The sequence below is a fragment of the Streptomyces sp. NPDC041108 genome (genome assembly GCF_055592645.1).
On record NZ_JBVIYK010000013.1, the window covers coordinates 57,672 to 260,629 of the forward strand.

196 protein-coding genes, 1 rRNA gene, 5 pseudogenes and 2 riboswitches (1 of these 204 only partly in view) are annotated in these 202,958 nt (G+C 71.9%); of the genes and pseudogenes, 102 read left to right on the plus strand and 100 right to left on the minus strand.

What is annotated here, in order from left to right:
* Window positions 1–533, plus strand: the 3' portion of a protein-coding gene (locus ACZ6BB_RS30630; RefSeq protein ID WP_471618359.1) for a cutinase family protein. Its footprint begins 106 nt before the window's first position; the window shows 533 of its 639 coding nt (coding positions 107–639); its start codon lies beyond the left edge, outside the window; the stop codon is at window positions 531–533.
* Window positions 534–616: 83 nt separating this feature from the next.
* Here ACZ6BB_RS30630 and ACZ6BB_RS30635 read toward each other — a convergent pair whose 3' ends face one another.
* Together ACZ6BB_RS30635 and ACZ6BB_RS30640 are read right to left on the minus strand one after the other, a co-directional pair.
* The gene (locus ACZ6BB_RS30635) at window positions 617–2,347 is read right to left on the minus strand and encodes a hypothetical protein (RefSeq protein ID WP_471618360.1); all 1,731 of its coding nucleotides are present in this window, start codon (window positions 2,345–2,347) and stop codon (window positions 617–619) included.
* Between the two features lie 110 nt (window positions 2,348–2,457).
* On the minus strand, window positions 2,458–3,060 hold the full coding sequence (locus tag ACZ6BB_RS30640; RefSeq protein ID WP_471618361.1) for a hypothetical protein: 603 nt from the start codon (window positions 3,058–3,060) through the stop codon (window positions 2,458–2,460).
* Window positions 3,061–3,742: 682 nt separating this feature from the next.
* Between ACZ6BB_RS30640 and ACZ6BB_RS30645 the strand changes: the two genes are divergently transcribed.
* Window positions 3,743–6,892, plus strand: a complete 3,150-nt coding sequence (locus ACZ6BB_RS30645) for a glycoside hydrolase (protein WP_471618533.1) — start codon at window positions 3,743–3,745, stop codon at window positions 6,890–6,892.
* 53 nt (window positions 6,893–6,945) lie between these two features.
* On the opposite strand, the pseudogene ACZ6BB_RS30650 reads toward ACZ6BB_RS30645, so the two are convergent.
* Window positions 6,946–7,444, minus strand: a pseudogene (locus ACZ6BB_RS30650) (cellulose binding domain-containing protein); the annotation flags it as partial.
* On the opposite strand from ACZ6BB_RS30650, the gene ACZ6BB_RS30655 reads away from it, so the two are divergent.
* The 6 genes from ACZ6BB_RS30655 (at window position 7,429) to ACZ6BB_RS30680 (ending at window position 11,104) form a co-directional block, all read left to right on the plus strand.
* Window positions 7,429–7,620, plus strand: coding sequence for a hypothetical protein (locus tag ACZ6BB_RS30655; protein ID WP_471618543.1), 192 nt, complete (start codon window positions 7,429–7,431; stop codon window positions 7,618–7,620). The pseudogene ACZ6BB_RS30650 and the gene ACZ6BB_RS30655 sit on opposite strands and share 16 nt — an antisense overlap.
* Before the next feature lie 320 nt (window positions 7,621–7,940).
* Window positions 7,941–8,282, plus strand: a complete 342-nt coding sequence (locus ACZ6BB_RS30660) for a PadR family transcriptional regulator (protein ID WP_471618362.1) — start codon at window positions 7,941–7,943, stop codon at window positions 8,280–8,282.
* Window positions 8,279–9,235, plus strand: a complete 957-nt coding sequence (locus ACZ6BB_RS30665; protein ID WP_471618363.1) for a hypothetical protein — start codon at window positions 8,279–8,281, stop codon at window positions 9,233–9,235. Before ACZ6BB_RS30660 ends, ACZ6BB_RS30665 begins: the two co-directional genes overlap by 4 nt.
* Window positions 9,236–9,327: 92 nt before the next feature.
* Window positions 9,328–10,248 carry a phosphatase PAP2 family protein gene (locus tag ACZ6BB_RS30670; RefSeq protein ID WP_471618364.1) on the plus strand — a complete coding sequence of 307 codons (921 nt, stop codon included), beginning with the start codon at window positions 9,328–9,330 and terminating at the stop codon, window positions 10,246–10,248.
* A 184-nt stretch (window positions 10,249–10,432) separates the two neighbouring features.
* The gene (locus ACZ6BB_RS30675) at window positions 10,433–10,564 is read left to right on the plus strand and encodes a hypothetical protein (protein WP_471618544.1); all 132 of its coding nucleotides are present in this window, start codon (window positions 10,433–10,435) and stop codon (window positions 10,562–10,564) included.
* 78 nt (window positions 10,565–10,642) lie between these two features.
* Window positions 10,643–11,104, plus strand: coding sequence for a GNAT family N-acetyltransferase (locus ACZ6BB_RS30680; protein WP_471618365.1), 462 nt, complete (start codon window positions 10,643–10,645; stop codon window positions 11,102–11,104).
* Between the two features lie 21 nt (window positions 11,105–11,125).
* Here ACZ6BB_RS30680 and ACZ6BB_RS30685 read toward each other — a convergent pair.
* Together ACZ6BB_RS30685 and ACZ6BB_RS30690 are read right to left on the minus strand one after the other, a co-directional pair.
* Window positions 11,126–11,557 (minus strand): annotated as a pseudogene (locus tag ACZ6BB_RS30685) (transposase); the annotation flags it as partial.
* Window positions 11,558–11,904: 347 nt separating this feature from the next.
* The gene (locus ACZ6BB_RS30690; RefSeq protein ID WP_471618366.1) at window positions 11,905–12,366 is read right to left on the minus strand and encodes a MarR family winged helix-turn-helix transcriptional regulator; all 462 of its coding nucleotides are present in this window, start codon (window positions 12,364–12,366) and stop codon (window positions 11,905–11,907) included.
* 116 nt (window positions 12,367–12,482) lie between these two features.
* Between ACZ6BB_RS30690 and ACZ6BB_RS30695 the strand changes: the two genes are divergently transcribed.
* From ACZ6BB_RS30695 to ACZ6BB_RS30710, 4 genes and pseudogenes are all read left to right on the plus strand, one after another.
* Window positions 12,483–12,863, plus strand: coding sequence for an HGxxPAAW family protein (locus ACZ6BB_RS30695; RefSeq protein ID WP_471618367.1), 381 nt, complete (start codon window positions 12,483–12,485; stop codon window positions 12,861–12,863).
* Between the two features lie 40 nt (window positions 12,864–12,903).
* A pseudogene (locus ACZ6BB_RS30700) lies at window positions 12,904–13,367 on the plus strand (substrate-binding domain-containing protein); the annotation flags it as partial.
* Window positions 13,368–13,885: 518 nt separating this feature from the next.
* Window positions 13,886–15,904 (plus strand): galactose-binding domain-containing protein, encoded by a 2,019-nt coding sequence (locus tag ACZ6BB_RS30705; protein WP_471618534.1) that lies wholly within the window; start codon window positions 13,886–13,888, stop codon window positions 15,902–15,904.
* Between the two features lie 28 nt (window positions 15,905–15,932).
* On the plus strand, window positions 15,933–16,538 hold the full coding sequence (locus tag ACZ6BB_RS30710) for a TetR/AcrR family transcriptional regulator (RefSeq protein ID WP_471618368.1): 606 nt from the start codon (window positions 15,933–15,935) through the stop codon (window positions 16,536–16,538).
* An 11-nt stretch (window positions 16,539–16,549) separates the two neighbouring features.
* On the opposite strand, the gene ACZ6BB_RS30715 is transcribed toward ACZ6BB_RS30710, so the two are convergent.
* The 5 genes from ACZ6BB_RS30715 to ACZ6BB_RS30735 form a co-directional block, all read right to left on the minus strand.
* Entirely contained in the window at window positions 16,550–17,125 is a 576-nt protein-coding gene (locus ACZ6BB_RS30715; RefSeq protein WP_471618369.1) for a GTP-binding protein, read from the minus strand.
* Entirely contained in the window at window positions 17,112–17,468 is a 357-nt protein-coding gene (locus tag ACZ6BB_RS30720) for a DUF742 domain-containing protein (RefSeq protein ID WP_471618370.1), read from the minus strand. The genes ACZ6BB_RS30715 and ACZ6BB_RS30720 overlap by 14 nt, the downstream gene beginning before the upstream one ends.
* A gap of 1 nt (window position 17,469) precedes the next feature.
* The gene (locus tag ACZ6BB_RS30725) at window positions 17,470–17,898 is read right to left on the minus strand and encodes a roadblock/LC7 domain-containing protein (protein ID WP_013005296.1); all 429 of its coding nucleotides are present in this window, start codon (window positions 17,896–17,898) and stop codon (window positions 17,470–17,472) included.
* 46 nt (window positions 17,899–17,944) lie between these two features.
* Entirely contained in the window at window positions 17,945–20,389 is a 2,445-nt protein-coding gene (locus ACZ6BB_RS30730) for a sensor histidine kinase (RefSeq protein WP_471618371.1), read from the minus strand.
* Between the two features lie 299 nt (window positions 20,390–20,688).
* Window positions 20,689–21,696 (minus strand): substrate-binding domain-containing protein, encoded by a 1,008-nt coding sequence (locus ACZ6BB_RS30735; RefSeq protein WP_471618372.1) that lies wholly within the window; start codon window positions 21,694–21,696, stop codon window positions 20,689–20,691.
* A gap of 394 nt (window positions 21,697–22,090) precedes the next feature.
* Here ACZ6BB_RS30735 and ACZ6BB_RS30740 point away from each other — a divergent pair, with 394 nt between their 5' ends.
* From ACZ6BB_RS30740 to ACZ6BB_RS30750, 3 genes are all read left to right on the plus strand, one after another.
* A complete protein-coding gene (locus tag ACZ6BB_RS30740) occupies window positions 22,091–24,145 on the plus strand; it encodes a pectinesterase family protein (protein ID WP_471618373.1) in 2,055 nt (684 codons plus the stop codon).
* Window positions 24,146–24,207: 62 nt separating this feature from the next.
* Window positions 24,208–24,582, plus strand: a complete 375-nt coding sequence (locus tag ACZ6BB_RS30745) for a DUF779 domain-containing protein (protein WP_471618374.1) — start codon at window positions 24,208–24,210, stop codon at window positions 24,580–24,582.
* Window positions 24,583–24,696: 114 nt separating this feature from the next.
* Window positions 24,697–25,866 carry a phosphodiester glycosidase family protein gene (locus ACZ6BB_RS30750; RefSeq protein ID WP_471618535.1) on the plus strand — a complete coding sequence of 390 codons (1,170 nt, stop codon included), beginning with the start codon at window positions 24,697–24,699 and terminating at the stop codon, window positions 25,864–25,866.
* A 56-nt stretch (window positions 25,867–25,922) separates the two neighbouring features.
* On the opposite strand, the gene ACZ6BB_RS30755 is transcribed toward ACZ6BB_RS30750, so the two are convergent.
* The 6 genes and pseudogenes from ACZ6BB_RS30755 to ACZ6BB_RS30780 all read right to left on the minus strand — a co-directional run bounded on the left by ACZ6BB_RS30755 (window position 25,923) and on the right by ACZ6BB_RS30780 (window position 31,229).
* Window positions 25,923–26,117 (minus strand): hypothetical protein, encoded by a 195-nt coding sequence (locus tag ACZ6BB_RS30755; protein WP_471618375.1) that lies wholly within the window; start codon window positions 26,115–26,117, stop codon window positions 25,923–25,925.
* A 104-nt stretch (window positions 26,118–26,221) separates the two neighbouring features.
* Window positions 26,222–27,087 (minus strand): annotated as a pseudogene (locus ACZ6BB_RS30760) (phosphatidylinositol-specific phospholipase C/glycerophosphodiester phosphodiesterase family protein); the annotation flags it as partial.
* Window positions 27,088–27,269: 182 nt separating this feature from the next.
* The gene (locus ACZ6BB_RS30765) at window positions 27,270–28,364 is read right to left on the minus strand and encodes an acyl-CoA dehydrogenase family protein (protein WP_471618376.1); all 1,095 of its coding nucleotides are present in this window, start codon (window positions 28,362–28,364) and stop codon (window positions 27,270–27,272) included.
* Window positions 28,361–29,545, minus strand: coding sequence for an acyl-CoA dehydrogenase family protein (locus tag ACZ6BB_RS30770; RefSeq protein ID WP_471618377.1), 1,185 nt, complete (start codon window positions 29,543–29,545; stop codon window positions 28,361–28,363). Before ACZ6BB_RS30770 ends, ACZ6BB_RS30765 begins: the two co-directional genes overlap by 4 nt.
* Window positions 29,542–30,519: an NADPH:quinone oxidoreductase family protein gene (locus ACZ6BB_RS30775; protein ID WP_471618378.1), complete on the minus strand. Its 978-nt coding sequence runs from the start codon at window positions 30,517–30,519 to the stop codon at window positions 29,542–29,544. The genes ACZ6BB_RS30770 and ACZ6BB_RS30775 overlap by 4 nt, the downstream gene beginning before the upstream one ends.
* Window positions 30,520–30,632: 113 nt before the next feature.
* On the minus strand, window positions 30,633–31,229 hold the full coding sequence (locus ACZ6BB_RS30780) for a helix-turn-helix domain-containing protein (RefSeq protein WP_471618379.1): 597 nt from the start codon (window positions 31,227–31,229) through the stop codon (window positions 30,633–30,635).
* Window positions 31,230–31,305: 76 nt separating this feature from the next.
* Between ACZ6BB_RS30780 and ACZ6BB_RS30785 the strand changes: the two genes are divergently transcribed.
* The 5 genes from ACZ6BB_RS30785 (at window position 31,306) to ACZ6BB_RS30805 (ending at window position 36,258) form a co-directional block, all read left to right on the plus strand.
* Window positions 31,306–32,277, plus strand: a complete 972-nt coding sequence (locus ACZ6BB_RS30785) for an NAD(P)/FAD-dependent oxidoreductase (RefSeq protein WP_471618536.1) — start codon at window positions 31,306–31,308, stop codon at window positions 32,275–32,277.
* Window positions 32,278–32,542: 265 nt separating this feature from the next.
* Window positions 32,543–34,081, plus strand: coding sequence for an ATP-dependent DNA ligase (locus ACZ6BB_RS30790; RefSeq protein WP_471618380.1), 1,539 nt, complete (start codon window positions 32,543–32,545; stop codon window positions 34,079–34,081).
* Window positions 34,078–34,545, plus strand: a complete 468-nt coding sequence (locus tag ACZ6BB_RS30795) for an NUDIX hydrolase (protein WP_471618381.1) — start codon at window positions 34,078–34,080, stop codon at window positions 34,543–34,545. The genes ACZ6BB_RS30790 and ACZ6BB_RS30795 overlap by 4 nt, the downstream gene beginning before the upstream one ends.
* A gap of 65 nt (window positions 34,546–34,610) precedes the next feature.
* On the plus strand, window positions 34,611–35,996 hold the full coding sequence (locus tag ACZ6BB_RS30800) for an NADP-dependent succinic semialdehyde dehydrogenase (protein ID WP_471618382.1): 1,386 nt from the start codon (window positions 34,611–34,613) through the stop codon (window positions 35,994–35,996).
* 25 nt (window positions 35,997–36,021) lie between these two features.
* On the plus strand, window positions 36,022–36,258 hold the full coding sequence (locus ACZ6BB_RS30805; protein WP_471618383.1) for a DUF6213 family protein: 237 nt from the start codon (window positions 36,022–36,024) through the stop codon (window positions 36,256–36,258).
* 33 nt (window positions 36,259–36,291) lie between these two features.
* Here the strand turns inward: ACZ6BB_RS30805 and ACZ6BB_RS30810 are convergent, their stop codons facing one another.
* Window positions 36,292–36,954: a thiaminase II/PqqC family protein gene (locus ACZ6BB_RS30810; RefSeq protein WP_471618384.1), complete on the minus strand. Its 663-nt coding sequence runs from the start codon at window positions 36,952–36,954 to the stop codon at window positions 36,292–36,294.
* A gap of 165 nt (window positions 36,955–37,119) precedes the next feature.
* Window positions 37,120–38,346, minus strand: coding sequence for an acyl-CoA dehydrogenase family protein (locus ACZ6BB_RS30815; RefSeq protein WP_471618385.1), 1,227 nt, complete (start codon window positions 38,344–38,346; stop codon window positions 37,120–37,122).
* Between the two features lie 173 nt (window positions 38,347–38,519).
* On the opposite strand from ACZ6BB_RS30815, the gene ACZ6BB_RS30820 reads away from it, so the two are divergent.
* Window positions 38,520–39,176 (plus strand): TetR/AcrR family transcriptional regulator, encoded by a 657-nt coding sequence (locus ACZ6BB_RS30820; protein WP_471618386.1) that lies wholly within the window; start codon window positions 38,520–38,522, stop codon window positions 39,174–39,176.
* Between the two features lie 94 nt (window positions 39,177–39,270).
* Here ACZ6BB_RS30820 and def read toward each other — a convergent pair whose 3' ends face one another.
* The gene (gene def / locus ACZ6BB_RS30825; RefSeq protein ID WP_471618387.1) at window positions 39,271–39,810 is read right to left on the minus strand and encodes a peptide deformylase; all 540 of its coding nucleotides are present in this window, start codon (window positions 39,808–39,810) and stop codon (window positions 39,271–39,273) included.
* 153 nt (window positions 39,811–39,963) lie between these two features.
* Between def and ACZ6BB_RS30830 the strand changes: the two genes are divergently transcribed.
* The 7 genes from ACZ6BB_RS30830 to ACZ6BB_RS30860 all read left to right on the plus strand — a co-directional run bounded on the left by ACZ6BB_RS30830 (window position 39,964) and on the right by ACZ6BB_RS30860 (window position 48,282).
* Window positions 39,964–41,202: a Mur ligase family protein gene (locus tag ACZ6BB_RS30830; protein WP_005475362.1), complete on the plus strand. Its 1,239-nt coding sequence runs from the start codon at window positions 39,964–39,966 to the stop codon at window positions 41,200–41,202.
* A 46-nt stretch (window positions 41,203–41,248) separates the two neighbouring features.
* Window positions 41,249–41,980: a type 1 glutamine amidotransferase gene (locus ACZ6BB_RS30835; RefSeq protein ID WP_319364879.1), complete on the plus strand. Its 732-nt coding sequence runs from the start codon at window positions 41,249–41,251 to the stop codon at window positions 41,978–41,980.
* 245 nt (window positions 41,981–42,225) lie between these two features.
* On the plus strand, window positions 42,226–43,251 hold the full coding sequence (locus ACZ6BB_RS30840) for a 6-phosphofructokinase (RefSeq protein WP_471618388.1): 1,026 nt from the start codon (window positions 42,226–42,228) through the stop codon (window positions 43,249–43,251).
* 116 nt (window positions 43,252–43,367) lie between these two features.
* Window positions 43,368–44,312 (plus strand): cytochrome c oxidase assembly protein, encoded by a 945-nt coding sequence (locus ACZ6BB_RS30845; RefSeq protein WP_471618389.1) that lies wholly within the window; start codon window positions 43,368–43,370, stop codon window positions 44,310–44,312.
* Between the two features lie 159 nt (window positions 44,313–44,471).
* A complete protein-coding gene (locus ACZ6BB_RS30850; RefSeq protein ID WP_471618390.1) occupies window positions 44,472–46,124 on the plus strand; it encodes a DUF6777 domain-containing protein in 1,653 nt (550 codons plus the stop codon).
* A gap of 17 nt (window positions 46,125–46,141) precedes the next feature.
* Complete coding sequence (locus tag ACZ6BB_RS30855; RefSeq protein ID WP_471618391.1) at window positions 46,142–48,112, plus strand: serine/threonine-protein kinase; 1,971 nt, start codon at window positions 46,142–46,144, stop codon at window positions 48,110–48,112.
* Between the two features lie 14 nt (window positions 48,113–48,126).
* On the plus strand, window positions 48,127–48,282 hold the full coding sequence (locus tag ACZ6BB_RS30860; RefSeq protein ID WP_013005270.1) for a hypothetical protein: 156 nt from the start codon (window positions 48,127–48,129) through the stop codon (window positions 48,280–48,282).
* Between the two features lie 24 nt (window positions 48,283–48,306).
* Here ACZ6BB_RS30860 and ACZ6BB_RS30865 read toward each other — a convergent pair whose 3' ends face one another.
* The 4 genes from ACZ6BB_RS30865 to ACZ6BB_RS30880 all read right to left on the minus strand — a co-directional run bounded on the left by ACZ6BB_RS30865 (window position 48,307) and on the right by ACZ6BB_RS30880 (window position 52,667).
* Window positions 48,307–49,521: a sensor histidine kinase gene (locus tag ACZ6BB_RS30865; protein ID WP_471618537.1), complete on the minus strand. Its 1,215-nt coding sequence runs from the start codon at window positions 49,519–49,521 to the stop codon at window positions 48,307–48,309.
* Between the two features lie 175 nt (window positions 49,522–49,696).
* The gene (locus ACZ6BB_RS30870) at window positions 49,697–51,442 is read right to left on the minus strand and encodes a sodium/solute symporter (RefSeq protein WP_471618392.1); all 1,746 of its coding nucleotides are present in this window, start codon (window positions 51,440–51,442) and stop codon (window positions 49,697–49,699) included.
* A gap of 88 nt (window positions 51,443–51,530) precedes the next feature.
* Window positions 51,531–51,890 (minus strand): hypothetical protein, encoded by a 360-nt coding sequence (locus ACZ6BB_RS30875; RefSeq protein WP_383883685.1) that lies wholly within the window; start codon window positions 51,888–51,890, stop codon window positions 51,531–51,533.
* A 9-nt stretch (window positions 51,891–51,899) separates the two neighbouring features.
* Window positions 51,900–52,667 (minus strand): LytR/AlgR family response regulator transcription factor, encoded by a 768-nt coding sequence (locus ACZ6BB_RS30880; RefSeq protein WP_471618393.1) that lies wholly within the window; start codon window positions 52,665–52,667, stop codon window positions 51,900–51,902.
* 100 nt (window positions 52,668–52,767) lie between these two features.
* Here ACZ6BB_RS30880 and ACZ6BB_RS30885 point away from each other — a divergent pair, with 100 nt between their 5' ends.
* The 4 genes from ACZ6BB_RS30885 to ACZ6BB_RS30900 all read left to right on the plus strand — a co-directional run bounded on the left by ACZ6BB_RS30885 (window position 52,768) and on the right by ACZ6BB_RS30900 (window position 56,063).
* A complete protein-coding gene (locus ACZ6BB_RS30885; protein ID WP_383883680.1) occupies window positions 52,768–53,259 on the plus strand; it encodes an Lrp/AsnC family transcriptional regulator in 492 nt (163 codons plus the stop codon).
* Window positions 53,260–53,381: 122 nt separating this feature from the next.
* The gene (gene ddaH / locus ACZ6BB_RS30890) at window positions 53,382–54,212 is read left to right on the plus strand and encodes a dimethylargininase (RefSeq protein WP_471618394.1); all 831 of its coding nucleotides are present in this window, start codon (window positions 53,382–53,384) and stop codon (window positions 54,210–54,212) included.
* 59 nt (window positions 54,213–54,271) lie between these two features.
* Complete coding sequence (rocD, locus tag ACZ6BB_RS30895; RefSeq protein WP_471618395.1) at window positions 54,272–55,498, plus strand: ornithine--oxo-acid transaminase; 1,227 nt, start codon at window positions 54,272–54,274, stop codon at window positions 55,496–55,498.
* A 286-nt stretch (window positions 55,499–55,784) separates the two neighbouring features.
* On the plus strand, window positions 55,785–56,063 hold the full coding sequence (locus tag ACZ6BB_RS30900) for a hypothetical protein (protein ID WP_471618396.1): 279 nt from the start codon (window positions 55,785–55,787) through the stop codon (window positions 56,061–56,063).
* Here the strand turns inward: ACZ6BB_RS30900 and ACZ6BB_RS30905 are convergent.
* Window positions 56,011–58,242 carry a PP2C family protein-serine/threonine phosphatase gene (locus ACZ6BB_RS30905; protein WP_471618397.1) on the minus strand — a complete coding sequence of 744 codons (2,232 nt, stop codon included), beginning with the start codon at window positions 58,240–58,242 and terminating at the stop codon, window positions 56,011–56,013. The two genes, ACZ6BB_RS30900 and ACZ6BB_RS30905, sit on opposite strands and share 53 nt — an antisense overlap.
* A gap of 476 nt (window positions 58,243–58,718) precedes the next feature.
* On the opposite strand from ACZ6BB_RS30905, the gene ACZ6BB_RS30910 reads away from it, so the two are divergent.
* Window positions 58,719–59,438 (plus strand): lysophospholipid acyltransferase family protein, encoded by a 720-nt coding sequence (locus ACZ6BB_RS30910; protein WP_471618398.1) that lies wholly within the window; start codon window positions 58,719–58,721, stop codon window positions 59,436–59,438.
* 98 nt (window positions 59,439–59,536) lie between these two features.
* The gene (locus ACZ6BB_RS30915; protein WP_471618538.1) at window positions 59,537–60,562 is read left to right on the plus strand and encodes an NAD-dependent epimerase/dehydratase family protein; all 1,026 of its coding nucleotides are present in this window, start codon (window positions 59,537–59,539) and stop codon (window positions 60,560–60,562) included.
* A 96-nt stretch (window positions 60,563–60,658) separates the two neighbouring features.
* Here the strand turns inward: ACZ6BB_RS30915 and ACZ6BB_RS30920 are convergent, their stop codons facing one another.
* The 8 genes from ACZ6BB_RS30920 to ACZ6BB_RS30955 form a co-directional block, all read right to left on the minus strand.
* Entirely contained in the window at window positions 60,659–62,248 is a 1,590-nt protein-coding gene (locus ACZ6BB_RS30920; protein ID WP_471618399.1) for an alpha/beta hydrolase, read from the minus strand.
* Between the two features lie 172 nt (window positions 62,249–62,420).
* Complete coding sequence (locus ACZ6BB_RS30925) at window positions 62,421–63,218, minus strand: urease accessory protein UreD (RefSeq protein ID WP_471618539.1); 798 nt, start codon at window positions 63,216–63,218, stop codon at window positions 62,421–62,423.
* Window positions 63,215–63,898, minus strand: a complete 684-nt coding sequence (gene ureG / locus ACZ6BB_RS30930) for an urease accessory protein UreG (protein WP_471618400.1) — start codon at window positions 63,896–63,898, stop codon at window positions 63,215–63,217. The genes ACZ6BB_RS30925 and ureG overlap by 4 nt, the downstream gene beginning before the upstream one ends.
* Window positions 63,899–64,295: 397 nt before the next feature.
* The gene (locus ACZ6BB_RS30935; protein ID WP_471618401.1) at window positions 64,296–64,970 is read right to left on the minus strand and encodes an urease accessory protein UreF; all 675 of its coding nucleotides are present in this window, start codon (window positions 64,968–64,970) and stop codon (window positions 64,296–64,298) included.
* 78 nt (window positions 64,971–65,048) lie between these two features.
* Window positions 65,049–66,770, minus strand: coding sequence for an urease subunit alpha (locus tag ACZ6BB_RS30940; protein WP_471618402.1), 1,722 nt, complete (start codon window positions 66,768–66,770; stop codon window positions 65,049–65,051).
* Window positions 66,763–67,074: an urease subunit beta gene (locus ACZ6BB_RS30945; RefSeq protein WP_471618403.1), complete on the minus strand. Its 312-nt coding sequence runs from the start codon at window positions 67,072–67,074 to the stop codon at window positions 66,763–66,765. Before ACZ6BB_RS30945 ends, ACZ6BB_RS30940 begins: the two co-directional genes overlap by 8 nt.
* A 9-nt stretch (window positions 67,075–67,083) precedes the next feature.
* Entirely contained in the window at window positions 67,084–67,386 is a 303-nt protein-coding gene (locus ACZ6BB_RS30950) for an urease subunit gamma (protein ID WP_037727756.1), read from the minus strand.
* A 199-nt stretch (window positions 67,387–67,585) separates the two neighbouring features.
* Complete coding sequence (locus tag ACZ6BB_RS30955) at window positions 67,586–68,248, minus strand: TetR/AcrR family transcriptional regulator (RefSeq protein ID WP_471618404.1); 663 nt, start codon at window positions 68,246–68,248, stop codon at window positions 67,586–67,588.
* A 171-nt stretch (window positions 68,249–68,419) separates the two neighbouring features.
* Between ACZ6BB_RS30955 and ACZ6BB_RS30960 the strand changes: the two genes are divergently transcribed.
* Window positions 68,420–69,517, plus strand: a complete 1,098-nt coding sequence (locus ACZ6BB_RS30960) for an ABC transporter permease (RefSeq protein ID WP_471618405.1) — start codon at window positions 68,420–68,422, stop codon at window positions 69,515–69,517.
* Window positions 69,518–69,854: 337 nt separating this feature from the next.
* Here the strand turns inward: ACZ6BB_RS30960 and ACZ6BB_RS30965 are convergent, their stop codons facing one another.
* Complete coding sequence (locus ACZ6BB_RS30965) at window positions 69,855–70,133, minus strand: type II toxin-antitoxin system Phd/YefM family antitoxin (RefSeq protein ID WP_471618406.1); 279 nt, start codon at window positions 70,131–70,133, stop codon at window positions 69,855–69,857.
* 138 nt (window positions 70,134–70,271) lie between these two features.
* Here ACZ6BB_RS30965 and ACZ6BB_RS30970 point away from each other — a divergent pair, with 138 nt between their 5' ends.
* The 5 genes from ACZ6BB_RS30970 (at window position 70,272) to ACZ6BB_RS30990 (ending at window position 73,574) form a co-directional block, all read left to right on the plus strand.
* Window positions 70,272–70,640 carry a hypothetical protein gene (locus tag ACZ6BB_RS30970; protein WP_471618407.1) on the plus strand — a complete coding sequence of 123 codons (369 nt, stop codon included), beginning with the start codon at window positions 70,272–70,274 and terminating at the stop codon, window positions 70,638–70,640.
* 297 nt (window positions 70,641–70,937) lie between these two features.
* On the plus strand, window positions 70,938–71,594 hold the full coding sequence (locus ACZ6BB_RS30975) for an ATP-dependent Clp protease proteolytic subunit (protein ID WP_471618408.1): 657 nt from the start codon (window positions 70,938–70,940) through the stop codon (window positions 71,592–71,594).
* Window positions 71,595–71,601: 7 nt separating this feature from the next.
* Window positions 71,602–71,919: a hypothetical protein gene (locus tag ACZ6BB_RS30980; protein WP_319364901.1), complete on the plus strand. Its 318-nt coding sequence runs from the start codon at window positions 71,602–71,604 to the stop codon at window positions 71,917–71,919.
* A 372-nt stretch (window positions 71,920–72,291) separates the two neighbouring features.
* Window positions 72,292–72,462: riboswitch (cyclic di-AMP (ydaO/yuaA leader) on the plus strand.
* A gap of 3 nt (window positions 72,463–72,465) precedes the next feature.
* Window positions 72,466–72,939: a C40 family peptidase gene (locus tag ACZ6BB_RS30985; protein ID WP_471618409.1), complete on the plus strand. Its 474-nt coding sequence runs from the start codon at window positions 72,466–72,468 to the stop codon at window positions 72,937–72,939.
* Window positions 72,940–73,019: 80 nt separating this feature from the next.
* A complete protein-coding gene (locus ACZ6BB_RS30990) occupies window positions 73,020–73,574 on the plus strand; it encodes a DUF6328 family protein (RefSeq protein ID WP_471618410.1) in 555 nt (184 codons plus the stop codon).
* Here the strand turns inward: ACZ6BB_RS30990 and ACZ6BB_RS30995 are convergent.
* Window positions 73,546–74,004, minus strand: a complete 459-nt coding sequence (locus ACZ6BB_RS30995) for an ATP-binding protein (RefSeq protein ID WP_471618411.1) — start codon at window positions 74,002–74,004, stop codon at window positions 73,546–73,548. The genes ACZ6BB_RS30990 and ACZ6BB_RS30995 overlap by 29 nt on opposite strands.
* A gap of 247 nt (window positions 74,005–74,251) precedes the next feature.
* Between ACZ6BB_RS30995 and ACZ6BB_RS31000 the strand changes: the two genes are divergently transcribed.
* The gene (locus ACZ6BB_RS31000; RefSeq protein WP_471618412.1) at window positions 74,252–75,112 is read left to right on the plus strand and encodes a helix-turn-helix domain-containing protein; all 861 of its coding nucleotides are present in this window, start codon (window positions 74,252–74,254) and stop codon (window positions 75,110–75,112) included.
* A 9-nt stretch (window positions 75,113–75,121) separates the two neighbouring features.
* The gene (locus ACZ6BB_RS31005) at window positions 75,122–75,346 is read left to right on the plus strand and encodes a DUF397 domain-containing protein (protein ID WP_471618413.1); all 225 of its coding nucleotides are present in this window, start codon (window positions 75,122–75,124) and stop codon (window positions 75,344–75,346) included.
* A gap of 57 nt (window positions 75,347–75,403) precedes the next feature.
* On the opposite strand, the gene ACZ6BB_RS31010 is transcribed toward ACZ6BB_RS31005, so the two are convergent.
* A complete protein-coding gene (locus ACZ6BB_RS31010; protein WP_471618414.1) occupies window positions 75,404–76,534 on the minus strand; it encodes an 8-amino-7-oxononanoate synthase in 1,131 nt (376 codons plus the stop codon).
* Window positions 76,535–76,732: 198 nt separating this feature from the next.
* Here ACZ6BB_RS31010 and bioB point away from each other — a divergent pair, with 198 nt between their 5' ends.
* From bioB to bioD, 3 genes are read left to right on the plus strand one after another with little or no spacing between them, the layout of a single operon-like run.
* Window positions 76,733–77,965: a biotin synthase BioB gene (bioB, locus tag ACZ6BB_RS31015; RefSeq protein WP_471618415.1), complete on the plus strand. Its 1,233-nt coding sequence runs from the start codon at window positions 76,733–76,735 to the stop codon at window positions 77,963–77,965.
* Window positions 77,958–79,247: an adenosylmethionine--8-amino-7-oxononanoate transaminase gene (locus ACZ6BB_RS31020; protein ID WP_471618416.1), complete on the plus strand. Its 1,290-nt coding sequence runs from the start codon at window positions 77,958–77,960 to the stop codon at window positions 79,245–79,247. The genes bioB and ACZ6BB_RS31020 overlap by 8 nt, the downstream gene beginning before the upstream one ends.
* Window positions 79,248–79,261: 14 nt before the next feature.
* Window positions 79,262–79,981: a dethiobiotin synthase gene (bioD, locus tag ACZ6BB_RS31025; protein WP_471618417.1), complete on the plus strand. Its 720-nt coding sequence runs from the start codon at window positions 79,262–79,264 to the stop codon at window positions 79,979–79,981.
* A gap of 81 nt (window positions 79,982–80,062) precedes the next feature.
* Here bioD and ACZ6BB_RS31030 read toward each other — a convergent pair whose 3' ends face one another.
* A complete protein-coding gene (locus ACZ6BB_RS31030; protein ID WP_471618418.1) occupies window positions 80,063–82,276 on the minus strand; it encodes a LuxR C-terminal-related transcriptional regulator in 2,214 nt (737 codons plus the stop codon).
* A 109-nt stretch (window positions 82,277–82,385) separates the two neighbouring features.
* Here ACZ6BB_RS31030 and ACZ6BB_RS31035 point away from each other — a divergent pair, with 109 nt between their 5' ends.
* Both ACZ6BB_RS31035 and ACZ6BB_RS31040 read left to right on the plus strand, forming a co-directional pair.
* A complete protein-coding gene (locus ACZ6BB_RS31035; protein WP_471618419.1) occupies window positions 82,386–83,072 on the plus strand; it encodes an esterase/lipase family protein in 687 nt (228 codons plus the stop codon).
* Window positions 83,073–83,278: 206 nt separating this feature from the next.
* The gene (locus ACZ6BB_RS31040) at window positions 83,279–83,965 is read left to right on the plus strand and encodes a class I SAM-dependent methyltransferase (RefSeq protein ID WP_471618420.1); all 687 of its coding nucleotides are present in this window, start codon (window positions 83,279–83,281) and stop codon (window positions 83,963–83,965) included.
* Here ACZ6BB_RS31040 and ACZ6BB_RS31045 read toward each other — a convergent pair.
* Both ACZ6BB_RS31045 and ACZ6BB_RS31050 read right to left on the minus strand, forming a co-directional pair.
* Window positions 83,934–84,308: a fic family toxin-antitoxin system, toxin component gene (locus ACZ6BB_RS31045; RefSeq protein ID WP_471618421.1), complete on the minus strand. Its 375-nt coding sequence runs from the start codon at window positions 84,306–84,308 to the stop codon at window positions 83,934–83,936. The two genes, ACZ6BB_RS31040 and ACZ6BB_RS31045, sit on opposite strands and share 32 nt — an antisense overlap.
* Window positions 84,309–84,312: 4 nt before the next feature.
* Window positions 84,313–84,552: a toxin-antitoxin system HicB family antitoxin gene (locus ACZ6BB_RS31050; protein ID WP_471618422.1), complete on the minus strand. Its 240-nt coding sequence runs from the start codon at window positions 84,550–84,552 to the stop codon at window positions 84,313–84,315.
* Window positions 84,553–84,771: 219 nt separating this feature from the next.
* Here ACZ6BB_RS31050 and ACZ6BB_RS31055 point away from each other — a divergent pair, with 219 nt between their 5' ends.
* The 12 genes from ACZ6BB_RS31055 (at window position 84,772) to mug (ending at window position 100,167) form a co-directional block, all read left to right on the plus strand.
* On the plus strand, window positions 84,772–85,680 hold the full coding sequence (locus tag ACZ6BB_RS31055; RefSeq protein ID WP_471618423.1) for an ABC transporter ATP-binding protein: 909 nt from the start codon (window positions 84,772–84,774) through the stop codon (window positions 85,678–85,680).
* 4 nt (window positions 85,681–85,684) lie between these two features.
* On the plus strand, window positions 85,685–88,255 hold the full coding sequence (locus ACZ6BB_RS31060) for an ABC transporter permease (protein ID WP_471618424.1): 2,571 nt from the start codon (window positions 85,685–85,687) through the stop codon (window positions 88,253–88,255).
* 114 nt (window positions 88,256–88,369) lie between these two features.
* Window positions 88,370–89,251: an LLM class F420-dependent oxidoreductase gene (locus tag ACZ6BB_RS31065; RefSeq protein WP_471618425.1), complete on the plus strand. Its 882-nt coding sequence runs from the start codon at window positions 88,370–88,372 to the stop codon at window positions 89,249–89,251.
* Window positions 89,252–89,557: 306 nt separating this feature from the next.
* A complete protein-coding gene (locus ACZ6BB_RS31070; RefSeq protein ID WP_471618426.1) occupies window positions 89,558–89,983 on the plus strand; it encodes a GNAT family N-acetyltransferase in 426 nt (141 codons plus the stop codon).
* Between the two features lie 215 nt (window positions 89,984–90,198).
* Window positions 90,199–91,536: a hemolysin family protein gene (locus tag ACZ6BB_RS31075; protein ID WP_471618427.1), complete on the plus strand. Its 1,338-nt coding sequence runs from the start codon at window positions 90,199–90,201 to the stop codon at window positions 91,534–91,536.
* Window positions 91,533–92,549 (plus strand): hemolysin family protein, encoded by a 1,017-nt coding sequence (locus ACZ6BB_RS31080; protein ID WP_471618428.1) that lies wholly within the window; start codon window positions 91,533–91,535, stop codon window positions 92,547–92,549. The genes ACZ6BB_RS31075 and ACZ6BB_RS31080 overlap by 4 nt, the downstream gene beginning before the upstream one ends.
* 64 nt (window positions 92,550–92,613) lie before the next feature.
* The gene (locus ACZ6BB_RS31085; protein ID WP_471618429.1) at window positions 92,614–93,453 is read left to right on the plus strand and encodes an SGNH/GDSL hydrolase family protein; all 840 of its coding nucleotides are present in this window, start codon (window positions 92,614–92,616) and stop codon (window positions 93,451–93,453) included.
* A gap of 625 nt (window positions 93,454–94,078) precedes the next feature.
* Window positions 94,079–96,100, plus strand: coding sequence for a LodA/GoxA family CTQ-dependent oxidase (locus ACZ6BB_RS31090; RefSeq protein ID WP_471618430.1), 2,022 nt, complete (start codon window positions 94,079–94,081; stop codon window positions 96,098–96,100).
* The gene (locus tag ACZ6BB_RS31095) at window positions 96,097–97,293 is read left to right on the plus strand and encodes an NAD(P)/FAD-dependent oxidoreductase (protein ID WP_471618431.1); all 1,197 of its coding nucleotides are present in this window, start codon (window positions 96,097–96,099) and stop codon (window positions 97,291–97,293) included. The genes ACZ6BB_RS31090 and ACZ6BB_RS31095 overlap by 4 nt, the downstream gene beginning before the upstream one ends.
* Window positions 97,294–97,703: 410 nt before the next feature.
* A complete protein-coding gene (locus ACZ6BB_RS31100) occupies window positions 97,704–98,042 on the plus strand; it encodes a DUF4326 domain-containing protein (RefSeq protein ID WP_471618432.1) in 339 nt (112 codons plus the stop codon).
* Between the two features lie 140 nt (window positions 98,043–98,182).
* Window positions 98,183–99,625, plus strand: a complete 1,443-nt coding sequence (gene purB / locus ACZ6BB_RS31105; RefSeq protein WP_471618433.1) for an adenylosuccinate lyase — start codon at window positions 98,183–98,185, stop codon at window positions 99,623–99,625.
* A 44-nt stretch (window positions 99,626–99,669) separates the two neighbouring features.
* Window positions 99,670–100,167 carry a G/U mismatch-specific DNA glycosylase gene (gene mug / locus ACZ6BB_RS31110; protein WP_471618434.1) on the plus strand — a complete coding sequence of 166 codons (498 nt, stop codon included), beginning with the start codon at window positions 99,670–99,672 and terminating at the stop codon, window positions 100,165–100,167.
* Window positions 100,168–100,195: 28 nt separating this feature from the next.
* Here mug and ACZ6BB_RS31115 read toward each other — a convergent pair whose 3' ends face one another.
* Window positions 100,196–100,633 (minus strand): hypothetical protein, encoded by a 438-nt coding sequence (locus ACZ6BB_RS31115; protein ID WP_471618435.1) that lies wholly within the window; start codon window positions 100,631–100,633, stop codon window positions 100,196–100,198.
* Window positions 100,634–100,978: 345 nt separating this feature from the next.
* On the opposite strand from ACZ6BB_RS31115, the gene ACZ6BB_RS31120 reads away from it, so the two are divergent.
* Window positions 100,979–102,136, plus strand: coding sequence for an ROK family transcriptional regulator (locus ACZ6BB_RS31120; RefSeq protein ID WP_471618436.1), 1,158 nt, complete (start codon window positions 100,979–100,981; stop codon window positions 102,134–102,136).
* A 99-nt stretch (window positions 102,137–102,235) separates the two neighbouring features.
* Here the strand turns inward: ACZ6BB_RS31120 and ACZ6BB_RS31125 are convergent, their stop codons facing one another.
* Both ACZ6BB_RS31125 and ACZ6BB_RS31130 read right to left on the minus strand, forming a co-directional pair.
* Entirely contained in the window at window positions 102,236–102,997 is a 762-nt protein-coding gene (locus ACZ6BB_RS31125) for a GntR family transcriptional regulator (RefSeq protein WP_471618437.1), read from the minus strand.
* Between the two features lie 307 nt (window positions 102,998–103,304).
* Window positions 103,305–104,192 (minus strand): RNA polymerase sigma-70 factor, encoded by an 888-nt coding sequence (locus ACZ6BB_RS31130; RefSeq protein WP_471618438.1) that lies wholly within the window; start codon window positions 104,190–104,192, stop codon window positions 103,305–103,307.
* A gap of 159 nt (window positions 104,193–104,351) precedes the next feature.
* Between ACZ6BB_RS31130 and ACZ6BB_RS31135 the strand changes: the two genes are divergently transcribed.
* Together ACZ6BB_RS31135 and ACZ6BB_RS31140 are read left to right on the plus strand one after the other, a co-directional pair.
* Complete coding sequence (locus tag ACZ6BB_RS31135) at window positions 104,352–105,185, plus strand: alpha/beta fold hydrolase (protein WP_471618439.1); 834 nt, start codon at window positions 104,352–104,354, stop codon at window positions 105,183–105,185.
* A gap of 279 nt (window positions 105,186–105,464) precedes the next feature.
* Complete coding sequence (locus ACZ6BB_RS31140; RefSeq protein ID WP_471618440.1) at window positions 105,465–106,355, plus strand: MerR family DNA-binding transcriptional regulator; 891 nt, start codon at window positions 105,465–105,467, stop codon at window positions 106,353–106,355.
* A 431-nt stretch (window positions 106,356–106,786) separates the two neighbouring features.
* On the opposite strand, the gene ACZ6BB_RS31145 is transcribed toward ACZ6BB_RS31140, so the two are convergent.
* From ACZ6BB_RS31145 to ACZ6BB_RS31155, 3 genes are all read right to left on the minus strand, one after another.
* Complete coding sequence (locus ACZ6BB_RS31145; protein WP_471618441.1) at window positions 106,787–107,677, minus strand: NmrA family NAD(P)-binding protein; 891 nt, start codon at window positions 107,675–107,677, stop codon at window positions 106,787–106,789.
* Window positions 107,678–107,761: 84 nt separating this feature from the next.
* Window positions 107,762–108,202 carry a MarR family winged helix-turn-helix transcriptional regulator gene (locus tag ACZ6BB_RS31150; RefSeq protein ID WP_471618442.1) on the minus strand — a complete coding sequence of 147 codons (441 nt, stop codon included), beginning with the start codon at window positions 108,200–108,202 and terminating at the stop codon, window positions 107,762–107,764.
* Window positions 108,203–108,363: 161 nt separating this feature from the next.
* The gene (locus ACZ6BB_RS31155; protein WP_471618443.1) at window positions 108,364–108,546 is read right to left on the minus strand and encodes a hypothetical protein; all 183 of its coding nucleotides are present in this window, start codon (window positions 108,544–108,546) and stop codon (window positions 108,364–108,366) included.
* Between the two features lie 80 nt (window positions 108,547–108,626).
* On the opposite strand from ACZ6BB_RS31155, the gene ACZ6BB_RS31160 reads away from it, so the two are divergent.
* The 4 genes from ACZ6BB_RS31160 to ACZ6BB_RS31175 all read left to right on the plus strand — a co-directional run bounded on the left by ACZ6BB_RS31160 (window position 108,627) and on the right by ACZ6BB_RS31175 (window position 115,928).
* Window positions 108,627–110,222 (plus strand): alkaline phosphatase D family protein, encoded by a 1,596-nt coding sequence (locus ACZ6BB_RS31160; protein ID WP_471618444.1) that lies wholly within the window; start codon window positions 108,627–108,629, stop codon window positions 110,220–110,222.
* A 128-nt stretch (window positions 110,223–110,350) separates the two neighbouring features.
* Entirely contained in the window at window positions 110,351–111,784 is a 1,434-nt protein-coding gene (locus ACZ6BB_RS31165; protein ID WP_471618445.1) for an SWIM zinc finger family protein, read from the plus strand.
* On the plus strand, window positions 111,781–114,447 hold the full coding sequence (locus tag ACZ6BB_RS31170) for a DUF7824 domain-containing protein (protein ID WP_471618446.1): 2,667 nt from the start codon (window positions 111,781–111,783) through the stop codon (window positions 114,445–114,447). Before ACZ6BB_RS31165 ends, ACZ6BB_RS31170 begins: the two co-directional genes overlap by 4 nt.
* A 197-nt stretch (window positions 114,448–114,644) precedes the next feature.
* The gene (locus tag ACZ6BB_RS31175; RefSeq protein ID WP_471618447.1) at window positions 114,645–115,928 is read left to right on the plus strand and encodes a GNAT family N-acetyltransferase; all 1,284 of its coding nucleotides are present in this window, start codon (window positions 114,645–114,647) and stop codon (window positions 115,926–115,928) included.
* Window positions 115,929–116,215: 287 nt separating this feature from the next.
* On the opposite strand, the gene ACZ6BB_RS31180 is transcribed toward ACZ6BB_RS31175, so the two are convergent.
* On the minus strand, window positions 116,216–117,442 hold the full coding sequence (locus tag ACZ6BB_RS31180) for a trans-sulfuration enzyme family protein (protein WP_471618448.1): 1,227 nt from the start codon (window positions 117,440–117,442) through the stop codon (window positions 116,216–116,218).
* Between the two features lie 59 nt (window positions 117,443–117,501).
* Here ACZ6BB_RS31180 and ACZ6BB_RS31185 point away from each other — a divergent pair, with 59 nt between their 5' ends.
* Together ACZ6BB_RS31185 and ACZ6BB_RS31190 are read left to right on the plus strand one after the other, a co-directional pair.
* A complete protein-coding gene (locus ACZ6BB_RS31185) occupies window positions 117,502–117,996 on the plus strand; it encodes an Lrp/AsnC family transcriptional regulator (RefSeq protein ID WP_471618449.1) in 495 nt (164 codons plus the stop codon).
* Between the two features lie 59 nt (window positions 117,997–118,055).
* Entirely contained in the window at window positions 118,056–119,747 is a 1,692-nt protein-coding gene (locus ACZ6BB_RS31190; protein WP_471618450.1) for a DUF885 domain-containing protein, read from the plus strand.
* Window positions 119,748–119,886: 139 nt separating this feature from the next.
* On the opposite strand, the gene ACZ6BB_RS31195 is transcribed toward ACZ6BB_RS31190, so the two are convergent.
* Together ACZ6BB_RS31195 and ACZ6BB_RS31200 are read right to left on the minus strand one after the other, a co-directional pair.
* A complete protein-coding gene (locus ACZ6BB_RS31195; protein ID WP_471618451.1) occupies window positions 119,887–120,414 on the minus strand; it encodes an immunity 21 family protein in 528 nt (175 codons plus the stop codon).
* 65 nt (window positions 120,415–120,479) lie between these two features.
* The gene (locus ACZ6BB_RS31200; protein WP_471618452.1) at window positions 120,480–120,962 is read right to left on the minus strand and encodes a rhodanese-like domain-containing protein; all 483 of its coding nucleotides are present in this window, start codon (window positions 120,960–120,962) and stop codon (window positions 120,480–120,482) included.
* A 136-nt stretch (window positions 120,963–121,098) separates the two neighbouring features.
* Here ACZ6BB_RS31200 and ACZ6BB_RS31205 point away from each other — a divergent pair, with 136 nt between their 5' ends.
* The gene (locus tag ACZ6BB_RS31205) at window positions 121,099–121,554 is read left to right on the plus strand and encodes an Lrp/AsnC family transcriptional regulator (RefSeq protein ID WP_471618453.1); all 456 of its coding nucleotides are present in this window, start codon (window positions 121,099–121,101) and stop codon (window positions 121,552–121,554) included.
* On the opposite strand, the gene ACZ6BB_RS31210 is transcribed toward ACZ6BB_RS31205, so the two are convergent.
* The 5 genes from ACZ6BB_RS31210 to ACZ6BB_RS31230 all read right to left on the minus strand — a co-directional run bounded on the left by ACZ6BB_RS31210 (window position 121,548) and on the right by ACZ6BB_RS31230 (window position 128,124).
* Window positions 121,548–124,538 (minus strand): AAA family ATPase, encoded by a 2,991-nt coding sequence (locus ACZ6BB_RS31210; protein ID WP_471618454.1) that lies wholly within the window; start codon window positions 124,536–124,538, stop codon window positions 121,548–121,550. The genes ACZ6BB_RS31205 and ACZ6BB_RS31210 overlap by 7 nt on opposite strands.
* Before the next feature lie 349 nt (window positions 124,539–124,887).
* The gene (locus tag ACZ6BB_RS31215; RefSeq protein WP_471618455.1) at window positions 124,888–126,051 is read right to left on the minus strand and encodes an exonuclease SbcCD subunit D; all 1,164 of its coding nucleotides are present in this window, start codon (window positions 126,049–126,051) and stop codon (window positions 124,888–124,890) included.
* 128 nt (window positions 126,052–126,179) lie between these two features.
* Window positions 126,180–126,806, minus strand: coding sequence for a YigZ family protein (locus tag ACZ6BB_RS31220; protein ID WP_471618456.1), 627 nt, complete (start codon window positions 126,804–126,806; stop codon window positions 126,180–126,182).
* Between the two features lie 74 nt (window positions 126,807–126,880).
* Window positions 126,881–127,426 (minus strand): SixA phosphatase family protein, encoded by a 546-nt coding sequence (locus tag ACZ6BB_RS31225; protein ID WP_471618457.1) that lies wholly within the window; start codon window positions 127,424–127,426, stop codon window positions 126,881–126,883.
* The gene (locus ACZ6BB_RS31230; RefSeq protein WP_471618458.1) at window positions 127,423–128,124 is read right to left on the minus strand and encodes a hypothetical protein; all 702 of its coding nucleotides are present in this window, start codon (window positions 128,122–128,124) and stop codon (window positions 127,423–127,425) included. Before ACZ6BB_RS31230 ends, ACZ6BB_RS31225 begins: the two co-directional genes overlap by 4 nt.
* Window positions 128,125–128,305: 181 nt before the next feature.
* Between ACZ6BB_RS31230 and ACZ6BB_RS31235 the strand changes: the two genes are divergently transcribed.
* The gene (locus ACZ6BB_RS31235) at window positions 128,306–128,722 is read left to right on the plus strand and encodes a CoA-binding protein (RefSeq protein ID WP_471618459.1); all 417 of its coding nucleotides are present in this window, start codon (window positions 128,306–128,308) and stop codon (window positions 128,720–128,722) included.
* Between the two features lie 95 nt (window positions 128,723–128,817).
* On the opposite strand, the gene ACZ6BB_RS31240 is transcribed toward ACZ6BB_RS31235, so the two are convergent.
* On the minus strand, window positions 128,818–129,771 hold the full coding sequence (locus tag ACZ6BB_RS31240) for a universal stress protein (RefSeq protein ID WP_471618460.1): 954 nt from the start codon (window positions 129,769–129,771) through the stop codon (window positions 128,818–128,820).
* Window positions 129,772–129,849: 78 nt separating this feature from the next.
* Here ACZ6BB_RS31240 and ACZ6BB_RS31245 point away from each other — a divergent pair, with 78 nt between their 5' ends.
* Complete coding sequence (locus tag ACZ6BB_RS31245; protein WP_471618461.1) at window positions 129,850–130,218, plus strand: VOC family protein; 369 nt, start codon at window positions 129,850–129,852, stop codon at window positions 130,216–130,218.
* A 22-nt stretch (window positions 130,219–130,240) separates the two neighbouring features.
* On the opposite strand, the gene ACZ6BB_RS31250 is transcribed toward ACZ6BB_RS31245, so the two are convergent.
* The 3 genes from ACZ6BB_RS31250 to ACZ6BB_RS31260 all read right to left on the minus strand — a co-directional run bounded on the left by ACZ6BB_RS31250 (window position 130,241) and on the right by ACZ6BB_RS31260 (window position 133,491).
* A complete protein-coding gene (locus tag ACZ6BB_RS31250) occupies window positions 130,241–131,797 on the minus strand; it encodes a VWA domain-containing protein (protein WP_471618462.1) in 1,557 nt (518 codons plus the stop codon).
* Window positions 131,794–132,729 (minus strand): AAA family ATPase, encoded by a 936-nt coding sequence (locus tag ACZ6BB_RS31255; protein WP_471618463.1) that lies wholly within the window; start codon window positions 132,727–132,729, stop codon window positions 131,794–131,796. Before ACZ6BB_RS31255 ends, ACZ6BB_RS31250 begins: the two co-directional genes overlap by 4 nt.
* Window positions 132,730–132,834: 105 nt before the next feature.
* Window positions 132,835–133,491, minus strand: coding sequence for a TetR/AcrR family transcriptional regulator (locus tag ACZ6BB_RS31260; RefSeq protein ID WP_471618464.1), 657 nt, complete (start codon window positions 133,489–133,491; stop codon window positions 132,835–132,837).
* A 122-nt stretch (window positions 133,492–133,613) separates the two neighbouring features.
* On the opposite strand from ACZ6BB_RS31260, the gene ACZ6BB_RS31265 reads away from it, so the two are divergent.
* On the plus strand, window positions 133,614–134,174 hold the full coding sequence (locus tag ACZ6BB_RS31265; protein WP_471618465.1) for an NAD(P)H-dependent oxidoreductase: 561 nt from the start codon (window positions 133,614–133,616) through the stop codon (window positions 134,172–134,174).
* Between the two features lie 94 nt (window positions 134,175–134,268).
* Here ACZ6BB_RS31265 and ACZ6BB_RS31270 read toward each other — a convergent pair whose 3' ends face one another.
* The 3 genes from ACZ6BB_RS31270 to ACZ6BB_RS31280 all read right to left on the minus strand — a co-directional run bounded on the left by ACZ6BB_RS31270 (window position 134,269) and on the right by ACZ6BB_RS31280 (window position 136,375).
* On the minus strand, window positions 134,269–134,826 hold the full coding sequence (locus ACZ6BB_RS31270; protein WP_471618466.1) for a YbaK/EbsC family protein: 558 nt from the start codon (window positions 134,824–134,826) through the stop codon (window positions 134,269–134,271).
* A 93-nt stretch (window positions 134,827–134,919) separates the two neighbouring features.
* A complete protein-coding gene (locus tag ACZ6BB_RS31275) occupies window positions 134,920–135,492 on the minus strand; it encodes a helix-turn-helix domain-containing protein (RefSeq protein WP_471618467.1) in 573 nt (190 codons plus the stop codon).
* A gap of 103 nt (window positions 135,493–135,595) precedes the next feature.
* Window positions 135,596–136,375, minus strand: coding sequence for an acyltransferase (locus ACZ6BB_RS31280; RefSeq protein WP_471618468.1), 780 nt, complete (start codon window positions 136,373–136,375; stop codon window positions 135,596–135,598).
* 97 nt (window positions 136,376–136,472) lie between these two features.
* Between ACZ6BB_RS31280 and ACZ6BB_RS31285 the strand changes: the two genes are divergently transcribed.
* On the plus strand, window positions 136,473–137,015 hold the full coding sequence (locus ACZ6BB_RS31285) for a gamma carbonic anhydrase family protein (protein ID WP_471618469.1): 543 nt from the start codon (window positions 136,473–136,475) through the stop codon (window positions 137,013–137,015).
* A 229-nt stretch (window positions 137,016–137,244) separates the two neighbouring features.
* On the opposite strand, the gene ACZ6BB_RS31290 is transcribed toward ACZ6BB_RS31285, so the two are convergent.
* Both ACZ6BB_RS31290 and ACZ6BB_RS31295 read right to left on the minus strand, forming a co-directional pair.
* Window positions 137,245–137,895 carry a DedA family protein gene (locus ACZ6BB_RS31290; RefSeq protein WP_471618470.1) on the minus strand — a complete coding sequence of 217 codons (651 nt, stop codon included), beginning with the start codon at window positions 137,893–137,895 and terminating at the stop codon, window positions 137,245–137,247.
* A 205-nt stretch (window positions 137,896–138,100) separates the two neighbouring features.
* Entirely contained in the window at window positions 138,101–138,538 is a 438-nt protein-coding gene (locus ACZ6BB_RS31295) for a DUF4442 domain-containing protein (protein ID WP_471618540.1), read from the minus strand.
* 232 nt (window positions 138,539–138,770) lie between these two features.
* Between ACZ6BB_RS31295 and ACZ6BB_RS31300 the strand changes: the two genes are divergently transcribed.
* Window positions 138,771–139,826, plus strand: coding sequence for a DUF8017 domain-containing protein (locus tag ACZ6BB_RS31300; protein ID WP_471618471.1), 1,056 nt, complete (start codon window positions 138,771–138,773; stop codon window positions 139,824–139,826).
* 147 nt (window positions 139,827–139,973) lie between these two features.
* Window positions 139,974–141,332, plus strand: a complete 1,359-nt coding sequence (locus tag ACZ6BB_RS31305) for an MFS transporter (RefSeq protein WP_471618472.1) — start codon at window positions 139,974–139,976, stop codon at window positions 141,330–141,332.
* Here the strand turns inward: ACZ6BB_RS31305 and ACZ6BB_RS31310 are convergent.
* The 3 genes from ACZ6BB_RS31310 to ACZ6BB_RS31320 form a co-directional block, all read right to left on the minus strand.
* Window positions 141,294–142,139 (minus strand): spermidine synthase, encoded by an 846-nt coding sequence (locus ACZ6BB_RS31310; protein ID WP_471618473.1) that lies wholly within the window; start codon window positions 142,137–142,139, stop codon window positions 141,294–141,296. The two genes, ACZ6BB_RS31305 and ACZ6BB_RS31310, sit on opposite strands and share 39 nt — an antisense overlap.
* 126 nt (window positions 142,140–142,265) lie before the next feature.
* Entirely contained in the window at window positions 142,266–143,435 is a 1,170-nt protein-coding gene (tuf, locus tag ACZ6BB_RS31315) for an elongation factor Tu (RefSeq protein WP_471618474.1), read from the minus strand.
* Window positions 143,436–143,568: 133 nt separating this feature from the next.
* Window positions 143,569–143,694: a hypothetical protein gene (locus ACZ6BB_RS31320; protein WP_471618545.1), complete on the minus strand. Its 126-nt coding sequence runs from the start codon at window positions 143,692–143,694 to the stop codon at window positions 143,569–143,571.
* A 255-nt stretch (window positions 143,695–143,949) separates the two neighbouring features.
* On the opposite strand from ACZ6BB_RS31320, the gene ACZ6BB_RS31325 reads away from it, so the two are divergent.
* Window positions 143,950–144,732 carry a TVP38/TMEM64 family protein gene (locus ACZ6BB_RS31325; RefSeq protein ID WP_471618475.1) on the plus strand — a complete coding sequence of 261 codons (783 nt, stop codon included), beginning with the start codon at window positions 143,950–143,952 and terminating at the stop codon, window positions 144,730–144,732.
* 200 nt (window positions 144,733–144,932) lie between these two features.
* Here the strand turns inward: ACZ6BB_RS31325 and ACZ6BB_RS31330 are convergent, their stop codons facing one another.
* Window positions 144,933–146,102, minus strand: a complete 1,170-nt coding sequence (locus ACZ6BB_RS31330; protein ID WP_471618476.1) for a thiolase family protein — start codon at window positions 146,100–146,102, stop codon at window positions 144,933–144,935.
* A gap of 104 nt (window positions 146,103–146,206) precedes the next feature.
* Here ACZ6BB_RS31330 and ACZ6BB_RS31335 point away from each other — a divergent pair, with 104 nt between their 5' ends.
* Window positions 146,207–146,677 (plus strand): winged helix-turn-helix transcriptional regulator, encoded by a 471-nt coding sequence (locus ACZ6BB_RS31335; protein ID WP_471618477.1) that lies wholly within the window; start codon window positions 146,207–146,209, stop codon window positions 146,675–146,677.
* A 112-nt stretch (window positions 146,678–146,789) separates the two neighbouring features.
* Here the strand turns inward: ACZ6BB_RS31335 and ACZ6BB_RS31340 are convergent, their stop codons facing one another.
* From ACZ6BB_RS31340 to ACZ6BB_RS31350, 3 genes are read right to left on the minus strand one after another with little or no spacing between them, the layout of a single operon-like run.
* Window positions 146,790–147,503, minus strand: a complete 714-nt coding sequence (locus ACZ6BB_RS31340; RefSeq protein WP_471618478.1) for a cupin domain-containing protein — start codon at window positions 147,501–147,503, stop codon at window positions 146,790–146,792.
* On the minus strand, window positions 147,497–148,432 hold the full coding sequence (locus tag ACZ6BB_RS31345) for a DUF6807 domain-containing protein (RefSeq protein ID WP_471618479.1): 936 nt from the start codon (window positions 148,430–148,432) through the stop codon (window positions 147,497–147,499). Before ACZ6BB_RS31345 ends, ACZ6BB_RS31340 begins: the two co-directional genes overlap by 7 nt.
* Window positions 148,429–149,646 (minus strand): Gfo/Idh/MocA family protein, encoded by a 1,218-nt coding sequence (locus tag ACZ6BB_RS31350; protein ID WP_471618480.1) that lies wholly within the window; start codon window positions 149,644–149,646, stop codon window positions 148,429–148,431. The genes ACZ6BB_RS31345 and ACZ6BB_RS31350 overlap by 4 nt, the downstream gene beginning before the upstream one ends.
* A gap of 357 nt (window positions 149,647–150,003) precedes the next feature.
* Here ACZ6BB_RS31350 and ACZ6BB_RS31355 point away from each other — a divergent pair, with 357 nt between their 5' ends.
* From ACZ6BB_RS31355 to ACZ6BB_RS31365, 3 genes are all read left to right on the plus strand, one after another.
* On the plus strand, window positions 150,004–150,879 hold the full coding sequence (locus ACZ6BB_RS31355; RefSeq protein WP_471618481.1) for an undecaprenyl-diphosphate phosphatase: 876 nt from the start codon (window positions 150,004–150,006) through the stop codon (window positions 150,877–150,879).
* A 101-nt stretch (window positions 150,880–150,980) separates the two neighbouring features.
* Window positions 150,981–151,160 carry a hypothetical protein gene (locus tag ACZ6BB_RS31360; protein WP_471618482.1) on the plus strand — a complete coding sequence of 60 codons (180 nt, stop codon included), beginning with the start codon at window positions 150,981–150,983 and terminating at the stop codon, window positions 151,158–151,160.
* The gene (locus ACZ6BB_RS31365) at window positions 151,157–151,753 is read left to right on the plus strand and encodes a chloramphenicol phosphotransferase CPT family protein (RefSeq protein WP_471618483.1); all 597 of its coding nucleotides are present in this window, start codon (window positions 151,157–151,159) and stop codon (window positions 151,751–151,753) included. Before ACZ6BB_RS31360 ends, ACZ6BB_RS31365 begins: the two co-directional genes overlap by 4 nt.
* Window positions 151,754–152,032: 279 nt before the next feature.
* On the opposite strand, the gene ACZ6BB_RS31370 is transcribed toward ACZ6BB_RS31365, so the two are convergent.
* Window positions 152,033–152,773 carry an SDR family NAD(P)-dependent oxidoreductase gene (locus ACZ6BB_RS31370; RefSeq protein WP_471618484.1) on the minus strand — a complete coding sequence of 247 codons (741 nt, stop codon included), beginning with the start codon at window positions 152,771–152,773 and terminating at the stop codon, window positions 152,033–152,035.
* Between the two features lie 234 nt (window positions 152,774–153,007).
* Here ACZ6BB_RS31370 and ACZ6BB_RS31375 point away from each other — a divergent pair, with 234 nt between their 5' ends.
* The 3 genes from ACZ6BB_RS31375 to ACZ6BB_RS31385 all read left to right on the plus strand — a co-directional run bounded on the left by ACZ6BB_RS31375 (window position 153,008) and on the right by ACZ6BB_RS31385 (window position 156,381).
* Window positions 153,008–153,970 carry an expansin EXLX1 family cellulose-binding protein gene (locus tag ACZ6BB_RS31375; RefSeq protein ID WP_471618485.1) on the plus strand — a complete coding sequence of 321 codons (963 nt, stop codon included), beginning with the start codon at window positions 153,008–153,010 and terminating at the stop codon, window positions 153,968–153,970.
* Window positions 153,971–154,104: 134 nt separating this feature from the next.
* Window positions 154,105–155,382, plus strand: coding sequence for a serine hydrolase domain-containing protein (locus ACZ6BB_RS31380; RefSeq protein ID WP_471618486.1), 1,278 nt, complete (start codon window positions 154,105–154,107; stop codon window positions 155,380–155,382).
* Between the two features lie 204 nt (window positions 155,383–155,586).
* Window positions 155,587–156,381, plus strand: a complete 795-nt coding sequence (locus ACZ6BB_RS31385; protein WP_471618487.1) for a DUF6585 family protein — start codon at window positions 155,587–155,589, stop codon at window positions 156,379–156,381.
* 235 nt (window positions 156,382–156,616) lie between these two features.
* On the opposite strand, the gene ACZ6BB_RS31390 is transcribed toward ACZ6BB_RS31385, so the two are convergent.
* Window positions 156,617–158,203 (minus strand): M48 family metallopeptidase, encoded by a 1,587-nt coding sequence (locus tag ACZ6BB_RS31390; protein WP_471618488.1) that lies wholly within the window; start codon window positions 158,201–158,203, stop codon window positions 156,617–156,619.
* A 295-nt stretch (window positions 158,204–158,498) separates the two neighbouring features.
* Here ACZ6BB_RS31390 and ACZ6BB_RS31395 point away from each other — a divergent pair, with 295 nt between their 5' ends.
* Window positions 158,499–159,092, plus strand: a complete 594-nt coding sequence (locus tag ACZ6BB_RS31395; RefSeq protein ID WP_471618489.1) for a DUF4291 domain-containing protein — start codon at window positions 158,499–158,501, stop codon at window positions 159,090–159,092.
* Window positions 159,093–159,457: 365 nt separating this feature from the next.
* On the plus strand, window positions 159,458–159,946 hold the full coding sequence (locus ACZ6BB_RS31400) for a DUF3885 domain-containing protein (RefSeq protein WP_471618490.1): 489 nt from the start codon (window positions 159,458–159,460) through the stop codon (window positions 159,944–159,946).
* Between the two features lie 78 nt (window positions 159,947–160,024).
* Here ACZ6BB_RS31400 and ACZ6BB_RS31405 read toward each other — a convergent pair whose 3' ends face one another.
* A complete protein-coding gene (locus ACZ6BB_RS31405) occupies window positions 160,025–160,402 on the minus strand; it encodes a winged helix-turn-helix transcriptional regulator (protein ID WP_471618491.1) in 378 nt (125 codons plus the stop codon).
* A gap of 100 nt (window positions 160,403–160,502) precedes the next feature.
* On the opposite strand from ACZ6BB_RS31405, the gene ACZ6BB_RS31410 reads away from it, so the two are divergent.
* Window positions 160,503–161,213 (plus strand): NADPH-dependent F420 reductase, encoded by a 711-nt coding sequence (locus tag ACZ6BB_RS31410; RefSeq protein WP_471618492.1) that lies wholly within the window; start codon window positions 160,503–160,505, stop codon window positions 161,211–161,213.
* 3 nt (window positions 161,214–161,216) lie between these two features.
* On the opposite strand, the pseudogene ACZ6BB_RS31415 reads toward ACZ6BB_RS31410, so the two are convergent.
* A pseudogene (locus tag ACZ6BB_RS31415) lies at window positions 161,217–161,395 on the minus strand (DUF4291 family protein); the annotation flags it as partial.
* Window positions 161,396–161,619: 224 nt separating this feature from the next.
* On the opposite strand from ACZ6BB_RS31415, the gene ACZ6BB_RS31420 reads away from it, so the two are divergent.
* Together ACZ6BB_RS31420 and lnt are read left to right on the plus strand one after the other, a co-directional pair.
* Complete coding sequence (locus ACZ6BB_RS31420) at window positions 161,620–162,114, plus strand: nuclear transport factor 2 family protein (RefSeq protein WP_471618493.1); 495 nt, start codon at window positions 161,620–161,622, stop codon at window positions 162,112–162,114.
* Between the two features lie 193 nt (window positions 162,115–162,307).
* Entirely contained in the window at window positions 162,308–163,882 is a 1,575-nt protein-coding gene (lnt, locus tag ACZ6BB_RS31425; RefSeq protein WP_471618494.1) for an apolipoprotein N-acyltransferase, read from the plus strand.
* On the opposite strand, the gene ACZ6BB_RS31430 is transcribed toward lnt, so the two are convergent.
* The gene (locus tag ACZ6BB_RS31430; RefSeq protein ID WP_471618495.1) at window positions 163,828–164,736 is read right to left on the minus strand and encodes a Gfo/Idh/MocA family protein; all 909 of its coding nucleotides are present in this window, start codon (window positions 164,734–164,736) and stop codon (window positions 163,828–163,830) included. The two genes, lnt and ACZ6BB_RS31430, sit on opposite strands and share 55 nt — an antisense overlap.
* Window positions 164,737–164,806: 70 nt before the next feature.
* Between ACZ6BB_RS31430 and ACZ6BB_RS31435 the strand changes: the two genes are divergently transcribed.
* Together ACZ6BB_RS31435 and ACZ6BB_RS31440 are read left to right on the plus strand one after the other, a co-directional pair.
* Window positions 164,807–165,319, plus strand: coding sequence for a DinB family protein (locus ACZ6BB_RS31435; RefSeq protein WP_471618496.1), 513 nt, complete (start codon window positions 164,807–164,809; stop codon window positions 165,317–165,319).
* A gap of 174 nt (window positions 165,320–165,493) precedes the next feature.
* Window positions 165,494–166,006 carry a hypothetical protein gene (locus ACZ6BB_RS31440; RefSeq protein ID WP_471618497.1) on the plus strand — a complete coding sequence of 171 codons (513 nt, stop codon included), beginning with the start codon at window positions 165,494–165,496 and terminating at the stop codon, window positions 166,004–166,006.
* Window positions 166,007–166,034: 28 nt separating this feature from the next.
* Here ACZ6BB_RS31440 and ACZ6BB_RS31445 read toward each other — a convergent pair whose 3' ends face one another.
* From ACZ6BB_RS31445 to ACZ6BB_RS31455, 3 genes are all read right to left on the minus strand, one after another.
* Entirely contained in the window at window positions 166,035–166,628 is a 594-nt protein-coding gene (locus ACZ6BB_RS31445; protein WP_471618498.1) for a hypothetical protein, read from the minus strand.
* Between the two features lie 171 nt (window positions 166,629–166,799).
* A complete protein-coding gene (locus tag ACZ6BB_RS31450) occupies window positions 166,800–167,483 on the minus strand; it encodes a uracil-DNA glycosylase (RefSeq protein ID WP_471618499.1) in 684 nt (227 codons plus the stop codon).
* Between the two features lie 132 nt (window positions 167,484–167,615).
* A complete protein-coding gene (locus ACZ6BB_RS31455; protein WP_471618541.1) occupies window positions 167,616–169,142 on the minus strand; it encodes an ABC transporter substrate-binding protein in 1,527 nt (508 codons plus the stop codon).
* Between ACZ6BB_RS31455 and ACZ6BB_RS31460 the strand changes: the two genes are divergently transcribed.
* A complete protein-coding gene (locus ACZ6BB_RS31460; protein WP_471618546.1) occupies window positions 169,066–169,323 on the plus strand; it encodes a hypothetical protein in 258 nt (85 codons plus the stop codon). The genes ACZ6BB_RS31455 and ACZ6BB_RS31460 overlap by 77 nt on opposite strands.
* Window positions 169,324–169,384: 61 nt before the next feature.
* Here ACZ6BB_RS31460 and ACZ6BB_RS31465 read toward each other — a convergent pair whose 3' ends face one another.
* The 4 genes from ACZ6BB_RS31465 to ACZ6BB_RS31480 all read right to left on the minus strand — a co-directional run bounded on the left by ACZ6BB_RS31465 (window position 169,385) and on the right by ACZ6BB_RS31480 (window position 172,266).
* Window positions 169,385–170,152, minus strand: a complete 768-nt coding sequence (locus ACZ6BB_RS31465; RefSeq protein WP_471618500.1) for an SDR family oxidoreductase — start codon at window positions 170,150–170,152, stop codon at window positions 169,385–169,387.
* A gap of 12 nt (window positions 170,153–170,164) precedes the next feature.
* Window positions 170,165–170,926 carry a 3-oxoacyl-ACP reductase FabG gene (gene fabG / locus ACZ6BB_RS31470; protein ID WP_060907482.1) on the minus strand — a complete coding sequence of 254 codons (762 nt, stop codon included), beginning with the start codon at window positions 170,924–170,926 and terminating at the stop codon, window positions 170,165–170,167.
* A 177-nt stretch (window positions 170,927–171,103) separates the two neighbouring features.
* A complete protein-coding gene (locus tag ACZ6BB_RS31475) occupies window positions 171,104–171,514 on the minus strand; it encodes a DUF3037 domain-containing protein (RefSeq protein WP_471618501.1) in 411 nt (136 codons plus the stop codon).
* Complete coding sequence (locus ACZ6BB_RS31480; protein WP_471618502.1) at window positions 171,511–172,266, minus strand: HipA family kinase; 756 nt, start codon at window positions 172,264–172,266, stop codon at window positions 171,511–171,513. Before ACZ6BB_RS31480 ends, ACZ6BB_RS31475 begins: the two co-directional genes overlap by 4 nt.
* Window positions 172,267–172,468: 202 nt before the next feature.
* Between ACZ6BB_RS31480 and ACZ6BB_RS31485 the strand changes: the two genes are divergently transcribed.
* Complete coding sequence (locus ACZ6BB_RS31485; RefSeq protein ID WP_471618503.1) at window positions 172,469–172,969, plus strand: Rieske (2Fe-2S) protein; 501 nt, start codon at window positions 172,469–172,471, stop codon at window positions 172,967–172,969.
* Here the strand turns inward: ACZ6BB_RS31485 and ACZ6BB_RS31490 are convergent.
* On the minus strand, window positions 172,956–173,630 hold the full coding sequence (locus ACZ6BB_RS31490; RefSeq protein WP_471618504.1) for a cysteine hydrolase family protein: 675 nt from the start codon (window positions 173,628–173,630) through the stop codon (window positions 172,956–172,958). The two genes, ACZ6BB_RS31485 and ACZ6BB_RS31490, sit on opposite strands and share 14 nt — an antisense overlap.
* Window positions 173,631–173,738: 108 nt before the next feature.
* Here ACZ6BB_RS31490 and ACZ6BB_RS31495 point away from each other — a divergent pair, with 108 nt between their 5' ends.
* Window positions 173,739–174,257, plus strand: a complete 519-nt coding sequence (locus ACZ6BB_RS31495) for a pyridoxamine 5'-phosphate oxidase family protein (RefSeq protein WP_471618505.1) — start codon at window positions 173,739–173,741, stop codon at window positions 174,255–174,257.
* A 127-nt stretch (window positions 174,258–174,384) separates the two neighbouring features.
* On the opposite strand, the gene ACZ6BB_RS31500 is transcribed toward ACZ6BB_RS31495, so the two are convergent.
* On the minus strand, window positions 174,385–175,293 hold the full coding sequence (locus ACZ6BB_RS31500; protein ID WP_471618506.1) for a LysR family transcriptional regulator: 909 nt from the start codon (window positions 175,291–175,293) through the stop codon (window positions 174,385–174,387).
* A 74-nt stretch (window positions 175,294–175,367) separates the two neighbouring features.
* Here ACZ6BB_RS31500 and ACZ6BB_RS31505 point away from each other — a divergent pair, with 74 nt between their 5' ends.
* Complete coding sequence (locus ACZ6BB_RS31505; protein ID WP_471618507.1) at window positions 175,368–176,297, plus strand: DMT family transporter; 930 nt, start codon at window positions 175,368–175,370, stop codon at window positions 176,295–176,297.
* Between the two features lie 15 nt (window positions 176,298–176,312).
* Here the strand turns inward: ACZ6BB_RS31505 and ACZ6BB_RS31510 are convergent, their stop codons facing one another.
* Window positions 176,313–177,647 carry an aminotransferase class I/II-fold pyridoxal phosphate-dependent enzyme gene (locus ACZ6BB_RS31510; protein WP_471618508.1) on the minus strand — a complete coding sequence of 445 codons (1,335 nt, stop codon included), beginning with the start codon at window positions 177,645–177,647 and terminating at the stop codon, window positions 176,313–176,315.
* A gap of 35 nt (window positions 177,648–177,682) precedes the next feature.
* On the opposite strand from ACZ6BB_RS31510, the gene ACZ6BB_RS31515 reads away from it, so the two are divergent.
* Window positions 177,683–178,369: a pyridoxamine 5'-phosphate oxidase family protein gene (locus ACZ6BB_RS31515; RefSeq protein ID WP_471618509.1), complete on the plus strand. Its 687-nt coding sequence runs from the start codon at window positions 177,683–177,685 to the stop codon at window positions 178,367–178,369.
* A gap of 54 nt (window positions 178,370–178,423) precedes the next feature.
* Here ACZ6BB_RS31515 and ACZ6BB_RS31520 read toward each other — a convergent pair whose 3' ends face one another.
* Both ACZ6BB_RS31520 and ACZ6BB_RS31525 read right to left on the minus strand, forming a co-directional pair.
* Window positions 178,424–179,428: an EamA family transporter gene (locus tag ACZ6BB_RS31520; RefSeq protein ID WP_471618510.1), complete on the minus strand. Its 1,005-nt coding sequence runs from the start codon at window positions 179,426–179,428 to the stop codon at window positions 178,424–178,426.
* 105 nt (window positions 179,429–179,533) lie between these two features.
* Complete coding sequence (locus tag ACZ6BB_RS31525) at window positions 179,534–180,085, minus strand: peptidase (protein WP_471618511.1); 552 nt, start codon at window positions 180,083–180,085, stop codon at window positions 179,534–179,536.
* A gap of 631 nt (window positions 180,086–180,716) precedes the next feature.
* On the opposite strand from ACZ6BB_RS31525, the gene ACZ6BB_RS31530 reads away from it, so the two are divergent.
* Window positions 180,717–181,145 (plus strand): type II toxin-antitoxin system Rv0910 family toxin, encoded by a 429-nt coding sequence (locus tag ACZ6BB_RS31530; RefSeq protein WP_471618512.1) that lies wholly within the window; start codon window positions 180,717–180,719, stop codon window positions 181,143–181,145.
* A 113-nt stretch (window positions 181,146–181,258) separates the two neighbouring features.
* On the opposite strand, the gene ACZ6BB_RS31535 is transcribed toward ACZ6BB_RS31530, so the two are convergent.
* On the minus strand, window positions 181,259–181,897 hold the full coding sequence (locus ACZ6BB_RS31535; protein WP_471618513.1) for a PadR family transcriptional regulator: 639 nt from the start codon (window positions 181,895–181,897) through the stop codon (window positions 181,259–181,261).
* Between the two features lie 110 nt (window positions 181,898–182,007).
* Here ACZ6BB_RS31535 and ACZ6BB_RS31540 point away from each other — a divergent pair, with 110 nt between their 5' ends.
* The 3 genes from ACZ6BB_RS31540 (at window position 182,008) to ACZ6BB_RS31550 (ending at window position 184,401) form a co-directional block, all read left to right on the plus strand.
* Window positions 182,008–182,691, plus strand: a complete 684-nt coding sequence (locus tag ACZ6BB_RS31540; protein ID WP_471618514.1) for an HAD family hydrolase — start codon at window positions 182,008–182,010, stop codon at window positions 182,689–182,691.
* Entirely contained in the window at window positions 182,688–183,467 is a 780-nt protein-coding gene (locus tag ACZ6BB_RS31545; protein ID WP_471618515.1) for an SDR family NAD(P)-dependent oxidoreductase, read from the plus strand. Before ACZ6BB_RS31540 ends, ACZ6BB_RS31545 begins: the two co-directional genes overlap by 4 nt.
* A 124-nt stretch (window positions 183,468–183,591) precedes the next feature.
* Complete coding sequence (locus ACZ6BB_RS31550) at window positions 183,592–184,401, plus strand: PhzF family phenazine biosynthesis protein (protein ID WP_471618516.1); 810 nt, start codon at window positions 183,592–183,594, stop codon at window positions 184,399–184,401.
* A 104-nt stretch (window positions 184,402–184,505) separates the two neighbouring features.
* Here the strand turns inward: ACZ6BB_RS31550 and ACZ6BB_RS31555 are convergent, their stop codons facing one another.
* Window positions 184,506–185,306 (minus strand): CPBP family intramembrane glutamic endopeptidase, encoded by an 801-nt coding sequence (locus ACZ6BB_RS31555; RefSeq protein ID WP_471618517.1) that lies wholly within the window; start codon window positions 185,304–185,306, stop codon window positions 184,506–184,508.
* A gap of 90 nt (window positions 185,307–185,396) precedes the next feature.
* Window positions 185,397–186,911 (minus strand): glutamate-cysteine ligase family protein, encoded by a 1,515-nt coding sequence (locus tag ACZ6BB_RS31560; RefSeq protein ID WP_471618518.1) that lies wholly within the window; start codon window positions 186,909–186,911, stop codon window positions 185,397–185,399.
* Window positions 186,912–187,480: 569 nt separating this feature from the next.
* Between ACZ6BB_RS31560 and ACZ6BB_RS31565 the strand changes: the two genes are divergently transcribed.
* A complete protein-coding gene (locus ACZ6BB_RS31565; RefSeq protein ID WP_471618519.1) occupies window positions 187,481–188,065 on the plus strand; it encodes a hypothetical protein in 585 nt (194 codons plus the stop codon).
* Window positions 188,066–188,466: 401 nt separating this feature from the next.
* Entirely contained in the window at window positions 188,467–188,667 is a 201-nt protein-coding gene (locus tag ACZ6BB_RS31570; protein WP_013005137.1) for a DUF5999 family protein, read from the plus strand.
* A gap of 115 nt (window positions 188,668–188,782) precedes the next feature.
* On the opposite strand, the gene gcvP is transcribed toward ACZ6BB_RS31570, so the two are convergent.
* Complete coding sequence (gcvP, locus tag ACZ6BB_RS31575) at window positions 188,783–191,668, minus strand: aminomethyl-transferring glycine dehydrogenase (protein ID WP_471618520.1); 2,886 nt, start codon at window positions 191,666–191,668, stop codon at window positions 188,783–188,785.
* A gap of 172 nt (window positions 191,669–191,840) precedes the next feature.
* Window positions 191,841–191,937: riboswitch (glycine riboswitch) on the minus strand.
* Window positions 191,938–192,059: 122 nt separating this feature from the next.
* On the opposite strand from gcvP, the gene ACZ6BB_RS31580 reads away from it, so the two are divergent.
* Window positions 192,060–192,428 carry a PRC-barrel domain-containing protein gene (locus ACZ6BB_RS31580; RefSeq protein ID WP_471618521.1) on the plus strand — a complete coding sequence of 123 codons (369 nt, stop codon included), beginning with the start codon at window positions 192,060–192,062 and terminating at the stop codon, window positions 192,426–192,428.
* 75 nt (window positions 192,429–192,503) lie between these two features.
* Here the strand turns inward: ACZ6BB_RS31580 and ACZ6BB_RS31585 are convergent, their stop codons facing one another.
* From ACZ6BB_RS31585 to rrf, 11 genes are all read right to left on the minus strand, one after another.
* Window positions 192,504–193,856, minus strand: a complete 1,353-nt coding sequence (locus ACZ6BB_RS31585) for a DNA polymerase IV (RefSeq protein ID WP_471618522.1) — start codon at window positions 193,854–193,856, stop codon at window positions 192,504–192,506.
* A gap of 123 nt (window positions 193,857–193,979) precedes the next feature.
* Window positions 193,980–194,663, minus strand: a complete 684-nt coding sequence (locus ACZ6BB_RS31590; protein ID WP_471618523.1) for a MerR family transcriptional regulator — start codon at window positions 194,661–194,663, stop codon at window positions 193,980–193,982.
* Window positions 194,664–194,922: 259 nt separating this feature from the next.
* Window positions 194,923–195,396 (minus strand): bifunctional nuclease family protein, encoded by a 474-nt coding sequence (locus ACZ6BB_RS31595; RefSeq protein WP_005475662.1) that lies wholly within the window; start codon window positions 195,394–195,396, stop codon window positions 194,923–194,925.
* An 84-nt stretch (window positions 195,397–195,480) separates the two neighbouring features.
* The gene (ftsR, locus tag ACZ6BB_RS31600; protein ID WP_471618524.1) at window positions 195,481–196,236 is read right to left on the minus strand and encodes a transcriptional regulator FtsR; all 756 of its coding nucleotides are present in this window, start codon (window positions 196,234–196,236) and stop codon (window positions 195,481–195,483) included.
* A 41-nt stretch (window positions 196,237–196,277) separates the two neighbouring features.
* Window positions 196,278–197,249, minus strand: coding sequence for an FHA domain-containing protein (locus ACZ6BB_RS31605; protein WP_275459763.1), 972 nt, complete (start codon window positions 197,247–197,249; stop codon window positions 196,278–196,280).
* Between the two features lie 61 nt (window positions 197,250–197,310).
* Complete coding sequence (locus tag ACZ6BB_RS31610; RefSeq protein ID WP_471618542.1) at window positions 197,311–198,192, minus strand: DUF881 domain-containing protein; 882 nt, start codon at window positions 198,190–198,192, stop codon at window positions 197,311–197,313.
* 5 nt (window positions 198,193–198,197) lie between these two features.
* On the minus strand, window positions 198,198–198,530 hold the full coding sequence (locus ACZ6BB_RS31615; RefSeq protein ID WP_009343209.1) for a small basic family protein: 333 nt from the start codon (window positions 198,528–198,530) through the stop codon (window positions 198,198–198,200).
* Window positions 198,527–199,435, minus strand: a complete 909-nt coding sequence (locus ACZ6BB_RS31620; RefSeq protein ID WP_471618525.1) for a DUF881 domain-containing protein — start codon at window positions 199,433–199,435, stop codon at window positions 198,527–198,529. Before ACZ6BB_RS31620 ends, ACZ6BB_RS31615 begins: the two co-directional genes overlap by 4 nt.
* A gap of 98 nt (window positions 199,436–199,533) precedes the next feature.
* Window positions 199,534–202,029 carry a sugar phosphate nucleotidyltransferase gene (locus tag ACZ6BB_RS31625; RefSeq protein WP_471618526.1) on the minus strand — a complete coding sequence of 832 codons (2,496 nt, stop codon included), beginning with the start codon at window positions 202,027–202,029 and terminating at the stop codon, window positions 199,534–199,536.
* A gap of 116 nt (window positions 202,030–202,145) precedes the next feature.
* Window positions 202,146–202,754, minus strand: a complete 609-nt coding sequence (locus ACZ6BB_RS31630) for a CDP-alcohol phosphatidyltransferase family protein (protein WP_471618527.1) — start codon at window positions 202,752–202,754, stop codon at window positions 202,146–202,148.
* 109 nt (window positions 202,755–202,863) lie between these two features.
* A 5S ribosomal RNA gene (gene rrf, locus ACZ6BB_RS31635) occupies window positions 202,864–202,958 on the minus strand; the annotation flags it as partial.

The following is a 202,958-nucleotide window of genomic DNA, read 5'->3' on the forward strand; positions in this document are numbered from 1 at the left end:
TCTCGGCTCGCGGCACGTTCGAGCCGGGCACTCTCGGCTTCATCGTCGGCGACCCCGTGTATTCGGCTCTGCAGAAGAAAATCGCGGGCAAATCGCTGTCCAGCTACAAGGTGAACTATCCCGCCGACCTTTCTCCCACGTCGGCCGCGCAGGGAAACTCGGACCTGGTGAACCATGTCCGGAGCCAGGCCGCCTCCTGTCCGAACCAGCGTTTCGTTCTCGTCGGTTATTCGCAGGGCGCGAACGTCGTCGACAACTCCATCGGCATCAGCAGCGCCGGCGCGGTGGTCGGCAGTCCCATCGTGGCCACCATTCCGGCGGCGCTCGAACCGAGGGTCTCGGCGGTGCTGTTGTTCGGCAACCCGATCCGCGCGATCGGCAAGAGCGTCACCGGCACCTACCAGAGCCGCACCATCGACTTCTGCGCGGCCGGTGACCCGGTCTGCGAGAACGGCGGCGGCGACGTGGGCGCCCACCTCGGCTACCGCGCGAACGCCGACGCGGCGGCGGCCTTCGCCGCGACCAAGGTCTGACCCACGGACCGCCCGGACAGGGCGAAGGGCCCGGGAGGACACCCTCCCGGGCCCTCCTTCCATGGGGGCGACGAGGGCGCCGGCTACGCGGGGTCCCGCGCGAACTCCGTCAGGCTCGTGGAGACGGGCTCGGGGCGGCCGTCGTTCTGGGTGGGCGCGGCGGTCAGCACGTCCAGGTGCTGGTAGCCGTCGGCGATCACGGGGTCCAGGTCGGCCGGGACACGGCCCGCCAGCAGCCCGTCGCCCGCGAGCACGGTGAGCGTCGGGTGGGCGGTGAGCCCGTCCGGGTGGACGACGAGCCGCTTGACCTGGGGCGAGGCTGCCAGTTGGAGATCGGTGACCAGCTTCGTCGGGAAGTACTGCTCGGTGAAGTCCAGCGGCTGCTGGGCCATGCTGCGGGCCAGTTCCTGGATGTCGGTGACCTCCTTGCCCGCGCCGGTGAACGGCGTCCCGTCGGCGGACCGGTACCCGGGGTCGTCGGCGTCGCCGACACGGTCGTAGTTCCGCCAGGTGTAGAGCGGCCCGCCCGGCCGGTCGGGGATCGCCTTGTACTCGCCGCCGAACAGGGCCGGTTGTGCCCCGTTCCCGTTGGCGGCGGGGAAGTTCTTGTCGACGACCGGCCCTCCGTCGAAGAAGCCCACGCTGCTCTGCAGGAAGGCCAGCGGTACGGAGTGGTCGTCCATCAGGGCACCGAGGACCGCCTCGTTGGTGAGCCGGAAGTCCCGCACCGCCGGGGTGCCGGAGAGGAAGGTGGGGGTGTCCTCGGAGAACAGGAACCGGTTGGTGACGTCGATGTTGGTGTTGCGGGGAAGGCGGTTCGGCAGGGTCGCCTCGCCGTCCGGGTCCTCCAGCGCGCCCATTCCGGCGATGGCGAGCAGCGTCATCGTCTCCGGGTTGAGGAGCACCGGCGCGGACAGCGAGCGCGGCAGCAGTCCGCTGTCGAGGCCGGCCTGCACGGCGCCGTGGCCGAGGCCGATGTCGGGCAGATCGGTGTCGTCCGGGATGCTGCCGCTCAGGTCCGCGAGGGTGGTGGTGACGGTGGTGTCGAGGGCGAAGTAGCCGGCGCACTGGCGGTGTCCGGCGTCCGCCGTGGTGGTCCGGTCGCCGTCGAAGTCGGCGGTCGCGAAGTACCCGGTGACGACACCGCCCAGGGAGTGCCCGCCGCACAGCACCTTCCGCGCGCGCACCCGCTGGTCGGGCAGTTCGGCGGTGAGCAGGTCGTACTGGTCGCGGACGGTCCGCTCGATGCCGAGCCGCGCCATCCAGCCCAGGTCGCCGTTGCCGAGGAAACCGTCGAAGGTGCGGCCCGCGACCGGCTTGTCCCGGTAGTAGTAGTCGACGGCCGTGTGCTGGTCGCCGGAGGCCACCCCGGTGCGGTCCTCCAGGCAGTTGGACCGGCGGTCCAGGGCCCAGAACTCGATGTGCCGGCCCTCGGCGGCGGCGCGTGCCACGGTGTTGCGGGCGACGCTGTCGAAGGCGCCGGCGCCTTCCAGGATGCCCGGCTGGGCGACGAGGATCCGGTCGGCGTCGGCCGAGGCGGCCGGTCCGCCGGAGGAGCGGTAGCGCAGGTACGACAGCCAGTCGCACGCCGCCGGTCGGGCTCCGAAGGACGCCGGCAGCGGCGCCCGCACCCGAACCATCGTCTCCGTCACGCCGCGGACCGGGCTGGTCGACGCGACGGCCGTCTCGGTCCGCGTCTGCGCGCCCCGCGCGTCGGGGGCGGCTCCGGTGAGCGCCCCGACGGTCAGCAGCACCGCCGGCGCGACGCCCCGCAGCGCCCTGAGGGTCTTTCCTTTCCTGCGACTCGTGTTCATGCTGGGACGGTAGGACCGCCGCGACGGCCCCACCGCCCCGTGCTCACAACAACGCAGCCACGGCCGGCGCCTTTGTCATCAGGCACCAACTCCCGCTGCCGCCCGCACGGTTACAGCCCGTCGGTCACCATCGCGGCGACGATCCGGACGTGCCGGTCCGCCGCGGTCGCGGAGTACTCGTTGTCGTAGTTGAGCCCGTAGGGCCAGAAGTGGCCGCCTCCGGTGGAGATCTTCGCGCTCGACCCGTCGTACTGCCTCACCAGGGCCGTGGCCCGCGCGCCGGTCCAGGTGCCGCTGCCGCCCAGCCGCGACCAGCCCGAGCTGGTGCCCACGCCTATGGTGTGCGCGATCTCGTGCAGCGCGGTCCGCTCGTTCATGTAACTGCGGTTGCTGCCGAAGCGGATGGTCCCGTTGAGGTTCCCGTCGGCGGTGGGGACGCCGGGCTCGTAGCGGACGGTGATGTTCTTGCCGAGATCGCTGAGGTTGTTGTAGCGGGCGACCGCCGCGTTCATGGCCGATGTGATCAGGTTGTACGCCGTCAGCTGGTCCCGTGTCGGATTGGCCGCCCGGACGAGGGTCCAGCTGATGGTGGCCGCCGCGGCCTGCGTCCGGGGAACGGGCGCGGCCTGGGGCGCCGCCTGGGCGACACCGGGTCCGGCGAGCAGCGCGGCCGCCAGCGCGGCCACGATCACCTTCGTGCGCGATGAGTTCATCGAGGTCTCTCCTGTGCTTCGGGGGAGGAGGAGTTGCTCAGGCACCGAGCTTTCCGGTGACCGCCCCGGCGCCGACGAGTGCCGGGACGTCTGCGGCGGGGTCCAGGGTGCAGGCGCAGGAGGTGCGCGGCCCGGTCACCGTGCCGTCGGTCTCGCAGGTGCCGGGGCCGGTGAACGCGTTGTTCCGCGGGAAGTCCTGGTGGATCGCGGCCTTCGGTCTCCCGGCGTCCTGGCCGACGTTGACGGTGTGCCCTCGGCGCCCGTGAGCCTGATGTCGCGCACGATGACGTCGCAGGGGCGGTGGAAGTCGAGCCCGCCGCCGTCGAGGACGGCCGAGGGACCGACGCCGATGACGGTCTTGTTCGGCCGGACACCCCGCTCGCCGGTGATGTCGACGGTGCCCCGCACACGGATGACGAGCGGGCCCGCCGTGTCGATGCACCGCGGGAACACGCCGACGGCAGGTGACGACCTCATACGGTTTCTCCCGGGACGAGTGGGGACGTTCCTGGGCCGTGCGGCTGGTCGGGCGAATCCATGAAGAACGAGGACTAGAAAGCGCTTTCAGTTTCCTGAATGCTAAGCACGTGTTTTGGGCATGTCAACGAAACGGCGTTCGCCTCGTGTTGTGGAAGGGAGTGTCGTGACCCCACGACATCGCATCGTCAGGGCCTTGGCGCCCATGGTCCCCCTGGTGCTGGGCGCCGGTCTGACGGCAGCCCCGCCGGCCACCGCGGACGCGACGGTCCCGGCGCGGAACTCCGTCACCGTCCGGATCGACCCCTCGTACCAGCAGCAGGAGTTCGAGGGATGGGGCACCAGTCTCGTCTGGTTCGCCAACGCCACGGGCGGCTACCCCGAGCCCATCCGAAGACGTCTCGTCGACATGCTGTTCGGTGAGGACGGGCTCCGCCTCAACATCGCGCGCTACAACATCGGCGGCGGCAACGCCCCGGACGTCCGCAAGGACTACATGAAGACCGGCGCGACGATGGACGGTTTCTGGAAGGCCCCGGCGGGCACCACCCGCCAGGACATGGAGTGGTGGGACCCGGACGACCCCGACCACTGGGACTGGAACGCCGACCCGGGCCAGCGCTGGTGGGTGGACCAGGTCAAGGACAAGATCACCAAGTGGGAGGCGTTCAGCAACTCGCCGCCCTGGTTCCAGACCGTCAGCGGTTACGTCTCCGGCGGCTTCGACGCGAACACGGACCAGATCCGCGCGGACCGCGTCGACGAGTTCGCCGCCTATCTGGTGCGGGTCACCGAGGAGATGGAGAAGCGGCACGGTATCGACTTCGACACCATCGCCCCGCTGAACGAGCCCAACACCAACTACTGGGGCACCCAGATCGGCGCGAACGGCCAGCCCACCGGCGGCCGTCAGGAAGGCGCCCACGCGGGCCCCGCCCTCCAGCAGAAGGTGCTCCTCGCCCTGGAGAAAGCACTGCGTGGCGCGAAGACCGACGCCGAGATCTCGGCGATGGACGAGACCAACCCGACCGTCTTCACGCAGAACTGGAACGCCTACGACGCCTCCGCACGGGCGGCCCTCCCCCAGCTCAACGTGCACACCTACGGCACCGGCATGCGCACCAGCGCGCGCGACATCGCCAAGGGCGCGGACAAGAAGCTCTGGATGAGCGAGGTCGAGGGCACCTGGGGCACCGGCAGCGACTTCACGAGCATGGAGCCCGGCCTCGGCATCGCCGGCCGCATGGTCGACGACATGCGTGAACTGGAGCCCTCCGCCTGGGTGTTCTGGCAGCCGATCGAGGACGCGCTGCCGCAGGCGGCGGCCGGCAAGAACTGGGGCAGCATCCACGTCCCGTTCAACTGCACGGCCACGGACACCCTGGAGACCTGCCCGATCCGGGCCAACTCCAAGTTCGACACCATCCGGAACTTCACCCATCACATCCGGCCCGGCGACCACTTCGTGAAGGTCGACGACCCGTCCAGCGTCGCCGCCGTCAGAAGGTCGGGCCGTTCGGCCACCGTGGTCCACGTGAACGGCGGCACGACCGCCCGTTCCGTCACCCTGGACCTCACGCGCTTCCGCAAGATCGACGCGGGCGCCACCGTCACCCCCGTCGTGACGAGCGCGGGCGGGGCCCTGGTCAAGGGCACCCCGGTCCCGGTGACCGACCGCTCGGCGACCCTCGACGTCCCCGCCAAGTCGGTGACCACGTTCCTCGTCGAGGGCGTCCGGGGCGCGGACAAGGACGCCGCACTCGTCCAGCCCGGTCATGTCTACCGTCTCCAGGGCACGCAGAGCGGCAAGTCCTTCACCCCGTCGACGGACGGCACCGGTGTCGTCCTGCGCACGACCGACGCCGCGAGCGCCCGGCAGCTGTGGTCGGTGGAGCAGCTGACCTCCGGCACCGGCAACCGTGAGCGCTACGCCCTGACCAACGCGGACACCGGCAGGCGGCTCGCCGTGCGCGACGACCAGGCCGTCCTCGAAGAGGCGGCCGCCGGTGAGGTCCCCGCCGCCGCGCAGTGGCTCATGTCGACCACCGGGGACGGCAGTTGGACGCTGGTGAACGCCTCGACCGGTCGTCTCCTCGACGTCACCGGGCAGTCGTCGGCCGACGGCGCCAAGGTGTCGACGTACACCCCGACCTCGGCGGCCAATCAGCTCTGGGCCGTGAGCGACGAGACCGTGCTGAGCACCGAGCGGGCGGAGGCGTTCACCGTCCCGGGTCTGCGGCCGGAGCTGCCCGAGACGGTGACCCCGGTGGTCCGCGACGGTGCCCGGGGTTCCCTGCCCGTGGTGTGGGAGCTGCCGTCGGACCGCAAGTGGCGCAAGTCCGGGAGCGTACGCGTCAAGGGTGAGGCCACCGACGTCCTCGGCCGCAGGATCCCCGCGGAGGCCCTGGTCACCGTCGACACGATCGCCTCGACCGTCCCCGGCCGCGCGAAGACCTACGAGGGGGGCGAGCCGGAACTTCCGGGGACGGTCACCGGCGTCGGCCGGGACGGCGGCCGCACCGCCCTCCCGGTGACCTGGGACCGGGCGGCCGACGGGGCGTTCGACAAGAAGGGCGTCGTGACCCTGACCGGCAGGGCGAAGGTCGTCGACGGCTCCACGGTCGACGCGACCGTCCGCGTACAGGTCACGGGGGCCTCGGAGACCAACATCGCGCCCGACACGGGCGTCACCGTCGCCGCCACCTACACCGAGAGCGGCTACTCCGCCGAGCGGCTGCGCAACGGCAACACCGCCGAGAAGGCCTGGTCCAACTGGAGGTCGGGCACCAAGAACCCGTCCGACACCATCACCTTCGGTCTGCCGAAGGCACGCGACCTGAGCCGTATCGTCGCCCACTTCCACCGGGACGGCACCAACGTCTCCTTCCCGCAGAGCCTGAAGGTCCAGGTCAGGGCGACGGCGGACGGCCCGTGGACCGACGCCGGCGGGCCGGTCACGGTCGGCACCGAGGGCACCCCGGTGATCGACGTCCCCCTCGACGCGGGCCCGGTGACCGGTGTGCGGGTGGTGATGACCGCACGGCAGGGCGGCTACATCACCATGGGCGAGATCGAGGTGTACGCCAAGGCCCCCGGCGTCTCCTCCGACGCCGCCGCCTCCTCCGTCGAGGTCGACGGGAAGCCGGTCGGCTCCTTCGACCCCGGCACCACCGACTACCGGGTCGTCACCGACGACCCGGGCCGGGCGGAGGTCACGGCGACGGCGCGCGACCCGTACGCGACCGTCACCGTGGACCGGACCGGCCCATCCGGCGGGGCCTCGGCCGTCGTCACGGTCCGCAGCGAGGACGGTTCCCAGACCAGGAAGTACCGGATCGAGCTGGTGCGGGGCTGACCCGGCCGGCGGGGGCCATGCGTGGCCCCCGCCGGTCACCTCGTCCGGGTCGGTCACCTCACCGGGGGGCAACTGCTCGCGCACGTGGCCCCGTCGAGCGTGAAGGCGGTCGGCGCGGTGTTCTTGGCGCCCTTGGTGCCGACGAACCCGACCGTCACCGAGCCCGCGGGCGGGATGGCGGAGATGCAGGAAGCGGCTTCACGCTCACCGATCCACCGCTCTGTGTGGGAGTCCCGCCCCACATGTTGCTGACCGTCTGGCCGTCGGCGAAGGCGAGGGCGAGGGTCCAGCCGCTGGCAGCGGTGATGCCGGTGTTGCGGATGACGATCTCGCCCTGGAAGCCGCCGGGCCACTCGCTGGTGGCCCGGTAGGTCACCGAGCAGTTCCCGGCGGGGGTGCCGCCGCCCTCTCGGTGGAGCCGCTCACCCGGACGATGTCGTAGCCGATGACGCCGAAGTCGTCCGTGGCGGCGGTCCAGGACAGGGGGGCGGAGGTCGCCGTCACCGCGGAGGCGGCCGGGGTGCCGGGGGTGGTCGGTGCCTGGGCGCCGCCCGGACGTGGTGCCGGGAGACCGCGGCTACGACCACGACACGTACCGCCGACTGGTCCGGGACCTCGGTGCGAAGCCGGTGATCGCCCGACGCGACACCGAGCACTGCTCCGCCTCCGAACCCGACGCCGGGTCGTGGGGCGCGCGTTCGCCCACCTGCACTGGTTCCGCCGCCTGAGAATCCGCTGGAGATACGCGACGACATCCACGAAGCATTCCCCACCCTCGGATGCGCACCCATCTGCCGGCGACGGCTGCATGCTCTGGCGAGCGACCCCGTGAGCTGGTGCCGCATCAGGCAACGTTCGCCCTGTTCACGACCTCGCGGAGGCGTTCGTCGGCGGCGTGCTTGTTTCGCCGGATGATGCGGCGACGTGGAGATCGCCGTTGCGCCCGCCAGCCGGGAGAGGGTGACGCTCGCGCCGCGGGCGTGGAGGTGCTGCCGGTGATCATCCTAGGCTGGCAGATATATCTCGTAGCTCGATATATGCTCGATGCATGAGCAGACAGAATCCGCCCTTGACGGAACCGCAGTACTTCATCCTTGCCGCACTCATGGATGGTCCGTTGCACGGTTACGGCATCATCAAGGCTGCCGAGCAGGCCACCGACGGGCGGCTCCGGATCGCTGTCGGCACTCTCTACGGCGCGCTGGAGCGGATGGAGCGGGCCGGGCTGGTGGCCGCAGGCCATGAGGAGATCGTGGACGGGCGGGCGCGGCGGTACTACCGGCTCACCGAGGACGGCACCGAGGCGCTCGGCCGGGAGGCGCTGCGGATGCAGCAGGCCGCGGCCGTCGTCATCGGACACTCGCGGGATGCCGGAGCGGCCCCGGCATGAATCGTCTCCTGCTTGCGGCCTATCCCGAGCCCTACCGTTCCCGGCAGGGAGAGGAGGTGCTGGCCTGCCTGTCCGAGGCGTATCCCGGCCGCTCCTGGCCCCCGCCGCGGGAAGTTGCGGCCCTGATGCGCGCCGGGGTGCAGGCCCGCGCCCGTGCCGTCGTCGACGACACGGCCCGGCCGTGGTGGCTGGACGGCATCCATCTGGCCGCCCTGGCCCTCGCCGCGCTGGCGCTGGTTCCGTACTTGCAGGATGTGTGGCACTGGGCACTGCACATCGACCCCGGACAGCACGCCATCGCCTTCCGCTTCTCCGGCTGGTACCCGTGGGCCGAAGGTCCCACACGGATACGGCTGCTGCCCTACGGGCTGCTCCCGCTGGGCTGCCTGATCGCCCTGCTGCGCGGCAGAGCATGGATCGCGCTGCCGGCCGCGGCAGCCATGATCTGGGCCGGCGCCACGTCCCACGGCCGCACCCTCTTCGGCGACGAGGGCAAGGCGGGCCTGGGCTACTACGGTCTTGGCGCCCCGATAACGGCACGTGACCTGGTGCTGTCGGGGGCACTGTGCGCCGCGTGCGCCGTGCTGGCACTCTGCCGTCCCAGCCGTCTGCGACGCCGCTCGTACCGCTGGCTGGCCCCCGTCGTGCTCGCCATGTTCGTGGCCGGGGGCATGCACATCATCTCGGTCAGTCCGGCTTTCCAGCGCGGTTTGTTCGTCCTCGAAGTCGCCGCGCTGATCGCCGCGTGGGTGGCGACGGCCGCCACCGGCGACCACCGGTGGCTGATCCCCGTCGCGGCGTTCGCGATCGTCCGCATGCAGGCGATCGTCGTCCGGCCGGACGCGTTCATGCAGTCCTTTCCGGACCTGGTCGTCCTCATCCTGCTGATCGCACCCCTCCCCGCCCTGGCGATCGCCGCCCAGCGCCGACAGGGGCAGGCACTCGCCGAATAGGAGCGGACCCCCGGTGGGCCGACCGAGCCCGGCGGCCCACGCCATGCCGCAAGACGTGCGTGACCGAACCCCCCAACGGAAGAAACAGAGCGATGACTCAGCACCATTCTCAGTCCCTGCCCGCGCACCGTCCGGGGGCCTCAAGGCAGGCCCCCGAGGCCCCCGACGACCGCAGCCCGTCGCGTACGACGCGGCCGTGGAAGTCGGCTCTGCTGTACACCCTGGGGGTCCTGACGGTCTACCTGCTCGCCGTCTGCACCCCGTGGGGGCAACGAGCTGAGAACACCCTGTTCGGTCTCGGTGTACAGGGCGGCGAAGAAGCATGGATCTACCCCCTGTCAGGATCGGCCTACGGCTCGACGCCCCTGCCGCCGATGGAATTGAGCGCCAAGCCCACCGTGATTGCGGGCCTGGCCGTCATCGTGGTCCTCACCCTGGTGCGGCGGTGCTGGCGGCAGGGGTGCGCGGCGCTGGGGGTCGTCATTCTCACGGTCGGAGGCAAGGAGGTGTTCAAATCGACCATGCCCCGCCCCGATCTGGTGGGCGCGCCCGAGAATCTCCTTGATCAGGGTTTTCCCAGCGGGCACACGGTCATCCCCGCGGCGCTGACTCTCGCCGCCGTCCTCGTGGTTTCCCCCCGCATCCGCCCCTACGTCGCCACGGCCGGTGTGCTGTGGCTCGCCTGCATCGCCGCCGCCACCGCGACCATGGGCGGCCACCGGCCCAGCGAAGTGCTGGGAGCCACACTGCTGGCCTGTGCCTGTTACGGCCTCGCAACCTGGCTGCTGCCGCCGGCCGCCGTGCCAGGCGCCACGCGGAGCCGCCGTGCGCTGCCCGTCATCACCCTCACGCTGGCACTGGCCGTCGCCCTCGTTTCCGGCGCACGGAACGACACCCTCACAAGGTCACTGGTCTCCGCGGCGACGGCCTTCATATGTGCGGCCCTGGTCTGGTACGCCGCGGTCGGGCGGCCCGCACACACCGCACGCCGCACACGCCCCGCACTGGACTGACCACCCGGCCGGCTCCGGGCGGGAACCAGCACATCCTGGCGAAGCGGCAGTCCGAGGCCACCGCCCAGCCGTAGAAGCCGTCGACGCCCGAGCGGGGATGCGCTCCCGCCCGGCGTGTCCTCCCGTGGTCCGGTCAACAGGCCGGTGTCGCCCGGCGCGGCAACCGGACGGCCAGAATGATCACGTGGCGGAACGAGTGCAGGTCCGGGAGATCGACGACGACGAGGGCCGGCGGCTGCTGCGGATTATCCGCAGGGGCGCGATCCACAACTTCAACACCGACGGCTTCGACTCGTCTACTCGTCTACTGCTCTGACCGCATAGGTTCGCCGGGAGGACAGCACTCTCGAAATCCGGATGCGTCAAGATCACTCATCTGCGATAGTCGCGCTCCGTGAACAGTAGTGAGCTTGTGTTTCGGCGTGCGGATGACTCTGATGCGGCCGACATTGCCGACGTTTGGCTGCGTTCTTTCACCGCTGCGCTGCCGACCGTGCGCCGCGCGCACGGCGACGACGAGGTGCGGAATTGGTTTTCCTACGTGGTCGTGCCGAAGTGCGAGACCTGGGTAGCCGTCGCCGAGGGCTCCGTGATCGGGCTCCTGGTACTCGATGGCGAGGAACTCGAACAGCTCTACCTCGATCCGTCCTGGCGCGGTCGGGGTGTAGGCGACCGGTTCATGGACTTGGCCAAGCAGCAGCGGCCCGATGGACTGGGACTGTGGACGTTCCAGGTCAACGGACCGGCCCAACGCTTCTACGAGCGGCACGGCTTCATCGCAGTCGAGCACACCGACGGACTGCGCAACGAGGAACATGAGCCGGACGTCCGCTACACCTGGCAGCCTCACGAGTAGAACCCCCGCCGAGAAGATCGGTCAGGCCGCGTCGGCGAGGGGGCGTCCGCCCCAGCGGACGCCTTCCTCGCTGCGGATGCGGGCGCACTCCTCGCGTCGGGCGGCCAGGAGGTCGGGGTGGCGGGCGTTGGCGTCGCGCCGGCGCAGGCAGGCGTGCAGAGTCCGGGTCTGGACGGTGTGGTTGGGGTGGTGGGAGTTGGCGAGGGTGAACTGCCGCAGCGGCCCGAAGTGCGCCTCGACGGGGTTGGCCCAGGAGGCGTCGGTCAGCGTGAAACACGGCTCCGCTTTGTTCTTCCTCGCCCAGGCGCGGATCTTGGTGCCCTTGTGGGCCGAGAGGTTGTCCATGATCACGTAGCTCGGGGCGCCGTCCGGGTGAGCGACCCGGATCGACTTCAGCACGGCCGGGGAGTTCACGGCGCCTTTGTGACGGCGGTCGACGCCCCACAAGGTGTCTCCCCTCAGCCCCCGCCACACGTTTCGAGCACGGTCGCATACCGCTGGTGATGCCCTACACCAACAGATCTACGGCTCTGCCACGTGACCAGCTCTCGAACAGCCCCTCGGTCGTCTCGACAGCCGACACCACCATGGTCACCATCAGCTCCCCATCGCTCCAGGTGTTCCACAGAGCCCAGCTCTCAGACCTGGGCTCCACTCCGATCTGCGCGCACACCTCCGCGTACGCTCCCTCCCCCCCCCCCGCCGGCATAGCCCCGGGTTTCCACACTGAGGCTCCGACGAGTCGGGCCGTGGGCGAATCCAGCACCGTGCGCACCGCAAGCCCCAAAAAGAGACAGGCTCTATCGGGACTCGTCCAGATATCCCCGGGCCAGTTCCTCCGCACGCCCGAACCAGTCGGTGAGCAGGGCCAGTTCGTCTGTCGAGTACCGGGCGAACAGCTCGGCGAGGCGGGCGTAGAACGGGCCGTAGACGGCCACCACCCGCTCGACGACGTCCGGGACCGCGACCACGCGGACGCGTCGGCGGTCGGCGGGGTCCGGCTGCCGGGTCACGAACCCGCCGCGTTCCAGACGGTTGAGGACGCCGGTGACCGCCCCCGTGGTGACATGCGCGCGCTGCGCCAGATCGCCGGCGGTGACCGGTGTGTCCCCGGCCTCCATGACGTACGCGAAGCACACGAGGTCGGTGACGCTCAGGCCGAATCTCCGGGCGAACTCCTGCTGGCCGACGATCATCGTGGCGATCAGGCCGTCCATGGCGCTGATCGCCTCCGGGACGGTGGGGTGGCGTTCGGGCTCCATTGAAGTTGCCTCCGGGGCAAGCTATATTCCTTACTTACTAAGACATCATAGTCCGGCGCCGTGGGCGTGGCCGCGGCATGCCGTGGCGCGACGCGGCGCACTTCTAGGGAGTACACGTGAGTCTTCACGACGAGGGCCACACCATCGCCGGCTGGACCGGCACCGCGATCGGCACCACGGGGTCAGCGTTCCTCGGTCTGGGCGTCTGCGGCTGGACCCCCGGGTTCGCCCTGGGCGCCGTCGTCTCGGTGCTGGCCCTGCTGGTCACCTGGGGCCTGCACCTCGCGGGCTGGGGCAAGCCGCCCGGCCCCCGCCCCCGCGATCAGTGGAGCCTACGGGTCCGTGACCTCTCCGCGCGCGGCGGCCACGCGGAGTGCCTCGGCTGTCGGCTGGCCGGCCGCCGCCGCGCCCCCGCCCCGCTCCCCGCCGTACCCGGGCCCGCCGACAGCCCGGAAGGAGCCGCCGCCACCGTCACGGCGGCCGACTCCCGCGCCTGATCAGCGATCGGGGCGAGGCGAAAGTGATCGCTCACCGCATCTCCTCCTGGTGGACCGCCCGCCGCTGCCCGGCGATCCGCCGGCGACGGTGGTGCGGTACGACAACCAGGGCGGCGCCTTCCAGGCCACCGACCATCTGCTGACCGCCGGACACCGGCGCATCCTGCTCCTGGGCGAAGCCCCCGGGCTCAGCAGCGCCGTCCAGTGCCGGGAGGCTTCCTGCACGCCCTGCGCGCGCACGGGGCGGCGCACGCCGGGGAGTTGGAGCCGCCCGGCCCGTGCACCCGCGTCTCGGGCCATCAGCGCACCCGGGAGGCGCGGGCGGGCGGCCTGGACTTCACCGCGGTCTTCGCGGGCACCGACATGGTGGCGACGGGGGCGCTCGCCGCGCTGCGCGAGGCCGGCCTCGACGTCCCGGGCGACGTCTCCCTGATCGGCCTCGACGACCACGTGGTGCTGGGCACGCAGTTGGTGACCCGGCAGTCGGTCCATACGCTCTCCTGACCGGAGGGGACCCGGGGCCCCGGGTCCGCAAGGCCTCAGGGCCGCAGGGGCCAGACGGGCTATACGGGTTGTACAGACCATACGGGCCGTGCAGGCCGGACGGCCCACGCGTCGGCAGCGCGGACAGCACGGCACGGACAGCACGGACAGCACGGCAGCGCGGCGGACCGCCCGGGCAGCGCGGCGGACAGCACGAGCCCGGCCGTTCCCCGACGCCATGCCGGACGACTCCCGTCCGCGGCGGGAGCAACCTCCGCGAAGGCTCCGGAAGTTGACGAAGTGTTCACGTCCCCTACGGCACCGAGTGGCATCAGGTCAACCGTCCCGGACTATTGACTCGGATCACCCCAGTGGCGATTCTCGTCACATCGCTTGTGCCAGCCATGACAATCGGACTATGGCGTCGTGGGTGTTCACCGCGTCCCGGAACGGTCTGGCCGATCGACCGTGCATCCCCCTGACCGAGGACGTGAGTGATGACCAGGACTCCACGCGCCCACCACAGACGCAAACCCCTCATGGTGCTGGCGCTGTTCCTCACCACGATGGGCATGCTGATCAGCCCGTCGTCGAGTTCGGCCGCGACCGGCGACTGGTGGCTGCCCACCTCACGGCCGTCGCCCGACTCCCAGATCAACGTGACGGGTGAGCCGTTCAAGGGCACCGACTCGGCCGGTGACGTCCGGGGGTTCGTCGACGCCCACAACCACCTGTTCTCCAACGAGGCGTTCGGCGGCCGGCTCATCTGCGGCAAGGTCTTCTCCACGTCCGGCATCGCCGACGCGCTGAAGGACTGTCCCGAGCACTACCCCGACGGCAGCCTCGCGATCTTCGACTACATCACCCACGGCGGCGACGGCAAGCACGACCCGGTCGGCTACCCGACGTTCAAGGACTGGCCGGCGTACGACTCGATGACGCACCAGGCCAACTACTACGCCTGGATCGAGCGCGCCTGGCGGGGCGGCCAGCGGGTGCTGGTCAACGACCTGGTCACCAACGGGATGATCTGCTCGGTCTACCCGTTCAAGGACCGCAGTTGCGACGAGATGACCTCGATCCGGCTGCAGGCGAAGCTGACGTACGACCTGCAGGACTACATCGACAAGCAGTACGGCGGCGCCGGCAAGGGCTGGTTCCGGATCGTCACCGACAGCGCGCAGGCCCGTGAGGTCGTCAAGCAGGGCAAGCTCGCCGTCGTCCTCGGTGTGGAGACCTCCGAGCCGTTCGGCTGCAAGCAGATCCTCGACATCGCCCAGTGCAGCAAGGCGGACATCGACAAGGGCCTCGACGAGCTGTACGGCCTGGGCGTGCGCAGCATGTTCCTGTGCCACAAGTTCGACAACGCGCTGTGCGGTGTCCGTTTCGACGAGCACGGTCTCGGGACGGCGATCAACGTCGGCCAGTTCCTGTCGACGGGCACCTTCTGGCAGACGGAGAAGTGCAAGGGCCCGCAGAAGGACAACCCGATCGGTGACGCGGCGACGAAGGCCGAGGAGGAGCTGCCGGAGGGCACCGAGGTGCCGGAGTACGACGACAACGCGCAGTGCAACGTGCGAGGGCTCACCGATCTCGGCGAGTACGCCGTGCAGGGCATGATGAAGCGCAAGATGATGCTCGAGATCGACCACATGAGCGTCAAGGCCACCGGCCAGGTCCTGGACATGTTCGAGGCCGCGTCCTACCCGGGCGTCCTGTCCTCGCACAGCTGGATGGACCTGAACTGGACCGAGCGGGTCTACTCCCTCGGCGGTTTCGTGGCCCAGTACATGCACGGCTCCGAGGAGTTCGGCAAGGAGGCCGCGCGCACCGACGCGCTGCGGACCAAGTACGACGTGGGCTACGGCTACGGCACCGACTTCAACGGCATCGGCGACCACCCCGCCCCGCGCGGCGCGAACACCTCCAACCCGGTGAAGTACCCCTTCAAGAGCGTCGACGGCGGCTCGACCGTCGAGAAGCAGACCACCGGTCAGCGCACCTTCGACTACAACGCCGACGGCGCGGCCCATGTCGGCATGATCCCCGACTGGATCGAGGACGTGCGGCTCGTCGGCGGCCAGGGCGTCGTGGACGACCTGTTCAAGGGCGCCGAGTCCTACCTCGACACCTGGGGCTCCTCCGAGAGCCACCAGGCGGGCGTCAACCTGGCCAGGGGGAAGACGGCGACGGCCGGCGCGTCCGAGTCGAACCCCGTCACCAGCTACCAGCCCGGCCGGGCCGTGGACGGCGACGGCGGCACCCGCTGGGCCAGCGACTGGAGCGACTCGCAGTGGTGGAAGGTGGACCTCGGCACCTCGCACACGATCCGGAAGGTCACCCTGGACTGGGAGCGGGCCTACGGCAAGGCGTACCAGATCGACGTCTCCACCGACGGCTCGGCCTGGAAGACGGTGTGGTCCACCACTTCGGGTGACGGCGGCCTCGACACGGCCAAGTTCTCCGGAGTGACGGCCAGATATGTTCGCATGCTGGGGACCGACCGCGGTACGGACTGGGGTTACTCCCTCTACGAGGTCGGCGTCTACAGCAGCTGACCGCATCGCACGGGGGAAAGGGATCCACATGGCACGCCTGCCGTCGGCCGAGCGACGCAGACAACTCACCGAGGCTGCGATCCGCGCGATGACCCGGGACGGAGTCCCCAGGACGACGACCCGGTCCATCGCGGCCGAGGCGGGCGTGTCGCTGAGCGTCTTCCACTACTGCTTCGAGTCGAAGCAGGAGCTGATCGAGTCCGTCATCACCACCATCACCGGGCACTACGTGTCGCTGGTGCGGGAGGCGATCCGGCCGAGGGAGACGCTCAGGGAGACCGTCCGGGCCGGCTTCCAGGCGTACTGGGACCATGTGTCCGCCCACCCGGGCGAACACATGCTCACCTACGAGCTGACCCAGTACGCCCTGCGGGAGCCCGGCTTCGAGCACCTGGCGCGGCAGCAGTACGAGATGTACCGCGTCACCTACGCCGATCTGATCGAGCAGCTGCGCGGGACCATGGGGTTCGAACTGACGGTGCCCGTCCCGGTGCTGGCCCGGTATCTGGCCGCCATGACGGACGGTCTCACCCTCAACTTCCTGGTCCTGGGCGACGACACGGCCTGGGCGGACATCCTCGACACCATCACCGACCATGTGGCCGGTCTGGTCCGCGAGGAGGTCCGCCCGTAGGACCCGGGGTCTCAGCGGGCCGACGCGGCGATCAGCTGGTCCAGGAGGGCGACCAGGACGTCGCGGCAGGAGGCGCGTTCACGGGCGTCGAAGAGCAGGACAGGAGTGTTCTCCGGCAGCGCCAGGGACTCCCGGATCACGTCGGGTTCGTAGGGGTGCTCGCCGTGGAAGCCGTTGACGCCGATGACGAACGGGATCTTGCGGCGCTCGAAGAAGTCGATGGCGGCGAAGCTGGACTCGGGACGGCGCACGTCGACGAGGACGACGGCGCCCAGGGCTCCGATCGCGAGGTCGTTCCACATGAACCAGAACCGCTGCTGTCCGGGCGTGCCGAACAGATAGAGCACGAGGTCCTGGCCGATGCTGATCCGGCCGAAGTCGAGGGCCACCGTGGTGGCGTGCTTCTCGGGAATGCCGTCGAGGTCGTCGACGTCGAGACCGGCCGTCGTGAGGGGTTCCTCCGTGCGCAGCGGGACGATCTCGCTGACCGAGCCGACCATGGTCGTCTTCCCGACGCCGAACCCTCCGGCGACGAGGATCTTCACCGTGTCGGGAGCCGAGATCCCCTGGGGGTCAGAGCCGGCCAAGACCGTCCCTCACTTTCTTCAGCAGGTCCAGGTCGGGGGTGCGGGAGATCAGGCGCGGCTGGCGCACGCTGATCCGGCCCGCTTCCAGCAGATCGCAGAGCATGATGGCGACCACGCTGACCGGCAGGTCGAGGCCGGTCGCCAGCTCCGCCACCACGATCGGTCTCGCGCACAGTCTGAGGATGCGGGCGTGCTCCGGCTGGGGCCGGGCGCCGCCGGCCGGCTGCGGGTCCACGGCCGTCACCGTCGTGATGAGGGTGAAGTCGCCGCGGGCGGGCCGGGTCCGGCCGCCCGTCAGGGTGAACGGGCGGACCAGCCGGCCCGCCGCGTCGCCTCCGTTCACCTCACTCGCCGCTGTCGGCCGCGACGGCACCGGTGCGTGGGGCCGCGCTGAGGTGCTCACCGATCTTCTTCACCAGCATGTTCATCTGGTACGCGACCACGCCGACGTCCGCGCCCTGCCGGGTCAGCACGGCGAGGTTGGCGCCGGGGCCGGCGTTGGTGAGGATGAGGAAGGCGTTGCCCATCTCGATGAGCAACTGGCGCACGGGACCGCCGCGGAAGTCCATGCTGACGCCCTTGCTGAGGCTCATCAGGCCGGACGCGGTCGCCGCGAGCCGCTCGGCGTCGTCGCGCAGGAAAGCGGTGGACTTGCTGACGACCAGTCCGTCCTCGGAGAGCACGACGGCGTGGTCGACCTCGGCGACCCGGTCCACCAGTCCGGTGAGCAGCTGGTCGAGCTGACTGTGCGTGGCGGGGATGGGGCGTGTCATCTGTGTGTCCTTCAAAGAGCGGTCTGCGTGGGGAGTCGGTGGGCCGTCAGGTGCCGGAGGCGGGGACGCGGTCCCCCGGTTCTTCGGATGCGGATTCCTCCCCCGGGGCGTACTCGGATTCCGCGTCGTCGTCACGGGCCCGGAGGGTTCCGCGCTGGAAGCCGGCGAGCGAGGACGCCGCGCGCTCGGCAGTGAAGTCGTCGGCGTCGCCGTCGGGGCAGGGTCCGGACTCCTCCTTCAGCTCGGCCGCCAGACTGGTCTGCGGGATCCGGCGCGGCAACGGCATCAGGCCGCCCTTCTTCCCGGCCCCGGACTTCCTCTCGGCGGCCGACCGGGTTCCGTTCGCGCCCTGGGCGGTGCCGGCGGTCCACGTGTCGGAGCTCGCGAGGGAGTTGTCGCTCGTCCCGCTCGACGCGGTCCGCTCGCGCGGCGGGCCGTCCGGCTCCCGGCGTACGGTCGCGGAGTCCGGGCCGGGGGCCGGCGCGGTGGCGACCCGGGCGGCCACCAGCGAGCTGCGCGCGGGAGGTTCGGCGGTCTCGGGGCCGTCCTCGTCGGCGGGTGCCTCGCGGACCACCGTCTCGTCGGGGATCAGGACGATCGCGGTGGTGCCGCCGTACGGCGAGGGGCGCAGGGTGACGGTGATGCCGTGCCGGGTGGCGAGCCGGGCGATGACGAACATGCCGAGCCGGAGGTCGTCGGCGAGCGCGACCACGTCGAACTGCGGGGGCACCGCCAGTTGGGCGTTGAACGTGGCGTAGTCCTCCTCGGACATGCCCAGTCCCCGGTCCTCGACCTCCAGGGCGAGCCCCTTGGCGACGGTCGCGGCGCGGACGCTGACCGGGCTCGGGGCCGGCGAGTACGAGGTCGCGTTGTCGATGAGCTCGGCGAGGAGGTGGATGACGTCGGCCACGGCGGGCGGGGCGATCCACACGTCGTCGTCGGCGTGCACCTCCACCCGCTGGTACTGGGCGACCTCGCCGACGGCGCTGCGCAGGATGTCGATGAGCGCGACCGGTTCGGTCCAGCTGCGGCCGGGGCGCTCACCGCTGATGATGACCAGGTTCTCCTCGTAGCGGCGCAACTGGCTCGCGGTGGAGTCCAGTTCGTACAGGCCCTTGAGGATCTCGGGGTCCTGGTGCTGGCGTTCGAGCTGGTCGAGCTTGGTGAGCTGGAGGTTGACCAGGTTCTGGCTCTGCCGGGCGATGCCGAGGATGACGCGCTGGAAGCCGCGCCGGGTGTCGGCGAGTTCCACGGCGGTGTGGACGGCGGTGCGCTGGGCGGCGTTGAACGCCTTGGCGACCTGGCCGAGTTCGTCGGTGCCGTAGTCCAGGGGCGCCGAGGCGGCGTCCGCGTCGACCTTCTCGCCCCGGTCGAGGCGGGCGACGATGTCAGGCAGCCGTTTCTCGGCGAGGCTGAGGGTGGCCGTGCGCAGACCGGTGAGCCGGCGGGACAGCGAGCGGGTGATGCGCCAGGACATCACGATGCACAGCAGCAGCGCGGCGAGACCGCCGGCGCTCAGCGAGCCGGCCGTGATCAGCAGACCGCGCGCCTCCTCGCCGCTGCGGTCCAGCAGGCCCTGGGTCTGCTCGCGGATCAGCTTCTCGTACTGGGTGGAGAGCTTCGTCATGGCGGCGTCCCAGCGCGCCTGCGACTGCGGCAGCTGGGTGCGGCGGGACGCGCCGTCGCCCGTGGTGCGGGCCGACAGGACCTCGTCCTCCACGGACTGCAGCGCCCGCCAGTCCCCGCCCTGGACGATGCGCTCGACCTCGGTCTTCACCTCGCCCTCCAGCGAGGGGACGAGCTGGTTGTCGACGAGCCACCGGCGGGCGTTGACCACCTGGGCGAAACCGTTCCGGGTCGGCTCGTCGAGGCGGCCCGAGGGCCAGTTGAGGGTGAGGATCGCGTCCTCCTGGGAGACCAGCTCCGCGGCCTGCGCGATGGTGACGAGGGGGCCCGCCTGCGAGGTGAGGTCGCCGTCGTCGACCTGGGTCAGCTGCTGGAAGGCGTGGATCTGGCCGTCGATGATCGAGCCGTAGTGCTCCAGGACCTGCTCGGGCGTGATGTCGGTGGGGTTGTCCACCTGGTCCCGGTAGTACTCCAGGCTGTTGGAGGCGCCCATCACCGAGTACAGCTGGTCGCCGATGCGGTCGGGGGCGCGGTCGATCTCGCTCGCGCGGCGGTCCAGCTTGGCGACCGCCCGGTCGGTCTCCCGGCGCTGCCGCTTCAGCGCGTCCGTCGAGCTGCCGGGGGCCGCCATGTAGGCGGCGGACAGGGCACGCTCGCGCTGCAGGGCGAGCGTCGCCTCGGTTCCCATGGCGCCGGTGGACTTGCTCAGACCGGTCTGCGTCCGCAGCCGCAGGCCCTCCGAGAACATCTGGGTCGTCGTCACACCCCAGCTCACGGCCAGAGTGACGCTGGGGATCAGAGCCAGGAGGATCAGCGAGAGACGTATGGAGCCGAGACGGCGCCGGGCGCCGGTCCGTGGGGGCATCGTCGTCCTTGGGCGGTTGGCGGGGAGCGGAAGGGAGCGGGGGCGGGGCGACAGCGGTCCGGAATCGGTGGGTGGACACCTGTCAGTGGGGCGCACAGGGGATGCGCAGGATGTTATCCGTACAAGTGAGAGCACGTCGCAGGGGTGGTGGGAAGTTTGGCGTCGCCGTTACACGACCGTTCCGGATACTTGGTGCGCGTGGCTCGGCCGTGCCCGAACGGAAGGTTCCGTTTGTCCGTGCGCGGCGGCCGGCGGACTCCGGCCGCGCCCGGGGCGCACGGTGGCCCGGGTCCGTCACGTCAGCGGGTCCCGTTCGCCGCGAACTCGGCGATGCCGGCGATGTTCTTCCTGGTCACGAAAGCGGGGCCGGTGAGCACGGGAGCGACGCCGCCACCGCTGACGTTGCCGTTGGTCCGGTACAGCCACAGCCCGTCGACCGCGAGATAGCCCTGCAGGTAGGGCTGTTGGTCGACCGCGAACTGGATGTCCCCGTCCCGTACGGCCTTGACCAGATCCTTGTTGAGGTCGAACGTGGCGACCTTGGCCTTGCTGCCGGCCTCGCCCACGGAGTCCACGGCGGCGAGCGCGAACTGCGCCCCGAGCGTGACGACCTCGTCGATGGACGGGTCCTGACGGAGCTTCGCGGCGATCGAGTCGGTCACCGCGTCCATGTCGGTGCCGTCGACGTACAGGTTCTCGGTCTGCCCGCCGAAGGTCTTCCGTACGCCGGCGCAGCGGGCCTCCAGGGCGACGTTGCCGCGCTCGTGGATGACGCACAGGGCGCGCTTGGCGGCGCGGGCGTCGAGTTCGTTGCCGAGCGCCCGGCCGGCGACGCTCTCGTCCTGGCCGTAGAAGCCCAGCAGGCCCTGGGCCTGCCAGGCGCCGATGCCGGAGTTGAGGCCCACCACGGGTATGCCCGCGGCGCGGGCCTCGGCGATCGCACCGCGCACGGCCTGCGGCTTGGCGAGGGTCACCGCGATGCCGTCGACCTTGTCGGCGATCGCGTCCCGCACCAGTTTCGCCTGTCCCGCGGGGTCGGGGTCGCTGACGAACGTCAGCTCGATGCCGTCCTTCGCGGCCGCGACCTCCGCGCCCTTGCGGACCAGGTCCCAGAAGGCGTCCCCCTCGGCGCTGTGCGTGATCAGCGCGACCTTCATCCCGCCCGAGGCGCCCGACGCGTCCGTGTCCGAGCCGTCCTGCGAGCCGCCGAAGACGGAGCAGCCGACGACGGTCAGGCAGAGGGCGGCGGCGAGGGCCGTGGCACGGAAGGCGGTGAGGAACCTGTGGGGCGCGGGAGGGGGGTTCATGGGGACGCGGCACCTCGCTGTGCGACCGGGGTGGGAGGTCGGGGAGAGCGAGGCCACCGTCATCACCGCGATGACGTGCGGCGACTGGCTGACTTTCGCTGGGCGGAGCCAATCGCGTGTGACGCCCGGTAGTCAAGTGAACAACGCAATCGATGTACTGCTGTGACGGCCTGATCCTGACCTGCGCACACGTGTCAACGGCCATGGCGGGTCCGGTCCGGCGCATCTGGACCGTTCCACCCCGCTCGCCGGGTCGATTTCCGGCCGTCCCCGGCACCGGTCCGCCGTTCCCGTTCTCTGGCCGGATCCCGCCCCGGAGGGCGGCAACCTCCCTGCGTCCGGCGGCGACTGCTCGGCTGACGGCCCCTCCCCCCACACGGAACGGAAGCGACGCATGAGCGAGAACCGCGGCAAGGCCCGCCATCGCAGAAGGAGCACCGCCCTCGTGGCCGGTGTCCCCCTGACCTTGATCGCCGCCGGAACCATGGCCTACGGCACGGTCTTCGGAGTGTTCGGCGAGGACGCGCAGCCCCGGGCCGCGGCGGCGGCACCCGCCTGGGCCACCGCGACCGCCGACGGCTTCGCCTCGGTGGACGCGCTGGGCCAGAACGGCACCTACGGCGGCCGGAACGGCAAGACGGTCACCGTCAGGACCCTGGCCGACCTGGAGAAGTACGCGACCGCCGCCGAGCCGTACGTCATCGTCGTGGCGGCGACGATCGACATGAACCCGGTGGGCAGGGAGATCAAGGTCGCCTCCGACAAGACGATCGTCGGCTCGGGCACCTCGGGCCACATCGTGGGCGGCGGTTTCTTCCTCGGTTCGGGCGTCCACAACGTCATCATCCGCAACCTGACGATCCGTGACTCCTACCAGGGCACCTGGAACGACAAGGACCACGACTTCGACGCGATCCAGATGGACGGCGCCCACCACGTCTGGATCGACCACAACGATCTGCGGCACATGGCGGACGGCCTCATCGACAGCCGCAAGGACACGACCTACGTCACGGTGTCGTGGAACAAGCTGAGCCGGAACAACAAGACCTTCGGCATCGGCTGGACCACGAACACCACCGCCGACCTGACGATCCACCACAACTGGTTCCGCGAGACCGAACAGCGCAACCCGTCCACCGACAACGTGGCCCACGCACATCTGTACAACAACTTCCTGGAGGACGTGTCCGGCACGGACATCGCCTCCTCGTACGGCAACTACGCGCGCGGCAACACGAAGATGGTTCTGGAGAACAGCTACTTCCAGGGCGTGAGGAACCCCGTCACCAAGGACGCGACGGCCACCCTGGTCCAGCGCGGCAACGTCTTTTCCGGCACCTCCGGCCGCAACGAGAGCGGCGGCACCGCCTTCGACCCGAAGACGTACTACAGCTACACACTCGACAAGGCCGCCGACGTACCGGCGCTGCTCAAGTCCGGTGCGGGCCCGCGGAGTTCCCTCGGCACGACGGGCACGGCCAAGGCCGCCACGGCCACCACCCTCACCGTCGCCAAGGACGGCAGCGGCCAGTTCGCCAGCGTGCAGAAGGCCGTCGACGCGGTGCCCGCGAACAACGCCTCCCGGGTGGTGATCTCGGTCAAGCCGGGCACCTACCGGGAACTGGTCAAGGTCCCCTCCGACAAGCCGCACGTCACCATCCAGGGCTCGGGCGGCAGCCGCAAGGACACCACCATCGTCTACAACAACGCGGCGGGGACGTCCAAACCGGGTGGCGGCACCTACGGCACCGGCGGCAGCGCCACCGTCGCCGTGGAGGCGGACGACTTCCAGGCCCGCAACCTGACCCTCTCCAACGACTTCGACGAGGCCGCCAACCACTCCCTCAAGGACCACCAGGCGGTCGCGCTGCGCACGGCGGCCGACAAGGTGCTCCTCGACAACGTCATCGTGACCGGTGACCAGGACACCCTGCTGCTCGACACCGCGTCGAAGGACAGGCTGGGCCGCGTCTACGTGGTGAACTCCTACGTCATCGGCAACGTCGACTTCATCTTCGGCAGGGCCACGGCCGTCGTCGACAGGTCGGTCATCACCCTGAAGAAGCGCTGGAACGGCACCTCCGCCGGCTACGTCACCGCACCGAGCACCGCCGCCAACCGCAAGGGCTTCCTGATCACCAACTCCACCGTCAACGGTGACGTGTCCGACCGGAGCTTCCACCTCGGCCGCCCCTGGCACGCGGGCGGTGACGCCTCGCTCGACCCCCAGACCACGGTCCGCAACACCAGCCTCAGCGCCGCGATCCGGACCGCGCCGTGGACCGACATGAGCGGCTTCTCCTGGAAGGACGACCGTTTCGCCGAGTACAGGAACACCGGGCCGGGATCGGGCGGTCCGAGCACCGACCGTCCGCACCTGAGCGACGCCCAGGCGTCCGACCAGGAGGTCTCGGACTGGCTGGCGGGCTGGACACCGGGCGCCTGAACACCGGGACGGGGCCGGCGCACGCAACGTCCTCGCAACCTGCCGAGGCGTTCACTGCGGCCATGGATGTCGTCCCGCGCGTAGAGCTGACCCCCGCGGCCGCCGATCTCGTACGGCGGCTGCGGGCGGCCCACGGCCCGTTGATGTTCCACCAGTCGGGCGGCTGCTGCGACGGCAGCGCCCCCATGTGCTACCCGGACGGCGAGTTCCGGACGGGGGACTCGGACGTCCTCCTCGCGGAACTGACCGTGGACGGGGTCGACGAGGCGGTCGGGTTCTGGATGTCCCGCAGCCAGTACGAGGTGTGGAGCCACACCCGGCTGATCGTCGACGTCGTACCGGGCCGGGGCGGCGGCTTCTCCCTGGAGGCACCCGAAGGGGTGCGTTTTCTCACCCGTTCCCGCGTCGTCGGAGCCGAGGCACCGCCCGGCCGGTAGTCGTCTGGTGCACTTCCCCTGAGTCCTGGGACGGTTGACGAGACATCAGGGGGCGCCGTGACGCGTCGTGCTGGACGGCTGCGAAGGGTACTGACGGTTCTCTCGGCGTGGAGTGTGCTGGCCGGCGCGGCCCTGGTGGGCGCGGCACCGGCCACCGCCGCGCCCCGGGCCGTCGCCGTCGCGCCGGGCGTCGAGTACAGCCACTTCGACATCAGGGGTGCCCAGGGCGTCACCCACGCCCATCTGTTGAGCGTCGACCTGCGGAACCGGCAGGTGGGCGTCGGGTTGCTGTACCCGGGGAAGGTGGCAGCGCGGGCGACCGTGTCCCGGCTGGCCACCTCGGCGGGCGCCGTGGCCGGGGTCAACGGTGACTTCTTCAACAACACCGAGACCCAGCACCCGGGCGTCGCGGCCACCGGGGCGCCGGTCGGCCCGGCGATCGCCGCCGGACACGCGCTCAAGGCCGCCGTACCGAGGGGCCAGCGCTTCGGTCCGGCCCTGCCGCCCGGGACGAGCACCAGGGACGTGCTCGGCGTCACGACCGACGGCACGGCCCGCCTGGACAGCATCGCCCTCGACGGTTCCGTCACCACCGCCGACGGCGACCTCCCGCTGCGAGGCCTCAACCAGTACGCCCTGCCGGTGGGTTCCGTCGGGGCGTTCACCTCGGACTGGGGCAGCGTCTCCCGGATGCGGGCCGTCTGCGGCACGGACACCGACCGGGCGGCGCCGTGCAGCACCGACACCCACGAGGTACTGGTCGAGGACGGCCGGGTGGTCGGCTCGGCCGGCACCCCCGGCAGCGGCGCCATCGCGGAGGGCTCGACGGTCCTCCTCGGACGCGAGGCGGGCGCCCGGCGGCTGCGCAAGCTCTCCCCCGGCGACACGGTGGACGTCCAGCACGTCCTGGTCTCCTCGACCGGAACGCCGTACGCCTTCGCGCTGGGCGGCTACCCGGTCCTGCGGGGCGGCGGGCCGCTGCCCGGCCTCGACGACACCACCTCGGCGGTACGCACCGCCGCCGGTGTCGCCGACGGCGGCCACCGTCTGCTGCTCCTGGCCCTGGACGGCGCCGCCGCCTACCGCACGGGGCTGACCATCGCCGAAGTCGCCTCCGCCATGCGCGGCCTGGGCTCCACCGACGCGTTCAGCCTCGACGGCGGCGGCTCCTCCACGCTGGTGGCCCGCGCTCCCGGCGCGACCACCGTCACGGTGCGCAACCACCCGGCGGACGGCACGGAACGGGCCGTCCCGAACGGGATCGGCATCTTCACGAAAGCCTGACGAGGCGCCCCGGGTCCCCGACGGTCCCGCGCCCCCGAGTTGTCAGGCGTCCCCGCTCACGGCTCCAGGCTGCTCACGATCTCCGCCGTGGCCGTCAACCCATTGTGAATCGTCGGCGCCAGACTCGTACCGGCCATCGAGAACCCCAGCAGCACGCACACCACCGCGTGCGACATCTTCAACGCACCGTTGCGCAGGAAGACCACCGTCAGAATCACGAGCAGCACCACCACAGAGATGGAAATGGCCATCGTCAACCTCCTCCGCCACGCCCACTTCACGGCATTCGGCCGCAAGTGTGACGCAACGGGGTATTCGTCCGGGCGGCTGACGTGTCCGCCGAACGAGTGGTCTGCACCGACCCACGAGCCTCCAGAAACGCTGCGAGCCCCGCGAGGTCGTCCGTGTTGAGGTGGTCGACGTCCGCCGCGACCAGTTCACCCCACACCGCGTCCCGGGCCGGGCCCGCCAGATCGGGTGTCGCCCAGAACCGGACCCGCTGTCCCCGCCCGTGGGCCGCCGCGACGATCCGGCGCAGCTTCGCGCGTTCGGCCTCGGGGAACGGACCGACGCCCTGCCAGGTGAAGTCGAGCGTCCAGTTGTCGGAGATCAGCGGGACGAACGAGGCGGGCGCGGGCGCCGGGTCGACGAGGTCGGCGAGCCGTCCGTCGTAGAAGGCGTGCCGCACGGACTGCGCCTGCATGGGCGCCCGGGCGGCCCGGTCGCCGGAGACCACCGCCGTCACCGCCCCCGGGTACACCCGACCGTGGGCGTAGGTCGTGAACAGGTGCCGGTGGCACCGCAGTTGCCGTCGAGTGCGAGGTACGTGGACGCGCCCTCGGTCTTGATGTCGATGAGCAGCTGCAGCGGCTCGCGGTGGCCCCGGTACACCGAGCCGTGGTGGGCGCGCACCCGGGCGGCGAGCGGTTCGAGGTAGAGGGATGCGAGGGTGCGGGCGGGATCGAGGCCGGCCGGGTCGTGGGCGACGAGGAGGTGGCCGTCCACGAGGAAGATGTCGGCCTCGACACTGCCGAAGCGGTGGTCGAGGGCGTCGAGGAGGGGGCGCGGGTGCTCGTAGTCGTTGTGGGCGTGGGCCCGCCACAACGGGCGCGGGCGGTGCGGGCGTTCGCCGGCCGACGCGCTCGTGGCGGGCAGGGCGACCGCACCCGCGAGGGCGGCGCCGAGGGTGGTGAGGGCTCTGCGACGGGTGGTGAGGGCCATGTGCTGCCTCCCGGGTGGGGCCGGTAGGGACCCTGCGAGTATGCGAGCCGGAAGGGGTGTACGAGCAGTGGCGTACCGGGAGTTGGCCTGACCGCCCTGGTTCGTTCATCGGCGCCGCCGCGCGCCCGACGAAAAGCCCGCCCCTGGCGGGACGGGCTTTCCCTGGCCTTCTCGGACGGTCGTCAGGGGGCCTGGAGGTCGACCAGTTCGGCCAGCGCGGTCCGGTGGGTGCCCGCCGTGCCGTACGCGATCGAGTCGGCCTTGGCCCGCTTCAGGTACAGATGGACCGGGTGCTCCCAGGTCATGCCGATCCCGCCGTGCAACTGCAGCGCCTCCTCGGCGGCGTGGACGGCCACGGGCGCGGCGAAGGCCTGGGCGACGGCCACCGCGAGGTCGGCGTCGTCGCTGCCGGCGGCGAGCCGGTCGGCCGCGTTGCGGGCTGCCGCCCGCAGGTTGACGACCTCCAGCCAGAGCTGTGCGAGCCGGTGCTTGAGCGCCTGGAAACCGCCGACCGGCCGGTTGAACTGCTTGCGCTCCTTGAGGTAGCGGACCGTCTCGGTCAAGGTCCACTCGGCGAGGCCGAGTTGCTCGGAGGCAAGCAGTCCGGCCCCGGCGCGCAGGGCCCGGCGCACGGCCGGCTCGGCGTCGCCGAGGAGCCGGCCCGGCGCCCCGTCGAGCGTCACCTTCGCCAGCGGCCGGGTCAGGTCCAGCGACACCTGCGGGGTGACGGTCACGGCGGCGGCGTCCACCGCGTACAGGCCGCCGTCGTCGGCGGGCACCAGCAGCACATCGGCGACGGCCGCGTCGGCGATGCCGGTCAACTCCCCGTGCAGGGCGCCGCCTTCGTACCGTACGACCTGGTAGGCGCTGCCCGCGGCCACGCTCAGCGAGACCGCCAGGGCGCCGATCGCGGTCGCGGACGCCAACTGGGTGAGGAGGTCGTCGGCCCCGCACTCCAGCAGGGCCTCGGTGGCGACGACCGCGCTGGTCAGATACGGGACCGGCGCGACCGCACGGCCCAGCTCCTCCAGCACGACCGCCGCTTCGCGGTGCGTGGCACCCTGCCCGTCCAGTTCCTCCGGCACGAGCAGTCCCGCGAGGCCCATCCCTCCGGCGAGGGCCTTCCAGGCGGCGATGTCGTGTGGGGCGTCGGACTCGGCCCGTGCGATCACGCCCGCGGCGTCGCAGTGGTCGGTCAGCAGGTCGCGGACGGCCGCGCGGAGGGCTTCCTCCTCCTCCGTGTACAGGAGGTCGGGCTGTGTTCCCTGTGCTGTCATCGGGCCAGGTCCTTCCACGCGACGTCCTTGTCGGTGCGCGGCTCGCCGGGCAGGCCCAGGACGCGCTCGGCGACGATGTTCAGCAGGACCTCGGTGGTCCCGCCCTCGATGCTGTTGCCCTTGGAGCGCAGGTAGCGGTACCCGGCGTCGCGGCCGACGAAGTCGACCAGTTCGGGGCGCCGCATGGTCCAGTCGTCGTACAACAGCCCTTCCTCGCCCCGGAGTTCGACCTCCAGGCCGCTGATCTCCTGGTTGAGGCGGGCGAAGGCGAGCTTCATGCCGGCGCCCTCGGGGCCGGGCTGTCCGGCGACGAGTTGCTGGCGCAGCCGCTCGGCGGTGAGCCGCGCGGCCTCGGCCTCGACCCAGAGCTTCAGCAGCCGCTGGTGGAGGTCGTGGGTGCGCAGTTCGGGACGTTCGCGCCAGGTCCTGGCGACCGGGCCGATCATGCCGCCCTCGCGGGGCAGCCGCATGCCGCCGATCGCGACCCGCTCGTTGTTGAGGGTGGTCTGGGCGACCTTCCAGCCGTCGCCGATCCCGCCGAGGCGACGGGAGTCGGGGATGCGGACGCCGGTGATGAACACCTCGTTGAACTCGGCCTCGCCGGTGACCTGGCGCAGCGGCCGGACCTCGATGCCCGGGTCGGTCATGTCGCAGAGGAAGTAGGTGATCCCCCGGTGCTTGGGCACGTCCGGGTCGGTGCGGGCGATGAGGATGGCCCAGCGGGCGACGTGCGCGCTGGACGTCCACACCTTCTGGCCGTCGACGACCCAGTCGCCGTCACCCTCCCGGACGGCCCGGGTGCCGAGCGCGGCGAGGTCGGAGCCGGCGCCGGGCTCGCTGAAGAGCTGGCACCAGACCTCCTCACCCGTCCACAGCGGCCGCAGGAAGCGCCGCTTCTGCTCCTCCGTGCCGTAGGCGAGGATCGTCGGCGCGGCCATGCCGAGGCCGATGCCGATGCGGCGCGGGTCGTTGTCGGGGGCGTCCTCCGCCGCCAGGTCGGCGTCGACGACAGCCTGGAGGGAACGCGGGGCGCCTAGGCCGCCGAGGCCCTCGGGGTAGTGCACCCAGGCGAGCCCGGCGTCGAAGCGGGCGCGCAGGAACTCCAGACGGTCGGTGGTGGCGGGCGGGTACCCGGCGAGCAACTCGGCCGTGCGGCGCCTGAGGTCGGCTGCGTCGGTCATGCGGCGGCTCCGTTCTCCGGCGCGGGTACGACGACGACCCGGCCCGTGGTGACGCCGTCCGCGACACGCTGCACGGCGGCCGCGGCGCCGTCCAGCGGCGCGCGCTCGCTCACCAGCGGCCTGACGACGCCCCGGGCCGCCAGCTCGGTGAGCTGCTCGTGGCAGTGCTGGACCAGCTTCGGGTTCTTGGTGTTGTACAGGCCCCAGTGCAGGCCGAGGATCGAGTAGTTCTTGACGAGGGCGTGGTTGAGGCCGGGGCTCGGGATCGTCCCGCCGGCGAAGCCGACGACCACGATGCGTCCCTCGAAGGCGACGACCTTGGTCGACTGCGTGTAGGCGTCGCCGCCCACGGGGTCGTAGATCACGTCCGCGCCCCGGCCTCCGGTGGCCTCCTTCACGGCGGAGACGACGTCCTCGCTCCGCCGGTCCACCACCACGTCACAACCCAGCTCCCGGGCCACGACGGCCTTGTCGGCGCCGCCCACGACGCCGATGACCGTCGCGCCCGCCGCCTTGCCGAGCTGCACGGCCGCGCTGCCGACCCCTCCGGCGGCAGCGTGGACGAGCAGGGTCTCCCCCGCTTCGAGGCGGGCCCGGCGGTGCAGTCCGAACCAGCCCGTCTGGTAGCCGATGTGCAGGGCCGACGCCTCGGCGTCGTCCAGCGCCTCGGGCGCGGGGAGCAGGGCGGCGGCGTCGGCGACCGCGTACTCGGCGAAACCGCCGTAGGGCAGCACCGGATTGGCGATGACCCTGCGGCCGTCCTCGGTCTCCCCGCAGATCTCCACGCCGGGCGTGAACGGCAGCGGCGGCCTGACCTGGTAGTGCCCGCGGCACATCAGGGCATCGGGGAAGTTGACGTTCGCGGCGCGCACCTTCAGCAGGACCTGGCCGTCACCGGGCGTGGGCCGCTCCACGTCCTGGAGGCGCATCACCTCGCCCGGCTCGCCGTTCTCGTGCACTTGCCATGCCTGCATGCGATGCCTCCACGGACTGCCTCGGACGTCCTCGTCGGACCGGGGTCGACTGTCGCATGCATACTAAGCGGTCGCTTGTCCTCCCGGGAACCGCTCCGGAGGAGTCGCGTACGTCACGAACGCGCGGGCCTCGCCCGTACGTGCATCCGCTCGCCCTGCGGCCCGAACAGGCTGAGGAACTCCACCGGTCCCTCCCCCGTCGAGCCGAACCAGTGCGGCACGCGGGTGTCGAACTCGGCGGCCTCCCCGGCGACCATCACCACATCATGTTCGCCGAGCACGACCCGCAGTTTCCCGGACATCACATACAGCCACTCGTACCCCTCGTGCGTGCGCGGCTCCGGCTCCTGACTCGACCTGGGGATGAGCACCTTGAAGGCCTGGAGGCCGCCCGGCTGCCGGGTCAGGGGCCAGTACGTCCGCCCGTGCCGCTGGATCGGCTTCGAGCGCACCCGGGGGTCACCGACCGGCGGCTCCCCGATCAGCTCGTCCAGCGGTACCTGGTGGGCCCGCGCGATCGGCAGCAACAGCTCCAGGCTGGGCTTGCGCAGCCCCGACTCCAGCCGCGACAGCGTGCTCACCGAGATGCCGGTCGCCTCCGACAGCCCGGCGAGCGTCGCCTCCCGCTCCTTCCGGATCCGCCGCAGCCGGGGCCCCACCCCGGCGAGAACCTCGTCCGTCCCGCCCGCATCCGCACTCGTGTCGCTCATCCCGCTATTGCAGTTTCGGCAAAGGCGTTTGTCAATGCGGCGATTCGGGGCGACCGTCGTCGTGGAGGTGGTCACCATGACCGAGCAGCAGTACGAAGTGATCGTCATCGGCGGCGGCGCGGCGGGACTCTCCGCCGCCCTGGTCCTCGGCCGGGCCCGGCGGCGCACCCTGGTCGTCGACGCGGGCGAGCCGCGCAACGCGCCCGCCGCGCACATGCAGGGCTTTCTGACACGGGACGGGATGCCGCCCGCGGAGTTCCTGGCCGTGGGCCGCGAGGAGATCGCCCGCTACGGCGTCGAACCGGTCCGGGGCCGGGCGGTGGACGTGACCCGCGACGACGACGGAGAGACCTTCACCGTCTCCCTCGCGGACGGCCGGTCCGCGCGCGCCCGCCGCCTGGTCGTCGCCACCGGGCTGAAGGACGAACTGCCGGCCGTCCCCGGCGTCGCCGAACGCTTCGGCCGGGACGTCCTGCACTGCCCCTACTGCCACGGCTGGGAGGTCCGCGACCGGCCCTTCGGCGTTCTCGCCACCAGCCCGACGAGCGTCCACCAGGCCCTGATGGTCTCCCAGTGGTCCAAGGACGTGACCCTGTTCCTGCACGAGACCCCCGAGAGCGACCTCTCCGACGACGACCTGCGCCGCCTCGCGGCAGCCGGGGTGCCGGTGGTCCCGGGAGCGGTGGCGGGCCTGGTCGTGGAGGACGACCGGCTCACCGGCGTCAGGCTCGCCGACGGCACGGCCCACGCCCGCTCGGTGCTCTTCACCGCGCCCCGGCCGGTCCCGCGGACCGGCCTGCTGGAGAAGCTGGGCGCCGACCTGCACGAGACCCCCTTCGGCGCCTACCCGGTGATCGACCCGACCGGCCTGACCACGGTCCCCGGCGTCTGGGCCGTCGGCAACGCGATGGGCTTCTCCGAACAGGTCGTCAACGCGGCCTCCTCGGGCTACCGAGCCGGCGCGACGATCAACGGAGACCTCCTGATGGCCGACCTGGACGCGGCGACGCAAGGACAGAGCCCCCGGCAAGGACACGGCCCTCGGTAGGACCCGCGCCCGAGCGGCACTACAGCTGCGTGCTCCAGGGCCGTGAGCGAAGCCTGCCCCGGCAGGCACGGGGATCGGCCCCCAGGGCCGTCCAGGGGCGCGGGGAACCGCGCGACGAGCCACGACGCCCCGCACCCGCACCCACTCCGCCCGACGCCCCCGCACCTACTCCGCCCGAAGCAGCCGCACCCCCACCCGCACCCGCCGAAGACTCGCACCCACACCCCAATAGGCGCCCGGCGGAACTCCGTAGGACCATGGCCGCATGCTCTTCGCCCGGCTCGCCCGCGTGTCGCAAGAGATCGCCGCCACCTCGGCCCGGTCCCGCAAGACCACGCTGCTCGCCGACCTCTTCCGGGACGCCGAGGAGGAGGACGTACCGATCGTCATCCCGTATCTCGCGGGCCGCCTGCCCCAGGGCCGCCTGGGCATCGGCTGGAAGGTCCTCGACCAGCGGATCCCACCGGCCGGCACCGCGACCCTCACCGTCCGCGAGGTCGACGCCCGCCTGACGGCGATCGGGGCCGTCACCGGTCCGGGTTCGCAGACCGAACGCAGACGCCTGGTGGGCGCGCTGCTCGCGGCGGCCACCGAGGACGAACAGCGGTACCTCGTCGGCCTGCTCACCGGCGAGGTCCGCCAGGGCGCCCTGGACGCGCTGGCGGTGGAGGGCCTCGCCGGGGCCACAGGGGCGCCCGCCGCCGACGTACGGCGGGCGGTGATGCTCGCCGGCTCGCTGCAGACCGTGGCGCGGGCGCTGCTCGCCGAGGGTCCGCGGGCACTCGAAGGGTTCCGGCTCACCGTCGGGCGCCCCGTCCTGCCGATGCTCGCCCACAGCGCCCCCTCCGTCGCCGAGGCCGTGGCGAAGCTGGGCGTGTGCGCGGTCGAGGAGAAGCTGGACGGCATCCGCGTCCAGCTCCACCGCGACGGGGGCGACGTACGCCTGTACACCCGCACCCTGGACGACATCACCGACCGCCTGCCCGAACTCACCTCCGCCGCGCTGGCGTTGCGGGGCGAACGGTTCATCCTGGACGGCGAGGTGATCGCGTTCGACGGGAACGGGCGGCCCCGCTCCTTCCAGGAGACGGCGGGCCGGGTCGGTTCACGGCTGGACGTCGCGACGGCGGCCCGCCAGGTGCCCGTCTCGCCGGTCTTCTTCGACGCGCTGTCCGTGGACGGCCAGGATCTCCTGGACCTCCCCTTCACCGAGCGCCACGCCGTGCTCGCCCGGCTCGTCCCGGAGCCCATGCGGGTCCGCCGCACGCTCGTGACCGGTCCCGACGACCTGCCCGAGGCGGAACGCTTCCTCACCGACACCCTGGAACGCGGCCACGAGGGTGTCGTGCTGAAGGCCCTGGAGGCCCCCTACAGCGCGGGCCGGCGCGGGGCGTCCTGGCTGAAGGTCAAGCCGGTGCACACCCTCGATCTGGTGGTCCTGGCCGCCGAGTGGGGCCACGGCCGCCGCACGGGCAGGCTCTCCAACCTCCACCTCGGCGCCCGCACCGCCGACGGCTCCTTCGCCATGCTCGGCAAGACCTTCAAGGGCATGACCGACGCGCTGCTGGCCTGGCAGACCGAACGGCTGACGGAGCTGGCCGTTCAGGAGCACCGCTGGGGCGTGACCGTGCGCCCCGAACTCGTCGTCGAGATCGCCTACGACGGACTGCAGCGCTCCACCCGCTACCCGGCCGGCGTCACCCTCCGATTCGCCCGCGTGATCCGCTACCGCGACGACAAGACCCCGGGGGAAGCCGATACGGTCGAGGCCCTGCTCGCCGCACACCCCGAGGTGACGCGTTGACCACACCCAAGCGCAGCGCCGGCCTGCTGCTGCACCGCCGCACCGAGCACGGCATCGAGGTCCTGCTCGGCCATATGGGCGGCCCGTACTTCGCGCACAAGGACGCGGGCGCGTGGAGCGTGCCCAAGGGCGAGTACGAACCGGACGAGCCGGCCTGGGACGCCGCCCGCCGGGAGTTCCAGGAGGAGCTGGGGCTGGCGCCGCCCGAGGGGGAGGCCGTGCCGCTGGGCGAGGTGCGGCAGACCAACGGCAAGATCGTCACGGTCTGGGCGATCGAGGCGGACCTCGACCCCGCGACCGTCGTGCCGGGCACCTTCCGCATGGAGTGGCCGCCGAGGTCCGGCCATGTCCAGGAGTTCCCGGAGCTGGACCGCGTGGAGTGGCTCACCGTCGAACGGGCCCGGGCCGTGCTGGTCCCGGCACAGGCGGAGTTTCTCGACCGTCTCGCGGAGCACTCGGACTGAGTCCGCGTTGCGGCGTGCGCCGTCGCGCGGGAAGGTCGAAGGACAGCCCACGCAGGAGGTCAGACATGCCCATCGCCACGGTCAACCCGGCGAACGGCGAGACGCTTCGGACCTACGACGCCCTCGGCGAGGAGGAGATCGAACACCGCCTCGCCACCGCCGACACCACGTTCCGTACGTACCGGACGACGTCCTTCGCGGAACGGGCCCGGCTGATGCGCCGGGCCGCCGACCTCCTCGACGCGGACGCCGAGGACGTCGCGCGGGTGATGACCACCGAGATGGGCAAGCCCGTCAAGCAGGCCCGCGCGGAGGCCGCCAAGTGCGCGAAGGCGATGCGCTGGTACGCCGACCACGCCGAGGTGCTGCTCACGGACGTGGAGCCGTCCGACGCGGACGTGAAGGACTCGGGCGCGTCCCGTGTCCTGGTCCGCTGCCGGCCGCTCGGCCCGGTGCTCGCCGTGATGCCGTGGAACTTCCCGCTCTGGCAGGTGATCCGCTTCGCCGCGCCCGCCCTGATGGCCGGCAACGTGGGCCTGCTCAAGCACGCCTCGAACGTCCCCCAGACCGCCCTCTACCTGGAGGATCTGTTCCGCCGGGCGGGCTTCCCGGAGGGCTGCTTCCAGACGCTGCTCGTCGGCTCGGGCGCCGTCGAGGACATCCTGCGCGACCCGCGGGTGAAGGCCGCCACCCTCACCGGCAGCGAGCCCGCCGGCCGGGCCGTCGCCTCGGTCGCCGGCGACGAGGTCAAGAAGACGGTCCTGGAACTGGGCGGCAGCGACCCGTACGTGGTGATGCCGTCCGCCGACGTGGCCAAGGCGGCGGAGATCGCGGTGACGGCGCGGGTGCAGAACACGGGCCAGTCGTGCATCGCGGCCAAGCGGTTCATCGTGCACGCCGATGTGTACGACGCGTTCGCCGAGCGGTTCGTCGAGGCGATGAGGGCGCTGAAGGTCGGGAACCCGCTGGACGAGGACACCGACGTGGGCCCGCTCGCCAGCGAGCGGGGCCTTGAGGACCTTCAGGAGCTGGTCGACGAGGCCGTGGAGAGCGGCGCCACCGTCCTGTGCGGCGCCGAACGCCCCTACGGGCCCGGCTGGTTCTACCCGCCGACCGTCCTCGCCGACATCACCCCCGAGATGCGCGTCCACCGGGAGGAGACCTTCGGCCCGGTCGCCACGCTGTACCGGGTCGCCGATCTCGACGAAGCGGTCGCGATCGCCAACGACACACCCTTCGGACTCAGCTCCAACGTGTGGACGCAGGACCCCGCCGAGGTGGAGCGGTTCGTCCGGGACCTCGACGCGGGCGCGGTCTACGTCAACGGGATGACCGCCTCCCACCCGGCGTTCCCGTTCGGCGGTGTCAAGCGCTCCGGCTACGGGCGTGAGCTGTCCGGACACGGAATCCGGGAGTTCTGCAACATCACCACCGTGTGGCACGGGGCGTGAGCGTTCCGCGGCTACCATCCCCATTGTGAACCGCGAAGTGACTCTGCCTCTGATCGTCGACGACCGCGGGACCTTGCAGGTGTCCGCGGCCGAAGTGAGCAAGCTGCTGCGGACGGTGGGCGGCCGGTGGCTGCACCTGGTCGAGGCGGGTGAGGAACTCGACGAGGACACGGTCGCGGCGCTGACGATCGAGCTGGCGAAGCTGGCGGACCGCATCGATGTGGCGTGCATCGCGCACAGCAGCGGGGCCGCGTCCGACTGAGGGCCGGGGCCCTCGCCCTGAAGGGGCGCGACCTCAGGGCCGCGCCAGAGTGGTCCAGAACATCGACTCGTAGCTCTGGAGCAGTCGGCCGTAGCCGTTGGCCGCCTCCTCGTCGATGCGGTCGGCGTCCAGCCCGGCCTGTACCGCCGCCCTCGCCCTCTCCTCCAGTTCCGGTGCGGGCTCGGCGAAGAAGTCGAAGAAGGCGCGGGCCTCGTCGGTGAAGCCGTAGTGGTCGCGGAGGGCCTTCGAGATCGTGGCGCAATAGCCGCCCCAGGAAGCGAAGTTGGCGCTCAGTGCGAGCACCGTGTCGGCCGGCGCCGCGCCCAGGGCGAGCCGGGCGACGTACGACGGGTAGGCCTGGCAGCCCGGCAGCGGCTCGTACGCCGCGTCCCGACCCGCCTCCACCCCGCACGCCTCGGCGAACGCCCCGAGCCGCTGCGCCGCCGTCGCCTCCCCCTCCACGAGCATCTCGAAGAAGGGGGCGCTGTCCGGCTCCTCGGCCGCCGACCGCTCGGCCAGATGGCGGAAGGACCGCAGGTCGGCGGCGATGACGAGCCGCTGCTCCAGCGCGAGCGCGGCGAGGGTGCCGACGCCGGCCGCGCCGGAGGCGATCAGGGGCAGCAGGGGGTTGGCGTCGGGGTCAGGGGCGAGTTCCGCGGCGGTGAGCCTCAGCAGCTGTACGGCCGTCCCCGTCATCACGTGCTCCCGTCGCCTCGTCGGTGTCGCCGCTCTCTTCTCGACTCTCCCACGACAGCAGCGCCCCGTCAGGGGCGCGGGGCCGTGTCGATGTGCGGCTCCGCCGCGCGGGCGCGGGCAACCACGACGCTCCCGCACCCCGAATCGCACGACACCCCCTCGGCGCTACCGGATCGGCATCCCCGACAAGGTCCGAGCGATCACCAGCCGCTGCACCTCGCTCGTACCCTCGAAGATGGTGTAGATGGCCGCATCCCGGTGCATCCGCTCGACCGGGTACTCCCGGGTGTAGCCGTTGCCGCCCAGGATCTGGATCGCCTGCGCCGTCACCTTCTTCGCCGTCTCGCTCGCGAACAGCTTCGACTGCGACCCCTCGGCCGCTGTGAACGGCCTGCCGTTGACCGCCATCCAGGACGCCCGCCACACCAGCAGCCGCGCCGCGTCCACGGACGTCCGCATGTCCGCGAGCTGGAAGGCGACGCCCTGGTTGTCGATGATCGGCCGGCCGAACTGCTCACGGGTCTTGGCGTAGTCGAGGGCGACCTCGTACGCGGCGCGGGCGGTGCCCACCGCCATGGCGCCCACGGCCGGACGGGACGCCTCGAACGTGGCCATCGCCGCGTTCTTCACCCGCTCCCCGCCGGCCTTGGCCCGCTCGCGGGCCCGCGCCAGGCGCTCGTCGAGCTTCTCCTTGCCGCCGAGGAGGCAGGAGCCGGGAACGCGTACGTTCTCCAGGACGACCTCGGCGGTGTGGGAGGCGCGGATGCCGTGCTTCTTGAACTTCTGGCCCTGCGAGAGACCGGGTGTGTTCGGCGGGACGATGAAGGACGCGTGTCCCTTGGAGCCGAGGTCCGCGTCGACCACGGCGACGACGACGTGGACGTTGGCGATGCCGCCGTTGGTCGCCCAGGTCTTGGTGCCGTTGAGGACCCACTCGTCCTTGGCCTCGTCGTACACGGCACGGGTGCGCATGGACGCCACGTCGGATCCCGCGTCGGGCTCGGAGGAGCAGAACGCGGCGACCTTGACATCGTTGGCGTCACCGTACATCTGGGGGATCCAGGTGCCGATCTGCTCCTCGGTGCCGTTGGCGAGGACGCCCACGGCGGCGAGGCCGGTGCCGACGATGGACAGGGCGATGCCCGCGTCTCCCCAGAACAGCTCCTCCATGGCCATGGGGATGCCGAGGCCGGTGGGGTCGAAGTACTGCTGGGCGTAGAAGTCGAGGGAGTAGATGCCGACCTTGGCGGCCTCCTGGATCACCGGCCAGGGGGTTTCCTCGCGCTCGTCCCACTCGGCGGCCGCGGGGCGGATCACATCGGCGGCGAACCCGTGGAGCCAGTCGCGGACCTCTCGCTGTTCCTCGTTGAGTTCCATGGTGAACTCGGCCATGACGCGCCTCCAGCATTGCACTAAGATGTTACCTGCGGTAACTGGAGTCTGTTACCGGTCGGTAGGAAAAGTCAACTCCCGCGTCGGGGTCGGTAGCCCGTTCGATCGGGTCGTGCCAATCAGTGTTAGTTTGCGCAGGGCGTCACCGTCATCAGCATGTGGGGGAGTAACTCATGGACACCACGCAGCGGACCGACCAGGAGCGGTCCGCCGACCGCCGTCGGCGCGAGCTGCTGGAGGCCGCGGACAGGGTGGTGCTCCGCGACGGCCCAGGAGCGTCGATGAACGCCATCGCCGCCGAGGCCGGGATCACGAAGCCGATCCTCTACCGCCACTTCGGCGACAAGGGCGGACTCTACGCCGCTCTCGCCCAGCGCCACACCGACGCCCTCCTCGACTCCCTGCGGGCCGCGCTGGACGCCCCCGCGGAGCGACGGGAGCGCGTCGAGGCGACCCTCGACACCTATCTGACGGCCATCGAGGCCCGTCCGCAGGTGTACCGCTTCCTCATGCACCCCGCCGAGACCGCGCAGCCGGGCGACCAGCCCGGTGACCAGGGCTTCGACGTCGGCAAGCACTCCGCCCCGCTCCTGCGCCGCATGGGCGAGGAACTCGGCAAGGTCATAGAGGACCGCCTCGACCTCGGCCCCGACAGCCACCGCCTCGCCCGCGTCTGGGGCCACGGCATCGTCGGCATGATGCACGCGGCGGGAGACTGGTGGCTCGGCGAACGTCCCTGCACGCGGGCGGAGTTGGTCCGCAGCCTCGCCGACCTGCTGTGGGGCCGCCTGGCGGCCGCGGGCGACAAGGTCGGCGGTCCGGGTTTCTAGAGGCCCTTCCCGGCGTGGCCGCGGTGGGCGCACCCCTTCAAGGGCCCGGGGAACCGGGCGGCCGGCCCCGGCGAACCCGCGCTCGCCGATGCGCTCACCGCCCCCACGACGCCCGGGCGGCCTTGCGCAGCACCCGGGAACGCCGCCACCCCGACAGCCGGTCCACGTACACCCGGCCCTCGAGATGGTCGCACTCGTGCTGCAGACACCGTGCGAAGAACCCGCTCCCCCACACCCGCACCCGGTCCCCGTCCACCGTGAACCCCTCCACCGCGGCCTCGTCGTACCGCTCCACACCCGCCTCCAGACCGGGCAGGGACAGACAGCCCTCGGGCCCTCGCAGTACGATCCCCTCGGTCGAGACGAGCCGGGGATTCACGACATGACCCAGATGCCGTACGTCCTCGTCGTCCGGACAGTCGTATACGAACACCCGAAGCGCCCGGCCCACCTGGTTCGCGGCGAGACCCACACCCCGTGCGTCGTACATCGTCGCGAACATATCCTCCACAAGGCGCTCCAGTTCGGGCCCGAACTCCGTCACCTCTTCACAGGGCGCCTGCAGTACGGGGTCCCCGAGCAGTGACATGGGGAGAACGCGCCCTCGGGCGCCGGGAATCGAGCCGCTTCGCATGGTCGCAAGGGTACGTTCGGACCCGATATCGCCGGTCCGGACGGTGCTCACGGCCCGGTCGAGATTCGGGCGCGTGAGTGGATCTCGATAGGCTTCGGTCCACACGTTGCCGGGACAGGGCGCGGCGCTGTACGCAAGGAGGATCGAGAACTGATGGCAGGCAACTCGGACCCGCTCACGCCGCGGGCCAAGCTGGCCGTGACGGCGGGCAAAGCGGTCGCGGCGGCATCGCGTGCCGCTGGGCGCGGTAGCGGATCTGTGATCGGCGGCCGGGTGGCACTGAAACTCGACCCCGACCTCCTCGCCCGGCTCGCGCAGAGCCTGGACGTCGTCCTGGTCTCGGCCACCAACGGCAAGACCACCACGACCCGGCTGATCGCCGAGGCACTGCGGGCCGCGGGCCCGGTCGTCTCGAACGCGCTCGGCGCCAACATGCCCGCGGGCATCACCTCGGCCCTCGCCGGGAACTCGGACGCGAAGTTCGCGGTCATCGAGGTCGACGAGAAGTACCTGGCCGGTGTGGCGCGGGACACCGACCCCAAGTGCATCGCGCTGCTCAACCTCTCCCGCGACCAGCTCGACCGCGCCGCCGAGACCCGCATGATGGCGGAGGCGTGGCGGGAGGGCCTGGCCGGCACCAAGGCCGTGGTCGTGGCCAACTGCGACGACCCGCTGATCGTGTGGGCGGCCTCGTCGTCCCCGAACGTGATCTGGGTCGCGGTCGGCCAGATGTGGAAGGACGACGCCTGGTCCTGCCCGTCCTGCGGCGGTGTGATGCAGCGGCCCGGCGACGACTGGTTCTGCGGCGAGTGCGGTTTCCGCCGTCCGACGCCGAGCTGGGCGCTCTCCGGCGATCACGTCCTGGACCCGCACGGCTCGGCCTGGCCGATCCACCTGCAGCTCCCGGGCCGCGCCAACAAGGCCAACGCGGCCTCCTCGGCCGCCACGGCCGCCGTCTTCGGTGTGCCCCCGCAGGTCGCCCTGGAGCGCATGTACCAGGTCCAGGCGGTCGCCGGACGGTACGACGTGGTGCAGTTCATGCAGCGCGATCTGCGGCTGCTGCTCGCCAAGAACCCGGCGGGCTGGCTGGAGACGTTCTCGCTGATCGACCCGCCGCCGTCGCCGGTGATCCTTTCGGTGAACGCGCGCGGCGCCGACGGCACCGACACCTCCTGGCTGTGGGACGTCGACTACACCCGGCTGACCGGCCACCCGATCTTCGTGCTCGGTGACCGCAAGCTCGACCTGGCGGTACGGCTGGAGGTCGCGAACCAGCACTTCCAGGTGTGCGACACCCTCGACCAGGCGGTGCAGATGTGCCCGCCCGGACGGATCGAGGTCATCGCGAACTACACCGCGTTCCAGGACCTGCGCCGCCGCGTGGGCAACTGAGCACGCTACGACGAACGACGCCACGACTCCGAGGGGCACCGACTTTATGAGCGACAACAGTCTGCGGGTCGTCTGGGTCTACCCGGACCTGCTCAGCACCTACGGCGACCAGGGCAACGTCCTCGTCGTCGAGCGCCGGGCGCGGCAGCGCGGCCTGGACGTGGCCCGGCTGGACGTGCGCAGCGACCAGCCGATCCCGACCTCCGGCGACATCTACCTGATCGGGGGCGGCGAGGACCGTCCGCAGCGGCTCGCCGCCGAGCGGCTGCGCCGGGACCGCCATCTGTACCAGGCCATCGACAACGGCGCGATCGTCTTCGCGGTCTGCGCCGGCTACCAGATCCTCGGTCACGAGTTCGTCAACGATCTCGGTCAGCGCGAGCCGGGCCTCGGTCTGCTCGACGTGACCACGACCCGCGGCGAGGGCGAGCGGTGCGTCGGCGACGTCCTCGCGGACATCGACCCGCGCCTCGGCCTGCCCCAGCTGACCGGGTTCGAGAACCACCAGGGCGTCACCCACCTCGGCCCCACCGCCCGCCCGTTCGCCAACGTGCGGCTCGGCAGGGGCAACGGCACGGGCGACGGCACGGAGGGCGCGTACAACGACACCGTGTTCGGCACGTACATGCACGGGCCGGTGCTGGCGCGGAACCCGCAGATCGCGGACCTGCTGCTGAAGCTGGCGCTGGACGTGAACGCGCTGCCGCCGACCGACGACCGCTGGTTCGAGGCGCTGCGCGACGAGCGCATCTCCTCGGCCCAGCAGCAGCCCGCCTAGCACGTCACGGCAGGGTGCCGAGGCGCCTGAGAAACGGTTCCTCAGTGCCCGTACGAAAGCCCGTCCGACAGTGCCCCCGCTCATGTGTGAAAGCCCGTCTGACCAGGGCTCCGCTCACCTGTGCGGGGGCGTCCAGCAGGCGGACGCCCGCTACGGCCGGGGCCCCCGCCGCCGGTAGGGTGGCGGGGATTCCGGCCGGACAGCGTGGTCCGGTTCCCGGCCCACGTCGAGAAGGTATTCGGGCTATGCGCATTGGTGTCCTCACGTCCGGCGGTGACTGTCCCGGACTGAACGCCGTCATCCGGTCCGTCGTGCACCGCGCCGTCGTCGACCACGGCGACGAGGTCATCGGCTTCCGGGACGGCTGGAAAGGTCTGCTGGAGTGCGACTACCTCAAGCTCGACCTGGACGCGGTGGCCGGCATCCTGGCCCGCGGCGGCACGATCCTCGGTTCCTCCCGGGTCCAGCCCTCGCATCTGCGGGACGGTGTGGCGCGGGCGAAGAGCCATGTCGAGGAACTCGGTCTCGACGCGATCATTCCCATCGGCGGTGAGGGCACGCTCAAGGCGGCCCGGCTGATGTCGGACAGCGGTCTGCCCGTCGTGGGGGTGCCGAAGACCATCGACAACGACATCGCGGTCACGGACGTCACCTTCGGCTTCGACACGGCCGTCGGTGTCGCCACGGAGGCGCTGGACCGGCTGAAGACCACCGCAGAGTCCCACCAGCGGGTCCTGGTCGTGGAGGTCATGGGCCGCCACACCGGCTGGATCGCGCTCCACTCCGGCATGGCGGCCGGCGCGCACGCCATCGTCGTCCCCGAACGGCCCTTCGACATCGAGGAGTTGACCACGAAGGTCGCCGAGCGGTTCTCGGCGGGCAAGCGGTTCGCGATCGTCGTCGCGGCGGAGGGCGCCAAGCCGAGGGCCGGGTCCATGGACTTCGACGAGGGCGGCAAGGACATCTACGGGCACGAGCGCTTCGCCGGGATCGCGCGGCAGCTCTCGGTCGAGCTGGAGCAGCGCCTCGGCAAGGAGGCGCGGCCGGTGATCCTCGGACATGTGCAGCGGGGCGGCACACCGACCGCGTACGACCGGGTGCTGGCGACGCGGTTCGGCTGGCACGCGGTGGAGGCCGTGCACCGGGGCGAGTTCGGGAACATGACCGCGCTGCGGGGCACCGACATCGTGATGGTGCCGCTCGCGGAGGCCGTGGAGACGCTGAAGACGGTGCCGGACGAGCGGTACGCCGAGGCGGAGTGCGTGCTCTAGCGTGCCGATGAGGGCTCAGCGGTGAGGTCCGCCCCCGGTCGTGATCGCGACCGGGGGCGGTTCTACTCTGGGGGGCGGACAGAACGCACAACCCCCCACGAAGCAGGAGCCGGCGGATGGACCACAGCGGGCACGGTACGGGGCTCTTGCCCTTCACCCTGGGGCGGGGACTCGCGTGGTCGGCCGACCCGTTCTTCCTCGTCGCCTGCCTGGCGGGCCTTGCCCTGTACGGCTGGGGCGTCGTGCGGCTGGTGCGGCGCGGGGACAAGTGGCCGGTGGGGCGGACCGTCGCGTTCGTCGCGGGCGTGCTACTGGTGATGCTGGTGACGTGCACCGGGCTCAACGACTACGGCATGGTCATGTTCAGCGTGCACATGGTCCAGCACATGGTCGTCAGCATGGTGGCGCCGATCATGCTGCTGCTCGGGGCGCCGGTCACCCTGGCCCTGCGGGCGCTGCCGGTGGCGGGCAGGGGCCGCAAGGGGCCGCGTGAGCTGCTGCTGATGTTCCTGCACAGCTGGTACATGAAGATCGTCACGCACCCGGCGTTCACGATCCCGATGTTCATCGCGAGCCTCTACGGGCTGTACTTCACCCCGCTCTTCGACTTCCTGATGGGGTCGACACCCGGACACATCGTGATGATGACCCACTTCCTCCTGGTGGGCCTGTTCTTCTTCTGGCCGATCATGGGCGTGGACCCGGGCCCGCACCGGCCGGGCTATCTGATGCGCATGCTGGAACTGTTCGCCGGCATGCCGTTCCACGCGTTCTTCGGTATCGCGCTGATGATGGCGTCCGCCCCGATGGTGAAGACGTACGAGAACCCGCCCGCTTCTCTCGGCATCGACGCTCTCACCGACCAGAACGCGGCCGGCGGCATCGCCTGGGCGTTCAGCGAGATCCCCTCGGTGCTCGTGCTGCTCGCGCTGCTGTTCCAGTGGTACGGCTCCGAGCAGCGGCAGGCCCGGCGCGCGGACCGCGCGGCCGACCGTGACGGCGACAAGGAACTGGAGGCGTACAACGCCTATCTCGCCTCACTCGACGCACGCGGTCGCTGAGCCGCAATCCCCTTCGGGGCCCCCTTTCTTTGTTCGACCCCGGGACCGCGCTTCTCCCCAATTCCCCTTGACCAAAAGGCTTTTGCTTTCAGTAGCATGATGCGTGCGCCCCGCTTCCACCCTGCGGGGCGACAGGGGAAACCGCCGGGGGGAGCGGCCATGACCATTCACGTGTGCCCACGAACACATTTACGAAAGGCCGGGAAATCGACTGCCCGGAGGATCGCCGTCCTGCTGTGCGGCGCGATACTCCTCAGCGGGTGCGGTGACTCGGCCCCGTCGCTGCTCGCGGTGAAGGCGGTGGCCGCGGGGGTCGCATCCCTCGCCCCCTTCTTCGACGAGGGCGAACAGCTAGGCCGGGACGAGCCCCGGCTGACGCCCCTGAAGCCGCACAGCGGGCTGCAGCAGGGAAACGCGCCCGGTCTGTACGGAGGCACGCAGAAGCCCAAGGTCTGCGACGTGCGCAAGCTGGAGGATTTCCTCACCGCCCCCGAGAACAAGAAAAAGGCTCAGGAATGGGCCCGCGTCACCGGGGTGAAAGTCGACGGCATCGGGCGTTATCTCGACGCGCTCACCCCCGTTCTCCTGCGCCACGACACCCTCGTGAAGAACCACGACTACAAGAAGGGCAAGGCCGTTCCCTTCGATGCGCTCCTGGAAGCCGGTATCGCGGTTCTGGTCGACGACCAGGGGCTGCCCGCCGTGAAGTGCAGCTGCGGAAATCCGCTGCGCGCGTTCGGCGCGGACCCCGGACGCATCGACGTGGAGTTCCCGGGCGACAAGAAGTGGGAGGGCTACGACGCGTCCGCCCTGGTCGTCGTCGAACCCGCCCCCGAGCAGCTGAAGGAGATCAAGCTCGTCGATGTCGAGGACCCGGGCCGGGGCATCAGCCGGGCGGTCGGCACCACGGGAGAGTCCGACAGGACGTTCGACGCGCGGGCGCGGCAGGCCGTACCGAAGGTGCGGGGGATGACGTTCGGCGAGGCGAGCGCGGCCATGGCGGACCGGGGCCTGGCGGTGACGGTCGCCGGGGACGAGCTGCCGCCGGGCGACGCGCCGGTGACGGGGTCCAGTCCCGGGCCGGGCACCGAGCTGGAGTTCGGCGCCGCGGTGGCACTGCGGGTGGAGCTGCCGGACGGGACGCCGGAGGAGAGCACCGGGGACTCGGGGCCCGAGCCGGGCTCCTCGGGACCGGGTTCGGGTTCGACATCCGGATCGGAATCGGAATCGGGATCGGGATCGGGATCGGGATCGGGATCGGGATCGGGATCGGGATCGGGATCGGGATCGGGATCGGGATCGGGATCCACGAGGCTCGGGCCGAGCGAGCCGTCGGGGACGGGCGGCTCGTCGACCGACGGGGCTCCGTCGGAGAGCGGGTCGACGCCGACGGACGGGAACACTCCGCCGGTGGGCGGGGGATCCTCCCCGCCGGACAGCGGACCGTCGGACGGTGGGACGACGTCAGGCACTGGCCCCTCGGGCCAAGGACCGTCGGGCACCGGGCCGTCGGACGGTGGGCCGTCGGGCGGCGGGTCGGAGGGCGGCGGGTCGGTGCCCACCGAGTCGGTCGCTCCCCCGTCGACGGGCGGCACGTCGCTGGTGCCGTCGCCGTCCAAGTCCTCCGAGGAGCCGGCACGGGAGCCCGATCCCACGCCGAGCCCGTCCGTTGCCTCCTCGGCGTCCGGCCTGTCCACGTCGAGCAGAACGCCGGCCGCTCCCGGGCCCGAGGCCCCGACGGACCCGCCGGGAGAACCGAGGTGTCCGGGCCTTCCCGTCGAGGACCCGGCCCAACTGCCCGTACGGATCTGAACCCCGGGGAGTGACCGATGCAGTCAGAAGCACCGCAGTCGGGGGTCGGCCGGGTCATCGCGGACCGGTATCGCCTGCTGCACCGGCTGGGCAGCGGCGGCATGGGCCAGGTCTGGCTGGCGCACGACCGCCGGCTGGACTGCGAGGTGGCGCTCAAGGAGGTCGTGTTCGGCAGTCCCGACGAGGCCGAGCGGGAGCGCACGGCCCGAGTGGCCCGCGCCCGCGCCGAGGCCCGGCACGCCGCCGGGCTGCGCGCCCACCCGAACGTGGTCACCGTGCACGACGTCCTGGAACACGACGCGCTGCCGTGGATCGTCATGGAGTACGTCCCGGGCGCCCTCGACCTCAAGGCGCTCGTCGACCGGCACGGCGCCCTCGCGCCCGCCGAGTGCGCCCGGATCGGCCTGGCCGTGCTGGACGCGCTGACCGCCGGACACGAGCGCGGCATCATGCACCGGGACGTCAAGCCGGCCAACATCCTGCTCGCCCCGGACCGCACCGGATCGCCGTACGCGCGCGTCCTGCTCACCGACTACGGCATCTCCGTCCAGCCCGACACCCAGGAGACCCGGCACACCGGGTCGCACGTCCTGGTCGGGACCGCCGGGTACCTCGCGCCCGAGCGGGCGCAGGGCGGGCCGCCGACCGCCGCGTCCGACCTGTTCTCACTGGGGTGCACGCTCTACCGAGCCGTCGAGGGGTACGGGCCCTTCGACCGCGCCTCCGACATCGCGGCGCTGACCGCCCTCGTCCTGGACGAGCCGCGTCCCATGCTGCGGGCCGGTGCGCTGGAGGCGGTGCTGACCGCCATGCTCGCCAAGGATCCCGCGCACCGGATCACCGCAGCGGAGGCCGAGGCCGCGCTCTCCGCGATCGTCACGCCCCAGGCCAGTCCCCGCACCGGGCCCGTCCTCGGCCCGCGACCGCGGTGGGCGCACGCGCCCGCACCGGCCGCACCGCAGGAGGTTCCCGCCGTGCCCCACGTCGCGCCCGAGACACCGTGGCGCGCGCCGTCGGGCGGGTCCGGCGGGCAGGACGTCTGGTCCCCGGCGGAGCACCGGTCCTCCGGAGGCCAGGGGCCCGTCCCTCCTCCACGGGCCACCGGCGACGGTGCCGGTGCCGGCGGGCGGGCGCACCGGCACCGCTTCCGGGCCCTTCTCGCGGGACTGGCCACCGCCCTCGGGCTGGCCCTGGTGGTCGGCGGGGCGTGGCAGGCCGCGGAGAACCTGAGGGAGCTGCCGGGTGCGCTGGGCGGCAGCGCCGACACCCTGAGCACCGAGCTGCCGTACGGGCGGGCCGTAGGGCTCGTGGAGCCGCTGAGGGACGGCGACTGCGTGGACGTCACCTGGGCCGGTACGCCCTTCGAGGACGCCGCCCGGCTGCGCGTGGTGCCCGCGTGCGCGGGGCGCGCGATGGACGGACAGGTGATGGCCTCCTACGAGGCGTCGTCCGCCGAGGACGCCAGGACGGGCGGCGCCGCCCGGTGCGAGCAGCTCACGGTGGAGGCCCGCGAGAAACTCGTGGACGTCCGCACCTTCGCCGTCCTGCCCACCGCCGACGGTTTCGACGCCGCCGGGCACCGGGTCGCCTGTCTGCTGCTGGGCGAGCGCAGGCCGGTCTACGGGCCGATCGGCGCGTACCGGACGGTGGGTGACACGGTGCTGGTGGACGTGGCCACCCTGCAGAAGCAGGACTGTCTCGACCCGATCTCCAGCAACCGGATCAGGCTGGTCTCCTGCCACGACCGCCACCGCCAGAAGGTTCTCGGCTTCTACGAGATGAGCCCCGGGACCACCTACGACAAAGCGCAGGACCAGGCCCTCGCCGCCTGTGTGCGGAACCTGCCGCCACGGCAGTACGGCCATGAGCCCGGAATCACCGCTTCCGGCTTCTGGATCAGCGAGGACGGCTGGAAAAAGGGCGCGCATTTTGTCGTCTGCACTGTCATTTCCGGTAGTGGGGGCACCATGGAGGGAGAAGAAGCCTGACGAAGGGTGTTGCGATGCCCGGTTCGACGAAGACCATGGGGGTGCTCACCGTCGGTGGGCTGGTCGCGGTGACGGCCTACTCGGTGGCGCTCGGCAGCAATGGCTGGCTGTGGTTCGGATGGGTCTTCCTGGGCCTGCTGACGCTGGGGATGGTGGCGTCGCGCACCTGAGACTCGCACCCGTGCCCCTCAGGCTCAGGGGATTCCCCCGTCCGGGTGTACGCCCGGCTGGAATTTGGGCAGCCGGGCGGTGATCTTCATGCCCGCGCCGACCGCGGTCTCGATGACGAGGCCGTGGTCGTCGCCGTAGACCTGACGCAGCCGCTCGTCGACATTGCTGAGGCCGATGCCGCCCGAGGGGCTGGTCTCGCCGGCCAGGATGCGGCGCAGCACCTCCGGCTCCATGCCGACGCCGTCGTCCTCGATGACGACGAGTGCCTCGGCGCCCGCGTCCTGGGCGGTGATGCTGATGTGGCTCTTGCCCGCGGCAGCCACCGTCCTGCCCTCCAGGCCGTGCTTCACCGCGTTCTCCACGAGGGGCTGGAGACAGAGGAAGGGCAGGGTGACCGGCAGGACCTCGGGGGCTATCTGGAGCGTGACCGAGAGCCGCTCGCCGAAGCGGGCCCGGACCAGCGCCAGGTAGTGGTCGATGGCGTGGAGCTCCTCGGCGAGGGTGGTGAAGTCGCCGTGCCTGCGGAACGAGTAGCGGGTGAAGTCGGCGAACTCCAGGAGGAGTTCACGGGCGCGCTCGGGGTCGGTGCGGACGAACGACGCGATCACCGCGAGCGAGTTGAAGATGAAGTGCGGGGAGATCTGGGCGCGCAGGGCCTTGATCTCGGCCTCTATCAGGCGGGTGCGGGACTGGTCGAGGTCGGCCAGTTCGAGCTGGACGGAGACCCAGCGGGCCACTTCGCCGGCCGCTCGGACGAGCACGGCGGACTCGCGGGGCGCGCAGGCGACGAGTGCCCCGTGGACACGGTCGTCGACCGTGAGGGGGGCGACGACCGCCCAGCGCACCGGGCAGTCGAGGATGTCGCAGGTCAGCGGGAACGCCTCGCCCCGGCCGGTCTCCAGGGGGCCCGCCAGTCTGCCCATGATGTCGGCACGATGGTGCTCGGCCACGCCCTCCCAGACGAGGACGGACTCGTGGTCGGTGAGGCAGAGCGCGTCCGTGCCGAGCAGGGTGCGCAGCCGCTTGGCGGATCTTCGGGCGGTCTCCTCGGTGAGGCCGGCCCGCAGCGGGGGCGCCGCGAGGGTGGCGGTGTGCAGGGTCTGGAACGTGGCGTGCTCGACGGGCGTGCCGAGTCCGCCGAGGCTGTTGCGCGGACGGGCCGTACGGCGGCCGAGCCAGAACCCGGCGGCGAGCACGGGAAGCAGGGCCACGCAGAACCCCGCGAGGAACCCGGTCACTTCAGCGCTCATCGCTCACCTCCTGCATGTGGTACACCGCTCACCGCCCGTGGGTTCCCTTCCGTCGCTCCCCGACCCCGGGCAGCCGCTCCCGGCCTTCTCGCCCCCGGGCAGGCGTTCCCGGCCCTCCCTGCCCCGGGGCCGGCCCTCCGAGGGCCCCTGTCCCTCCCTGCCGTCAGCGGCGCCACAGTTCGATCTCCTTGGTAGCCGCCCGGGTCCGGCCGCCGACGAGTTCCTCCGGGAGGTGGAAGCGCGCCAGGATCGCCGGGGTCTCCGCCGGGATCCTGCCGGGGGTGGCCAGGGACACCAGGACCATCGTGAGGAAGCCGAGCGGGACGGACCAGAGGGCGGGCCAGGCCAGCAGGGCGTGGAGGGTGCCGGTGCCGGGGTATCCGGCCATGGTCGCGGCGACCGCGAGGAGCGCCGCGCCGCCGCCGACGAGCATGCCCGCGGCGGCCCCCGGCGGGGTCAGACGCCGCCACCAGATGCCGAGGACGAGCAGCGGGCAGAAGGAGGAGGCCGACACCGCGAAGGCGAGGCCGACCGCGTCGGCGACGGGCAGTCCGCCGACCAGGCCGCTCGCCGCGAGCGGCACGGCCATGGCGAGGACCGTGCCGAGCCGGAAGTGCCGGACGCCGCGTGCGGGCAGGACGTCCTGGGTGAGCACTCCGGCGACCGCCATGGTCAGGCCCGAGGCGGTGGACAGGAACGCGGCGAACGCGCCGCCCGCGACCAGTGCCCCCAGGAGATCGCCGCCGAGGCCGCCGATCATGCGGTCGGGGAGGAGGAGGACGGCCGCGTCGGCGTCTCCGGTGAGGGTGAGGTCGGGGGCGTAGAGCCGGCCGAGGGCCCCGTAGACCGGGGGCAGGAGGTAGAAGAAGCCGATCATGGCGAGGACGACGACCGTGGTGCGGCGGGCGGCGACGCCGTGCGGGCTGGTGTAGAAGCGGACGACGACATGGGGCAGGCCCATGGTGCCGAGGAAGGTGGCGAGGATCAGCCCGTAGGTGGCGTACAGGGGACGCTCCTCGCGGCCGGCGGCGAGGGAGGTGGACATGCCGCCGTTGGTGCCGCGGTCGGCGACGGGGACGGTGTCGCCCTTGCTGAAGGTCAGCCGGGTGCCCCGGTCGATGCGGTGGGTGCCGGTGGCCAGGTCCACACGCCGGTCGTCGTGGCGGCGGCCGTCGATCGTGCCGGAGACGGTGACGGTGAGCGGGCCGGCGAGCTTCAGGTCGAGGGTCTCGTCGACACGGACGACACGCTGTTCGCGGAATTCGGCGGGCTCGTCGAAGGCGTGCCGCGGGGCGCCGTCGGCCTGCCAGGCGAGGACGAGGAAGAGCGCGGGGACGAGCAGGGCGGTGAGTTTCAGCCAGTACTGGAAGGCCTGGACGAAGGTGATGCTGCGCATGCCGCCGGCGGCGACGGTGGCGGAGACGACGACGGCGACGATGACGCCGCCGAGCCACGCGGGCGCGTCGGTGAGGACGCTGAGCGTGAGTCCGGCGCCCTGGAGTTGGGGCAGCAGGTAGAGCCAGCCCACGCCGACGACGAAGGCCCCCGCGAGCCGTCGTACCGTTTTGGAGGCGAGCCGGGCCTCGGCGAAGTCCGGCAGCGTGTAGGCGCCGGAGCGGCGCAGCGGGGCGGCGACGAACAGCAGCAGGACGAGGTAGCCGGCGGTGTAGCCGACCGGGTACCAGAGCATGTCGGGGCCCTGGACGAGGACGAGGCCGGCGATGCCGAGGAAGGAGGCTGCGGAGAGGTACTCGCCGCTGATCGCGGCCGCGTTGAGCCGGGGGCCGACGGTGCGGGAGGCGACGTAGAAGTCCGAGGTGGTGCGGGAGATCCGCAGGCCGAAGGCGCCGACGAAGACGGTCGCCACGACGACGAGGGCGACCGCGGGGACGGCGTAGTTCTCGTTCATGCCTTGCTTCCGGTCTCCTCGTTCACGGGTTCACTGCTTGCGTCGCCCCGGCTTCCATTGCGATCCTCGGCGCGGCCGTGGGCTGTCCTCAGCGGTCCTCGACGAGCCGGACGAGGTCCTGTTCGTTGCGTTCGGCGCGGCGTACGTGCCAGAGGGCGAGGAGGACCAGCGGCGGGTAGACGCCGAAGCCGAGCAGGGCCCATTCCAGGCCCGCGCCGTCCGGCATCGCGGCGAAGACCAGGGGCAGCGGGGCGACCAGCAGGACGAGGACCGCGAACACGGCGAGGGCGGCGCGGAGTTGGCTGCGCATGAGGGAGCGGACGTAGGTGTGGCCGAGGGTGGTCTGTTCGTCGATCTCGGTGCGGGGGCGGTGGTGGCCCGAGCCGCGCCGGGTGCGGCGGGGCACTCCGGTGACGACGACACGGCGTTCGGCGGGGTCGTGGGGCATGGCCGCTCCTCAGCCCGTGGTCCGGCGCATCAGCAGATCGCGCAGCTCGCGTGCGTGGCGGCGGCTGACCTGGAGTTCCACGGCGCCGACGAGGACGCTCACCGTGCCCGCGTCCAGGCGGAGTTCGCCGACGTGCCGCAGGGCGACGAGATGGCGGCGGTGGATGCGGACGAACCCGCGTGCGCGCCAGCGCTCTTCGAGGGTGGACAGGGGGATGCGGACGAGGTGGCTGCCCTGGGGGGTGTGGAGCCGGGCGTAGTCGCCCTGGGCCTCCACGTGCGTGATGTCGGCGACCGCGACGAAGCGGGTGACACCGCCGAGTTCGACGGGTATCTCGTCGGGATCGGGTTCGTGGACGGGGATCGGCGGGGCCGTGGCGGTCGCCGTGTCCCGGAGCTGGGCGGCCCGGCGTATCGCCTCGGCGAGGCGTTCCCGGCGGACGGGCTTGAGGACGTAGTCGACGGCCTTGAGGTCGAAGGCCTGGACGGCGAAGCCCTCGTGCGCGGTGACGAAGACGACGAGCGGGGGCCGGGCGAATCCGGTGAGGAGACGGGCGAGGTCGAGTCCGTCGAGGCCGGCCATGTGGATGTCGAGGAAGACGACGTCGATCGCCTCCGGCCCCTGGGGCCCGGACTCCAGGGCACGGTTGATCCTCCGCAGTGCCTCGGTGGCGTCGCTCGCTCCCTCGGCGCTGCCGACCCGTGGATCCGCGTTCAGCAGGTACAGCAGCTCCTCCAGGGAGGGTTTCTCGTCATCGACGGCGAGCGCGCGCAGCATGAACGTGGAGTGTAGGAGTAATTCGTACGCCTGCACACGGGCGCGCGCCGAGCCCGTCACAGCGGGGGCCGCCGGCCCCCTCCCTGGATACAGTGCCCGCATGAGCAGCAAGTCCGCGGCGTTCGACGAACTCGACCGCAAGATCATCACGGCGTTGATGGCGAACGCGAGGACCAGCTTCGCCGAGATCGGCTCGGCCATCGGCCTTTCGGCCACCGCGGTGAAGCGGCGGGTGGACCGGCTGCGCGAGACCGGGGTGATCACCGGGTTCACGGCGACCGTGCAGCCGGCGGCGCTCGGCTGGCGCACGGAGGCGTACGTGGAGGTGTACTGCGAGGGCGCGGCGCCGCCCCGGCGGCTCGCGGAGGTCGTGCGCAACCATCCGGAGATCACGGCGGCGATGACGGTGACCGGTGGCGCGGACGCGCTGCTGCACGTCCGGGCGATAGACGTGGAGCACTTCGAGGAGGTGCTGGAGCGGATCCGCACCGAACCCTTCATCCGGAAGACGATCAGTTACATGGTGCTGTCGCACCTGCTGCCGGAGGCTCCGGAGGCCGGGGCCACCCAGGACGCAGCGAACGTGCGCTGAGCCGGATCGACACGCAGCATTACTGCGCGAACACGCAACGTTCGTTTCTTGTCGTGCGCCTGGCTCGATTCCTACCGTGGAATCATCCCCGTCGACACCGTCAGGAAGCGGAGAAACCCTCTGTGCCCGACAGCCGTGTGCCGCGCCTTCGGCGCTTTCTCGTCTGCGAACCCAGACACTTCGCCGTGCAGTACTCGATCAATCCCTGGATGCATCCGGACACCCCCGTGGACGTCGATCTGGCCCAGGACCAGTGGCGGAAGCTGATCCACGCCTACCGCACCCTCGGCCACACCGTGGACACCGTGGAGCCGGTGGCGGCGCTGCCCGACATGGTGTTCGCGGCCAACTGCGCGCTCGTCCTCGGCGGCCGGGTCCTCGGCTCGCTGTTCCACGCGCCCGAGCGGCGCCCCGAGTCCACCGCGTACGACGCCTGGTTCGAGAGCGCCGGGTACGACGTGCTGCGCTCCGAGTCGGTGTGCGAGGGAGAGGGCGACCTGGTGCCGACCGGCCGCTATCTGCTCGCCGGGACCGGCTTCCGCACCACGCGTGAGGCCCATCGCCAGGCGCAGGAGTTCTTCGGCGTCCCGGTGATCAGTCTTCAGCTCGTGGACCCGCGTTTCTACCATCTGGACACCGCGCTGTTCGTCCTCGACGACGGGAGCGACGGCTCGGCGGGGAACATCGCCTACTACCCGGAGGCGTTCTCCCCCGGCAGCCGTGCCGTCCTCGCCCGGCTCTACCCGGACGCGGTGATCGCGACCCGCGAGGACGCCATGGCGTTCGGCCTGAACTCGGTCTCCGACGGCCGCCACGTCTTCATCTCGCCCCGCGCCAAGGAACTCTCCGACCAGCTCACCCGGCTGGGCTATGTTCCCGTCCCCGTCGACCTGTCGGAGTTCCAGAAGGCCGGCGGCGGCATCAAGTGCGTCACGCAGGAGATCCGCCCGTGACCCAGGAGACCCGCCGCCCGGTTCGTGCGATCCGCCCCGTGACCGATGGAGGTCCGCTCATGACCGCTCCCGCCCCCACGCGCTCGTCGGCCGACCTCATCCGCGCCGAGGAGCCCGTCCTCGCGCACAACTACCACCCGCTGCCCGTGGTCGTGGCCCGTGCCGAGGGCACCTGGGTGGAGGACGTCGAGGGCCGCCGCTATCTGGACATGCTGGCCGGCTACTCCGCCCTCAACTTCGGCCACCGCCACCCGGCGCTGATCGACGCCGCGCACCGCCAGCTCGACACACTCACCCTCACCTCACGGGCCTTCCACAACGACCGGCTCGCCGGGTTCGCCGCGTCCCTGGCCGAGCTGACCGGCCTGGACATGGTGCTGCCGATGAACACCGGCGCCGAGGCCGTGGAGAGCGCGATCAAGGTGGCCCGCAAGTGGGCGTACGAGGTGAAGGGCGTCCCCGCCGACCGGGCCACGATCGTCGTCGCCGCGGACAACTTCCACGGCCGTACGACGACCATCGTCAGCTTCTCCACCGACCCGGTGGCCCGCGACGGCTTCGGGCCCTTCACCCCCGGTTTCCGTGTGGTCCCGTACAACGACCTCGCCGCGCTCAAGGCGGCGATCGACGAGACCACGGCCGCGGTGCTGATCGAGCCCATCCAGGGCGAGGCGGGCGTGCTCATCCCGGACGACGGCTATCTGCGCGGGGTCCGCGAGCTGACCCGCCGCACCGGCTGTCTGTTCGTCGCGGACGAGATCCAGTCGGGCCTCGGCCGCACCGGCCGTACGCTCGCCGTCGAGCACGAGGACGTCCTGCCCGACGCCGTACTGCTCGGCAAGGCGCTCGGCGGCGGCATCGTGCCCGTGTCGGCGGTGGTGGCCCGCCGGGAGGTGCTGTCGGTGCTGCGTCCGGGCGAGCACGGCTCGACGTTCGGCGGCAACCCGCTCGCGGCGGCGGTCGGCTCGGCGGTCGTCGAGCTGCTGCGCACCGGGGAGTTCCAGCACCGGGCCGCCGAGCTGGGCGGGGTCCTGCGGGAAGGGCTCACGGAACTGGTCGGCCGGGGCGTGGTCGGCTTCCGGGCACGCGGACTGTGGGCGGGCGTCGACGTCGACCCCGCGATCGGCACGGGCCGCGAGATCAGCCACCGCCTCATGGCGGCGGGGATCCTCGTCAAGGACACCCACGGCTCGACCATCCGCCTGGCCCCGCCCCTGACCATCACCGCCGCGGAACTCCGTTCCGCGCTGGGGACGTTGGGGGAGGTCCTGGAGGCGGGTTCCTGACGGACGGCCCGGAGGGCGGCTCCTGGGAGACCGCCTCCGGCCCCGCACCCCGGACAGGGGCGCGGGGAACGATGCGGGCGGCCAAGCCCGGGGTGCACGGCCGGGAGTGAACGGCCGGGGCGGGCCCGGCCCCGGGTGGCCCGGGGACCCTCCCGGGCCCGGACCGACGAGGGGGCAGGGGCGCCGGGGCACCCGCACGGCGCAGGAAGGCCGCCGTCGGGTTGCCGTCGAGGGCCGGGCGTGCAAGCTGGGGAGAGCCCCTTCGCTGCCCGGGAGGACACAGGTCATGGCGACGGTCCGTAGGAACGACGGTGAGCCGCAGACTCTCGAGGTGTTCGAGATCGACCTCGACGAAGGGGACTGGGAGGCGTTGCGCCCCGACCCGGAGCGGTTCTTCCGGGAGCTGCTGGAGCCCGGCTACAAGGTCAACGGCATCTGCGTCGACACCCGGAACCTCGGGCGTCTGGCGCGTGGCGAACTGGCGTCGGCGAGTTTCGTCCGGCTCGTGCACATCAGTGGTGGCCCGTTCGACTCGTACTACGTCTGGCCCGAGCACCAGATGTGAGGCGCCGGGACACCGCGTTCCGGCCGGGATCGGGCGGTGCGGTGGGCCGCAGCAGGAACAGGGCGATGTCGTCGGTGTGCCGGCCGGTGGGGCGGGTGTGGCGGACCAGACTGTCCACGAGCCGGTGCAGCGGGAGGTCGCCGGCCCGGCCGAGGTGATGGGCGAGGTCCGCGATGGTCCGGCTCATGTCGGTGCCGGGGTCCTCCACAAGGCCGTCCGTGTAGAGGGCGAGCAGTGTCTGCGGAGCCAGGGGCAGCGTGGTGAGCGGGTAGACGGGGGTGCCGACGCCGATGCCGAGCAGGGGGCCGGGGCGGATGTCGACCGGATGGCTCCGCTTGTCGGGGTGGCGCACCAGCGGCGGTGGATGTCCGGCACTGGCGAGGGTGACCTGGCTGCGGCCGAGGTCGAGGTGGGCGTAGAGGCAGGAGACGAAGCGGCTGGCGTTGAGGTCGGCCAGGTCGCGGTCGGTACGGGCCAGGACCTGGTCGGGTGCGGCTCCGGCGGTGGCGTGGGAGTGGACGGCCATGCGGACCTGGCCCATTAGGGCGGCCGCCGTGATGTCGTGGCCCTGCACGTCTCCGATGACCGCCGCGGCCGTGGTGTCGGTGAGGCGGATGAGGTCGTAGAAGTCACCGCCGATGTCCATGCCGTGGCTGGCGGGCAGGTAGCGGGCGGCGACATCGAGCCCGGCCACGGTGGGCAGGGCGTGGGGCAGCAGGGTCTGCTGGAGGGCGTGCGCGAGATTGTGCTTGGCGTCGTAGAGGCGTGCGCGGTCCAGGGCCTGGGCGATGAGCCCGGCGAGGGGCGTGAGGATCGAGCGCTCGCCGGCGGTGAAGGAGTGCGGCTCGTTGTAGGCGAGGAGGAGGCAGCCGATGGGGTGCCCGGAGCTGAGCAGCGGCAGGAAGGCCCACGCGTGCTTGTCGGTGATCTGCGGGGCTCTGGGATAGAAGCGGGACAGTTCGCCCCGGTCGGCGAAGAACGAGGAGGCGCCGGTGGTCAGGGCGCGGCCGGCGGGGGTCAGATCGGCGTCCGTGGGCATGCCGTCGAACTGTTCGATGACGGCGGGGTCGTAGCCGCGGTGACCGATGATCTGGATACGGCCGGCGTCGGCGGTGGACATGATCATGCCGTGAGCGCCGAAGGCGGGCAGGATCCGCTCGGCGACCAGGTCGACGACGTCCTGGACGCCGAGGGTGTCGGTCAGCGCGGCGGCCAGGGCCATCAGCAGATGGATGCGGCTGTGCGACGGGGTTCCGGTGAGCGCGGGCTGCGCGTCGGCCGGCCCGGAGACGGACTCGGGCGCGGGCGTGGGCCGCGCGCCGAGGGGCCTGGACGCGGGGTCGGGGGAGATGAGGAGGCTGGTGCCGCCGTCGTCCGTGTGCAGGCGGAGATCGAGCCGCCGGCCCGGGGGGCGCACCACGGTCAGGGCGACGGGCTCGCGGCTGCTCATGGCGGTGCGGTACGCGTCCATGTACGCGATGTCGTCGAGCCAGGCCAGCGACTGCCACGGCTGGGTTCCCAGCAGGCGTTCCGCCGGTCTGCCCAGCAGGTCCGCGGCCGCGGCGTTGACGTAGGCGACGCATCCTCCCAGGTCGAGGGCGAGGATGCCGAGCGGCAGACGTTCCACCATCTCGGCCGCGGCGCGTCCCGACTGCGGGACGGGGGCGTTCCGGTGGGGTCGGACGAAGCGGGGCCGGTCCGGGACGACCGGCGGCAGGGCCTGCGCGTCCAGCACCCGGGCGATACGGCGGGCGCTGAAGGCGATGTCCCCGCGCTCCCGGCGGCTGAGCCGGGGGGAGCGTCCGGGCGCCCACATCAGCAGCAGCGCGCCCCTGCGGTGCCGGATCTCGCCGAGCGGGTGGACCGCGAACGCGACCTGGTAGGGGATGCCCGCCGCGACGCGCGGATAGCGGCGGGCCAGTTCCTCCAGGGAACTGACCCAGACGAGCCGGTCGTTGCGGATCGCGTCCTGGCTGGGGCCGTGCACGGAGAAGGGGGCCCGCCACCACGGCGCGAAGGCGTCGACCGGTACGCCGCACAGCGCGATCAGCCCCAGCGTGGTTTCCGCCGGATCCAGCAGGTAGACGCCACCGGAGCGGGCACCGGTGCGGCGCACCGCCGCCGCCAGGCTCTCGCCCAGCGGATCGTCCGCACCCGGACGCCCACCGGACCCGGTCATGCGGCGCAGCACCTGACGCCCATATCCAGACGCTAAGCCAGCACGCGGGTGACGGCATGTGGATCAGGAGCGCGGTCCGCCCGGCCGGCACTCCCCCGCCGTCGGACGACCGGGGTGCGGCGCACGGCTCTGCTGCCGCCCGCTCCGTGGTTCGACACCGTTCGGCGGACCGCACACCCCGCGTCCGCCGCCCGCGTGGTTCGGCCAGAAGTCCGCACGAGACCACGTAGGCGCCTCCGGGTGCTCCCGGTGACATGGCGCGGCGGGCTACGATCAACTGTCGACACGCAGGACGAGGCCCACCAGCGCTCATGCGCCTGACGCAACGTCAGCGACGTCAGCGAGGAGTCAGCGTGAGCGCGATCGGGCCCGGCCGCGGACGGGCCCTGCCCACAGAGGGGTCGCGAGCGCGCATGTCTTCCGTGACCTGGCGGAACACGTCCACAGAGTCGATCGGGTAGCGCGAGGGAGACGCCGTGTTCTATTACCTGCTCAAATACGTGCTTCTGGGTCCGCTGCTGCGACTGGTCTTCCGGCCTCGCATCGAGGGCCTCGAACACGTCCCGTCGTCGGGCGCGGCCATCGTCGCGGGCAACCACCTGTCCTTCTCGGACCACTTCCTGATGCCCGCGATCCTCAAGCGGAGGATCACGTTCCTGGCGAAGGCCGAATACTTCACCGGTCCGGGTCTCAAGGGCCGGCTGACGGCGTTCTTCTTCCGCAGCGCCGGGCAGATCCCGGTCGACCGCTCCGGCAAGGAGGCCGGTCAGGCCGCCATCCGCGAGGGGCTCGGTGTGCTGAGCAAGGACGAACTCCTCGGCATCTACCCGGAGGGCACCCGCTCCCACGACGGCCGTCTCTACAAGGGCAAGGTCGGCGTCGCGGTCATGGCGCTCCGGGCCAAGGTGCCCGTCATCCCCTGCGCCATGATCGGCACATTCGAGGCGCAGCCCCCGGGCAAGGTCATCCCCAACATCCACCCCGTCGTCATCCGCTTCGGCAAGCCGCTCGACTTCTCGCGCTACGAGGGCATGGAGAGCGAGAAGGCCGTTCTGCGCGCGATCACCGACGAGATCATGTACGCGATCCTGTCGCTCTCCGACCAGGAGTACGTCGACCAGTACGCGGCCGTGGTGAAGGCGGAGGAGGCCGCGGCGGCCAAGGAGCGCAGGTTCCCGCGCATGCCGCTGAGTTGACCGGCTCCCGGACGGTGGCCGAGGTGTTCTGCCGATAGCAGAGCACCCCGGCGGACCGCGGGCCGGCGCCGTACGGTCGGGGCATGACACGACGTGCTGTGGTGATCGGGGCGACGGGACAGATCGGGCGCGTGGCCGTGGGCGCGCTGGCGCGGGACGGCTGGACGGTGACGGCCCTCTCGCGGGGCGGCGGCCGGGACGAGGGCTGGCCCGAGGAGGTGCGGGCGGTACCGGCCGACCGCGAGGACGAGGCGGCGCTGACGACCGCGATCGGCGACGACTGTGACGTCCTGGTCGACGTGGTCGCCTACGGCCCCGCACACGCCCGGCAGTTGCTCGCGCGGGCCGACCGGGTCGGGTCGGCGGTCGTCGTCTCCAGTGTGTCGGTGTACGAGGACGACAAGGGCCGCAACTTCGACACCCAGGCAGAGCCGGACGGCTTCCCCGAGTACCCCGTGCCCCTCCCCGAGAGTCAGCGCACGATCCCGCCGGACGACACCTCGTACAGCACCCGCAAGGCGGGCCTGGAGCGTGAACTCCTCGCCGGGGGCGACCGGTTGCCCACGACCCTGCTGCGTGCGGGCGCCGTCCACGGGCCGCACTGCCGCACACCGCGCGAGCTGTACTTCGTGAAGCGCAACCTGGACGGCCGGCCCCGCCGGGTCCTCGCGTACGGCGGCGAGAGCCGTTTCCACCCGGCGAGCGTCCACAACATCGCCGAGCTGATCCGGCTGGCCGCCGCCCGGCCCGGCACCCGGGTGCTGAACGCCGTCGACCCCGAGGCGCCGACCGTCGTGGAGATCGCCGCCGCGATCGACGCGGTGATGGGCGTCGACGCGGAGAACGTCCTGGTGGACGGCCCCGCCCCGGCTCCCGATGTGGGTGACACGCCCTGGTCCGTGCCGGTGCCCGTGGTGTGCGACATGTCGGCGGCGGAGCGGGAGCTGGGCTACCGCCCGGTGGTCCGGTACGCGGAGTCGCTGCCGGAGACGGTCGCGTGGATCGAGAGCCGGCTGGCGGGCGGACGGGACTGGCGGGCGGCGTACCCGAGGATGGCCGAGGTGTACGGGGACCTCTTCGACTACGCGGCGGAGGACGCGTGGCTGGCGGGGCGCCCGGCGTGACGGCGGTGTGAGTACATGCGGAAGGGGGGCGACCGGGTGTCCCGGCCGCCCCCCCCTTCCGTCCCTCTTTGCGTCACGTCACGGAACTGCGCCCGCCTACGGAGCCGGTGTGGCGTGCGGCGCGCACTTCACGTCGGCCCCGCCCACCTCACCGGTGAGCAGGTAGGTGTCCACACGCTCGTTGACACACGGGTTCACCAGGCCGGTGACGCCGTGGGAGCCCGCGTTCTGCTCCGTGATCAGACGGGAGCCCTTGAACCGCTTGTGCAGCTCGACGGCACCCTCGTACGGCGTGGCCGCGTCCCGCTCGGACTGGACGATCAGGACGGGCGGCAGGCCCGCCTTGGTCTTCACGTTCAGCGGGGTGTACTGCTTGGAGCCCCAGGTGGCACACGGCAGGTTCATCCAGGCGTTGGCCCAGGTCATGAACGGGTGGTCCTTGTGCAGCCTGGTGTTGTCGCGGTCCCACTTCCGCCAGCTGGTGGGCCACTTGGCGTCGGTGCACTCGACCGCCGTGTACACGGCGTTGCCGTTCTCCGAGGCCGCGTTGCCCGCGGTGTCGGAGAGGTCCGGGGCGGCCGCGTCGACCAGCGCCTGGGTGTCACCGGCGGCGTACTTGCTCCAGACCCGGGCGGTGGGCGCCCACGAGGAGTCGTAGTACGGGGCGCTCTGGAAGAAGGAGATCAGCTCGGCCGGGCCGACGAGCCCGCCGAGCGGCTTCTTCTTCGCAGCGGCCCGCAGCTCCAGCCACTTGGCCTGCACCTTGGCCTGGGTGTTGCCGAGGTGGTACGTCGCGTCGTTCTGCGCGACCCACTTCGTCCAGTCCTGCCAGCGGCCCTCGAAGGCGACGTCCTGGTCCAGGTTGGCCTGGTACCAGATCTTCTCGCGGGAGGGGTTCACCACGCTGTCGACGATCATGCGGCGCACGTGGTCCGGGAACAGGGTGCCGTAGACGGCGCCGATGTAGGTGCCGTACGAGACACCGAGGAAGTTGAGCTTCTTCTCCCCCAGGGCGGCCCGGATGACGTCCAGGTCGCGCGCCGTGTTCGGCGTCGTCATGTGCGGCAGCATCTCGCCGCTGCGCTTCTGGCAGCCCGCCGCGTAGTCGGCCGCGAGCTTGCGCTGCTTGAGCTTGTCGGCCTCGGAGTCCGGGACCGGGTCCATCTTGGGCGCCTTCACGAACTCCTGCGGGTCGACGCAGGAGATGGGCGCCGACTTGCCGACTCCGCGCGGGTCGAAGCCCACGAAGTCGTACGCCTTGGACGTCTTGGCCCACAGCGGGGCCTTGGTGGTGACCCTGCGCGGGAAGCGCAGGCCCGAGCCGCCGGGGCCGCCCGGGTTGTAGACGAGCGCGCCCTGGCGCTCCTCCTTCGTACCGGTGCTCCCGATACGGTCCACGGCCAGCTCGATCTGCTTGCCGTTCGGCTTGGCGTAGTCCAGCGGCACGGAGACCCAGCCGCACTTGATCGGCTTCTCCAGGCCCCAGCTCTCGGGGCAGTCCTGCCAGTCGATGCCCTTCTTCGCCGCCTTCTCGGCGGCGAGGGCGACGCCCTTGGCCTCGCGGTTCTGCGCTCGCGCGCTGTCCGCGGCGCTTGCCACGGGGGCGGCGACGGCGCCCGCTATCAGCGTCGCCGTGACGAGCAGTCCGGCGGAGCCGAACGCTGCCGCCCTTCTGGTCGGCCTCATACCTCTCAAGAGGAAACTCCCCGTACATCGTTGCGAAGATGCGACATGGTCACGGGGATCCTCGTACCTGTCAGGTACCTGAGAACAGGGGCACGAACAGTTCTTTACTAATCCGATAACCGGTGCGGAAAGTCCCGTTCAGCGGATGCGCGGAGATCCGGTCCGCCGCCCCTCAGCCGTCCAGCTCGGCGAGGGCGTCGTCGAGCACACGCCGCAGCCTCAGCGCGTCGGGCGCGAGGGCAGTGACGAGCACGGCCGGCCCGGCGAGCGGGGTGAGCGCGGCGGTTTGTCCCAACACCTTCGGCCCGGGCGGCCGTTCGGCGAACTCCGGCCGTACGACCAGGAGTTGCCCCAACGCCCGGTACCCGCCCAGCACGGCGGGCCCGTCCCAGCCCCCGGGAGCCCCCGGCCCGCAGCACACCAGCTGGTCGAGCAGCGGCCGTCCGCCCGACCATACGCCGAGCCGGCTGGTGAGCCGCCCGGACTCCTCCCCGGATCGGCCGAGCACCTGCTCCTCCCGGAACACCAGCCGCGCGCCCACGGCGAGTTCCACCCGCGTCGACACGTACAGATCGCTGCCCTTCGCCGAGATCAACTGCTCGGGCAGCCAGCGCAGTTCACCTCCGGCGGCGACCTCGATCCGTACGCCGTAATGGGCCTCGCCCTTGGCCTGGCCGGGCAGTGCGATCGTCGCGGCGGCCGACCCGACGCGCAGCCGGGCCCCGGCGCCGACCTCCGCCTCGACGGCGAACCGGTCCCCGCCGAGCGGCCCGCTCATGGCTCCGACGAGCATGACCCGGGCCTCGTCGCCGCTCCCCCGCGTACGGCGCAGGGCCAGGGGCCCGTCGCTCTCCAGCACGGGCAGGGCCGTGCCGCCCCGCCCGTCGGCTCGGGCCGCGAGCCGGGCGGTGGCCCTGACACCGGTCGTCCCGCGGGCCCTCTCCACGGCAGCGTCCGGGGCCGCCGTCATGCCGTCCACGCCGCGAGCTTCTCGCGGACCCAGACGGCGACGTCCGTGACGCCCGCCTCCGTGCGCAGCGACTGGAACACCACCGGCAGTTCGGCCCGCTGCGCCTTCGCGTCCGCGGCCATCCGGGCGAGGTCGGAACCGACGTACGGCGCGAGGTCCGTCTTGTTGACGACGAGCAGGTCGGCGGTGGTGACACCGGGGCCGCCCTTGCGCGGGATGTCGTCCCCGCCGGCCACGTCGATGACGAAGACCTGCGCGTCGACGAGGCCCCTGGAGAAGGTGGCGGTGAGGTTGTCTCCGCCGGACTCGACGAGGATGAGGTCGAGCGGCCCGATCTCGTCCTCCAGGTCCTCCACCGCCTCCAGGTTCGCGGAGATGTCGTCCCTGATCGCCGTGTGCGGGCACGCCCCCGTCTCCACGGCGGTGATCCGCTCGGGCGGCAGCACGGCCTCGCGCAGCAGGAACTCGGCGTCCTCGCGCGTGTAGATGTCGTTGGTCACGACCGCGAGCGACAGCTCGTCCCGCAGCGCCCGGCAGAGCGCGGCGACCGTTGCGGTCTTCCCGGACCCGACGGGCCCGCCGAGCCCGATCCGCAGGGCCCGTCGGGTCCCGTCGGGCCGCCGCGCGTCCGCGCCGACCGCGGCGGGGCCGTCGTGGGAGTGGGAGTGGTCGAGATGCATACGTGGACTCCTTGGGTGTACCGCGGATGGTGGCGGTGGTCGCGGGAGGGGGAGGGCGGGACGGTCGTAGGGCGGGTGCGGGCGGGACGGTCGTAGAGCGGGTGCGGGCGGGACGGTCGTAGGGCTGGTGCGGGTGGGACGGTCGTAGGGCGGGTGCCGGTGGGGGGCTTGTCGCGCAGTTCCCCGCGCCCGTGAAAGCCCAAGCCCTGCGTGGCCTGAAACCTGATCGGCGACGGACCTGAAAGCGTCGGCAGCGGGCCGGAAAAGCACGGGGCGCGGCCCCTGCCTTTCAGGGGCGCGGGGAACTGCGCGAGAAGCCCCACCGGACCCGCGGCCGGGGGTCGAAGGGGCGCAGCCCCTTGAGACGGACGGGTAGGGGCGGCGGGGGCGAGGAGACTCAGGACGCGAACAGCCGCACGGACCACCCCGCATGAACCTCCGCACCGATCTCCAACAGCGGCGCGGACGCCGCAGGCAGACACTCCACCCCCGCACGCCCCACCCCCCGAGCCGCGTCGACCGCCTCCCCCACCACCACATCCAGCTCGGGAGCCAACCGCGCCAACACCCCGGTCGCATCGAACGGGTCGAGACTCAGCAACCGCACCACCGCACTCGCCGCCCCGCTCACGCTCTCGTACGCCGAGCAGTACGCCGCGTCGTCCGCCCCCAGCCCGGCCGCCCGGGCCACCACGCCCAGCACCACCGGCTGATGCGCCCCCTTGGGGAACTCCCGTGCCAGCGCGTCCAGTTCCGCCGACGGCCAGGTCGCCCGCGCGGCCCGCATCAACTGCCGCCCCAGCTTGCGTGAAGCACCCCGCAGGGCGACGGACGGCGTCCGGGCGTCGGCGGCGGCGTCCAGGGCCGTCGGATCCACCCCGAGCGCGGCGGCGGCGGCCAGTCCCGCCGCCACCAGCCCGGCCGTGTGCAACCGCCCTCGGCAGAAGGACTCCAGCCCCTCCGCCCCGGTGATCAGCCCGGCCTTGACGGCCGCCTCGGCCCCGCCGGAGTGCGCGTGCCCTCCGGCGGGGAACCGGCCGTCGGCCAGGACGAGAAGCGCGGCCCTAGACATCGCGGCCGCCGCTCCTCGGACGTCGCACCCCGAACCTCTGGCGTCGAACGCCGTGCATCCCGTGCACCACCCCCGCCATCAGAAGAGGAAGTACCGCTGTGCCATGGGCAGTTCGGCGGCCGGTGTCGCCTCCACCAGCTCCCCGTCGATGTGCACGGCGAAGCTGTCCGGGTCGACACGCACCTCCGGTCGCGCGTCGTTCTCGCGCATGTCGGCCTTGGTGACCCCGCGGGTCGACTCGATGGCGACGAACCGCTTGCCCAGCGACAGCCGCTCCGGCAGGCCGTCCTCGACGGCGAGCGGTGCCACGAAGTTGAACGAGTTCGCGGCGGGCGCCCGCCCGATGGCCCCGAACATCGGGCGCGGAAGGATGGGCTGCGGCGTCGGGATGGAGGCGTTCGCGTCGCCCATCTGCGCGTAGGCGATCTGTCCGCCCTTGATCACGAGCTGGGGCTTGACGCCGAAGAACGCGGGCTCCCACACGACCAGGTCGGCGAGCTTGCCCGTCTCGACGGAGCCGATCTCACGGGCCAGTCCCTGCGCGAGGGCGGGGTTGATCGTGTACTTGGCGACATAGCGACGTACGCGGTGGTTGTCCGCGCGGTCGTCACCGGGCAGCGCGCCCCGCCGCCGCTTCATCACGTGCGCGGTCTGCCAGGTGCGCAGGATGACCTCGCCCACCCGTCCCATGGCCTGCGCGTCCGAGGAGATGATCGAGATGGCGCCCAGGTCGTGCAGGATGTCCTCGGCGCCGATGGTGGACGGCCGGATGCGGGACTCGGCGAACGCCAGGTCCTCCGGCACGGCCGCGTTCAGGTGGTGGCAGACCATCAGCATGTCGAGGTGTTCCTCGGCGGTGTTGACGGTGTAGGGCCGGGTCGGGTTGGTGGAGCTGGGCAGGACGTGCGGCTCGGACACCACGGTCATGATGTCGGGCGCGTGCCCGCCGCCGGCACCCTCGGTGTGGTACGCGTGGATACCGCGTCCGGCGATCGCGGCGAGCGTGTCACCGACGAACCCGGCCTCGTTCAGCGTGTCCGTGTGGATGGCGACCTGGATGCCCGTCCGTTCGGCGACGGTCAGCGAGGCGTCGATGACGGCCGGGGTCGAGCCCCAGTCCTCGTGCAGCTTGAGGCCGAGGGCGCCGCCGCGGATCTGCGACAGCATCGCCTCGTGGGAGACCGTGTTGCCCTTGCCGAGGAAGCCGATGTTGAGCGGGTACGCCTCCATCGCCTCCATCATCCGGGCCAGGTGCCAGGGGCCGGGGGTGACGGTCGTGGCCTTCGAGCCCTCCGCCGGTCCCGTGCCGCCGCCGACCAGTGTGGTGACGCCGGACGACAGCGCCTCGTCGGCGATCTGCGGACAGATGAAGTGGACGTGGGCGTCGATGGCGCCGGCCGTGACGATCCGCCCGTTGCCCGCGATGATCTCCGTCTCGGGGCCGATGACCAGGTCGGGGTGGACGCCGTCCATCGTGTCGGGATTGCCGGCCTTGCCGATGCCGGTGATCCGGCCGTCGCGGATGCCGATGTCGGCCTTCACGACGCCCCAGTGGTCGATGATCACCGCGCCCGTGACGACCGTGTCCGGGGTGCCTTCCGCGCGCGTGGCACGCGCCTGGCCCATGGACTCGCGGATGACCTTGCCACCGCCGAACACCGCCTCGTCACCGGCGAGTCCGGGACCGCCGGAACGGTCCTCCTCGATCTCGACGAGCAGATCGGTGTCGGCGAGCCGGATGCGGTCACCGGTGGTGGGGCCGAACAGGTCGGCGTATGCGGCACGCGAGATCTCAGGCATCGAGGGCACCTCCGGTCTCCCCGCGCAGTCCGGGCACGACACGGGCGCCGGCGAGGGGTACGAGTTCCACCTCGGCGGGGATCCCGGGCTCGAAGCGCACGGCGGTGCCGGCGGCGACGTTCAGCCGCTTCCCGCGCGCGGCCGCGCGGTCGAACTCCAGGCCCGGGTTGGCCTCGGCGAAGTGGTAGTGGGAGCCGACCTGCACGGGCCGGTCGGCGGCGTTGAGGACGGTGAGCCGGGTGACATCACGGCCCTCGTTGTAGACGATCGGGCCGGAAGCGAAGAGGATCTCGCCGGGAATCATCGGGGCCCCTCAGACGATCGGGTCGTGGACGGTGACGAGCTTGGTGCCGTCCGGGAAGGTGGCCTCGACCTGGACGTCGTGAATCATCTCCGGGATGCCCTCCATGACATCGTCCCGGGTGAGCAGCTTCCGCCCGGACGCCATGAGTTCGGCCACGGTGCGGCCGTCCCGCGCGCCTTCGAGGAGGTGAGCGGTGATGAGTGCCACCGCCTCGGGGTGGTTCAGCTTCAGCCCGCGGGCCCGGCGCTTCTCCGCCACGTCGGCCGCCACGTGGATCAGCAGCCTCTCCTGCTCGTGCGGGGTCAGTTGCACGGCGTCCACCTCACATCCTCGCTCCGGACCGTGCGGGGTCCGGTTGCCTCGCCACCGGGCAAATTCGCTGGTGGCGTGGCCGCAGGCTAATCGGACGGCGTTTCGGCGACGTTAACCGGACCGTGATCACCGTGCGCGCCGCCCCCGCCGTACGCCGGGCCGTCCCGTCGCCCCCGCACACGTTCCGGCTCCCATCCGCTCAGGCTCCGCTCGGGTCCCGCCCCGGTCCCGCCCAGCTGCGACCGTCCCGGTCCTCCATGCTCATCAGGGCCTTCACACCCAGCTCCACCACCTGGACCGGTACGTCACCGAACAGCGCGTTCTGGGCCGCGAAACCCTGGGCGAGCGCGACCATCGTGCGCGCCACGCTGAGGGCGGGGATGTCGGCCCGCATCATCCCGGCGTCCTGGTACGCCTCGACGATCTTGATCCATGGGCTGCGGACCTGGGCGAACCCTTCGGCGAGGATCATGTGCAGTTCGGGGTTGCGCAGCGTCTCGGCCCACACCTGCACCATCAGCTTCGGATACAGGGACTCCCCCTCCTCCCCCAGCGACGGCTGCCGGTGCAGGATGCGGCGCAGCACGGTGCCGATCAGGATGTCCGGCGGCGGGGGCGGGCCCTGCAGCGCCGCGTCCTCGAACGCGCTGCGGACGTCGTCGAGGACCTCGCCGACGATCGCCGCGATCAGTTCTTCCTTGCTGCTGAAGTACCGGTAGACGGCCCCGGCGGAGAGGTCGGCCTCCTTCAGCACGTCCTGCATCGACGTGGCGTGGAAGCCGTTGCGAGCGAAGCTGCGGGCGGCGGCGTCGAGGATCTGGCGGCGGCGGGCGTCGAGACGCTCCTGGGATACGCGGGGCATGACGCCAAACGTAAAACGAACGTTCCTTCTTGACAAGAAGTGACGCCGAGAGGATGGTGAAGCCAAGAAAAACGAACGCTCCTTCTTTTTAGCGCCGCACCGCCGCCCTGTCGTCGAGCACCCGCCGCGGCGACTCCCTGCCCACCCCTCAATTCGTCACCGAGGAGAACCATGTCCGCCCCGTCCGCAGCACCCACCGCGGCCAAGGCCACCGACACAGGCGCAGGCACCACCCCCGCCACCGCCGTCGGCACATCGGCCCCGGCCCTCTCGGTACCCCCGAACCGCCGCGCGGTCGCCGTCATCGTCCTGATCCCGATCATCGCGGCCCTCGCGCTCTGGGCCTTCGCGTGGCCCAACGCCCGGACCGCACCTCGCGACCTGCCGCTCGGTGTGGCCGGTCCGGCCACCGCGGTCGCCCAGGTCGAGAAGCAACTGGCGCACCGGGAGGGTGCCTTCGAGATCCACCGCTACGCCGACGAGGCGGCCGCGCGGGAGGCGATCGAGGACCGGACCGTATACGGCGCGGTGGTCGTCACCCAGGCCGGGCCCAAGCTGCTCACCGCCTCGGCCGCGAGCCCGATGGTGGCCCAGTTGCTGCAGCAGGCCGTGACCCAGCAGGCCGCCGAGGAGGGGGTCCGGGTCGCGACCACCGATGTGGTGGCCACCTCGCCGAACGACCCGCGGGGCTCGGCCTTCGGTGCGAGCGTGCTGCCGCTGGCTCTGGCAGGTACCGCCTCCGGCGCGATGGTCACCCTGCTCGGACTGCGCCGGGGGCGTGCGGCCGGTGCGCTGGTCGGAGCCGCCGTGCTGGTCGGGCTCGCCGCCACCGCGATCACGGACAGCTGGCTGGGCGTACTCGGCGGGCACTGGTGGGCCGAGGCCGGCGTGCTGAGCCTGACCACCCTGGCCGTCGGCGGCACCGTGGCCGGATTCGCCTCCCTGCTCGGCAAGCCGGGCATGGCTCTGGGCGCCCTGCTGATCGTCTTCGTCGGCAACCCCTTCGCGGGCGCCGCCACCGCCCCCCAGCTGCTGCCCGAACCGGCGGGCGACCTCGGCCGGCTCCTCCCGCCGGGTGCGGGTGCGTCACTGCTGCGCTCGGTGTCCTTCTTCGACGGCGCGGCCGCCCTCGCCCCGACCCTCGTCCTGACCGCCTGGGCGGCCTTCGGCCTGGCGGCGGTCCTGCTGGGCCACCTGCTCAAGCGTCACCCGAAGCCCGCCGAGCGGACCACCACCGAGCCGGGCCCCGCCCCGGTCCCGGCCGGCTGACCCGCCCGAGGCCGACCGCGGCCACCACCGGAACCGGCCGTGCGCCCCCGCTGTAGCGGACGGGGGCGCACGGCCTTCGTGGAGCTCGGGCACAACCCGCCGCGAAACTCACGTCACGGCACACGCGCCACCGGAACCGATCGAGGCCCCGGCACAGCCGAAGCCGCGAACCGCACCGCACCGCACCGCACCCGCGAGCGAGGGCGAATCCCGAAGGGGCCCGGCGTTCCGCCCCTGCCCCTGCCCCTGCCCCTGCCCCCCCCCGTGAGGATCACCAGCCGGCTGCTCACCGGTCGGCCGCCGGCGCGGGGCCGGCCGGGTCCGCCCCACACCCCCGTCAGGAAGCCCCCGTCCCCCGATGCTCCGCCGCGATGCCGAAGCGCTGCTGTTCCCTGGCCGTCGGCGAGACCTCGCGGACTCGGGAGACGGAGCTGATCACCGGCTCCTCCGTGGGTTCCTGAAGGGCTTCGAGCTGCTCCAGGTCGGCGGCGGAGACCAGGGCGACGAGGGGCTTGCCGTGGCGCGTCACGACTACGCGCTCGCCGCCGTAGACCACGCGGTTGATCAGTTCGGCGAGCTCAGCCCTGGCTTGCGTCACCGGAATCTCGTAGGCCATGGAGTCCAGCTTAGACCGGGGCTCCCCCACCGCCCGGAGCGGAAGATCCGATTCTGGCCCAGGGCGATCGCCTCGTTCGTACGATCGGGCTCGGCCTCCAGCGGGAGGCGTCCATGACAACCAGACACAGGGGGAACGATGTCCGGTTTTTCCAGGCGGTCGCTGCTCGGGTACTCGGGATCGGCGGCGGCAGGGGCGGTCCTCACGACGAACGGCACCGCCCAGGACGCGGCGGCGGTGAGCGCGGAGACCGCCGCCGACACCCGCACCGGCAGCACGGCGGCGGCCGACTTCCCGGAGGGCACCAGGTTCAGCGGCACGGTCCGTATGCCCGGTACCGAGATGACGGAACTGACGGTCAGCTTCAGTGTCGGCACGACGGAGGCTCCGGCCGCCCAGCGCATCACCGCGCTCGAAGTCGCGGAAGCCCTGAACGCGCTCGCCGCCGCCCGCGGCTGGCCGCCTGTCACCTTCTACGGGACCCCGGCCCCCGCACCGCTCAACTGACCGGCCGGATCCGGCCCCACCCGAGATCCCCGCGGAGCCCTCGCTCCGCGGGGATCTTTCGCTGTCGGCGAGATCTTTCGCCGTCGGCGGGCCCTTGACCGTCGGCGGGACCCTCCCCCGTCGGCGGGACCGTTCACCGCCGACGGGACTGCTCACCGCCGACAGGACCGTTCGCCGCCGACTGGACCGTTCGCCGTCGCCAGGATCTTTTCGCTCTCAGCCGATCCTCATCCCCTCCTCCGAACTACGTACGTCCTGTACATTTTTTACGGAAGTCGATCAGAGGAGGCACACCCCATGCCCGAGCGCCGAGCGTCGGCCCGTCATGTGCTGCCCGAGTTCACCGAGCGCACCAGTGCGGGGTACCGGACGATGGATCCGTACTCGAAGCTCCTGGAGGAACGGATCGTGTTCCTCGGGACGCGGATCGACGACACGTCGGCGAACGACGTGATGGTGCAGTTCATGCACCTGGAGTACCAGGCGCCGGACCGGGACATCGCGCTGTACATCAACTCGCCCGGGGGCTCCTTCAGTGCGATGACGGCGCTCTACGACACGATCCGGTTCGTCACCTGCGACGTGGAGACGGTCTGCCTGGGGCAGGCGGGGTCGGCCGCCGCGGTACTGCTGGCGGCGGGCACGCCAGGCAAGCGGTCGATGCTGCCGGGGGCACGCGTACTGATCCACCAGCCGGCCCTGGCCGACCCGATCGAGGGGCAGGCCGGCGATCTGGCGATCCAGGCCGAGGAGTTGACGCGCAACCGCCGGAAGATGGAGGAGATGCTCGTCCGGCACACGGGGCAGAGCCCGGAGCGCGTCAGTGCCGACATCGAGCGGGACAAGTTCCTCGACGCCGAGGCGGCGGTGGCGTACGGCCTGGCCGACCGGGTGGTCCGGAGCCGCAAGACCACTGTCGCGCCCCCCTCGCCCCCGTTCCCCGGCGCGAGGTGAGGCGCGGATGCTGCCCCCGGAACTGCCACCGCTGCCCGCGCTCACCCGCGCCGAGGCGGAGCTGATCGACCGTTACCTGGACGTGGTGGACCTGATCGGCCGGATCAATCCGGCTCGTCCGGGCGACACCTACCGCGGGTTGCGTGCGGCGCAGGCGCTCGTCTCGAAGGCGACCGCTCTGCGCGACGCGCTCGAACTGATGCACAAGCGCGGGGAGAACGAGGTGCATGCGCCGACACTCGCGCGGGCACTGCGCGTCCTGGACGGGGAGCGCCGCGCCGGCCGGGTGGCACTGCCGCCGGAGGCGGAGGACTCGCCGGCCTGAACCGATCGCGCATCGCGTTCCGTACTACTGACGGGGCGTCCGGTCCCGGCTCGGCGCCCTCCGGTCGGCCTACCGCGATCGACCCATCGGCCCATACGTCGTGAGGACCTGTGAAGTTGCGCAAGATGCCTGGTACATGGGCGGAGTACAGCATTCCGGCGCTGGTGCGGACCTCCTCGACCACTGGGACACAACGATGGAAAACGCCCTGTCCACCCGAACGGCCGAGTGGTGAGTAAGACCACAAATCCCCGCTTCCGTTGGGATTTTCGCACTTGAGTACGCCAAGATCCCTTCCTGACGACAAGCCCCCGCCGCAGCGGCGGGGCGATCCGGGTGGACGCCGAGTCCTGCCGCCGCCCGGATGACCGGTCGACAGGATTGCATCGGCAGGAGTGGAGGACCCAAGCACGACGGGTCGCCGGAACGGTCACGCCATGACCGCGCCGAGCAGCCCTTGGGGTGAAGCCGCGTCAGCGGCCGGGCAACTTCGCCAGCCCGAATCCGACAGGTCATCCTTCACAGGCGGCTGACGAAGGGTTGCGCATGTCTGCGCTGAATCGTGTCCCGTCGCTGCTGACCCGGGCCGGTACGGCCTCGGCTCTGACCATCGCCGCCGTCGGCGGCAGCATCGTGGTCCCGGGCGCCGCATCCGGCGCCGAGGCCGCCACGGTGGCGTCGAAGGCACTCAAGGTCGCGGCTTCCAAGAAGGGCTCCCCCTACAAGTACGGCGCCGTGGGTCCGGGCAGGTTCGACTGCTCGGGGCTGACGCTCTACTCGTTCAAGAAGGCGGGCAAGAAGCTGCCCCGTACTGCCCAGCAGCAGTACAACAAGACGAAGCACATCTCCGTGAGCAGCCGCAAGCTCGGAGATCTCGTCTTCTTCCACTCGGGCTCGAACGTCTATCACGTCGGTATCTACGCGGGGAAGGGAAAGATCTGGCACTCGCCGAAGACGGGTGACGTCGTCCGGCTGCAGAAGATCTGGACGAAGAGCGTCTGGTACGGCCGGGTCCGCTGACCCACCGCCCGGGGGCGGTGGAGCTGTCCGCCGCCCCCCCCGCCGGCGTATGCCGTACTCATGTGGTTACCCGCACGGTCATGGCCGACGTACCCACCAACACCGCGCGTAACGAGACGCCCCTCGAACGCGCCGACCGTAATTTCTCCGAGTTGCTCCAGGAGCTGCGGGTCACCCAGACCGGAGTGCAGATCCTCTTCGCGTTCCTGCTGACGCTGGCCTTCACCCCGCGCTTTCCGGATCTGGACACGTTCCAGCGTGTCACCTACGTCACCACCCTGTTGCTGGCCGTCCTCGCGGCGACCCTCTTCACCGCGCCGGCCGCCCTGCACCGTTCGCTCTTCCAGCAGAACGCCAAGCCCGCCATCGTCCGGGTCTCGTCCCGGCTGGCCACCGCCGGGATGATCGTGCTGATGCCGGCCTTCACCGGCTCCGTCCTGCTCGTCGTGGACGTGACGCTCGGCCGGACGGCCGGGATCGTCGCCGGATCGGGCACCCTCCTGGCGTGCCTCCTGCTGTGGGGCCTGCTCCCGAAGCTGGTGGGACGCGCCTCCGGCCGGGGCACCGCACCGCCGTCGCCACCCGCCGGACGGGAGAGCCGTCCCGTCAGGTCTCCGGCGAACCACTCGCGGTGACCGGCTGGACGGGGACCGTCCACGGAAGCTCGATCGCCACCGTCTTGCCGCCCTCCCGTGTGGGTCTGACGCTCAGCCTGCCGCCGCATTCGGCGGTCAGCCACCGGATGATGACCATGCCCCGGCCGTTGTCCTGCTGGACGGCGGCCGGCAGGCGTTTGGGAAAGCGCGGATGGCTGTCGGTGACGCCGATGCGCAGATGTTCGTCCCGGTCGAGCGCGATGTCCACGGTGAAGGTGGGAGACAGGCCCGACGTGTGCTGGACGGCGTTGGTGGCGAGTTCGGACACGATCAGGCGCACGGTGTCCGCGGTGCCCGTGTCGCCCGGCAGGCCCCATTCGGCGAGCACACTGGCGACGTAGTTCCGGGCTGCGGACACCGAGGCGGGATCGCTCGGCAGAGTGACGGATGCTTCCAGGTGATCTGCCATGGCGAGGCGTCCCTTTCCCACGGGACCGGTGTCCGACAGGGAGCGGATGGTTCGACTGCGGTCCCGGACTGGTGCTTCGCGCCAGACTGCCACTACCTGGGCTGTCACGTGTGGCGATCCACCAAGATGTGCATATATCTGTCGCTCGAAGCGGTGAACTATCCGACGGCCGAACGTATTTGGGTGGGGTCCTGGTCCATCCTCTGTCGTCACCCCGACGCCGCGCGCCGGGCGGAAGGAGAATCCCATGCAGTACGGTCCGGCGGTGCGCCGCCGCAAGCTCGGTGCCGAGTTGCGTGTCCTGCGCACCCGTTCAGCGCTCACGAGCATCGAGGCGGCCCGTCGGGTGGGCTGGCACCAGTCCAAGGTGAGCCGGATCGAGACGGGCGCCAGCGGGGTGAAGCCCGCGGACGTCCGCAAGCTCCTGGACGCGTACGGGATCGACGACACCGAGTTACGGGACCTGCTGCTGGCCCTCGCCGGCTCCGAGGACGGCGGCGGGCGGCACAACTGGTGGCACGCGTACCGGGGCGTACTGCCGCCGGCGTACCGCGACTTCATCAGCCTGGAGTCGCAGGCCGGGGGCATGCGCACGCTGGAGACCTCGGTGGTGCCCGGCCTGCTGCAGATCCCCGAGTACGCGCGGGCGGTGACGCGGGCGGCGGTGGAGGGGCTGGAAGACGACAAACTCGACGCGCTCGTGGAAGTGCGGCTCGCGCGGCAGGAGGTGCTGCGCGGGAATCCGCCGATGAAGCTGAGTGCCGTGCTCGACGAGGGCGTTCTCCGGCGCGAGGTGGGCGGACGCGAGGTCATGGCCCGGCAGCTGGTGCGTCTGGTCGAGGCGGCGCGGCTTCCCCAAGTGAGACTGCAGGTGCTCCCGTTCACTGCCGGGGCGCATATCGGCGTCACGGGCCCTTTCGTAATTTTCTCATTTCGGAGCACATCTGATCTGGATGTGGTTGTTCTCGACCACTTGACGAGTAGCCTCTACCTCGAACGGAAAGAAGACCTCAAGGCGTATGTCGAGGCCTTCAACGCCCTTCAGATCCACGCCCTTTCGCCCGAGGACTCGTTGGATTACATCGCCGGGCTAGCCGCCGGCGCGTAAGGAGGCACCATGTCCGCACTGCCTCGGAACGTATCCACCAGTACCGAACTCCCCGATGTGCGATGGCGGCGCAGCAGCCGCAGCACCGGGATGAACAACTGTGTGGAGACGGCCCGTCCGGAATCCGGCCGCTGGGCCGGGCTGGTGGCCGTACGCGACTCGAAGAACACGGCGGGGCCTGCCCTGCTGTTCGACCCCGACACCTGGGAGGGATTCGTCACCACGCTGCGGTGACCGCCACCGACAGCGTTCGTGGTTCCGCTCACGGCGACGCTCGGCCGGGACGCCGACTCACGGTCGCGTATCGCCGATGATCCCCACGGCCCGGTCGATCTGCTCCTGCGTGAGATCCGCACGGGCGGTCAGCCGCAGCCGCGAGACGCCGTCGGGCACCGACGGCGGGCGGAAACAGCCGACGGCGAGACCCGCAGCCCGGCAGTCCGCCGCCCACCGCAGCGCCTGATCCGGCGACGGCGCGCGTACGGACACCACGGCGGCGTCGGGCCGCACCGCTTCATGGCCCGACGCCGTCAGCCGTGTGTGCAGCTCCCTGGCCACCTCACGGGCGCGCGCGGCCCGCTCGGGCTCGCGGCGCAGCAGCCGGAGCGCGGCGAGCGCCGCGCCCGTCGCGGCCGGGGCGAGACCCGTGTCGAAGATGAAGGTACGGGCCGCGTTGACCAGATGGTCGATGACGGCTGCCGGGCCGAGGACGGCTCCGCCCTGGCTGCCGAGCGACTTGGAGAGCGTGAGGGTCACGACGACGTCGGGGGCGCCCGCGAGACCCGCCGCGTGCGGCGCGCCCCGGCCCCCGTCGCCCAGGACACCGAGGCCGTGCGCGTCGTCCACGACGAGCCCGGCGCCGTACTCCCGGCAGGCCGCGGCGAGTCCGGCCAGCGGGGCGGCGTCGCCGTCCACGGAGAAGACCGTGTCGGACACGGCGACGGCGGTCCCCTGGGCGGCCGTGCCGAGGGCCTTGCGGACGGCGTCGGGGTCGGCGTGGGCGACGACCTGGGTGGTGCCGCGGGCCAGCCGGCAGCCGTCGATGAGGGAGGCGTGGTTGCCCGCGTCCGAGACGATCAGGGAGCCGTGGGGGGCGAGCGCGGTGACGGCGGCGAGGTTGGCGGCGTAGCCGGAGGAGAAGACGAGCGCGGCCTCGAAGCCGCAGAAGTCGGCCAGTTCCCGTTCCAGTTCGCCGTGGAGTTCGGTGGTGCCGGTGACCAGCCGGGAGCCGGTGGCCCCGCCGCCCCAGCGGCGCGCGGCCTCGGCGGCGCCCTCGGTGATCTCGGGGTGCCGGGCCAGACCGAGGTAGTCGTTGCTCGCGAGGTCGAGGAGCGGGGAGTCGGCCGGACGGGCGCGCAGGGTACGTACGAGCCCGGCCCGGCGGCGTGCCGACGCCTGCTCGTCGATCCAGCCGAACGCCATGGGTCCTCCGGGGTGGTGTGGGCAGCCCTCGGCGCCGGGGCTGCGGTGGACAGCACGGCGGGAGCTTTTGTAGGCAGTGCACAGACACTAACGGGCCGACCGGCCGCCCACGATGTGGCGATACCCACACGTCGATCCCACTCTGTTGTCCGAACCGTCCTTGGCCGGGAGCGGTCCCGTAGGACAGGATCGGCTCTCATGGACCTGCTGAACACGCTGGTGGACAAGGGGCTCCGGCGCGAGCCGCTGAGCCGTGCCGAGGCGCTCGCCGTCCTCGGCACCTCCGACGACGAACTGCTGGACGTGGTGGCCGCGGCCGGGAAGGTGCGCCGGCACTGGTTCGGACGCCGGGTGAAACTGAACTATCTGGTCAACCTCAAGTCCGGTCTCTGCCCCGAGGACTGCTCCTACTGCTCGCAGCGGCTCGGCTCGACCGCCGGCATCCTCAAGTACAGCTGGCTCAAGCCCGACGAGGCGTCCGAGGCCGCGGCGGCCGGGCTCGCCGGTGGTGCGAAGCGGGTCTGTCTGGTGGCGTCCGGGCGCGGCCCGACCGACCGGGACGTGGACCGGGTCTCCGACACCATCAAGGCGATCAAGGACCAGAACGAGGGCGTCGAGGTGTGCGCCTGTCTCGGTCTGCTCTCCGACGGGCAGGCCGAACGCCTGCGCGAGGCGGGCGCGGACGCCTACAACCACAACCTGAACACGTCCGAGGCGACGTACGGCGAGATCACGACGACACACACGTACGCCGACCGGGTGGACACGGTCCGGAAGGCGCACGCGGCGGGTCTGTCGGCCTGCTCGGGTCTGATCGCGGGCATGGGCGAGAGCGACGAGGACCTGGTCGACGTCGTCTTCTCCCTCCGTGAGCTGGACCCGGACTCGGTGCCGGTCAACTTCCTGATCCCGTTCGAGGGCACCCCGCTCGCCAAGGAGTGGAACCTCACCCCGCAGCGCTGTCTGCGGATCCTGGCGATGGTGCGGTTCGTCTGCCCGGACAGCGAGGTGCGGATCGCGGGCGGGCGCGAGGTCCACCTGCGCACGATGCAGCCGCTCGCGCTGCACCTGGCCAACTCGATCTTCCTGGGCGACTACCTCACCAGCGAGGGCCAGGCGGGCAAGGCCGACCTGGAGATGATCGCGGACGCCGGCTTCGAGGTGGAGGGCACCGACCAGGTCACCCTGCCGGAGCACCGGGCGGCGGTCACCGCGGGCGGGGCGTGCGGGTCCGGGGAGAGCGCCGGGTGCGGGTCGCACGAGGGGGGCGGCTGCGGATCGCACGAGAGCGCCGGCGCGGGCTGCGGATCGCACGCGGAGGGCGGTCCCTGCGGGTCCGTCGCCGCCGACGCCCCGGCCGGCGAGGCGCGTACGGACCTGGTCGCGGTGCGCCGTCGGGGCGCCGGAACCGACCTCGCGCCCAATGCCTGAGCCGTCCGACCTGAGCGTGCCGGAGCTGCTGGACCTCGACCGGCGGCACGTGTGGCACCCGTACGGGCCCATGCCGGGCCGGCAGGAACCGCTCGTCGTGGAGTCGGCGAGCGGGGTCCGGCTGAAGCTCGCGGACGGCTCGGGCGAGCTGGTGGACGGCATGTCGTCCTGGTGGTCGGCCATCCACGGCTACAACCACCCGGTGCTCAACGAGGCGGCGCGCGAGCAGCTCGGCCGGATGAGTCACGTCATGTTCGGCGGGCTCACCCATGAGCCCGCCGTACGGCTGGCGAAGCACCTCGTCGACCTGTCGCCCGACGGGCTGGAGCATGTGTTCCTGGCCGACTCGGGGTCGGTCTCCGTCGAGGTCGCGGTCAAGATGTGCCTGCAGTACTGGCGTTCGCTCGGCCGCCCCGGCAAGCGGCGCCTGCTGACCTGGCGCGGTGGCTACCACGGGGACACCTGGCAGCCGATGTCCGTGTGCGATCCCGAGGGCGGGATGCACGAGCTGTGGCAGGGCGTCCTGCCCCACCAGGTGTTCGTGGAGCCGCCGCCGGCCGAGTACGAGGAGGCGTACGCGCAGTCGCTGCGCGCGGCGGTCGAGCGGCACGCCGGCGAACTGGCCGCCGTGATCGTGGAGCCCGTGGTGCAGGGGGCGGGCGGGATGCGCTTCCACTCCCCCGCGTATCTGCGGGTGCTGCGCGAGGCGTGCGACGCGCACGACGTGCTGCTGGTCTTCGACGAGATCGCGACCGGGTTCGGCCGTACGGGCGCTCTGTTCGCGGCCGACCACGCTGCGGTGACGCCGGATGTGATGTGCGTCGGCAAGGCGTTGACCGGCGGTTATCTGACCCTGGCGGCGGCCCTGTGCACCGCCGGGGTGGCCGACGGGATCTCGCGGGGCGAGGTGCCGGTGCTGGCCCACGGCCCCACCTTCATGGGCAATCCGCTGGCGGCGGCCGTCGCCTGTGCCTCGATCGAGCTGCTGCTCGGCCAGGACTGGCTCACGGAGGTCAAGCGCATCGAGACGGGGCTGCTGGACGGGCTGGCCCCGGTGCGCGAGGTGCCGGGGGTCAAGGACGTCCGTGTCCTCGGCGCGATCGGGGTCGTCCAGCTCGACCACCCGGTGGACATGGCGGCCGCCACGAAGGCGGCGGTGGGCGAGGGCGTGTGGCTGCGGCCGTTCCGCGACCTCGTCTACACGATGCCTCCCTACGTCACGGGCGACGAGGACGTGGCGCGGATCGCGCGCGCGGTGTGCGCGGCGGCGACGGCGGGATGACGGAAAGGGATGACATGACGGTCCTGGTGATCACGGGGACGGGTACGGAGGTCGGCAAGACGGTCACCACGGCGGCCGTCGCGGCGGTGGCCCTGGCGTCCGGCCGGTCCGTGGCCGTCCTCAAGCCCGCGCAGACCGGCGTACGTCCGGACGAGCGCGGTGACGCCGACGAGGTGGCCCGGCTCGCGGGCGCCGTGACGGTCCGCGAACTCGCCCGCTATCCCGAGCCGTTGGCCCCGGCGACCGCCGCCCGGCGCGCCGGGCTTCCTCCGGTGCGCCCCGAGGACGTCGCCGAGGCCGCGGCGAAGCTGGCGGTCGACCACGACCTGGTGCTGGTGGAGGGCGCGGGCGGCCTTCTCGTCCGCTTCGACGAGGCGGGCGGCACCCTGGCGGACGCGGCCCGGCTGCTCGGCGCGCCGGTGCTGCTGGTCGCCTCGGCGGGCCTCGGCACACTCAACACGACCGAGCTGACCGCGCGGGAACTGGCCGCCCGGGAGGTGGAGCTGGCGGGTGTGGTGATCGGCAGCTGGCCCGAGGCCCCGGACCTGGCGTCGCGGTGCAACCTGGCGGACCTGCCGGTGGTGGCGGGGGCGCCGTTGCTGGGGGCGGTACCGGCGGGGGCGGGCGCGTCGGCGCCCCGCGATTTCCGGGCGGGGGCGGGGGGTTGGCTGGCGCCGGCGCTGGGCGGGGTGTGGGACGCCGCTTCCTTCAGTGCCGCCGAAGCCGCGCCGTAGGGGTGGTGCCATCGGTCGCCTGCGAGATCGTCGTGGCTGGCCGCGCGGTTCCCCGCGCCCCTGAAGGGGCGCGCCGCGGCCTCATGTCTCCGTCTCCCCCAACAGCCGCACCAACTCGATCCTCGACCTGATCCCCAACCGCGAGAAGACACCCCGCAGATGGTGGTCGATCGTGCGCGGGCTCAGCAGCAGCCGCGCGGCGATCTCCCGGTTCGTGGCACCCTCCGCCGCCATGCGGGCGATCATGAGCTGCTGGGCGGTCAGCCGCGTGGCGAGGGCCTCCGCGGCCGGCACCGCGACCGCGCGTTCCCCGAGTGCCCGGAGTTCCGCGCGGGCCTGGGCCGCGCAGTGCGGGGAGCCGAAGTGGTCGAAGGCCTCCAGGGCGCTGTGCAGCCGGTCGCGGGCCTCGGTGCGGTTGCGCAGCCGCCGCAGGGCGCTGCCGAACAGCAGTTCCGTGCGGGCGCGTTCGAAGTCGCGGGTGCCGGAGGCGTGCAGGTCTAGCGCCGCGCGGTAGTACTCGACGGCCTCCTCCCCGGTGGCCAGCAGGGCCCGGCAGCGGGCGCTGAGGGCGAGATCGTCGGCGCTGCGGACGGTGCGGGCCCAGCGGTCGTAGTCGGCGTGCGCGGCGCGGGCCACCCGGGTGTCGCCGGTGCGGACGGCCGCCTCGACGTAGTGCGGTGTGGCGAGATGCCGGACGGCCCGGTGCCCGTGCCCGGGGCCGAAGCCGGCCAGTGCGCGCAGGCGGGCCGCCGAGGCGGCGTACCGGCCGGTGCTCAGGTCGAGGAATGCGAGGGCGAACATGGCGAGCGCGGCGGGCAGTCCGAGTCCGCGTTCCAGGGCGTGCACGCGGGCGGCCTCGGCACGCTCCCGGCACACCTGTTCGTCGCCGGTGACGGCCGCGAACATGGCGAGGGCGGCCTGGAGATGGCAGGCGCCGTTGTCCTGCCCGGTGGCGTACGCCTGGCGCAGGGCGTCCACGGCGGCGGCCTCGGCGGCCCTCGGCCGCCCGGTCCAGAACTCCGCGTAGGCCCGGAACTCCATGGCCTGCGGCACGGTCACCGTCTCTCCTTTGGCCCGGGCGGAGGCCGCGGCGCGGGCGGTGGCGGTGTAGGCGCGGGTGTGGTCGCCGAGGAGGAGGGCGGCGATCCCGGAGTGGATGAGCCGGGTGGGGTCGCCACCGGGGCCGCAGCGCCCGGCGGCGGCTTCGAGCACGTCCCGGGCGTCCTCGTAGCGGCCTTCGAACGCGGCGGCCAGTGCGCCGAGGGTACCGGGCGGCACGATGCCGAGCCCGTCGGCGACGGCGGCGGCCTCCCGGCAGCGGCGCAGGTCCCCCGTGTAGATGGCGGCCTCGGTGGCTCGGGCCAGCAGGTGGGCGGCCCTGTCCGGGGTGTGGTCGCCACCGTGCCGGACGGTTGCGGTGAGCAGGGCGTCGAAGGCCTCGGCCGCGTTTCCGGCGCGCAGGGCGAGCAGTCCCGTGAGGGCGTCGTCGTCCGTGGCGGCGACGAGTCGGCGGGCCCGGTCGCCGTCGCCCGACCGCCAGGCCTCGGCGGCGGCCTGGGCGAGCAGGGGCGTGCGTTCGGCGGGTTCGGGGGTGAGTGCGGCGGCGCGTTCGGCGAGGGCGGAGGCGAGGGCCGGGTCGCCGATGGCACGTGCCACCCGTGCCGCCAGGCGGAGTTCGGCGGCGAGGCGGCGGCTCGGGCCGAGCGCGGCGGCGGCCCGGTGCCAGGAGCGGCCGGGTCGCTCGCCCTCGCCGCTGAGGACGGCGGCGAGGAGGCGGTGGGCCTCGCGCCGGTCGGCCATGGACGCGGACTCGTAGACGGCGACGCGGACCCAGGCGTCCTGGAAGACGATGCCGTGGGTCGTGGCGTGCGCGAGGCCGGCCGCCTCGGCCGTGTCCAGGGGGCGAGTGTCGAGCCGGGCCGCGGTGACGGCCCGCGCGTAGGCGTGAGTGGGGACCGGGTACTGGTCGGCGGCGGCGAGGAGCAGCAGGAAGCGGGTGTCGTCGGGCAGGGCCCGTACATCCCGCCGATGGCCGCGCAGCAGGGCGGGGGCCAGCGCGAGCGGTTCGGCGGGGAGCGGGTCGAGACCCGTGAGCTGACGTGGGGTGAGGGCGGCGGCGAGTTCCGCGGCCGCGCGCGGGTCGCCGTGGGCGGCGTGCAGCAGGCGTACGCGCACGCCCTCGGACAGCGGGGGCGCGGCGGCCGACGCTGTGTCCGGGCTCGGCCACGTGCGCGTGGGAGGCGGTGGCGAGCGATGCGGAAGTCGTGGGGGGTTCACCGGGGTCACCACGCTCATCACGTTACTTGCGAGTTAACCGACCAGTAAAGACCGGCGATTTCGCCGATGCGGCGCGCGTAGACCCCGCTGACACTCCAGACGAACCCCACCCGTTTCAGGAGGCACCATGCAGCGCCGCATGCGCCGTATCGCCACGGCCCTCGCGACCGTGACCACCACGCTCCTTCTGTCGCTCTCCTTCTCCGCGACCTCCGCTCAGGCCGCGACCCGCAACCCCGTGGTCTTCGTGCACGGTCTGAGCAGCTCGTCCAGCAGCTGGGACGACTGGATCGCGTACTTCAAGGCCGACGGCTACACGTCCGCTGAGCTGTACTCCTGGTCCTACGACTGGGGGCAGTCCAACGTCACGACGGCCGCGCAGCTCAAGACCAAGATCGAGAGCGTGCGGGCCGCGACGGGCGCCGCCAAGGTGGACGTGGTCGTCCACTCGATGGGCGCGCTCAGCTCCCGCTACTACCTCAAGAACCTCGGCGGGACGGCGTACGTGGACGACTTCGTCTCCACGGCCGGCGTGAACCACGGGACGACGGTGGCCGGTTGGTGCCGGTGGCTCTACACGTCCTGCGGCGAGATGTACACCGGCAGCTCGTTCCTGACCTCGCTGAACTCCGGCGACGAGACGCCGGGCAGCGTGTCGTACGCCAGCTACTGGTCGAACTGCGACGACGCGCTCACCCCGGACACCTCCGCGATCCTCAGCGGCGCGACGAACGTCGAGGTCGGCTGTGTCTCGCACAACGACATGAACAACGACAAGGGTATCTACGACCAGGTCCGGGCCTTCATCGCCTGACCTTCCCACGGCCGGCTCCTCGCACCTCGTACCCCCCGTGCCCGTCGCGTGGTCTCCTCCCCAGGGACACGCGGCGGGTGAGCCGTTTCCGCCCCCTTCACGACCGGAAGCCCTCCGATCGCGGCCGCCCGTCCCGGCCGTGACGGGTGAGCCGGTGCTTCCGGGGGGACAATCGCGGTATCTGCCGTTCTCTTCGGGAGGTCCTCATGGCCCGCGCCCGCGCGACGACGGACGCCGTGCACCACCCCCTCTTCGCCCGGTTCTACGCCCGGCTGAGCGTGTCGGCGGAGCCGAGGATCGGTCCCCTGCGCGACGAGTTGCTGGCGGGGCTGTCGGGACGGGTCATCGAGATCGGCGCCGGGAACGGACTGAACTTCGCGCGCTACCCGAACACGGTGTCGGAGGTGGTGGCGATCGAACCGGAGCACTCCCTTCGGCGGCTGGCCCTGGAGTCCGCTCTGCGTGCCGAGGTGCCGGTGGACGTGGTGCCGGGCGCGGCGGAGGCGCTGCCGGTCAAAAGCGAGGCGTTCGACGCGGCCGTGGTGTCGCTGGTGCTGTGCAGCGTGCGGGATGTACGGCGCTCGCTGAGCGAGGTCCGGCGGGTGCTGCGCCCCGGCGGTGAGCTGCGGTTCTTCGAGCACGGCCGGGGCGGCGGCCGCGCGATGCGGACGGCACAGCGGGCACTGGACGGCACGGTGTGGCCCCTGTTGTTCGGTGGCTGCCATGTGTCCCGCGACCCGGTCGCCGTAATTCGGGCCGCCGGGTTCGAGACCGGGGCCGTCCGGGAGGTCCTGGTGCCCGAGCGGGGGCCGCGGCTGCCCAGCTCCTACTGCGTGCTGGGCCGGGCCCGGCGGCCCGGCGTCACTGACTCCACTGGCGCAGCTCCCGCGTGATGTCCTGCACGGTGGCCTCGCCGCTCTTGACCAGCCGGGCGAGTTCACGCACCTGCTCGGCGGAGGTGACGACCTTGACGCCGCTGGCCACGAGATACCCGTAGGCGACGGCGGAGGCGAACAGCGCGTTGGAGCGCTCCAGCGCCGGGACGTGCATGAGGACCTGGAGGAGGGCGGCGGCCCGGGCGTACGGGGTGTCGTAGACGGGGACGTCGAAGATCTCGGCCTCGTGCCGGGCGATGGCCGCGACGAGTGCGCCCCAGTCGGAGACCTGGGGATCTCCGGGCGTCTTCCGTTCGGCGACCATGAGGAGCCAGGCGAGGTCGATGCGGAGCTGGCTCAAGGGATCAGTGACGTCCTTCGCGCCGGCCGTCGGGATCGGCGCCGAACTCCTCGGCGAAGACCGCCTCGTACTGCTTCATGAAGTCGGCGGCGGACTCGACGAAGGTGTGGCCCGCCTCGCCGGTGTCCTGCCGGACCAGTTCCTCGATGTACCGGTTCACACTCATCCCGCGCTCCAGGGCTCGTTCACGGGCTGCCCGGGCCGTGTCCTCGTCCACCCGGACGTTCAGCTGGGTCTTGGCCATGACTCGACGCTAGCGCCGGAGTGCTAGCTGCGGCAAGGGCGCCTTCACCGCGTACCACCCCTAAGGGTCCGCCTTATGTGCCCCTTACACAGAGATCGGGAACCCGACCTGCGACGGAGACCGCATCGGACTTCGGGGGGATTCCTGATGTGCCCCGCATCACACTAGGCTCGGCCGGAAGCGCCCGGAATTCGAACCGGTTCGAGCCTGGAGGCCGTTTTGTCCACTGCTGCCGCTGAGCACTCCCTCGGCCGCGCGGAAGCCGACGCCGTCGCCGCCCGCGCCCGGGGCCTGACGAAGGCGTACGGCTCGGGCGAGACCGGGGTGCTCGCCCTCGACTCGGTCGACGTGGACATCGCGCGCGGCCGTTTCACCGCCGTGATGGGCCCGTCGGGCTCGGGGAAGTCCACGTTGATGCACTGCCTCGCGGGGCTCGACACCGTCTCGGCCGGGCAGGTGTGGCTCGGGGACACCGAGATCACCCGGCTCAGGGAACGCGATCTGACCCGGTTGCGCCGGGACCGGATCGGCTTCATGTTCCAGTCCTTCAACCTGATCCCCACGCTGAACGCGGCAGAGAACATCACGCTGCCGATGGACATCGCGGGCCGGAAGCCCGACCAGCAGTGGCTGGACCGCGTCATCGACACGCTCGGGCTGCGCGACCGGCTGGGGCACCGGCCCTCGCAGCTCTCCGGCGGCCAGCAGCAGCGCGTCGCCTGCGCCCGCGCGCTCGCCTCCCGGCCCGAACTGATCTTCGCCGACGAGCCGACCGGCAACCTCGACTCCCGCGCCGGGCTCGAAGTGCTCGGCTTCCTGCGCGAGGCGGTCGACCGGCTGGGCCAGACGGTCGTCATGGTCACCCACGACCCCGGCGCCGCCGCCCACTCCGACCTGGTGCTCTACCTCGCCGACGGCCGGATCGTGGACCGGATGGAGCGTCCCACGGCCGAAGCGGTCCTGGAGCGCATGCGCCTGTTCTCCGGGGCCAAGCCCCAGGCCGCCGCGGAGGACGGGTCCGCGGAAGGACCCGCCAGTGGGTCCGCCGACGGGCTCGCCGATGGATCGGTCGACGGGTCCGCCGACGGGTCCGCCGATCGGCCCGTCGGCTTCGGCAAGGGCGACTGAGACCGTGCTGAAGGCGACCCTGCGGAGTTTCCTCGCGCACAAGGGACGGCTGCTGCTCTCGGCGCTGGCGGTCGTCCTGTCCGTGGCGTTCGTCGCGGGCAGTCTGATCTTCTCGGACACGGTCGCCCGCACCTTCGACCGGCTGTTCGCCTCCACCTCGGCCGACGTGACCGTGGGCCCCAAGGACGACGAGCTGACGGGCCAGCTGCCGACCGGGGCCGTCGAGACCGTGCCCGCCTCGCTGGCGCGGCGGGTGGCGGGGATCGACGGCGTGGCGGACGCCCGTGCCGACGCGTCCGTCGACAACGTCACGGTCGTCGACAGCGACAACGAGTCGGTGGGACCGACCACGGGCGCCCCCACCGTCGCCAGGAACTGGCACCCCACCGACCGCAGCCCGGTGAAGCTGACGAGCGGGCGCGCGCCACGGGGCGACGGCCAGGCGTTGCTCGACGCGGACACCGCGAAGAACAAGGACGTGGAGATCGGCGACACCCTGACGGTGCTCGCCCGGCCGGGCTCCTTCGAGGTGCGGGTCGTCGGCATCGCCACCTTCACCACCACCAACCCCGGCGCCGCGCTCGTCTACCTCGACACCCGAACGGCCCAGACCCGGCTGCTGGGCGACCCCGACGCCGCCACCAGCGTCTCCGTGACCGCCGAGCCGGGCGTGAGCGACGACCGGCTCAAGCGGCGGATCGCCGACGAGCTGGGGCCGACGGCGTACGAGTACCTGACCGCCGACGAGCGGGCCGAGTCGGCGGCCGCCTCGCTCGGTGGATTCCTCGACGTCATCAAGTACGTGATGCTCGGCTTCGCGGGGATCGCGACACTCGTCGGGATCTTCCTCATCGTGAACACCTTCTCGATGCTCATCGCCCAACGCACCCGCGAACTGGGCCTGTTGCGTGCGCTGGGCGCCGACCGGCGCCAGGTGCGGCGCTCGGTGCTCACCGAGGCCGCGCTCCTCGGCCTCGTCGGGTCGACGCTCGGCCTCGCCGCCGGCATCGGGCTGGCCTTCGGGCTGATCGAGCTGATGGGCGCCTTCGGGATGAACCTGAGGTCGACCGAGATGGTGATCGGCGTGGGGACGCCGATCGCGGCGTACGTCGTCGGGCTCGGCGTCACCTTCGTCGCCGCCTACCTGCCGGCGCGGCGGGCCTCGGCCGTCTCGCCGATGGCGGCCCTCTCCGACGCCGAGATCGCCGGCGTGGGGCGGCCGCTGCGGGTACGGGCGGTGGCCGGCGGGATCGTCGGAGCGGCCGGTGCCGCCGCGCTCGCGGGGTGCGCGATGTCGTCCGACACGGGCTCCGCGGCGTCCCTGCTCGGTCTCGGCCTGGTCCTCACGCTCGTCGCGACCGTCATCGCCGGACCGCTGCTCGTACGGCCCGTGATCCGGGTCCTCGGCGGCGCCTTCCCGGCGCTGTTCGGCTCCGTCGGCCGGATGAGCCAGCGCAACGCCCTGCGCAACCCGCGCCGCACCGGGGCCACCGCCTCGGCGCTGATGGTCGGCATCGCGCTCGTCGCCGGCATGTCCGTGGCGAGCGCGTCGATGGCCAAGTCCTTCGACGACGAGATCGACAACACCCTCGGCGCCGACTTCGTCATCCAGAACCAGAACTTCCAGCCGTTCCCGCAGGAGGTCACCGACAAGGTCCGCGCCACGGACGGCGTCGGCCTCGTCGTACGGCAGCGGTTCACCCCGGTCGCGGTACGGCTGCCGGACGGCGAGCGCGTCGAGACGACCGCCGCGGCCTACGACGCCCGGCTGGACGAGATCGCGAACGTCACCTACGCCGAGGGTGACAGCGGCGCCGCGCTCGCCGACGGAGCCATCGCGATGGACGCGGAGTTCGCACGGGACCACGACGTGACGGTGGGCAGCACGGTCCCCGTCCGGTTCCCGGCAGGGAAGAACACCGAGCTGAGGGTGGCCGCGCTCACCGACCAGGACACCGCCGACGGCTTCGGGGTCCAGGGCGGGCTGTACTTCGGGATGGCCACGATCCAGACGTACGTGCCCGACGGGCAGGACTCCGCGCTGTACGTGAACGCCGGATCGGGCACCGGCGCCGACGAACTGCGCGGGAACCTGGAGCGGACGCTGGACGCCTACCCGCAGGTCCAGGTCCGCGACCAGGCCGACTACAAGGAGCTCGTCCGGGACCAGATCGCCGTGCTTCTCTACCTCGTCTACGCGCTGCTCGGCCTGGCGATCGTCATCGCGGTCCTCGGGGTGGTCAACACCCTCGCCCTGTCGGTGGTGGAACGCACCCGGGAGATCGGACTGTTGCGCGCGATCGGGCTGGGACGGCGACAGCTGCGGCGCATGATCCGGCTGGAGTCGGTGGTGATCGCCGTGTTCGGGGCCGTCCTCGGGCTCGTCCTGGGGCTGATCTGGGGGGTGTGCGCCCAGCAGGTACTGGCGCTGCAGGGCATGAAGGCGCTGGCCATCCCGTGGGGCACGGTCGTGGCCGTGGTGATCGGCTCGGCGGTCGTCGGCGTCGTGGCGGCCCTGTTGCCCGCGCTGCGCGCGTCCCGGATGAACGTTCTGGCGGCGATCGCGCACGAGTGACAGCGCCCGCTGAGAGCGCCCGCGCGTAGCGTGCGCATGTGCTGGCGGCATGCGCACACCGGTGGTGTACTCACCGGCGTGCCCGCGCAAGTCCCGTAGAGGTGAGGAGAGTTCATGCCGCGCCCGTTCCGCTTCGGAGTCAACTTACTCAGCCCCACGTCGGCCGGGGAGTGGCGCGCGAAGTGCCGCCGCGCCGAACAGCTCGGCTATGACGTGATCCTGGTCCCGGACCATCTGGGCATGCCGGCCCCGTTCCCGTCCCTGGTCGCGGCGGCGGAGGCGACCCAGCGGCCGCGACTCGGCACGTTCGTGCTGAACGCGGGGTTCTGGAACCCGGCGCTGCTGGCGCGTGAGGTCGCGACCACGGACGCGCTGACCGGAGGGCGTCTGGAGCTGGGGCTCGGCACCGGGTACGTACCGGCCGAGCACGAGAAGGCGGGCCTGCCGTGGGGTTCGGCGGGCGGACGGGTCGACCATCTGCTCCGCACGGTCCGGGAGTTGGACGAGCTGCTCGGTTCCGGGGAGCACGAGCCACGGCCGGTGCAGCGTCCCCGGGTGCCGCTGCTCATCGGGGCCAACGGTGACCGCATGCTGCGGATCACCGCCGAGCACGCGGACATCGCGGCGTTCACGGGCGCCCGGACGGTGGCGAACGGCAAGCTGGAACCGCTGACCGCCGGGGAACTCGACGAACGGGTCGGCAGGTATCAGGAGTTCGCCGCCGGGCGGAAGGAACCCGCCGAGCTGAACCTGCTGATCCAGATCGTCGAGTTCACCGAGGACCGCGCCGCCGCCGTGCGGCCCTGGCTCAGCCACCTCCCGAACATGACCGAGGAGCAGGCGCTCCAGCTCCCGCTGGTCCTCGTGGGAACCCTGCCGGAGATCGTCGACCAGGTGCTGGCACAGCGGGAGCGGTACGGATTCTCGTACCTGACCGTCCTGGAACCGAACATGGAAACCTTCGCGAAGGTCGTCGAGGCGCTGCAGGGCAGGTGAGGGGGACACGAGGGCGGGGGGCGGCAACGCGGGCCGGCCCGGACGCCCGACTGGGACGGCGACGGGTGGGGAGGCGAGCCGCCGACAGGGCCGGGGCGGGGCGGGGCGGAGAGAGCACACCCCGGGCGAACGCCGAGCCGGTACGGGAGCCGCTCCCGGCTCCGTGGCGGTCCCGAAGTGCCGGGCCGGGTCGGAAGCGGGCGGGACGCGGAGCCCGTGCGCACCCGGCCGGACACACCGCCGAGCGGCCGCGTCCGGATTCTGGAATTCCGAACCGCCCCCGGGCCCCCGTGATGGGATCGCCGCATGACCGACCTGCGCATACGGGCCGCGACGCCCGACGATCTCGACGCCGTCCTCGCCTTCTGGAAGGCGGCGGCCGAGGGCACGAGCATCAGTGACGACCGGGAGGGCGTCGAGCGGCTGGTGGCCCGTGACCCCGAGACGCTGATCCTGGCCGAGCGGGACGGCGAGCTGGTGGGCACCGTGATCGCCGGTTTCGACGGCTGGCGGTGCCACCTGTACCGGCTCGCGGTGCACCCCGAGCGACGGCGCCGGGGCATCGGCTCGGCCCTGCTCACGGCGGCCGAGGAGCGGTTCGTCCGACTCGGTGGGCGGCGCGCCGACGCGATGGTGCTCTTACGCAACGAGACGGCCCAGCATGCGTGGCGGGCCGCCGGGTACGCGCCCGAGGAGAAGTGGCGGCGGTGGGTGAAGCCGCTCGGGGGCTGAGACCGGGCATGCGTCGAGGCGTGCAGCGGGGCGAGGGGAGGCACTTTGCCGGTCCTTTACCATGGGTGGACCACCCAGCCTCTACGGAAAGGTTGTGAGCGTCCGCCCATGGGCGAGCCTCCCAGTACGCGGCCAGGTACCGCACGTACCCGAGCCGGTGCACGACATCGCGCGTTCCTCCCGTCCCTGCCCGATCATGGGACGGAGGTGACCCGATGACCGAAGTGCTCCTCCTTCTGGTGGCGGTGCTGCTCTCGCTGATCTGTGGCGCCTTCGTCGCCGCCGAGTTCTCGCTGACCACGGTCGACCGGGCCCGCCTGGAGCGGGCCGTGGAGCGCGGCGAGCGGGGTGCCGCCGGCGCCCTCAAGGCCGTACGGAATCTGACCTTCCAGCTCTCCGGCGCCCAGCTCGGCATCACCGTCACCAACCTGGTCGTCGGCATGCTCGCCGAGCCGTCCATCGCGAAGCTGATCGCGGGCCCACTGGAGGCGGCCGGCGTACCCGCCTCCGCGTCGAGTTCGGTGGCGCTGGTGATCGGCACGGCCCTGTCGACCGTCGTGCTGATGGTCGTCGGCGAGCTGGTGCCCAAGAACTGGGCGATCTCCGCACCGCTGCCGGTGGCGAAGAAGGTGGCGAACCCGCAGCGCTGGTTCAGCGCCGCGTTCCGCCCGTTCATCACCCACCTCAACAACACCGCCAACCGTCTCGTACGCCTCCTCGGCATCGAGCCCGCCGAGGAGCTGGCCTCCGCCCGCGGCCCCCAGGAGCTGGCGGCCCTCGCCCGGCACTCGGCCAGGGAGGGCGCCCTGGAGGCGGACACCGCCGAGCTGTTCGTGCGGACGCTGAACCTCGCCGACCTCACCGCGGAGAACGTGATGACCCCGCGCGTCCAGGTCATGGCCCTGGACGTCCAGGCGACCTGCGAGGACGTGGCGAACGCGACCCGGGCCACCGGCCTGTCCCGCTTCCCCGTCTACCGCGGCGGCCTCGACTCGGTCGTCGGCACCGTGCACATCAAGGACGTCCTCGCCGTGCCCGCCGAGCGCCGGCTGCGCACCTCCGTCGCGGAGCTGCTGCGCGAGCCCCTGCTCGTCCCCGAGTCCCTCACCGTGGACCGGGTGCTGGACCGGCTCTCGGGCAAGCGCACGATGGCCGTCGTCATCGACGAGTACGGCGGCACCGCCGGCGTCGTGACCCTGGAGGACATCGTCGAGGAGGTCGTCGGCGAGGTACGGGACGAACACGACCCGCACGAGACGCCCGACATGGCCCCCGTCGGCACCGACGAGCACGGCCGCGAGCTGTACTCGGCCGACGGCTCGGCCCGCACCGACCAGCTGGCCCGGGTGGGCCTGCGCGCGCCGGACGGACCGTACGAGACGCTCGCCGGACTCTTGGCCACCGAGCTGGGCCGCATCCCGGCCGTCGGCGACACCGTGGAGGTGGCCGGCTGGCGGCTCGACGTGGTGGACGCCGCCGGGCGCCGGGCCGCGCGGGTACTGCTGCACGCGCCGGTCCCGTCCGTCGAGGAGCACGAGGAGGAGACGCGATGACCGCCGTCCAGCTGCTGATCGGTTTCGCGACGCTGGTCGTCAACGCCTTCTTCGTGGGCGCCGAGTTCGCCCTGATCTCGGTACGCCGCAGCCAGATCGAGCCGTACGCCGAACAGGGCGACCGGCGGGCGCGCAGCGTGCTGTGGGGTCTGCGGCACGTGTCCGCGCTGATGGCGGCCGCGCAGCTCGGTATCACCCTGTGCACCCTGGTCCTCGGTGTGGTCGCGGAGCCCGCGATCGCGCACCTGCTGGAGCCGCTGTTCCACGCGGCGGGCGTGCCGGAGGGCGCGGGCCACGTGGTGTCCTTCGTGATCGCCCTGGCGCTCGCCACGTACCTGCACATGCTGCTCGGCGAGATGGTCCCGAAGAACATCGCCCTGGCCGAGCCGGTGCGCAGCGCCCTGCTGCTCGGCCCGCCGCTGGTGACGCTCTCGCGGGCGCTGCGCCCGGTGATCTTCACGGTCAACGCCTTCGCGAACGCCCTGCTCAAGCTCATGCGGATCGAGACGAAGGACGAGGTGACGGCGACCTTCTCGGACACCGAACTCGCCCGTCTGGTCCGGGACTCCAGCGAGGCCGGACTGATCGACGACCGCGCGCAGGAGCGGCTGCGCGACGCGCTGGAACTGGGCCGCCGCCCGGTCCGAGACGTCGTGCTCCCGCTGGAGCGGGTCGTCTACGCGGGCATGGGGGTCACCCCGGAGGAGCTGGAGCGGCTGTCGGCCGAGTCCGGGTTCTCCCGTTTCCCCGTGGTCGACGAGGGGCGCCGGATCGTGGGCTATCTCCATGTGAAGGACGCCCTCGACGCGACCCCGCGCGACGTGCCGTTCTCCGTCCGGGACATGCGGTCCATCGCCCGGGTCCGGGAGACGACGCCGCTGGACGACGTGCTCACAGCGATGCGCCGCAGCCGGACGCACCTGGCGGCGGTGCTGGGCGCGGACGGTCGGCTCGCGGGGATCGTGACCATGGAGGACGTGCTGCGGGAGCTGTTCGGGCAGCCGGCCGTGTGAGGTTCGTCGGCGGAAGGAGCCGACCGACCGCCGGGTATGTGAACGCGTTAGCATCGTCCACGCCATGCAGACGAATCCCACATACTCCAGCCTTGTCACGGTCGGCGACTCCTTCACCGAGGGGATGTCCGACCTCCTCCCCGACGGTTCGTACCGGGGCTGGGCGGACCTCCTCGCCGGCCGCATGGCCGCGCGGACGCCCGGCTTCCGGTACGCCAACCTCGCGGTGCGCGGAAAGCTGATCGGCCAGATCGTCGCCGAGCAGGTGGGGGTCGCGGCCGCCATGGAGGCGGACGTGATCACGCTGGTCGGCGGTCTCAACGACACGCTCCGGCCCAAGTGCGACATGGGCCGGGTGAAGGGCCTGCTGGAGGAGGCCGTGGAGCGCCTCGCGCCCTCCTGCAAGCAGCTCGTCCTGATGCGCAGCCCGGGCCGCCAGGGCCCCGTCCTGCAGCGGTTCCGGCCGCGGATGGAGGAGCTGTTCGCCTGCGTCGACGAGCTGGCCGCCCGGCACGGCGCCCTCGTCGTGGACCTGTACGGCGCCCCGTCGCTCGGCGACCCGCGCATGTGGGACGTGGACCGGCTGCACCTGACGCCCGACGGGCACCGCCGGGTCGCCGAGGCGGTCTGGCAGACGCTCGGCCACGAGGTGCAGGACCCGGAGTGGCGGACGCCGATCCCCCTGACGCCGCCGCCCGGCTGGGCCGCCCGCCAGGTGGCTCACGCGCGGTTCGCCCGGCAGCACCTCGCGCCGTGGATCGTCCGCCGCCTCACCGGCCGCTCCTCGGGCGACGGCCGGTCAGGCGCCCATTTCAGCGCTGAGCTCGGCCAGGCGTTCTGGGTCACCCCTGCGGACCACACGAACCCCGGCCCGGTGACGGACTGGCGCCGGGTGGAGCCCTGACCCGGAGCCTTCCCGCACCTCGCCCGCGGTTGTTGTTGCGGGAGGTCATGGGTGAGCTCAGACTTGTCGCGGAGGAAAGACCCCAGGTACGCGCGCCCTCATACCGGCGCCCGCTCTCGTCCTGACGCGCGAGGGCGTCTCCTCGACCAGGTGCACCCGCTTCGGACCACCCGCTCGGCCGACACCGCCGAGAGCAGGGCCCGTCCGGCGAAGCCGCCCGCAGTCCTGATCACCGCGGCGAAGAGGCGTCCGATCCACGGGAGGCAGCCGTGAACGAACACGATGTCCTGCTCCATGGCTGAGGTCACGGCGGCCGGAGGCCCGAGGCCGGTCCTGGCGAGAAGGCCGTCGATGCGGCCGGGACGGTACGGCATCCCGTGCGAGTCGGGTCCCCGCCGGCGCGGTGAGCTGATCGAGACCGCGTCCTGTGCACTGCGCCGGCGATCTCCTCAGATGCGGCCGCACACCTCCGACCGGGACGAACTCGCGGGTGTACGGCGGCAGTCGGTGGAAGGTCAGTGACGTTCGGACGTCGATCGGCTGCTGCGTGGTGTGACCCCCGGGCGGAATTGCACGTCTTACGTTCGAGACCGCATCCCCACGGCCCCCCATGGAGGGTTCTTCGATGGACAGTCAGATCGTGAAGGTGAAGATTCACCCCGCCATCGGTGTCGCCCGGGTCGGCAACAGTGTCGAAGCACCCTTCATCGGCCCGGAATCACCGGACCAGAGACCAGCGGACCCCGGCTCCTACAAGGACGGATCCGGGGCGCTCCGGAGGCAGGCCGCACGCTTCCGTGTATACGGCTACAACGCCGCGGGGGAGGTCGTGAGGGAACTGAAGCCGGGCGACGAGGGTGTCTCCGAGATCCAGTGGACCGTTCATCTGGCCAACAAGAAGGCCGCCTGGTACCAGTTCCATCTGGCGCTGGACATCCCCGAGGGCAAGACGCTCGCGGCGGAGCAATACTCGCTGCGCAACGCCGACGTCGTGGGTGCCGAGAGGAAGAAGCTGGTCAACGACCCCGGAAGCCGGACCGTCCGCGGCTCGAAGACCGAGACGCAGAAGTTCGACACCGGCAAGATCATGGGCAAGGCGGTGTACCTCGGCGAGATCTCCACGCGTGCCGACGGCCGCCTGGTGGTGCTCGGTGGCCGGGGAAACTCCGCCTCCTACAAGAACCAGCCGATCACCGGAGTCGCCAACAACAACACCTGGTACGACGACGTGTCCGACGGCCCGGTGACGGCGAAGGTCCGTATCGACGGCAGGGATCTGACCGCCGCCCCGGCCTGGGTCGTGGTGGGGCCTCCGCACTACGCCCCCGGCGTGAAGTCCATACGTACCCTGCACGACCTGCTCTTCGACGTCTTCGTCCAGGCCGGTTCGCTGACCCGCCCGCAGCAGATCTCGTTCACCGATCACATCGAGCCGATACTCCGCCGATTCTGCGATCTGCAGTGGGTCAATCAGGGTTTCGCGGCACAGTTCGGCTGGAACGGCCCCCACTTCTTCCTCTCGCCCGCCATGCGGAAGAGGCTCGCCGATCCGTCCGACCGGAACCGGGAACTGCGCCGCCAGACGTACGCCGCCCTGCGCGACTACGACCGGGACGGAAAGTCCCCACTGCCGTGGCCGTGGATCTACGGCGACGCCATGGCCAGCAAGCCCAAGTCCGTACGCCAGCACCTGGCGCTGTCCCCGACCCAGGACTGGATGCTGCAGCGCTGGGCGGACGGGGCGTTCCGGGCCGGACCCGTGCGGCAGCCGCGCCCCACGGTCGACGACGCCCCTGTCGCCGAGCAGCCGGGGCTGCTGGACCGGGCGGCCCTGGAGAACTGCGCCGCCGACGCGTTCCACCCGGGGTGCGAGGTCACCTGGCCGATCAGGCACGCGAGCATGTTCAGTGAACCCTTCCGCATCCTGCACCGCGCCACCGGCACCACGGAACCCGACTACGGGCCCACCCTCACCGCGCAGGAGGCGGTCGCCGCCAACGGCCCCCTGCACGCGCAGGGGCCCGGCGACCTCACTCGCTGGATGGCCGCCCCCTGGCAGGCGGATACCGCGAGCTGCCGCTCCGGCTACGAGGTGCTGGCCAACCTGGGGCCCCGATACAGCCCTTACCTGCCGACCTTCTGGCCTGCCCAGGTACCCAACCATGTCCTCAAGCTGGAGGACTTCGAGAAGGTCAACACGCCGCCGGCCGGGAGCGACGACAGCGCCCGGGAAGAGGCGTTCGAGCGACGGGCGACCTGGCTGCGCGGCCTCAGCGGCACCATGAACCAGCAGCGCACGCAGATGATCAAGGACTGGTCCAGACTCGGCATCGTCGAGGTCCGCGACTACACCGTGGGCGACGGGAAGTTCCCGGCACGGATCCTGGTGGAGTCGCGCCCGGGACAACCGCTCGATCGGGCACCGGACACGGCGAACCTCGTCAACCTGCACGTGCCCGAGGCGGGTCCGCACGTGTTGTCCGCGGCGGCGGGCATCCGGCCCGAGGGCAGGCCCGCCCCCGAAACCGTCGAGGCCGAGTCCGCGGCACGGGTGATCGGCGAGGCCGCCAGGGCGACCGGCTACCGCGAGGACGAGATCACCGCCGGATATCTCGAGATACTCGACCCCTTCCGCGACGCGCGGTGAGCACCGCACTCGCTCCCGGCGCGGACACCTACGACGTCGTGGTCGCGGGCGGCGGCCCCGCCGGCTGCGCCGCCGCGCTCGTTCTCGCCCGTGCCGGCCGTACGGTTCTGCTGGCGGACGCCGGCACCGGACCGCCCAAGGTCGGCGAGACGCTCGTGCCCGCCGGGCGGGTTCTGCTCGGCGACCTCGGCGTCGCCGACCGCGTTCTCGACTCCGGACATCTCCCCTGCTACGGCAGCCTCTCGGCGTGGGGTTCGGCCGACCTGCAGGCCGTGGACTTCATCAACGACCCGCACGGCCATGGCTGGCACCTCGACCGGCGGTTGTTCGACCGGCGCCTGCGCGACGCCTCGCGCGCGGCGGGGGCCGAGGTCGCCGAGGGCTCGGCCGTACGCGAACCCGCGCGGACGCCGGACGGCGGCTGGACCCTGGTCCTGCGCGGCAGCACCGGCCCTGCCGACAATCGGTCCGGTGGCGAGCGTACGGTGCGCTGCCGCTGGGTGATCGACGCCACCGGCCGCGCCGCCGCGATCGCCGTCCGGTGCGGGGCCCGGCGGCGGGTCGGGGACCGGCTCACAGCTCTGTACGTGCCTCTGGAGGCGGACCCGGTGGACACCGACCGCCGTTCGCTCGTCGAGTCCGACGAGGACGGCTGGTGGTACACCGCCCCCCAGCCCTCGGGCGGGCGCCTGGTCGCCTACTTCACCGACGCCGATCTGCCCGCCGCTTCCCACACCGCGCGCCACTTCCACCGACGGATGTCGGCCACCCGCCACGTGTCCCGATGGGTCCACCGGGACGGGCCCCCGCCCGCGTCACCCGCGGCGCCCCGCCGGGCCGCCGCGCACACAGCACACCTCGACACGGTGTACGGAGACGGCTGGACCGCCGCCGGGGACGCGGCGGTCGCCTTCGACCCGCTCTCCTCCCAGGGCGTGCTGACCGCTCTCTACACCGGGCTGGGCGCGGGCCTGGCCGTCGACACCCGCCTGGGTCGCGCCCCCTACGGCGCGGACTCCGCCCTCGCCGCATACGCGGAGCAGGTCGCTGCCGCACGGAGCGCGTATCTGCGCGGCCACCGTGTCGTCCACGCCCAGGAGGCCCGCTGGATCGACCGCTCCTTCTGGGCGCGGCGCCTGGCCGACATCCCCGACTCGTCCCGCCGACCACAGGAAGGGTCCAGCACGTCATGAACGAAGGGGCCGGCACGTCATGAACACGGAACGGCACCGAGGCGTCACCGAGATGGGCTGGGGCGTGCCGCAGCAAGGGCACTCGGCCGGACCGCGCCTTCCGGCCGACGCCGACCGAGCGCGGCGGCCCGGGTGTCGTCGGGGTGCGCTCGGACACGCGGTCCGCCCAGGACGGCGGCCCGCACCGTCCCTGTCGGCCGGAGCAGGCCCTGCGCCACCGGGACACGCCCGGCTCGGTCCGTGATCCGGTACCGGCCGGCGGCACAGGCGCGCCCCACCAGGGCGACCCGGCGTCCCGGCTCGAAGGAGCCGCTGCGCTCGCGGTTCACCGCGCGGGCCACTCGGCCGGCCCGAGTTGCTGCCGTACGAGGGCCCGCTACGGTAGGGAACCGCCGTACCGGGAGGCGCGTGTGACCACGACCGTGATCAACCTCAAGGGCCGCATCCGCGACTTCGGCCCCCGGCTGGAATTCGCTCCCAGCGACGTGGTGTACATCGGCCGTCGCTGGACCATGGGCCACTGGGACCTGCCGCGGCATCCGCTGTTCAACCCGTTCCAGTACGACACCGAGAAGAAGAAGCGCGACGGGACGCGGGCCGAGGTGATGGCGAAGTACCGGGAGTACCTGACGTCCGACCCCGAGCTGATGGCTCTCGTACCGAAGCTGCGCGGCAAGACCCTGGCCTGCTGGTGCGCCCCGGAGCCGTGCCACGGGGACATCCTGGCGGAGCTGGCGGACGGGCACTGAGGACGCGGAGCCCGCGGGTGCCCCGCGGGTGCCGGGCGGCGCCTCGCCACGCCTCCCGACCTCCGCGACCGGGCTTCGTAGGTTCCTCCGAAGAGACCCTGGGCGCCCACCTGCACGAATCGCCAGTAGAATCCGTACACGTGACTTCCGCGCCAGCCAAGCCCCGCATCCCCAACGTCCTCGCCGGACGCTACGCCTCCGCCGAGCTCGCCACGCTCTGGTCGCCCGAGCAGAAGGTGAGGCTGGAGCGGCAGCTCTGGCTGGCCGTGCTGCGGGCGCAGAAGGACCTCGGTATCGAGGTGCCGGACGAGGCCCTCGCCGACTACGAGCGAGTCCTCGACACCGTCGACCTGGCCTCCATCGCCGAACGCGAGAAGGTCACCCGGCACGATGTGAAGGCGCGGATCGAGGAGTTCAACGACCTCGCCGGGCACGAGCACGTCCACAAGGGCATGACCTCCCGCGACCTCACCGAGAACGTCGAACAGCTGCAGATCCGGCTCTCTCTGGAGCTGGTGCGCGACCGTACGGTGGCCGTGCTGGCCCGCCTCGCCAAGCTGGCCGGTGAGTACGGCGAACTGGTCATGGCCGGCCGCTCGCACAACGTGGCCGCGCAGGCCACCACCCTCGGCAAGCGGTTCGCGACCGCCGCCGACGAGCTGCTCGTGGCGTACGGGCGCGTCGAGGAGCTGCTCGGCCGCTACCCGCTGCGCGGCATCAAGGGCCCGGTGGGCACGGCCCAGGACATGCTGGACCTGCTGGGCGGGGACGCGGGCAAGCTCGCGGAGCTGGAGGACCGGATCGCCGGGCACCTCGGCTTCGCGCAGGCGTTCACCTCGGTGGGGCAGGTCTACCCGCGCTCCCTGGACTACGACGTCGTGACGGCTCTCGTCCAGGTCGCGGCGGCGCCCTCGTCGATCGCCAAGACGATCCGGCTGATGGCCGGGCACGAGCTGGTGACCGAGGGCTTCAAACCGGGCCAGGTCGGCTCGTCCGCGATGCCGCACAAGATGAACACCCGCTCCTGCGAGCGCGTCAACGGCCTCATGGTCATCCTGCGCGGCTACGCGTCGATGACCGGTGAGCTGGCGGGCGACCAGTGGAACGAGGGCGACGTCTCCTGCTCGGTGGTCCGCCGGGTCGCGCTGCCGGACGCCTTCTTCGCGCTGGACGGCCTGCTGGAGACGTTCCTCACCGTTCTCGACGAGTTCGGCGCCTTCCCGGCCGTCGTCGCCCGCGAGCTGGACCGCTACCTGCCGTTCCTCGCCACCACCAAGGTGCTGATGGGCGCGGTGCGCGCGGGCGTCGGCCGCGAGGTCGCGCACGAGGCCATCAAGGAGAACGCCGTCGCCTCCGCGCTCGCCATGCGCGAGCAGGGCGCCGAGCGCAACGAACTCCTCGACAAGCTCGCCGCCGACGACCGCATCCCGCTGGACCGTGCCCAGTTGGACGCGCTGATGGCCGACAAGCTCTCCTTCACGGGCGCCGCCGCCGACCAGGTCGCCGTGGTCGTCGGCCGGATCGAGGAGATCGTGAAGCAGCGTCCGGAGGCCGCCGGCTACACGCCCGGGGCGATCCTCTGACCCGCTACACCCAGGCCGAACTGGAGGCCGCCCGCGACCGGCTGGTGCCGGATGTCACCGCGGACGGCCTCCGGGTGCTTTTCTGCGGCATCAACCCGGGGCTGATGACGGCGGCGTCCGGCCATCACTTCGCCCGCCCCGGCAACCGCTTCTGGCCCGTGCTGCATCTGTCGGGGTTCACACCCCGCCTGCTCAAGCCGTCCGAACAGGGCGAACTGCCGTCGTACGGGCTCGGCATCACGAACGTCGTCGCGCGGGCGACGGCACGCGCCGACGAGCTGACGGCACAGGAGTACGTCGAGGGCGGACGCCTCTTGACCGCAAAGGTGGAACGCCTCCGGCCGCGCTGGCTCGCGGTGGTCGGTGTGACCGCCTACCGGGCCGCCTTCGGCGACCGCAGGGCCGCCGTCGGGCCGCAGGAGCGGACGATCGGGGCCTCGCGCGTGTGGGTGCTGCCCAATCCCAGCGGGCTGAACGCGCACTGGACGGCGGCGACGATGGCGGAGGAGTTCGGGCGGCTGCGGGTGGCGGCGGAGAGCTGACCGCCGCGCCGGGCGCCGGGACCGGCGGTCACGGCGGGTCGATCTCCGTTATCAGCGCGACGAGTTGGAACGGCTGCTCCTTGTCCCACTGGGAGACACCGAGGGCGACCCAGCGGCCGTCGGCCCGCCAGAGGTGCACATCCGGGACATGGGAACTGAGGGCCGCCCAGGGCTCGGGTATCTCCTCGCCCTCCATGGAGCGGTCGAGGACGCTCCACAGACTGAACACGTCCGGGGCGCCCCAGCGTGCGGTGAGCCGCTCCGAAAGGGCGTCCCGGTCCGCCTCGTACTGCTCCTCCGTCTCCTCCCGACGTGTGCCGTCGTCGTCCCAGAAGTCGGCGCTCGTCGCTAACTCGGCGACGTGATAGCCCGGTCCGGCCTCTCCGGCGTCCGACCGGCAGGGCTCCCCCGGGAAGGGCTCGGAGCACAGCCGGTCGATGACGGCGAGGTGCTGGGTGATGCTCATGCGGTCCAGTAAAGCGGGCACCACTGACAATTGGCACGGAGTCAGGCGGCCGTGCGGCAGGGACGGCCGGCCGCCGGCATCCGGAGGACCGGCCCGTGTACGGCCGAGGACTCGCCCGTACCGACCGAGGTCCGGCAGAGGTCCGGCCCGATGCCCGGCCAGAGGTCCGGGGGACGTCCAGTCGTTGCGCGGCCGCTCGGGCAGGTGTCCCCACAGCTCGCCCGGCGGGCGGTCGGTCGGGCGCCTAGGCCGGGATTCCGCAGGTCGGGGGCGGCGGGCACTCGCCCGGCACCGCCGTGGCGAGTACCATCCGGCACACACGCGCGCGAGCTGGGAGGACGGACGTTGGGGCGACTGACCGGCGGGGATCCCTCTCTGCTCCGCAGGATCAACTCGGCGGTGGTGCTGCACGCGCTGCGCGCCACCGACCACGCGACCCTGACCGAGATCACCAGGGTCACGGGTCTGTCCCGGCCCACGGTCGAGGGCGTGGTCGAGGGGCTGGTCGAGGCCGGCCTCGTCGTCGAGCAGGCCGCCGAGGAGGGTGCCGCCCGGCGGCAGGGGCGCCCGGCGCGGCACTACCGGTTCCGGGCGGAGGCGGGCCATCTGCTGGGCCTGGACGTGGGCTCGCACCAGGTGACCGCGCTGCTCGCGGACCTCGACGGCAGGGTGCTGGGCTCCCTGTCCAGGGAGATCTCCGAGGCGGCGTCGGCGGACGACCGGCTGGAGCGGCTGCGCTCGACCGTGGCCGAGCTGCTGCGCAGGTCCGGTGTCTCACGGGCGTCGCTGCGGGCGGTCGGTGTCGGCAGCCCGGGGATCATCGAGGCCGACGGCGCCGTACGCCTGTGCGCGGCCCTGCCGGAGTGGACGGGCCTGAACCTGGGCGAGCGGCTGAGCCGCTCCTTCAAGTGCTCCGTCCTGGTCGAGAACGACGCCAACGCGGCGGCCGTCGCCGAGCACTGGAAGGGCGCGGCCGCCGAGTCCGACGACGTGGTGTTCGTGCTGGCGGGCCTGAGCCCGGGAGCCGGTTCGCTGATCGGGGGGCGGCTGCACCGCGGTTACGGCGGCGCGGCCGGCGAGATCGGGGCGCTGCACCTGCTGGGCCGTGAGGCCACCCCGGAGGCGCTGCTGTCGACCACGGGCGAGCCCCTGCATCCGCTCGACGAGCAGGCGGTCGCCGAGGTCTTCAAGCACGCGCGCGAGGGCGACGAGCGGGCCCGCGAGGCCGTGGACCGCTTCATACAACGGCTCGTGCACGACGTGACGGCCCTCGTCCTCGCCCTCGACCCGGAACTCGTGGTCGTCGGCGGCTGGGCGACCGGCATCGACGACGTCCTCGACCCGCTGCGCGACGAGCTGGCCCGCTACTGCCTGCGCCCGCCCCGCGTCGCCCTCTCCCGCCTGGGTGAGACGGCCGTCGCCATGGGCGCGCTCCGGCTCGCCCTGGACCATGTCGAGGAACAGCTGTTCGCGGTGGAGGGCACGGTGACCGCGCGGCGCTGAGCCGGTTCTCCGGCATGAGGGCCGAGCTGACCTGCGGACACAAGAACGCCGCGCCCCGGGGGCGCGGCGTTCTGTGGCTCGCAGGGGCTGCCGGCGTCGTCAGGACGCGTGGCGCTCCGGGCCGTGGTGGATCTCGACGCCGCCCGAGTCACCGAAGGTCAGTCGGCAGGTGTCGGCACGGTAGGTGGCCAGGGAGACCGCCGCCGTGCGTCCCTCGGCGTGGAAGCGGGTGGTGACGACGAGGACGGGCGCGCCGGGCAGCCGGTCGAGTTCCTTGGCGTCGTCCGCGCGGGCGGAGCCCAGCTCCACCGAGCGGTCCTGCCCCTCCAGCTCCAGGCGCTGCAGCTCGCGCAGCACGGCACGCGCGCGTGCGGCGCCCGAGGGCGCGTCTATGGCGGAGAGGGCGGGCACCGAGTCCGCGGGGATGTAGAGCAGCTCGGCGGCGACGGGCTGGCCGTGCGACACACGGGAGCGGCGTACGACGTGCACCTGCTCACCGTGCACGCTCTCCAGGATGTCGGCGACCGCGGCGGGCGGTGCGGCGGACGTGCAGTCCACGGCCTGCCAGGCGTCGCCGGCCGTGCCCGGCCACGCGTGCTGACGGGTGCCGACCGCGACGCGCACGCGCGGAGGCGCCACGGTGGTGCCGACGCCGCGACGGCGCTGCAGCCGGCCCTCCAGTTCGAGCTGCTCCAGCGCCTGGCGGAGCGTGGCTCGGGCGACCCCGAAGCGGGCGGCGAGATCACGTTCGTTGGGCAGGATCTCTCCCACCGAGAACTCGGAGTCCAATGCCTCACTGAGCACGGTTTTCAGATGCCAGTACTTCGGTTCCGGCACCGTTTCGAGCTGCTGGGTCCCCACCCTGTCCTCCGCTGCTTCGCCGTGTCCCGGCGGCGTTTTTAGCGCCCTTGTTTATTAAAGGTTGTTGCACTTTCTTGCGACCATAGGCCCGCCCCCACCCTTGGTCAAGACCAATCATCGGCCGCCGGGGCGTCGGGCCGGCCGGACGCCCGGCAGCGTTCATCGAGGCTTCACGGCAGGACGGCGGACCGGACTGCGGGCCGGGGCAGGAAGCGGCGAGGAGGGGGCGGAGGCGGGCCGGGGACCGGGGCGGCGATCACGCCGGGCCCGGAAAGAGCACGAACAGCCGCCTCCCTCACCCGGAGAACTACTGCTCCACCGTCAGAGACCCCAGTTTTTCCGGGTTCCGCACGATGTAGACGCACTGGATACGCCCGTCGGCGACATCGAGCTGGAACACGCTGTCGATCTCGCCGCCGGCTTGGAGGACCACCGCGAAACCTCCGTTGACCTCCATGAAGCGGAACGACGCGTCCGCGAGGCCCTTGCCGGCCACGCCGTGCAGGAACCGTCCCACCTTGTCGGCGGTTTCGAGGACGCGCACCGGGGCCTTGCCTAGACCGCCGCCGTCGCCCACCAGGCGCACGTCGGGAGCCAGCAGCGACATCAGTCCGTCCAGGTCACCGCCGGCCGCCGCGGCGAGGAACCGCTCGGTCAGCTCCCGGCGTTCGGCCGGATCCACCTCATAGCGCGGACGCCGCTCGTCGACATGCCTGCGGGCGCGCCCGGCGAGCTGACGCACGGCGGGCTCGGCGCGGTCGATCATGGCCGCGATCTCGGCGTACGGGTAGCCGAACGCCTCCCTGAGCACGAACACCGCGCGCTCCAGGGGCGAGAGGGACTCCAGGACGACGAGGACGGCGAGCGAGACGGTGTCGGCGAGGACGGCCCGCTCGGCGGTGTCCTCCACGGTCACCCCGTAGTCGGTGACGTAGGGCTCGGGCAGCCAGGGGCCGGGGTACGCCTCGTTGCGGGACTGCACCTGGCGCAGCCGGTCGATGGAGAGCCGTGTCGTGACGCGGACCAGGTAGCCGCGCGGTTCGCGCACCTCGGACCGGTCGGCGCCGGACCAGCGCAGCCAGGCCTCCTGGACCACGTCCTCCGCGTCGGCGACACGGCCGAGCATGCGGTAGGCGACTCCCATGAGGACGGAGCGGTGCTCTTCGAAGACGTCGGTCGCGATATCGGTGGTCACCGCTCCATCCCATCCCGGGGGACGCGGGCCTGTCCAGGCGATTCCGGGCCCGCTCGCGGGCTTGTTACCCACAGGGACTACCCGCCGGTAGCAGTTGCTGACAAGCTGTCTATGAACGTCGTACGTCCGCGCGCCCACTCCCAGACGAGGAGCTGCACCATGTCCGCCGCCACGGTCTCCTTCCAGGTCCCCTCCCCGCTCGGCCCGCGGCCCGTGACGGTCTCCTACACGCGCGAGGGCACCGGTGAGCCGCTGCTCCTGCTGCACGGAATCGGCCACCACCGGCAGGCCTGGGACCCGGTGACGCACATCCTGGCCGCCGAACGCGAGGTCATCACCGTGGACCTCCCCGGCTTCGGCGAGTCCCCCGCGCTGCCGGACGGGCTCACCTACGACCTGCCCACGACATCGGCCGTGTTCGGCGCCTTCTGCGAAGCACTGGAACTCGACCGCCCCCATGTGGCGGGCAACTCCCTCGGCGGTCTGCTGGCCCTGGAACTGGGCCGCGAGAAGCTCGTACGGTCCGTCACCGCCCTGTCCCCGGCCGGGTTCTGGAACGAGGCCGAGCGGCGTTACGCGTTCGGCATCCTGCTCACCATGCGGCACATCGCGCGGCGCATGCCCCTGCCACTGGTCGAACGGCTGTCCCGTTCGGCGGCCGGCCGCACCGCGCTGACGAGCACCATCTACGCCCGTCCGGGCCGCCGTTCACCCGAGGCCGTGGTCGCCGAGACCCTTGCGCTGGCCGGCGCGACGGGGTTCGACGACACCCTGCGGGCCGGCGGCAGCATCCTGTTCACCGACGACGTCCCCGGCCTCCCGATCACCCTGGCCTGGGGCACTCGGGACTGGCTGCTCGTCCCCCGCCAGGGCGTCCGCGCCAAGCGGATCATCCCCGGTGCCCGCCTGGTCCGCCTCCCCGGCTGCGGCCACTGCCCCATGAACGACGACCCGGCCCTGGTGGCGCGCGTGATCCTCGACGGCAGCCGCTGACCCGACGGCACCCGCCGACCGGTGGCGGGACCGGCGCCCCCGAACCCGGGCGACCGACAGCCCCGCACCCACCGACGGACCCGTACCTCGTGTGACGACGCAGCCTGGTTGGCAAGACCCGCCGTTGGCTGGAGCTGGTCGGAGGCTCACGGGTGACTCTTGATCGGTCCCGGCGGCAGCCAGGGCCTGACTCCGGTGGCACCTGGATGGAGTTGTTGCACATGCCGTAGCGGCATGTGGTGGGGTCGGGGCACCACAGCACGAAAGGCTCTGTCTGCGATGTACCCCTCCCTCACGCCTCCCCGGCAGGTCAAGATCGGTGATGCCGCTGCGTTCGCAGGGATCACCCCACGCGCCATCCGCCACTACCACGAGATCGGTCTGCTGCCGGAGCCCGAGCGCGGCGGGGACGGCCGCCGCCGCTACGGCTATGACGACATGACCCGCCTGCTGTGGATCCGCAAGATGGCTGATGCAGGTATCAGCCTGGACGACATGCGGGCCGCCTTCGGCGAAGCCCGGGACGAAGCTGGAGACGAAGCCCTGGACCAAGCCCCGGATATCGAGTCGGTCCTGAGCCGGCTGGAGGAAACCTTGGCGGCGCAGGAGGCCGCCATCAAACGTCGGCGCTCGGCTGTCCAGCGCCTGCAGGCGGTGGGCAGCCCGCTGGGGCTGCTCTCCGAACCGGTCACGGACCGGCTCAGCCACCTGCCCCCGGGCGCGTTGCGCCCCTCCGATCTGGACGCCCTGCTAGTCACAGAACGGATCTTCGGGCCGCTGGGCGCCGCCATCCAGGCCGGCACGTTCATCGTGCTGGCCACCCACCCCGACCTGCGGGCCGAGGAGGACCGTCTTGAGGCGGCCGAGGCCGCCCTCGACGACGGCGTCGAACCCGACGACCCGCGCGTCGAAGAGCTCGCCGTACAGCGATGCGCTCACCAAATGGCCCTGAATCAGGCCATCGAGGCAGCCGGTCTCGACGCGGACGAGGAGAAGATCTTCGAGATCTACGACGCCGACCTGAAAGGGGAGGAGGGCACAGAGATGAGTGCCGCCGCAGCGATCACCAAGATGCCTTACGACTTCTCTCCTGCCCGGATGCGCTGCGTGGAACTCGCCGGACGGCTCTTCGGCGAGGCCCTTGCCGACGCCCACTCCGCGGACAGCTGATCGCCTGTGCCTGGCACTGACGTGGCCCGACAACCGGTCGCGTTCATCCGCATGTGACCGATCGGGTCAGACGTCGAGCCCGGGCCGTAGCCAAGAGTGACATCACAACTGGCCGTACGCGGGGATTCCGAACTGGCCGCTGGCACACGGTCAAGCCTATTCCTGCCATCCGCTATACGGGTCCAGACGCCGGCGCGGCGGGCCTCGCGGGCGTAGTCGGTGAGGCCTTTTGGTTGGCGGCCCGGGGCCTCCTGGACGTGGATCCTTACCTCGCCGTCGACCGGCGGCCTCTCGACAACCAGTGTGCCGGTGTCGGCCTTGGGCACGCCCCGGGAGCTTCGTGACTACTTCAACCGTTGGCGGATGCGTTGCCGTGCCCAGAGCGCCGAGACCGTGGGCACGATCGCGGGGCCTTCATCGCGGCCGGAGGCTCAGGAACCAGCCACGTTCGTGGGCGCGCTCCAGCCGGTAGCTCGGATCCACTCGACCAGGTCCAGGGTGGCCGGCTCGATCGAGCGCACCACCGCCAGGTCCGAAGGGTATTCCGCCGCCTTCGCGAACTGGCGGAACATCGCCTTGTCGAGGTCGTTGGGAAGCACGCTCAACGGGAGGGCCTCGTACCGTGCCGGGAGCCCGGCGCGCGCGCCGAACGCCGCGGCGATCTGGGGGCCCGTCAGCTCGTCGCCGACGAGCTCGACGACTCCGCCGGGCGCCTCCGCGGTGTCGAGCAGGAGCGCGGCGGCGACCCGGCCGATGTCCCTGACCGAGATCATCTTCAGGGCGACGTCCTCCGGCAGCGGCAGCCTCAGCACGATCTCCCCATGCTCCAGGCTCGGTGCCATCACGCTCGCGAAGTTCTCCATGAAGGCGGTCGCGCGAACCATCGCGGCCCTCAGGCCGGACTTCCTCAGGTGCTCCTCGATCCAGTGCTTCGAGTCGTGGTGCGGCACACCCGACTCCCGGTCCGCTCCGAAGACCGAGTTGAACACGACGTGCGGGACGCCCGCCTCGACCGCCGCGTCGACGAGCGCGGTACCGATGCGGATCTCCGCCTCGACCTCTTCCAGGCTGTTCGCCTCCGGGGTCATGAAGTAGAACCCCTCGACCGTCGCCAGCGCGGCGGCCAGTGACGCCGGGTCGTCGGCCCGGATGGCCGCCAGCTCGACGCCGCGGGCGGCCAGCGCCTGAGCCCGGTCGGACTGCGGGTTGCGCACTAAAGCCCGCACCCGCGCCTTGTGGTCCAGTAGCGCGTCGACCACCGCCCCGCCCTGTTGCCCCGTCGCGCCGAAGACTGCGATCGTGCCGGTCGTCTGTGTGCTCATCGCTGCCACCCTTCACTAGTTCACGCCATGAACGAAACTAGTTCACGGCATGAACTACGTCAAGGTGCGGGTGTCAGCGGGACCTCACGGTGTGATGGGCGGGTTCGAGGTGGGCGAAGAGAGGTCCGAGGTGTCCACGATGGCGGTGGCCACGCGCTCGAAGTCGCGCTGGTCGTCGGCGTCGAGGTTCCTCGCGATCTCGGGCAGGCGCTTGGCGACCGCGGCGTAAACGGCCTCGCCGAGCACCTTCCCCGTAGGCGTCGCCCTGAGCATGACGACCCGTCGGTCCTGCGCCGAGCTTGCCCGGCCGACCAACTCGCGCCGCGCGGTGCGATCGACCAGCTGGCTCAATGCGTTCTTGGTCATACCCAACGACGCGGCGAGGTCGGCCATCTGCCGCGGCTCGTTCCTGACTGCGCAGAGCAGCGTGGCCTGCGAGGGGGTCAGGTCGAACTCGGCGCAGATCTGCGCGTACTTGCGTTGAATCACAACCGAGAGCCAGAAGAGCTTGTCGCCATAGTCCACGCCGGCCTCCCCGTCCGATGACGAACGATCAGCCTACTCGTCGCGGGCCGGCAGACCACGCCACCCACCAGGAGATGCACACCTCTGCGAGACCGGCCTGGCACCCCTACCCCGACCACTTTGATCGACTTACCCTGTCCCTTCACCCTCAGGTGGCGCCTCTACCGGCGCCCGACGGGTCGCGCGCCGGTGCCATGCCACTTCTGTGCCGCGTCGAGGGTGGGGTAGCCGGTGTATCCGGTGCGGTCGCCGCCGTAGAAGGTGGCCGGGTCGGCCGCGTTCAGCGGGGCGTTCGGCCATCCGCGAGTGTCACCGCTTCCCCAGGCGTCCGGCCAGTTGTTCACTTGTCGTTTGCGTGTGCGCTGCGGCGTACCCGTAGTTGTGGCTGTGCACATCGGCAGGATCCGTCACTGGAGGCGCTTTCATGTCACACCGTCCACCGAGTCCCCCGCCCGGTCGCCGCAGCGTGCTGCGCGGCTCGCTCGCGGCGTCGGCCGCGCTGGCGCTGCCCGGCTCCGTCGCACTCGGTTCGGCGCCGGCGCTGGCCCTCTCGGGGCGGCCGAAGGCCGGCTGGGGTGTGCAGGCCGGCGACGTGACCGCGCACTCCGGCCTGGTGTGGGTGCGGTCGGACCGTCCGGCCCGGATGATCGTCGAGACGTCCGCCACCGAGTCGTTCCGCAACCCGCGCAGATGGCACGGCCCGCTGCTCGGCGCTGGTACGGACTTCACCGGTACGACGCGACTGCGCGGCCTGCCCTCGGGTGAGCAGATCCACTACCGGGTGCTGCTCGCCGACCCGGACGACCCGCGCCGCACCGGTGAGCCGGTCACCGGCACCTTCCGTACGACATCGCTCAAGCGGCGCTCCGGGGCGCGGTTCGTGTGGTCGGGCGACCTGGCGGGCCAGGGCTGGGGCATCAACCCCGACCGTGGCGGCTACCGCATCTTCGACGCGATGGGCGCACTCGACCCGGACTTCTTCCTGTGCAGCGGCGACACCATCTACGCCGACGGCCCGATCGCGGCGACGGCCGCGCTGCCGGACGGGAGCACCTGGCGGAACGTCACCACCGAGGAGAAGTCGAAGGTCGCGGAGACGCTCGCGGAGTTCCGGGGCAACTTCCGCTACAACCTGCTGGACGAGAACCTGAAGCGGTTCAACGCGCAGGTCCCGTCGATCGTGCAGTGGGACGACCACGAGGTCACCAACAACTGGTACCCGGGCGAGATCCTCACCGACGCCCGGTACACCGAGAAGAGCGTGGACGTGCTGGCGGCACGGGCGCGGCGGGCCTTCGGCGAGTACTTCCCGATCTCCACGCTGCGGCCTGGCGCCCGGGAGGGCCGCGTGCACCGCGTGCTGCGCCACGGCCCCTTGCTGGACGTGTTCGTGTTGGACATGCGGACGTACCGCAACGCCAACTCACCCGACACACAGACCACCGACGCGGTGGGCATCCTGGGCGCCGAGCAGTTGGAGTGGCTCAAGCGGGAGCTGGCGAAGTCGCGGGCGGTGTGGAAGGTGATCGCCTCCGACATGCCGCTCGGGCTGGTGGTGCCGGACACCGGCGACGGCCGACCGAACATCGAGGCCGTCGCCCAGGGCGACCCGGGTGCGCCGCTCGGTCGGGAGCTGCAGATCGCCGAACTGCTGCGGTTCGTCAAGCACCGCCGGATCACCGGCACGGTGTGGCTGACGGCGGACGTGCACTACACCTCGGCGCAGCACTACCAGCCGTCGCGGGCCGCGTTCACCGACTTCGAGCCGTTCTGGGAGTTCGTCTCGGGTCCGCTCAACGCGGGCGCCTTCCCGGCGAACGCGCTCGACAACACCTTCGGACCCGAACGGGTGTTCATGAAGGCGCCGACGACGGCGAACGTCTCGCCGGCGGGCGGCTACCAGTTCTTCGGCGAGGTCGACATCGACGGCCACAGCGGGGAGCTGACGGTACGGCTGCGGGAGCAGGACGGGACCGTGCTGTACACGAAGGTGCTCCAGCCGGGTCTCGTCGGGCAGTGACCCGGATGGTGTGAGCCGCGTGCCGTGAGCTGAACACCGCGCGGCGCGCGCCGTGGGCCGTAACCCGCGAACTGCCTCGTTTCCGCAGGTCAGGTGAGGTTGTCAGTGGTCGCGCCTACGGTTTTCCCATGACGCGATCCCTACAGGCCGTGGCCTACACCCGACCCTCCGTGCTGGAGTCCGTTGCGGGCGGACACCGGCTCGGGCTGGAGACCTCGCGGGGTGCCACCCCGACGGGGATCCAGGACCATCCGCGGTTCTTCGCGGGGTTCCTGACCTCCCCCAAGGTGGCCGCGGCGGGCTTGCTGGCGGTGGCCGACGTGGCGGCCGCTCGGTACCACCAGCAGCAGCTGCGGGCCTCGCTGGACCCGGTGGTGACGGGCAACGGGGACCGGCTGCGGTTCGAGTCGTTCTCGGGCTGCGGCGGGGTGTACGCCCGCCTGGACGTGCTGGAGCCGGGCCTCGACGGCGGCGAGGTCGGGCACGGCACGACCAACGTGGACGTCAACAACCCGCTGCGGGAGGCGCTGTCCCGGGTCGGCGGGGACGATCCCCTGCATCTGCGGGTCGGCCCCGAGGAGTTGGCGGTCACCACCCTGGACGGCCCGGTGGTGGAGAAGAAGGTGCCGCTGCCGGACCGCTGGCTGCGCGGGTTCGCCGAGGCCCAGGTCGTGGCTGCGGGATTCGACCTGCGGGCCGAGCTGACCGCAGCCGAGGCCGTGCGGTTCCTGCGGTCGCTGCCCCGGGCCGGCGCGCGCGGTGCCTCGCGGGGCGCCCAGTGGGTCGTTTCCGCCGGGCGCACCCTGCGGCCGACCACCCGGCCCGTCCCCGGCGCGGTGTGCCTGCCGGGCCCGGAGCGGCTGGTGGCCCTGCAGCGGGTCCTGCGCCATGCCACGGCCCTGCGCGTGTACGGCCCGCCGGCCCTCGGTACCGCCGCCCTGGCCAGTGCCTGGGAGGTCGTGCTGCCCGGCATGCGGCTCACCCTCACGCTCTCCCCGGAGGCCGGGCGGGGCTTCTCCGGCGAGGGCGGTGTGCTGGAGGCGCTTGCCGCCGACGAGGCCGCCGGGGACGCGGAGCTGATCGCGGTCCTGCTGGCCTGGGAGCCGCGCGTCGACGTCGGGGAGCTGGCCGCCTCCTCCGGCCTGCCGGCCGACCGGGTGCGGGCGGCGCTGATCCGGCTCGGCACCTCGGGACGCGTCGGATACGACACGGCGGAGGCCGCCTACTTCCACCGCGAACTCCCCTACGACGCCGACCGCGTCGAGCGCCACAACCCGCGCCTGCGCTCGGCCCGCGCCCTGCTCGCCGCCGATGCCGTCGCCCTGGACGGCGACCTCGGCACGGTCACCGCCGAGGACGGCCATGTCCACCGCGTACGGGACGGCGGCGGGATCCTGAGCTGCTCCTGTCTCTGGTGGGCGAGGTACCGGGGCGGCCGCGGCCCCTGCAAGCACGCGCTGGCGGTGCGGATGGCCCGCCGGGGCGCCACGGCGGAGCCGGTGGGAGCGAAGGCCGGCGCGGGCACGGGATTCGGTGCGGGGTTCGACGGGGGTGCGCGATGAGTGCGCAGGCGCTGATCGAGGCGGTACGGGCGGGGGCCATGAGCGACGTGATCGCCCTGGTGGACGGTATGACGGACCCCGAGCGGCGTGCGTGCATGCCGGAGTTGAGGCGCCTGCGCGGGGAGCTGCGTGCGCAGTCCTGGCAGTTCCCGGCTCAGCGGGCGTATCCCGCCCTGCACGCGGCGGGAGCCGCCTGCCAGACGGGCGCCGCGGCCGTGGCGACCTGGCTCACGGGGTCCGAGCTGCGATGGCGACAGGCGCCGCCGGCAATCCTGATCGACGTGCTCGGCGACCGCGATCCCGCCTGGCTCGCGGATCTCGTACGACGGCTGGCGGAGCGCCCCGAATCGGCCCGCGTGCCGTACGAGCTGATGGCCGGCCTCGTCCGGCTCGCGGGCTGCCCGGTTCCCACGTCCGAGGCGTATGTGCGGGGCTGGATGGACCACATCGGCCGGGCCCGCCGCAGGGGCGGCACGGTTCTCGGCAACCTCCGCAAGGATCCACATCTCGGGGAACTCGTCGCCGCGCTGTTCGAGACGGGGGAGATCGGTGCCGGCGGCGCATGGCGGTACGGCGAAGGTCTGAACGACTGGACGTACGCCCTGACCCAGCTCACGGAGGCCGGCCTCCTGGAGCGCAGGGCCATGATCGACGGGTGCGTTGCCCGGCTGCTGCGCGGGGGCGGCTCCACCGCGGACAACAAGACCTTCCTGGGCCTGCTGACCGCTCTCGACCTCACCCGCGACGAACAGCGCGAGCGGATCGCGGACTGGACGGCGCTGTGCTCCGACGGCCCCTCGGCGGTGGCCGCGCACGCCCAGGCCCTCCTCGCCGGGCTCGCTCTGGACGGCGAGGTGGGGTCGCACCGGCTCGCCGAGCTGTCGGACGCGGTGCTCTTCCGCACCGAGAAGAAGCTCGTCCGGGCCCAGCTCGTGCTGCTGGGCAAGGTGCTCAAGCGGGATCCGTCCATGGCGGCCGAGCTGCTGCCCGCCGTGGCACGGGCCTTCGGGCACGAGGACACGGAGGTGCAGGAGAGGGCGCTGAAGCTGGTGGAGCGGCACCTCCCCGCCGTCGACGCCGGTCTTCTCGGCCACGAAGCCGCCGACCTGCTGAGCCCGGGTCTGCGGGCACGGGCCCGCGGACTGCTGGGCGCCCCGGCCGCGCGGGCCGAAGCCGAGACGTACCGGGAACTGCTGCCGCCCGTTCCGTCGCCGACACGGCTCGCTCCCGCGCCGGGGACGGTCACGGAACTGGCCGAGGAGGTGAGCGCCCTGCTGGCGTCCGACGGCGAGGTGAGCGCGTTCGAACGGGCGCTGGACGGGCTCGTCCGGCACACGCACCGCGACCGGGGCGCGCTCGTCGCGGCCCTGGAGCCCGTCGTGGCGCGCCGCTGGTGGGCGGGGATCGAACAGGATTCGGTCGACCGTCACTTCCAGGACTCCCCGTACGGGCTGGAGGTCGTCCTCGCGACCCTCTTCGATCGGGTGTCCACGTCCACGCTGTATCCGGCGCGCAACGGGGCCTCGGAGTCCGCCGGTTGTGTGCACAGTGCTCTCGCCTGGGCGTTCGAGGCCAGGCTGTGGGAGGTCGCGTACCGGATCCGGGCCGAGCCGCTGCCGTTCCTGCTGGCGACGCCCACCTGGAGCACGGGTTCGCTGGAGCCGGACGAGCTGGTGGCACGCCTCGACGCGTACCGGCGACTGGGGGTGCGGCCGGGCGAGGCGGACTTCGCGCAGGCGCTGGTACGAGTGCGGCGCGACGACACCGCCGCGCTCGCGTCGGCGGCCGTGGCGGCCCGGGGGCTGGGCACCCGGGAGGGCGACCGGCTGGCGGAGTGGCTGCTGACGGACGTACCGTCCCAGCCCCTCCAGCGCAGCCGTACGGCCGGGCCGAGGATCCTCGTGGAGTTCGGCGAGCTGCCTGAACTGCTGCGCGAGTTCTTCCCGCGGGAGTTCCGGCGACTGGGCCACCCCCTCTCGGTGTACCGGGGCAGCTGGCGCTGCCCCCACTGGCGCCACGAGGAATGGCGACACTGGCTCGCGGTGGTACCGGGGCGGCCCGAGCTGATGGCCGGGCGGATCCTGCGCGACCTGTCGCTCGGGGCCATCGAGGACACCAACTCGGGGTTCTCCTTCCTGCCGACGCTGGCCGAGGCGGAGGGGGAGACGGGTGAGGCCGTGCGCCTGTGCGTCGCCTACGGCCTGGGCGCGCGCCGCCCGGCAGACCGGCTCGCCGCCGTGGACGCCCTGCTGGTGCTGGCGGCGCGGGGGCAGCTCGACGCGAAGCGGCTGGGCGCCGACCTCGGACAACTCGCGGCGGTGGGGAGTGTCAGGCCGTCACGGCTGGCCGAGGCGATACGGACGGCCGCGGCGGCCGGGGCGTACGGTACGGCCTGGGCGGTGCTGCGCGAGGCGTTGGCGCCGCTGCTCGGCGCACTCGCGGGCGAGGGTGCGGCGCGGACTGCGCCGCGCGGCCTCGGGGATCTGCTGGCCGTCGCCGCCGAATGCGCGGAGCGATGTGGGGCCCGCGGGGAGCTGCCCCATCTCGCGGAGGCGGCGGACCGGCGGGGCTCGTCCCGGCTGGTGATCCAGGCCCGGCGACTGCGCGCGGCACTGGAGCAGGGGCAGGTGCAGGTACAGGAGCAGGCCGCCCCGGCCGCCTGACCGCCGGCCTCACCCCAGTGGCCAGTAGCCGGTGGCCGGTGGCCGGTGGCCACTACGGTCATCGTTGGCGCCGCTTACGACAGCATCAGTCATACAAAATGCAACAAAAGGCGCGGAACGATGCTTTTACCGGTCAGTCACAAAGCGTTCGTGATCACGCAACACGATTCGTTCACAGTGGCCACATGACTCCTGACATGTCTGATGAGCCACGGGCGCGCGACGGCCGCCCGGCGCACCACCGCCTGCGGTCCCTCACGACCGGGCTCCGTGGCTGGTGGGAACGGCGCCTCGGGCACGCGCCGCCGGCGAGCGATACCGACACCCGGCCGCCGCTCAGCGAGGGGCAGCAGGCCGGGCCGTCCGAGGCAGGCGTCCCGGCGGGCACAGGTACGACCCTGATGTGGCGGATGCGGACGACGGTGCGGGACGCGCCGGGATCGCTGGCCGTGCTGTGCACGGCGCTGGCGGAGCACCGGATCGACATCCTGAGCCTGCAGACGCATCCGCTGGCCGAGGGCACGGTGGACGAGTTCCTGCTCCGGGCGCCCGCGGAGCTGTCGGCCACCGAGATCGGCCGGGCCGTGTCGGTGGCGGGCGGCACCGGCACCTGGATGGAGCGCGGTGACGCCCACGACCTGGTGGACGCGCCGACCCGGATCCTCGGCCTGGCCACGCGTACGGCGCTGGACGCGGCGGAACTCCCGCTCGCGCTGCGGGAGTTGCTGGGCCGCTGCACGATCCGCTCGCTGCCCGCCACCGCTCCCGGCTCGGGCCGGGAGCAGGAGAGCGCCCCGGTCGAAGGGGTCCTGGAGGAGACGGTGATGCGGCTGCGGGCGCCGGAGGGTGGGGTGATCACGGTGGAGCGGCCGTATCTGCCGTTCACGCCGACGGAGTTCGCACGGGCGCGGGCCCTGGTGGAGCTGGACGCGCGACTGGGGCCGCGGATCCCGCGCGACCGGGACGTGCTGACGCTGCCCGAGGGCAACGACATCATGGTCGGGCGTGCCGACGCCGGGGATCTACGGGCGGCGAAGGAGATGCACGAGCGCTGCTCCCCGCGCACGCTGGGCATGCGGTACCACGGGCCGGTGGGTGACGCCGACCGGTATCTCCGGCATCTCCTCAGCCCCCGCTTCGGACGGACGCTCGCCGCACGGACGACGTCCGGTCGTCTCGTCGGACTCGGGCACCTCCTGTGGGACGGTGACGAGACGGAGATCGCGCTGCTCGTCGAGGACGACTGGCAGCGGCGCGGGATCGGCGGCGAACTGCTGCGCAGGCTGGTGGACATGGCGGCCGAGTCGGGCTGCGCGAACGTGTACGTCGTGACGCAGTCGTCCAACACGGGGATGGTCGCGGCGATGCGGGGGCTCGGGCTGCCGATCGACTACCAGATCGAGGAGGGGACGCTGGTGATCACCGCACGGCTGGACGAGGTGCGGGTGGTGGGGGCCGCGGACGGGCGCCGCAGGGGTTGACGAGGAGTGTCGAGTGCAGGTGTGTCGGGGGCTTGGTCGCACAGCTCCCGGTGCGCCTGACGGGCGCGATCGCGGGACGACGATTCCCCGCTTCCACACGCCGGCCACCGCATCAGGCCCCTCGTATCCGCCGCATCCGCCACCCCGCATCCCGCATCCCGCATCCCGCATCCCGCGAGGGAATCGAAGCAGGGACCAGGCGCTTGGGTCGCCCCCCGGAGACCCAAGCGCGTTCCGGTCGAACCGGGTCGCTCGCAAGCGGCCCGAGCCGCCCGGACCTCAGGAACTCAGGCCCGGCTCGCCGACAGTTCGGCTCCCTCGCCCATGACCCGCTCCCCCGGCACCGCGGTGGCCCGCTCCCCCAGCGCCGTGTCCAGGTCCGCCCACAGGTCGTCCACGTCCTCCAGGCCCACCGACATCCGCAGCAGCCGGTCGCTCACGCCCGCACCCCGGCGGTCGGTCTCCTCCACGATGCGGTGGCTGATCGAGGCCGGGTGCTGGATGAGGGTGTCCACGCTGCCGAGGCTCACCGCCGGGGTGATCAGCCGGACGGCGGCGATGACCTCGTGGGGGTCGCCGTGGACCTCGAAGGCGATCATGGCGCCGCCGATGCGCGGATAGTGGACCCGGGCGACCCGCGGGTCGGCGGCGAGGCGGCGGACGAGTTCCGCGGCGGTCGCCGAGGCCGCGCGGACGCGGACGGGAAGGGTGGACAGGCCGCGCAGGAGGAGGTAGCCGGCGAGCGGGTGGAGGACGCCGCCGGTGGCGAAGCGGATCTGGCGCAGCCGGCCGGCGAACTCCTCGTCGCAGGCCACGACCCCGGCCATGACGTCACCGTGGCCGCCCAGGTACTTGGTGGCGCTGTGCAGCACGAGCCGGGCACCCTGCTCGACGGGGCGCTGCAGGACGGGCGTGGCGAAGGTGTTGTCCGCGAGCAGCGGAACCGAGCCGGCGGCGTGGGCCAGGGCCCGCAGGTCGAGTTCGGCGAGGGTGGGGTTGGCCGGTGACTCGACCAGTACGAGACCGGTGTCGGGCCGCAGCGCGTCCGCGACGCCGGCCGGATCGACCCAGGTGACCTCGGTGCCGAGCAGCCCGGCGGTGAGGAGATGGTCGCTGCAGCCGTACAGGGGGCGTACCGCGACCACATGGCGCAGGCCCATCGAGGCGCGGACGAGGAGTACGGCGCTCAGGGCGGCCATGCCGCTGGCGAAGGCGACCGCGCTCTCGGTGCCTTCGAGACGGGCGAGGGCGGTCTCGAAACGGGCGACGGTCGGGTTGCCGAGCCGTCCGTAGACGGGCGACCCCTCCGGCTCGGCGCCGTCCGTGGCGAAGGCGTCGATGCGGGCGGCCTCGCCCCGGCTGTCGTACGAGGGGTAGGTCGTCGACAGGTCGATGGGAGGGGCGTGCAGGCCCAGGCGCGCGAGGTCGTCGCGGCCGGCGTGCACGGCCTCGGTGGCCAGTGCTCTCGGCGCGGTGCGTGCGTGGTCGTACGCGTGCGTGCTCGCTGAGTTCATGACATGAGAGTGAACATCGGCCGGGCGGAGGCGGAGGTACACCGTGCTACGTTCGGGCAATGGCCGAATCTGTCGCACTCGATCCGGTGGACCTCCATCTTCTGCGGCTCCTGCAGAACGACGCCCGGACGACGTACCGGGATCTCGCCGCGCAGGTCGGGGTCGCGCCCTCGACCTGCCTGGACCGGGTGACGCGGCTGCGCCGCGCGGGCGTGATCCTCGGTCATCAGCTGCGACTGGATCCGGCCAAGCTGGGGCGTGGTCTGGAGGCACTGTTGTCGGTGCAGGTCAGACCGCATCGGCGGGAGCTGGTGGGCCCGTTCGTGGAGCGGATCAGGGCGCTGCCGGAGTCGCGGACCGTGTACCACCTCACCGGACCGGACGACTATCTGGTGCTTGTGGCGGTCGCGGACATGGCGGATCTGCAGCGGCTGGTGCTGGACGGGTTCACGTCACGGCCCGAGGTGGCGCGGGTGGAGACCCGGTTGATCTTCCAGCAGTGGGAGTGCGGACCCCTGCTGCCGCCGGACGGGGAACGAATCCGGCCGACGTAAGGCTCACCCACCCCCCAAGCGGCTGACGCCGCCCCCGTCGGCGTACCAAGATTGTCCGCATGTCTGACACCAAGAGCCCGCTGCCCCGTGCGGTCGCCGACGCGTACGTCGACGACCTCGTCCGCCTCGACCCCGTGACCGGTACGTACCTGGGCGTGAAGGAGAGTTCCAGCAGGCTGCCGGACACCTCGCCGGCCGGCCAGGAGGCTCGTGCGGAACTGATCCGGGCGACGCTGGCGCGACTGGACGAGGCGGAGCGCCGGCCGGGCGCGGACAGTGACGTGGAGCGCCGGTGTGCGCGCCTGCTGCGCGAGCGGCTGTCGGCGGAGCTGGCCGTGCACGAGGCCGACGAGGGTCTGCGCGCGGTCGGCAACATGGTCACGCCGCCCCACGAGGTGCGGGAGGTCTTCACCATCACCCCGGCGGAGACCGAGGAGGACTGGGCCGCGATCGCGGAGCGGCTGCGCGCGGTGCCGACGGCGTACGCCGGCTACCGCGAGTCCCTGGCGCTCGGCCTGGAGCGGAAGCTGTACGCGGGCCCGCGCCCGACCGCGACCTTCATCGGCCAGCTCACCGAGTGGGCGGACACGGACGGTTCGGGACGCGGCTGGTTCGAGGAGTTCGCCGCCGCGGGCCCCGACGCGCTGCGTGCCGAACTGGACGAGGCCGCCCGCGCCGCGACCCGGGCCGTGGTGGAGCTGCGTGACTGGATGCGCGACGTGTACGCCCCGGCCGTCGAGGACGCGCCGAACACGGTCGGCCGAGAGCGCTACGGCAGGCTGGTGCGCTACTTCACGGGTTCGGACCTGGATCTCGACGAGGCGTACGCGTACGGCTGGGCCGAGTTCCACCGACTGCTCGGCGAGATGCGGCAGGAGGCCGCGAAGGTCCTGCCGGGCGCCAGGACGCCGTGGGTGGCGCTCGCGCACCTGGACGAGCACGGCCGGCACATCGAGGGCGTCGACGAGGTCCGCGCCTGGCTGCAGTCCCTGATGGACGAGGCGATCGAGGCGCTGGACGGCACGCACTTCGACCTCGCCGAGCCGGTCCGCAAGGTCGAGTCGTGCATCGCCCCGCCCGGCGGCGCGGCGGCCCCCTACTACTCGGCGCCGACCGAGGACTTCTCCCGTCCGGGCCGCACCTGGCTGCCGACGATGGGCGCGACCCGCTTCCCGGTGTACGACCTGGTCTCGACCTGGTACCACGAGGGTGTCCCCGGCCATCACCTCCAGCTGGCGCAGTGGGTGTACGTCAAGGACGACCTGTCCCGCTACCAGGCGACGATCGGCGGGGTCAGCGCCAACGCCGAGGGCTGGGCGCTGTACGCGGAGCGGCTGATGGACGAGCTGGGCTTCCTCAAGGACGCGGAGGAGCGCCTCGGCTACCTGGACGCGCAGATGATGCGCGCGGCCCGGGTCATCGTCGACATCGGCATGCATCTGGAGCTGGAGATCCCGGCGGACTCCCCCTTCCACCCGGGCGAGCGCTGGACCGTCGAGCTGGCCCAGGAGTTCTTCGGCGCCCACAGCAGCCGCCCGGCGGACTTCGTGGAGAGCGAGCTGACCCGCTATCTGACGATGCCGGGGCAGGCCATCGGCTACAAGCTCGGCGAACGCGCCTGGCTCCTCGGCCGGGAGAACGCAAGGCGCCGCCACGGCGATGCCTTCGACGCCAAGGCCTGGCACATGGCCGCGCTGTCCCAGGGGTCCCTGGGTCTGGACGATCTGGTGGACGAGCTGTCCCGGCTGTGATCCGGGCCGGCCGGGCCCCGTCACCCGCGACCGGGCCCGGCCGCCGCCGTTCAGCCGTTCAGCGCTCTCAGCCGGTCAGCCGCTCAGCCGGTCAGCCGGTCAGCCGGTCAGCCGGTCAGCCGGTCAGCCGGTCAGCCGGTCAGCCGGTCAACGGTCTCAGCCGGACGAGACCGAGCCAGGTCCGCGGGCCCGTCGCGACCCGGGCCGCGCGCACCCCGTAGCGGCCGGGGGCCAGCTCCACCCGTACGTGGTCCCTCTCCCGGAAGGCGCCCCCCGGCCGGGCGGCGTCGAACAGGACGACCGGACCCGGCACCCGCCACCGCGCCTCCGGCTCCCAGGCGGCCGCGTCTAGCGCCGCCGGGACGTCCGCCAGGGATCCGGCCGCGGAGTCGGCGGCGTAGCGGCGTACGAAGGTGCCGTGCTCGGGCAGATACGTGGTGGCGGCGGGTTCGCGGCCCAGCACCAGGGCGCGGGTGTCGCCGACCGGCAGCAGGCCGACGTGTCCGTCGAGGTCACAGGCCCGGTCGTAGTCGGACGACGTCTCGTCGCCGTCGGCGCCCGCCCAGAACGGCAGCACCGCTTCCGGCACCGCTATGAGCGGTCCGCCGCCCGACTCCACCCACCGCACCGCACCGGGGACCACCGCCGTATCCGCGTATCGAGCCATGCCCAGAAGCTACACGGCGCCCACGCGGCCGAACTGACCACCCCGGAACGCTTGTTGACATCCTGTCAGCAGCCGCAGTCGGCGGTGTCCGCCGGCGCGGTCAGCGGGTCGGCCGCGCGCCGTGTCACGCCTTCCCAGGTCTCGTACGCGAAGCCCTCGCGCGCCCAGTACTCGAAGCCGCCGAGCATCTCCTTGACCTGGAAACCGAGTTCGGCGAGGGCGAGGGCGGCACGGGTGGCGCCGTTGCAGCCGGGGCCCCAGCAGTAGGTGACGACCGGCACGGACCTGTCGAGGAGCCGGTCGGCCTGTTCGGGGACGAGCGCGGTGGGCAGGTGGACCGCGCCCGGGATGTGGCCCTGGTCCCAGGACGCGGTGGAGCGGGAGTCGAGGACCACGAAGCCGGGGTCGCCGCCGGCGGCGAGGGCGGCGGCCACGTCCGACGCGTCGGCGTGGAAGACCAGACTGGCCCGGAAGTACGCGGCGGCGTCGGCGGGGGGCGCCGGGGCGACCCGCAGGACGGGGTTGACGGCGGACGTGCTGACACTCATGGGCCGGCCTTTCCTCGCGGAGCTGTTCGGCTCCGTCTCCCTGACCAGGAATCTACGGCCGGCCGGCCCCGGCATGAAGGGGCATTCCACGGCCCGGACCTTGATCGGCCGGGGATTCACCTGCTATCCCTCGCACATGACCACGCAATCCCCGTACGAGCCCGACGCCACCGACTGGCGCATCCTCGGCATCCTCCAGCGCGAGGGCCGGACCGGCTTCGCCGAGCTGGCCCGGGCCGTGTCGATGTCGGCGAGCGCGGTGACCGAGCGGGTGCGACGGCTGGAGGAGGCAGGCGTGATCCAGGGGTACGCGGCCGTCGTGGACCCGGAGCGGCTGGGGCTGCCGATCCTGGCCTTCGTCCGTCTGCGCTACCCGCACGGGAACTACAAGCCGTTCCACGACCTGGTGGCCGTCACGCCCGAGATCCTGGAGGCTCATCACGTCACGGGCGACGACTGCTTCGTGATCAAGGTCGCCGCCCGTTCCATGCGTCATCTGGAGGAGGTGTCGGGCAGGATCGGCGCGCTGGGGTCGGTCACGACGAGCGTGGTCTACTCCTCACCGCTCCCCCGCCGGCCCCTCGGTCACTGACCGCGCTGCCGCACGACGGACCCCGTGCGCCCCTTCACGACCTCCAGCTGGGCATGGACGCGCCGCCGCAGATCTGCGACGTGGCTCACGATGCCGACGCTGCGGTCGCGTTCGCGGAGCGCGTCGAGGACGTCGAGCACCTCGTCGAGGGTCTGGTCGTCGAGGCTGCCGAACCCCTCGTCGACGAAGAGGGTGTCGAGACGTACGCCCCCCGCCTCGTCGGTGACGACGTCGGCCAGCCCGAGGGCGAGCGCGAGGGAGGCGAAGAAGGTCTCGCCGCCGGAGAGCGTGGCGGTGTCCCGCTCCCGCCCGGTCCAGGCGTCGACGACGTGCAGACCGAGCCCGCTGCGGCCCCGCCCGGACCGGTCGTCGGAGTGGACGAGGGTGTAGCGGCCGGAGGACATGCGCTGGAGCCGTACGGTCGCGGCGGCGGCGACCTGCTCCAGGCGGGCGGCGAGGACGTACGCCTCCAGGCGCATCCTGCGCTCGTTGTCGGCCGAGGTGCCGGCGGCGAGGCCCGCCATCCGGGCGACGCGCTCGTACTCCTCGCGCAGCGGCGCCAGCCGGCGTACGGAGGCGGTCGCACGCGCGGAGAGCCGGTCCAGTTCGGCGCGGCGCCGCTGGGCGGCGTCCCACGCGGAGACGGTGTCCTGGAGCCGCCGGGCGGCGGCCACGGCGGCCCGCTCGGCGGTGGCGAGGTCGGCGGGCGGCTGCCGGGACGCGGCGGCCGTCTCCGCCTCGGCGAGGACGGCCCGTACGGCGGCCTCCTCCGACTGACGGGCGTCGAGGCGGTGTTGCAGGTCCCGGTGGGCGGCGTCGTCGAGGACGGCGGCGGCAGCGGCCGACGGCGTGTCGAACCCGGCGCGGAACGCCGCGTCGGCGAGACGAGCGTCGGCGTCCTTGAGGCGCTGCGCGGTGTCGTCGGCCGTCCGCACCGCCTCGGCGGCCTCGCCGAGGAGCCCGGCCAGCAGCTCCCACTGCGCGGCCCGCGCGGCCACGCTCTCGGCGTCGCCCCGGGCCTGCGTCAACTCCCCCTCCAGAGCCGCCCGTTCCCGCTCCAGCGCGTCCCGCCGGGTGTTGCGGGACGCGGCCCGCACGGCCGCCTCCCGCTGGGCGGCGAGCCGCCGGTCACGCTCGCGTTCGGCCTGCAGCAGGGCCTCCTGCGCGGGATGCAGCCCGGAGGCGCCTGCCCTCGCCCGCGCGTACTCCTCGGTCAACTCCTCGACCAGGGAGGCAAGCCGCTCCGTCGGCGCGTCACCGGCCTCGGCGCTCGCCGCCGCGTACGCCTGCCGGACGACGCCCAGCCGGCGCTCCGCCTCGGCCCGCTCCTCGTCGGCCCGCTGGACCGCGGCGAGCGCCCGTTCCTCCGTCTCCCGGTCCACGTGCCCGGCCACCTTCCGGGCGGGCTCGGGGTGTTCGGTGCCACCGCAGACGGCGCACGGCCGCCCCTCGACGAGTGCGGCGGCGAGTTCCGCCGCGATGCCGGACAGCCGCTGTTCCTTGAGGTCGAGCCAGTGGGCACGGGCCTCGACCGCCCGCTCGGCCAGCCGGAGCACACGCGCCTGCGCGTCCTCCGTGTCCCGCCCGAGCTGATCACGCTGCCGCGCGGCCGCGAGCCGCTGCTCGGCGGGTTCCCGCCGCACGGCGAGCTGTTCGGCGCGAGTGGCGGCCTCCTGGGCGGACTCGATGCGGCTCCGCAGCTCCGCGCGGGTCGTCTCCCATTCGGCGAGCCAGCTCTCGGCGTCCTGGAGGACCTCCTCGTCGGCCCGCTCCTCGCTGTCCGACTCCGCCCGCTCGGTGAGCAGTTCGGCGAGGCGCCGCTCCGCACGACGGGCCGACTCCAGCCCGCCCAGTTCCTCCGCCGCTCTGCGGGCGGCGGCGGCGAGTCCGGCGGCGCCCTCGTCGGCGTACGTCCCCGGCAACCGCGCCCGCACGCCCTCCTCGGCCGCTCGCGCCCACCGGTGCGCGGTCTCGGCCTCGTCCCGCAGCTCCAGCGCGGGCACCACGGCCTCCGCCTTGCGGGCCCGCTCCATACGCGTCCGGTCCTCGCGGTGGGCGCCGGCCCGCTCCTCCAGCCGCGCGGCCCGCTCCCGCGCCTGCGCGAACCGCTCCTGCAGCCGCGCCACTTCGCGTACGTCGTCCAGGTCCCGGTCGGCGGCGGCGCGCGCCGACTCGGCCGCAGCCCGCGCGCAGTGGGCGATCGTGAGCCGTTCACGGGCGGTGCTGCGGACGACGGCGGCCCAGCCCAGCACGGCGTCGGCGAGACCCGGGTCACCGGGTGCGAGGTCGGGCAGCTCCGGGGCGTCCCCCGCCGCCTGCTGCATCCGGTGGACGTCGGCGAGCAGGTCCGCGTCACCCTCCCGGACCCGCGCCTCGGTCGCCCGCCGCCGGTCGGCGAGCCGCTTCTCGACGGCGGCGAAATGGTGGGTGTCGAAGAGCCGGCCGAGCAGTCTGCCCCGCGCCTCGGCGTCGGCGCGCAGGAACCGTGCGAAGTCGCCCTGCGGCAACAGCACGACCTGGCAGAACTGCTCCCGGCTCATCCCCAGGACCTGGGTGATCTCCTCGCCGATCTCCTGGTGGGAGCGGCTGAGATCCTTCCAGGAGGCGGCCGCCGCGTCGTACTCGCGCAGCCGGCTCTGTGCCTTGTCGAGGGTGGTGCCCTGGCCGCGCTTCTTGGGCCGCTCCCAGGGCGGCTGCCGGGTGATCTCCAACCGGCGTCCTGCGACGGTCAGTTCGAGGCGGACCTCGGTGCGCGTCGCGGGTGCCGCGTGGTCACTGCGCAGGGTCGCGCCCTGGCCGTTCTGCCGGGCGCCCGGCACCGCGCCGTAGAGCGCGTAGCAGACGGCGTCCAGGACCGAGGTCTTGCCGGCGCCGGTCGGGCCGTGCAGCAGGAAGAGCCCGGCCGCCGAGAGGTCGTCGAAGTCGACGGACTGGGCGCCGCCGAAGGGACCGAAGGCGGTGATGTCGAGCCGGTGGAGCCTCATCGGCCACCACCTGCCGTGCCGGCCCGGCGGGGCGAACCGGGAGGCCGGTGCCCGGCGGCCACCGTGCGGCCGGACGTCGCCGGAGGACCTCCGGGCCGGCACGTCGGCCTCGCCGGACGGCCTCGGCCGCTCGTCGGAGGAGTCGTCCGACGGCACCCGCGGCTCGCCGCCGGACGACCGGCCCGGCAACGCGGACAGCCCGGAGAGCCCGGCCGGCCCGGAGAGATCAGCCGGCGGACCAGGCGGCTCGTCGGACAACCCGCCCGGCCACCCCTCACGCCACGCACCGGGCGCCCCACCCCGCCACGCACCCCGCTCCTCAGGCGGCTCACCCTGCGGCCCCCGCCGCTCATCGGACCGCCTCCCGGAGGGTCTCGTCGGCCCTGACCGCGTCGAACGCGTCCCTGAGCACGGCCCGTTCGTGGGCGTCGGGCCCCGTGCCGCGGACATGGGCGACGAAGTCCTCGGCGATCTGCTGGTCGTCGCGGCCGGCCAGACGCCGGGCGTAGGAGACGTCCGGGTCGCCGGGGGCGCGTTCGGGGTCGAAGGCGAGGCTGAGCGTGTGCGGGAAGCGGGCACACAGCCGGGCCATGGGCTCGGCGGGCCGGACCGGGTCGGTGAGCGTGGCCTCGACCCACGCCTCCTCGTGCCGGGCCAGCTCCGGTTCGGCGAGCAGATCCTCCAGCCGGCCCCGGATCCGGGCGAGCGGGCGGGGCACCGGGCAGTCGATCCGCTCGGCGTCGACCGAACCGTCGGGGCCGAGGTCCACCAGCCACATGCTCTTGCGGTGGTCCGCCTCGGAGAAGGAGTACGGCAGGGGAGAACCGGAGTAACGGACGCGGTCGGTGAGGGTCTGGCTGCCGTGCAGATGCCCCAGCGCCACGTAGTCGACGCCGTCGAAGACGCCGGCCGGCACCGAGGAGACCCCGCCGACGGAGATGTCCCGTTCGCTGTCGCTTGGCGCGCCGCCGGTGACGAAGGCATGGGCCAGCACGACGGAACGGGTGCCCGGCGGGCGGGTGGCGAGGTCGGCCCGGACCCGGTCCATGGCGGCGGCGAGCACCGCCTCATGGCTCGCCCTCGCCACCCCGAACTCGTCCTTCACCAGGGCGGGTTCGAGATAGGGCAGCCCGTAGAAGGCGACGTCGCCGTGGGTGTCGGGGAGCATCACGGGGGTCCCCGCGGCCGAGGCCGCCGTCCGCAGATGGATGCCCGCCCGGCCGATGAGCCCCGCGCCGACACCGAGCCGCCGCGCCGAGTCGTGGTTCCCGGAGATCATCACCGTCGGCACGCCCAGCTCGGCGAGGCGGTGGAGGGCCTCGTCGAACAGCTCCACCGCCGCCAGCGCGGGCACCGCCCGGTCGTACACGTCCCCCGCCACCACCACCGCGTCCACCTCGCGCTCGCGCGCGGTCGTGACCAGATGACCGATGAACTCGGCCTGCGCGCCGAGCATGTTCACCCGGTGGAACGCCCGACCGAGATGCCAGTCGGAAGTGTGCAGCAGCCTCATGATCCTCGAACCTAACAGGCGGGTCGGACATCACGGGCGCCTACCGGCGAACCGACCCTCGGACGCCGCCCCCTCCGCGTTCCCCGCACGCGCCCTCCGGCCGGACAGAGCGGCCGGGGCGTTCGCGGTCAGGCGTCCCCGTATGCCTCGCCCCCGAGTTCGAACCCGGCCGTGCCCGCGGTGGTGTCGGCGAGCCAGGCGCGGAAGGCGTCGACCTCGGCGTCGGGCAGGCCGATCTCGAGGGTGACGGCCTCCGCGTACCGCACGTCACGGACCTCGCGCCCGGTGGACCGCAGGTCGTTCTGCAGCTTGCCGGCCCGCTGGTGGTCGACGGTCACCGTGGCCAGCCGGAAGCGCCGGCGTGTGATGCCCCCGAGCGCGTCCAGGGCCTCGCCCACGGCACCGCCGTACGCCCTGATGAGTCCGCCCGCGCCCAGTTTGACCCCGCCGTAGTACCGGGTGACGACGGCGACGACGTACCGCATGTCCCGGCGCAGCAGCATCTGCAGCATGGGGACGCCGGCGGTGCCGCCGGGTTCCCCGTCGTCGCTCGCGCGCTGGACGGCCGCGTCGGCGCCGATGACGTACGCGTAGCAGTTGTGGGTGGCGTCGGTGTGCTCCCTGCGGACGGCCGCGACGAAGTCCTGGGCCTCCTGTTCGGTGGCCGCCGGGGCGAGCGCGCACAGGAACCGCGATCGGTTGACCTCGGTCTCGTGCACGCCGGCGCGGGCGACGGTGCGGTACTCGTCCTGCATCCGGCCAGCCTATGCGCAGGCCGGCGCACGCCCGCGCGGGGCGTCGGGGGGCCGGGTTTTTGGCCGGGCGCCCCTCAGGACCGCTTCGTGCCCCTGGCCACGAGCACGTCCGTCAGCAGTGCCGTGCCCGGGGCGAGTGCGGCCCAGGTTCCGCCGTGCCAGGAGAGGAAGGCGATCGCCGAGGTGGGGAACTTGGTCCGTACGTCGTCCAGCGCTCCGTCGAGGGCGTCGCCGGCCAGGTCCAGCACCAGCTCCTCCAGCCCCGGGTTGTGACCGACGAGCAGCAGCGTCCGCACATGGCCGGGGGTCTCACGCACCACGTCGAGCAGCTCGGGCGCGTCGGCCGCGTACACGCGCCCGTCGTACCGTACGGGCGGTGGCGTCCCCCACTGCGCGGAGGCCAGTTCCCAGGTCAGGCGCGCCCGTACGGCCGTGGAGCACACGGCGAGGTCGGGCAGGCAGTCCGCGTCGGCGAGGGCCTGCCCGGCGGCGGGGGCGTCGCGCCGGCCGCGTGGTGCCAGGGGGCGCTCGTGGTCGGGGACGCCCACGGGCCAGGCGGACTTGGCGTGGCGCAGGACGACGAGTCTGCGCAGCGGTCCCGCGCCGGCGCGGGGGGTCATGCCGTCGCCCCGATCTCCCGGGTGAGTTCCAGCCCGAGGAGGCGGTCCGCGTAGGCGTACGTCTCGAACCGGGCGCCGTCGGGGACGTCCCGTGCCCGTTCCACGTCCCGCAGCACGTCGAGCACCGCGCGTACGTCGAGGTCGTCGTCCCAGGCGTCCCGCAGTGCCTGCCGTAGGGGTTCGGGGACCGGTCTCGACGGCCGGGTCGCCCAGGCAGCCACCGACCCGCGCCAGTGGTCGAGCGTGTCCTCGGCCTCACGGACGGCGGTGGCGTCGAGGGTCACGGGGGTGCGGTGGGGGTGGCTGAGGAGAGCGAGCCGCAGCGCGGTGCCCGCGGCGGCCGCCTCGCCGGGCCCGGTCACGGGGCCGACCTCGATCCCGATCCCGGTGTCGGTGCCGGGGTCGACCGGCTCACCCGGGACGGTCACGTGCAGCACCTGCCGCCCGCCCCGCGTCGCCCCGGAGGTCTCGCTCTGCCGGATGCCGAGGTCGTCGGCCCGCTCCCGCAGGGCGGCAGGCGGGTCGGCGACGAGGAGGACGGGGCTCCCGCCCAGTTCGAGAGCGCGGGCGAGGACATCGGCGACCAGCAGGACGCGCAGCGCCGAGGGGGTGTCCCCCGGCGCGTGGGCATGGACCCGGGTGAGCGCCCTGCGGATCTCGGCGGGTTCACCGGTCCGGGCGTCAGTGATACGCAGCACGGGCTGAGCGTAGGCGCGGAAGCGGCCGGACGCAGTGCGGACGACGGCATTCCCGCGATCGAGCCGGACACCCGGGGCACCCGGACCCGGGAATTCGCCGCGCACCTCCCGCTGTTGCCGCAGGCAGCCCCCACATCAGGGCGCTCCCGCAGGGCACCCGGCCAGAACAGAAGGAGACGGCATGTACGGCGACCCCGGCACGATCCGCAAGGTCCTGACGGAACTCGGCGAGACCTGGGCCGTCGTGGGCCTGTCCGGCAACCGCGGCCGCGCGGCGTACGGCGTCGCGGAGGTCCTGCAGCGCTACGGCAAGCGAGTCGTCCCGGTGCACCCCCGGGCCGAGACGGTCCACGGCGAACAGGGCTACGCCTCGCTGTCCGACATTCCCTTCCCCGTGGACGTCGTCGACGTCTTCGTCAACAGCGATCTCGCGGGCCCCGTCGCCGACGAGGCCGCCCGCATCGGTGCCAAGGCGGTCTGGTTCCAGCTCGGCGTCGTCGACGAGGCGGCCTACCATCGCACCCGCGCGGCGGGCCTGGAAATGATCATGGACCGCTGCCCGGCGATAGAGATCCCCCGCCTGCCCGCCGACGTCTGAACCGACCGGTGAGTCCCGTCCCGGGGAGCGCGGCGCTCCTTTCCCGTGCGCCCCGGGGCTCGGGGCACTGCGCGACAAGCTCCCATCCCCCGCCCTCACTCGTGCGCGACCACCACCACAGGCACCCCCGCGTGATGAAGCAGGGCGTGCACCACCGGCCCGACGTGCGCCCCCACCGGCGAATGCCGCACCCGCCGCCCGACCACGACGAGAGACGCGTCCCGAGACGCCTCCAGCAGATGTTCCGCCGCCTTCCCCCGCCGTGACTCCTCCACCACCTCGACGCCCGGGAACTCCCGCCGCCAGGGCACCAGCACCTCATGCAGCGTGCCCGCCTCCACCTGCCCCACCTCCGCGTCGAGGTCGGCCTCCAGACCGGGCCTCTCGCGCAGTCCGGAGTGCGGGGGCGGACGCCAGTCGTGCAGTATCCGCAGCGGCGCCCCCCGCACCCCCGCCGCCTCGAACGCGAACCGGATCAGGGTGTGGTCGGGCTGCAAGGTGTCCAGCCCGAGCACGACGGGCCGGAACGGCGCCAGGGCGGACGGCGCCCCGGTGGCGCCCGGCGCGTGCTCGTCCGCGGCCCGTTCCTCCGCCCGCACGAGCACCACCGGCCGCTCGGTGTGCGCGACGACATGCAGCCCGACCGACCCGAGCAGAAATCCCGCGAGCCCGCTCAGCCCGCGGGAACCCAGCACCAGCAGGTCTCCTTCGTGCGCGACCCGCACCAGCTCCTCGCTCGCCCGTCCCGTCAGCTGCTCGACGCTCGGGTCGATCCCGGGGTGCCGCAGCCGTATCCCGTCGGCGGCCTCCCGCAGCACCCTCCCGACACCGGTCACCCCCGAGGCACCCGGCCCCGCCCGCCCGTCCTGCCCCTCCGCTCCCGTCGCCGCATCCAGCACCGGCTCCCGCCCCATCGGCTCGGGAACGGGCTCCCAGACGTTGACCAGCCGCAACGGCAGGGCGCGGAGCTGCGCCTCCCGGGCCGCCCACTCGGCGGCGGCCAGGCTCTCGCGCGAACCGTCGATACCCACGGTGACGGTGCGGAACATGGGGCGCACCTCCTGAGGTCGAGGTCTGTTTCCAGCATCGCCGCAGTACGGCGGATCCGCAGGGGCGAGAATCGGTCCATGCTGAGCATCGGTTCCGTGGTGATGGGCGCGTCCGACGTACGGCGGGCCACCGCGTTCTGGACACAGGCCCTCGGGTACGTCCCGCGTGAGGAGCCGGAGGACGACTGGGTCGTCCTGGTGCATCCGCGAGGCACCGGTGTCCAGCTCTCCATCGGCCTCAGCGAGACGCCGGTGCAGGAGCGCCCCCGGGTGCATCTGGACCTCTACGCGGGGAACGCGGCGGACCAGGCGGCGGAGGTCGAGCGGCTGCTGGGCCTCGGCGCGCACCGCGTCGCGTGGGACTCCTACCCGGCGGGCGCCGACTTCGTCGTCCTGGCCGACCCGGAGGGCAACCGCTTCTGCGTGATCGACACCGGCCGGGGGTGAGGCCGGGGCGGCCCTGCACGCCTCACACCGGCAGCAGCCGCGTCACCAGCTCCCCGAGACGCCGTGCGTTCCGGCAGGCGTGCATGTCGACGATCTCGGCGTAGACGAGGGCGGCGGAGTCGCCGGTGCCCCACTGTTCGGGCGACTCGGGGTTCAGCCAGTGGACGCGGCGGGCGCGGGCCGTGATGCGCCGCAGTGCGTCCGCGTGCGGGTCGAACCCGTTGGTGCGGGCGTCCCCGAGCACGATCACCGACGTACGCGGGCCGATCGCGTCGAGGTGGCGCTCGGCGAACTCCCCGAGCGCGGAACCGTAGTCGCTGCTGCCGTGCCAGCCGGAGACCGCGGCCTCCTCGGCGATCCGGCGGCCGAGTCCGGCGGGATCGGCCTCGCCGTTGGTGACGAGGCGGGTGACCTCGTCGACGCGGTTGACGAACGCGTACACCCGCACCTTGCTGAACTGGTCCCGCATCGCCTGGACCAGCAGCATCGTGAAGTTCGCGAACCCTGCGACCGATCCGGACACATCGCACAGCAGCACGATCTCCGGACGCGCGGGCCGATGCCGCCGATAGGCGGGGCGCAGCGGCACACCCCCGGTGGACAGCGAGCGCCGGAGCGTGCGCCGGATGTCGATCTGGCCGCGCGCGGCCCGGCGCCGCCGGGCGGCCAGCCGGGTCGCGAGCTTGCGGGCCAACGGCTGGACGGTACGGCGTAGTTCGACGAGCTGCTCACGGCTCGCGACGAGGAAGTCGACCTGGTCGGCGCCGCGGGCGATGCCCCGCTGGGCGATCGTCTCCGCACCCCGCCGCTCGGCGACCCGCCGCCTCGCCTCCGTACCCACCCGTTTCCGGAAGTCCTCGATACGGCGCCGGATCTCGTCGGCGTCCAGCCGGTCGGTGAACCCGCCGGCACCGAGACCCGAGCCGGCACCTGATCCGGCACCCGAGCGGGCACCGGAACCCGAAGCGGACTGCGCACCCGCGCCCATGCCCGCACCCAGTCCGAATCCGCCGCCGAATCCCATGCGGAACCCGCCACCGCCCCCCGCACCGGGAAAACCGGCACCCTCCCCACCGTCCGCGCGCGAACCCGCCAGAATCCGTGCGAGCAGGGTCTGCGGACGGAGGCGGTCCAGGGTCTGGTGGGCCGACCAGCCGTCCGCGCCCGGCGAACCGTAACGGCCGAGCAACTCCACGGCTTCGGCCGCCAGTCGGGTGAGTGCCGCCGTGTCGTTCGCGGCCAGCGCCTCGGCGAGCCGGTCGCGCAGCTCGTCCCGGTCCCCGGCGGCCGCACCGCGCGCCGCGGCCAACTCCCCCACCCCCAGCGGGAAGTACAGCTCGAAGGCCGCGTCGAACACGGCGCGCTGGCCGTCGGCACGCAGCAGCGCCGCCGCGAGCCCTTCGCGGATCCGCTCCCGGTCGGCGAGGCCCAGCACCTCCAGGACGGCCGCCGCGTCCACGGTCTCGCCCGGCCCGATCCGTATCCCGTGGCCGCGCAACGCCCGTACGAACGCGGTCAGCCGGTCGGCCAGCGCGGAGCCGGGTTTCGTGCCGCTCGCGTCACGGGCCCCGGCGCTCATACCAGCGTCAGCTTCCGCGTGGCCTTCTCGATGTCGTCCTGGTGCTTGAGGATCACTCCCAGGCTGTCCCGGACGACCTTCTCGTCCAGGGTGTCCGCGCCGAGGGCCAGCAGGGTGCGGGCCCAGTCGATGGTCTCGGCCACGGAGGGGGCCTTGCGCAGCTCCATCTCCCGCAGCGCGCCGACCACCCGGACCAGGGAGTCGGCGAGCGTGACGTCCAGCCCGGGGACCCTGAGCGTCACGATCCGCCGCTCCAACTCGGCTTCGGGGAAGTCGAGATGGAGGAAGAGGCAGCGGCGGCGCAGGGCCTCGGAGAGCTCCCGGGTGGCGTTGGAGGTGAGGACCGTGAAGGGGCGCCGGGTGGCGGTGATCGTGCCCAGCTCCGGGACGGTGACCTGGAAGTCGCTGAGCACCTCCAGCAGCAGCCCCTCGACCTCGACGTCCGCCTTGTCGGTCTCGTCGATGAGCAGGACCGTCGGCTCCTCGCCCCGGATCGCGGTCAGCAGGGGGCGGGTGAGCAGGAACTCGTCGCTGAAGATGTCGGTGCGGGTGTCGTCCCACGCCTCGTCGCGTCCGGCGGTGATGCGCAGCAGCTGCTTGGCGTGGTTCCACTCGTACAGGGCGCGGGACTCGTCGATGCCCTCGTAGCACTGGAGCCGGACCAGACGGGCGGCACCAACGCGGGCGACGGCCTTGGCCAGCTCGGTCTTGCCGACGCCCGCCGGGCCTTCCACCAGCAGGGGCTTGCCGAGCCGGTCGGCCAGGAAGACGGTGGTGGCGACGGCCGTCGAGGCCAGGTATCCCGCTTCGGCGAGCCGTGCGGCGACATCGTCCACGGAGGCGAAGAATCCGGTGCCGGGGCCGTCCGGGCGGCTCGTCGCGTCGCCCCCGGCCGCGCCGTTCCCGGCGTACTCGGCGATCTCGTCGGTCATGTGGCCCGTCCCCTCACCCGGCGTACGAGGCCGCTCCCCGACACCCGCCCCCCAAGTTACCAAGCGGTCGCTTTGGCTGTCCCGGTCTCCCCACGGCCCCGGCGCCTACGCGGCCACGGCCAGCCGCTCCACCAGGTCCACCCAGCCCTGCTCCAGCCGTGCGAGCGACATCCCTCGCCGCTCCACGAGATGGTCGACGAGGCCGATGTCCAGAAACCCCAGCAGGGTCTGCGCCAGCAGCTCGATGTCGCCCGTCACCCTGGCGCGGCGCAGCAGCATGCACAGGTGGCCCAGGCGGAGCTGGTTGGCCGGGCTGGTGTGACGGCGGGAGACGTCCGCGCCGGCGGCCAGGTAGAGATCACGGTGGGCGTGCTCGTGGCGGATGACGGCCACGCCGAAGGCCCGGAGCCGCTCGACGGGCGGCGCGTCGGGCCCGAGGGGCGGCGGGCCGGTCAGGAAGGCGGCCTGCAGCTCCCGCTCGTGGTGGTCGAGAAGCGCGAGCATCAGCCCGATCCGGTCGCCGAACCGCCGGAAGACGGTGCCCTTGCCCACTTCCGCGGCGGTCGCCACGGCCTCCATGGTCAGCTTGGCGGCGCCGCCGTCGGCCGCCAGTCGGGCGGCGACCTCCAGCAGCCGGGTGCGGTTGCGGGCCGCGTCCGCGCGCAGTCGAGGCTGTTCGGGGGCGGTGGAGGCGAGGTTCAGCAGTCCGTCGAGGGGGTCGGGGTCCTGAGGCGCCGGGAAGGGCGGCAGCGACTCTTTCATGAAATGAGCGTAACGCTCACCACAGAAAAGTGGACCCCGGTCCGGATAGCTGCTACAAATTTCAACGGACCCCGGTCCGCTTAGCTCTTCCCCACGTGCTCACCCTTGCTAGGAGTCAGCTCATGTCCGTACGCATCCTCGCGCTCGTCGGCAGCCTTCGCGCCGGTTCACACAACCGCCAGCTCGCCGAGGCCGCCGTGAAGCACGCCCCGGAGGGCGTCACGATCGAGCTGTACGAGGGCCTGGCCGACGTCCCGTTCTACAACGAGGACATCGACACCGAGGCCGCCCTTCCGGCCACCGCCGCGCGTCTGCGCGAGGCCGCCGGCCAGGTCGACGGCTTCCTGCTCTTCTCCCCCGAGTACAACGGCACCATCCCGGCCGTCCTGAAGAACGCCATCGACTGGCTGTCCCGCCCGTACGGCGCCGGCGCCCTCACCGGCAAGCCGGTCGCCGTGGTCGGCACCGCGTACGGCCAGTTCGGCGGCGTGTGGGCGCAGGACGAGACCCGCAAGGCCCTGGGTATCGCCGGCGCCACGGTCCTGGAGGACGCCAAGCTCTCCATCCCCGGCTCGGTCGTCCGCTTCGCCGAGACCCACCCGGCGGACGACGCCGAGGTCGTCACCGGTCTGACCGAGGTCCTGGAGCAGCTCAGCGCCCAGGCCGGCACCGTCCCCGCCTGATCGGGCACCTGTCGTACGACGCCGGGTTCCGGGCCGCGTGCCCGGGGCCCGGCGTCGGCGTTCCGGCACCCCGCCTCCCCCGGCGGGCGGCCGGTCAGACGACCCCCAGCCCCTCCAGCACGACCGCGTTGGGCAGTTCCGCGAAGGCCTTCCCCGGCACCAGCAGTTTGCCGCGCCGCCGTCCACTGCCGACCAGGACGTACGGCAGGTCGACCACGGCGGAGTCCACCAGGACCGGCCACGACGCGGGCAGCCCGACCGGGGTGATGCCGCCGTACTCCATCCCGGTCTCCCCGGTGGCGGTCTCCATCGACGCGAACGAGGCCTTGCGGGCGCCGAGCCGGCGGCGGACCACGCCGTTGACGTCGACTCGGGTGGTGGAGAGCACCACACACGCGGCCAGGCTCGACTCGCCGCCCCGCCTGCCCGCGACGACCACGCAGTTCGCGGACGTGTCGAGCAGGTCCTGCCCGTAGTGCTGGACGAACACGGCGGTGTCGGCCCACTCCGGGTCCGTCTCGACGTACAGGATCCGGTCGGCGGGCACGCCGCCGGACCAGGCGCGAACGGCGTCGGAGACCGGACCCACGAGGTCGTCGAGGCAGTCGGGGGCGGGGGTGGCGTGGTCGAAGTCTCCGATGGGTGCGCGCATGGGCCGCACGGTAACAAAGGGCGCCGGACGGCAGGGACGGCCCACTCGGCGCACGGCCGGGACAGCCATTCGGTGCACGGCCGGGACGGCCACTCAGTGCACGGCCGGCACCGACACCGTCAGCACCATCCGGGTCGGCACGTCCGCCCGGTTCGCGTACTCGTGCGCCGCGTTGGCCTCGAAGGTGACACTCGCGCCGGCCGGCACTCGGTACTCCGTGCCCTCGACGGTGAGGGTCAGCTCGCCCGCCGTGACATGGGCGATCTCGACCGTGCCCACGGGGTGCGGGTCGGACCGGCTGCCCTCGCCGGGCATCAGCAGCCAGTCCCACATCTCCAGCGGGCCGGGCGCCTCCGCACCGGCCAGCAGCTTGCTGTGGCTGCCCGCCTCGGTGTGCCAGAGCCGGACCACCTGCTCGGCCGGCACGATCCGGACCCTGGGCCCCCGCTCGTAGTCGAGCAGGGTGGTGATGCTGACCCCGAGCGCGTCCCCGATCTTCACGACGGTGCCGATGCTGGGGTTGGTGCGGGCCTGCTCGATCTGGATGAGCATTCCGCGGCTGACGCCGGCGCGGGTCGCGAGGGCGTCCAGGGTGAACCCCCGCTCGGTGCGCCAGCGCTTGACGTTGCGCGCCAGGGACTGGGTCAGCAGATCGAGATCCGACACATTCCGTCCAATATCTTCCATGGAGAGTTCACTGCGAGGCGCCGCAGCGGGGTGCACCGGACACGCACCGAACTGTACTGCGCGGGGCCGCGGCCTTGATCGCCTAGGCGGACTCCCCCGCCCCCTCCGCGTCCCACTCGGCCAGGGCCAGCAGCTGCTCCGGCGTGACCCCGTCGGGGATCGGCACCGGCGCGGGCGTCCGGATCGGCGGCTGCCATCCCTCGACGGGATCCCAGCGCCGCACGACCCGCGCGGGCGCCCCCGCCACCACCGAGTGGTCCGGCACCACCCCCCGCACCACGGCTCCCGCGGCCACCACCACGTTCCGCCCGACCCGTGCGCCGGGGAGGATCACCGCACCCGTGCCGATCCAGCAGCCCGGCCCGATGGACACCGGGTCCATCCGCGGCCACTGCTTCCCGATCGGCTCGTGCGGGTCGTCGTAGGAGTGGTTCGTGGACGTCACGTACACGTACGGGCCGAAGTAGCAGTCGCTGCCGATGGTGACGGTGGTGTCGGCGATGACGTGGCTGCCCCGGCCGAGGACGACACCGTCACCGATGCGCAGGATCGGTTCCGCGCCGAGGTCCAGATCGGGCATCAGCCCGGCGGTGAGGGTGACCTGCTCGCCGATGATGCAGTGGGAGCCGAGCTGGATCCACGGCTCACCGAAGACCGTGCCGAGCGGGAAGGCCAGCCTGGTACCTGTTCCCATCGCGCCGAACCGGAAGCCGCCGGGCCGGTCGGCCGTCACCGAGCCAGTGCGCTGCAGCCACGCCCAGCCCGCGTGGACGGCGCGCTGCACGAGGCGGCCCCACCAGGACGAGAACGTGTTCTTGCTTTTCGGCACCCGCTCACGGTACTCACCGCGCGCCACGCGCATGACGCCGTACGGCTGTGATCTTCACCCCACGGGATGCGAGCGCCATGGCTTACGGTGCGGGTGAGGACTGATCCTCACCCACCACCAGGAGGCGGCGATGAACCGGCAGCGGGCCCTGATCACGACGTTCGGCGGCAACAAGCCGGATGTGGAGGAGGCCGCGTTCGTCTCCCCCACGTCGGTGGTGATCGGCGACGTGACGCTGCGGCCGGGGTCGAGCGTCTGGTACGGGGCCGTGCTGCGGGCCGAGTTCGAGCCGATCGTGATCGGCGCGGACGCCAACGTCCAGGACAACTGCACGCTGCACGTCGACCCCGGGTTCCCGGTCTCGATCGGCGCGCGGGTCTCCATCGGGCACAACGCGGTGGTGCACGGGGCGACCGTCGAGGACGACTGCCTGATCGGGATGGGCGCGACGGTGCTGAACGGCGCGGTGATCGGGGCGGGGTCGCTGGTGGCCGCGCAGGCGCTGGTCCCGCAGGGGATGCGGGTACCGCCGGGCTCGCTGGTCGCGGGCGTGCCGGCGAAGGTGAAGCGGCCGCTCACCGACGAGGAACGGGAGTCGGTGACCCTGAACGGCACGCACTACACGGAACTGGCCGCGGCGCACCGGGAGGCGCAGGAGGAGTACGGCGCGTAGGCCGTGTGCGGGGCGGGGGCCGGTGTTTCGGTAGGGCCCCGCGCCCGGTGTTTCGGTTCGGGGCCGGGGCCCGGCGTTTCGGTTCGGGCCGGGGCCCGGCGCTTCGGTTCGGACCCGAGACCGGTGCTCCGGTTCGGGCTCGGACTCGGGCCCGGTCTCGCCGTCTTCGCGTCGCGCCGGCGCGGCAGGGCGCCGGGGCCGCACCTTCAGGTGCCCGGCCCCGCGCCGCTCAGGAGTCGGCGGGGACCAGTTCCCCCTCGGACCTCTCCGCCGCTTCCGCCGCCTTCTTCGCCTTGCGCTTGATCACCAGCATCGACGTGACGCCGATGAGGACGGCCAGGACCAGGCCCAGCCAGGAGAAGCGCTTGAGCCATGCCTCGGCGACGACTCCGACGTAGTAGATGACGGCCGTGGTGCCGCCCGCCCAGAGGATGCCGCCGAGCACGTTGGCGACGAGGAAGCGCCAGTACGGCATCTGCAGGACACCGGCGAGGGGGCCGGCGAAGATGCGCAGGAGGGCGATGAAACGGCCGAAGAAGACGGCCCACATGCCCCAGCGGTCGAACGAGCGCTCGGCGACGGCGATATTGCTCTCGCTGAAGTGTTTGGGGAACCGCCGGTTGAGCTTGGCCAGCAGCGGGCGGCCGCCCTTGCGGCCGATCGCGTAGCCGATGGAGTCGCCGATGATCGCCCCGGCGGTGGCGCAGGCGCCCAGGACGAACGGGTCGATCTCACCGTGCTGGGAGGCGAGCAGCGCCGAGGAGACCAGGATGATCTCGCCCGGCAGCGGGATGCCCAGGCTCTCCAGGCCGATGACCAGCCCCACCAGCAGATAGATGGCGAGCGGGGGCACTGTTTCGAGCCACTCCTGGACGTGCAAGACCGGTTCCTCCCGTGTAGCGGTTCAAAGCCCCCGGCGTGCGCTCGCGACGGAGCGCACGCCGGGGCAGCCTACCCGCTTACTCGGACGGCGACGGAGCCCTCCGGGTTGTCCCGCGGGCCGCATCGTCGCTCGGCGCGCACGGTCGCACCCGGCGCGTCGCGGCGCCCGAGGAGGTGGGGGTCAGGTGTGGATCGGATGCGGATCAGGTGTTGGGGCGCAGGGTCCAGACCACCGTCATCTCGCCCGTCACGGCACCGTCGGCGCGGTGAATGGCGACGGTGACGGGGAACTCGGGGCGCCGGCCGGCGTCGAGTTCGGCGACGACCTCGGCAGCCGGGCGGCCCAGGGTGGCGGTGGCCGTGACGGGGCCCATCGCGAGCTTGCGGTAGGTGATCTCCGCGCTGACGGCGAGCGGCACGGCGCGGGAGAGCTGGTCCCCGAACGCGGCGAGCACGATCGCCCCGCTCGCCGACTCGCCCAGCGTGAACATCGCGCCGGCGTGCGGCCCGCCGACGTGGTTGTGGAACTCGCCCTGGTCCGGCAGCGACACCACGGCCTTCTCCGGCGTGGTCTCCAGGAACTCCAGCTTTAGGGTCCTGGCCATCGGCACGGTGGCGGCGAGCATCTCGCCGATCGACATCTGGTCTGCGCTCATACCGCGAGGTTACCCACGAGTAGCCATGCCTGGCCAGGGGCGGTCGCCCGGCCGTCGAAACCGTTCGCGGACAGGAACGACGAAGTCGCCCGCGCGGACCGTCCGTTCACCGGACCCGGTCACCCGGAACCGATTTGGAAGCGTTCGTCCCGAGTGCAAAGACGCTTCCCGGACTCCCGTGGCACCCCGCCCCTCGGCGCATCTATGGTTACGAGCCATGTGGCCAGGACAGCAGCAGCCGCCCGGGGGCGAGCACCAACCGCAGCAGCCGAATCCGTACCAGCAGCCGGGGTACGACCAGTCGGGTCAGCAGGGATACCAGCAGCCGGGGTACCAGCAACCCAACCCCTACCAGCAGCCCGGATACCAGTCGACGGGGCAGCAGCCCACGTACGGGCAGCAACCGCAGTGGGGCGCGCAGGGCCCGGCGGGCCCGCCGGTGCCGCCGGGCGGAGGCGGCGGCAACCGGACGAAGCTGATCGCGATCATCTCGGCCACGGCCGTCGTCGTGGCGGCCGGCGTGACGGGCTTCCTGGTCCTCGGGGGCGACAAGGACAAGGACAAGTCGTCGGCGCAGCCCTCCTCTTCGTCTTCGGCCTCCCCGTCACCGACCGCGTCCGAGAGCACCGAGGACAACCCGCGCGGCGAGGACGCCGGAGCGAAGCCGACCATCGCGGGCTGGAAGGTCGTCGTCAACCCCAAGTGGGGCACGGCCTTCGACGTGCCCCCCGAGTGGGCCGTCCAGTCGGCCGACACCTTCATCGGCTTCGAGGACGACAAGAAGGGCGACGGGTCGGTCCTCATCGGCATGTCGGCACCCGCCATCCTCAAGGAGAAGTGGTGCACGTCCGACGACGACAAGGACGGCAACGAGGAGACGAGTTCGCTGGCCGCCGCGGGCACCAAGGGCCAGCAGGGCGCCAAGGGCACCGAGGACGTCGCCCGCAACGACTCGGCGTGGTGGGTCTTCGGCGGCTACACCGACCAGAAGGACGGCGCCAAGAAGAAGATGACCATCGGCAAGCCCAAGGCGTACACCACGACGTCGGGCGTCGAGGGAAGTGTCGCGACGACCTATTCGAAGGGTGTCACCAAGAAGGGCAAGTGCGACACCGACGGCAAGGCGACCACGTTCGCCTTCAAGAACTCGGCCGGTGACTACGTCTCCTGGACCTTCCACGGCGCCAAGGACGTCAAGGACGAGGTCCCGGACGCGACGGTGCAGAAGATCCTCAGCACGGTACGGCTGTACGGCGAACCGACGGGCGGCTGAGCCCGCGCCGGATGCCGGGGCGGGGGCGGGGGCCGTCGGCGAAGCCGTCCCCTCCGGGAGTCGGTCCGGGCCGGCGCCGGCCCGATCTGGCCCCTTCTCCCGCGGAAACGGTTTTGCAGAAGAGGACGGGGCGGCGATAGTCGGCGGGTGACCACTCCCACCGCCGCACGCCGCCCCGCCTGGGCGGGTCGCAACCACACCCTGCTGACGACGGCCTCCGTCGTCACCGGACTCGGCAGCAACGGCGCCCTGATCGCAGCCGCGTTCGCGGTGCTGGACGCAGGCGGCGACGGCGGTGACATCGGTCTGGTCGCGGCGGCCCGCACGCTGCCGCTGGTGCTCTTCCTGCTGATCGGCGGGGCGGTCGCGGACCGCCTCCCCCGGCACCGGGTGATGGTCGCGGCGAACACCCTCAACTGCCTCTCCCAGGCCGTCTTCGCCGTGCTCGTGCTCACCGGCGAGGCCCGTCTCTGGCAGATGATGCTGCTCTCCGCGCTCGGCGGCACCGGCCAGGCGTTCTTCGGCCCGGCGGCCGAGGGCATGCTGCTGTCCTCGGTCACCGCCGAACAGGCGGGCCGGGCCTTCGCACTGTTCCGCTTCGCCACGCAGGGCGCGACCATGACGGGCGCGGCCCTCGGCGGCGCCCTGGTCGCGGTGATCGGCCCCGGCTGGGTGCTCGCGGTGGACGCCGTCGCCTTCGCGTGCGCCGGCGCCCTGCGCGCCTTCCTCGACGTGAGCCACATACCCGAGCGCGAGCCGGGACACGGCATGCTCGCCGATCTCCGGGACGGCTGGCGCGAGTTCACCGGCCGTACCTGGCTGTGGGCGATCGTCGTCCAGTTCTCCCTGGTGAACGCCGTGATGGTCGCGGCCGACGCGGTCTACGGCCCCCAGGTCGCCGACGACAGTCTCGGCGGCCCCGGCCCCTGGGGCCTGGCGCTGGCCCTGTTCGGGGCCGGCAACGCCGCGGGGGCGCTGCTCATGACCCGCTGGAAACCGCGCCGCCTCCTCTTCGTGGGCGTCCTGTGCGTCTTCCCGTTCGCCCTGCCGAGCGCCGCGCTCGCCGTGCCGGCACCGATCGCCGTCCTGTGCCTGGCCATGTTCGTCAGCGGTCTGTCGATCGAGGTGTTCGGTGTCTCCTGGATGACCGCGCTGCACCAGGAGATCCCCGAGGACAAGCTGTCCCGTGTCTCGGCCTACGACTGGTTCGGCTCGGTGGCGATGGTGCCGCTCGCCGCCGCGCTGGCGGGCCCGGCGGAGAGTGCGTTCGGGCGTACGGCGGCCCTGTGGGGCTGCGCCGCACTGTGCGTGGGGGCCACGGCGGCGGTGCTGTGCGTCCGGGACGTGCGGAACCTGACCAGGCACACCGTGCCGGTGGCGCTGGCGAAACCCGACGCCGAGCCCGCCAACGCTCCTGCTGCCGGTCCCGAGGCCAGGGCCGAGGCCGCGCTCCCCGCCGACACCGGCTCAGCCGATACGGAAGGCTCCGTCCGGCGGCTCGGGTGACGGTACGGCGTCCTGCGCACGCACGGGCGCGGTGTCGCCGATGAACCGGCGCAGTTCCGGGCCGTGTTCGACCCGCGCCGGGAAGGCGTCGGCGGCGGTGCGCCGGGCCAGGGCGGCGATGTCGGGCGGCTGATGGGATGCGACCAGCACGGCGTTCCCGAACCTCCGGCCGCGCAGCACCCCCGGCTCGGCGATCAGCACCAGTTCCTCGAACACCGTGGCTAGCGTGGCCAGTTGGGACCGCAGAAATGCGAAGGGCGCGGCGTCGGCCAGATTCGCGAGGTACATCCCGTCCGCGCGCAGCACCCGCTCGGCGGCCCGCGCGTACGCCACGGTCGTCAGGTGCGCCGGGATCCGTGAGCCTCGGAACACGTCCCCCACGATCACGTCGGCCGAGTCCGCGGGGGCCGCTTCGAGCCATTCCCCGGCGTCCGCGCCGTGCAGGACGATCCGCGCGTCGCCGGGCAGCGGCAACCGTTCGACGACGAGGTCCAGCAGCCCCAGGTCGTACTCGACGACCTCCTGGCGGGACCCCGGCCGGGTGGCGGCGACGTACCGGGGCAGCGTGAGCGCGCCCCCGCCGAGGTGCAGGACGTCGAGCGCCCGCCCCGGCTCCGCCGCCGTGTCCAGCACGTGCCCGAGCCGTCGCGTGTACTCGAACTCCAGATGCGCCGGCTCGTCCAGGTCCACGTACGACTGCGGTGCCCCGTCCACGGTCAGCAGCCAGGCCCGTTCCCGGTCGACGTCGGGCATGAGCTTGGCGGTCCCCTGGTCGATGGCCCGGGAGACGGGTATGGCTTCGTTCACGGCCCCATTGTGCCGGTCGGGGCCCCGGCCGGCGGACCGTCGAAGCGGCCCCGGGACGGGCGCGGGGGCCGCGTGACCGGCCGAACACCGGCCCGCGGCCCCCACGCCCCTGACGTCCCGCCCGGCCTAGCGCACGGCCGTCACGGTCCCCGCCCCCACGGTCCGGCCGCCCTCGCGGATCGCGAACCCGAGACCGGGCTCCAACGGAACCTCCCGGCCCAGCTCCACGCTCATCGTGACCCGGTCGCCGGGCCGGGCGACGGCGGTCTCACCTAGGTCCACGTCCCCGACGACGTCCGCCGTACGGATGTAGAACTGCGGCCGGTACCCGGTGGACACCGGGGTCGATCGCCCGCCCTCGCGCGCCGACAGCACGTACACCTGCGCGGTGAAGTGCCGCCGGGGCTCCACACTGCCGGGCGCGGCCACCACGTGCCCGCGCCGGACGGCGTCCCGGCCGACCCCGCGCAGCAGCAGCGCCACGTTGTCCCCGGCCTGCGCCTCCGCCATCGGCTTGCCGAAGGTCTCCAGCCCGGTGACGACCGTCTCCACCTCGGCGCCGAGCACCTCGACCCGGTCCCCCACATGGATCGTGCCGCGCTCGACGGCACCCGTGACGACGGTCCCCCGGCCCGTGATCGTGAGGACGTTCTCCACGGACAGCAGGAACGGCGCGTCCAGATACCGTTCGGGCATCGGGACGTACGTGTCCACCGCGTCCAGCAGCGCGTCGATGGACGCCGTCCACCGCGGGTCCCCTTCCAGCGCCTTGAGCCCGGACACCCGGACGACCGGTACGGAGTCGCCGCCGTACCCGTGCGCGGTGAGCAGCTCACGGACCTCCAGCTCGACGAGGTCGATCAGGTCCTCGTCGCCCGCGTCTGCCTTGTTCAGCGCGACGACGACGTGGTTCACCCCCACCTGCCGGGCCAGCAGCACGTGTTCGGCGGTCTGCGGCATGATCCCGTCGAGCGCGGAGACCACGAGGATCGCCCCGTCGAGCTGCGCGGCCCCGGTGACCATGTTCTTGACGTAGTCGGCGTGCCCGGGCATGTCGACGTGCGCGTAGTGCCGGGTGTCGGTCTCGTACTCGACGTGCGCGATGTTGATGGTGATGCCCCGCGCCGCCTCCTCCGGGGCGCGGTCGATGCGGTCGAACGGCACGAACGTGCCGGACCCGCGCTCGGCCAGGACCTTGGTGATGGCGGCGGTCAGGGTGGTCTTGCCGTGGTCGACGTGGCCCATGGTGCCGATGTTCAGATGTGGTTTCGTGCGGACGTAGGCGGTCTTGGACATGGCGGAACCTCGAAGTCTCTTCAGCGGTACCGAGTGAGGTCCCGGGCGCGACTACGGGCGCTGCCGGGACGGGGACCCCGAGGTCTTGCCGACCCTCCCCCTGCGGGGTCCGCCGGAATGTGTCCGGGAAGGGTCAGCTTCGGGCGCCGTCTGCGGCGGCCACGACGATCAGAAGGGCAGCCTTCGGGGCATCCGCGCCTGTGGCGGATGCGGCGAGAGCGAAGGCGTGCCGGAACATGTCGTCGATCATCGTCGACAAGTCGGCTCCCGTCGAATGGTTTTCGGTACGGGCGGGTTCCGGGAGGGAGCCGAAGAGAGATGGTTCACAGGGGGCGCCCGCGGTGAACGGGGTCCGGGCCGGGACCGTGTTCCGGAAGGCGCAGGCGGCGCGGTGCGCGGTGCCCCCGGGGGAGCTGGGCCCACCCGGGCCGGTGGGCCTTGCGGTACGCCCGCCGTGACCCCCGTGAGACGTTCCGCGGGGCATACACGTACATGGGTCGGTTACCGTCGACGAATGCTCGATGCCACCACCCGCTCTGGGGGCACCGCCACGGTCCTTCCCCGGACCGCCGCCACGGAGCTCGCCGTCGCCACGCCCGTCGCCGTTCCAGCCGTGCCCCTGGGACGGGCCGCCCGCTGGGGCAGAGCGCTGCTCGCTCCATGGGCCCGCTTCTCGTTCCTCGTGGTGCTGCTCCTGGGCGCCATTGCGACCGTCCTGCTGTTCGAGCCACAGCGGCTGCTGGCCGACGGCTGGCCGCCCCAGCTGAGCGGAGCCGCGGCGGTCGTGATGTTCGCGGTGGCGTACGGGCTGTGCACGGTCGCCTTCGTGCCGCGGCCGATCCTCAACATCGCGGCGGGCGCGCTCTTCGGTTCCCAGCTGGGTCTGGCCTCGGCGCTCAGCGGTACGGTCCTCGGCGCCGGCATCGCCTTCGGCCTGGGCCGGCTGCTCGGGCAGGACGCCCTGCGACCCCTGCTCCGCCACCGCTGGCTGAAGTCGGCGGACGGCCAGCTCAGCCGCCACGGCTTCCGGTCGATGCTGGCGGCCCGGCTGTTCCCCGGAGTGCCCTTCTGGGCGGCGAACTACTGCGCGTCGGTCTCCCGTATGGGCTACCTCCCCTTCTTGCTGGCCACCGCGCTCGGCTCGATCCCGAACACCGCCGCGTACGCGGTCGCCGGGGCCCGGGCCTCGTCCCCGACCTCCCCGGCGTTCCTGATCGCCATGGCCTGCATCGCGGTCCCGGCCCTGATGGGCGCCGCGGTGGCCTGGCGCAAACGCCACCACCTGCGCACCCGCTGACCTCGCGGGCGGGAGCGGCCCGGCGGGGCGTCCGCCCGCTTCGGGAGCGGGGACCCGCGCGAACGGCCCCTCCCCGTCGGCGACCGGCACCTGCCCGACCGGCGACCGGTCCGACGACCGACCGGTCCGCGCCCGACGGCGACCGGCCCGACGACCGTCACGTCGACCGGTATGCACCCGTCCCGGACGGCGCCCGTGGCTCAGACGGCCTCCAGGACCATCGCGTTGGCCAGCCCGCCCGCCTCGCACATCGTCTGCAGCCCGTAACGGGCGCCGCGCTCCCGCATCGCGTGCACCAGCGTGGTCGTCAGCCGTGTGCCACTCGCGCCGAGCGGATGCCCGAGGGCGATGGCACCCCCGTGGACGTTGACCTTCGCCGGGTCGGCCCCCGTCTCCTGCTGCCAGGCGAGGACCACGGCGGCGAACGCCTCGTTGACCTCGAAGAGGTCGATGTCGTCGAGGGCCAGCCCCGCCCGCCGGAGCACCTTCTCCGTGGCCGGGACGACCCCCGTGAGCATCAGCAGCGGGTCCGAGCCGGTGACGGCGAAGCTGTGCAGCCGGGCCAGTGGACGCAGGCCGAGCCGGGCCGCCGTCTCGGCGGAGGTGATGAGGACGGCCGAGGCGCCGTCGTTGACGGGGCTCGCGTTCCCCGCCGTGACGTTCCACTCGATCTGCGGGAACCGCTCGGCGAACCCGGGGTCGTGATAGGCGGGCCGAAGCCCGGCGAGGATCTCGGACGTGGTGCCGGGCCGTACGCACTCGTCGCGCGTCACGCCCTCCAGCGGCGCGACCTCGGCGTCGAAGAGACCGCTCTCCCAGGCCGCGGCGGCCCTGCGGTGGGACGACACGGCGAAGTCGTCCATACGGTCCCGGCCGAGCGACCACTTCGCGGCGATCAGCTCGGCGCTGATGCCCTGCGGTACGAGCCCCTCGGGGAAGCGCCGGCCGACACCGGGGCCGAACGGGTCCGTGCCGGGCGGGACGTTGGACCACATCGGCACCCGGCTCATCGACTCCACCCCGCAGGCGACGACGACGTCGTACGCCCCCGACATCACGCCCTGCGCCGCGAAGTGCACGGCCTGCTGGGAGGAGCCGCACTGCCGGTCGACCGTGGTCGCGGGCACCGTGTCCGGGAAGCCCGCCGAGAGGACGGCGTAGCGGGTGGTGTTCATGGCCTGCTCGCCCACCTGGTCGACGGTGCCGCCGATGACGTCGTCGACGAGCGCGGGGTCGACGCCCGCGCGGTCGACGAGGGCGCGCAGGGTGTGGGCCAGGAGTTCCACGGGGTGGACGTGGGCGAGGGCGCCGGTCGGCCTGCCCCTTCCGATCGGGGTGCGTACGGCTTCGACGACGACTGCGTCACGCATGGGCGGGCCTCCACGACTGCCGGGGCGACTACCAGTGAGTAGGGAATTCCAACTCACCATAGTCCGAGAGGTTGGAAAAACAAACCCTCCCCTAGACTGGGCGCATGCCCGCCTCCGCAGCCCCGCGCCCCTGTTCCATCGCCGACACCCTGGCGCTCGTCGGTGAGAAGTACTCCCTGCTCGTCCTGCGCGAGGTCTGCCTGGGCAACAGCCGCTTCGACCAGCTGGTCCGCAACATCGGGGCACCGCGTGACGTGCTGGCGACCCGTCTGCGGCGCCTCGTGGACGCGGGCATCCTGCACAAGCACGCCTACAGTGAGCGTCCGCGGCGCTTCGAGTACCGGCCCACGCGGGCGGGGCTCGAACTGGAGCCGGTCCTGATGACGCTCATGGCGTGGGGCGACCGTCATCTCCGTGAGGACGGCGACCGCCCCATGGTGGTCGAGCACGTCTGCGGCAGCGAGCTGGCGCCGACGGTCACCTGCGCGGCCTGCGGCGGCGCGGTCCGCCACGAGGACCTCACCGCACACCCGCGGTCCCCGGGCTGGTCGCTGGCCGGGCCCACGGCGAGGTGAGCGCGCCGGTCCGCACGAGGCGCCCCCGAAGGAGCGCGGGGATCCGCGCGACGGGACGGTCACGACCCGCGGCCGTCGCAGCACGCGCGTCCCGGCTCGAAGCGCCCGGCGCTCAGTCCCCCCGGTAGACGTCCAGGCGCCCGCACATCCCGAACTTGCCGTACAGGGACGGCTCCTCGGCCCGCACCACGGCGTCGGCCAGATGCGACACGTCCCCCCGCTCCAGCCGGTCCAGCTGCTCCCCGGTCGCGGCGGCGGCGGCCCGCGCGCCCCGCTCCCAACGCACCCGCCACTCGGCGAGGCGCGGCCGTACGAGCGCGGCGGCGGCCCGGTGGAACGCGGCGAGCGGCTCGGGGCCGGACGCCTCGCGCAGCGCCCGGTAGCCCTCCACGGCGAGGTCGCGCCGGGCACGAGCGGCCCGCTCCTGCTCCTCCCGCGGCGCTTCCACCGGGATACGGGTGGCGGCGGCGTACGTCTCCGGGTCGGTCAGGTACTCCGGGGGCAGCGTGAGGACGGCGTCGCCCGCCTCCGGCAGTCCGCTGTTCTGCATGAGGACGGTGATCCGCAGATCACCCTCGTCGACCAGCCGGTGGATGGTGCCGGGCGTGAACCGGGCGACCGTCCCCGGCGCGAGCGGCGTGACCTCGTACCCGGAGGCCGTCAGCGTCTGCACCGCGCCCCGCCCGCCGGTGACGACGTACGCCTCCGAACAGGTCAGGTGCATATGGGGAGTTCCGCCGCAGACTCCGTCGGCCGCCGGCCAGTCGTAGACGGCCAGGTGCGAGACGGCGACCCCGCCGGGGAGCCCCTCGTATCCGCTCACCACGGGTGCGCCTCCAGGTACTTGGCGATCTCCTCCCGTTCCCAGGCCCCGTCCGCCACGACGACCCGGTAGCGACGGGTGAGCGTGTCGCCGGGCGCCAGCGCCAGCTCGTCGAAGAAGGCCCAGGAGGGAGCGACGGCGGCGAAGGGCTCGTTGCGGACGAACCAGTGCGCCGGGTGGGCGCCCCCGGCTCCCGTGTGATCGTTCTCCGGCGCGTGCGCGAAGACGAGGGTGGCGTGTCCGTCGGTGCCGTCGTGCTCGCCCGAGTAGGCCAGCCAGGCGGCCTGCTCACCCATCAGCTCGGGCCCCGCGGAGTCGGGCCCGATGATCCGCCCGTCCCGGAAGGCACGCGGTCCACGCCAGAACAGGCCCGTGTAGCCGGCCATCTCGCGCCCGGCGGTCGTGGGGCTGCCGAACAGCAGCGGCTCGTCCCGCCGGTTGGTGATCGCGCTCGTCCAGGTCAGCGCCCAGGAACCCGACTCGGTGTCCACGTCGTGGATCTCGATCCGGCGCTCCTCGTCGGCCCACAGCTCCCCCGTGTACGGGTGCCAGGTCAGCCGCTCCGCGATCACGACCCGCTCGCCGTCCGACTCGACGACGTCGAAGCCGGCGTGCGCCATCGAGCCGACCCGCTCCGGGAGCGGCAGATATCCCTCGCCGTGCACGTACGAGTTGCCGCCCCACAGGTTCTGCCCCGACAGGTGTGAGGCCGTCAGCTGCAGGCCCTTGTGCCAGCGGTGGTCGTTGGGCCGGAAGTCGGTGACGACGTCGCCGGCCAGCGTCCGGATCGGGTGCAGATACGGCTTCGGCGCCTCCCAGGCCGACTCCGGCCGGTAGACGTAGCTCAACAGCTCGACGCCGGTGGCGGGTTCGGTGACCGTGATCCGGTCGCCGTGGGCGTGGACGACGCGCAGCCCGTCGTGGAAGGTCATGCGGTGCTCTCCTCGGTCGCGTCGGCGGACACCTGGGCGGTTCCGGGCGCCCATCCGGGGGCGCCTCCGTGCATGGCCGTGTAGTACGGGTCACCGGGCCCGATCTCACCGCGCCGTACGGTCACGTCGGTGAAGGCCGACTTGTACAGGGCGGCGATCAGCTCCAGGCTCGTACGCCCGTCGGCGCCGCTGCTGCGCGGGCGCTCGCCGGCCCGCATGCTCGCCACGAGTTCACGCAGCTGTGCCAGGTGCGAGCTGGGCACGTCCTCGCCGAAGTCCCGCCAGGCCGCCGCGTCCGCCTCCGGGGTGCCCGGGGCGGGGGTGACGGACCAGTCGGCGTTGGAGTGTCCGTACAGATGGGTCAGTTCGACGGTGGCGCGCTCGCAGTCGATGCGGATGCGGCTGACCTCGTCGGGGCTGAGGACGCTGTTGACGACCGTGGCCAGGGCTCCGCTCTCGAAGCGCACGAGGGCCGTGGAGACGTCCTCGGTCTCCACGTCGTGGACCAGCCGGCCGGCCATCGCCCGCACCTCGCTCCACGGGCCGAGCAGGTCGAGCAGCAGGTCCATCTGGTGGATGCCGTGGCCCATCGCGGGCCCGCCGCCCTCCGTCGCCCAGCGGCCGCGCCAGGGCACGGCGTAGTAGGCGGTGTCCCGGTGCCAGGTGGTCTGGCAGTGCGCGACGAGCGGGCGCCCGAGGCTCCGCTCCGCGAGCAGCTTCCGTACGTGCCGCGCGCCGGAGCCGAAGCGGTGCTGGAAGACGATCGAGGCGTACGGGCCGCCGCTGTCCGCCCCCTCCTCCGCCTCGACGGCGTCGAAGTCGGCGAGCGTCGGCACCGGCGGCTTCTCGCACCACACCCAGGCGCCGGCCCGCAGGGCGGCGATCGTCTGGTCCCGGTGCAGGGTCGGCGGGGTGCAGACGCTGACCAGATCGGGCCGCTGCTCCGCCAGCATGCGGTCCAGATCGGTGTAGCCGTGCGGGATGCCGTGCTCCGCGCAGAACTTCGCCACCGCGTCGGCATCGATGTCGACCGCCGCGACGACCTCGGTCTCGCCCTCCTCGGCGAGCCGCTCGAACGCGGGCAGGTGCGAACCGCCGCCGATGGCGCCGATGCCGATGATCGCGGCACGGACGCGACGACCGGCGAGCGGGGCCGGCGGGCGGTTCGGCCGGTGGTCCGCAGCAGGGCTCGGGTCGTTGCTGGATGTGGGCATGGACGTGATCAGCACTCCATCGAACGTGACATCGGACATCGGCCGGCGCCTGGTGGCGGGGCCCCGGCAGCACGGCGGACCCTCCCAGCGGCAAGCGCTTTCCCTCGCCAGCAAAGTATGTGCGGACATAGTGACTGGTCAACACCACGCATTCGGCCGTTCCACGCCTCGGAACGCCCACGCCCCACCCGTTGCGCGCACACCCCCGGCCGGCCCCCGCCCTGCCCCGCGAAACCCCTGTGACGGGCCTGTCCCTACGGGGCGCTAGGCTGCCCCCAGCACCTGTGATCACCCGCCCCGCGGCGCGGCACGTCTTCCGTCGGCCCTCCACGATCAGCGCTTGGACCACGTAACTTCATGTCTTGGTTTGAATCCCTCATCCTCGGACTCGTCCAGGGGCTGACCGAATTCCTCCCCGTCTCCTCCAGCGCGCACCTGCGCCTGACGGCGGCCTTCTCCGGCTGGGAGGACCCGGGCGCGGCCTTCACGGCGATCACCCAGATCGGCACCGAGGCCGCCGTGCTGATCTACTTCCGCAAGGACATCGCCAACATCATCTCGGCGTGGTCGCGCTCCCTGTTCAACAAGGAGATGCGCTCCGACCACGACGCCCAGATGGGCTGGCTGGTGATCGTCGGCTCCATCCCGATCGGTGTCCTCGGTGTGACCCTCAAGGACCAGATCGAGGGCCCCTTCCGTGACCTGCGCCTCACGGCGACCATGCTGATCGTCATGGGCATCGTGCTCGGCGTCGCGGACCGCCTGGCCGCACGCGACGAGACCGGCGGCAAGCACCGCGCCGCCAAGGAGCGCAAGAGCCTCGAACAGCTCAGCGTCAAGGACGGCCTGATCTTCGGCCTCTGCCAGGCGATGGCCCTGATCCCCGGCGTCTCCCGCTCCGGCGCCACCATCAGCGGTGGCCTCCTCATGGGCTACAAGCGTGAGGCCGCGGCCCGCTACTCCTTCCTGCTCGCCATCCCGGCCGTGATCGCCTCGGGCGGTTACGAACTGAAGGACGCGATGGAGGGCGGTCATGTGTCCTGGGGGCCGACGATCTTCGCCACGGTCATCGCCTTCGTCGTGGGCTACGCGGTCATCGCGTGGTTCATGAAGTTCATCACGACCAAGAGCTTCATGCCGTTCGTCTGGTACCGCATCGCGCTCGGCATCCTCATCGTCGTCCTGGTGTCGATGGGCGTACTGAGCCCTCACGCGGGCGAGTCGGCGGGCTGACGCGGGCCGGTCCTCCCCAACTCCCTTCAGTGACCAACCACATACGGCATCCGTAGCCGCCCCGTAGCGCACCGTCAGTGCGGACGCCTACTCTTGTCGACATGTCCCCCGATCCCCTTGCGTGTGGTTCCGTGCGGTCCGCCGCCGACCTGAACGACCGGATCCGAGCGCTGTGGCGGCGCGCCGGCGGGTCGCTGTCGGCCCAGGAGCGGGCCGAGTACGAGCTGTTGGTCGCGGAGTGGGCCGCGGCGATACGCGAAGACGTCGTCGAGGCCGCGTGACACCCGTGCGGCCGGCCGACGACGAGCCCGGGGGCGGCACCGGCGGCCTCGTCATCTTCCTCAACGGCACGTCCAGTTCGGGCAAGTCGAGCATCGCGGTGGAGCTGCTCCGCATCCTCGACGAGCCGTCCTTCCACATCCCGGTCGACGCGTTCCATGCCATGCGGACCGGGCAGGAGATTCCCGCCGACCGGCTGCCCACCGTGCTGCACAACACCTGGCGGGGTTATCACCGCGCGATCGCCGGCATGGCCGCCGCGGGCAACCATGTCGTCATGGACCACGTCCTGAGCGCGGAATGGCGGCTGCGGGACTGCCTCGACCTGTTCGTACCGCAGGACGTGGTGTTCGTCGGGGTGCACTGCCCCCGCGCCGAACTCGAACGACGCGAGCGGGAACGGGGCGACCGGCCGCCGGGGCTGGCCGCGCGACAGCTGGCCCAGGTGCACGCGCACGGCCTCTACGACATCGAGTGCGACACGAGCCGGGCGGATCCGCGCCAGTGCGCCGCCCGCATCAAGAACTTCCTGTCCGACCGCCCCACCCCGACCGCGTTCCAGCGCTTGCGCGCCGAACGGGACACGTCCACCTGACTCGCGCCCGACAGGGGCGCGAGGAGCTGCGCGAACAACCACCCCCAGCCCGCCGGCCGCCCACGACCCGAGTCCCCCAGCACACCGGCAGCCCCCGCCGAACGGGCAACCACCGACCGACCACACCCCGACACGGGCACGCGGAACCGCACGACAATCACCCATGACCCACCGGGACCCCACGACCCGATCCCCACCGCAACACCAGGGGCGCGGGGAAGTGCGGGCACAACCTTCACCACCCGTCGGCCGCCCCCAGTCGAAACCCCGCGGCGCGGGTCAGCGGCCGCCCGACACCCGCAGCACCGCGCCCGTCGTGTACGACGCCTCCGGGGACATGAGCCAGGCGATGGCCGAGGCGATCTCGTCGGCGCGGCCGGGGCGCCGGAGGGGGACGGACGCGGCGATACGGTCGGCCCGCTCCGGGTCCCCCATCCTCGCGTGGATCTCCGTGTCGATCACTCCGGGGGCGACCGCGTTGACCCGGATGCCGTCCGGCCCCAGTTCCTTCGCGAGCCCCGTCGTCAGCGCGTCGACCGCGGCCTTGGTCGCCGCGTAGTGGACGTACTCGCCGGGGCTGCCCAGCGTGGCCGCCGCCGAGGACACGTTCACGATGACGCCGCTCCCCGCGTCCGCCATCACCTTGGCCGCCCGGCGCGAACACAGCAGGACGCCGAGAAGGTTGACCTCGACCACCCGTCGCAGCACGTCGGTGCCGGTGTCCGCGAGCCTGCCGAACGGGCCGGTCACACCGGCGTTGTTGACCAGACCCGTCACCGGTCCGAGCCGCTCCGCCACCGTATCGAACAGTCGGTCCACGTCGGCCTCCACCGAGGTGTCCACCCGTACCGTGACACAGCGCGCCCCGTTCGCCCTCGCCCCCGTCGCGATCCACTCGGCGGCCGCCCCGTCGTTCACGTACCCCACGACGACGTCGTGGCCGTCCGCCGCGAGCCGCAGGCAGGTCGCCGCACCGATCCCCCGGCTTCCGCCGGTGACCACCGTGACCGGACGTGACATCCCAACCTCCCCATGACGAACGTGACCCACGCGGCGCGCGGCCACCGCAGACTCGGCGATCGATCATCCTACGATCGCAGCCCGGCCGACGGCTCATTTCGAGGGCAACCAATCCGGCCCCGGCGGCAACCCAGGAGTGCAAAGCTCCTCCACACGAGCCTCACACACATCACACATACTCCTGAATCACATCTTTTCGGATCCGAACCACGCACAGAACCGAAGGACTTGAACGTGGCACCCCCTTCCCACCGCTCCTCCCGCCGGGCCAAGCGTCGCACCGCCCTCATATCCGTCGCCGCCGTCGCGGCCGCCGGACTCGCCGCGTCGCTCGTCATCGCCTTCGGCCCCGACCGCGACAGCGGCACCGAGGCGTCCGAGAGGGTCGGCGCCGCACCCGCCGCGACCACCCCCGAGGCGAGCACACCCTCCTCCGAGAAACCGAAGCGGAAGCCCAAGGCCACGCCCTCGAAGTCCCCGTCCCCGTCGCCCTCGAAAACCACCGAGTCGGCGCCACGGTCCCCCAAGCCCACCCCGCCGTCACCCGCCGTCACCCGGCAGGCCGGCTCCGCCTCGGGACAGCTGGCCGGGCGGATCCGTCCCGGGGTCGACCACAAGGGCGTCGCCACCTTCTACGACACCGACGGCAGCGGAGCCTGCTCGTACGACCCGAGCTCCGACGTGATGACGGCAGCGATGAACACCACCGACTACGAGGTCTCCAAAGCCTGCGGGGCCTACGTCCGTGTCCGCGCAGCGAGCGGGGCCACCGTCACGGTCCGCATCACCAACGAGTGCCCGGCGCCCTGCCGGCCCGGCCAACTCGACCTGAGCCCACAGGCGTTCGCCAAGCTCGCCGCCCCCTCACGGGGCCAGATCCCGATCACGTGGAGCCTGCTGAGCCCGGACACCTCCGAGCGGCTCTCCATCCGGTACAAGACCGGCTCCAGCGCGTACTGGTGCGGCATCCAGGTGATCGGTCACCGCAACCCGGTGGCACGGCTGGAGGTCCGCGCCGGAGGCGCCTGGACCCGGCTGCCCCGAACCGGGTACAACTATTTCCTCTCCGAACAGGGCGGCGGGTGCGGCGGCGCCCTCAGGATCACCGACATCTACGGGGAGCAGCTCACCGTCGACAAGATCGCGGTGCGGCCGAACGTCGTACAGGCCACCGGCGTGCAGTTCAGCGCACACTGAGCACACCGTCCCGCTCCCACGCGCCGTGAACGGCTCGCGCGGTCGATCGGCCGGACAGCGCAAGCCCGCGCGCGCGTGAGCGCGGTCCGGCCGATGCTGAGGGTGCCCTGCCCACGGATCTCCCCGGGACCCTCATGCCACTCACGCCCGCTCCCCGCCGGCACACCCGCACCCGCACCCGTACCCGTCTTCGTACGGACCCTCCGCGCGGGGTGCCTCGCTCCCACCGCCGTATCCGTCCGTCCCTCGCCGCGCTGCTCGGCGCGTCCTGCCTGGGTGGCCTGCTGCTCGCCCCCGCCGCGGGCGCCACTGCCGACACCGGCCCCGGGCGCGCCTCCGGCGGCGGGAGCGAGTACACCCTGCAGGAGCAGCTCGAAGAGCTGGTCGCCACGCCCGGAGGGCCGCCGGGTGTGATCGTCGTCCTGCAGCGAGACCGCACAGCACACGTGCTGCGCGCGGGGGTCGCCGACCTGGAGACCGGCCGCCCCATCGAGCCCACGGACCACATGCGGATCGCCAGCACGGCGAAGGCGTTCAGCGGCGCTGTGGCACTGCGTCTGGTGCAGCAGGGCGCGCTCAGCCTCGACAGCACCATCGGGCGCACCCTTCCCCGGCTGCCACGCGCCTGGCGGTCGGTCACGTTGCGGCAGCTGCTGAACCACACCAGCGGTCTGCCCGACTACAGCGAGGACCCGGAGTTCCTGGAGCTGCTCCTCGCGGACCCGCGCCGCACCTTCGACCCGCGCCGGCTGCTGGACTTCGTCGCGGACGAACCGCTGCGCTTCCGTCCGGGCTCCCGCTACCAGTACTCCAACTCCGACAACATCGCCGTCGCCCTGATGGCGGAGGCGGCGACCCGGCGCCCGTACGAGGAGTTGCTGAGCCGCCTCGTGTACCGGCCGCTCGGCCTGCACGACACCAGCCTCCCGCTGGGTCCCGAGATGCCGGACCCGTACATGCACGGTTACGCCGTCGAGCCGCCCGCGCCGCCGGAGGACGTCAGCGAGGCGCTGAGCGCGTCCGGTGTCTGGGCCTCGGGCGGGATCGTCTCCACTCCGCGCGACATGACACGGTTCGTCCGCGGCTACGCGGCGGGGGCACTGACGTCGAGATCCGTTCTGCGCGAGCAGCGCCGCTGGATCGAGGGGGCGTCCGAACCGGCCGGACCCGGCCGGAACAGAGCGGGACTCGCCGTCTTCCGCTACGACACACGCTGCGGGGTGGTACTGGGGCACACCGGGAACTTCCCCGGCTACACCCAGCTGATCGCCGCGACCCCCGACGGCCGCAGGTCGCTCACCTTCTCGCTCACCACCCAGGTGAACAGGACACTCGCCCCCGACCTGCTGGAGCGACTGCGCACGGTCGAGGAGAACGCGGTCTGCGAGCTGCTCGGCGGGAAGACCGGCTGACCGCTTGCGACGAAGTCGAGGCGAACCCTCGTCGCGCCCCGGCCAGGGGCTGAGACACCTACCGCTTTTCAGCCGGACGCCGTAGCATCCCGATTCACATTCGGATCGTCAACTCGGCTTGTGGGCAAGGCTGTTGATGGTGGGCGGCGTACGGCGGGGGTGGCGAGGGCGGCCCGAAACCTTTGGGACGAGATCCCGGCGACAGTGCCGGCAGCGGCGGCGGAGCGGCAACTCGGTGGCGGCCGGTACGCCTTTCGCACGCGCACGAGTTCGGTGTCCTGGTGGGGCGCGTTCATGCTCCTCCTGGTCACCGCGTTCTGCGTGATGATGGTCTTCATCATCAGTGGTGAGAGCGAGTGGACGAACGCGATCCTCTTCATCGTCCTCGGCGCAGGCTCCTTCCTCGGGGCGATCGCCGTTCCGCTGGCCGCCCGGTTCCGCCCGGTCGCCTGGTGTGCGGTCTTCGAGGGCGGTGTGGTCCACCAGTACGGGTCGCGGCCACCGATCGCCGGGTCCTGGGAGGAGATCACCGGATGTCGGCGACACGCGACGGAGCACGAACGCAACGGCGTCACGGTGGCGACCACCCATTCCGTGTACGTCGAGATGCCGGCCGGCAACTTCATGGTGTCGGGCGACACGCCCGAGGCGCAGCAGGTGGGCACCCTCATCGCGGACGGCTGGCTCACGGTGCAGAGCCGGGGCGCGGAGGAGGACGCGCGAGCGCGACTGGCCGAACTCGGCACGGTGTTGCAGACGGGAGGGCGCGCGGCGTTCGGTCCGTTCACGGTGAGCCTGGCCGGTCTGGAGCACGGGGGCCGGTTCCTGGCCTGGGAGACGATCAGCGAAGTCGACCTGATGGGGTCGACCATCCATGTCCTGGTCACGGGTGAGCGCAAGCCGGCGGCGCGGGAACCGGTCTCCGGAGTGCCGGACAGCGTCCTGTTCCTCACCGTCACGGACGCCCTGCGACGGTCGGCGCGGCAACCCGCCGAGTGAGCGGTCCCGCCGAGGAAGCGGTCCCGCCGCACGGCCGGTGGCCGCCGGGCCCCCGGCGCGCCCCGCGAGCCTCATCGCCGTGACCAGCGAGAACCAGCAGACTGACGATCTGACGGCACTCAGCGGCTGCAAGCACAGCGCCAACGGCAGTCACCGCCAGGGAACAACGGCCTCGGTCGAACGCCATCCGGACCCCCGTCACAGAACGTCGAATGGCACGCAGCGTATGTGTTCATCAGCCCACGACTGTTCCGGAATCCGAGAGGTCGGCGAGCAGGGCGCGCAGCGGAGCGGTGTCCGGTGTGTCGGCGACGGCCGCGTCGATGGCGTTGTCCATGCCCTTCTCCCACGGCTCCGGGAGGACCAGGCCGGGCTGACCTGACCAGGCGATGTCCGGTTCGGCGTGGCCGGATTCGGCGAGGCGCAGGTGGATCATGCCCGCGAGACCGTCGAAGATCCTGGGCCGAATGAAGTTGCGTGCGGACGGCCCGGTCAGTCGTGCCGCCTGATGCGGCTTGGGCAACCGGTCGGCGACCTCCATCCACAGCAGGCCGCGGTCGAACGCGTTGAGTGTTTCCTCCAAACCGGGCAAAAGGTCGTCGGTCACCGTGCCGCCTGCGTCCTGTTCCGCGGAGCGCCGCGCCCTGGCCAGGGCGACCTGCAGCGGCCGGGACCAGCTCTCGGCGTCGGCGACTGCGCGGGCCATCGCGAGGTCGTCCCAACTCATGCGCCGCAGCCCTGCAGACTCCTGCGACAGTGCCCGCGACTCCAGTGCGGCGAACACCTGGTCCGAGTCGCGCAACAGGGACAGCCCGGCCGTCTCATCGGGCGACTGATCCGGCCGGTCGTCGGCGGGCAGCTTCTCGATCAGGGCGATCCGTTCGGCTGTCGGAGGGTGCGAGTCGTACGGGTGCGGCCGCGGCGGCCGCTGCCCGGCGGAAAGCGCAGCGAGCTGCTCCCCGGTTCTGGCGGCGAGCAACCGGCAGAAACCGCCGTACACCTCGCCGACGGGCGGCAGCGCGCCCAGCGAGCTGCCCATCGCGGCGTATGTCTCCAGGTAGTGGGTGTACGCGCCGTCGAGTACCGGAAGGGTGCGCAGTGTGGCGGCCGTCGTGTCACGACCCGCGTACCGGGCCGCCATCTGGTCTGCGGCGACTTCCTGGTGGCGAGCCACGGACTGTGTGGTGCGCAGAAACATCCTGGCGTAGCCGACGTACAAGAAACCGATCGCCTGGTGCAGCTGGGTACTGCCGTCCTGAAAAGCCTCCGCCGTGTGCAACAGGGCTGCCCGACCGCGCATCGTGACACTCCCGAGCCGAGTGTCGAGGTTGCCGTAGTGCCCGAACTCATGGGCGAGGACGGCGCGCAGCTGCGGGACGGTCAGCCCGGCGAGCAGCGGCAGGCCCAGGAGCATACGGCGTCGTCCGTGCAGCAGTCCCAGCAGTCGGCTCTGTTCGGCGACCCCTGCGTTGACCTCGGCGACCAGGTAAAGCTCATCCGGCGGCCGCTGTCCGGTCACTTCAGCAGCGGCCCGCACCTGCTCCCAGAGTTCGGGCTGGTCCCGAGGAGTGACCGCCACGCCGCCCGGGACCGGCCCCAGGCGCCCGGCCCGTAGAAAGACGACGAAGCCACGGAGAATCGCCGCCGCCAGCAGGACGGTGACGGTCAGGACGGTGCCCCCGACCCAGGCCGTCTCCGCCGTGACCAGCCGTGTCATCACCAGCCAGTCGAGCACCGCCATGGCCGACAGCAGAACCACGCCCACGAGGAAGAAGCCGAGCAGCAGCGCGAACGCGCGGACGGCACGCAGCCGAAACGTCATCGAGAAATCCCCCACCCGCATGGTTCACCAGCCCGAACGGGCCAGATGCGCTCGCGGATACTACCGACAGGCTTCTGGCAGGTGTCCGCCGATCCCGGTTGTCCGATCGCCACATCGGCCGGAACGGATGTGTGTCTGGACCGGAGGCTGCACGGAGGAACCTCCGTTCTGACTCCGGACGCTACTTGGCCCGCACGGCCGACTGCCTGCCGCCCGCGGCCGACGTGCTCCGTCGCGTTGCGCGACGGTCGAAAATCGTTGGTCACCTGAGCTGACCGAGCCCACGCTGTACGCCATGGAAGAACCGCACCGCAGGATCCGCGCGCTCCACACGGCGTCCACGATCACCGTCTACCAGGCGTACCGCCCGGAGATCGGCGGCCCCGCCGCCCGCAAGGGCCGTTTCCCCGCCGCGTGGAAGCCTGACCGCATGACGTGGATCAAACCCAGTTTCATGTGGATGATGTACCGCTCCGGCTGGGGCATGAAGGAGGGTCAGAAGACCGTCCTGGCCTTCGAGATCACTCGCGAGGGCTTCGACTGGGCGCTGCGCCATGCCTGCCTGTCGCATTACGTCCGCGGACTGCATCCCGATCGCGACACCTGGCAGCGTGACCTCAAGCGCGCACCGGCCCGTGTCCAGTGGGATCCCGAACGCGACCTGCACCTGCGTCCCCTGCCGTACCGCTCGCTGCAACTGGGGCTCTCGGGTGAGGCATCGTCGCGTTACGCGGACGAGTGGATCGTGTCCATCAGCGACGTCACCCCGCTCGCCCACGAGATCCACGCACTCGTCAGGGACGGTGAACTGGACTCAGCTGCCCGACTGCTCCCCCAGGAACAGGAGTACCCCGCCAGTGCAGAACTCCTGGCCCACCTGTGTCCCTGACCGGCAATCCGTGCACAGCCGCCAGCATCACCCACGGGTCACATGGCGGCAAAGGTCTGTGAACGGTGCTTGATGATCCATGTCAAGCCGCGTTCACAGACTGCATCCACCGTGATTGGAGTGGACGCCAATTTTCTTTGGAGGGCTGTACGTTCTGCACGGCCAACGGCTACCACCAGCAGTATCTTCACCGCAACGTATCAACGGCCACACTGGGACCCGCGTTTCCTGTCCGATCGGTGCGGCTCCGGCCAAGGGGGAGTTCCGCCATCGACCCTGATCTCCTGGCGGCTCTGTGGAGGGAACGCCATCCGTCGGGCCCTCCCGTCGCTCACACGTTTCGCACCAGGTACGCGGATCGATGGGTGCGCTTCCACAGCCTTGCCGACTCGAAGCGCTACCCGGAGTCCGAGGACGAGTACGCGATCGTGCTGGACCGGTACAACACGATCCTCGACGAGTTGTTCGCGGGCACGGACGTCGTCGTGGTGACCATGGACTGGTCGAACACACAGACCGGGCCTGCGGGCTTTCCGACGCCACGACAGACACTGCATCCCGACGGCGTCCGCTGGTGGACAGAGTCGGAGCAGGACGACCCCGACCCGGAGTTCCACACTCACACACGTCTGTACGCCGACCGGCGCCGGTGGAACCGCGGCTGCCTCGACGAGTTGTTGCGAGCCGTCGCGGACGAGGCGCTCGTCGAAGTCTTCGTTGCCGACACGGAACTGCGACGCATCCACCATCCCTACGACGGCGGCGCAGACGTCATCCTTGCCACGCCTGTGGAGCGTGACCGCGTGCGTGACCAACACACAGATTGGCTTTCCAGCCACCCAGCCGGCCTCTGAAAGCCGGAGCGGCTCCCCTTTCTCGGCCGACGTGCAGCGGTCTGTCGACGCTGTCTGACGACCCATGTCAAGCCTCGCTCACAGACCTCTTGCGGTACTGCCCTCCTGGGCTTCCAGAAGTTCGTCACCGTGCTCGATCGCCCAGCGTCCGAGCGCCGTCATCGGGCCCTCGACCAGGCTCTGTCCCAAGCCGGTCAGCGCGTAGTCGACGCGTGGTGGAGCCTCGGCATAGGCGTGCCGCTCGATCAGTCCGCTCGCGAGCAGGCGGTGCAAGGAGTCGGTCAGAACCTTGTCGCTGATGCCGCCGATCGCGGCGTGCAACTCACGGCGTCGGCGCGGTCTCGAGCGAAGCGCCGCCAGTACGACGGGATCCCAGGTATGGGCGAAGAGATCTGTGGCCGCGCGCAAACGGCAATCGGCGACCAACTCATTGCAGTGGGCGTCGTGATCAGTCATCTCGCCGTCCATCATCGCGCCCCGGTCACGCACTGATCGGTGCGTAACGCCTCTCCTACCGTGACCAACCGACCGACGGCCAAGGGAGAGGCACAGACAGATGCGCATCGGGATCCTGGGAACAGGGACACTGGCGGCTGCCCTGGGAGAGGGCTGGGCACGTGCGGGACACGAGGTGGTGATCGGCGGACGGTCGCAGCTCAAGGCGGAGAAGCTCGTTGAGCGGCTGGAGCACAAAGTGCTCGCTGTCGCACCGCGTGAGGCGGTCACCGGGCGCGATGCGGTGCTCCTCGCCGTGACCTGGGACGGTGTCGAAGAGATGCTGGGGATGGTGGGCGCGTCCGACGGCGTACTCCAAGGGACGCCGCTGATCGATCCCACGAACGCCGTTGCGCATGGCGTCGGCACCCTGCTCACCGAGCACGGCAAGACGATGGCGGGGCGGATCGCCGGGCTCGCTCCGGGAGCCCGGGTCGTGAAGGCGTTCCATCTCTTTCCCGCTGACCGGTGGACGAGCCCGAGCGGTCGTGGCCAGTCCCGCGTGACGGTGGCGATGTGCGGCGACGATGCGACCGCCCTGCACGTCGTCGGTGAACTGGTGCGTGACGTCGGCGGAGTTCCGGCGACCCTGGGGAAGCTGGATCGAGTCCGCCAGTTGGAGGAGGTGGCGGGTTTCGTGATCGGCTTGGCCTTCGCAGGCTTCGACCCTGGCTCCGCCGTCCCCCACTTCACCTCGAACGACAGGCACGCCGGCTCACAGGGTGGGCGTATCTCTCACACACTCGATGATCTGCCGCGACAGGGTCTGTGAACGCGGCTTGATGACCCAGGTCATCCGGTCCCGCTTCCACGCGGCCGGGAAGCGGCCGGCACGCGCGGCCGGGCCGCCTATCTCCGGCGGTACGCCTGGTAGACGGTGACCGTGGCGGCGGTGTGACGGGCACGGATGCGGAACTTGGGTTCGGTCGGTGCGGGGTGTTCGTCCTGTTTCACGGGGACCGGGTTCGATCAGGGCCGCACCTCGCGGCCACCGAATATCGACGGCCCGACCCAGCCCAGCCCGACCCCACCCGCCGGCCCGGGCCCCGGCCCCACCGTACGGCCGACCCGTTCCCGTTCCCGTTCCCGTCCCCGACCCTGACCCCGATCCCTGACATATCCCCCATCCGCGCGCACGCCCCTTGGCGTGGCGCGGTTCCTGCCCCAAGACTGAGCCGATGACGCAGCGCGTGGAGCTCGCGACCGTGATGGACCGACTCGCCGTCGACGGCCTGATCACCGAGTACGCGGTGGCGGTGGACGACGGAGACTGGACGGCCTACCGGGATCTGTTCGCACCGGGGGGACGGGCGGACTACCGCTCGGCCGGCGGCATCGAGGGCGACGCCGCACAGGTCGCCGGATGGCTGGCCCGGAGCATGGAACTCTTCCCGATGCGGCAGCATCTGATCGTCAACCGGCGGGTGCGCTTCGGGTACCTGGAGCAGGACACCGGTGACACCGCCGAGGTCCAGGCGGACTACATCAACCCGATGCGCTTCGCCGGGCACGACGGCGGATCCACCGCCCCCGACTTCGTCTGCGGCGGCCGCTACGCCTTCACCGTGACCCGCACCCCCGACGGCTGGCGCCTGCGCGAGGTCCTCGTCCAGGAGAAATGGCGCCGCGCCCCGGAGGGCCTCACCCCCGCCCAGCGCCCCGCCCCGGCCTGAGCGCACCGCCGGCGTCGGCGGCCAGGAGCGGCGCCCCAGCCGGTGCGCCAGTCGGCCCAACCGCTTTCCCCCTCCACGTCCCCTTCCTCCCGCCCGTCACCGCCGCACCACCCCCACCCCGCCCACGCCCCCTGTCGGAGATCGTCCCCGGCGCGCACACTGGAGGGACGCACGGGTGGGAGGGAGGCGCTGTATGAGCACGCCGGACTGGGTCGCCTCCCCGTGGCGGCGACGGTCGGCCGTCGTCGTGGCGGGCGCTCTGCCCGTGCTCGCCTTCCCCGCTCCGGGCCTGTGGTGGGCGGCGTACGGGGCGCTGGTGCCGTGGATCCTGTTGCTCCGCACGGCCCCGACCGGCCGCCGGGCGGCGTACGACGGCTGGCTCGGCGGCTTCGCGTTCATGCTCGCGATGCACCACTGGCTGCTGCCGAACCTCCACGTCTTCACGTTCCTCATCGCCGGCCTGCTGGGCGCCCTATGGGTCCCCTGGGCATGGCTGACGCACAGGTTCCTGGCCGGTTCGCCGTCGCCGGGGCGGGTCGCCGCCGCGCTGCTGGTCGTGCCCTCGGGCTGGCTGATGATCGAGCTCGTCCGCTCCTGGCAGGGCCTGGGCGGGCCATGGGGCCTGCTGGGGTCCAGCCAGTGGGAGGTGGAGGCGGCGCTGCGGCTGGCCTCGGTCGGCGGGGTCTGGCTGCTCAGCTTCCTGGTCGTGGCCGTCAACGTCGCGGTCACCGTGCTGGTTTCGGTGCGGGCGTCCCGGGCCCCGGCGCTCGCCGGTCTCGTCGCGGTGGTGGTCGCGACCTCGGCGGTGTGGCTGTGGTCGCCGCGCCCCGACGTCCGGGGCGAGGTGCGGATCGCCGTCGTGCAGCCCGGCGTGACCGACGGCCCCGACGCCCGGTTCGCCCGTGAGGAGGCGCTCACCCGGCGGCTCGCCGGGCAGGACGCCGACCTGATCGTGTGGGGCGAGAGCAGTGTGGGCCACGACCTCGCCGACCGCCCCGATCTGTCCGACCGGATCGCCGCGCTGGCCCGCGCGGCGGACACCGACATCCTCGTGAACGTCGACGCCCGCCGCTCCGACCGCCCCGGCATCTACAAGAGTTCGGTGCTCGTCGGCCCGGACGGCCCCACCGGCGACCGGTACGACAAGATGCGTCTCGTCCCCTTCGGGGAGTACATCCCGATGCGCTCGCTGCTCGGCTGGGCCACGTCGGTGGGCGAGGCGGCCGGCGAGGACCGTCGGCGCGGCACCGAGCAGGTCGTGTTCGACTCGGGGAAGGGGCTGCGGATCGGCCCCATGGTCTGCTTCGAGTCCGCGTTCCCGGACATGAGCCGTCATCTCGCCCTGGACGGAGCCGAGTTGCTGCTCGCCCAGTCGGCGACCTCGTCGTTCCAGCAGAGCTGGGCACCCGAGCAGCACGCCACGCTGGCCGCGCTGCGGGCCGCCGAGACCGGCCGCCCCATGGTCCACGCGACACTCACCGGCGTCTCGGCGGTGTACGGCCCGGCCGGCGAACGGGTCGGCCCGTGGCTCGGCACGGACGAGAGCGAAGCGGCGGTGTACCAGGTGCCACTGGCGGGCGGTACGACGCCGTACGTCCGCTTCGGCGAGTGGCCGGTCCACGCCGCGCTGCTGGTCCTGGTCGCGTGGGGCGCCTTCGAGGGCGTACGGGCCCTGCGGCTGAGGCGGCAGGCGGGTCCTCGGCCGCCCGCGGCTCAGACGGCGGACCGCTCCTCGACCGCCCGCACCACCCGCTCGCACAGCTCATGAGTGGCCAGCGCGTCCCGGGCGCTGAGCACCCTGCCCGCGCCCACGGCGTCGAGGAAGGCGAGGACGGCCTGCTCGACGCCGCGCTGCCGGGCCACGGGCACCCAGTCGCCGCGCCGCCGCACGGACGGCTGCCCCTTGTGGTCGACGACCTCGGCGAGGTTCACCACCTGCCGCTTCGTGTCCTGCCCCGAGACCTCCAGGATCTCCTCCGCCGAACCGCTGAGCCGGTTCATGACGCCGAGCGCGGTGAACCCGGCCCCGGAGAGCTGCAGGACGACATGGTGCAGCAGCCCGCCCTCGGTGCGGGCCTGCACGGTCACGTCCTCGACCTCCCCCGGCACCAGGAACCGCAGGGTGTCGACGACGTGGATGAAGTCGTCCAGGATCATCGTGCGCGGCAGCTCGGGCAGGCCGATGCGGTTCTTCTGCATGATGATCAACTCGCGCGGATGGTCGGCGCACTGGGCGTACCCGGGCGCGTACCGCCGGTTGAAGCCCACGGCGAGAGCGACGTTCCGCTCCTCCGCGAGCCGTACGAGCCGTTCCGAGGCGGCGAGTTCGTACGCGAGCGGCTTGTCGACGTACGTGGGCACGCCCGCCTCGATCAGCCGCTCCACGATCTCGGGATGGGCCGCGGTCGGCGCGTGCACGAAGGCCGCGTCCAGGCCCTGGGCGAGCAGCGCGTCGAGATCGGAGTGCCGCTGTCCGGGCGGGAGGTGCAGGCCGTCGGCCACGCGGGCGAGCGTGGCCGGTGTCCGCGTCTGCAGATGGAGTTCGAGCCCCGGCCGGGTTCCGAGGACCGGGAGATACGCCTTCTGCGCGATGTCGCCGAGCCCGATGCAGCCGACCTTCACTGGGGTCTCCCGTCCACGGTGTGCCGAATTGCCTCGTCGGCAGCATACGGGGACTGCCAGGATGGTCGGCATGACCACCGAGCGCTCTGAACCCTCCCTCACCGCCGACGAACGGACCATGCTCGAAGGCTGGCTCGACTACCACCGCGAGACATTGGCGATCAAGTGCGCGGGCCTGGACGACGCCCGGTTGAGGACCGCCTCGGTGCCGCCCTCGGAGCTGTCCCTGCTGGGGCTCGTCCGGCACATGGCGGAGGTCGAGCGCATCTGGTTCCGCAAGGTGCTCGTGGACGACGACCAGGGCCCGATCTACTTCAGCGAGGAGGACCCGGACGGGGAGTTCCATCTGACGGAGGCGGACACCTGGGAGGAGGCGTACGGCACCTGGCAGCGGGAGATCGCGACCGCCCGGCGCAACGCGGAGGGGTTCGCCCTGGCCGACGTCGCCAGGGCCGTGCACCGGCGGGCGGGCGAGGCACCCAGCCTGCGGTGGATCTACACCCACATGATCGAGGAGTACGCCCGCCACAACGGCCACGCCGACCTGCTCCGAGAGCGCCTCGACGGAACCACCGGCTACTGAGCGGACCCTGACGCCGGGCGACGGCCCGGGGCACGGCCGGCCGCACGGCCCCTGCCCGAAGCCCTCGGGGGCCCCGCACCCCCACGTCGCCCACCGTCCCCGGCGTCACCCATGTGGGGGCATCATCCGCCCGCCCCCTCCCCAAAGCCGCCCGGACACAGCAGAGTTGCGCGGGTGCATCGACCGACCACCACCGCAACCGCAACGCTCCTGGTCACCGTGGCCGTCTCGGCCCTCACCGGCTGCGTGACCGCGGACCACCCGCCCCCGCCGCAGGCGTCGCCCGTTCCGTCCCTGCCGTCCGAGCCCCGCCCGGACGGTACCGGCGAGACACAGATCGTGCAGGCGCCGGCGCGGGAGGCGCTGGAGCTGATCGGCCCGCCGCGGAGCCCCGCCCCGAACGCCTCCACGGCGCCGAAGCCCGCCGCGCCGGCCACCGCCCTCACCGCCCCCGAGCCCGCCGCACCCGCTCCCGTGCCGCCGCTCCGGAAGAAGCGCCAGGCGCCTCCCGAGCGGTACGGCCCGCCCCGCGAGGCCCGGCCTCACATCGACATCCCGCCCCTTCCCGAGAACATCCCGACCCAGCCGCCCGGGAACTCAGACGTGTGCGCGCTCGGCCACAAGTACGGCGGCTGGGGCAGGGACACCCCCCAGGCCGCCATCTGCAAGGACGTCTACGGCCGTTGAGTCGCCCACCGCGGCGCGCGAGCGGCCGCTAGGGCCGCTGTCTCGGCGGCCCCGGCACGTCCCCTCCGCCGGGACCCGCATCGTCGAGCCGGGCCTCCAGCCGGGCCAGTGCCGTGCGGATGCCGTGGCCGTGAACGCCGTCGTCCAGCACGGCCAGCGCGGCCCGGGCCAGCCGCAGATGGCTGCGGGCCGCGTCGGGGCGGCCCAGCTTGGCGTAGTCGGCGGCGAGGTTGAGGTGGAGCGAGGGGTAGAAGGCGCGCACCGCGAGCTCGTCCGGGCACTCCTCGGTACGGCCCCCGGGACGGAGCCCGGGATGGGGCGCGAGGCTGACCACCCCGGGGTCCGTGGCGTGCCCGGCCGGCCTGCCGTCGGACAGCTCGTCGGCGGCCGACAACGCCCGAAGGTCCCAGGCCAGTTCGGTGTCCGGATCGTCCTGGGTGTCGGCCATGTAGTGCGCCAGCGTGCAGCGGTGGAGCGGGGTGCCGTCCTCGCCGATCTCCGCCCACAGCTGCAGCAGACGGTGCCGGGCCTCCTCGCGGTCACCCCCGTGGTGCAGCATGACCGCCTGCCCGATCCGGGTCATCAGGGCGTCCGGTGCCACCTGCTCCTGTCGCTCCACCACCGCGTCCTCCGCACTCGTCGCCCCCTGTCCCGCCTGTCCCTCCCGACGCTAACGGCAGGTACCGGCATTCCCGGTCAGGCAGCCCCGTACGGCCGCTCCGGCGCCCCGGCGGCCGTACGGCGGACGAGCCGGACGGGCGGGACACGCGGGTGCGGGCGGACGTGCCACGCGTCAGCCGAGGTTGGGGATCGTCCAGTCGATCGGCTCGTGGCCCTGCCGGGCGACGGCCTCGTTGATCTGCGTGAACGGCTGGGAGCCGAAGAACTTCTTGGCCGACAGCGGCGACGGGTGCGCGCCCTTCACCACCGCGTGGCGCTCCTCGTCGATCAGCGGCAGTTTCTTCTGCGCGTAGTTGCCCCACAGCACGAAGACCGCCGGGTCGGGCCGGTCGGCGACCGCGCGGATCACGGCGTCGGTGAACTTCTCCCAGCCCTTGCCCTTGTGCGAGTTCGCCTCGCCGGAGCGGACCGTGAGCACCGCGTTGAGCAGCAGCACGCCCTGCTGGGCCCACGGCATCAGATAGCCGTTGTCCGGGATCGGGGTGCCCAGCTCGGCCTGCATCTCCTTGTAGATGTTGCGCAGGGAGGGCGGGGTCTTCACCCCCGGCCGCACCGAGAAGCACAGGCCGTGGCCCTGGCCCTCGCCGTGGTACGGGTCCTGGCCGAGGACGAGGACCTTCACGCTCTCGTACGGCGTGGCGTCGAGTGCGGCGAAGACCTGCTCACGGGGAGGATAGACGGGACCCTTGGCGCGCTCCTCCTCGACGAACTCGGTGAGTTCCTTGAAGTAGGGCTGCTGCAGTTCGTCCCCCAGGACCCCGCGCCAGGACTCGGGCAGCATGGCGATGTCGGTCACGTCAACTTCCTCCGGTGTGCGCTCACTTCACGGCCGCGGAGCACGCGGCCATGGGCAGCCGCGCGAGGCGCGGCCGCCGTCAGAGCACAGAACCTACAGGCGCCCACTGACAGCGGGAGCCCGCACCCGGAATTACCAGCTGGTCTTCCAGGAAAGCTGCCACATGGTCATCATCGTCGCGGGGTCGATGACGTTCTCCAGTCCGGCGATCTCCTCGTTCGCGGCCGTGTACGCCTTGCCCTGCCACAGCGGGATCAGGCGGGCGTCGTCCACGAGGATCTGCTGGGCCTCCTCGAACTCCTCGGAGACGGCCCCGCGGTCGCTCTCGGCGCGCGACTCCGGGAGCAGCTTGTCCGTGATCTCCGGCGACTTGTACGGGGTGCCGAGCGCGTTCTGTTCGCCCACGAACGGGGCGATGAAGTTGTCGGCGTCGTTGAAGTCGGGGTTCCAGCCACGCCCGAAGATGGGGTACTCGCCCTTCTGGTAGCCCTTCGAGTAGGTCTTCCAGGGCCGGCTCTTCAGCGTGACCGAGAACAGGCCGGACGCCTCCAGCTGCCGCTTCAGCTCCTCGAAGGCCGGCTTGGTCTGGGAGCCGTACCGGTCCGAGGTGTACCAGAGCGTGAGAGGAACCGTGTCGGTGATGCCCGCCTCGGTCAGGATGGACTTCGCCTTGGTCGCGCTGGGGTTGCCGTAGTCGTCGAAGAAGCCGGTCGTGTGGCCGACCAGACCCCTGGGGATCATGGAGTACAGCGGCTCGACGGTGTCCTTGTAGATGTTGTGGGCGAGCGCCGGCCGGTCGAGGACCTGGGCGACCGCCTTGCGGACGGCGGGGTTCTTCGCCCAGGGGTCCTTGGGGTTGAACACCAGGTAGCTGATCTCGGTGGTGGGGCTCTCCACGATCTGGAGGTTCTCGTCGTCGTGGTTGGCCTGGATGTCCACGATGTCCGAGGCGCCGAGACCGCGGTAGATGACCGAGATCTGCTTGTCCTTGAGTGCCTGGACCATCTTGTTCGACTGCTGGAAGTACTTGATCGTGACGGCGGAGTTCTTGCGGTCGGCGAGACCCTTGTAGTTCTCGTTGCTGACCAGCTCGGCCTTGTCGCCCTCGTCGTAGGAGTCGAGGTCGTAGGGCCCGGAGCCGGTGATCCCGGTGCCCTCGCGGAGCTTGTCCGCGGGATAGTCCGCGGGGTCCACGATCGACATGGCGGGCGTGGTGAGCACCAGCGGGAAGGTCGCGTCGGGCTGGCTGAGATGGAAGACGACCTCGCGGTCGCCCTTCGTCTGCACCCGGGAGAGGGTGGTCAGCAGGCCCGCGGGACCGCCGTTGACGTTGATCTTCTTGATCCGGTCGAACGAGTACTTGACGGCCTGCGCGTCCAGCGTGTGCCCGTTGGAGAACTTCAGGCCCTCGCGCAGCGTGCAGCTGTACACCGTGCTGGAGCTGTCCGTGAACTCGCAGCTCTCGGCGGCGTCCGGCTCGGGCTCGGAACCGCCGGGCGCGTAGCCGAGCAGGGGCTGGAAGACGTTGCGCATCAGCTCCCAGGAGCTGTCCCAGGCCGCGGCCGGGTCCAGGGTGCTCGGCGTGCTGGTGGTACCCACCACGATGGGGTCCGCGTCGTCGGAGGCATCCGAGGAGAACACACCACACCCGGTCACCATGGATATGGACGCGATCACCGCGAGTGGCGGCAAGTATCGGTTCCGGTTGAACACGCGCATGCTCCTCGAAATGCCGTACCAAGAGTGGGCGAACGATACCGCAGGCCCCGCGAGCGGCTCCCGCTCGGCCGACGAAACCCTTGATCAGTCCGCGAGTGACGGCGTTGTCGAGCCCCTGTGAGGGGTGCGGACGGGCGCCGGAGATGTTCGGTGAAGCATGCACCGGCGCCCGCCGTACTCTGTCAGGCGACCCCCGCGTTGAGGAAGATGCCGCCGTCGACCACGAGGGTCTGGCCGGTGATCCAGTCGGACTGCTCCGAGGTGAGGAACGCCGCGGCGCCTCCGATGTCGGAGGGCACGCCGAGCCGGGCGAGCGGGTAGGCCGCGGCGGCCTCGGCCTCCCGGCCCTCGTACAGGGCCTGCGCGAACTTGGTCTTCACCACGGCGGGCGCGATCGCGTTGACCCGTACCCCGGGCGCGTACTCGTGCGCCAGCTGGAGGGTCAGGTTGATCATGGCGGCCTTGCTGATGCCGTAGGCGCCGATGAAGGGCGACGCGGAGACTCCGGCGACGGAGGCGATGTTCACGATCGCGCCGCCGTTGTCCTTCTGCCAGGCGTGCCAGGTCCGCTGGGCGAAGCCGAGGGCCGAGACGACGTTCGTCTCGAACACCTTGCGGGCGACGTTGAGGTCGAGATCGGCGATCGGCCCGAAGACCGGGTTCGTGCCGGCGTTGTTGACCAGGAAGTCGACGCGGCCGAAGGCATCCATCGTGCGTTCGACGGCGAGCGCCTGGTGGGCCTCGTCGTGGGCCTTGCCCGCGACACCGATGACCCGGTCGGAGCCGAACTGCTCGACGGCCTTCTTGAGCGAGTCCTCGTCGCGGCCCGTGATGCAGACCCGGTCGCCGCGCGCGACGAGGGCCTCGGCGATGCCGTGGCCGATGCCGCGGCTGGCGCCGGTGATGAGGGCGACCTTGCCCGAGAGTTCGGGGAGTTGCACCGAAGTCATGTTCCCGTTCCCCTAGTTGAGCGGTCCGCCGGCCACGTACAGCACCTGGCCGGAGACGAACCCGGCGTCCTCGCCGGTGAAGTAGGCGATGGCGCCGGCGATGTCCTCGGGCCGGCCCACGCGCTGGACGGGGATCTGGGTGGCGGCGGCCGCCTGGAAGTCCTCGAAGCCCATGCCGACGCGGGCGGCGGTGGCGGCGGTCATGTCGGTGACGATGAAGCCGGGCGCCACGGCGTTGGCGGTGACGCCGAACTTGCCGAGTTCGATGGCGAGGGTCTTGGTGAAGCCCTGGAGACCGGCCTTGGCGGCGGAGTAGTTGGCCTGGCCCCGGTTGCCGAGCGCGGACGACGAGGACAGGTTGACGATCCGGCCGAACTTGGCCTCGACCATGTACTTCTGGACGGCCTTGGCCATCAGGAAGGCGCCCCGCAGGTGCACGTTCATGACCGTGTCCCAGTCGGACGCGCCCATCTTGAACAGCAGGTTGTCGCGGAGCACGCCCGCGTTGTTCACCAGGATGGTCGGGGCGCCCAGCTCCTCGGCGATCCGGGTGACGGCGGCCTCGACCTGGGCCTCGTCGGAGACGTCGCAGCCGACCGCGAGCGCCTTGCCGCCGGCGGCCGTGATCTTCTCGACGGTGTCCTTGCACGCGGCCTCGTCGAGGTCGATCACCGCGACGGCACGGCCCTCGGCGGCCAGTCGTACGGCGGTCGCGGCACCGATGCCGCGCGCGCCACCGGTGACCACGGCGACACGCTGCTCAGTGGTGGACATTGCTGGTTCTCCTCGCCCTTGGGATGCGGCTCCTGCGGCGCCCCCTGTTGGTGAGCGACCGCTTAGTACCTTCAGCACACGTGACGCTAGAAGTCCTGGCACCCGGTGTCAACGTTCCACCAGGTGTGATCCCTTACGTCGGCCCCGACCGGGGGCCGGCGACGCGCCACGGCCCCGTCACTTCACCAGCAGGGCGAGCAGCCGCTCGGCCTCCGCCGCCGGATCCGCGGTGAGCCCAGTGTGCACGGGCCCCGCCTGGACGACCGTGGAACGGGGCGCGACAAGCCACCGGAACCGCCGTCCGGCGTCGTCCCGGGCGGCCTGCCCGGCCGCCTCTCCCCCGGCGCACACCCCTTCCACGGCGCGCAGCGCGGCCCGTACGCCCCTCACGTCCGCCCCGGGGTCCAGGGCGAGGAGCTTGGCCTCGTCCAGATGCGTACGGGCGGCCACCAGGGCCCGGGAGCGGCTGTAGACGAGGACGCCCGCGTTGAAGCACTCCCCGCGCTCGATCCTGGGCACCACCCGCAGCAGCGCGTACTCGTAGACGTCCTGCCCGGTCGCCCCGGTCCCCAGGAAGCGGTCGCTCACTTGATCCCCTCGATGCGTTCGTGAATGTCGGCGGCGCGGGCGAGCAGCGGTTCGGCGTACGCCCGCCGCAGCGCGTCCGGCGTCTCGAAGCCGGGCTCGTCGGTCAGCCAGACGTCCGGGATCCCTGCGGTCACCTCGGCGAGCAGGTCCTCGGTGACCAGGGGCGCGAGGTCGGCGGCGGCCGCGGCGACATCGGGGGCGAAGCGCGCCAGGGCGTGGTCGGCGGCGGCGTACGGCTTGGCCGCGGAGGCGCGGGCGCCGGGCCAGTGGTGGTGCCAGATCATGGTGGCCCCGTGGTCGATGAGCCACAGCTCGCCGTGCCGGGTCAGCAGGTTGGGGTTGCGCCAGGAGCGGTCGACGTTGTTGATCAGCGCATCGAACCAGACGACCCGCCCGGCCTCCTCGGGACTCACCTCGAAGGCGAGCGGGTCGAAGCCGATCGCGCGGGCCAGGAAGTCCATGCCCAGGTTGGTGCCGCCGCTGGACCTGATCAGCTCCTGCACCTGCTCGTCGGGCTCGCCGAGCCCGAGGACGGGATCGAGGTCGAGGGTGACCAGGCCGGGCACGCGCAGGCCGAGCCGCCGGGCCAGCTCGCCGCAGACGACCTCCGCCACCAGCGTCTTGCGGCCCTGACCCGCGCCGGTGAACTTCAGGACGTATGTGCCGCGGTCGTCGGCCTCGACGAGACCCGGCAGCGAACCGCCTTCCCGCAACGGCGTGATGTACCGGGTCACGCTGACTTCCTTGAGCATCGCCCCAGGCTACCGGCGTGGCGCGGGCCCCCGGAGGCGACCCGTCCGCCCTCGGCGCGGACCGACAGCTTCCGGACAGCTGTTTTTGACGCTCTCGTGATCCCGGACAGGCCAGGATGAGCACCCTGTCTGAACGTTCAAGCACAGCCCCGCCGTATCCATGGGCGAAAGTGCAAAGCCGATCTCGGGAGGAACCGCCGGCATGACCAGCGAAACGATCAACCCCGCTTCGATTCCGGGCCGTCGCACCGTCATGGCGGCGGCCGGCGTGGCAGGACTCGCCGTCGCGCTGACCGCGTGCGGGTCGGAGGACGACCCGTCGACCTCGAACTCGTCCGGTACCGGGGCAGGGGCAGGGGCAGGGGGCGACTCGACCGCCGAGGCGAGCGGCGGCAGCACGAGCGGCGGCGCCGGCGGCACGGCGATCGCCAAGACCTCGGACATTCCGGAGGGTGGTGGCAAGATCTTCCCGAGCGAGGGCGTCGTCATCACCCAGCCGGAGGCGGGCCAGTACAAGGCGTTCTCCGCCACCTGCACCCACCGGGGGTGTGCCGTGAAGTCGATCGCCGACGGCGTGATCAACTGCCCGTGTCACAACAGCAACTTCTCGATCGCCGACGGCAGTGTGAAGAGCGGCCCGGCCACGGAGCCGCTGCCGGCCAAGAAGGTCAGCGTCTCGGGTGATTCCATCACGCTGGCCTGATCCTCGTCAGGCACGCCAGCACCTCGTCGGTGGTCGCGACCGTGGCGACCAGCGCGAGGGTGTGGCGGATCATCGCGGGGGTGTAGTCGGCAGGCACCCCCGCGACGGCGTCCCCGATGACGACGACGTGGTAGCCGCGGTTCACCGCGTCGAACACGGCGTTCGGCACGGCCACGTTGGCCGAGACACCGGTGACGATCAGCGTGCGGCACCCCAGATTGCGCAGCAGCGCGTCCACGTCGGTGCCCGCCAGCGGCGACAGCCCGTGCAGCCGCCGTACGACCAGGTCCTCCTCGGCGACCTCGATGGGCGCGGCGACGCGCACGGCCTCGCTGCCCGTCAACTGCCGTACGGGCAGCCGTTCCGCCGCGCGGAACAGGCGGGCGTTGTGGTTGGCCCCCCGCCCGTCCGGCCGCCGCTCGGCGACGGCGTGCATGACCTGAACGCCACTCCTGTGGGCCGCGTCGACCAGCCTGGCCACGTTGGCGAGCGCCCCCGACGAGCGTGCCTCGCGGGCGAGTTCGGGCAGTGCGCCGTCCGGTCCGACGACCCCCCGCTGACACTCGACGGTGAGCAGGACGGTGGTGGCGGGTTCGAGCAGCCCGTCCAGCTCCCGCCGCCTCCTGGAGTCGCTCGCGTCCTCGTTGGCGTACGACGGCATGCCGTTCCCCTTGTCGCCGGCGATCGGGCGGGCGAGCGTAACCCCCCTTGCACATGGACGGAAGACGGCCGATGCTCTTCTGACGCTACGTCAGCGAAGGGGAAGTCGATGACCGTCACGCAGCGCCGGGGCCGGAAGATCATGATGGAACCCGCCGAACTGGACGAGTTCCTCGGCGCGCAGCACACCTGCCGGGTCGCGACGGTCTCGTCCGACGGCGCCCCGCACATCAGCCCGCTCTGGTACGTCTGGGACGGCACGTCGCTCTGGCTCTACTCGATCACCCGCAGCAAGCGGTGGTCCGCGCTGCGCCGCGATCCGCACGTCGCCGTCGTGGTCGATGCGGGCGAGGAGTACGGCGAACTGCGTGGTGCGGAGCTGTCCGGCACCGTCGAGTTCGTCGGCGAGGCACCGCGTACGGGCGAGCCGGTCCCCGAACTCGTCGAGGTGGAGCGGCGGTTCGCCCGCAAGAACTTCGGCATCGACGAGATGCCGCACGACGGCAGGCACGCCTGGCTGCGCCTGACGCCGGACGCGATCGCGACCTGGGACTTCCGCAAGCTGGAACAGCCCCCGGCCGGAGTGCCCCGCGAGGTACACCGCCCGCCCGTCACTCCGCCTCGGTGAGACACGCGCTCGGCGATTGCACGCGCTCGGCGAGGCACGCGACGGCCGCGGGATCGGCGCACCCCGCGAACGGCGGCGGGACCTCCGCCCGCTCGGCCCGATCCCCGGGCACGGGGCCGGCGTTGGTTCATCCCGAGCCGCACGCGGCCCCCGCCGCCCGGAGCGCCTCGACCGCCGCCCTGATCGACGGCCGCCGGTCGGCGTCCGCGCGCCATACCGCGTAGACGCTCCGGTGGACCCGGGGGCGCACCGGGACCGTCCGCATCCCGGCCGGCATCGGGTCGCGGCCGAGCCGGGGTGCGATGCAGACACCCAACCCGGCTGCCACCAGGGCCAGTTGGGTGTGGTGCTCACCGGCCCGGTGGGCGATCTGGGGCTCGATCCCGTTGGCACGCAGCGTGTAGAGCAGCCATTCGTGGCAGAACTCCCCCTCGGGCCAGGCGACCCACGGCTCCTCCGCCAGCTCCCGCAGGTCGATCTCGTCCCGCCCGGCGAGCGGGTGGTCCTCGGGCAGGGCCACCTCCACCGGGTCGTCGAGGATCGCTGCCCTGGCGAGGCCCTCGGGGACGGGCAGCGGCTTGTTGTACCAGTCGAGGACGACGGCCAGGTCGACGTCGCCCCGGATCACCGCGTTGATGGCGAGTTCGGGCTCCAGCTCCCGTGAGCGCACGCGCAGCGCGGGATGGTCGTCCCGCAGCGCACGGAAGAGGGCGGGGAACAGTCCCCGGACGGCCGTGGGGAACGCGGCCAGCCGCAGTTCGCCGACGACCTGCCCGCGCTGCGCCTCCAAGTCGGCCTGGGCCAGCTCGACCTGCGACAGGATGCGCGCGGCATGCTCGGCGAGCAGCCGCCCCGCGTCGGTGAGGCGCACGCCCCGCCCGTTCTTGGCGAGGAGCCGCTGTCCGACCTCCCGTTCCAGCTTGGCCATCTGCTGCGAGACGGCCGAGGTCGTCACATGCAGCCCCTCGGCGGCCCCGCTGACCGAACCGTGCCGGGCCAGCGCGTCGAGGGTGCGCAGCCTCTCCAGATTCAACATGTAAGAGATGCTACGAGATTCAGCGCATGAATTCTCGCTTGTGCTACAAGATTGGCGGACACCAGGGTGGGGGCATGACCACCGCCACGCCCACGCGCCCTCCCGCCTCCCTGCCCGGACGTGCCCGCGCCGCCGTCGACTGGCGCCTGCGCTTCGCCTTCCTCTCCCTCGTCTGGGGCTTCAGCTTCCTCCTGATCAAGGTGGGCACCCAGGCGTACGGGCCGTTCCAGGTCACCTTCGGGCGGCTGCTGTTCGGCACGCTGGTGCTCGCGGTGGCGATGGCGGTGAAGCGGGAGCGGCTGCCGCGCGGCGCCCGCACCTGGGGGCACCTCACGGTGGCGGCCCTGCTCCTCAACGCACTGCCGTTCTCCCTCTTCGCCTACGCGGAGCTGACCATCCCCTCCGCACTGGCGGGCATCTGCAACGCGACCTCGCCCCTGTGGGGCATGGCGCTCTCCCTGGTGGCGCTCTCGGAGGACCGCCCGACCCGGGTGCGGGTCGCCGGTCTCGGCCTCGGCTTCCTCGGCGTGCTCACCGTGCTCGGCGCCTGGCAGGGCTTCAGCGGGCTGGACGCGCGGGGCACCACGATGGCACTGCTGGCCTCCCTCAGCTATCCGGTCGGCTGGATCTACGTCCGCCGCACCCTGGCCGGCACCAGCACGTCGCACCTGTCTCTCACCGGCGCCCAACTCCTGCTGGCCACCGCGCAACTGGCCTGCGTCACCCCGCTGTTCACGACCCTGCCGAGCAGCTTCCCGATCCTGCCCCTGTTGGCGGTCGTCGCCCTGGGCACCCTCGGCACGGGTGTCGCCATGCTCCTCCAGTACGGCCTGGTCTCCGAGGTAGGTCCGACCACCGCCCAGATGGTCACCTACTTCATCCCGGTCATCGCCACGGCCGCCGGTGTGGTGCTGCTCGGCGAGCCCCTGGCCTGGTCGACCCCGGTCGGCGCGGCGATCGTGCTGGCGGGAGCGGCCCTGACCCAGGTCAGGCCGCGCACCTGAATCCTCAGGGTGTCCTCATACGTAACCGCCGCCATCGGAGCCCGGCCGCACCGCCGAGGCCACCGCCTCCGTTACCCTCCCGATCTCCTCCTCGGTGAGGGCGGAGACCGTGATCCGGATCCCCTGCGGGGCGTTCATGCGGAAGCGTGCGCCGGGCGCGACGGCCCACCCTGCGTGGAGCAGGCGGGCGACCGCGCCGGTCTCGTCCGGGACCCGGATCCACACGTTCATCCCGCTGACCCCGTGCGCCTCGACCCCGCGCCGCGCGAGGGCGCCGATCAGCGCGTCGCGCCGCCTCCCGTACGCCGCCGCCACGGCCTCGGCGTCCACCGCGCCGCCGGTCCACAGCCGTACGACGGCCCGCTGCACCAGCCGGCTCACCCAGCCCGGCCCCAGCCGCTGCCGGCCCCGGACCCGGTCGACCGTGACGGCGTCCCCGGTGAGCACCGCGAGCCGCAGGTCGGGGCCGTACGCCTTGGCCACCGACCGTACGAAGGCCCAGCTGCGGGTGGCCCCGGCCAGCGGATGGAGGGGCTGGTCGACGATCCGGTAGCCGTGGTCGTCCTCGATGAGCAGGGTCTCGGGATGCTCCCCCAGCACGGACCGCAGGGCACGCGCCCGTGCGGCGCTCACGGCCGCGCCGGTGGGGTTCTGCGCGCGATCGGTGACGATCAGGGCCCGCGCCCCGGCCTCCAGCGCCCCGCGGACGTCGTCGGCGAGCGGCCCTTCGTCGTCGACACCGACCGGCACGAGGCGCAGTCCGAGCGCCGGGACGAGGTCGAGCACACTGCCCCACCCCGGGTCCTCGACGGCGACGGCGTCCCCGGGTTTGAGGTGGGCGACCAGGACGCGTTCGATCGCGTCGAGCGAACCGGAGGTGACCGTGACCGGCCCGTCCGGCACCCCGTCGGCGTCCAGCTCGGCCCGCGCGATCCGCGCCAGCTCGGGCTCCACGGAGCCCGACCCGTACAGCACGGGCTCACGGTCACCCTGCTGGGCGGCGGCCGTGAACGCCTCGGCGAGACGCGGCAGCAGGGCGGTGTCGGGATTGCCATCCGCGAGGTCGCGCACGCCCTCCGGCACCTCCACCCGGATGTACTCGCGCCCCGTCGTCGCCGGCCGGGGCCGCACACGACTCCCCCGCCGCCCGGCCGTCTCGATGACTCCGCGCTCACGCAGCGTGCGGTAGGCGGCCGCGACGGTGTTCGGGTTCACCCCTAGCCTTTCCGCCAACTCCCGCATGGGTGGCAGTAGTTGACCAGGAGTCAGCTCCCCCGCCCCGACCGCCCGCTCGACGCTCGCCGCGATATCCGCCGCACGCCGCCCGGTGACCATGTATTCTCCTAGCACAAACCAAACTATGCACTAGTGCAATGGGGAGCGCAATGACGGGGACACCACAGCCGACGACACCACCGGCCGCCGCCTACCACCCCACCGACCGCACCGTCGTCACCCGGGGCGGGGAGAAGGCGTCGTACGACAAGGACCTGGTCCACGCGATACTCGACGAGGGCTACGTCTGCCATCTCGGCTTCGTCCGCGACGGCGCCCCGGTGGTGCTGCCCACGCTGTACGGCCGGGTCGGCGAGACGCTCTACGTGCACGGTTCGACCGGTTCACGCCCGCTGCGGATGACGGGCCAGGCCGACCCGGGGCTCCCGGTGTGCCTGACGGTGACCCACGTGGACGGGCTGGTCCTGGCCCGCTCCGCCTTCCACCACTCGATCAACTACCGTTCGGTCGTGGTGCACGGCATCGCCCACCAGGTCACGGACCCGCAGGAGCGGCGGATCGCCCTGGACGCGCTCGTCGACCACGTCGTACCGGGCCGCTCGCGGGACTCCCGGCCCGCCAACCCCAAGGAGTTCGCGGCCACCGCCGTGATCCGCCTCGACCTGAACGAGGTCTCGGCCAAGACCCGCACCGGCGGCGTCAACGAGGAGCCCGAAGACCTCACCCTCCCCCACTGGGCCGGTGTCGTCCCCCTCCGCAAGGGCTACGACACCCCGATCCCGGACCCCGGCCTGCCCGCCGGCACGGAACTCCCGGACTACCTCAAGACCCTGTAGTACTCGTCCCCGCCCCCGGGCCCACCTCAACGGCGAGGCGCCACCCCGGGGCCTTCAGGGGCGAACCGACAGCTCCGGCTCGACCCCCTCCTCAATCGCCCCGCCCGACCGTCCCGGCACCGCCTCCCGCACCGCGGACCGCTGCGCGACGAACGCCCCGACCAGCACCACCGCCCCGCCCGCGATCTGCGGCGCCGACAGATGCTCCCCCAACAGCACCCACGCGAGCACCGTCGCCACGACCGCCTCCAGGCACCCCACGACCCCGGCCACCTGCGGCGACAGCCGCCGCACGGCCACCACCCCGGTCCCGTACGCGACCACCGTGGCGAGCAGCACCACCCAGCCGAGCAGCACCCACGCCGGAACAGCCGTACCGTCCATCGAGGCGTCGCCCCCGAGCACCCGCCACTCCATCCCCCAGGGCCGCGCCACCACCGTGAGCACCGCGGCGCCCACCAGCAGCCCGTAGGCGATCACCCCGAGCGGATCCGGGGCCTCGGCCCCCTCGTCGCCGCCCTGATCGGACAGCACGAAGTACCCGGCCTGGCAGCAGGCGGCCCCGAGCGCCAGCAGCAGGCCGAGCGGGTCGAAGCTCAGCCCCGACCAGATCTCCACGACACAGGCGAGGCCGCCGACGGCGAGGACGACACCGAGCGCGGCGGCCCGCGTCACCGGCCGCCGCTGCACGAACCGCACCCAGCCGAGGACGATGGCCGGTCCGAGGTACTCCACGAGGAGCGCGACGCCGACGGGGATCCGGGAGATCGAGGCGAAGTAGAACGCCTGCACACCGGCCACGGCGAACAGCCCGAACCCGACGAGCAGCGCGGGCCGCCGGAGCACCAGATCCCGGTGACGCACGGCCAGCGGCAGCATCACCAACGCGGCACCGAAGACCCTCAGCCACACCACGTGCAGCGGATCGAGCCCGGCCTCGATGAGCGGCTTCGCCGCCGTACCCGATCCACCGAAGGCGACCGCGGACCCCAGCGCGAGCACCAGCCCGACGCCACGCCCGCGATACCCCTGACTCCCCTGAGACGTATGCACCGGCACATGATGTCAGCCGGCGACAGGAGCGTCATCCCCATTGACTCCTGTCTCAGTGCCTGGACGGCGGCCGGGCACCACCGGGACGGCCGGGCGTGCCCCGACAACCCGTCATGCCTCCGCCCCCTCCTCCCCGTTCATCCCCCGCCCCGTGACACCGCCGTCGCCGGTCTCCGGGATCCGCCCCGTGCCACCGCCCCCGCCGGCCTCCGCGATCCGTCGCGCCACCACCTCCCCGTCGACACCGACCTTGCCCAGCACCTCCACGGCCCGCGAACCGGTGGCCACGACGAGCACCGCGAGCAGGTCGACGCCGTGGGCCGACTCCGCGCCCCGCAGCACGGCACGGTCGTACGCCCGTGTCATCGCCCGGGTCGCCACGGGCGACCAGCCGGGCCTGCCCGGCCCGCCCGGGACGACACCGGCGTCCTCGACACCGATCCGCCAGCGCAGCCCGTACCCGATGCTGCGCTGCACGAGATAGCCGAGGAGCCGGGCGACCTGCGGGCCGTCGAAGGCGGCGCAGACCTCCGGGTCGGACTCCACGAGGGAATGCAGCAGATGGGCGGTGTCGATCTGCCGGTCCCCGTCCCGCAGGGCCCGTCTGCGTGCACCGGCGACCACCGAGGCCAGCTCATCCGTGAGCCCGCCCTCGATCTCCACGTGATCCGGACCATGGTCTACGGCCGACTGCCGGGGAATACGGGGTAGCACGCCCCCCACCCCATCAGTCCCGGCACCTTCTGGTCATCCACGAGAGGAAGCATTCTCGCCTCCGGCACAGGTTGCGCAAGAAGGAGCCGCCTCTCCTCCCTACGGATGAGATCCGACCCCCTCGCCTCAGGGGCGCGCGCCGCCCTGCTCCGCGCCCGGAACGCAACCGCCACGCACCGGCGCTCGTCTCTCACCGCATGGAGTGCGGGTGCCGGCCGGTGACCCTGCCGGCGGTCGACGGCAGGCAGTACGCGTACCGGGTGCACGCCCCTCGGAACGCGCTGCCCGCCGATCTGTCCCGGGAAGCCTGGCACTGCCATGACGAGAGCCGTTTCCCCGGGCGCGGGACGTGTTCGACGCGGCACTGATCCGGCAGGTGACGTAGACGCCGCCCCCACCGAGGCCGCCCCGGACCTCCCGGCACCCCCGGGCCGACCGACACCGACCCCGGGGCGACCGACACCGGCCCGGGCGGACCGGCGACCCGGCCACCACTTCCTGACGGTTCATCAGTATTGAATGTTCCGGGCCCCGAGGCTACGTTCCGCGACACCACCGTCCGAGACGAAGGGGTTGTCGCATGGCCGATGTCAGCGCCGAGGCACGCATCGAGGCACCCGCCGACCAGGTCTGGGCCCGGCTCGTCGACTGGTCCGCGTACGGCGAGTGGAACACCACCCACACCGGCTTCCCCAAGGGCGGCCCCGAGGCCCTCGTGGTCGGCGGCACCTTCCAGGAGAACCTGAGGCTCATGGGCTTCCCCGCCGAGGTCGAATGGACCATCGCCGAACTGGAACCCGCCCGCACCCTGGCCATCCGCGGCAAGGGTCCCATGGCCGTGGACCTCGCCACCCGCTACACCCTCACCCCCGACGGCGGCGCCACCACGGTCCGCATCGACGGCCGGTTCACCGGCGCCGCCGTCTCCCTGATGGCGGGCAGGCTCAGGGACTCCGCCACGGCCGCGCTCGACGAGTCCCTGCGCAAGCTGAGCGGCCTCGTGACCTGACCCCACGCCGGTCCGCACCCCCGCACACCTCTCGCACGCCCCACGCGCACGAAAGCGCCCCGCGGAGATCCCTCTCCGCGGGGCGCCTCGCACATGTCACCCGCACACTGCCGTCAGTCCTCGTCGGCGAGGATGAGGTACAGCTTCTTGCGGGCTTCGTTGATCACCGTCAGCGCCTTGTCGCGCTGATCCTTGTCGCCGGTCTTCCAGACCTGGCCGAACGCCTCCATCAGACCGAAGCCGGCCTGCCGGATCTCGCTCAGCGCCTCCCAGTCGACCCCGCGCGAGGCCTCTTCCCAAGGGGCCTCGGGCCCCTCCTCGGCCGCGGTGCGGCCCGCCTCGGTGAGCGAGAACAGCTTCTTGCCGCCCTCGGTCGCACTGGCGATCAGCCCCTCGTCCTCCAGCAGCTGAAGGGTGGGGTACACCGAACCGGGGCTGGGCTTCCACGCCCCGCCACTGCGCTCGGCGATCTCCTGGATCATCTCGTAGCCGTGCATGGGCCTGTCCTTGAGGAGGGCCAGGATCGACGCGCGCACATCGCCCCGCCGTGCCCTTCCCCGAGGGCCGCCCCGGCCACGCCCACCCCAGGGTCCCCCACCGAAGGGTCCGAACGGTCCGGGGCCACCATGGCCCGGCCCGAACGGCCCGAAGGCGGCGCGCAGCGCCTCGGCGTCACCTCGGCCGCGGGGGTGCTCCCCACCACGGCGTCCATGTCCACGCTCGAATCCGAAGTCCTGTCCACGGGAACGCATCGCAATCACTCCATTCCATCGTTGATCTGTCGCGATGCTTCAACGATATATCGGGACCTGTCGCCTGACAAGCCCCTCCGCGAGAACGCCGTCGTGATGTACTGCCGCGCATGCCCTTGCTGCTGCTCGACCTGGACAACACCCTGATCGACCGCGACGCGGCCTTCCGGGCCGCCGTGGCCGCCTTCCTGCGCGCACACGGTCTGCCCGCCACCGACCTGCCCTGGGTGACGGCCGTCGACGCGGGCGGCTACACCCCGCGCCACGAGGTCGCCGCCACCCTCACCGACCGCTACGCGGACGCGGTACCGCCCGGCGCCGTCGGCACTCTGCTCGACACCGGCGCCGCCGACCGCGTGGTCCTGGCCCCCACCATCCGCGAGGCACTCGACCGCGCGCGCGGCAGCGGCTGGACCTGCGTGATCGTCACCAACGGGCGAACCGCCCAGCAGGAGGCGAAGATCCGCCGCACCGGGCTCGACCGGCTCGTACAGGGCTGGGTCGTCTCCGAAGCCGTCGGCCACAAGAAGCCCGAGCCGGAGATCTTCCACGCGGCGGCCGCCGTCGCCGGGCTCCCGCTTCCCGGCGCCTGGGTGGTCGGCGACGCGGCCCACGCCGACATCGCGGGCGCCGACGCCCTCGGCCTGCGCAGCGTCTGGGTGGCGCACGGCCGCGCCTGGAACGAGACCGCCTTCCGGCCCACCCACGTCGCGGCCGACATCGCCTCCGCGATCCAGCACGTCATCGGCACCGCGAACCGCTCCGCCGACGCGCCCTCTAGGGTGCGGGAATGATCTCCGACAGCTATCTCTCCTCCCTGTTCTCGCTGGACGGCCGGGTCGCCGTGGTGACGGGCGGCAGCTCCGGCATCGGCAGGGCCATCGCCTCGGCTCTCGCCCGGGCCGGCGCGAGCGTCGTGATCGTCGCGCGCAAGGAGGCCGAGCTGACGGCAACGGTCGACGAGCTGACGGCGGACGGCTGCCGGGCGGCCCGGGTGAGCGGCGACCTGAGCACCCGTGCCGGTGTGCGTGCGGCGGCCGAGCGGGCGGTCGAGGCGTTCGGGGAGCCCGACATCCTCGTCAACAGCGCCGGCGTCAACCTGCGGCCGCCGCTGAGCGAACTGGGCGAGGACGTGTGGGACACGACCATGGCCGTGAACCTGGACGCGCCCTTCCTGCTGGGCCAGCGATTCGGCCCGGGCATGGCCGAGCGCGGCTACGGCCGCATCATCCACATCACCTCACAGCAGGCACACCGGGCGTTCGTCCGCAGCGGCGCGTACGGCGTCTCCAAGGGCGCGCTGGAGTCGCTGGCCCGCTCGCAGGCCGAGGAGTGGTCGCCCCACGGCGTCACCTGCAACACCCTGGTCCCGGGCTTCGTCCCGACCCCGCTCAACACCCGGCTCTCGTCCGACCCGCGGAAGGTGGCGGCCCTCGCCGCACGCACCCTGGCCGGCCGCAACGGCCTGGCCGAGGACTTCGCCGGTGCCGCCGTCTTCCTGGCCGGGCGCTCGGCCGGTTACATCACCGGCCAGTCGGTCTTCGTGGACGGCGGCTTCTCCGTCCACTAGCAGGCCGCGCCCCGCGTGGGGCGGGAAGACAGCCCGCCCCACGCACGACTGGCCCCCGAAAACCGGTCCACCACCCCAAAATTGGCCTTGGCCTGCCGCTCCACCGACGCCCTAGCGTCGTCCCATGCGCATTCGTATCGTGGACGCCTTCACCGACCGCCCCTTCTCCGGCAACCCGGCCGGAGTCCTCCTCCTCGACGCCTTCCCGGAGGACACCTGGCTGCAGAACGTGGCCAGAGAGGTCAACCACGCCGAGACCGCGTTCGCCCATCCCCTCCCGCCGGGCGGCGAGGCCGACTGGGCACTGCGCTGGTTCACGCCGGTCGCCGAGGTGGCGATGTGCGGCCACGCCACACTCGCCACAGCACACGTCCTGAACAGCACGAACACCCATGAGGGTCCCGTACGGTTCGCCTCGCGCAGCGGCGTTCTCCTCGCCACCCCCCGCCCGGACGGCTCGCTCACCCTCGACTTCCCGACCGCGCCCCTCACCCCGGTCGCCGTCCCGGACGGCGTAGCCGAGGCGCTGGGCGCCGAGCCGCTGGGCGCCGTCGACACCGGCCCGAACGTGGGCGACCTTCTGGTGGAGCTGGCCGACGAGAAGACGGTCCTGGGGCTTGCCCCGGACCTCCGGTCCCTCGGCCGCTACTCCGAGCGCGGGATCATCGCCACGGCCCGCGCCGAGGACCCCGCCGCCGGGTACGACTACGTCTCGCGGTGCTTCTTCCCGAACATCGGCATCGACGAGGACGCCGTCACGGGCAGCGCCCACACCGCACTCGCCCCCTACTGGTCCGCGCGCCTGGGCAGCCCGGACCTCACCGGCCTGCAGGCGTCCCCCCGCTCCGGCCGCGTGCGCACCGAACTCCGCGGCGAGCGCACCCTGCTCTCCGGCCGCGCGGTCACGGTCATCGACGGCGAACTGATGGCCTGACCGCTCGGACCCGCCGACCCGCCGATCCGCCGGCCCATGGACCTGGCGACATGTCGATCTGTCGCCGACACCTCCTGCCCGGCGGCCCGCGGCCCACGAACGCCTCACGCGGTGGGCAGCCAGCCCACTTTCCCCGCCAGCAGCGCGTAGCCCACGAACGCCCCGATGTCGAGCAGCGAGTGGGCCACCACGAGCGGCCCCACACGCCCCCATCGCCGGTACAGAAAGACGAACACGACCCCCATCACCATGTTGCCGACGAAGCCGCCGATGCCCTGGTAGAGGTGGTACGACCCGCGCAGCACCGAGCTGGCGGCGAGCGCGCTCCCCGGTGACCAGCCGAGCTGCTGGAGCCGGCGCAGCAGGTACCCGACCACGATGACCTCTTCGAGGACCGCGTTCTGGATCGCGGAGAGGATCAGCACGGGGTGCTTCCACCACACCTCGGGCAGCGCCTCCGGCACGACCGTGAGGTTGAACCCGAGGCCGCGGGCCGCCAGGTAGAAGGCGATGCCCGTGCTGCCGATCACCGCGGCGATCGCCGCGCCCCGGCCGAGGTCGGGCCACGGCTTCGTCCGGTCGAACCCGAGGGTGCGCAGTCCGGCGCCCTCACGCAGCAGGAAGTGCGCGACCAGGGCGACCGGGACCAGGGCGGTGGTGATGCCGAACAGCTGCCACGCGAGGTCGAGCCAGGGCCGGCCCGGCGCGGCGGAGGCGTTCATGGTGGCCGCCTGGTCCTTCAGCCCGCCCGGCTTGGTGACCGATCCGATGAAGCTGATCAGCGCGGACACCCCGCTCGCGCCGAGCGAGACCCCGAGCACGAGCAGTGTCTCGTCCCTCAGGATCCGCCGGCTCGGCCGCTCCCGCGGCACCGCGCCCTCCGCCGCCTCCGCCTGCCCCTGCACCCACGCCTCCAGTTGTCCGGCCCCGCCGAGGGTCCATCATCACCCGCGGCGGTCCGGGACTTTCCGGCGGCTGCCCTCGCGGGCGGCTCCTCAGCCCAGCGGCACCGGCTCCGGGAGCCCGACCGGCCAGCTGTGGACGGGCTCTCCGGAGTGCATCAGCTCACCGTAGCGCCGGGTGGTGGCGGCCAGCGCCGCGTCCCGTCCCAGGCCCTTGGCCAGCGCCCGATGGAACGTTTCCACCTGCCATGACGCCCCGTTGGCCCGTCGCCGGCAGCGCTCCTCGATCACCCCGAGGTAGAAGTCCCGGTCGGCCGGCTCGACCCCCCAGGCGTCCAGCCCGACCTCCGCGAGCGGCAGCAGTTCGTCGCGCACGAGGTTCACGGCATCCACCGGTCCCACTCCGCCGTACCGTCCGCGGGGCCACTGCAGCCGTGCGTCGATGCCGTGGCGGCACGCCTCGTCGAAGTTGGCGGCGGCCGCCTCGAACGGCAGCCGGGTCCACACGGGCCGCGACTCCTCCGCCAGCGCGCGGACGACCCCGTAGTAGAAGGCCGCGTTGGCGATCACGTCCGTGATGGTCGGCCCGGCGGGCAGCACCCGGTTCTCGACCCGCAGGTGCGGGACCCCGTCGGCGATGCCGTAGACGGGCCGGTTCCAGCGGTAGATCGTGCCGTTGTGCAGGGTGAGTTCGGCGAGCGAGGGAGTGCCGCCCGCGTCGAGGACGCCGATCGGATCCTCGTCGTCGCAGATGGGCAGCAGGGCCGGGAAGAAGCGCAGGTTCTCCTCGAAGAGTTCGTACGCCGAGGAGATCCACCGCTCCCCGAACCAGGTGCGCGGCCGCACCCCCTGGGCCTGGAGTTCGGGCGGCCGGGTGTCGGTGGACTGCTGGAACAGGGGCGGCCGCGACTCCCGCCACAGTTCGTGCCCGAACAGGAACGGCGAGTTGGCACCGATGGCGACCTGCGCGGCGGCGACCGCCTGGGCGGCGTTCCACACGTCCGCGAACCGGCCCGGCGTCACCTGCAGATGCAGTTGCACGGAGGTGCAGGCGGCTTCCGGCGCGATGGACTTCGAGGTGCAGACGAGCCGCTCCACCCCGTCGATGTCCAGGGTGAAGTCCTCGCCGCGGGCGGCGACGATCTGATCGTTCAGCAGGGTGTAGCGGTCGCCCGCGGAGAGGTTCGAGGAGACCAGGTCGTCACGGCCCAGCGTGGGGAGAATACCGATCATCACGATGCCCGCGCCCACCTCGACCGCCTTGCGGTCGGCATAGGCGAGGGACGTGCGCAGCTCCTCGGAAAGCTGGTCGAATACCCGGCCCTCCAGCCGGTGTGGAGCTATGTTGACTTCCAGATTGAACATGGCGAGTTCTGTTTGGAAATCTCGGCTCGCAATGCGTTCGAGTACTTGCGCATTCATCATTCTCGGCAAACCGTCGCCGTCGACGAGGTTCAGCTCGATCTCCACACCCATGAGGTTCCTGGGGCGGTCGAACCGCTTCTCCTCCAACAGTCGCGCCAGCCCCGCCAGACACTGCCGGAGCTTGTCGCGGTACTGCTGGCGATCGGAGAGGCCAAACGGCCCCGCCACGACCTTCTCCCCCATCGAAGTGTCCTTCCTCGGATGGGCGGGCCGACATCTCGGCCGCTGGTGTACCGGGTCCACGGTTGATGATGCCCAGGCAGAGCCAGCGGTAACGTCCCACGCGGGACCTGCACACGCTAGGCTGAGCCCGGTCTTCTCCGACCTTATTTCCTCGGCATGCTTCTGGCACATTCAGCGGGCAAGAAAGAGTACGCGCTTACTGGCCGACGCCCTTTCGTGAAAAGCGTCGACGAGAACCGGCCGTCCCGTACGCGGTGGTAATCCGAGGTCACCGGCACACCCCTACCTGAAATGGGGGTGGCATGCATGTTCCGGCGGCCTGATACAGCCTTGTTCTTCATATCCGGAGCGGCTAGACGAAACACTGCGTGAACGCATGTCGTATAAACTCTGCAAACGAGGCTGAGAGCCGGCACCCGCGGTCCTCGGTCCTGCCGTCGGGCCACCGCGGCGGACCCCACCCACGCACCGGACCCCGGGCACCCGTCTCTTCGATCCCAGAGAGCTGACAGCGCCGTCCGCCCCCGCCCTCGCGTCACCGTGCCTGCCGAATGGAGAGGCCACTCACCATGCCGCTGCATGTCCCCCCGGCTCCCGCGCCCGCCCTGCGCACCGTCCTCACGGCCCTCGGTTCTCCCACCGCCGTCCACGAGGCGCGCACTCCCGCCCTGAAGAACGCACAGGGCCCCGTCACACCCGAGATCCCGCTGCCCGTCCACGTGCTCGACCGGATCACCCCGGAGGGCACCGGCACCGCCCGGCTCACCGGATGGCGGTTCCTGATCCGCTGCGGCGACCGCGCCGTGGCCGCCGCCGAGACCCGGCTGACCCCGGACGGCTGGGCGTTCTCGCACTTCTTCGAAGGCCCGTACATCACCTCGACCGAACTCGCCCTGCGCCAGGCCGACCTCATGCAGCAGCCCTACCAGCCACGCCTGCTGTCGGTGCCCGAGCTGTACATGCTCACGCTCTGGCTGCACGCCGACCCCACCGCCGACGCCGCCACCGGGCACCCGGCTCCGGCCGACGTACTGGTCCCGCTGGCGCCCGCGCCGCCCGGCATAGCCGCCCACCGGCCACACCTGGCCGCCGATCTCCTCCCGGTGCTGACCACCCGGCTGACACCCGTGCCCCTGTTGGGATCGCCCGCCTGAAATCCCGGACCGCACCACCTTTCACACCACGCCCGCCCCGTCACCGATATAACGGTGACGGGGCGCTCATTCATCGCTACGGGGAATTACCGCTCTTCCGGGCGTCAAAACGCTCGTACGAGCTATTCCCACGCCTTCCCCGTGCCGGACTAGCCCCATCCGACCATGTCGCACCACCCGAAAGGACAGTGCGATGGGGATGAACCTTCCGGGCGGGCGTTGCGTCATCAACCTGTGAAGAAGTCGTGCTGCGAAATGCCTGCGGAATGACGCCCGTGGGGCAACACTGGGACCGGACCGATTTATCACAACGGGGGGCGGCCATGAACGAGGCTTCACGCCGCGGGACAGACAAAACAGCCATCTCAGACCAGACGACCAACCGAAAGATCCCAACAACCATGTGCCAGCACCAGCCACTGTGCCCGACTGCCGAATCCGCCGACCGTGAAGGCGCCCGACTCGTGGCGCACCACCCGGAGCAGGGATGGAGCCTGCTCTGCAACGGCGTTCTGCTCTTCGAGGACACCGGTGAGCTCCTGCCGGACGGCCAGATCATCGCGCCGCACCGCCCGATGGGCACCGTGGTGACCGCCGCCTGAGCCACACTCACGTGTGCGCAGGGCGAGCGTCCCGCACAGGGCGCCCGCCCGGACAGAAGAGGGGCCGGCCGGAGAAGCACTCTCCGAACCGGCCCCGACGCGTATCCGCCCGCGACTACGCTTCGTAAGCGTCCAGCGGCGGGCAGGAACAGACCAGGTTCCGGTCACCGAACGCCTGGTCGATCCGCCGCACCGGCGGCCAGTACTTGTCCGCGCGCGAGACCCCGGCCGGGAAGACCGCCTCCTCACGCGTGTAGGCGTGGTTCCACTCCCCGCTCAGCGCGCCCGCGGTGTGCGGGGCGTTGCGCAGCGGGTTGTCGTCCGCGGGCCACTCGCCCGAGCCGACCTTCTCGATCTCCGCGCGGATCGCGATCATGGCCTCGCAGAACCGGTCCAGCTCCCCGAGGTCCTCGGACTCGGTCGGCTCGATCATCAGCGTCCCGGCCACCGGGAACGACATCGTCGGCGCGTGGAAACCGTAGTCGATCAGCCGCTTGGCGATGTCGTCGACGCTCACCCCGGTCGACTTGGCCAGCGGCCGCAGGTCGATGATGCACTCGTGCGCCACGAGCCCGCCCGGACCGGTGTAGAGCACCGGGTAGTGCGGCTCCAGCCGCTTGGCGATGTAGTTGGCGCTGAGCACCGCCACCTGCGTGGCCCGCTTCAGCCCCTCACCGCCCATGAGCCGGACGTACGCCCACGAGATCGGCAGGATGCCCGCCGAGCCCCACGGCGCCGCCGAGATCGGGCCGACACCCGTCTCCGGCCCTGCCGCGGGCTGCAGCGGGTGCTTCGGCAGGTACGGCGCCAGGTGCTCACGCACCGCGACCGGCCCGACACCGGGTCCACCGCCGCCGTGCGGGATGCAGAACGTCTTGTGCAGGTTGAGGTGCGAGACATCGCCGCCGAAGCGGCCGGGCTTGGCCAGACCCACCAGCGCGTTGAGGTTGGCGCCGTCGACGTACACCTGGCCGCCCGCGTCGTGCACCTGCGCGCAGATGTCGGCCACGTGCTCCTCGAACACTCCGTGCGTCGAGGGGTACGTGATCATCAGCACGGACAGCTCGTCGCGGTACTGCTCGATCTTCGCCCGCAGATCCTCGACGTCGATCTCGCCGTCGTCGGCGGTCCTCACGACGACGACCTTCATGCCGGCCATGACGGCACTCGCCGCGTTGGTGCCGTGCGCGGAGGACGGGATCAGGCACACCGTCCGCTGCTCGTCACCGTTCGCACGGTGGTACGCGCGCACGGCCAGCAGCCCCGCCAGCTCACCCTGCGAGCCGGCGTTCGGCTGCAGCGACACCTTGTCGTACCCGGTGGCCTCCGCCAGCCGCTCCTCCAGCTCACGGATGAGCGTGAGATACCCCTGCGCCTGCCCGGCGGGCGCGAACGGGTGCAGCTGCCCGAACTCGGGCCACGTCACCGGCTCCATCTCGGTGGTCGCGTTGAGCTTCATCGTGCAGGAGCCGAGCGGGATCATGCCCCGGTCCAGCGCGTAGTCCCGGTCCGCGAGCCGGCGAAGATAGCGCAGCATCGCGGTCTCGGAGCGGTGGTCGCGGAACACCGGGTGCGCCAGGTAGTCGTCCGACCGCAGCAGCCCCTCGGGCAGCGTGTCCGCGGCGGCGGCGTCCAGCGCCTCCACATCGCCCTCCACGCCGAACGCGGTCCACACGGCGCCCAGCTGCGCCCGCGTGGTGGTCTCGTCGCAGGAGACCGACACCAGGTCGGCGTCCACGAGGTGCAGGTTCACGCCATGTTCCCGCGCGGCGGCCACGACCTCACCGGCCCGCCCCGGCACCCGCACGGTGAGCGTGTCGAAGTACGACCCGTGCACGACCTCGACACCACCGGCCGCGAGCCCCGCGGCGAGCACGGTGGCGTACCGGTGGGTACGCCGGGCGATCGTCCGCAGCCCCTCCGGCCCGTGGTAGACGGCGTACATGCCGGCCATCACCGCGAGCAGCACCTGCGCCGTGCAGATGTTGCTGGTCGCCTTCTCCCGGCGGATGTGCTGCTCCCGCGTCTGCAGGGCGAGCCGGTACGCCTTGTGCCCGTCCGCGTCCACGGACACCCCGACGAGCCGTCCGGGCAGGCTGCGCGCGAACTTCTCCTGGACGGCCATGTAGCCCGCGTGCGGCCCGCCGAAGCCCATCGGCACACCGAAGCGCTGCGTCGTCCCGACCGCGATGTCGGCGCCCAGCTCACCGGGCGAGGTCAGCAGGGTCAGCGCCAGCAGATCGGCGGCGACGGTGACGAGCGCGCCGAGTGCGTGGGCCTGCTCGACGACCGGCTTCAGATCCCGTACGACACCGGAGGCGCCCGGGTACTGCAGCAGCACCCCGTTGATGTCGCGCGCGGCGATGTCGGCGGGGATTCCCTCGCTCAGGTCGGCGACGACGACCTCGACACCCGCCGGCTCGGCGCGGGTCTCGATCACGGCGATCGTCTGCGGCAGCGCGTCCGCGTCGACGAGGAAGAGGCCCTTCTTGTTCTTGCCCATGCGCCGCGACAACGCCATGGCCTCGGCGGCGGCGGTGCCCTCGTCGAGCAGCGAGGCCCCGGAGGTGGGCAGGCCGGTCAGCTCGGCGACCATGGTCTGGAAGTTCAGCAGGGCTTCGAGCCGCCCCTGGGAGATCTCGGGCTGGTACGGGGTGTAGGCCGTGTACCAGGCCGGGTTCTCCATGACGTTGCGCAGAATGACGGGCGGCGTGAAGGTCCCGTAGTACCCGAGCCCGATCATCGAGCCCAGCACCTCGTTGCGGTCCGCGAGCGAACGCAGCTCGGCGAGCACCTCGGCCTCGGTACGCGCCCCGGGCAGGTCCAGCGCCTCGGCGTTCTTGATCACATCCGGGACCGCGGCCGCCGTCAGTTCGTCCAGCGAGCCGTACCCGACGTGCGCGAGCATCTTGGCCCGGGCCTCGGCGTCCGGGCCGATGTGGCGCCGCTCGAAGGGGATGCCCTGTTCGAGCTCGGAAAGCGGAATGCGATGGGCGGTCATTGCGGAGGCCTCCTGGTCTGACACGACCTTCGAGGGGCACCACGGCACGGGCACCCCGACGGCCTCCCCCTCTGTCATCTCAACCTGAGAGCTTCACCGGTCCAGGTGCGGACCGGCTTTCACCGTCGGTGAGAGCGGGAGCCGTGACACCCGCCCTGCTTTCCAGAGTGACCTCGTCCGTGCGGTACGTGAGCCTGAGAGATTCCGGGGAGGAGTTGCTCCTTCGGCGCCTCCGGATGGGGTCCGGAGGACTCTCCCGCACGGGGTCGACAGCCGCTGCCAGCGTATCAGCGCGGGCAACGCACAGGTCTTCGAGTGGCCGCTCACCTCAATGTGCCTTTTCGTAGTGGTGAGAGACGATGTACAACCCCTTGCGACACTTGGAGGGCCCGTGCAGACCGACATCGATCCGCGCAACCTGATCGGCCGCAAGGCGTTCGACCGCAAGGGCACCAAGATCGGCACCGTGGACGAGGTCTATCTGGACGACGCCACCGGCATCCCCGAGTGGGCCGCGATACGCATGGGTTTCTTCGGCCGCGACGCCTTCGTCCCCCTGGAGCCCAGCGAACTGGTCGAGGGCACCCTCCGCGTCCCCTTCGAGCGCGCCCTGATCAAGGACGCCCCCGACTTCGGTGTGGGCCGCCACCTCTCTCCCGAGCAGGAACTCCAGCTCTACCACCACTACGGCCTGGACATAGCCCCGCCCCCGCCCGTCGACCACGACTTCGGGCACGCGGCCGGCCAGGACGACACCTGAGCCGATTCCGCCGCACCCACACGCCGCACGACACCACCGGACGGCCGAAGCGCCCGCACACGGTCCGGCGCCGCCTCAGCCCGGCATCCCGCCCGGCACCAGCGGCAACGGTTCCGCCGGCTCCAGCGCCTCGTCGTCCGTCCTGAACGTCCGCACCCGCCCCGGCCCCGCGTCGAGCGGCGTCTCGAACCGCACGGTCACCCGCCCGAGCCCGCTGCCCTGCACCCACCCGTGCCCGTACTCGGCGTGCCGCACATCGTGCCCGGCCCTCCACAGCCGCTCCCCGCCCGCGTTCTCCTCCACCGCGGGCACCTCCACGGCGCCCTTGGCCTCCTCCTCCACCGGCTCCGGCTCCCCGGCCGCCTGGGCGAACAGGTCCTCCTGCGTGTAGTCGGCCAGCCCGCTCACGCCGACGCCCAGCAGTCGCACCCCGCCCGTCGTGTCCACGGCCTCCAGCAGCCGGGCCGCGGCCTCCCGCACCACCGCGGGATCGTCCGTGGGTCCCCGCAGGGTCTCGGACCGGGTCAGGGTGGAGAAGTCGTACCGCCGTACCTTCAACTGGATCGTCCGCCCCGAGAGCCCGGCCTCCCGCAGCCTGCGCACACACCGGTCCGCGAGCCGCTGCACCTCCATGCGCACCCGCACCCGGTCATGGATGTCCACGTCGTACGTGTCCTCCACCGACACCGACTTCGTGTCCCGCTCGGCCACCACCGCCCGGTCGTCCCGCGCCAGCGCCATCGCGTACAGCCCGTGCCCATGGGCCTTCCCGAGCAGCCGTACGACCTCGTCCTCCCCCGCCTCCACGATCTCCTCGACCGTGGTGATCCCGGCACGCCGCAGATGGTCCCCGGTCGCGGGTCCCACACCCGGCAGGATCCGCACGGACATCGGGCCCAGCAAAGCCCGCTCGGTCCCCGGCTCGATCAGCACCAGCCCGTCGGGCTTGGCCTGCTCGGAGCCGAACTTCGCGAGCATCTTGGAGGCCGCGAGCCCCACGGACCCCGTCAACGCGGTCAGGGCCCGTATGTCCGCGCGCAACCGCTCCCCCGCCAGCCGCGCCGAGCTCTCGTCCCATGCCGCGCCCCCGGCCTCCAGATCCACGAAGGCCTCGTCCAGGCTCAACGGCTCCACCAGCGGCGACAGAGCCCGCAACAACCCCATGACCTGATCGCTGATCGTCCGGTAGAAGGTGAAGCGCGGCGTGAGGTACGCGGCGTTCGGCGCGAGCCTGCGCGCCTGCGCCATCGGCATCGCCGAGTGCACCCCGAAGACCCGTGCCTCGTACGAGGCGGTGGCGACCACTCCGCGCGGCCCCAGCCCGCCGACGACAACGGCTTTCCCTCGCAGACTCGGCTTCGACGCCTGCTCCGCCGAGGCGTAGAAGGCATCCATGTCGAGATGCAGGATCGTGGGCGCGGTTCTCACAACTCCGATGCTGCCCTACGCCACTGACAATGCCCCGCACACCGGCTCCACCGGCCACACCGGGGTCACGAACCACTCCCGCCACCGGACAGGCGGTCCCGGACGCGCATCCCTCGGCGGCCCTCAGACCGCCCGGTTCCGGCGCCGCGCCAGTTCGTCCGCCGGATTGTGGCCCAGGAGCGTCTCCCCCGTGTCGACCCGCTCCCCGTGCAACTGCGAGAGAGCGCTTTCGACGTCACGCCAGACGACCCCCACGGCGATGCCGAAAACCCCCTGGCCACCCTGGAGCAGGGCGTGGACCTCGTCGGGCGAGGTGCACTCGTAGACCGTCGCGCCGTCGCTCATGAGGGTCATCCGCTCCAGATCGCTGAAGCCACGCTCCCGCAGGTGCTGGATGGCGGTGCGGATGTTCTGCAGCGACACCCCCGTGTCGAGGAACCGTTTCACGATCTTCAGGACGACCACGTCCCGGAAGCTGTAGAGGCGCTGCGTCCCCGAGCCCTGGGCGGACCGCACACTCGGCTCCACGAGGCCCGTGCGGGCCCAGTAGTCGAGCTGACGGTAGGTGATGCCGGCGGCCGCGCACGCGGTGGGACCGCGGTAGCCGACCTCCTCGTGCGGCTCGGGCGCCGCCTCGGCACTGTCCTGCACGGCCGTGGGCCGCTGCGGGACGTGACCGGCCGCGCTGCCTTGATGGGGGTCCCCCCAGCTGGACCGCAGCCGAGAGCCTGGGGGAGGGTACGGGCCGCCGCTCCCCAGCCTGCGTCCGGGGGCACCCCCAGCCGTACCGTCGCCGCTGCTTCTCACGCCGACCTCCGTCCTTGACCTGCCTCATCGACGGTAGGCAGCCACCAGGGGCGCGTCAACGACCATCGCACTCGCCACGCCGAGTGATAATCACCCTGAGAGTGGTTTCGCGTGCCCTCCCGCGGGGAAAGGCTAGCCGAATGCGCTCCCGTCGAGCCGCCCCGGCACACCACACCGGCGCGCCCGCCGCCGACGGCGGCAGGCACTGTCAGGACCCCTCAGCCCCGTACGACAGCTCCGCGCGACCGTCTGTCCGGCCTCACTGACTGTTCGTCCCGAAGTCCTCGGGCGAGATCTGGTCGAGGAACTCGCGGAACTTCTCCACCTCGTCCTCCTGCTCGTCCGGGATCGCGATGCCCGCGTCGTCGAGCACCCCGTCACTGCCGAAGATCGGCGTCCCGGTACGCAGCGCCAGCGCTATGGCATCGGAAGGGCGGGCACTCACCTCGACGCCGCTGGCGAACACCAGCTCCGCGTAGAAGACGCCCTCACGCAGGTCCGTGATGCGCACTTCCGTGAGCTCCTGGCCGACGGCCTCCAGCACGTCCTTGAACAGGTCGTGGGTCAGCGGCCGCGCGGGGGCCATGCCCTGCTGGGCGAAAGCGATCGCCGTCGCCTCCCCCGGCCCGATCCAGATGGGGAGGTAACGGTCGCCTCCCACTTCGCGCAGGAGCACGATCGGTTGGTTGGAGGGCATTTCCACCCGGACACCTACGACATCGAGCTCGTTCACACAGCAACCCTAGGCCGTGCTCGGGATGTTTGGGTAGTCGGGCCCGGATCGGCCGACCGATCCGCCACGGGCGAACACCACGCCTCAGCGCGGCCGCACACCCAGCGCACCGCGCACGAGGGCGGCGTGCAGCTTGACCGTCAGCCCCGCCAGCTCCCTCGCCTGTTCCTCCGCATGCGCTCTGGTCTGCGGGTTACGGTGCCGGCGCAGCGGCGCCACCACCTGGTCGACGAGCCCGGCCTCACGGTCCGCGGCGGCCCGCATCACCCGCAGGTGCCGAGGCTCGATACCGAATCGCCCCAGTTCGACCACAAGCGTGGCGATGGTGAGAACGTCGGCGTCGTACGACCCGTCCGGCAGCGGGGCCACCAGCCCGTACGACTCCCATTCGGCCAGCTGCTCCTCGTCGATCCCGGCGCCGGCGATGAACTCGCCCCGCCCGATCCGGGCGGCCGCCGGCTCCTCGGGCTCGCCGAACAGCTCACTCAGGCGCTCCCCGTCGCCCACGTCCCGCTGCCGCCCCACGGACGGCAGCCGGACGTCCTCTCCGCGCTCCAGGGCCTCCAGATACTCACGGATCACCTTGAGCGGCAGATAGTGGTCCCGCTGCATCCTGAGGACGTGCCCGAGGCGCTCGACATCCCCGGCACTGAACTTCCGATACCCCGAGGGGGTCCGCTGCGGCTCGATGAGCCCCTCGGACTCCAGGAAACGGATCTTGGAGATGGTCACCTCGGGGAACTCGTCACGCAGTGCGTTGAGAACCGTGCCGATGCTCATCAGGCCACTGTCCGCGGCGGCGGTGCCGTGATCGGCACCACCGCTCGTTGTTCGAAGCATGGACCTTCCCTGGGGTTCCCCGGAGCCGGTCCGGGGGAGGGTCAGTAGCCCCGCTGGCTCGCGTAGAAGACCAGCCGGTACTTGCCGATCTGCACCTCGTCGCCGTTGTGCAAAGCGACCTGGTCGATCCGCTCGCGGTTGACGTACGTCCCGTTCAGGCTGCCGACGTCGGCGACCGTGAACGAGCCGTCCTGGGCTCGGCGGAACTCCACGTGGCGACGCGACACCGTCACGTCGTCGAGGAAGATGTCGCTCTGCGGGTGACGGCCCGCCGTGGTGAGGTCGCCGTCCAGCAGGAAGCGGCTGCCCGCGTTCGGCCCACGACGGACGACCAGGAGCGCGGAGCCGAGCGGCAGCGCGTCGACGGCGGCCTGCGCCTCGGGAGAGAGCGCCGGCAGCTGCGTCTGGCCGGTGACCTCTGAGTCGTAGGCTTCCAGGCCGGAGATGGAGATGGTCGAGGTCGTCTCGGACGGACGCTCGGCGGTCGCACCGGCCCGCAGCGGAGCACCGCAGTTCGAGCAGAAGCGGCTGTTCTCCGCGTTGCGGTTACCGCACCTCGTGCACACCAGGGCCGACATCGACGGATCCTCCTGCCGCGGCTGCCCCGCCGGGGCATGGGACGCATACGGGTCTGAGCTGAACCCTCCACCCGTACCTGAGGTTGACGGTTCCCCGAAACCTATGCGGCCCGACTGCGCAGGGTCAACAGACGGCGCGCCCTGACCTCCCGAAATGTCACCCCCCGGACCAGCGACCTGGTCCCGGAACATGGGGCGCTCGCCACCCTGGCCCTCCGCCTCGGAAGGCTGCGCGCGATGGCGGGAGGTCGCGTTGTCGCTGCCCTCTCGCGCGCTCTTGCCGAACAACTTCGCAAACAACTTCACGGGCGATTCCCCTTGACCGAAACAGACCCGCCCGTGGGGCAGGACGAACCCTGACTGAACACACCGGCCGACCCGGACAACCTCACAACGTCCGTATCCACCAGACAGTTTCCACCACGCACCACCCATTCGGTGCGCCGACCCCCCGCAACCTCATGCCCTCGCCGGACGGGCCCCATGCACCTGCGCTTCACTGGGAGGACGACCGAGCGTAGTCAGGCCGCTTCGCTGCTCGCAAGGCGTCCACGACGATCTTCTCCGCCCGCCGCACGGTCACGGTGGCCTGCTCCTTCTCCATCGTCTGCACCACACCTCCGGGGATGTTCAGTGCGGGCTCCAGGTCCTTCGGGTTGCCGATGACCTTGAAACGAAAAGGCTGGGTGATCTTGTTCCCGTCGACACTGATTCCCTCACCGGAATCGGTCAGAAAGGTGCTGGCCACGACCCGTACGCCGTTCACCTGGATCGCCTCGGCGCCGGCCGCGCGCAGCTCCTGGATCGCGTCGAGCAACATGTCCGCCTCGACCGTTCCCTTCGTGTCGTCGACCGTCAGTGTGATGCCGGGTCCCTGCGCCGCCACCGTGCCCGCCAGAATGCCGAGTTGCCGCTCCTTCTCGACCGTCTGCTTGCGCGCCTCCTCGGCCTGGTCCGAACTGTTCTCCAGCTCGGTGCGCTGATCCTCGAGACCCTGCTTCTCCTCCTCCAGACGCTGCGTACGGTCATCCAGTTCATCGAGGATGCGTACGAGATCTTCCTGACGTGCTCCGCGCAGCGCGCTGTCGTCGTTGTTGGAGGCCACCTGGATGGCCAGTCCGAAGCCGAGGCCGAACAGCAGGAGCGCCACGATGAGTTGGGCGCGGGTGAAGCGCGGAGGCCACAGCCCCTGCGCCAGGCGCTGCCGCCCTGTCCTCTTGTCCTTGTCGTTCTCCTCCAGAGGAGCCTCACCGGGCTCCTGGGCGGCCGTGGAGGGCACCTCCTGGGGGAGCTCCCGGCGCAGCCTCGTCGTCGGCGCGTCGTCCTCTCCCCGGCCCGCGGTCGGCTCGGGTCCCGGCGTCTCGTCCCGCTCGTTCATCGGCCTCACGCCCGGAACACGTGCCGGCGGATCGCCGCGGCGTTGGAGAAGATACGGATACCGAGGACGACCACGACGCCCGTGGACAGCTGGGCGCCGACACCCAACTTGTCGCCGAGGAAGACGATCAGGGCGGCCACCACGACGTTCGACAGGAACGAGACCACGAAGACCTTGTCGTCGAAGATGCCGTCCAGCATCGCGCGCAGACCGCCGAATACGGCGTCGAGCGCCGCGACCACGGCGATGGGGAGATACGGCTCGACGACCGCCGGTACCTCGGGCCGGACCAACAGTCCGGCCACGACTCCGAGGACGAGGCCCAGTACGGCGATCACGATGTGCCCTTCTCTGTGCTGGGTTCTGCTGTTCGTACGATCACGCTCGGCGCGGCCGGCACCTTGATGTCGTCCTCGGCGGAGATGCTCGTCCTGATACCGAAGTTCTCCTGGAGGGCGTGCAGATACAGCCCGTCGGGGCTGTTCTGGAACCTGGTGCTCAGCCGCTGCCCGTCCCCCACCGCGAGGACCGTGTAGGGCGGCGCCAGTGGCTTGTTGTCGACCAGTATCGCGTCCCCGGCGGCCCTGATCGCCGACAGCGCGGTGAGCCGCTGCCCGTTGATCGAGATGGCCTCGGCTCCCGACGCCCACAGGCCGTTGACCACCCGCTGCATATCCCGGTCGCGCACCCGGCCGGTGTCCGAGAACCCGGACGTCTCGCGCGGGTCGCCGTCACCGCCCTGGGCGGCGTCCTTGGAGTCGTCGACGACGAGCCGCACCCCCGGGCCGTGCACCTCGACGGCGCCCGACAGGACGCCCACCAGGTCGTTCCCGTCGTGACGGCCGCCGCCGTCCTCCAGCGCCTTGCGCTGGCGCGCGCTCACGTCGTCACGGAGCGCGTCCACGGAGTCCTCCAGCTCGTCCGCGGTCGTCGTCTCCTGCTGGATGCGGTCGATGAGCTCCTCGCGCTCCTTGGCGACCACGGGAGCGCTTATCCGCGCCTGTGCCGCGCCCACCGTCACCACGAGGGCGGCCAGCACCAGGCCGGCCGCGAGCCCCAGCTTGGCTCGCACGGTCTTGGGCATGCCCTCGGCGCCCGCGGCCTTCCTGCGGGCGGCGGCCTCGGCGTATCCGTCGTCGAGGCTGTGGTCCATGACGTTGTTGAGCAGCGACATGGAGGCGTCCGGACGCGACGGGCGCGTGGGTGTGCTCCGAACGGGGGGCTGCTGCGGCATGCCGCACATCGTCGCACGTCGCGACCACTACCTCCGAACGGCCCCACCGGCGTGCCGGACAGGCCCCGTTGGGGGCACTTGTCCGGCACGCACGCGTGCGGGGCCGTTCAGCGTCCGGCGCTGTCCACGACCGCCGACCACTCGTCGAGCAGGGCCTGCGCGGAGGCGTCGTCGGGGCCCTCGGCCCACAGATGGGTGACGGCCTCGGCCGGGTCCGGCAGCACCATCACCCACCGCCCGTCGGTCTCCACGACCCGCACTCCGTCGGTCGTGTCGACGAAACGGTCACCGGCCGCCTCCACGACCCGGCGCATCACCAGGCCCTTGACGGCCCACGGGGTGGCGAGGTCCCGCTTGAGGACGTGCGCCCGCGGAATCCGCGCGTCGATCTGGCTGAGCGTGAGCTGCGTCCGTGCCACGAGCCCGATGAGCCGTACGAAGGCCGCCGTCCCGTCGAAGACACTGCTGAACTCCGGCACGATGAACCCACCGCGCCCGTCGCCGCCGAAGATGGTCGTCTCGTCCCCGCCGACCCGCGTGAGGTCGTCCGGGGAGGTGGTCGTCCACTCGACCTGGGTGCCGTGGTACGCCGCGACCTGCTCACCGATCCGGGTGGTGGTCACCGGCAGCGCCACCCGCCCGCTGCGCCGCTCCGCCGCCACCAGGTCGAGCATGACCAGCAGGGCCCGGTCGTCCTCGACGATCCGCCCCTTCTCGTCCACGAGCGACAACCGTTCACCGACGGGGTCGAACCGCACACCGAACGCCGCCCGCGAGGACGCCACGATCTCACCGAGCCGCACCAGCCCGGAGCGCCGCATGTCTCCGGTCTCCGTCGGCCTCGACTCGTCGAGACCCGGGTTGATCGTCAACGAGTCGACACCCAGCTTGCCGAGCAGACTGGGCAGCACCAGGCCGGCGCTTCCGTTGGAGGCGTCCACGACGACCTTGAGCCCCGACTCGGCGATGCCGGTCGTGTCGACGTTGCGCAACAGCGACCCGGTGTACGAGTCGAACACGCTGGCCGGGAAGTGCAGGTCCCCGATCTCCCCGGGGAACGCGCGCCGGTACTCCTGCCGCGCGAACACCCGGTCCAGCTTCCGCTGGCTGCCCTGCGAGAGGTCGGCCCCCTGCCCGTCGAAGAACATGATGTCGACCGAGTCCGGAACCCCGGGCGTCGTCCGGATCATGATCCCGCCGGCACTGCCCCGCGCGGTCTGCTGCCGGGCCACCGGCAGCGGCACGTTCTCCAGGTCCCGGACGTCGATGGCGCTGGCCTGCAGCGCCGAGATGACCGCCCGCTTCAGCGCACGGGCGCCCCGGGAGTGGTCGCGGGCGGTGGTGACCGTGGAGCCCTTCTTGAGCGTCGTGGCGTACGCTCCGGCGAGTCTGACGGCCAGTTCCGGGGTGATCTCCACGTTCAGGATTCCGGAGACACCACGGGCGCCGAACAGGTGCGCCTGCCCCCGGGACTCCCAGATCACCGACGTGTTGACGAAGGCGCCGGCCTCGATCGTCTTGAACGGGTAGACGCGGACGTTCCCCTGGATGATCGATTCTTCGCCGACGAGGCACTCGTCGCCGATCACCGCGCCGTCCTCGATCCGCGCCGCCCGCATGATGTCGGTGTTCTTGCCGACCACGCATCCACGCAGATTGCTGTGCTGCCCGATGTAGACGTTGTCGTGGACCACGGCCTTGTGCAGGAAGGCCCCGCTCTTCACGACGACGTTCGAGCCCACCACGGTGTGCTCCCGGATTTCCGCGCCGGCCTCGACCTTGGCGTAGTCCCCGACATACAGCGGCCCGCGCAGCACGGCGTCCGGATGCACCTCGGCGCCTTCGGCGATCCAGACCCCGGGCGACAGCTCGAACCCGTCGATCTCGACGTCCACCTTGCCCTCGAGCACGTCGGCCTGCGCCTTGACGTAGCTCTCGTGCGTACCGACATCCTCCCAGTAGCCCTCGGCGACGAAGCCGTAGACCGGCTTGCCCTCCTTCATCAGCTGCGGGAAGACGTCACCGGACCAGTCGACGGGAACATCGGCCTCGACATAGTCGAAGACTTCGGGCTCCATCACGTAGATGCCCGTGTTCACGGTGTCCGAGAAGACCTGGCCCCAGGTCGGCTTCTCCAGGAACCGCTCGACCTTGCCTTCCTCGTCGACGATCGTGATACCGAATTCCAGCGGATTCGGCACCCTCGTCAGACAGACGGTGACCAGCGCGCCCTTTTCCTTGTGGAAATTGATGAGCTCGGTGAGGTCGAAGTCCGTGAGGGCGTCGCCGGAGATGACAAGGAAGGCATCGTCCTTCAGCGCCTCCTCGGCGTTCTTCACGCTCCCGGCGGTACCGAGTGGCTTCTCCTCGTTGGCATAGGTGAGCTCCATCCCGAGCTCCTCGCCGTCACCGAAGTAGTTCTTGACCAGTGACGCCAGGAACTGGACTGTAACGACGGTCTCATTGAGCCCATGCCTTTTGAGCAGCCTGAGCACATGCTCCATGATCGGGCGGTTCACCACGGGCAGGAGCGGCTTGGGCATGCTCGAGGTCATGGGGCGAAGGCGTGTGCCTTCACCTCCGGCCATCACGACGGCCTTCATGTCGGAAGCGTCCTCCTTGAAGAGACGACGGTCTAGCCGACTTCACCCGTCCGGATTGTCCCGCACTTTTTCAAAGCGGGCCATCGAGCCACCTACGGCCGCCCGATCGGGCGGGCTCAATCGGCCATGGTGTCCGCACTGACGAGTCGGCGGACCTGAACCACGTAGAGGATCCCTGCCCACCAATACAGGGTTGTACCCCATCCGGCGAACGCCCATCCGAAAATAGCAGCGAGTGACGGGATCCACCCGCTTCCGTCACTGAGCAGGAGCAACGGGAACGCGTACATCAAGTTGAAGGTGGCCGCCTTCCCGAGGAAGTTCACCTGGGGCGGCGGATAGCCGTGCCGGCGGAGGATGCCCACCATCACCAGCAGGACCAGCTCACGCAAGAGCAGTGCAGCGGTCAACCAGAAGGGCAGAATCTCGCGCCAGGTGAGTCCCACCAGAGTGGACAGAATGTACAACCTGTCCGCCGCGGGATCGAGGAGCCGGCCCAGGCTGCTGATCTGGTTCCAGCGCCGCGCCAGCATGCCGTCCAGATAGTCACTGACGCCGCTGAGAGCGATCACGAGGAACGCCCAGCCGTCGACCTTGGGGCCGCCGAACTCGGGCCAGAGGATCAACCACAGGAAGACGGGCACACCAACGAGCCGCGCCATGCTGAGAATGTTCGGGATGGTGAGGACCCGGTCCGTCTGGACCCGGGTCTCCTGTACCTCCACCCGGGGGCCTCCTGTGGGAAATGAGCCAACGATGCCCCCTGACCCTACCTCAACGCAAAAAAGCTCTGGCTCCTGGGCGGTATGCCCAAGAGCCAGAGCTATAAAAGGAGTTCGGCGGCGTCCTACTCTCCCACAGGGTCCCCCCTGCAGTACCATCGGCGCTGTAAGGCTTAGCTTCCGGGTTCGGAATGTAACCGGGCGTTT

Excerpts from the sequence above, each read along its gene's own strand:
- ACZ6BB_RS30635 (WP_471618360.1), bottom strand. The coding sequence starts at position 2,347 with ATGAACACGAGTCGCAGGAAAGGAAAGACCCTCAGGGCGCTGCGGGGC.
- ACZ6BB_RS30640 (WP_471618361.1), bottom strand. The coding sequence starts at position 3,060 with ATGAACTCATCGCGCACGAAGGTGATCGTGGCCGCGCTGGCGGCCGCG.
- ACZ6BB_RS30645 (WP_471618533.1), top strand. The coding sequence starts at position 3,743 with ATGGTCCCCCTGGTGCTGGGCGCCGGTCTGACGGCAGCCCCGCCGGCC.
- ACZ6BB_RS30660 (WP_471618362.1), top strand. The coding sequence starts at position 7,941 with ATGAGCAGACAGAATCCGCCCTTGACGGAACCGCAGTACTTCATCCTT.
- ACZ6BB_RS30665 (WP_471618363.1), top strand. The coding sequence starts at position 8,279 with ATGAATCGTCTCCTGCTTGCGGCCTATCCCGAGCCCTACCGTTCCCGG.
- ACZ6BB_RS30670 (WP_471618364.1), top strand. The coding sequence starts at position 9,328 with ATGACTCAGCACCATTCTCAGTCCCTGCCCGCGCACCGTCCGGGGGCC.
- ACZ6BB_RS30690 (WP_471618366.1), bottom strand. The coding sequence starts at position 12,366 with ATGGAGCCCGAACGCCACCCCACCGTCCCGGAGGCGATCAGCGCCATG.
- ACZ6BB_RS30705 (WP_471618534.1), top strand. The coding sequence starts at position 13,886 with ATGGTGCTGGCGCTGTTCCTCACCACGATGGGCATGCTGATCAGCCCG.
- ACZ6BB_RS30710 (WP_471618368.1), top strand. The coding sequence starts at position 15,933 with ATGGCACGCCTGCCGTCGGCCGAGCGACGCAGACAACTCACCGAGGCT.
- ACZ6BB_RS30725 (WP_013005296.1), bottom strand. The coding sequence starts at position 17,898 with ATGACACGCCCCATCCCCGCCACGCACAGTCAGCTCGACCAGCTGCTC.
- ACZ6BB_RS30730 (WP_471618371.1), bottom strand. The coding sequence starts at position 20,389 with ATGCCCCCACGGACCGGCGCCCGGCGCCGTCTCGGCTCCATACGTCTC.
- ACZ6BB_RS30735 (WP_471618372.1), bottom strand. The coding sequence starts at position 21,696 with ATGAACCCCCCTCCCGCGCCCCACAGGTTCCTCACCGCCTTCCGTGCC.
- ACZ6BB_RS30740 (WP_471618373.1), top strand. The coding sequence starts at position 22,091 with ATGAGCGAGAACCGCGGCAAGGCCCGCCATCGCAGAAGGAGCACCGCC.
- ACZ6BB_RS30745 (WP_471618374.1), top strand. The coding sequence starts at position 24,208 with ATGGATGTCGTCCCGCGCGTAGAGCTGACCCCCGCGGCCGCCGATCTC.
- ACZ6BB_RS30755 (WP_471618375.1), bottom strand. The coding sequence starts at position 26,117 with ATGGCCATTTCCATCTCTGTGGTGGTGCTGCTCGTGATTCTGACGGTG.
- ACZ6BB_RS30765 (WP_471618376.1), bottom strand. The coding sequence starts at position 28,364 with ATGACAGCACAGGGAACACAGCCCGACCTCCTGTACACGGAGGAGGAG.
- ACZ6BB_RS30770 (WP_471618377.1), bottom strand. The coding sequence starts at position 29,545 with ATGACCGACGCAGCCGACCTCAGGCGCCGCACGGCCGAGTTGCTCGCC.
- ACZ6BB_RS30775 (WP_471618378.1), bottom strand. The coding sequence starts at position 30,519 with ATGCAGGCATGGCAAGTGCACGAGAACGGCGAGCCGGGCGAGGTGATG.
- ACZ6BB_RS30780 (WP_471618379.1), bottom strand. The coding sequence starts at position 31,229 with ATGAGCGACACGAGTGCGGATGCGGGCGGGACGGACGAGGTTCTCGCC.
- ACZ6BB_RS30785 (WP_471618536.1), top strand. The coding sequence starts at position 31,306 with ATGACCGAGCAGCAGTACGAAGTGATCGTCATCGGCGGCGGCGCGGCG.
- ACZ6BB_RS30790 (WP_471618380.1), top strand. The coding sequence starts at position 32,543 with ATGCTCTTCGCCCGGCTCGCCCGCGTGTCGCAAGAGATCGCCGCCACC.
- ACZ6BB_RS30800 (WP_471618382.1), top strand. The coding sequence starts at position 34,611 with ATGCCCATCGCCACGGTCAACCCGGCGAACGGCGAGACGCTTCGGACC.
- ACZ6BB_RS30810 (WP_471618384.1), bottom strand. The coding sequence starts at position 36,954 with ATGACGGGGACGGCCGTACAGCTGCTGAGGCTCACCGCCGCGGAACTC.
- ACZ6BB_RS30815 (WP_471618385.1), bottom strand. The coding sequence starts at position 38,346 with ATGGCCGAGTTCACCATGGAACTCAACGAGGAACAGCGAGAGGTCCGC.
- ACZ6BB_RS30820 (WP_471618386.1), top strand. The coding sequence starts at position 38,520 with ATGGACACCACGCAGCGGACCGACCAGGAGCGGTCCGCCGACCGCCGT.
- def (WP_471618387.1), bottom strand. The coding sequence starts at position 39,810 with ATGCGAAGCGGCTCGATTCCCGGCGCCCGAGGGCGCGTTCTCCCCATG.
- ACZ6BB_RS30830 (WP_005475362.1), top strand. The coding sequence starts at position 39,964 with ATGGCAGGCAACTCGGACCCGCTCACGCCGCGGGCCAAGCTGGCCGTG.
- ACZ6BB_RS30835 (WP_319364879.1), top strand. The coding sequence starts at position 41,249 with ATGAGCGACAACAGTCTGCGGGTCGTCTGGGTCTACCCGGACCTGCTC.
- ACZ6BB_RS30840 (WP_471618388.1), top strand. The coding sequence starts at position 42,226 with ATGCGCATTGGTGTCCTCACGTCCGGCGGTGACTGTCCCGGACTGAAC.
- ACZ6BB_RS30845 (WP_471618389.1), top strand. The coding sequence starts at position 43,368 with ATGGACCACAGCGGGCACGGTACGGGGCTCTTGCCCTTCACCCTGGGG.
- ACZ6BB_RS30850 (WP_471618390.1), top strand. The coding sequence starts at position 44,472 with ATGACCATTCACGTGTGCCCACGAACACATTTACGAAAGGCCGGGAAA.
- ACZ6BB_RS30855 (WP_471618391.1), top strand. The coding sequence starts at position 46,142 with ATGCAGTCAGAAGCACCGCAGTCGGGGGTCGGCCGGGTCATCGCGGAC.
- ACZ6BB_RS30860 (WP_013005270.1), top strand. The coding sequence starts at position 48,127 with ATGCCCGGTTCGACGAAGACCATGGGGGTGCTCACCGTCGGTGGGCTG.
- ACZ6BB_RS30870 (WP_471618392.1), bottom strand. The coding sequence starts at position 51,442 with ATGAACGAGAACTACGCCGTCCCCGCGGTCGCCCTCGTCGTCGTGGCG.
- ACZ6BB_RS30875 (WP_383883685.1), bottom strand. The coding sequence starts at position 51,890 with ATGCCCCACGACCCCGCCGAACGCCGTGTCGTCGTCACCGGAGTGCCC.
- ACZ6BB_RS30880 (WP_471618393.1), bottom strand. The coding sequence starts at position 52,667 with ATGCTGCGCGCGCTCGCCGTCGATGACGAGAAACCCTCCCTGGAGGAG.
- ACZ6BB_RS30885 (WP_383883680.1), top strand. The coding sequence starts at position 52,768 with ATGAGCAGCAAGTCCGCGGCGTTCGACGAACTCGACCGCAAGATCATC.
- rocD (WP_471618395.1), top strand. The coding sequence starts at position 54,272 with ATGACCGCTCCCGCCCCCACGCGCTCGTCGGCCGACCTCATCCGCGCC.
- ACZ6BB_RS30900 (WP_471618396.1), top strand. The coding sequence starts at position 55,785 with ATGGCGACGGTCCGTAGGAACGACGGTGAGCCGCAGACTCTCGAGGTG.
- ACZ6BB_RS30905 (WP_471618397.1), bottom strand. The coding sequence starts at position 58,242 with ATGACCGGGTCCGGTGGGCGTCCGGGTGCGGACGATCCGCTGGGCGAG.
- ACZ6BB_RS30920 (WP_471618399.1), bottom strand. The coding sequence starts at position 62,248 with ATGAGGCCGACCAGAAGGGCGGCAGCGTTCGGCTCCGCCGGACTGCTC.
- ACZ6BB_RS30925 (WP_471618539.1), bottom strand. The coding sequence starts at position 63,218 with ATGACGGCGGCCCCGGACGCTGCCGTGGAGAGGGCCCGCGGGACGACC.
- ureG (WP_471618400.1), bottom strand. The coding sequence starts at position 63,898 with ATGCATCTCGACCACTCCCACTCCCACGACGGCCCCGCCGCGGTCGGC.
- ACZ6BB_RS30935 (WP_471618401.1), bottom strand. The coding sequence starts at position 64,970 with ATGTCTAGGGCCGCGCTTCTCGTCCTGGCCGACGGCCGGTTCCCCGCC.
- ACZ6BB_RS30940 (WP_471618402.1), bottom strand. The coding sequence starts at position 66,770 with ATGCCTGAGATCTCGCGTGCCGCATACGCCGACCTGTTCGGCCCCACC.
- ACZ6BB_RS30945 (WP_471618403.1), bottom strand. The coding sequence starts at position 67,074 with ATGATTCCCGGCGAGATCCTCTTCGCTTCCGGCCCGATCGTCTACAAC.
- ACZ6BB_RS30955 (WP_471618404.1), bottom strand. The coding sequence starts at position 68,248 with ATGCCCCGCGTATCCCAGGAGCGTCTCGACGCCCGCCGCCGCCAGATC.
- ACZ6BB_RS30960 (WP_471618405.1), top strand. The coding sequence starts at position 68,420 with ATGTCCGCCCCGTCCGCAGCACCCACCGCGGCCAAGGCCACCGACACA.
- ACZ6BB_RS30965 (WP_471618406.1), bottom strand. The coding sequence starts at position 70,133 with ATGGCCTACGAGATTCCGGTGACGCAAGCCAGGGCTGAGCTCGCCGAA.
- ACZ6BB_RS30970 (WP_471618407.1), top strand. The coding sequence starts at position 70,272 with ATGTCCGGTTTTTCCAGGCGGTCGCTGCTCGGGTACTCGGGATCGGCG.
- ACZ6BB_RS30975 (WP_471618408.1), top strand. The coding sequence starts at position 70,938 with ATGCCCGAGCGCCGAGCGTCGGCCCGTCATGTGCTGCCCGAGTTCACC.
- ACZ6BB_RS30980 (WP_319364901.1), top strand. The coding sequence starts at position 71,602 with ATGCTGCCCCCGGAACTGCCACCGCTGCCCGCGCTCACCCGCGCCGAG.
- ACZ6BB_RS30985 (WP_471618409.1), top strand. The coding sequence starts at position 72,466 with ATGTCTGCGCTGAATCGTGTCCCGTCGCTGCTGACCCGGGCCGGTACG.
- ACZ6BB_RS30990 (WP_471618410.1), top strand. The coding sequence starts at position 73,020 with ATGGCCGACGTACCCACCAACACCGCGCGTAACGAGACGCCCCTCGAA.
- ACZ6BB_RS30995 (WP_471618411.1), bottom strand. The coding sequence starts at position 74,004 with ATGGCAGATCACCTGGAAGCATCCGTCACTCTGCCGAGCGATCCCGCC.
- ACZ6BB_RS31000 (WP_471618412.1), top strand. The coding sequence starts at position 74,252 with ATGCAGTACGGTCCGGCGGTGCGCCGCCGCAAGCTCGGTGCCGAGTTG.
- ACZ6BB_RS31005 (WP_471618413.1), top strand. The coding sequence starts at position 75,122 with ATGTCCGCACTGCCTCGGAACGTATCCACCAGTACCGAACTCCCCGAT.
- ACZ6BB_RS31010 (WP_471618414.1), bottom strand. The coding sequence starts at position 76,534 with ATGGCGTTCGGCTGGATCGACGAGCAGGCGTCGGCACGCCGCCGGGCC.
- bioB (WP_471618415.1), top strand. The coding sequence starts at position 76,733 with ATGGACCTGCTGAACACGCTGGTGGACAAGGGGCTCCGGCGCGAGCCG.
- ACZ6BB_RS31020 (WP_471618416.1), top strand. The coding sequence starts at position 77,958 with ATGCCTGAGCCGTCCGACCTGAGCGTGCCGGAGCTGCTGGACCTCGAC.
- bioD (WP_471618417.1), top strand. The coding sequence starts at position 79,262 with ATGACGGTCCTGGTGATCACGGGGACGGGTACGGAGGTCGGCAAGACG.
- ACZ6BB_RS31030 (WP_471618418.1), bottom strand. The coding sequence starts at position 82,276 with ATGAGCGTGGTGACCCCGGTGAACCCCCCACGACTTCCGCATCGCTCG.
- ACZ6BB_RS31035 (WP_471618419.1), top strand. The coding sequence starts at position 82,386 with ATGCAGCGCCGCATGCGCCGTATCGCCACGGCCCTCGCGACCGTGACC.
- ACZ6BB_RS31040 (WP_471618420.1), top strand. The coding sequence starts at position 83,279 with ATGGCCCGCGCCCGCGCGACGACGGACGCCGTGCACCACCCCCTCTTC.
- ACZ6BB_RS31050 (WP_471618422.1), bottom strand. The coding sequence starts at position 84,552 with ATGGCCAAGACCCAGCTGAACGTCCGGGTGGACGAGGACACGGCCCGG.
- ACZ6BB_RS31065 (WP_471618425.1), top strand. The coding sequence starts at position 88,370 with ATGCCGCGCCCGTTCCGCTTCGGAGTCAACTTACTCAGCCCCACGTCG.
- ACZ6BB_RS31070 (WP_471618426.1), top strand. The coding sequence starts at position 89,558 with ATGACCGACCTGCGCATACGGGCCGCGACGCCCGACGATCTCGACGCC.
- ACZ6BB_RS31075 (WP_471618427.1), top strand. The coding sequence starts at position 90,199 with ATGACCGAAGTGCTCCTCCTTCTGGTGGCGGTGCTGCTCTCGCTGATC.
- ACZ6BB_RS31080 (WP_471618428.1), top strand. The coding sequence starts at position 91,533 with ATGACCGCCGTCCAGCTGCTGATCGGTTTCGCGACGCTGGTCGTCAAC.
- ACZ6BB_RS31085 (WP_471618429.1), top strand. The coding sequence starts at position 92,614 with ATGCAGACGAATCCCACATACTCCAGCCTTGTCACGGTCGGCGACTCC.
- ACZ6BB_RS31090 (WP_471618430.1), top strand. The coding sequence starts at position 94,079 with ATGGACAGTCAGATCGTGAAGGTGAAGATTCACCCCGCCATCGGTGTC.
- ACZ6BB_RS31115 (WP_471618435.1), bottom strand. The coding sequence starts at position 100,633 with ATGAGCATCACCCAGCACCTCGCCGTCATCGACCGGCTGTGCTCCGAG.
- ACZ6BB_RS31135 (WP_471618439.1), top strand. The coding sequence starts at position 104,352 with ATGTCCGCCGCCACGGTCTCCTTCCAGGTCCCCTCCCCGCTCGGCCCG.
- ACZ6BB_RS31140 (WP_471618440.1), top strand. The coding sequence starts at position 105,465 with ATGTACCCCTCCCTCACGCCTCCCCGGCAGGTCAAGATCGGTGATGCC.
- ACZ6BB_RS31145 (WP_471618441.1), bottom strand. The coding sequence starts at position 107,677 with ATGAGCACACAGACGACCGGCACGATCGCAGTCTTCGGCGCGACGGGG.
- ACZ6BB_RS31160 (WP_471618444.1), top strand. The coding sequence starts at position 108,627 with ATGTCACACCGTCCACCGAGTCCCCCGCCCGGTCGCCGCAGCGTGCTG.
- ACZ6BB_RS31165 (WP_471618445.1), top strand. The coding sequence starts at position 110,351 with ATGACGCGATCCCTACAGGCCGTGGCCTACACCCGACCCTCCGTGCTG.
- ACZ6BB_RS31170 (WP_471618446.1), top strand. The coding sequence starts at position 111,781 with ATGAGTGCGCAGGCGCTGATCGAGGCGGTACGGGCGGGGGCCATGAGC.
- ACZ6BB_RS31175 (WP_471618447.1), top strand. The coding sequence starts at position 114,645 with ATGTCTGATGAGCCACGGGCGCGCGACGGCCGCCCGGCGCACCACCGC.
- ACZ6BB_RS31180 (WP_471618448.1), bottom strand. The coding sequence starts at position 117,442 with ATGAACTCAGCGAGCACGCACGCGTACGACCACGCACGCACCGCGCCG.
- ACZ6BB_RS31185 (WP_471618449.1), top strand. The coding sequence starts at position 117,502 with ATGGCCGAATCTGTCGCACTCGATCCGGTGGACCTCCATCTTCTGCGG.
- ACZ6BB_RS31190 (WP_471618450.1), top strand. The coding sequence starts at position 118,056 with ATGTCTGACACCAAGAGCCCGCTGCCCCGTGCGGTCGCCGACGCGTAC.
- ACZ6BB_RS31195 (WP_471618451.1), bottom strand. The coding sequence starts at position 120,414 with ATGGCTCGATACGCGGATACGGCGGTGGTCCCCGGTGCGGTGCGGTGG.
- ACZ6BB_RS31200 (WP_471618452.1), bottom strand. The coding sequence starts at position 120,962 with ATGAGTGTCAGCACGTCCGCCGTCAACCCCGTCCTGCGGGTCGCCCCG.
- ACZ6BB_RS31205 (WP_471618453.1), top strand. The coding sequence starts at position 121,099 with ATGACCACGCAATCCCCGTACGAGCCCGACGCCACCGACTGGCGCATC.
- ACZ6BB_RS31210 (WP_471618454.1), bottom strand. The coding sequence starts at position 124,538 with ATGAGGCTCCACCGGCTCGACATCACCGCCTTCGGTCCCTTCGGCGGC.
- ACZ6BB_RS31215 (WP_471618455.1), bottom strand. The coding sequence starts at position 126,051 with ATGAGGCTGCTGCACACTTCCGACTGGCATCTCGGTCGGGCGTTCCAC.
- ACZ6BB_RS31220 (WP_471618456.1), bottom strand. The coding sequence starts at position 126,806 with ATGCAGGACGAGTACCGCACCGTCGCCCGCGCCGGCGTGCACGAGACC.
- ACZ6BB_RS31225 (WP_471618457.1), bottom strand. The coding sequence starts at position 127,426 with ATGACCCCCCGCGCCGGCGCGGGACCGCTGCGCAGACTCGTCGTCCTG.
- ACZ6BB_RS31235 (WP_471618459.1), top strand. The coding sequence starts at position 128,306 with ATGTACGGCGACCCCGGCACGATCCGCAAGGTCCTGACGGAACTCGGC.
- ACZ6BB_RS31240 (WP_471618460.1), bottom strand. The coding sequence starts at position 129,771 with ATGTTCCGCACCGTCACCGTGGGTATCGACGGTTCGCGCGAGAGCCTG.
- ACZ6BB_RS31245 (WP_471618461.1), top strand. The coding sequence starts at position 129,850 with ATGCTGAGCATCGGTTCCGTGGTGATGGGCGCGTCCGACGTACGGCGG.
- ACZ6BB_RS31250 (WP_471618462.1), bottom strand. The coding sequence starts at position 131,797 with ATGAGCGCCGGGGCCCGTGACGCGAGCGGCACGAAACCCGGCTCCGCG.
- ACZ6BB_RS31255 (WP_471618463.1), bottom strand. The coding sequence starts at position 132,729 with ATGACCGACGAGATCGCCGAGTACGCCGGGAACGGCGCGGCCGGGGGC.
- ACZ6BB_RS31260 (WP_471618464.1), bottom strand. The coding sequence starts at position 133,491 with ATGAAAGAGTCGCTGCCGCCCTTCCCGGCGCCTCAGGACCCCGACCCC.
- ACZ6BB_RS31265 (WP_471618465.1), top strand. The coding sequence starts at position 133,614 with ATGTCCGTACGCATCCTCGCGCTCGTCGGCAGCCTTCGCGCCGGTTCA.
- ACZ6BB_RS31270 (WP_471618466.1), bottom strand. The coding sequence starts at position 134,826 with ATGCGCGCACCCATCGGAGACTTCGACCACGCCACCCCCGCCCCCGAC.
- ACZ6BB_RS31280 (WP_471618468.1), bottom strand. The coding sequence starts at position 136,375 with ATGCGCGTGGCGCGCGGTGAGTACCGTGAGCGGGTGCCGAAAAGCAAG.
- ACZ6BB_RS31285 (WP_471618469.1), top strand. The coding sequence starts at position 136,473 with ATGAACCGGCAGCGGGCCCTGATCACGACGTTCGGCGGCAACAAGCCG.
- ACZ6BB_RS31295 (WP_471618540.1), bottom strand. The coding sequence starts at position 138,538 with ATGTCGATCGGCGAGATGCTCGCCGCCACCGTGCCGATGGCCAGGACC.
- ACZ6BB_RS31300 (WP_471618471.1), top strand. The coding sequence starts at position 138,771 with ATGTGGCCAGGACAGCAGCAGCCGCCCGGGGGCGAGCACCAACCGCAG.
- tuf (WP_471618474.1), bottom strand. The coding sequence starts at position 143,435 with ATGTCCAAGACCGCCTACGTCCGCACGAAACCACATCTGAACATCGGC.
- ACZ6BB_RS31325 (WP_471618475.1), top strand. The coding sequence starts at position 143,950 with ATGCTCGATGCCACCACCCGCTCTGGGGGCACCGCCACGGTCCTTCCC.
- ACZ6BB_RS31330 (WP_471618476.1), bottom strand. The coding sequence starts at position 146,102 with ATGCGTGACGCAGTCGTCGTCGAAGCCGTACGCACCCCGATCGGAAGG.
- ACZ6BB_RS31335 (WP_471618477.1), top strand. The coding sequence starts at position 146,207 with ATGCCCGCCTCCGCAGCCCCGCGCCCCTGTTCCATCGCCGACACCCTG.
- ACZ6BB_RS31345 (WP_471618479.1), bottom strand. The coding sequence starts at position 148,432 with ATGACCTTCCACGACGGGCTGCGCGTCGTCCACGCCCACGGCGACCGG.
- ACZ6BB_RS31350 (WP_471618480.1), bottom strand. The coding sequence starts at position 149,646 with ATGCCCACATCCAGCAACGACCCGAGCCCTGCTGCGGACCACCGGCCG.
- ACZ6BB_RS31355 (WP_471618481.1), top strand. The coding sequence starts at position 150,004 with ATGTCTTGGTTTGAATCCCTCATCCTCGGACTCGTCCAGGGGCTGACC.
- ACZ6BB_RS31360 (WP_471618482.1), top strand. The coding sequence starts at position 150,981 with ATGTCCCCCGATCCCCTTGCGTGTGGTTCCGTGCGGTCCGCCGCCGAC.
- ACZ6BB_RS31370 (WP_471618484.1), bottom strand. The coding sequence starts at position 152,773 with ATGTCACGTCCGGTCACGGTGGTCACCGGCGGAAGCCGGGGGATCGGT.
- ACZ6BB_RS31380 (WP_471618486.1), top strand. The coding sequence starts at position 154,105 with ATGCCACTCACGCCCGCTCCCCGCCGGCACACCCGCACCCGCACCCGT.
- ACZ6BB_RS31390 (WP_471618488.1), bottom strand. The coding sequence starts at position 158,203 with ATGACGTTTCGGCTGCGTGCCGTCCGCGCGTTCGCGCTGCTGCTCGGC.
- ACZ6BB_RS31395 (WP_471618489.1), top strand. The coding sequence starts at position 158,499 with ATGGAAGAACCGCACCGCAGGATCCGCGCGCTCCACACGGCGTCCACG.
- ACZ6BB_RS31405 (WP_471618491.1), bottom strand. The coding sequence starts at position 160,402 with ATGACTGATCACGACGCCCACTGCAATGAGTTGGTCGCCGATTGCCGT.
- ACZ6BB_RS31410 (WP_471618492.1), top strand. The coding sequence starts at position 160,503 with ATGCGCATCGGGATCCTGGGAACAGGGACACTGGCGGCTGCCCTGGGA.
- ACZ6BB_RS31420 (WP_471618493.1), top strand. The coding sequence starts at position 161,620 with ATGACGCAGCGCGTGGAGCTCGCGACCGTGATGGACCGACTCGCCGTC.
- lnt (WP_471618494.1), top strand. The coding sequence starts at position 162,308 with ATGAGCACGCCGGACTGGGTCGCCTCCCCGTGGCGGCGACGGTCGGCC.
- ACZ6BB_RS31435 (WP_471618496.1), top strand. The coding sequence starts at position 164,807 with ATGACCACCGAGCGCTCTGAACCCTCCCTCACCGCCGACGAACGGACC.
- ACZ6BB_RS31455 (WP_471618541.1), bottom strand. The coding sequence starts at position 169,142 with ATGGTGACCGGGTGTGGTGTGTTCTCCTCGGATGCCTCCGACGACGCG.
- ACZ6BB_RS31465 (WP_471618500.1), bottom strand. The coding sequence starts at position 170,152 with ATGACTTCGGTGCAACTCCCCGAACTCTCGGGCAAGGTCGCCCTCATC.
- fabG (WP_060907482.1), bottom strand. The coding sequence starts at position 170,926 with ATGTCCACCACTGAGCAGCGTGTCGCCGTGGTCACCGGTGGCGCGCGC.
- ACZ6BB_RS31480 (WP_471618502.1), bottom strand. The coding sequence starts at position 172,266 with ATGCTCAAGGAAGTCAGCGTGACCCGGTACATCACGCCGTTGCGGGAA.
- ACZ6BB_RS31485 (WP_471618503.1), top strand. The coding sequence starts at position 172,469 with ATGACCAGCGAAACGATCAACCCCGCTTCGATTCCGGGCCGTCGCACC.
- ACZ6BB_RS31490 (WP_471618504.1), bottom strand. The coding sequence starts at position 173,630 with ATGCCGTCGTACGCCAACGAGGACGCGAGCGACTCCAGGAGGCGGCGG.
- ACZ6BB_RS31495 (WP_471618505.1), top strand. The coding sequence starts at position 173,739 with ATGACCGTCACGCAGCGCCGGGGCCGGAAGATCATGATGGAACCCGCC.
- ACZ6BB_RS31500 (WP_471618506.1), bottom strand. The coding sequence starts at position 175,293 with ATGTTGAATCTGGAGAGGCTGCGCACCCTCGACGCGCTGGCCCGGCAC.
- ACZ6BB_RS31505 (WP_471618507.1), top strand. The coding sequence starts at position 175,368 with ATGACCACCGCCACGCCCACGCGCCCTCCCGCCTCCCTGCCCGGACGT.
- ACZ6BB_RS31515 (WP_471618509.1), top strand. The coding sequence starts at position 177,683 with ATGACGGGGACACCACAGCCGACGACACCACCGGCCGCCGCCTACCAC.
- ACZ6BB_RS31530 (WP_471618512.1), top strand. The coding sequence starts at position 180,717 with ATGGCCGATGTCAGCGCCGAGGCACGCATCGAGGCACCCGCCGACCAG.
- ACZ6BB_RS31535 (WP_471618513.1), bottom strand. The coding sequence starts at position 181,897 with ATGCGTTCCCGTGGACAGGACTTCGGATTCGAGCGTGGACATGGACGC.
- ACZ6BB_RS31540 (WP_471618514.1), top strand. The coding sequence starts at position 182,008 with ATGCCCTTGCTGCTGCTCGACCTGGACAACACCCTGATCGACCGCGAC.
- ACZ6BB_RS31545 (WP_471618515.1), top strand. The coding sequence starts at position 182,688 with ATGATCTCCGACAGCTATCTCTCCTCCCTGTTCTCGCTGGACGGCCGG.
- ACZ6BB_RS31550 (WP_471618516.1), top strand. The coding sequence starts at position 183,592 with ATGCGCATTCGTATCGTGGACGCCTTCACCGACCGCCCCTTCTCCGGC.
- ACZ6BB_RS31560 (WP_471618518.1), bottom strand. The coding sequence starts at position 186,911 with ATGGGGGAGAAGGTCGTGGCGGGGCCGTTTGGCCTCTCCGATCGCCAG.
- ACZ6BB_RS31565 (WP_471618519.1), top strand. The coding sequence starts at position 187,481 with ATGCCGCTGCATGTCCCCCCGGCTCCCGCGCCCGCCCTGCGCACCGTC.
- ACZ6BB_RS31570 (WP_013005137.1), top strand. The coding sequence starts at position 188,467 with ATGTGCCAGCACCAGCCACTGTGCCCGACTGCCGAATCCGCCGACCGT.
- gcvP (WP_471618520.1), bottom strand. The coding sequence starts at position 191,668 with ATGACCGCCCATCGCATTCCGCTTTCCGAGCTCGAACAGGGCATCCCC.
- ftsR (WP_471618524.1), bottom strand. The coding sequence starts at position 196,236 with ATGCTTCGAACAACGAGCGGTGGTGCCGATCACGGCACCGCCGCCGCG.
- ACZ6BB_RS31605 (WP_275459763.1), bottom strand. The coding sequence starts at position 197,249 with ATGGGTGGTGCGTGGTGGAAACTGTCTGGTGGATACGGACGTTGTGAG.
- ACZ6BB_RS31610 (WP_471618542.1), bottom strand. The coding sequence starts at position 198,192 with ATGAACGAGCGGGACGAGACGCCGGGACCCGAGCCGACCGCGGGCCGG.
- ACZ6BB_RS31620 (WP_471618525.1), bottom strand. The coding sequence starts at position 199,435 with ATGTGCGGCATGCCGCAGCAGCCCCCCGTTCGGAGCACACCCACGCGC.
- ACZ6BB_RS31625 (WP_471618526.1), bottom strand. The coding sequence starts at position 202,029 with ATGAAGGCCGTCGTGATGGCCGGAGGTGAAGGCACACGCCTTCGCCCC.